The sequence below is a fragment of the Staphylococcus sp. HMSC072H03 genome (assembly GCF_001809305.1).
Lineage (GTDB): Bacteria > Bacillota > Bacilli > Staphylococcales > Staphylococcaceae > Staphylococcus > Staphylococcus hominis.
Window position 1 is genome coordinate 347,093 of sequence record NZ_KV796881.1, and the last position, 230,686, is coordinate 577,778.

Annotated in this window: 238 protein-coding genes, 2 other RNA genes, 3 riboswitches and 3 other annotated features; of the genes, 21 read left to right on the forward strand and 219 right to left on the reverse strand. The window is 30.5% G+C overall.

Going from position 1 to position 230,686, the window contains the following annotated elements; translation table 11 throughout:
• The 18 genes from HMPREF2578_RS04510 to HMPREF2578_RS04595 form a co-directional block, all read right to left on the reverse strand.
• Window positions 1–1,302 (reverse strand): thiamine pyrophosphate-dependent enzyme (locus HMPREF2578_RS04510; RefSeq protein ID WP_256275848.1); only part of this gene is annotated, 1,302 nt, incomplete at its 3' end.
• Window positions 1,303–1,472: 170 nt separating this feature from the next.
• Window positions 1,473–2,831 carry a HAMP domain-containing sensor histidine kinase gene (locus HMPREF2578_RS04515; protein ID WP_017176328.1) on the reverse strand — a complete coding sequence of 453 codons (1,359 nt, stop codon included), beginning with the start codon at window positions 2,829–2,831 and terminating at the stop codon, window positions 1,473–1,475.
• The gene (locus tag HMPREF2578_RS04520) at window positions 2,831–3,490 is read right to left on the reverse strand and encodes a response regulator transcription factor (RefSeq protein ID WP_017176327.1); all 660 of its coding nucleotides are present in this window, start codon (window positions 3,488–3,490) and stop codon (window positions 2,831–2,833) included. The genes HMPREF2578_RS04515 and HMPREF2578_RS04520 overlap by 1 nt, the downstream gene beginning before the upstream one ends.
• A 324-nt stretch (window positions 3,491–3,814) precedes the next feature.
• Window positions 3,815–4,438: a phosphatase PAP2 family protein gene (locus tag HMPREF2578_RS04525; protein ID WP_017176326.1), complete on the reverse strand. Its 624-nt coding sequence runs from the start codon at window positions 4,436–4,438 to the stop codon at window positions 3,815–3,817.
• A gap of 17 nt (window positions 4,439–4,455) precedes the next feature.
• Window positions 4,456–5,523 carry an undecaprenyldiphospho-muramoylpentapeptide beta-N-acetylglucosaminyltransferase gene (locus tag HMPREF2578_RS04530; protein ID WP_017176325.1) on the reverse strand — a complete coding sequence of 356 codons (1,068 nt, stop codon included), beginning with the start codon at window positions 5,521–5,523 and terminating at the stop codon, window positions 4,456–4,458.
• Window positions 5,524–5,541: 18 nt separating this feature from the next.
• Window positions 5,542–6,045 (reverse strand): GNAT family N-acetyltransferase, encoded by a 504-nt coding sequence (locus tag HMPREF2578_RS04535; RefSeq protein WP_017176324.1) that lies wholly within the window; start codon window positions 6,043–6,045, stop codon window positions 5,542–5,544.
• A 17-nt stretch (window positions 6,046–6,062) separates the two neighbouring features.
• Window positions 6,063–7,532 (reverse strand): S41 family peptidase, encoded by a 1,470-nt coding sequence (locus HMPREF2578_RS04540; protein WP_017176323.1) that lies wholly within the window; start codon window positions 7,530–7,532, stop codon window positions 6,063–6,065.
• A 201-nt stretch (window positions 7,533–7,733) separates the two neighbouring features.
• A complete protein-coding gene (locus HMPREF2578_RS04545; RefSeq protein WP_017176322.1) occupies window positions 7,734–7,955 on the reverse strand; it encodes a YozE family protein in 222 nt (73 codons plus the stop codon).
• Window positions 7,955–8,455 (reverse strand): PTS sugar transporter subunit IIA, encoded by a 501-nt coding sequence (locus HMPREF2578_RS04550; RefSeq protein ID WP_002449797.1) that lies wholly within the window; start codon window positions 8,453–8,455, stop codon window positions 7,955–7,957. The genes HMPREF2578_RS04545 and HMPREF2578_RS04550 overlap by 1 nt, the downstream gene beginning before the upstream one ends.
• A 12-nt stretch (window positions 8,456–8,467) precedes the next feature.
• Window positions 8,468–8,896, reverse strand: coding sequence for a peptide-methionine (R)-S-oxide reductase MsrB (msrB, locus tag HMPREF2578_RS04555; RefSeq protein WP_002449905.1), 429 nt, complete (start codon window positions 8,894–8,896; stop codon window positions 8,468–8,470).
• Window positions 8,889–9,416 (reverse strand): peptide-methionine (S)-S-oxide reductase MsrA, encoded by a 528-nt coding sequence (gene msrA, locus HMPREF2578_RS04560; protein ID WP_017176321.1) that lies wholly within the window; start codon window positions 9,414–9,416, stop codon window positions 8,889–8,891. The genes msrB and msrA overlap by 8 nt, the downstream gene beginning before the upstream one ends.
• Window positions 9,417–9,517: 101 nt before the next feature.
• Window positions 9,518–10,363 carry a DegV family protein gene (locus HMPREF2578_RS04565; RefSeq protein WP_017176320.1) on the reverse strand — a complete coding sequence of 282 codons (846 nt, stop codon included), beginning with the start codon at window positions 10,361–10,363 and terminating at the stop codon, window positions 9,518–9,520.
• A gap of 21 nt (window positions 10,364–10,384) precedes the next feature.
• A complete protein-coding gene (locus HMPREF2578_RS04570; RefSeq protein ID WP_017176319.1) occupies window positions 10,385–10,861 on the reverse strand; it encodes a dihydrofolate reductase in 477 nt (158 codons plus the stop codon).
• Between the two features lie 41 nt (window positions 10,862–10,902).
• Window positions 10,903–11,859 (reverse strand): thymidylate synthase, encoded by a 957-nt coding sequence (locus HMPREF2578_RS04575; RefSeq protein WP_017176318.1) that lies wholly within the window; start codon window positions 11,857–11,859, stop codon window positions 10,903–10,905.
• A gap of 181 nt (window positions 11,860–12,040) precedes the next feature.
• Window positions 12,041–12,475: a bacilliredoxin BrxA gene (brxA, locus tag HMPREF2578_RS04580; protein ID WP_017176317.1), complete on the reverse strand. Its 435-nt coding sequence runs from the start codon at window positions 12,473–12,475 to the stop codon at window positions 12,041–12,043.
• 13 nt (window positions 12,476–12,488) lie between these two features.
• Complete coding sequence (locus tag HMPREF2578_RS04585) at window positions 12,489–13,604, reverse strand: conserved virulence factor C family protein (protein WP_017176316.1); 1,116 nt, start codon at window positions 13,602–13,604, stop codon at window positions 12,489–12,491.
• Window positions 13,605–13,621: 17 nt separating this feature from the next.
• On the reverse strand, window positions 13,622–13,870 hold the full coding sequence (locus HMPREF2578_RS04590) for a NifU N-terminal domain-containing protein (RefSeq protein WP_002449746.1): 249 nt from the start codon (window positions 13,868–13,870) through the stop codon (window positions 13,622–13,624).
• Between the two features lie 11 nt (window positions 13,871–13,881).
• Window positions 13,882–14,076 (reverse strand): zinc-finger domain-containing protein, encoded by a 195-nt coding sequence (locus HMPREF2578_RS04595; protein WP_002449911.1) that lies wholly within the window; start codon window positions 14,074–14,076, stop codon window positions 13,882–13,884.
• Window positions 14,077–14,275: 199 nt separating this feature from the next.
• Here HMPREF2578_RS04595 and HMPREF2578_RS04600 point away from each other — a divergent pair, with 199 nt between their 5' ends.
• Window positions 14,276–14,980, forward strand: a complete 705-nt coding sequence (locus HMPREF2578_RS04600; protein WP_017176315.1) for a queuosine precursor transporter — start codon at window positions 14,276–14,278, stop codon at window positions 14,978–14,980.
• A 99-nt stretch (window positions 14,981–15,079) separates the two neighbouring features.
• Entirely contained in the window at window positions 15,080–15,481 is a 402-nt protein-coding gene (locus HMPREF2578_RS04605) for a ribonuclease HI family protein (RefSeq protein ID WP_002449811.1), read from the forward strand.
• Between the two features lie 63 nt (window positions 15,482–15,544).
• Here the strand turns inward: HMPREF2578_RS04605 and HMPREF2578_RS04610 are convergent, their stop codons facing one another.
• From HMPREF2578_RS04610 to HMPREF2578_RS04645, 8 genes are all read right to left on the reverse strand, one after another.
• Window positions 15,545–16,429: a 5'-3' exonuclease gene (locus tag HMPREF2578_RS04610; protein ID WP_017176314.1), complete on the reverse strand. Its 885-nt coding sequence runs from the start codon at window positions 16,427–16,429 to the stop codon at window positions 15,545–15,547.
• A 14-nt stretch (window positions 16,430–16,443) separates the two neighbouring features.
• Window positions 16,444–19,887: a dynamin family protein gene (locus tag HMPREF2578_RS04615; protein WP_017176313.1), complete on the reverse strand. Its 3,444-nt coding sequence runs from the start codon at window positions 19,885–19,887 to the stop codon at window positions 16,444–16,446.
• Between the two features lie 163 nt (window positions 19,888–20,050).
• Window positions 20,051–20,689 carry an SDR family oxidoreductase gene (locus tag HMPREF2578_RS04620; RefSeq protein WP_002455331.1) on the reverse strand — a complete coding sequence of 213 codons (639 nt, stop codon included), beginning with the start codon at window positions 20,687–20,689 and terminating at the stop codon, window positions 20,051–20,053.
• Window positions 20,690–20,867: 178 nt separating this feature from the next.
• Window positions 20,868–22,004, reverse strand: coding sequence for a THUMP domain-containing class I SAM-dependent RNA methyltransferase (locus HMPREF2578_RS04625; RefSeq protein WP_017176312.1), 1,137 nt, complete (start codon window positions 22,002–22,004; stop codon window positions 20,868–20,870).
• Window positions 22,005–22,121: 117 nt separating this feature from the next.
• Window positions 22,122–22,508, reverse strand: an RNA gene (gene rnpB, locus HMPREF2578_RS04630) — RNase P RNA component class B.
• Window positions 22,509–22,644: 136 nt separating this feature from the next.
• Window positions 22,645–22,983, reverse strand: a complete 339-nt coding sequence (gpsB, locus tag HMPREF2578_RS04635) for a cell division regulator GpsB (RefSeq protein WP_002449866.1) — start codon at window positions 22,981–22,983, stop codon at window positions 22,645–22,647.
• 11 nt (window positions 22,984–22,994) lie between these two features.
• Window positions 22,995–23,558 carry an SLOG family protein gene (locus HMPREF2578_RS04640; protein ID WP_017176310.1) on the reverse strand — a complete coding sequence of 188 codons (564 nt, stop codon included), beginning with the start codon at window positions 23,556–23,558 and terminating at the stop codon, window positions 22,995–22,997.
• The gene (locus HMPREF2578_RS04645; RefSeq protein ID WP_017176309.1) at window positions 23,555–23,908 is read right to left on the reverse strand and encodes a DUF1798 family protein; all 354 of its coding nucleotides are present in this window, start codon (window positions 23,906–23,908) and stop codon (window positions 23,555–23,557) included. The genes HMPREF2578_RS04640 and HMPREF2578_RS04645 overlap by 4 nt, the downstream gene beginning before the upstream one ends.
• A gap of 261 nt (window positions 23,909–24,169) precedes the next feature.
• Between HMPREF2578_RS04645 and recU the strand changes: the two genes are divergently transcribed.
• Window positions 24,170–24,796 (forward strand): Holliday junction resolvase RecU, encoded by a 627-nt coding sequence (recU, locus tag HMPREF2578_RS04650; protein WP_029376824.1) that lies wholly within the window; start codon window positions 24,170–24,172, stop codon window positions 24,794–24,796.
• Complete coding sequence (locus tag HMPREF2578_RS04655; protein ID WP_017176307.1) at window positions 24,793–27,159, forward strand: transglycosylase domain-containing protein; 2,367 nt, start codon at window positions 24,793–24,795, stop codon at window positions 27,157–27,159. Before recU ends, HMPREF2578_RS04655 begins: the two co-directional genes overlap by 4 nt.
• 93 nt (window positions 27,160–27,252) lie before the next feature.
• Here the strand turns inward: HMPREF2578_RS04655 and HMPREF2578_RS04660 are convergent, their stop codons facing one another.
• From HMPREF2578_RS04660 to cmk, 25 genes are all read right to left on the reverse strand, one after another.
• A complete protein-coding gene (locus HMPREF2578_RS04660) occupies window positions 27,253–27,588 on the reverse strand; it encodes a YpoC family protein (RefSeq protein WP_002455327.1) in 336 nt (111 codons plus the stop codon).
• Entirely contained in the window at window positions 27,581–28,252 is a 672-nt protein-coding gene (gene nth, locus HMPREF2578_RS04665) for an endonuclease III (RefSeq protein ID WP_002455326.1), read from the reverse strand. The genes HMPREF2578_RS04660 and nth overlap by 8 nt, the downstream gene beginning before the upstream one ends.
• Entirely contained in the window at window positions 28,242–28,928 is a 687-nt protein-coding gene (locus tag HMPREF2578_RS04670; RefSeq protein WP_002449719.1) for a DnaD domain-containing protein, read from the reverse strand. Before HMPREF2578_RS04670 ends, nth begins: the two co-directional genes overlap by 11 nt.
• A gap of 96 nt (window positions 28,929–29,024) precedes the next feature.
• Window positions 29,025–30,317 carry an asparagine--tRNA ligase gene (gene asnS / locus HMPREF2578_RS04675; protein WP_017176306.1) on the reverse strand — a complete coding sequence of 431 codons (1,293 nt, stop codon included), beginning with the start codon at window positions 30,315–30,317 and terminating at the stop codon, window positions 29,025–29,027.
• A 106-nt stretch (window positions 30,318–30,423) separates the two neighbouring features.
• The gene (locus HMPREF2578_RS04680; protein ID WP_017176305.1) at window positions 30,424–33,132 is read right to left on the reverse strand and encodes a helicase C-terminal domain-containing protein; all 2,709 of its coding nucleotides are present in this window, start codon (window positions 33,130–33,132) and stop codon (window positions 30,424–30,426) included.
• 29 nt (window positions 33,133–33,161) lie between these two features.
• Window positions 33,162–34,133, reverse strand: a complete 972-nt coding sequence (locus HMPREF2578_RS04685) for a biotin--[acetyl-CoA-carboxylase] ligase (protein WP_037541024.1) — start codon at window positions 34,131–34,133, stop codon at window positions 33,162–33,164.
• Entirely contained in the window at window positions 34,120–35,322 is a 1,203-nt protein-coding gene (locus HMPREF2578_RS04690) for a CCA tRNA nucleotidyltransferase (RefSeq protein ID WP_037541026.1), read from the reverse strand. Before HMPREF2578_RS04690 ends, HMPREF2578_RS04685 begins: the two co-directional genes overlap by 14 nt.
• Window positions 35,323–35,337: 15 nt before the next feature.
• Window positions 35,338–36,456 (reverse strand): N-acetyl-alpha-D-glucosaminyl L-malate synthase BshA, encoded by a 1,119-nt coding sequence (bshA, locus tag HMPREF2578_RS04695; protein WP_037541028.1) that lies wholly within the window; start codon window positions 36,454–36,456, stop codon window positions 35,338–35,340.
• 22 nt (window positions 36,457–36,478) lie between these two features.
• Window positions 36,479–36,796, reverse strand: coding sequence for a nucleotide pyrophosphohydrolase (locus tag HMPREF2578_RS04700; RefSeq protein ID WP_017176301.1), 318 nt, complete (start codon window positions 36,794–36,796; stop codon window positions 36,479–36,481).
• A 200-nt stretch (window positions 36,797–36,996) separates the two neighbouring features.
• Window positions 36,997–37,695, reverse strand: a complete 699-nt coding sequence (locus tag HMPREF2578_RS04705) for a zinc metallopeptidase (RefSeq protein ID WP_017176300.1) — start codon at window positions 37,693–37,695, stop codon at window positions 36,997–36,999.
• Between the two features lie 27 nt (window positions 37,696–37,722).
• Window positions 37,723–38,340, reverse strand: a complete 618-nt coding sequence (locus HMPREF2578_RS04710) for a DUF1405 domain-containing protein (RefSeq protein WP_037541030.1) — start codon at window positions 38,338–38,340, stop codon at window positions 37,723–37,725.
• A gap of 25 nt (window positions 38,341–38,365) precedes the next feature.
• The gene (locus tag HMPREF2578_RS04715; RefSeq protein WP_017176298.1) at window positions 38,366–38,905 is read right to left on the reverse strand and encodes a YpiB family protein; all 540 of its coding nucleotides are present in this window, start codon (window positions 38,903–38,905) and stop codon (window positions 38,366–38,368) included.
• 14 nt (window positions 38,906–38,919) lie between these two features.
• Window positions 38,920–40,164 (reverse strand): tetratricopeptide repeat protein, encoded by a 1,245-nt coding sequence (locus tag HMPREF2578_RS04720; RefSeq protein ID WP_017176297.1) that lies wholly within the window; start codon window positions 40,162–40,164, stop codon window positions 38,920–38,922.
• A gap of 6 nt (window positions 40,165–40,170) precedes the next feature.
• Window positions 40,171–41,469, reverse strand: coding sequence for a 3-phosphoshikimate 1-carboxyvinyltransferase (gene aroA, locus HMPREF2578_RS04725; protein ID WP_017176296.1), 1,299 nt, complete (start codon window positions 41,467–41,469; stop codon window positions 40,171–40,173).
• Window positions 41,470–41,479: 10 nt separating this feature from the next.
• Entirely contained in the window at window positions 41,480–42,544 is a 1,065-nt protein-coding gene (aroB, locus tag HMPREF2578_RS04730) for a 3-dehydroquinate synthase (protein WP_037541037.1), read from the reverse strand.
• Between the two features lie 38 nt (window positions 42,545–42,582).
• Window positions 42,583–43,749, reverse strand: a complete 1,167-nt coding sequence (gene aroC, locus HMPREF2578_RS04735; RefSeq protein ID WP_017176294.1) for a chorismate synthase — start codon at window positions 43,747–43,749, stop codon at window positions 42,583–42,585.
• A gap of 229 nt (window positions 43,750–43,978) precedes the next feature.
• Window positions 43,979–44,431 carry a nucleoside-diphosphate kinase gene (gene ndk / locus HMPREF2578_RS04740; protein ID WP_017176293.1) on the reverse strand — a complete coding sequence of 151 codons (453 nt, stop codon included), beginning with the start codon at window positions 44,429–44,431 and terminating at the stop codon, window positions 43,979–43,981.
• Between the two features lie 120 nt (window positions 44,432–44,551).
• Entirely contained in the window at window positions 44,552–45,508 is a 957-nt protein-coding gene (locus tag HMPREF2578_RS04745; RefSeq protein ID WP_017176292.1) for a polyprenyl synthetase family protein, read from the reverse strand.
• Between the two features lie 29 nt (window positions 45,509–45,537).
• Entirely contained in the window at window positions 45,538–46,239 is a 702-nt protein-coding gene (locus HMPREF2578_RS04750; protein WP_017176291.1) for a demethylmenaquinone methyltransferase, read from the reverse strand.
• A complete protein-coding gene (locus HMPREF2578_RS04755) occupies window positions 46,239–46,820 on the reverse strand; it encodes a heptaprenyl pyrophosphate synthase subunit A (RefSeq protein ID WP_017176290.1) in 582 nt (193 codons plus the stop codon). The genes HMPREF2578_RS04750 and HMPREF2578_RS04755 overlap by 1 nt, the downstream gene beginning before the upstream one ends.
• 188 nt (window positions 46,821–47,008) lie before the next feature.
• Window positions 47,009–47,281 carry an HU family DNA-binding protein gene (locus HMPREF2578_RS04760; protein ID WP_002449794.1) on the reverse strand — a complete coding sequence of 91 codons (273 nt, stop codon included), beginning with the start codon at window positions 47,279–47,281 and terminating at the stop codon, window positions 47,009–47,011.
• Window positions 47,282–47,449: 168 nt separating this feature from the next.
• The gene (locus HMPREF2578_RS04765; protein ID WP_017176289.1) at window positions 47,450–48,448 is read right to left on the reverse strand and encodes an NAD(P)H-dependent glycerol-3-phosphate dehydrogenase; all 999 of its coding nucleotides are present in this window, start codon (window positions 48,446–48,448) and stop codon (window positions 47,450–47,452) included.
• A 14-nt stretch (window positions 48,449–48,462) separates the two neighbouring features.
• A complete protein-coding gene (der, locus tag HMPREF2578_RS04770; protein ID WP_017176288.1) occupies window positions 48,463–49,773 on the reverse strand; it encodes a ribosome biogenesis GTPase Der in 1,311 nt (436 codons plus the stop codon).
• Between the two features lie 184 nt (window positions 49,774–49,957).
• A complete protein-coding gene (gene rpsA, locus HMPREF2578_RS04775; protein WP_017176287.1) occupies window positions 49,958–51,136 on the reverse strand; it encodes a 30S ribosomal protein S1 in 1,179 nt (392 codons plus the stop codon).
• A gap of 310 nt (window positions 51,137–51,446) precedes the next feature.
• Window positions 51,447–52,103, reverse strand: a complete 657-nt coding sequence (cmk, locus tag HMPREF2578_RS04780; RefSeq protein WP_017176286.1) for a (d)CMP kinase — start codon at window positions 52,101–52,103, stop codon at window positions 51,447–51,449.
• Window positions 52,104–52,178: 75 nt separating this feature from the next.
• Between cmk and HMPREF2578_RS04785 the strand changes: the two genes are divergently transcribed.
• Window positions 52,179–53,147 (forward strand): asparaginase, encoded by a 969-nt coding sequence (locus HMPREF2578_RS04785; RefSeq protein ID WP_017176285.1) that lies wholly within the window; start codon window positions 52,179–52,181, stop codon window positions 53,145–53,147.
• A gap of 62 nt (window positions 53,148–53,209) precedes the next feature.
• Here HMPREF2578_RS04785 and ypdA read toward each other — a convergent pair whose 3' ends face one another.
• The 4 genes from ypdA to HMPREF2578_RS04805 form a co-directional block, all read right to left on the reverse strand.
• Window positions 53,210–54,196 carry a bacillithiol disulfide reductase YpdA gene (ypdA, locus tag HMPREF2578_RS04790; RefSeq protein WP_048681485.1) on the reverse strand — a complete coding sequence of 329 codons (987 nt, stop codon included), beginning with the start codon at window positions 54,194–54,196 and terminating at the stop codon, window positions 53,210–53,212.
• A 150-nt stretch (window positions 54,197–54,346) separates the two neighbouring features.
• The gene (gene ebpS / locus HMPREF2578_RS04795; protein WP_037541042.1) at window positions 54,347–55,873 is read right to left on the reverse strand and encodes an elastin-binding protein EbpS; all 1,527 of its coding nucleotides are present in this window, start codon (window positions 55,871–55,873) and stop codon (window positions 54,347–54,349) included.
• Window positions 55,874–56,020: 147 nt separating this feature from the next.
• On the reverse strand, window positions 56,021–57,400 hold the full coding sequence (locus HMPREF2578_RS04800; RefSeq protein ID WP_017176282.1) for a RecQ family ATP-dependent DNA helicase: 1,380 nt from the start codon (window positions 57,398–57,400) through the stop codon (window positions 56,021–56,023).
• A complete protein-coding gene (locus HMPREF2578_RS04805; protein ID WP_037541043.1) occupies window positions 57,381–58,346 on the reverse strand; it encodes a helix-turn-helix domain-containing protein in 966 nt (321 codons plus the stop codon). Before HMPREF2578_RS04805 ends, HMPREF2578_RS04800 begins: the two co-directional genes overlap by 20 nt.
• Before the next feature lie 96 nt (window positions 58,347–58,442).
• Here HMPREF2578_RS04805 and HMPREF2578_RS04810 point away from each other — a divergent pair, with 96 nt between their 5' ends.
• A complete protein-coding gene (locus HMPREF2578_RS04810) occupies window positions 58,443–58,691 on the forward strand; it encodes a ferredoxin (protein ID WP_002449743.1) in 249 nt (82 codons plus the stop codon).
• 83 nt (window positions 58,692–58,774) lie between these two features.
• Here HMPREF2578_RS04810 and HMPREF2578_RS04815 read toward each other — a convergent pair whose 3' ends face one another.
• From HMPREF2578_RS04815 to HMPREF2578_RS04840, 6 genes are all read right to left on the reverse strand, one after another.
• Entirely contained in the window at window positions 58,775–59,320 is a 546-nt protein-coding gene (locus HMPREF2578_RS04815) for an ECF transporter S component (protein ID WP_002449844.1), read from the reverse strand.
• 64 nt (window positions 59,321–59,384) lie between these two features.
• Window positions 59,385–59,512: riboswitch (FMN riboswitch) on the reverse strand.
• Between the two features lie 245 nt (window positions 59,513–59,757).
• Window positions 59,758–61,524, reverse strand: coding sequence for an ATP-binding protein (locus HMPREF2578_RS04820; protein WP_269321159.1), 1,767 nt, complete (start codon window positions 61,522–61,524; stop codon window positions 59,758–59,760).
• A complete protein-coding gene (locus HMPREF2578_RS04825) occupies window positions 61,508–62,233 on the reverse strand; it encodes a response regulator transcription factor (protein WP_017176279.1) in 726 nt (241 codons plus the stop codon). Before HMPREF2578_RS04825 ends, HMPREF2578_RS04820 begins: the two co-directional genes overlap by 17 nt.
• Window positions 62,234–62,439: 206 nt before the next feature.
• Complete coding sequence (locus HMPREF2578_RS04830; protein WP_017176278.1) at window positions 62,440–63,177, reverse strand: pseudouridine synthase; 738 nt, start codon at window positions 63,175–63,177, stop codon at window positions 62,440–62,442.
• 1 nt (window position 63,178) lies between these two features.
• Window positions 63,179–63,712, reverse strand: a complete 534-nt coding sequence (gene scpB, locus HMPREF2578_RS04835; protein WP_017176277.1) for an SMC-Scp complex subunit ScpB — start codon at window positions 63,710–63,712, stop codon at window positions 63,179–63,181.
• Window positions 63,705–64,436 (reverse strand): segregation and condensation protein A, encoded by a 732-nt coding sequence (locus tag HMPREF2578_RS04840; protein WP_017176276.1) that lies wholly within the window; start codon window positions 64,434–64,436, stop codon window positions 63,705–63,707. Before HMPREF2578_RS04840 ends, scpB begins: the two co-directional genes overlap by 8 nt.
• Before the next feature lie 98 nt (window positions 64,437–64,534).
• Here HMPREF2578_RS04840 and HMPREF2578_RS04845 point away from each other — a divergent pair, with 98 nt between their 5' ends.
• The gene (locus HMPREF2578_RS04845) at window positions 64,535–65,038 is read left to right on the forward strand and encodes a DUF309 domain-containing protein (protein WP_017176275.1); all 504 of its coding nucleotides are present in this window, start codon (window positions 64,535–64,537) and stop codon (window positions 65,036–65,038) included.
• Window positions 65,039–65,063: 25 nt separating this feature from the next.
• On the opposite strand, the gene xerD is transcribed toward HMPREF2578_RS04845, so the two are convergent.
• The 3 genes from xerD to HMPREF2578_RS04860 form a co-directional block, all read right to left on the reverse strand.
• Entirely contained in the window at window positions 65,064–65,951 is an 888-nt protein-coding gene (gene xerD, locus HMPREF2578_RS04850) for a site-specific tyrosine recombinase XerD (protein ID WP_017176274.1), read from the reverse strand.
• 164 nt (window positions 65,952–66,115) lie between these two features.
• Entirely contained in the window at window positions 66,116–66,562 is a 447-nt protein-coding gene (locus tag HMPREF2578_RS04855) for a ferric iron uptake transcriptional regulator (protein ID WP_017176273.1), read from the reverse strand.
• A 100-nt stretch (window positions 66,563–66,662) separates the two neighbouring features.
• Window positions 66,663–67,205, reverse strand: coding sequence for an NUDIX domain-containing protein (locus HMPREF2578_RS04860; protein ID WP_017176272.1), 543 nt, complete (start codon window positions 67,203–67,205; stop codon window positions 66,663–66,665).
• Window positions 67,206–67,286: 81 nt separating this feature from the next.
• Here HMPREF2578_RS04860 and HMPREF2578_RS04865 point away from each other — a divergent pair, with 81 nt between their 5' ends.
• Window positions 67,287–68,195, forward strand: coding sequence for an aldo/keto reductase (locus HMPREF2578_RS04865; protein ID WP_017176271.1), 909 nt, complete (start codon window positions 67,287–67,289; stop codon window positions 68,193–68,195).
• A 96-nt stretch (window positions 68,196–68,291) separates the two neighbouring features.
• Here HMPREF2578_RS04865 and HMPREF2578_RS04870 read toward each other — a convergent pair whose 3' ends face one another.
• Window positions 68,292–69,047, reverse strand: a complete 756-nt coding sequence (locus tag HMPREF2578_RS04870) for an SDR family NAD(P)-dependent oxidoreductase (protein WP_029376822.1) — start codon at window positions 69,045–69,047, stop codon at window positions 68,292–68,294.
• Window positions 69,048–69,154: 107 nt separating this feature from the next.
• On the opposite strand from HMPREF2578_RS04870, the gene proC reads away from it, so the two are divergent.
• Window positions 69,155–69,970 carry a pyrroline-5-carboxylate reductase gene (gene proC, locus HMPREF2578_RS04875; protein ID WP_017176269.1) on the forward strand — a complete coding sequence of 272 codons (816 nt, stop codon included), beginning with the start codon at window positions 69,155–69,157 and terminating at the stop codon, window positions 69,968–69,970.
• A gap of 94 nt (window positions 69,971–70,064) precedes the next feature.
• Here the strand turns inward: proC and rnz are convergent, their stop codons facing one another.
• A complete protein-coding gene (gene rnz / locus HMPREF2578_RS04880) occupies window positions 70,065–70,985 on the reverse strand; it encodes a ribonuclease Z (RefSeq protein ID WP_017176268.1) in 921 nt (306 codons plus the stop codon).
• Window positions 70,986–71,227: 242 nt separating this feature from the next.
• Between rnz and zwf the strand changes: the two genes are divergently transcribed.
• Window positions 71,228–72,712: a glucose-6-phosphate dehydrogenase gene (gene zwf / locus HMPREF2578_RS04885; RefSeq protein WP_017176267.1), complete on the forward strand. Its 1,485-nt coding sequence runs from the start codon at window positions 71,228–71,230 to the stop codon at window positions 72,710–72,712.
• Between the two features lie 211 nt (window positions 72,713–72,923).
• Window positions 72,924–73,790, forward strand: coding sequence for an AraC family transcriptional regulator (locus HMPREF2578_RS04890; RefSeq protein WP_017176266.1), 867 nt, complete (start codon window positions 72,924–72,926; stop codon window positions 73,788–73,790).
• Window positions 73,791–73,843: 53 nt separating this feature from the next.
• Here HMPREF2578_RS04890 and HMPREF2578_RS04895 read toward each other — a convergent pair whose 3' ends face one another.
• The 3 genes from HMPREF2578_RS04895 to HMPREF2578_RS04905 all read right to left on the reverse strand — a co-directional run bounded on the left by HMPREF2578_RS04895 (window position 73,844) and on the right by HMPREF2578_RS04905 (window position 78,459).
• Window positions 73,844–75,490 carry a glycoside hydrolase family 13 protein gene (locus tag HMPREF2578_RS04895; RefSeq protein WP_017176265.1) on the reverse strand — a complete coding sequence of 549 codons (1,647 nt, stop codon included), beginning with the start codon at window positions 75,488–75,490 and terminating at the stop codon, window positions 73,844–73,846.
• A gap of 360 nt (window positions 75,491–75,850) precedes the next feature.
• Entirely contained in the window at window positions 75,851–77,257 is a 1,407-nt protein-coding gene (gndA, locus tag HMPREF2578_RS04900; RefSeq protein WP_017176264.1) for an NADP-dependent phosphogluconate dehydrogenase, read from the reverse strand.
• A 77-nt stretch (window positions 77,258–77,334) separates the two neighbouring features.
• The gene (locus tag HMPREF2578_RS04905; protein WP_017176263.1) at window positions 77,335–78,459 is read right to left on the reverse strand and encodes a M20/M25/M40 family metallo-hydrolase; all 1,125 of its coding nucleotides are present in this window, start codon (window positions 78,457–78,459) and stop codon (window positions 77,335–77,337) included.
• A gap of 168 nt (window positions 78,460–78,627) precedes the next feature.
• On the opposite strand from HMPREF2578_RS04905, the gene prli42 reads away from it, so the two are divergent.
• Complete coding sequence (gene prli42 / locus HMPREF2578_RS11120) at window positions 78,628–78,723, forward strand: stressosome-associated protein Prli42 (protein ID WP_017176262.1); 96 nt, start codon at window positions 78,628–78,630, stop codon at window positions 78,721–78,723.
• A gap of 151 nt (window positions 78,724–78,874) precedes the next feature.
• On the opposite strand, the gene HMPREF2578_RS04910 is transcribed toward prli42, so the two are convergent.
• From HMPREF2578_RS04910 to HMPREF2578_RS04990, 17 genes are all read right to left on the reverse strand, one after another.
• Window positions 78,875–79,852 carry an aromatic acid exporter family protein gene (locus tag HMPREF2578_RS04910; RefSeq protein WP_017176261.1) on the reverse strand — a complete coding sequence of 326 codons (978 nt, stop codon included), beginning with the start codon at window positions 79,850–79,852 and terminating at the stop codon, window positions 78,875–78,877.
• Between the two features lie 12 nt (window positions 79,853–79,864).
• On the reverse strand, window positions 79,865–80,302 hold the full coding sequence (gene brxB / locus HMPREF2578_RS04915; RefSeq protein WP_017176260.1) for a bacilliredoxin BrxB: 438 nt from the start codon (window positions 80,300–80,302) through the stop codon (window positions 79,865–79,867).
• 92 nt (window positions 80,303–80,394) lie between these two features.
• Window positions 80,395–81,681 (reverse strand): dihydrolipoamide acetyltransferase family protein, encoded by a 1,287-nt coding sequence (locus tag HMPREF2578_RS04920; RefSeq protein WP_017176259.1) that lies wholly within the window; start codon window positions 81,679–81,681, stop codon window positions 80,395–80,397.
• Window positions 81,682–81,693: 12 nt separating this feature from the next.
• Entirely contained in the window at window positions 81,694–82,677 is a 984-nt protein-coding gene (locus tag HMPREF2578_RS04925; protein ID WP_002449713.1) for an alpha-ketoacid dehydrogenase subunit beta, read from the reverse strand.
• Complete coding sequence (locus HMPREF2578_RS04930) at window positions 82,670–83,671, reverse strand: thiamine pyrophosphate-dependent dehydrogenase E1 component subunit alpha (RefSeq protein WP_017176258.1); 1,002 nt, start codon at window positions 83,669–83,671, stop codon at window positions 82,670–82,672. Before HMPREF2578_RS04930 ends, HMPREF2578_RS04925 begins: the two co-directional genes overlap by 8 nt.
• 13 nt (window positions 83,672–83,684) lie before the next feature.
• Entirely contained in the window at window positions 83,685–85,109 is a 1,425-nt protein-coding gene (gene lpdA / locus HMPREF2578_RS04935; RefSeq protein ID WP_017176257.1) for a dihydrolipoyl dehydrogenase, read from the reverse strand.
• A gap of 143 nt (window positions 85,110–85,252) precedes the next feature.
• Window positions 85,253–86,926: a DNA repair protein RecN gene (gene recN, locus HMPREF2578_RS04940; protein WP_017176256.1), complete on the reverse strand. Its 1,674-nt coding sequence runs from the start codon at window positions 86,924–86,926 to the stop codon at window positions 85,253–85,255.
• 15 nt (window positions 86,927–86,941) lie between these two features.
• On the reverse strand, window positions 86,942–87,394 hold the full coding sequence (gene ahrC / locus HMPREF2578_RS04945) for a transcriptional regulator AhrC/ArgR (protein WP_002449839.1): 453 nt from the start codon (window positions 87,392–87,394) through the stop codon (window positions 86,942–86,944).
• A gap of 261 nt (window positions 87,395–87,655) precedes the next feature.
• Window positions 87,656–88,537, reverse strand: coding sequence for a polyprenyl synthetase family protein (locus HMPREF2578_RS04950; protein WP_037541048.1), 882 nt, complete (start codon window positions 88,535–88,537; stop codon window positions 87,656–87,658).
• Window positions 88,515–88,745, reverse strand: a complete 231-nt coding sequence (locus HMPREF2578_RS04955) for an exodeoxyribonuclease VII small subunit (protein WP_017176254.1) — start codon at window positions 88,743–88,745, stop codon at window positions 88,515–88,517. Before HMPREF2578_RS04955 ends, HMPREF2578_RS04950 begins: the two co-directional genes overlap by 23 nt.
• The gene (gene xseA, locus HMPREF2578_RS04960) at window positions 88,738–90,075 is read right to left on the reverse strand and encodes an exodeoxyribonuclease VII large subunit (RefSeq protein WP_017176253.1); all 1,338 of its coding nucleotides are present in this window, start codon (window positions 90,073–90,075) and stop codon (window positions 88,738–88,740) included. Before xseA ends, HMPREF2578_RS04955 begins: the two co-directional genes overlap by 8 nt.
• Before the next feature lie 20 nt (window positions 90,076–90,095).
• Entirely contained in the window at window positions 90,096–90,482 is a 387-nt protein-coding gene (nusB, locus tag HMPREF2578_RS04965) for a transcription antitermination factor NusB (RefSeq protein ID WP_017176252.1), read from the reverse strand.
• Between the two features lie 32 nt (window positions 90,483–90,514).
• Window positions 90,515–90,874, reverse strand: a complete 360-nt coding sequence (locus tag HMPREF2578_RS04970; protein ID WP_017176251.1) for an Asp23/Gls24 family envelope stress response protein — start codon at window positions 90,872–90,874, stop codon at window positions 90,515–90,517.
• Window positions 90,875–90,886: 12 nt separating this feature from the next.
• Complete coding sequence (gene accC, locus HMPREF2578_RS04975) at window positions 90,887–92,242, reverse strand: acetyl-CoA carboxylase biotin carboxylase subunit (RefSeq protein ID WP_017176250.1); 1,356 nt, start codon at window positions 92,240–92,242, stop codon at window positions 90,887–90,889.
• Window positions 92,242–92,718, reverse strand: coding sequence for an acetyl-CoA carboxylase biotin carboxyl carrier protein (gene accB / locus HMPREF2578_RS04980; protein WP_002449862.1), 477 nt, complete (start codon window positions 92,716–92,718; stop codon window positions 92,242–92,244). The genes accC and accB overlap by 1 nt, the downstream gene beginning before the upstream one ends.
• A 258-nt stretch (window positions 92,719–92,976) precedes the next feature.
• Window positions 92,977–93,534 carry an elongation factor P gene (efp, locus tag HMPREF2578_RS04985; RefSeq protein WP_002449752.1) on the reverse strand — a complete coding sequence of 186 codons (558 nt, stop codon included), beginning with the start codon at window positions 93,532–93,534 and terminating at the stop codon, window positions 92,977–92,979.
• A gap of 27 nt (window positions 93,535–93,561) precedes the next feature.
• Complete coding sequence (locus tag HMPREF2578_RS04990; protein WP_017176249.1) at window positions 93,562–94,620, reverse strand: M24 family metallopeptidase; 1,059 nt, start codon at window positions 94,618–94,620, stop codon at window positions 93,562–93,564.
• Window positions 94,621–94,720: 100 nt separating this feature from the next.
• Between HMPREF2578_RS04990 and HMPREF2578_RS04995 the strand changes: the two genes are divergently transcribed.
• Both HMPREF2578_RS04995 and HMPREF2578_RS11300 read left to right on the forward strand, forming a co-directional pair.
• Window positions 94,721–95,302 carry a putative periplasmic lipoprotein gene (locus tag HMPREF2578_RS04995; RefSeq protein ID WP_017176248.1) on the forward strand — a complete coding sequence of 194 codons (582 nt, stop codon included), beginning with the start codon at window positions 94,721–94,723 and terminating at the stop codon, window positions 95,300–95,302.
• A gap of 16 nt (window positions 95,303–95,318) precedes the next feature.
• The gene (locus HMPREF2578_RS11300) at window positions 95,319–95,534 is read left to right on the forward strand and encodes an SA1362 family protein (RefSeq protein ID WP_017176247.1); all 216 of its coding nucleotides are present in this window, start codon (window positions 95,319–95,321) and stop codon (window positions 95,532–95,534) included.
• A gap of 51 nt (window positions 95,535–95,585) precedes the next feature.
• On the opposite strand, the gene HMPREF2578_RS05005 is transcribed toward HMPREF2578_RS11300, so the two are convergent.
• On the reverse strand, window positions 95,586–96,416 hold the full coding sequence (locus HMPREF2578_RS05005) for a lipoate--protein ligase family protein (RefSeq protein WP_017176246.1): 831 nt from the start codon (window positions 96,414–96,416) through the stop codon (window positions 95,586–95,588).
• A gap of 150 nt (window positions 96,417–96,566) precedes the next feature.
• Here HMPREF2578_RS05005 and HMPREF2578_RS05010 point away from each other — a divergent pair, with 150 nt between their 5' ends.
• Window positions 96,567–96,953: a rhodanese-like domain-containing protein gene (locus HMPREF2578_RS05010; protein ID WP_002449897.1), complete on the forward strand. Its 387-nt coding sequence runs from the start codon at window positions 96,567–96,569 to the stop codon at window positions 96,951–96,953.
• A gap of 84 nt (window positions 96,954–97,037) precedes the next feature.
• Here HMPREF2578_RS05010 and gcvPB read toward each other — a convergent pair whose 3' ends face one another.
• The 29 genes from gcvPB to HMPREF2578_RS05160 all read right to left on the reverse strand — a co-directional run bounded on the left by gcvPB (window position 97,038) and on the right by HMPREF2578_RS05160 (window position 124,036).
• A complete protein-coding gene (gene gcvPB / locus HMPREF2578_RS05015; protein ID WP_061544222.1) occupies window positions 97,038–98,516 on the reverse strand; it encodes an aminomethyl-transferring glycine dehydrogenase subunit GcvPB in 1,479 nt (492 codons plus the stop codon).
• Window positions 98,503–99,855, reverse strand: a complete 1,353-nt coding sequence (gene gcvPA / locus HMPREF2578_RS05020) for an aminomethyl-transferring glycine dehydrogenase subunit GcvPA (RefSeq protein WP_019835697.1) — start codon at window positions 99,853–99,855, stop codon at window positions 98,503–98,505. The genes gcvPB and gcvPA overlap by 14 nt, the downstream gene beginning before the upstream one ends.
• Window positions 99,856–99,871: 16 nt before the next feature.
• Window positions 99,872–100,963: a glycine cleavage system aminomethyltransferase GcvT gene (gene gcvT, locus HMPREF2578_RS05025; RefSeq protein ID WP_017176243.1), complete on the reverse strand. Its 1,092-nt coding sequence runs from the start codon at window positions 100,961–100,963 to the stop codon at window positions 99,872–99,874.
• 76 nt (window positions 100,964–101,039) lie between these two features.
• Window positions 101,040–101,161, reverse strand: a riboswitch (glycine riboswitch).
• Entirely contained in the window at window positions 101,158–101,667 is a 510-nt protein-coding gene (locus tag HMPREF2578_RS05030) for a shikimate kinase (RefSeq protein ID WP_017176242.1), read from the reverse strand. (Overlaps the previous riboswitch by 4 nt.)
• A gap of 164 nt (window positions 101,668–101,831) precedes the next feature.
• Window positions 101,832–102,293, reverse strand: coding sequence for a competence type IV pilus minor pilin ComGF (locus HMPREF2578_RS05040; RefSeq protein ID WP_232132980.1), 462 nt, complete (start codon window positions 102,291–102,293; stop codon window positions 101,832–101,834).
• A 227-nt stretch (window positions 102,294–102,520) separates the two neighbouring features.
• Window positions 102,521–102,955 (reverse strand): competence type IV pilus minor pilin ComGD, encoded by a 435-nt coding sequence (gene comGD / locus HMPREF2578_RS05045; protein ID WP_017176239.1) that lies wholly within the window; start codon window positions 102,953–102,955, stop codon window positions 102,521–102,523.
• The gene (comGC, locus tag HMPREF2578_RS05050; RefSeq protein WP_017176238.1) at window positions 102,945–103,256 is read right to left on the reverse strand and encodes a competence type IV pilus major pilin ComGC; all 312 of its coding nucleotides are present in this window, start codon (window positions 103,254–103,256) and stop codon (window positions 102,945–102,947) included. The genes comGD and comGC overlap by 11 nt, the downstream gene beginning before the upstream one ends.
• 19 nt (window positions 103,257–103,275) lie before the next feature.
• On the reverse strand, window positions 103,276–104,334 hold the full coding sequence (comGB, locus tag HMPREF2578_RS05055) for a competence type IV pilus assembly protein ComGB (RefSeq protein WP_048681721.1): 1,059 nt from the start codon (window positions 104,332–104,334) through the stop codon (window positions 103,276–103,278).
• Window positions 104,312–105,286: a competence type IV pilus ATPase ComGA gene (comGA, locus tag HMPREF2578_RS05060; RefSeq protein ID WP_017176236.1), complete on the reverse strand. Its 975-nt coding sequence runs from the start codon at window positions 105,284–105,286 to the stop codon at window positions 104,312–104,314. The genes comGB and comGA overlap by 23 nt, the downstream gene beginning before the upstream one ends.
• Before the next feature lie 50 nt (window positions 105,287–105,336).
• Complete coding sequence (locus HMPREF2578_RS05065; RefSeq protein WP_017176235.1) at window positions 105,337–105,963, reverse strand: MBL fold metallo-hydrolase; 627 nt, start codon at window positions 105,961–105,963, stop codon at window positions 105,337–105,339.
• Window position 105,964: 1 nt separating this feature from the next.
• A complete protein-coding gene (locus HMPREF2578_RS05070) occupies window positions 105,965–106,288 on the reverse strand; it encodes an MTH1187 family thiamine-binding protein (protein ID WP_017176234.1) in 324 nt (107 codons plus the stop codon).
• Entirely contained in the window at window positions 106,288–107,274 is a 987-nt protein-coding gene (locus HMPREF2578_RS05075; RefSeq protein WP_002449785.1) for an ROK family glucokinase, read from the reverse strand. The genes HMPREF2578_RS05070 and HMPREF2578_RS05075 overlap by 1 nt, the downstream gene beginning before the upstream one ends.
• Window positions 107,271–107,474, reverse strand: coding sequence for a YqgQ family protein (locus tag HMPREF2578_RS05080; protein WP_017176233.1), 204 nt, complete (start codon window positions 107,472–107,474; stop codon window positions 107,271–107,273). Before HMPREF2578_RS05080 ends, HMPREF2578_RS05075 begins: the two co-directional genes overlap by 4 nt.
• Window positions 107,458–108,915: a rhomboid family protein gene (locus HMPREF2578_RS05085; protein ID WP_017176232.1), complete on the reverse strand. Its 1,458-nt coding sequence runs from the start codon at window positions 108,913–108,915 to the stop codon at window positions 107,458–107,460. The genes HMPREF2578_RS05080 and HMPREF2578_RS05085 overlap by 17 nt, the downstream gene beginning before the upstream one ends.
• A complete protein-coding gene (locus HMPREF2578_RS05090) occupies window positions 108,915–109,466 on the reverse strand; it encodes a 5-formyltetrahydrofolate cyclo-ligase (protein ID WP_017176231.1) in 552 nt (183 codons plus the stop codon). The genes HMPREF2578_RS05085 and HMPREF2578_RS05090 overlap by 1 nt, the downstream gene beginning before the upstream one ends.
• A gap of 210 nt (window positions 109,467–109,676) precedes the next feature.
• The gene (gene rpmG, locus HMPREF2578_RS05095) at window positions 109,677–109,826 is read right to left on the reverse strand and encodes a 50S ribosomal protein L33 (protein WP_002449881.1); all 150 of its coding nucleotides are present in this window, start codon (window positions 109,824–109,826) and stop codon (window positions 109,677–109,679) included.
• Window positions 109,827–109,948: 122 nt separating this feature from the next.
• Window positions 109,949–111,994, reverse strand: a complete 2,046-nt coding sequence (locus HMPREF2578_RS05100; RefSeq protein WP_017176230.1) for a peptidoglycan D,D-transpeptidase FtsI family protein — start codon at window positions 111,992–111,994, stop codon at window positions 109,949–109,951.
• A gap of 130 nt (window positions 111,995–112,124) precedes the next feature.
• Window positions 112,125–112,727 (reverse strand): superoxide dismutase, encoded by a 603-nt coding sequence (locus HMPREF2578_RS05105; RefSeq protein WP_017176229.1) that lies wholly within the window; start codon window positions 112,725–112,727, stop codon window positions 112,125–112,127.
• 229 nt (window positions 112,728–112,956) lie between these two features.
• Window positions 112,957–113,379 (reverse strand): Fur family transcriptional regulator, encoded by a 423-nt coding sequence (locus tag HMPREF2578_RS05110; RefSeq protein ID WP_002455286.1) that lies wholly within the window; start codon window positions 113,377–113,379, stop codon window positions 112,957–112,959.
• A 3-nt stretch (window positions 113,380–113,382) separates the two neighbouring features.
• A complete protein-coding gene (locus HMPREF2578_RS05115; protein ID WP_017176228.1) occupies window positions 113,383–114,228 on the reverse strand; it encodes a metal ABC transporter permease in 846 nt (281 codons plus the stop codon).
• 56 nt (window positions 114,229–114,284) lie between these two features.
• Window positions 114,285–115,061, reverse strand: coding sequence for a metal ABC transporter ATP-binding protein (locus HMPREF2578_RS05120; protein ID WP_017176227.1), 777 nt, complete (start codon window positions 115,059–115,061; stop codon window positions 114,285–114,287).
• Window positions 115,062–115,181: 120 nt separating this feature from the next.
• The gene (locus HMPREF2578_RS05125) at window positions 115,182–116,072 is read right to left on the reverse strand and encodes a deoxyribonuclease IV (RefSeq protein WP_017176226.1); all 891 of its coding nucleotides are present in this window, start codon (window positions 116,070–116,072) and stop codon (window positions 115,182–115,184) included.
• A 9-nt stretch (window positions 116,073–116,081) separates the two neighbouring features.
• A complete protein-coding gene (locus HMPREF2578_RS05130) occupies window positions 116,082–117,428 on the reverse strand; it encodes a DEAD/DEAH box helicase (RefSeq protein ID WP_017176225.1) in 1,347 nt (448 codons plus the stop codon).
• Window positions 117,429–117,452: 24 nt separating this feature from the next.
• Window positions 117,453–118,556 (reverse strand): Nif3-like dinuclear metal center hexameric protein, encoded by a 1,104-nt coding sequence (locus HMPREF2578_RS05135; protein WP_017176224.1) that lies wholly within the window; start codon window positions 118,554–118,556, stop codon window positions 117,453–117,455.
• Entirely contained in the window at window positions 118,546–119,235 is a 690-nt protein-coding gene (locus HMPREF2578_RS05140; RefSeq protein WP_017176223.1) for a tRNA (adenine(22)-N(1))-methyltransferase, read from the reverse strand. Before HMPREF2578_RS05140 ends, HMPREF2578_RS05135 begins: the two co-directional genes overlap by 11 nt.
• A gap of 103 nt (window positions 119,236–119,338) precedes the next feature.
• Window positions 119,339–120,445 carry an RNA polymerase sigma factor RpoD gene (gene rpoD, locus HMPREF2578_RS05145; protein WP_002449793.1) on the reverse strand — a complete coding sequence of 369 codons (1,107 nt, stop codon included), beginning with the start codon at window positions 120,443–120,445 and terminating at the stop codon, window positions 119,339–119,341.
• Between the two features lie 272 nt (window positions 120,446–120,717).
• Window positions 120,718–122,526 carry a DNA primase gene (gene dnaG / locus HMPREF2578_RS05150; RefSeq protein ID WP_017176222.1) on the reverse strand — a complete coding sequence of 603 codons (1,809 nt, stop codon included), beginning with the start codon at window positions 122,524–122,526 and terminating at the stop codon, window positions 120,718–120,720.
• Between the two features lie 63 nt (window positions 122,527–122,589).
• Window positions 122,590–123,402: a pyruvate, water dikinase regulatory protein gene (locus HMPREF2578_RS05155; RefSeq protein ID WP_017176221.1), complete on the reverse strand. Its 813-nt coding sequence runs from the start codon at window positions 123,400–123,402 to the stop codon at window positions 122,590–122,592.
• 10 nt (window positions 123,403–123,412) lie between these two features.
• Entirely contained in the window at window positions 123,413–124,036 is a 624-nt protein-coding gene (locus tag HMPREF2578_RS05160; RefSeq protein WP_072291429.1) for a transcriptional regulator CcpN, read from the reverse strand.
• A 330-nt stretch (window positions 124,037–124,366) separates the two neighbouring features.
• Between HMPREF2578_RS05160 and HMPREF2578_RS05165 the strand changes: the two genes are divergently transcribed.
• The gene (locus HMPREF2578_RS05165; protein ID WP_017176219.1) at window positions 124,367–125,758 is read left to right on the forward strand and encodes a glycine--tRNA ligase; all 1,392 of its coding nucleotides are present in this window, start codon (window positions 124,367–124,369) and stop codon (window positions 125,756–125,758) included.
• 72 nt (window positions 125,759–125,830) lie between these two features.
• Here HMPREF2578_RS05165 and recO read toward each other — a convergent pair whose 3' ends face one another.
• The 19 genes from recO to lepA form a co-directional block, all read right to left on the reverse strand.
• The gene (gene recO / locus HMPREF2578_RS05170) at window positions 125,831–126,580 is read right to left on the reverse strand and encodes a DNA repair protein RecO (protein WP_017176218.1); all 750 of its coding nucleotides are present in this window, start codon (window positions 126,578–126,580) and stop codon (window positions 125,831–125,833) included.
• Window positions 126,581–126,613: 33 nt separating this feature from the next.
• A complete protein-coding gene (era, locus tag HMPREF2578_RS05175) occupies window positions 126,614–127,513 on the reverse strand; it encodes a GTPase Era (RefSeq protein ID WP_002449851.1) in 900 nt (299 codons plus the stop codon).
• On the reverse strand, window positions 127,514–127,918 hold the full coding sequence (gene cdd, locus HMPREF2578_RS05180) for a cytidine deaminase (RefSeq protein WP_002455278.1): 405 nt from the start codon (window positions 127,916–127,918) through the stop codon (window positions 127,514–127,516).
• A gap of 13 nt (window positions 127,919–127,931) precedes the next feature.
• The gene (locus HMPREF2578_RS05185) at window positions 127,932–128,279 is read right to left on the reverse strand and encodes a diacylglycerol kinase family protein (RefSeq protein ID WP_029376821.1); all 348 of its coding nucleotides are present in this window, start codon (window positions 128,277–128,279) and stop codon (window positions 127,932–127,934) included.
• Window positions 128,275–128,736 (reverse strand): rRNA maturation RNase YbeY, encoded by a 462-nt coding sequence (gene ybeY, locus HMPREF2578_RS05190; protein ID WP_017176216.1) that lies wholly within the window; start codon window positions 128,734–128,736, stop codon window positions 128,275–128,277. Before ybeY ends, HMPREF2578_RS05185 begins: the two co-directional genes overlap by 5 nt.
• Window positions 128,737–129,684: a PhoH family protein gene (locus HMPREF2578_RS05195; RefSeq protein WP_002449734.1), complete on the reverse strand. Its 948-nt coding sequence runs from the start codon at window positions 129,682–129,684 to the stop codon at window positions 128,737–128,739.
• A gap of 272 nt (window positions 129,685–129,956) precedes the next feature.
• Window positions 129,957–130,652, reverse strand: coding sequence for a hypothetical protein (locus tag HMPREF2578_RS05200; RefSeq protein ID WP_017176215.1), 696 nt, complete (start codon window positions 130,650–130,652; stop codon window positions 129,957–129,959).
• 16 nt (window positions 130,653–130,668) lie between these two features.
• Complete coding sequence (floA, locus tag HMPREF2578_RS05205; protein ID WP_017176214.1) at window positions 130,669–131,655, reverse strand: flotillin-like protein FloA; 987 nt, start codon at window positions 131,653–131,655, stop codon at window positions 130,669–130,671.
• 14 nt (window positions 131,656–131,669) lie between these two features.
• On the reverse strand, window positions 131,670–132,377 hold the full coding sequence (locus HMPREF2578_RS05210; protein ID WP_017176213.1) for an NfeD family protein: 708 nt from the start codon (window positions 132,375–132,377) through the stop codon (window positions 131,670–131,672).
• Between the two features lie 151 nt (window positions 132,378–132,528).
• Window positions 132,529–132,705 (reverse strand): 30S ribosomal protein S21, encoded by a 177-nt coding sequence (rpsU, locus tag HMPREF2578_RS05215; protein ID WP_002449867.1) that lies wholly within the window; start codon window positions 132,703–132,705, stop codon window positions 132,529–132,531.
• Window positions 132,706–132,837: 132 nt separating this feature from the next.
• Complete coding sequence (gene mtaB, locus HMPREF2578_RS05220; protein WP_017176212.1) at window positions 132,838–134,184, reverse strand: tRNA (N(6)-L-threonylcarbamoyladenosine(37)-C(2))-methylthiotransferase MtaB; 1,347 nt, start codon at window positions 134,182–134,184, stop codon at window positions 132,838–132,840.
• Window positions 134,185–134,189: 5 nt separating this feature from the next.
• On the reverse strand, window positions 134,190–134,942 hold the full coding sequence (locus HMPREF2578_RS05225) for a 16S rRNA (uracil(1498)-N(3))-methyltransferase (RefSeq protein ID WP_017176211.1): 753 nt from the start codon (window positions 134,940–134,942) through the stop codon (window positions 134,190–134,192).
• A gap of 1 nt (window position 134,943) precedes the next feature.
• The gene (gene prmA, locus HMPREF2578_RS05230) at window positions 134,944–135,882 is read right to left on the reverse strand and encodes a 50S ribosomal protein L11 methyltransferase (protein ID WP_017176210.1); all 939 of its coding nucleotides are present in this window, start codon (window positions 135,880–135,882) and stop codon (window positions 134,944–134,946) included.
• 2 nt (window positions 135,883–135,884) lie between these two features.
• A complete protein-coding gene (gene dnaJ, locus HMPREF2578_RS05235; protein ID WP_017176209.1) occupies window positions 135,885–137,015 on the reverse strand; it encodes a molecular chaperone DnaJ in 1,131 nt (376 codons plus the stop codon).
• A 152-nt stretch (window positions 137,016–137,167) separates the two neighbouring features.
• Window positions 137,168–139,000 carry a molecular chaperone DnaK gene (dnaK, locus tag HMPREF2578_RS05240; protein ID WP_017176208.1) on the reverse strand — a complete coding sequence of 611 codons (1,833 nt, stop codon included), beginning with the start codon at window positions 138,998–139,000 and terminating at the stop codon, window positions 137,168–137,170.
• Window positions 139,001–139,042: 42 nt separating this feature from the next.
• Window positions 139,043–139,666, reverse strand: a complete 624-nt coding sequence (gene grpE / locus HMPREF2578_RS05245) for a nucleotide exchange factor GrpE (protein ID WP_017176207.1) — start codon at window positions 139,664–139,666, stop codon at window positions 139,043–139,045.
• Between the two features lie 31 nt (window positions 139,667–139,697).
• Window positions 139,698–140,675 carry a heat-inducible transcriptional repressor HrcA gene (hrcA, locus tag HMPREF2578_RS05250; protein ID WP_017176206.1) on the reverse strand — a complete coding sequence of 326 codons (978 nt, stop codon included), beginning with the start codon at window positions 140,673–140,675 and terminating at the stop codon, window positions 139,698–139,700.
• A 103-nt stretch (window positions 140,676–140,778) separates the two neighbouring features.
• On the reverse strand, window positions 140,779–141,900 hold the full coding sequence (gene hemW, locus HMPREF2578_RS05255; protein WP_017176205.1) for a radical SAM family heme chaperone HemW: 1,122 nt from the start codon (window positions 141,898–141,900) through the stop codon (window positions 140,779–140,781).
• An 82-nt stretch (window positions 141,901–141,982) separates the two neighbouring features.
• Complete coding sequence (gene lepA, locus HMPREF2578_RS05260) at window positions 141,983–143,806, reverse strand: translation elongation factor 4 (protein WP_017176204.1); 1,824 nt, start codon at window positions 143,804–143,806, stop codon at window positions 141,983–141,985.
• A gap of 330 nt (window positions 143,807–144,136) precedes the next feature.
• Here lepA and rpsT point away from each other — a divergent pair, with 330 nt between their 5' ends.
• Window positions 144,137–144,388 (forward strand): 30S ribosomal protein S20, encoded by a 252-nt coding sequence (gene rpsT / locus HMPREF2578_RS05265; protein ID WP_017176203.1) that lies wholly within the window; start codon window positions 144,137–144,139, stop codon window positions 144,386–144,388.
• Window positions 144,389–144,429: 41 nt separating this feature from the next.
• On the opposite strand, the gene holA is transcribed toward rpsT, so the two are convergent.
• The 32 genes from holA to HMPREF2578_RS05425 form a co-directional block, all read right to left on the reverse strand.
• Window positions 144,430–145,404, reverse strand: coding sequence for a DNA polymerase III subunit delta (holA, locus tag HMPREF2578_RS05270; RefSeq protein WP_049414939.1), 975 nt, complete (start codon window positions 145,402–145,404; stop codon window positions 144,430–144,432).
• A gap of 70 nt (window positions 145,405–145,474) precedes the next feature.
• Entirely contained in the window at window positions 145,475–147,481 is a 2,007-nt protein-coding gene (locus tag HMPREF2578_RS05275; RefSeq protein WP_231103772.1) for a DNA internalization-related competence protein ComEC/Rec2, read from the reverse strand.
• A 176-nt stretch (window positions 147,482–147,657) separates the two neighbouring features.
• Window positions 147,658–148,122 (reverse strand): ComE operon protein 2, encoded by a 465-nt coding sequence (locus tag HMPREF2578_RS05280; protein WP_017176200.1) that lies wholly within the window; start codon window positions 148,120–148,122, stop codon window positions 147,658–147,660.
• 66 nt (window positions 148,123–148,188) lie between these two features.
• On the reverse strand, window positions 148,189–148,851 hold the full coding sequence (locus HMPREF2578_RS05285) for a helix-hairpin-helix domain-containing protein (protein ID WP_017176199.1): 663 nt from the start codon (window positions 148,849–148,851) through the stop codon (window positions 148,189–148,191).
• A 52-nt stretch (window positions 148,852–148,903) separates the two neighbouring features.
• Window positions 148,904–149,635: a class I SAM-dependent DNA methyltransferase gene (locus HMPREF2578_RS05290; RefSeq protein ID WP_017176198.1), complete on the reverse strand. Its 732-nt coding sequence runs from the start codon at window positions 149,633–149,635 to the stop codon at window positions 148,904–148,906.
• Window position 149,636: 1 nt separating this feature from the next.
• Window positions 149,637–149,990 carry a ribosome silencing factor gene (gene rsfS, locus HMPREF2578_RS05295; RefSeq protein ID WP_002449779.1) on the reverse strand — a complete coding sequence of 118 codons (354 nt, stop codon included), beginning with the start codon at window positions 149,988–149,990 and terminating at the stop codon, window positions 149,637–149,639.
• On the reverse strand, window positions 149,991–150,575 hold the full coding sequence (gene yqeK, locus HMPREF2578_RS05300; protein ID WP_048761576.1) for a bis(5'-nucleosyl)-tetraphosphatase (symmetrical) YqeK: 585 nt from the start codon (window positions 150,573–150,575) through the stop codon (window positions 149,991–149,993).
• Window positions 150,565–151,134 carry a nicotinate-nucleotide adenylyltransferase gene (locus HMPREF2578_RS05305; protein WP_002449696.1) on the reverse strand — a complete coding sequence of 190 codons (570 nt, stop codon included), beginning with the start codon at window positions 151,132–151,134 and terminating at the stop codon, window positions 150,565–150,567. Before HMPREF2578_RS05305 ends, yqeK begins: the two co-directional genes overlap by 11 nt.
• Window positions 151,135–151,138: 4 nt before the next feature.
• Window positions 151,139–151,429 (reverse strand): ribosome assembly RNA-binding protein YhbY, encoded by a 291-nt coding sequence (yhbY, locus tag HMPREF2578_RS05310; RefSeq protein WP_017176196.1) that lies wholly within the window; start codon window positions 151,427–151,429, stop codon window positions 151,139–151,141.
• A 6-nt stretch (window positions 151,430–151,435) separates the two neighbouring features.
• Complete coding sequence (aroE, locus tag HMPREF2578_RS05315; RefSeq protein WP_019834855.1) at window positions 151,436–152,242, reverse strand: shikimate dehydrogenase; 807 nt, start codon at window positions 152,240–152,242, stop codon at window positions 151,436–151,438.
• Between the two features lie 12 nt (window positions 152,243–152,254).
• Complete coding sequence (gene yqeH / locus HMPREF2578_RS05320) at window positions 152,255–153,355, reverse strand: ribosome biogenesis GTPase YqeH (RefSeq protein WP_037541052.1); 1,101 nt, start codon at window positions 153,353–153,355, stop codon at window positions 152,255–152,257.
• Window positions 153,356–153,883, reverse strand: coding sequence for a YqeG family HAD IIIA-type phosphatase (locus HMPREF2578_RS05325; protein WP_017176193.1), 528 nt, complete (start codon window positions 153,881–153,883; stop codon window positions 153,356–153,358). It abuts the gene before it with no gap.
• Window positions 153,884–153,910: 27 nt separating this feature from the next.
• Window positions 153,911–154,597, reverse strand: a complete 687-nt coding sequence (locus tag HMPREF2578_RS05330; RefSeq protein ID WP_017176192.1) for a 5'-methylthioadenosine/adenosylhomocysteine nucleosidase — start codon at window positions 154,595–154,597, stop codon at window positions 153,911–153,913.
• A gap of 167 nt (window positions 154,598–154,764) precedes the next feature.
• Complete coding sequence (locus tag HMPREF2578_RS05335; RefSeq protein ID WP_017176191.1) at window positions 154,765–156,003, reverse strand: NRAMP family divalent metal transporter; 1,239 nt, start codon at window positions 156,001–156,003, stop codon at window positions 154,765–154,767.
• A gap of 12 nt (window positions 156,004–156,015) precedes the next feature.
• Window positions 156,016–156,768, reverse strand: coding sequence for a 5-oxoprolinase subunit PxpA (gene pxpA, locus HMPREF2578_RS05340; protein ID WP_029376819.1), 753 nt, complete (start codon window positions 156,766–156,768; stop codon window positions 156,016–156,018).
• Window positions 156,768–158,129, reverse strand: coding sequence for an acetyl-CoA carboxylase biotin carboxylase subunit (locus HMPREF2578_RS05345; protein ID WP_017176189.1), 1,362 nt, complete (start codon window positions 158,127–158,129; stop codon window positions 156,768–156,770). Before HMPREF2578_RS05345 ends, pxpA begins: the two co-directional genes overlap by 1 nt.
• A gap of 14 nt (window positions 158,130–158,143) precedes the next feature.
• Window positions 158,144–158,584 carry an acetyl-CoA carboxylase biotin carboxyl carrier protein gene (locus HMPREF2578_RS05350; protein WP_017176188.1) on the reverse strand — a complete coding sequence of 147 codons (441 nt, stop codon included), beginning with the start codon at window positions 158,582–158,584 and terminating at the stop codon, window positions 158,144–158,146.
• Window positions 158,585–158,586: 2 nt separating this feature from the next.
• On the reverse strand, window positions 158,587–159,591 hold the full coding sequence (locus tag HMPREF2578_RS05355) for a 5-oxoprolinase subunit C family protein (RefSeq protein ID WP_017176187.1): 1,005 nt from the start codon (window positions 159,589–159,591) through the stop codon (window positions 158,587–158,589).
• Window positions 159,581–160,309: a 5-oxoprolinase subunit PxpB gene (gene pxpB / locus HMPREF2578_RS05360; RefSeq protein ID WP_017176186.1), complete on the reverse strand. Its 729-nt coding sequence runs from the start codon at window positions 160,307–160,309 to the stop codon at window positions 159,581–159,583. The genes HMPREF2578_RS05355 and pxpB overlap by 11 nt, the downstream gene beginning before the upstream one ends.
• A 336-nt stretch (window positions 160,310–160,645) precedes the next feature.
• A complete protein-coding gene (greA, locus tag HMPREF2578_RS05365) occupies window positions 160,646–161,122 on the reverse strand; it encodes a transcription elongation factor GreA (RefSeq protein WP_017176185.1) in 477 nt (158 codons plus the stop codon).
• A 57-nt stretch (window positions 161,123–161,179) separates the two neighbouring features.
• The gene (udk, locus tag HMPREF2578_RS05370) at window positions 161,180–161,803 is read right to left on the reverse strand and encodes a uridine kinase (protein WP_017176184.1); all 624 of its coding nucleotides are present in this window, start codon (window positions 161,801–161,803) and stop codon (window positions 161,180–161,182) included.
• Entirely contained in the window at window positions 161,803–163,071 is a 1,269-nt protein-coding gene (locus tag HMPREF2578_RS05375) for a peptidase U32 family protein (protein ID WP_017176183.1), read from the reverse strand. Before HMPREF2578_RS05375 ends, udk begins: the two co-directional genes overlap by 1 nt.
• 13 nt (window positions 163,072–163,084) lie before the next feature.
• On the reverse strand, window positions 163,085–164,008 hold the full coding sequence (locus HMPREF2578_RS05380; RefSeq protein WP_017176182.1) for a peptidase U32 family protein: 924 nt from the start codon (window positions 164,006–164,008) through the stop codon (window positions 163,085–163,087).
• A gap of 2 nt (window positions 164,009–164,010) precedes the next feature.
• Window positions 164,011–164,646: an O-methyltransferase gene (locus HMPREF2578_RS05385; protein ID WP_017176181.1), complete on the reverse strand. Its 636-nt coding sequence runs from the start codon at window positions 164,644–164,646 to the stop codon at window positions 164,011–164,013.
• Window positions 164,647–164,906: 260 nt separating this feature from the next.
• On the reverse strand, window positions 164,907–165,221 hold the full coding sequence (locus tag HMPREF2578_RS05390; RefSeq protein WP_017176180.1) for a DUF1292 domain-containing protein: 315 nt from the start codon (window positions 165,219–165,221) through the stop codon (window positions 164,907–164,909).
• A 14-nt stretch (window positions 165,222–165,235) separates the two neighbouring features.
• Window positions 165,236–165,664: a Holliday junction resolvase RuvX gene (gene ruvX / locus HMPREF2578_RS05395; protein ID WP_017176179.1), complete on the reverse strand. Its 429-nt coding sequence runs from the start codon at window positions 165,662–165,664 to the stop codon at window positions 165,236–165,238.
• Window positions 165,665–165,925: an IreB family regulatory phosphoprotein gene (locus HMPREF2578_RS05400; protein ID WP_002448947.1), complete on the reverse strand. Its 261-nt coding sequence runs from the start codon at window positions 165,923–165,925 to the stop codon at window positions 165,665–165,667. It lies immediately after the preceding gene.
• Window positions 165,926–165,989: 64 nt separating this feature from the next.
• Window positions 165,990–168,620 carry an alanine--tRNA ligase gene (gene alaS / locus HMPREF2578_RS05405; protein WP_070508281.1) on the reverse strand — a complete coding sequence of 877 codons (2,631 nt, stop codon included), beginning with the start codon at window positions 168,618–168,620 and terminating at the stop codon, window positions 165,990–165,992.
• 279 nt (window positions 168,621–168,899) lie between these two features.
• Window positions 168,900–171,323, reverse strand: a complete 2,424-nt coding sequence (locus HMPREF2578_RS05410) for an SF1B family DNA helicase RecD2 (protein ID WP_017176177.1) — start codon at window positions 171,321–171,323, stop codon at window positions 168,900–168,902.
• A gap of 1 nt (window position 171,324) precedes the next feature.
• Window positions 171,325–171,996 (reverse strand): tetratricopeptide repeat protein, encoded by a 672-nt coding sequence (locus HMPREF2578_RS05415; protein WP_017176176.1) that lies wholly within the window; start codon window positions 171,994–171,996, stop codon window positions 171,325–171,327.
• A gap of 86 nt (window positions 171,997–172,082) precedes the next feature.
• Window positions 172,083–173,195 (reverse strand): tRNA 2-thiouridine(34) synthase MnmA, encoded by a 1,113-nt coding sequence (mnmA, locus tag HMPREF2578_RS05420; protein ID WP_017176175.1) that lies wholly within the window; start codon window positions 173,193–173,195, stop codon window positions 172,083–172,085.
• A 3-nt stretch (window positions 173,196–173,198) separates the two neighbouring features.
• The gene (locus HMPREF2578_RS05425; RefSeq protein ID WP_017176174.1) at window positions 173,199–174,338 is read right to left on the reverse strand and encodes a cysteine desulfurase family protein; all 1,140 of its coding nucleotides are present in this window, start codon (window positions 174,336–174,338) and stop codon (window positions 173,199–173,201) included.
• Window positions 174,339–174,537: 199 nt separating this feature from the next.
• Here HMPREF2578_RS05425 and HMPREF2578_RS05430 point away from each other — a divergent pair, with 199 nt between their 5' ends.
• On the forward strand, window positions 174,538–175,542 hold the full coding sequence (locus HMPREF2578_RS05430) for an LLM class flavin-dependent oxidoreductase (protein ID WP_017176173.1): 1,005 nt from the start codon (window positions 174,538–174,540) through the stop codon (window positions 175,540–175,542).
• A 98-nt stretch (window positions 175,543–175,640) separates the two neighbouring features.
• Here HMPREF2578_RS05430 and HMPREF2578_RS11000 read toward each other — a convergent pair whose 3' ends face one another.
• Window positions 175,641–175,784, reverse strand: a complete 144-nt coding sequence (locus tag HMPREF2578_RS11000) for an SAS049 family protein (protein WP_017176172.1) — start codon at window positions 175,782–175,784, stop codon at window positions 175,641–175,643.
• A 109-nt stretch (window positions 175,785–175,893) separates the two neighbouring features.
• Complete coding sequence (gene cymR, locus HMPREF2578_RS05435) at window positions 175,894–176,316, reverse strand: cysteine metabolism transcriptional regulator CymR (RefSeq protein WP_002448977.1); 423 nt, start codon at window positions 176,314–176,316, stop codon at window positions 175,894–175,896.
• Window positions 176,317–176,399: 83 nt separating this feature from the next.
• Here cymR and HMPREF2578_RS05440 point away from each other — a divergent pair, with 83 nt between their 5' ends.
• Window positions 176,400–177,668 carry a replication-associated recombination protein A gene (locus tag HMPREF2578_RS05440; RefSeq protein WP_017176171.1) on the forward strand — a complete coding sequence of 423 codons (1,269 nt, stop codon included), beginning with the start codon at window positions 176,400–176,402 and terminating at the stop codon, window positions 177,666–177,668.
• 55 nt (window positions 177,669–177,723) lie between these two features.
• On the opposite strand, the gene HMPREF2578_RS05445 is transcribed toward HMPREF2578_RS05440, so the two are convergent.
• The 24 genes from HMPREF2578_RS05445 to HMPREF2578_RS05555 all read right to left on the reverse strand — a co-directional run bounded on the left by HMPREF2578_RS05445 (window position 177,724) and on the right by HMPREF2578_RS05555 (window position 200,947).
• Window positions 177,724–178,500, reverse strand: coding sequence for a tRNA threonylcarbamoyladenosine dehydratase (locus HMPREF2578_RS05445; protein ID WP_002455249.1), 777 nt, complete (start codon window positions 178,498–178,500; stop codon window positions 177,724–177,726).
• Between the two features lie 88 nt (window positions 178,501–178,588).
• A non-coding RNA gene (gene ssrS, locus HMPREF2578_RS05450) (6S RNA) lies at window positions 178,589–178,779 on the reverse strand.
• Window positions 178,780–178,991: 212 nt separating this feature from the next.
• Window positions 178,992–180,758, reverse strand: a complete 1,767-nt coding sequence (aspS, locus tag HMPREF2578_RS05455) for an aspartate--tRNA ligase (RefSeq protein WP_017176170.1) — start codon at window positions 180,756–180,758, stop codon at window positions 178,992–178,994.
• Entirely contained in the window at window positions 180,758–182,035 is a 1,278-nt protein-coding gene (hisS, locus tag HMPREF2578_RS05460) for a histidine--tRNA ligase (protein ID WP_019835425.1), read from the reverse strand. Before hisS ends, aspS begins: the two co-directional genes overlap by 1 nt.
• A 351-nt stretch (window positions 182,036–182,386) precedes the next feature.
• A complete protein-coding gene (locus HMPREF2578_RS05465) occupies window positions 182,387–183,262 on the reverse strand; it encodes an N-acetylmuramoyl-L-alanine amidase family protein (protein ID WP_017176168.1) in 876 nt (291 codons plus the stop codon).
• Window positions 183,259–183,711 carry a D-aminoacyl-tRNA deacylase gene (gene dtd / locus HMPREF2578_RS05470; protein ID WP_049414958.1) on the reverse strand — a complete coding sequence of 151 codons (453 nt, stop codon included), beginning with the start codon at window positions 183,709–183,711 and terminating at the stop codon, window positions 183,259–183,261. Before dtd ends, HMPREF2578_RS05465 begins: the two co-directional genes overlap by 4 nt.
• A 15-nt stretch (window positions 183,712–183,726) precedes the next feature.
• A complete protein-coding gene (locus HMPREF2578_RS05475; RefSeq protein ID WP_049419709.1) occupies window positions 183,727–185,916 on the reverse strand; it encodes a RelA/SpoT family protein in 2,190 nt (729 codons plus the stop codon).
• 333 nt (window positions 185,917–186,249) lie between these two features.
• Complete coding sequence (locus tag HMPREF2578_RS05480; RefSeq protein ID WP_019835427.1) at window positions 186,250–186,768, reverse strand: adenine phosphoribosyltransferase; 519 nt, start codon at window positions 186,766–186,768, stop codon at window positions 186,250–186,252.
• Between the two features lie 21 nt (window positions 186,769–186,789).
• Window positions 186,790–189,063, reverse strand: a complete 2,274-nt coding sequence (recJ, locus tag HMPREF2578_RS05485) for a single-stranded-DNA-specific exonuclease RecJ (RefSeq protein WP_070508282.1) — start codon at window positions 189,061–189,063, stop codon at window positions 186,790–186,792.
• A gap of 125 nt (window positions 189,064–189,188) precedes the next feature.
• Window positions 189,189–191,474 (reverse strand): protein translocase subunit SecDF, encoded by a 2,286-nt coding sequence (secDF, locus tag HMPREF2578_RS05490; RefSeq protein WP_070508283.1) that lies wholly within the window; start codon window positions 191,472–191,474, stop codon window positions 189,189–189,191.
• Window positions 191,475–191,669: 195 nt separating this feature from the next.
• Complete coding sequence (gene yajC, locus HMPREF2578_RS05495) at window positions 191,670–191,930, reverse strand: preprotein translocase subunit YajC (protein WP_002448938.1); 261 nt, start codon at window positions 191,928–191,930, stop codon at window positions 191,670–191,672.
• A gap of 16 nt (window positions 191,931–191,946) precedes the next feature.
• The gene (tgt, locus tag HMPREF2578_RS05500; RefSeq protein ID WP_017176162.1) at window positions 191,947–193,086 is read right to left on the reverse strand and encodes a tRNA guanosine(34) transglycosylase Tgt; all 1,140 of its coding nucleotides are present in this window, start codon (window positions 193,084–193,086) and stop codon (window positions 191,947–191,949) included.
• Between the two features lie 19 nt (window positions 193,087–193,105).
• Window positions 193,106–194,131 carry a tRNA preQ1(34) S-adenosylmethionine ribosyltransferase-isomerase QueA gene (gene queA / locus HMPREF2578_RS05505; protein WP_017176161.1) on the reverse strand — a complete coding sequence of 342 codons (1,026 nt, stop codon included), beginning with the start codon at window positions 194,129–194,131 and terminating at the stop codon, window positions 193,106–193,108.
• A 9-nt stretch (window positions 194,132–194,140) separates the two neighbouring features.
• A complete protein-coding gene (gene ruvB, locus HMPREF2578_RS05510; protein ID WP_017176160.1) occupies window positions 194,141–195,136 on the reverse strand; it encodes a Holliday junction branch migration DNA helicase RuvB in 996 nt (331 codons plus the stop codon).
• A gap of 29 nt (window positions 195,137–195,165) precedes the next feature.
• Window positions 195,166–195,771 carry a Holliday junction branch migration protein RuvA gene (ruvA, locus tag HMPREF2578_RS05515; protein ID WP_017176159.1) on the reverse strand — a complete coding sequence of 202 codons (606 nt, stop codon included), beginning with the start codon at window positions 195,769–195,771 and terminating at the stop codon, window positions 195,166–195,168.
• An 11-nt stretch (window positions 195,772–195,782) separates the two neighbouring features.
• Window positions 195,783–196,238 (reverse strand): ACT domain-containing protein, encoded by a 456-nt coding sequence (locus HMPREF2578_RS05520; protein ID WP_017176158.1) that lies wholly within the window; start codon window positions 196,236–196,238, stop codon window positions 195,783–195,785.
• Between the two features lie 12 nt (window positions 196,239–196,250).
• Window positions 196,251–197,543: a GTPase ObgE gene (obgE, locus tag HMPREF2578_RS05525; protein ID WP_019835431.1), complete on the reverse strand. Its 1,293-nt coding sequence runs from the start codon at window positions 197,541–197,543 to the stop codon at window positions 196,251–196,253.
• A gap of 143 nt (window positions 197,544–197,686) precedes the next feature.
• Window positions 197,687–197,971: a 50S ribosomal protein L27 gene (gene rpmA, locus HMPREF2578_RS05530; RefSeq protein WP_002449010.1), complete on the reverse strand. Its 285-nt coding sequence runs from the start codon at window positions 197,969–197,971 to the stop codon at window positions 197,687–197,689.
• Between the two features lie 11 nt (window positions 197,972–197,982).
• Window positions 197,983–198,303: a ribosomal-processing cysteine protease Prp gene (locus HMPREF2578_RS05535; protein ID WP_017176156.1), complete on the reverse strand. Its 321-nt coding sequence runs from the start codon at window positions 198,301–198,303 to the stop codon at window positions 197,983–197,985.
• Between the two features lie 2 nt (window positions 198,304–198,305).
• On the reverse strand, window positions 198,306–198,614 hold the full coding sequence (gene rplU / locus HMPREF2578_RS05540) for a 50S ribosomal protein L21 (RefSeq protein ID WP_002448968.1): 309 nt from the start codon (window positions 198,612–198,614) through the stop codon (window positions 198,306–198,308).
• A 13-nt stretch (window positions 198,615–198,627) separates the two neighbouring features.
• Window positions 198,628–198,711, reverse strand: a sequence feature (ribosomal protein L21 leader region).
• Between the two features lie 54 nt (window positions 198,712–198,765).
• A complete protein-coding gene (gene mreD / locus HMPREF2578_RS05545) occupies window positions 198,766–199,266 on the reverse strand; it encodes a rod shape-determining protein MreD (RefSeq protein ID WP_017176155.1) in 501 nt (166 codons plus the stop codon).
• On the reverse strand, window positions 199,266–200,099 hold the full coding sequence (gene mreC / locus HMPREF2578_RS05550; RefSeq protein WP_017176154.1) for a rod shape-determining protein MreC: 834 nt from the start codon (window positions 200,097–200,099) through the stop codon (window positions 199,266–199,268). Before mreC ends, mreD begins: the two co-directional genes overlap by 1 nt.
• A gap of 168 nt (window positions 200,100–200,267) precedes the next feature.
• The gene (locus HMPREF2578_RS11305; protein WP_017176153.1) at window positions 200,268–200,396 is read right to left on the reverse strand and encodes a hypothetical protein; all 129 of its coding nucleotides are present in this window, start codon (window positions 200,394–200,396) and stop codon (window positions 200,268–200,270) included.
• An 80-nt stretch (window positions 200,397–200,476) separates the two neighbouring features.
• On the reverse strand, window positions 200,477–200,947 hold the full coding sequence (locus HMPREF2578_RS05555; protein WP_019835432.1) for a DUF4930 family protein: 471 nt from the start codon (window positions 200,945–200,947) through the stop codon (window positions 200,477–200,479).
• A gap of 167 nt (window positions 200,948–201,114) precedes the next feature.
• On the opposite strand from HMPREF2578_RS05555, the gene HMPREF2578_RS05560 reads away from it, so the two are divergent.
• A complete protein-coding gene (locus HMPREF2578_RS05560) occupies window positions 201,115–201,294 on the forward strand; it encodes a hypothetical protein (protein WP_002455241.1) in 180 nt (59 codons plus the stop codon).
• A gap of 90 nt (window positions 201,295–201,384) precedes the next feature.
• Here HMPREF2578_RS05560 and HMPREF2578_RS05565 read toward each other — a convergent pair whose 3' ends face one another.
• The 5 genes from HMPREF2578_RS05565 to HMPREF2578_RS05580 all read right to left on the reverse strand — a co-directional run bounded on the left by HMPREF2578_RS05565 (window position 201,385) and on the right by HMPREF2578_RS05580 (window position 207,294).
• Window positions 201,385–201,618, reverse strand: coding sequence for a hypothetical protein (locus tag HMPREF2578_RS05565; protein ID WP_231911334.1), 234 nt, complete (start codon window positions 201,616–201,618; stop codon window positions 201,385–201,387).
• Window positions 201,619–201,743: 125 nt separating this feature from the next.
• The gene (radC, locus tag HMPREF2578_RS05570; protein ID WP_017176150.1) at window positions 201,744–202,421 is read right to left on the reverse strand and encodes a RadC family protein; all 678 of its coding nucleotides are present in this window, start codon (window positions 202,419–202,421) and stop codon (window positions 201,744–201,746) included.
• 23 nt (window positions 202,422–202,444) lie between these two features.
• Window positions 202,445–203,134, reverse strand: coding sequence for a prepilin peptidase (locus HMPREF2578_RS10840; RefSeq protein ID WP_002487997.1), 690 nt, complete (start codon window positions 203,132–203,134; stop codon window positions 202,445–202,447).
• Between the two features lie 249 nt (window positions 203,135–203,383).
• Window positions 203,384–204,652, reverse strand: a complete 1,269-nt coding sequence (locus HMPREF2578_RS05575) for a bifunctional folylpolyglutamate synthase/dihydrofolate synthase (protein ID WP_070436592.1) — start codon at window positions 204,650–204,652, stop codon at window positions 203,384–203,386.
• An 11-nt stretch (window positions 204,653–204,663) separates the two neighbouring features.
• Entirely contained in the window at window positions 204,664–207,294 is a 2,631-nt protein-coding gene (locus HMPREF2578_RS05580; protein WP_002449015.1) for a valine--tRNA ligase, read from the reverse strand.
• A 39-nt stretch (window positions 207,295–207,333) separates the two neighbouring features.
• Window positions 207,334–207,560 (reverse strand) — a binding site (T-box leader).
• Between the two features lie 58 nt (window positions 207,561–207,618).
• Here HMPREF2578_RS05580 and HMPREF2578_RS05585 point away from each other — a divergent pair.
• Entirely contained in the window at window positions 207,619–208,176 is a 558-nt protein-coding gene (locus tag HMPREF2578_RS05585; protein WP_002448956.1) for a DNA-3-methyladenine glycosylase I, read from the forward strand.
• 48 nt (window positions 208,177–208,224) lie between these two features.
• On the opposite strand, the gene HMPREF2578_RS05590 is transcribed toward HMPREF2578_RS05585, so the two are convergent.
• The 21 genes from HMPREF2578_RS05590 to gap all read right to left on the reverse strand — a co-directional run bounded on the left by HMPREF2578_RS05590 (window position 208,225) and on the right by gap (window position 230,580).
• Window positions 208,225–209,295, reverse strand: a complete 1,071-nt coding sequence (locus HMPREF2578_RS05590) for an AbrB family transcriptional regulator (protein WP_070508284.1) — start codon at window positions 209,293–209,295, stop codon at window positions 208,225–208,227.
• Between the two features lie 103 nt (window positions 209,296–209,398).
• Window positions 209,399–210,682, reverse strand: a complete 1,284-nt coding sequence (hemL, locus tag HMPREF2578_RS05595) for a glutamate-1-semialdehyde 2,1-aminomutase (protein ID WP_070508285.1) — start codon at window positions 210,680–210,682, stop codon at window positions 209,399–209,401.
• 21 nt (window positions 210,683–210,703) lie between these two features.
• On the reverse strand, window positions 210,704–211,678 hold the full coding sequence (gene hemB, locus HMPREF2578_RS05600; RefSeq protein WP_049414970.1) for a porphobilinogen synthase: 975 nt from the start codon (window positions 211,676–211,678) through the stop codon (window positions 210,704–210,706).
• Window positions 211,678–212,349, reverse strand: coding sequence for a uroporphyrinogen-III synthase (locus tag HMPREF2578_RS05605; protein WP_002448958.1), 672 nt, complete (start codon window positions 212,347–212,349; stop codon window positions 211,678–211,680). The genes hemB and HMPREF2578_RS05605 overlap by 1 nt, the downstream gene beginning before the upstream one ends.
• 31 nt (window positions 212,350–212,380) lie before the next feature.
• Complete coding sequence (hemC, locus tag HMPREF2578_RS05610; RefSeq protein ID WP_017176145.1) at window positions 212,381–213,313, reverse strand: hydroxymethylbilane synthase; 933 nt, start codon at window positions 213,311–213,313, stop codon at window positions 212,381–212,383.
• 28 nt (window positions 213,314–213,341) lie between these two features.
• Window positions 213,342–214,154, reverse strand: coding sequence for a cytochrome c biogenesis protein CcsA (gene ccsA / locus HMPREF2578_RS05615; RefSeq protein ID WP_002448932.1), 813 nt, complete (start codon window positions 214,152–214,154; stop codon window positions 213,342–213,344).
• Window positions 214,155–214,175: 21 nt separating this feature from the next.
• Entirely contained in the window at window positions 214,176–215,513 is a 1,338-nt protein-coding gene (gene hemA / locus HMPREF2578_RS05620; RefSeq protein ID WP_002488006.1) for a glutamyl-tRNA reductase, read from the reverse strand.
• Between the two features lie 136 nt (window positions 215,514–215,649).
• On the reverse strand, window positions 215,650–216,240 hold the full coding sequence (yihA, locus tag HMPREF2578_RS05625; RefSeq protein WP_002448982.1) for a ribosome biogenesis GTP-binding protein YihA/YsxC: 591 nt from the start codon (window positions 216,238–216,240) through the stop codon (window positions 215,650–215,652).
• Window positions 216,241–216,391: 151 nt separating this feature from the next.
• Window positions 216,392–217,654, reverse strand: a complete 1,263-nt coding sequence (gene clpX, locus HMPREF2578_RS05630; protein WP_049414987.1) for an ATP-dependent Clp protease ATP-binding subunit ClpX — start codon at window positions 217,652–217,654, stop codon at window positions 216,392–216,394.
• Window positions 217,655–217,810: 156 nt separating this feature from the next.
• Window positions 217,811–219,127 (reverse strand): trigger factor, encoded by a 1,317-nt coding sequence (tig, locus tag HMPREF2578_RS05635; protein WP_017176144.1) that lies wholly within the window; start codon window positions 219,125–219,127, stop codon window positions 217,811–217,813.
• 154 nt (window positions 219,128–219,281) lie between these two features.
• On the reverse strand, window positions 219,282–220,199 hold the full coding sequence (locus tag HMPREF2578_RS05640) for a hypothetical protein (protein WP_017176143.1): 918 nt from the start codon (window positions 220,197–220,199) through the stop codon (window positions 219,282–219,284).
• A 12-nt stretch (window positions 220,200–220,211) separates the two neighbouring features.
• Window positions 220,212–220,823 (reverse strand): NUDIX domain-containing protein, encoded by a 612-nt coding sequence (locus HMPREF2578_RS05645; protein ID WP_049414990.1) that lies wholly within the window; start codon window positions 220,821–220,823, stop codon window positions 220,212–220,214.
• Between the two features lie 181 nt (window positions 220,824–221,004).
• Entirely contained in the window at window positions 221,005–221,361 is a 357-nt protein-coding gene (gene rplT / locus HMPREF2578_RS05650; protein ID WP_002448983.1) for a 50S ribosomal protein L20, read from the reverse strand.
• A gap of 53 nt (window positions 221,362–221,414) precedes the next feature.
• Entirely contained in the window at window positions 221,415–221,615 is a 201-nt protein-coding gene (gene rpmI / locus HMPREF2578_RS05655) for a 50S ribosomal protein L35 (protein WP_002448990.1), read from the reverse strand.
• A gap of 27 nt (window positions 221,616–221,642) precedes the next feature.
• Complete coding sequence (gene infC / locus HMPREF2578_RS05660; protein WP_029376817.1) at window positions 221,643–222,170, reverse strand: translation initiation factor IF-3; 528 nt, start codon at window positions 222,168–222,170, stop codon at window positions 221,643–221,645.
• 23 nt (window positions 222,171–222,193) lie between these two features.
• Window positions 222,194–222,321, reverse strand: a sequence feature (ribosomal protein L20 leader region).
• Between the two features lie 62 nt (window positions 222,322–222,383).
• Entirely contained in the window at window positions 222,384–223,877 is a 1,494-nt protein-coding gene (locus tag HMPREF2578_RS05665; RefSeq protein ID WP_002448996.1) for an amino acid permease, read from the reverse strand.
• Between the two features lie 152 nt (window positions 223,878–224,029).
• Window positions 224,030–224,205: riboswitch (Lysine riboswitch) on the reverse strand.
• Window positions 224,206–224,253: 48 nt separating this feature from the next.
• The gene (gene thrS / locus HMPREF2578_RS05670) at window positions 224,254–226,191 is read right to left on the reverse strand and encodes a threonine--tRNA ligase (RefSeq protein ID WP_019835438.1); all 1,938 of its coding nucleotides are present in this window, start codon (window positions 226,189–226,191) and stop codon (window positions 224,254–224,256) included.
• Window positions 226,192–226,501: 310 nt separating this feature from the next.
• Window positions 226,502–227,422: a primosomal protein DnaI gene (dnaI, locus tag HMPREF2578_RS05675; protein ID WP_019835439.1), complete on the reverse strand. Its 921-nt coding sequence runs from the start codon at window positions 227,420–227,422 to the stop codon at window positions 226,502–226,504.
• The gene (locus HMPREF2578_RS05680; RefSeq protein WP_019835440.1) at window positions 227,423–228,793 is read right to left on the reverse strand and encodes a replication initiation and membrane attachment family protein; all 1,371 of its coding nucleotides are present in this window, start codon (window positions 228,791–228,793) and stop codon (window positions 227,423–227,425) included.
• Window positions 228,794–229,264: a transcriptional regulator NrdR gene (nrdR, locus tag HMPREF2578_RS05685; RefSeq protein ID WP_002448939.1), complete on the reverse strand. Its 471-nt coding sequence runs from the start codon at window positions 229,262–229,264 to the stop codon at window positions 228,794–228,796.
• A gap of 290 nt (window positions 229,265–229,554) precedes the next feature.
• Window positions 229,555–230,580, reverse strand: a complete 1,026-nt coding sequence (gap, locus tag HMPREF2578_RS05690) for a type I glyceraldehyde-3-phosphate dehydrogenase (RefSeq protein ID WP_002448943.1) — start codon at window positions 230,578–230,580, stop codon at window positions 229,555–229,557.
• Between the last annotated feature and the right edge of the window lie 106 nt (window positions 230,581–230,686).

Below are 230,686 nucleotides of genomic sequence, written 5' to 3' on the forward strand. Positions count from 1 at the left end.
TGCTTCAATTGTCGCTTCTACATCATCTGCATTCACATGAAGAATAGGTACATCGTACCCCTTAGCGATATCTGATGAATACGTTGTAGAACGACCATCAATAGGTTCAGTTGTAAAACCAATTCGGTTATTTGTAATTATATGTAGTGCTCCGCCAGTTGAATAACCATTTAAATTACTTAAATTCATTGTTTCAAAATTGATACCTTGACCAGGATATGCAGCATCTCCATGAATAATAATTGGCATACCGTGATGGAAATCTGTAGTTGGTCCACCCGCATGATGTGTATCATCTTGAGCAGCACGTGTTTTTCCTATAACTACAGGTGCTACAATTTCTAGGTGACTTGGATTGTTTGCTAAAGAAATACATTGTTCAATACCATATGAAGAAGTAGTTTTAACGCCACCTAAGTGATATTTAACGTCTCCTGTCCAACCAGCAGTAAGTTTTAAACTGCCATCTTCAGGTAAGAATTTCATTGGATCCGTGTGCATAAATTCTGAGATCATCATTTCATAAGGTTTTTCTAATACATGTGTTAAAACATTGAGACGTCCCCTATGTGCCATTCCAATTTGAATATTCTGAATGTCCTCTTGAGCAGCACGCTTCAATGTATGTTGTAACATTGGCACTAATGTATCTACACCTTCAATTGAGAAACGTTTTGCTCCAACAAAATTCTTATGTAGATATTTTTCAAAACCTTCAACATGAGCAAGTGTTTTAAATAAGTTAATTTTTTCATCACTATTAATGGTAGCTTTATAAGGTGTTTCAATACGACGTTTTAACCAAGTACGTTCTTTATTATTGTTAATATGATTGTACTCAAACGCAATAGAGCCTTTATAACGCTTTTCCATACGCTTTAACGCTTCATAAGCATTATCGTATATATCACTAAAGTGATCTGATACGATACCAGATGAAATATTTTTTAATGTCTCTTTATTTAAATTAAAATCTTCAATTTCTAATTTTGGGATATGCGTTCTTTTAGGCGCATTTACAGGATAAATATCAGCCTTTAGATGACCATATTGTCTAATATTATCAATTAATCGCATGACACGTTTGATTGTGCTATCATCTGCTGAAGTACCACTCCCATCTGTGGTAAACTTAGCTTTAACTTGTGCTTCGCCATTTTTTATTGTACTAAAAAGCACTTGTAAATCATCTGAGACAGAAGTTGGGTCTTGAAGATAATCATCATATAAATCGAGCATAAGACCCAAATTTGCCCCAAAATTTACTGGAGCTTCTGTAACATCCCTTTTATCCTTTGCCATATTATACCCTCCACAAAATAGTTAAACCGCTTACAAAACCATCATAGCACTATTTTAACTATTGATAAAGACTATTGACTGAATATTATGTAAAAAGAAAAAATTCAATAAAGATAAACTTTTTTAATTTTATATTAATAAAAAAACACAGATGATAATCATCTGTGTTTTTATTTAAAATTGATTTTGAATGTTGTGAATTTATTAAGTTCACTATCTACAGAAATGTAACCTCCATATTGACTCACAATCTTTTCGGCAATTGAAAGCCCTAAGCCATTACCACCTTGGCTTCTTGCTCTAGATTTATCTACTCTATAGAAACGATCGAAAATAAATTCTTGATCTTCTTTTGGTATGCCTAAGCCATGATCGGTAATTTCAATACTTATTTGTTTATTACGCAATTGTGTTTTAATACATATATGCTTTCTCTCTTTATCATATTTCATAGCATTGTCTATAAAAATTAAGATTAATTGTTCAAATTGATGACGATTAATTTGTAAAACTAAAGGTTTTTGTTCTAATTCAATCTCAAATAGATAATCTGGATGCAATTGTTGAAGTGCCTTAATTCGTGATTGAATTTCTTCATTGATATCAACGTCCTCTTTTTCTAAGGATTGCATATTTACTTTATCTTTGGTTAATAATAATAATTCTTCTACTAGCTTTGTAATTCGATTCATTTCTTCTAGTGAAATATTTAAAGACTCTTCTAAAATAGCAGGATCTTTCTTACCCCAGCGTTTAATTAAATTTAAATGGCCTTGAATGATTTGAAGTGGTGTTCTTAACTCATGAGAAGCATCTTCAACAAATTGTCTTTGTTGATTAAAAGAGGCTTCAATTTGATACATCATTTCGTTGAAAGTTTCTATTAAATTGTCTGTTTCTTCATAACTTGTATCAAGTTCTAATTTATTTTGAAAACCATCGCGTCGTATTTGATTCATTTTATTAGACATTGTTACTAGCGGTTTTGTAATATTTTTAGAAATGAAATAGCTAATACATGCAGTAATCACTGTAGCAAGTAGACCAAAAACAACAGCAATAATATAAAGTGATTTTACTAAGTTGTTATAATGCTCAAGAGAATGAATGAGTACGCTATAACCTTTAAAGTTTGGACTATGAAGTGGTTCAGTAATAACTAAATACTCTTTTCCATTATTTCGCATTACTTGAATTCGATCGGTCTTTTGTAAATTATTATTAGGTATAAACTGAATCGTACTTTCATTAGATGATTTCATTATTCTTTGACCTGTATGATTGTAAATAATGACTTCTTCATAATTTTCTAATGAAGCACTTAAATCTAATATCGATATATTATTAATCGGACGCGTTTGAATTAAATTGACAATATCACTTAAACTATGTTCTGCTTCATCCACTTCTCCTTCTCTTAAAGTATCTTTTAAGAAGAATATAATAATAAGACAAAATAAAATAATTGTCGTAAACATAATCAATGTAGTGATAGTCATCCATTTATATTGTAATGTATGATTTTTCATTATCGAATCACGTATCCTACACCACGAACAGTTTCAATGACTTTTTCTTTATTGAAAGGTTTCAATTTATTTCTTAAATATCTGATGTATACATCAACCACATTCGTTTCTACTTCACTATTATATCCCCATACATGATTTAAAATTTGTTCACGTTGTAGTACGTGATTGCGATTCGTTGCTAATAGATACAATAAATCATATTCAGTTTTAGTAAAATCTAATTGCTTACCATCAACAGTTACTTTAAATGCATCAATATCTATTCTGATACCATTAATATCGATAATATCCTTATGAGGCTGACGACGTAATATAGCACGAATTCTTGCAAAAAGCTCCTCAATTTCAAAGGGCTTTACTATATAGTCATCTGCACCATAATCTAATCCAGTCACTTTATCGTAAGTATCACTTTTAGCAGTGATGATAATAATTGGTGTTGATTGCACTTGGCGTACACGTCTACAAATTTCTAGGCCATTTATATTTGGTAACATTAAATCTAAAATAATCAAATCAAAATCGTTATTTAATGCTTTTTCTAAACCAGGTTCCCCATCATATTCGATGTCCACCTTATAACCCTCATGTGTTAATTCTAATTCAAGAAATCTGGCTAAATTTTGTTCATCTTCGACGATTAAAATATTAGTCATTTTTTCAGACACCTCTTTTTTAATAAACGTATGACTTCTCATAACATAACCAATATTCTATCACAAAAATTATTTGTTAATAGAATGAATAAAATAAAAGTAAGATTTTAATTGACAATCGTTATCAATAAGTTATAATATTAATTGAAAATGATTATCAATTAAATCTAAGTTTCCCCCATAATTTAAAATACTTAGAATTATAATCATTTTCAAGCCATTCCCCCCTTAATTTATATGTCCGTAAATACTAATAAACGTTCGTTTTAAAACGAGACGTAAATAATAAATAAGTGCGCCAAATAAGGCGCACTTATTTATTATTTATAAGGTTGTAGGCTCATGTAATCCTTTTAATACTAAAGTTGAAAGAACGATACAGAAAGCACCTCCAATGATTCCTGCAATAATATCAGTTGGATAATGCACGCCTAAATAAACTCTTGAAATAGAAATGAGTAAAATAAGTGCCGCACATAGTCCAATAATGACGCCTTTTGTACTTCCTGATGCTCTACGCTGAGCAATATACATTGCACTTCCAAAAAATGAAGTCGAACCCATTGCATGTCCACTAGGAAAACTAAATCCAGAAATATCAATTAAACGTAGTAATGTTGGACGTTCACGATCAAAAATATTTTTTAGTAAGGGATTTAATATACTTGATAGTGACATTGTGATAACAAAAAATAAAGCTTCAATTTTGTAACGTTTAAGCATTAAATAAGCAACAAGCATTAATGACAAACAAACCATTGCCCATACTTCTCCAATTTTTGTTGCACCTAATAAAATAGATGTAGTAATAAAACTCTCCGATGCATAAATAAATTCATATACTTCATTATCAATCCATTTGCCTAAACGTGATTCATGGAAAAATGCAATGATGCCAAAGATTAATGTAAAAACAATGAGCAATGTAATGCGTTTCGTTCTATTCATCAATTGGTCCTCCTATATTAAAGCGCGTCGTTCAAGATTTTATTAAATAAGTCTTCTTTAGTATAACTTTCTTTATAAGATTCCATTTGATGAGTAATATCAGTACGGTGAGATTCAATTTGTTTTAATTGTTCGAGTAATTTGAATTGTGTAAGTTGATCTTCTGGAATCATTTTTCCATATCCTTTGGATTCAAAATATTTAGCATTGTCAATTTGATCCCCTCTAGATTGATCAAGTCCTAGTGGTATGAGCAACATTGGGATTCTTAAAGTCAAGAATTCATAGATAGCATTAGAACCTGCACGACTTACGACTGTGTCTGTAATAGATAATAAATGCGTTAATTCTTCTTTAACAAATTCATATTGAATATATCCTTTTTGTTTATAAGACTCATCTACTAATCCATGCCCTGTTAAATGAATGATTTGATAATCATGTAGTAAAGCTTCAAGATTTTCTCTAATAATATCATTTAATTTTTTACTACCTAGGCTACCACCCATAACAAGTAATACTTTTTTATCTGAATCAAACCCTGTTATTTCATAACCTTTTTGTTGATTACCTTCTTTTAAATCTTCTCTAATGGTTGCCCCTACAAAATCAGCTTTATCTTTAGGTAGATATTTAAGTGTATCTTCAAATGTTGTATATATTTTTTTTGAAAATTTTAAAGATATTTTGTTTGCTAAACCAGGAGTTAAATCTGATTCATGAATAATAGTAGGAATATTCAATGAACGTGCTGCTATAACAACAGGAACAGAAACAAATCCCCCCTTAGAAAATAATAAATCAGGCTTTTCTTTTTTTAGAACGCGACGGGCATCTAAGATACCTTTTAATACTTTAAAAACATCTTTTGCATTTTCAAATGATAAATAACGACGTAATTTACCACTTGAAATTGGGTAATATTTAATATTCGAAAGTTGTGATTCAATCATTTCTCGTTCAATTCCGTTTTTAGAACCAATATAAAAAACTTGATGTCCTTTTTCTAATGCAGTTGGAATTAAACTTAAGTTCACAGACACATGGCCTACTGTGCCGCCTCCGGTAAACGCAATTTTAGACATGATTATTAACCTCTATTCTTATATGTTTTTATAATATGCATAGAATGGTGCGCCTCTATCGAATGGATGATAGTCAATTTTTGTTTCTCCTACTTTTTGGAAACCAAATTTCTCGAATAAACCTTGAGCGGGTTTATTTAATGCAAAAGTATCTGTCAGAATCACATGGATATGATGTTCTTCTGCTAATTTAACTGCAAAATCAAATAATTGAGTTGCTGCACCTTTATAATCTTTAGAACCAGCTAATCTATGAATAACATAAGCGTTATTTCTATCAACTGGCCATTCTAAATCATCATACCACTCTGATTGTTGTTGGTCGACAACAATAAATCCATAAATAGTGTTATTTTCTTCTAAAACATATAACGTCTCTGTATCAATATCTTCCTTAAAATGTTCAGTAGCTGGGTATTTATCGTCCCACTGATTATTCCCAAATGATTTCATTAAATCTTTTGCTTCTGACACTAATGTTTCGATTTGATTAATATCTTCATGTTTACCTAGTCTAATCATATAATAGTTATTCCTTTCTATTTTATTAATTTTAATAATTTGTCTAAGACTGTGTCTTCTTTATTTGATTTTTCAACTAATAATTGAGTGAATTTTTCATTTGTTTTGGTGTCAAATTTTCCCGTTTCAGATAGTTGATTATCTGATTGGAATAGTTTAATAGCATTAGCTAATTGATTATCAAATTGGTTTGATTCATCTCCGTTATAATAACCTAAAGCATCTAAACCAATTTTTATCGATTTAACGTTTTTATTATTATCGCCAACAGAATATGTTTTATCAGACGGAATAACACTTAATGATTGATACTTAGGAGAATCAATTGTAACATCTGGTCTAATACCTTTTCCATGAATATAATGATCATCAGGTGTTAACCATTTCATTTGTGTATATTTTAATAATGACCCATCTTTAAGTTCTCGTGTGGTTTGAACGATTCCTTTACCAAATGTTTTTGAACCATACACTTTAGCTTTATGGTGATCTTTCATTGCCCCTGTAAAGACCTCTGACGCACTTGCGGAACCTTCATTTACTAAAATACTCACTTTCATATCTTTAACATCTTTTAAAGCATCATTTGAAGTTTTAATTGCTTCTTTATCATTGCCTTTTTCAAGTTGAACAACAGTTTGACCTTTATCAATAAAAATATTAGCCATTTTAACTGCTTCATCTAATAATCCCCCTGGATTATTACGCAAGTCTAAGATGATATTTCGAACACCAGCATCATGAGCTTTTATAATTGCAGATTTTAATTCACCCGCAGTATTTTGTTGGAATTTAGTAATCGTAAATACAGCTATGTTACCTTTTTTCTTATACTCCACACTTTTGACATGAATTTTACCACGTTTAATATTAATATCTTTTTCTTCAGAACCGCGTTTAATAGTTAACCTAACATTTGTGCCTTCTTTACCTCTTACCACTTTAACAACTTGATCTAAAGGTTTACCTACTACAGACTTACCATTAACTTTTGTGACAACATCTTTAGGTTGAAGGCCAGCTTTTTCAGCAGGAGAATCTTTCATAGGACTTGTAATCATAATATCTTTATTTTTCTTTTGCATTTCTGCACCAATACCTACAAAATCTCCAGATACATCTTCATTAAAGCTCTTTGTTTCAGACTTTGTCATGTATTCAGAATATGGGTCTTTTAATTCTTTTACCATACCATTAATTGCAGCTTCAGAAAGTTTACTTGAGTTTTGTTTTTTGTAATAGTCTGTATCTAACGTTTTATATGCAAATTCTATTTTTTTCATTTCTTGACGCTCTTCTTTAGTTAAACCACTTAACTTATGACTGATTCCTATCGTTGCAAATACAGCTATAATTGTTGTAATGATAATAACACTTAATAAAATTAAGATAAACTGCCATATTTTCAAATGCATCTTTTTTTTAGGAGATGCATGTCTTTTTTCATCTGATTGTCCGTCATGGTGCTCCTCAGAATGATTATTCATAAAATCACTTCCTCTAATTACATCTTGTCTCTTATCATTTTATATAAAGACATACCTAGTATGTCTTTATTTTTAAGCAAACGCAAATTATAAGAAATTGTATTCTTAATTAGATAAAAATAAAAAGAGTGGCATATAAATCTAAAATTAAGATTTTATAACACCACTCCATATCATATTTAGACATAAAATGAATTTAAATTAGAATTTTAACCATTCTGTATATTCTTCATATAAATCATCAAATACGGACATAGGTAACGTAATGTCACTTTGCATTTCGATATAGTCTGATAATACGTTGAAGTCACTTTCATGTTTTGGAAACGATAAGTCATTGAAAATGTCTTCGGCTAATTCACCTTTATCATCTTTACGTCCTCTAGCCGTTAAGGCAAATTGATAAAATGAATGATCTTTCATTAGCTCATTGTCACATCGACAACTTTAGTTTCGCCTTTAATAACAGCTTTAACATCATCGAGTGAAATAGATTCTGTTTGATCAGAATTTGTAATAATAATAGGTGAAATAACTGATTTGGCATTATTTCTAATAAATTCTAAATCGAATTTGAGTAAAGGGTCGCCTACTTGTACTGTGTCACCACTGCTAACCAGTACATTAAATCCTTCTCCGTCTAACTGAACAGTATCTAATCCAATGTGTACTAAAATTTCAAGACCATTTTTAGTTTTTAAACCAATTGCATGTTTTGTTGGAAAAACATTATCAACTTTTCCAGCAACTGGGGAAACTACCTCACCTTCAGTAGGATTAATACCGAAACCTTCACCCATCATTTTTTGGGCAAATACAGGATCTGGTATATCTTCAATTTTGACATATTCACCTGTTAATGGTGCATATAGTTGAGTTTCCTTATTGACTTCTTTATCTTTACCAAATAATTTTTTAAACATTATTCATCGCTCCTATTTATTAAAATGTTGTATCAAATCGCCATATCCTAATTCTTCTAATTTTTCGTATGGAATAAATTGAATAGCTGCAGAATTAATACAATAACGCAATCCGCCACTTTCTTTTGGGCCATCATTGAATACGTGACCTAAATGACTGTTAGCATCTTCTGATCTAACTTCAGTTCGAATCATACCAAATGATTTATCTACGAGTTCAACAATTTCATCATCGTCTAATGCTTTTGAGAAACTTGGCCAACCACAATCAGATTCAAATTTCTCTTCAGAAGTAAATAAAGGCTTACCAGAAATTTTATCTACGTATATTCCTTTGTCAAAATGATTCCAATATTCATTTTGAAAAGGAGGTTCTGTACCATTTTCTTGAGTAACGAGATACTCCATATCATTTAATTCGCTTTTATCTTTTTTAATCATTTTGAGACCCCCAATGTGATTCTATAAATGCTTTTCTACCAGAACCGCGTTGATATTGCTCATAATGCATAGGATTTTTTTTATAATAGTCTTGATGGTAATCTTCCGCTGGATAAAAGTTTTTGTAAGGAAGAACTGGTGTGATGATTGGTTTTTTAAAAATACCTTCTTCATTTAGTTGTTGGATTTTTAATTCAGCAGCTTTTTTTTGTTGTTCATCATGATAAAATATTGCTGGTTCATAGCTTTCGCCTCTATCAAAAAATTGCCCTTTATTATCTGTCGGGTCAAATAGTTTAAAGTAAACATCCAAAATATTTTCAAATGACGTAATATCTGGATTATAAGTAATTTGAACTGCTTCTCTATGACCAGTTTGATTTGAACATACTTGTTCATACGTTGGATTTTCTATATTTCCGCCACTATAACCTGATACGACATCTTCAATACCTGGGTAAGATGTAAAAGGTTTAACCATACACCAGAAACATCCTCCTGCTAAAGTTGCATATGCCATTATATTACCTCCTCTATCTTTCTTTAAATTTACGATATAATGATATGAAATTAAAGTAATTAACTCAGAGATCAATAACTTAAGTCACCTATTATTATCTATTATCCTCTAACTACGACAAGACCGATAGCGCCTTGACCAGTGTGTGTAGAAATGACTGGTGTCGTTACATTAACATCATAATTTTGTTGTCCAAATGCTTCATTAAATTGATGTTTTACTTTTTCAATGAATTCAATCGTATTTGCATGTGCAATACCAATCGATTGAATAGTATGATTTTCAATAAATTTAGCAATTTCTTTTTTTAGATATTGAATACTAGAGTTTTGTGTACGAGAATTATGTACGATTTCTAAATATCCCTCTCTAAGTGTTCCTATCGGTTTTATTTTCATAATATTTCCGATTAAACCTTTTGTTTTACTGATGCGTCCACCTTTAATTAATTGATTGAGTTGGCCAATAACAACAAATAGTTTAATATTTTTCTGCAATTCTGAAATATGTTTAATAATTTCTGCACTTGAAAGATTAGTGTTTACAAGTTCTACTAAACGTTGAATTTGGTATGCTAATCCAAAAGAAATTGATTTTGAATCAATCACATTTACTTTTGCTTCAATCATATTGCTCGCTTGTAAAGCAGTCTGATATGTTCCACTTAATCCTGAAGACATATGAATGCTAAAGATTTCTACATCGTCATTGTCTTTATCAAGTTGTTCATATAATTCAATAAATTTACCAATTGATGGCTGACTCGTTTTAACGTCAGCGTCTTCTTCAATACGTTTAATGTACTCCTCGGATGAGATATCTACTTGATCTACAAATGATTCTTTATCAATGGTTAAATTTAATGGAACAACATGGATGTTATGTTGATTTAAATATTCAGCTGATAAATCTGAGGTAGAGTCTGTAACGATTACTTGTTTAGTCATAATTTCTCCTGTTAATTTATTTTATTTTCGTACTAAATGTAAAAAGGTATGTGGAATAGTATTTTTTCCATCAAGTTGACCCTCTTCAGAAGATACAACCGTCCAATCTTCAAATGTATAGGGAGGGAAAAATGTATCACCTTGATGTTTTCCATCTACTACAGTGATATACATATCGTCAACTTTATCAATCATTACTTCATATAATGTTTGGCCACCAAAAATAAATACATGACCCTCTAAGTTGTAGATATCATCAATTGTGTGAATCACTTCAACGCCATCAGGTTTAAAATTGTTATCACGAGTTAAAACTACATTTTTTCTATTTGGTAATGGTTTGCCAATGGACTCAAATGTTTTTCTACCCATTACAAGTGTATGGCCAGTTGAGAGTTGTTTTACATGTTTTAAATCATTTGGAATATGCCATGGTAGAGCATTTTTATAACTAATGACACGTTGTTGATCATGTGCCACTAAAATTGATAAGGTCATTTATCATATCCCCTTTTAGTTTATTTTTAATTAAAGATAGATTACACAGCAATGGGCGCTTTAATTGCTGGATGAGATTGATAGTCTACAAGTTCTAAATCTTCATAATTAATATCAAAGATTGAGTGTTCAGAATTTATTTTTAATGTAGGAGGTGCAAAACCTTCTCTAGAAAGTTGAGTCTTAATTGCCTCTATGTGATTAGAATAAATATGTGCATCTCCAAAAGTATGAATGAATTCTCCAACTTCTAAGTTACATTCTTTAGCAATTAAATGCGTAAGTAATGCATAACTTGCAATATTAAAAGGCACACCTAGGAAAATATCTGCACTACGTTGATAAAGTTGACAACTTAATTTGCCATCTTGTACGTAGAACTGAAACATTGTATGACATGGTGGTAATGCCATAGTATCAATTTCAGTGGGATTCCATGCTGAAACTATGTGTCTTCTCGAATTAGGGTTTGTCTTAATTTGCTGAATAACTGTTTTAAGCTGATCGAAATGATTACCATATTGATCTACCCAATCACGCCATTGCTTTCCATAGACATTTCCTAAATCACCATATTTTTTAGCAAAAGTATCATCATTCAACACTTTCTCTTTAAATTTTTTCATTTCCTGTTGATACATTTTATTGAAATTTTCATCTTCTTGAGAACGATGTCCAAAATTTGTCATATCTGGACCATGATAATCTTCAGATTGAATATATTTTTCAAAAGCCCATTCATTCCAAATATTATTATTATATTTTAATAAATACTGAATATTAGTATCTCCTTTTATAAACCACAATAACTCAGTAGCAATAAGTTTGAAAGATATTTTTTTTGTAGTGAGTAAAGGGAATCCCTTCGTTAAATCGAAGCGGATTTGATGTCCAAATTTAGAAATGGTACCTGTATGTGTTCTATCATCACGTTGATTACCAATTTCTAAAATGTCATTACATAAATCGTGATACGCCGAATCAAAAGGATTGAGCATATGTACATCTCTCCTAAATTTTATATTAATTATCATTATACTAGAAAATAGAAAGATATTGAATGAATTATATTATTTCAAAACATTTTTATATTTAAAAATCTTCAATAATAAATTATCAAACTGAGATAATTTATTATTGGAGATGCATATTAAGATAGATTAATTTAATATAATCATATTAACAATTTTCGTCGAAAGCATCTTTAATATCCATACAAATATCTTGAATATCTCTACCTTCAATATGTTCACGCGGAATAAAATGCTTTAATTCTGTACCTTTAAATAAAGCATACGAAGGGCTTGAAGGTACTTGTTGGATATAATCGCGCATTGTTTGCGTTGCTTCTTTATCTTGTCCAGCGAATACTGTGACTTTATGTGTTGGCTTTTTATCATTTTGATCAGCAACTGCTACAGCAGCAGGTCTCGCTAAACCAGCAGCACAACCACATGTAGAATTAATAACAACAAATGTTGTTTCGTCATCTTTAACATTGTTCATATAGTTTGATACATCTTCACTTGATTCTAAACTTGTAAAACCATTATCAGTTAATTCAGAACGCATTTGTTGTGCTAGTTCATGCATATATTGTTCATACGGATTCATATAAAAAACTCCTTTAATGTTTATTACGATTAGCAATTTGTTTCCATACGGAACCTAATGCTTCATCGCCATTTTCAATTCTAGAAATTGCCATTTTCACTTGAAGTTTTACTTCGTAAGCATTGTCGTTTGCATGCGCTCTTAGAGATGCTAGTTGCGCTTCGCCACCTTCTTCAAATAAAAACATTGCAGCTCTCCAACGAACAATTTTTTGTGGATCATCAAGTGCTTTTTCCATTTCTGGCAAAGCTTCTTTATAACCTAAATCACTGATACAGTCTCCAGCTGTACGTCGAATAGCTGGATGCTGATCATTTAATCCTTTATACAAATATGGCAATATTTCTTTACTTTCAATCATACCAAATAAAACAATCGCTTGACGTCTTAATGGTAACTTATTTTCATTTAGGGCTTGCTCTAAGAGTGGAATATCCTCAAGTGTTGGTGTTGGGAATTCTGTTAACATTCTGAGACGTACTTTCCAGTCTGATTCATTCAAGTACTCCTCGTATGAAACATGTTGATAAAAATGAGATGTACTTTTCGTTTGTGTAGATAAAGCTTGAACGACTAATTGTTCCAATCGACTTTTTGGATATAATGCAATGATTTCTTCATAAACTTCTTCCATAACTAGAGAAAGTTCTCCATAACGTAAACCAAGCTCTTTCCATTTTCTAAGAAAAATAACATTATCATCATCTTCTTGTGCTTTAAGCATACTATTAATAAAGATATCAGGTAGTTGTTTACGTACTTCTTCATGAGCATTTGTTAATTTAATTTGATATGGGATATTTTTAAAAGTGAGTATCTCTGCTTTCACTTCTCCATAGTGTTCATCAAACTGAGATGATTGACTAATAGTTTCCTCTTTTTGAAGTGACGCAGTAATTTGAGGTAATACCTCTTCCCAATTTGCTTTCGGATACTTATCAATAGCTAAAAAGTCAATTACATGAAATATAGATTTAACATCTTTAATTTGTAATAAGTCATTAATAAAATCAGGTTGAGATGTTTTGACTTCTGTATATGTGTTCGACTGATTATCAGCACGCTTTTCACTTAAAACGATTTTCATTGTATTTGGGCTTGGTGTTGGTTCAATTTTTAATATTTCCACTACTGTTCCTCCTAAAATTAAAATGTGTCTTCAATTTTAGGTACAAGATCATCCCAATTGGCATATTCCTCTTTATCTACTGAAATAAAATCCATGACATAAAAAACTGACTTTACTCCTTCGATATCAAATAATCGATTAATAAAATCAGGTTGCCCATCTTGAGCAGATGTATACGTATTTGATTGATTATCTTTACGTTTTTCACTTAAATTAATTTTAATCGTATTATAATTTGGTGTGTCTTCAATTGACTTTATATGCATAAAATTCCCTCCTATTGAAGTTCATTGCCTAATTGCTTAATTTGCTTACCTATTGAACATTCAGAAATACAAAAATGATGTGCTTGTGTTTTTCCTTCTGTTTTTCTAATGTGTGTTTTCAGTAAACATTTATCACAATAAGTATTCATTAATTCATCAATTTTTTCTATTGCATTTTGTTCGGAATGTGTAAGTATAACTTTCACTCCTTATACTTAATTTTATAAATATGGAGTTATTATAACTTATATGATGATCATTTTAAAATAATCGATTTTATTTTTTATTATTTATAATATGAATTGATTAATGAGTATTGAATTTGAATTACTTTTACTATAAAATATTAAAGTTGCTTAGCGGTTTCTAAACACCCGCATTATCAAAATTTAGGAGGAATAAATGATGTATAATGAATTTTTTGGTATTGCTACTTTTTTTATAACATTTATTGTAATGGTTTTAATGTATCGTTGTTTTGGTAAACAAGGTCTTATCGCTTGGGTAGCTATCGGTACAATTATTGCTAATATCCAAGTCATCAAAACGGTTGATATTTTTGGTATCTCAGCAACTTTAGGTAATGTAATGTTTGCCTCTATCTACCTAGCTACAGATATTTTAAATGATATTTATGGACGAAAAGTTGCTAAACGTGCTGTATGGTTAGGCTTCTCATCAACTCTTGTTATGATAATTGTAATGCAAATGTCATTACATTTTATACCCGCACCAGAAGATATATCTCAAAAAGCATTATCTACGATTTTTGATTTAGTGCCGAGAATTGCTTTAGGTTCAATTATTGCTTATATTATAGGGCAACATGTAGATGTGTTCATCTTTTCAATGATAAAAAAAGTTTTCCAATCAGATAAAACATTTATTATTAGAGCTTATGGAAGTACGGTATTAAGTTCAATTATTGATACTGCATTATTTGTAACTATCGCATTTATCGGTACATTGCCTGCAAGTGTTGTATTTGAAATCTTTATTACTACGTATGTTTTAAAATTAGTCTCAACGATTTTCAATGTTCCATTTGGTTATATTGCGAAGTCTTTCTATCGAAAAGGAAAAATTCAAAAATTAGACGAAGGTTATTAAAACAATCATACATGCATATTGTTTAGGTTTACTAAGCAATATGCTATTTTTAAATAGACAAATAGTGTTTAATTAATGCTTAAACTAGAGGTGTTTTTAATGGCTAAAATATTTTTTGATGCTGCGACGAGTGGCAATCCGGGACGTAGTACGTGTGGGATAGTAATTAAAGAAAATGATATTAAATATACGTATACACATGATTTAGGAGAATTGGACAACCATAGTGCTGAATGGTCTGCATTCATTCATGCATTAGAACATGCTCGTGAATTAAATGTTTCAAATGCTTTATTGCATACAGATTCTAAATTGATAGAAGATAGCGTGAATCAAGGTTATGTAAAAAATGCGCGTTTCAAACCATTTTTTGAAAATATGGAGATTTTAGAAGCAAGTTTTGATTTGCTATTTGTAAAATGGGTTCCAAGAGATAAAAATAAAGAAGCAAATCAATTAGCACAACAAGCTCTATACAAATTAATTAAGAATAAACAATAATAATGTAAAAAAGAAGATAAAAGAATTTATGTTGAATTCTTTTATCTTCTTTTTTTATCTGTTTTACATTAAAATTTTTGAAGCAAGATATTTACCAGAGACATAAAGTTCGTGTTCATTACAAATTGAAAGAATATGATTCAATGAATGTGTATATTCCATTTCTTTATATAATACAGTTGTATCGATAGGCACATCCGTATAGATTTCCGCTAATTGTTTGGATAAAATCAAATTTTCTTTATCAGTTGCAATTTTTTTCTGTTGACCAGGTGTAAGTGATTCGATATGGTCTAGTACGTTTTCAACGCTACCATAAGATTGTATTAATTTAATGGCGGTTTTTTCCCCAATACCTTTAACACCAGGATACCCATCTGCTGAATCTCCCATAAATGCTTTAATATCAATAAGTTGAAGTGGATGTAATGCATACTCTTCATTAAAACGATTAAGAGTATAATGATGATAAATATTAAAACCTTTTCTGATTAACCAGACTTCTACTTGTTCATTGATACATTGTAAAATATCTCTATCTCCAGTTACAATATGTACTTCATTATCTTTTGAATATATTTTAGCGAGTGTTCCTATGACATCGTCTGCCTCATAATTTGCAACACCGATATTCACAAAACCAAATTGTTCTGAAATGTCTTTTACGTAATCGAATTGAGGTATCAATTCTTCTGGTGGCGCAGGTCTATTTTGTTTATAAGAAGTATACATAGCATTTCTAAAGGTCGCTTTCCCCATATCCCAACATATCGCAACATGGCTTGGTTTAATATCCTTAATTGCCGTAAAGATATGTCTAACAAAACCTTGAATCCCATTGGTTGGCATACCTTTAGAATTATACATAAATTGATTGTGTAGACTTGTAGCATAAAAATGTCTAAATAAGAGTGCCATTCCATCTACAAGTAAGACACGTTGAGTCATATTAATCCTTCTTTCTAATTTAAAAGTGGTTCCAATTGTTGATTTACTGTTTCTAATTGTTCAATGAGTGAATTATCGATACGTTTAGATAATAAGTCATTGATTTGCTCTAAAACATTATTATTTAACTGATTAAGTTCGATGTTCGCGTCGTGAGTTAAGTTAGATACATAATAATTTAATTGTTGTTTTAATACGTTTAGTGATGGTTGTAGCAGTTCTAGTGTATTTGTACAAATCATTTCTTGCAGTTCTCTTTGCGCATTTGCATTTAAAATTTTACGTTTAGACAACTGTTTAGGTAAAACTGAAAGCATCTCTTCTAAACTAATACGTAATAGTGCATCATCAGTAAACGGCGCTGTTATTTTAAAATGAGGTTGGATAAGTACATGAACTGAGTTTAATTTTTGAATTGTTGGTGCTATTTGTTGATCTAATTGAGAAGTAAAGTATGTTTTTATTCTTTCGACTAATAAAGTTTGTTCTAAATATAATCGTTGATGAACTTGATCTAAGTACATTTTCGTAGCACGTTTCTTTTCATCATTAAAATCATTATTTTGTGTCATTTGACTATTATATACTTTTTTAACCTCATCTAATAATTGAAGCTGTAATCGTTTATTTAAATGATAGATTTGTTCTTCAACCTCATTTTTAGTATGCTGCTCACTTGTATGAATCATTTGGTTAGTTAATGGTGTTTTATTTTTATAAGTTTCAAGTTGTTGTTGTTGTTCTAACATACGTGTTTGATTTGTTTTAAATTCATAGATGATTTGATTAAAGTTATCGCGCATTTGCTCGATTTGATGAATCATTTGCTTCTCTAAAATCGTTTTCGATTCAGTTTCGACAAAATGATTAATACTTTCTTTTAATTTAAGAATGCCTTCATCTTTAGTCTCCAATGCACGTTTACTTGATACACCGAATAATTCAGATGGCAGATTCACTTGAGATAGAGCATCTTTTACATACTGCTCCACTGCTATTAAATCTTCATTAGTTTCAGCTAAATCTATCGCATTAATAATCATTTTAAATGTCTGTGCTTCATTTAATTGGTTAATATCTTTCATATGTTCAATAAATGCTTTGTCATTATCAGTAAATGAGTGATTAAAATAGCTCACATATAAAATTAGGTCTGAAGAAGTTAAGATGCGTTCAGTTTCATTTGTATGTCGTTGATTATTAGAATGTAACCCTAATGAATCAACGATAATTTTGTCTTTTAACCAATCCAGTGGAAGTTGTATATGAACGGTTTTAACAAATGTAGCGTATTCGTCTTCAGCACTCCATTGCTTAATTTCATTTTGTGAAATAGTATGTGTTATACCTTCTGTTAGCATATCTTGGTACATTGAAAAGTGCTTCTCTACTGATGTTATAAAAGCCAATTGATTTTTTTCTAATTGTTGTTTTAAAGACTCAATATTACTATTCATAAATTTTTCTAACGAGTTAAAAGAAACGTTTTGATATTCAAGTAATTGGTTTAATTCATTTAACAATTGCGTATTTGTTTTCAAAGTAATTTGACTATCATGACCATATGAGATTTCAGTCGTAGCTGCTGTTGTTGGATTAGGTGAGCTTACAAGATAATGATCTCCAAGTAAAGCATTAATCAAGCTACTTTTTCCTGCACTAAATGTACCAAAGACGCCTATTTTTACAATTTTATTATCTATGCGTTGCAATGTTGCTTTGATGTCTTGCTTAGTTTTATTGAATAAAGGAACAGGCTCAATGATAGCCAGAGCTTTCTGAATATCAAAGTGATGAGTTGTCGTATCCTTAGTTGATGTAATATCTTCGTCTAAATCATTTGTTGAAGATATGGTTGATTGATTAAGTTTATAATGTGTTTCTGTTCGATCAATTAATTTATCGAGTGAGTCATTTATATGAATATAATAATGTTTATAATTTTCAGTTGTTAATGACTGTTTTAAATTCTTGAACTCAAGATACTGTTCATATAAATGTGCATCATTATCTTCTATGTTAGATAATTCCGTTGCTTCAGTATGTTCAATAATGTCTTTAAATAATGAATCTGATTGTTTTTCGATAGCACGTGCAATTGCTTTTAAAACGTCATCACTAAATGTGAGCACATAGGTATTATTAATGCTTGTTTGTACTTGATATAAATTAGAAATTAAAGTAGGTTCAATTTCATAATGTTGATTTAAAATTCGTTGATTTACTTCAGAATGATGAATAAAGCGAGTTACAAAAGATAAATCTTCACGCATTGGTTGACGAATGTGTCGATTCACTTTTTCTTGTAAACGGTCTACAACAATTTGTAAACGTTTTGCTCTCTCTTCTTCCGTTTTCTTTTTTTTATTTAGAAGACCGCCCACTTTGAAGTCTAAAGCCATGCTTTCAAGATAATAACGAATATCTTCTCGCATATCATGAGTCATAATATAAGCATTATCTAATATATTTTTCCGTTTTTCTTTTAAGTACGTTAATAATTGAGAAGAATGATTTAATAATTGTGCTTCTTCACTTATAGCTTGATTCTGTTGAAATTGTTTATAGGATTCTTCAAATTCGGATTCATTGATATTTAAAGCGTCAAGTATATTTTGCATATGCTCTTGAATATATGAAAGCTGAGTACGATGTATAAATTCAATGATACGTGTTACAAAATCTTCAATAGGTTCACGTAGTTTATCTTGTTCTACTAAAAACTCTGAGAATAAATGAAGTTGATTGTTTGGATGATCAAATTTACTAACATAAAATAGTTGAGCGACTTTAATATCCCAATCTTGTATAGATTGTTCTACTTTTTGTTTAAATGTATCAAAAGAAATTTCATTCTCATTATGCTTATCAATTTGATTGATAACAAAAATAATAGGTATGCCTACTTGATTCATGCGTTTCATAAATTGGAAATTGAGCGCAGACTGAACATGATTATAATCAACTATATACACAATCATATTGCTTGTATATAAAAATTGTTCAGTAGTGGATTGGTGTGTAGAAACATTTGAATCTACTCCTGGAGTGTCTTGTAATGTAAAACCAAGATTAAACTTATTTGAAGGAAACTTTATTTCAATAGATTCCACATCAATATTTAATCGGTTCATTATTTTTACATCATCATACGTTTTTAACTTAGCATATTTTTGATATTCTAAATTAGCAATAATTTCTTCTTCTTTTGAAACAGAAACTATAGCCGTATTACTCGTTGTTGGTACAGGTGAGCTAGGCAATATATCTTGTTCTAATAATAAATTGATTAATGTTGACTTACCAGCTGAAAAATGTCCAACAAATGATAAAGTATATTGATTTAAATATACTTTTTTAATCACTTGATTTATTGTATGTACTAATGCTTCGTTATTCGATTTTTCTATTTCTTTTTTTAATTTGTATAATACATCTAATTGTTCATTATTTTGCATAATGCTATCCCCTTTATTTCACTCACTCTAAAATATAAAAAAATTAAGGTTATAAAACTAAAAAGAATTATAACCTCACTTTTAGGGTGATAAAACTAAAATATCTTTAGCTATGTTTATTAAATTTTATCATAAGAAATAATAAAAACCTATATAGAATGAATTAGTTAAACCAAGCTGGTTTATCGCCATCAGTATTTGGTTTATTTACTCCAATATTTTGTCTAGAATAAAGTTCAGGTTGTTTCGCTATACGCACTGCTAAATTGGCTACACTTCTTCTAGAAACTTCTGTTCCTTTAAAGGTATCACCTTTTTGAGTAATTTCATAATCTGATTCATTTTTAAATGTTAACCAAGCAGGACGAATAATTGTATAATCTAAGTCAGACGCTTCAATTAAATCAGCTGCTTTACGATATTTAGTTAATTTTTCACCAAATTGTTCTTTGTTAAATGTATTGAATTTATCTGGTAATTCGTCATAAATACCAGGAGCTGCCACAAATATTAAACGTTTAACATTCTTTTTGTTCATGGCATCTATAATGGCTTGTGCTTCTCTATCTAGTGATCCTGATAAACTTGCAAAAACAATATCTACTTGATCTAATGCTTTTTCTAAATCTTCAACATTTTTAGCATCACCTTCAAAGACAGTGATACGATTAGATGCGTAATCAGGAATACGGTGGGCATTTCTTAAAAATAAATCAACGTTAAAACTAGAATTCTCTAAGAAAATTTTAGTTGCTTCAATTGATACTTTTCCGTTAGCCCCTACAATTAAAACTGTTTGCATAACTTATTCTCCTTACTATACTGTTTAAATGTGCTATGTTTTTAACACGCTTACTAATAACTTTACAATAGTCACTATTATAGTGCTAATAAATACATAAATTTTAAATAAATATTATCCAATTTATTAAGAAAAATTTACAAAATTAATTATTTTCAAATAAATCTTCAAGTCAAATTTATTTATCAATATTAGGCTTTTTTCCCCAGTATTGATAATACGTACATTCGATATAACCGTTAAAAAGTTTTCGACGTTTAGTTGCTTTACGATCTACTAAATACTCAAATTCTTTATTACTTGTAAGGATATATGTTGATAAATAAGGATGTTGTTTCATTAGTTTACCTACATATCGATACATTTCTTCAACTTCAGCTCTACCTCCAATACGCTCGCCGTATGGCGGGTTACCAACTAACGCTACAGGTCCTTCTTGGTCGATAGTTAATGTATTAACATCCTTAACACTAAATTGAATAATATCACCTAGGCCTACTTCTTCAGCATTACGTTTAGCAATTTCAACCATTTCTGGATCGATATCAGACGCATACACTTGAATGTCTTTATCATAGTCAGCTTGTTGATCAGCTTCGTCACGCATGACGTCATAAATATTAGGAGGCATAATATTCCATTCCTCTGATACAAATTCTCTATTAAAACCTGGCGCAATATTTTGAGCAATTAAACATGCTTCAATAGCAATGGTTCCAGAACCACAAAATGGATCAATAAAGGGTGTATCACCCTTCCAATTTGCTAAACGTACTAAGCTAGCTGCTAATGTTTCTTTAATAGGTGCTTCACCTTGTGCAATACGATACCCTCTACGATTTAGTCCTGAACCTGACGTATCAATGGTAAGTAGGACATTATCTTTAAGAATAGCTACTTCAACAGGATATTTCGCACCACTTTCGTTTAACCATCCTTTTTCATTATAAGCTTTTTTAAGACGTTCAACGATAGCTTTTTTAGTAATGGCTTGACAGTCAGGAACGCTATGAAGTGTAGATTTTACACTACGACCTTGGACAGGAAATTGTCCTTCTTTATCGATAATTGTTTCCCAAGGTAATGCTTTTGTCTTTTCAAAAAGTTCATCGAATGTTTTAGCATTGAAGCGTCCTACTACTATTTTTAATCGGTCAGCTGTACGTAGCCATAAATTACATTTTACAATGGCATTAGCATCACCTTCAAAGAAAATGCGTCCATTTTCAACTTGAGTATTATAACCAAGTTCTTGTATTTCTTTAGCAACTACGGCTTCAAGACCCATTGGACACACGGCTAATAATTGATACATTATTTCATCTCCTTTGTCTCATATCATATTAGTATATTAACAAATATTAAAATAATTATGTATACAAAATAAAAAAAGCTCTCCATAAAAAGGGAGAGCTAAACTAGTCTGTGATATCTCTATAAGCCATGTTCTGTACCATTGTACTCATAACGTACACTAGTTGTACTGGTACTTTGGTGGTAATCATCTGTCTACAAATCTTTACTATGCGAGTAAAGATGTCTCGTTTATACGTTGAATTCCGCTAAACAAGTGCTCCTACCAAATTTGGATTGCTCACTCGAGGGGTTTACCGCGTTCCACCTTTTATATTTCTATAAAAGCTACGTCACTGTGGCACTTTCAAACTATTTTAACCATATCAATGAATGACTTAGGTTATTTCATTGCCGTCAAATTAATGCCTTGACTTATTGTTTCATCAAGCACGAACACTACAATCATCTCAGATTGTGTGAGCATGGACTTTCCTCTATATTTCTATAGCGATTACCCAAAATATCACTTTTATGAGTATAACATAATTTTAAAATATTTAATAGAATTTTAAATAGATAAATAATTAGCTATCAAAATCAAACATAATAGCAATCAAACATGCTTCGTAACAAGCTTATATCTTTAAGATATCAATGTATTATTTGCCAAAAACAGCTTTTTCAAGATTAGAAATTCTTTTTAAAATGTCTACGTTGTTATTCGCTGATTTCGAATTGCTTGAAGCAAATGACTTATTATCAGAAGGACGTGAAGTTGCAACTCTGATTCTCAATTCTTCAACTTCTTTTTTAAGTTTATTATTTTCTTCAGATAGTCTGACTACTTCATTATTCATATCAGCCATTTTCTGATAATCAGTAATGATATCATCTAAAAAAGCATCAACTTCTTCACGACGATAACCGCGAGCCATCGTTTTTTCAAAGTCTTTTTCATAGATATCTTTTGCTGAAAGCTTTAAAGAAACATCTGCCATTAATTTCCACCTCATTCAAAACTTTGGTCTTGTTGCCATTGTAAATCGTTAATAAAGTCAGTAAGTTCATCAAATGTCACAATATCACAATTATAAGTCGTTTTTTCCATAAAATCAACTAACATCCTCTTAAAATATTTTGGACTTCCTTCTTGTTCATCATCATAAATTAATAACGTCATATCTGTATGATCTAATATAAACTGGTCTGTTTGTTTAAATTGAAAAGGTCCTTGATATTCAGAATGAAATACACTTTCTAGAAATTGTGCATTACTAGCAATAGATTCATACTTTGCTATATTGTGTTCATTCCATTTGGAGGTATGACCATAAAATGGTGTGATAATACCTAATTTTAACTCAGGATATGTGTCTTGTAATTTTAATACTACTTCAGCTGCCCATAATTCAATACCAATTTGTCCTTGAATGAGTACCCATTCTAGCCCTTCGTCAATATACTGTAATAATTTATGTTCTATAAATTGTTTAAGATAATCCACTTCTTTCATATCATCTTTAAATATATTTAACTCAAATGATTTATATCCAGTCACATATACTGTTTTCAATGTATTGATTCCTCTTTATCTTTTATATGTTTAAGCAAATTGGTAAGATCATAATTAGCAGATTTCAATTTTTCATTAAATAACTTCTTACTTGTTTTATTGTAGTGACACTCTACAGATAATTCCTTAATATGTTTAACTAAAATTTCTAATTTTTCCTTATTCATATAAGGAAATTGAATTAGTTCATCATGATAATGAGATAATTCTTCAGTTAAACCATCAATTTTTTTTACATAAGGAACAACATCTCGATGAAATTGCTTCTCTGACTGTGTCAATTTTATTTCATTATAGCTTGACGCCATGTACTGTAGTTCTTTAAGTATTTCATTAATTAATGTGTACATAACGAGGCCTCCTATATTCTTACAATTTATTACAATTATTTTATAGTATTGTTTAGATATAAATTTTACATTATTACAAATTTTTAAACATATTGTTTTCACTGTTAAAGCACGTTAAAATAGAATAGATAATTAATGAATATATTTAATTATGTGTAGTATAATATAAATATTATGCTCATTTCATTATTATCGTATTATAGTTTAATATTATTCTCTGAGAAATTGAAAGTGTAATATTAAATTTGTGTGGTGAGTATGATAAATTATCCAAATGGAAAACCATTCAAACTAAATCCTACTAAGGTTGGAAGTAATCAAAGTGATGCTTCTAGTAACATTAAATATGGTGGACGAGGTATGACTCTCGAAAAAGATATTGAACAATCTAACAATTACTATTTTAAGCATGGTGTGGCTGTTATACATAAGAAACCTACTCCTATTCAAATTGTAAATGTTCATTATCCTAAAAGAAGTAAAGCTGTAATTAATGAAGCATACTTTCGAACACCTTCTACAACTGATTATAATGGCGTTTATCGAGGCTATTACATTGATTTTGAAGCGAAAGAAACGAAAAATAAAACGTCTTTCCCTTTAAATAATATCCATGATCATCAAGTAGAACATATGAAAAGTTGTTTTCTACAAAAAGGACTCGTCTTTTTACTGATTAGATTTAAAGTGCTTGATGAGGTATATCTATTACCTTTTTCGAAGTTTGAACCTTTTTGGGAAAGATATAAAAAGGAAATAAAAAAATCAATAACAGTTGAAGAAATCAAAAAAAATAGTTACTATATTCCTTATCAGTATCAACCTAGATTGAATTATCTTAAGGCTGTTGATAAGTTGATATTAGATGAAAGTGAGGACCGCGTATGACGGAAAATAAAGGATCTTCCCAACCAAATAAAGGCAAAAATGGGAAATCCAAATCAAAAAAGAATAAGAATGTAAAAAGAACGATTATTAAGATTATAGGCTTTTTATTCATTGCCTTTATCGTGTTACTTCTACTTGGTATACTTCTATTTGCATACTATGCTTGGAAAGCTCCAGCATTTAATGAGTCTAAATTACAAGATCCAAAGCCTGCTGAAATTTATGATAAAAACGGGGACTTGGTTAAGAAATTAGACAATGGCGCACGTAGAGAACATGTTGATTTGAAAGATGTTCCTAAAAATATGAAAAATGCCGTGTTAGCAACTGAGGATAATCGCTTCTATGAACATGGTGCGTTAGACTATAAACGTTTATTTGGTGCTATTGGTAAGAACGTAACTGGTGGTTTTGGTTCCCAAGGGGCGTCTACTTTAACACAACAAGTGGTTAAGCGTTCATTCCTTTCAGAAAAGAAATCGATTGGACGTAAAGCGCAAGAAGCTTATCTATCTTACCGTTTAGAGCAAGAGTACAGTAAAGATGATATTTTCCAAATGTACTTAAATAAAATTTATTACTCAGATGGTGTATATGGCGTTAGGGCTGCAGCTAAATATTACTTTAATAAAAATTTAAATGAACTTAATTTAGCTGAAGAGGCCTATCTAGCTGGTTTACCACAAGTTCCTAACCTGTATAACATTTATGATAACCCAAAAGAAGCTGAAAATCGTAAAGAAACTGTTTTATACTTAATGCACTACCATAATAGAATCTCTGATAAACAGTGGAAAGAAGCTAAAGCTACTTCATTAGAAGATAATTTAGTAAAACGTACAACAAAAGAACGTCAAATATCTAATGATGATTCTAATAGTGAGTATGATTCTTACGTTAATTTTGTTAAAGCTGAATTAATAGGTAATAAACACTTTAAAAATAAAAATTATAGTGATTTAATGCAAAGTGGTATTAAGATTTATACGAATATGGATAAAGACGTTCAAAAAACGCTTCAAGATCGCATTGATAATGGTAATTACTATAAAAATGATGACCAACAAGTAGGCTCAACCATTCTTGATAGTAAAACTGGAGGCATTGTAGCCATTTCCGGTGGACGAAATTATAGAGATGTCGTTGATCGTAATGCTGCTACAGATACACACTTGACTGGTTCATCACTGAAACCATTCTTATCATATGGTCCAGCAATTGAAAATATGCAATGGGCTACAAACCACGTAATGCAAGATGAATCAAGTTATTCCATTGATGGTGGTACATTCCGTAACTATGATGGGCAAGGTCATGGTACAGTATCGGCATATGATGCATTAAGACAAAGTTTTAATATTCCTGCTTTAAAAGCTTGGCAGCAAGTATCATCAAGTGCAGGTAAAGATGCTCCAAAAGATTTTGCGTCTAAAGTTGGTTTAGATTATGAAATTGATTTAGGACCATCTGAAATTTTAGGTGGTGGTGCTTCTGAATTCTCACCTACTCAATTAGCATCAGCATTTGCATCAATAGCTAATGGTGGTACTTACAATAATGCGCATTCAATTCGCAAAGTTGTAACATCTGATGATGAAACTATCGAATTTGATCATACAAGTCATAAAGCCATGGAAGATTATACTGCTTATATGCTTGCAGAAATGTTAACTGGTACATTTAAACCATATGGGTCTGCTTACGGTCATGGTGTTGCTGGCGTTAATATGGGTGCTAAAACAGGTACAAGTACTTATGGCACAGAAGTTAATAATCAATATAACTTACCTGACAATGCAGCTAAAGATATTTGGATGAATGGTTTCACACCTAAATATACAATGTCAATTTGGATGGGCTTCAGCCAAATTAAACCAGGCGGTGAAGATTCATTCTTAGGACATTCTGAACAAGAATATCCACAATATCTATATAAAGATGTGATGTCAGATATTACTTCAAGTAATGACGGAGACTTCAAAAAACCTGATTCAGTTACTGGTTCAGGTGCAAGTACATTATCAGTTAAAGATCATCCAGATAATAATACAACTTCAGGAAGTAAATATGATAATATGTCTACTAACAATTCAGATAGTAGCTCATCAAGTAATTCTAGTAGTACAGGAAATAGTTCAAGCAATTCTAATTCTACCAGTGATAACAACTCAAATACTACATCAACAACGAACACAGGTAATACAACTGATAACTCAGCAAATAATTCAACTACGAACAACAGTGCTAACAATAGTACCACATTAACTCAACAAAATAATAATAATGATAATACAAATAACAATAATAGTTTATCTAACATATTTAAAGCAAACACGATTTTTAATTTTAGAAAAGCGTCGTAATAGCTTTAAAAACGACATAGTCTTTTATAAGGCTATGTCGTTTTTTTAATTAAAAAAAGTCTAGAACAACTTTGCTCTAGACTATCTTTCATATTAATTATTATTTTGATTTTTTCTTCTAATTTGATATGAAGCATTCATTTTAATAAGCTCATTTTTTAATGTTTTCATTTGACTATACCCCATAAAGTGGTATTTTCTTTTTAACATATATTGATATCGTTCTAAAAAATTCATAGGAACAACTGGATATTGGTCTAAATGATTTAAATCAATAGACTCTATTTCATTAATTTGTTTAAAGAACAAAAGAAGCAGTTCAAAATAATCATCGATATATTGTTTTGCTAAATCAGAATTTAGTTGTCTTTTCTTAGCATAGACATCAAGTTCATTTTCTAGCGATTCAAATTGTGATTTATTAATCATTTGTTCCGACTTCCTTTTTCATTGCTTTCATGCGTTTTTGCCCTTCTCTACAATCCTCAAGTAATGGACAAATATCACATTTTGGTTTTCGAGCAATACAATGATAACGTCCAAAAAAGATAAGTTGATGATGACTTTTACTCCATCTTTCTTTTGGAATAATATCACACAAACGTTCTTCTACTTGTTTAACATTATCTTTCCACTTATTAATACCTAGACGCTTTGAAACACGTTCAACGTGTGTGTCTACTGCCAAAGAAGGCTCATCAAAAGCTACACTCATGACAACGTTCGCTGTTTTTCGTCCGACTCCAGCTAAGCTTTCTAAATCTTTATGTGTATGAGGAACTTGTCCACCGTACTGGTCGAGTAAAGATTGGCATAATTTTTTAATATTTTTTGCTTTATTACGATATAAACCTATTGATTTTATATCATTCTGCAATTCTTCTATATCTACTTTTAAATAATCTTCAGGAGTTTTATATTTTTTAAAAAGTGAACGTGTCACTTTATTAACTAAATTATCTGTACATTGCGCAGATAATAATACAGCTATTGTTAATTCAAAGGGATTATCATGTTTTAATTCACATTCTGCATCAGGAAACATATCTGCAATAACGTCAATCATTTCTAATGCTTTTTTCTTACTTACCATCTAGATTCTCTCCATTTAACCAGTCAAATTTAGGTATATGTTTTACAGTATGAGTTAATTTAGGTTTATTGAATTTTTCTCTCACTTTGTTAGATTCTTCTAAAGTTGTTACATTGTTTTTCTTCCAATTTAATAAGATACGATCAACATATTTAAAGCTTAATTTATCATGACTATATGCTTCATCTAATGCAGCACGTATTAAAGTGTAATCATGTTGGTCTACATCAATCCATTGGTTGAGCGTTTCGATTTCATATGGTGATAAGGGTCTCGAAAACAACTGTTCAATATATTGAAATAATTCCTTAAAGTTTTGTTGCGTTTGATGATGTGTAGTTTCATTTTTTTCTTGAGTTAAAATATCACTTAACTTTTCGTAAAAACGATTTAAATTCATATATTCAGTAAATTTTCCTTCCTCATCTTTACTTACATGTAGTGCAAGTAAATCACGCTGAATTAAATTTTGAATAATTGATGTTATTTCTCTCGGCTCCATATTTGAACCTTTTTGCAAAAATTCTATTGAGGGTTGTTTATTAGAAACTTCAGCGGCATAAATCAACTTAATCAAAATGACTAAATCTTTTTCATTTAAACCTAATTCATTGTAATGATCGAAAAGTTCCCTTCTAACTACAACAGGACGAGTTTTAAGTTGATGTGTGTCCATGATACCCCTCTCTTTCTTATTGTAAAAAGTGGGAGTGAGACATGAATAACATCATTTAGTCTCACTCCCCATGTATGATTTATAAAACGTGATATTTTATGGATATAAACGATTTAATAAACGTGGGAATGGTGATGTTTCTCTCACGTGTTCAACGCCTGAAATCCATGCAACTGTGCGTTCTAAACCTAAACCAAAACCACTGTGTGGCACACTACCATAACGACGTAAGTCTAAATAGTAGTTATAACTTTCTGTATCAAGTTGATGTTCATCGATACGTTGTTCTAATAATTCTAAATCATTAATACGTTCAGAACCACCAATAATTTCACCATAACCTTCTGGTGCAATTAAATCTGCACATAAAACTGTGTCTTCGTTGTTAGGGTTTGGCTGCATATAGAATGGTTTAATTTTAGTTGGATAATTTGTAATAAATACTGGTAAATCATAATGATTGGCTATAGCTGTTTCATGTGGCGCACCAAAGTCTTCACCCCATTCAATGTCATCAAATCCTTCTTCTTTTAAGAACTTGATAGCATCATCATAAGAGATGCGTGGGAATGGCGCAGATACTTTTTCTAATTTACTCGTATCTCTATCTAGCGCTTTTAATTCTAATTTACAATGTTCTAATACAGATTTTACGATATGAGATACATATTGTTCTTGAACTTGTAAACTTTCTTCGTGATTTGTGAATGCCATTTCAGGTTCAATCATCCAGAACTCAATTAAATGACGTCTTGTTTTAGATTTTTCAGCTCTAAATGTTGGTCCAAATGAGAAGACACGTCCATGTGCCATAGCTGCAGCTTCCATATATAATTGACCACTTTGAGATAAAAATGCATCTTGATCAAAGTATTTAGTATGGAATAATTCACTAGTACCTTCTGGTGCACTTGCAGTTAAGATAGGCGGATCAATTTTAGTAAAGCCATTTTCATTAAAAAATTCATATGTTGCTCTAATGATTTCATTTCTAATTTTCATTACTGCATGTTGCTTTTTAGATCTTAACCATAAGTGACGATGATCCATTAAGAATTCTGTACCATGGTTTTTAGGTGTGATTGGATAATCGTGAGCTTCATGAATGACATCAATTGATTTTACTTGCATTTCATAGCCTAAATCAGAACGATTATCTTCTGTAATCGTACCTGTGACATAAAGTGATGATTCTTGTGTAATGTCTTTAGCAAGTTTAAATGTTTCTTCATCGACTTCTGATTTAACGACAACACCTTGCATAAATCCACTACCATCACGTAATTGTAAAAATGCGATTTTACCGCTTGAACGTTTATTTGTTAACCAAGCGCCAATTGTGACTTCTTGATTAATGTATTGTTTTGCTTGTTTAATTGTTGTTTTCATAATCAAACTCCTACTTTATTTTCTTTTTATACAATACTTATTTATTCTATCAAAATAGAAAGTGAACTTCTAGCACCTGAATAGTGTTCTCATTATTTAAAATAAACTATTTTTTTCTGTTTTTCAGTTTACTTGCCTGCATGCGGTAAAGTAATTTACTAAATTGTTGAATATCCCCTTTTTTTTGAGAATAAGATTCTAACGATTGTTCGAAAAAACGCTTATAGTTACTATTTGTTAAACGATCGTCAAAGGAAACAATGAGCCCCTTGTCATCTTCGTTACGAATCAATCTACCTAGACCTTGTCTAAAACGCGTTACAGCATCAGGTAAGACATAATCTTTAAATGTAGATTCAAATTCTGAATCCATTAACCAATGCTTTGTATTATATTTATTCATGAATGGTAATTTAGCAATCATCACACATTTAATACCATTAGATTGATAGTCAAATCCTTCAAAGAATGTTGATGTACCTAACAAAATAGCTTTATCAAAATGATTAAATTGTTGAACAATTTTATAGTTTTGATTTTGTTGTTGGGTCAAAATAACATAATCGTCAAATATCGGTAATTCATTTAATAGCTCTTGTACCATATGCATCATTCGATAACTTGTGAAAAGTACGAGACATTTAGATTGTGTTACAGTGACGTACTCTTGAATATAGTCTACAATAGATGCTACATAATCTTCTGTATTTTTAAAATCATAAGAAACAACATCGCTTGGAATGTAAATATTTGTTGATTTATGATTTTGAAGTGATGACTGTACTTCATAAGTATTAAATTCTACATCTTCTTTAAACCAGTTTTTAAATGCCTCAAACGAATGGTTGAATGTAAGTGTGCCTGAAATAAATGTTAATGATTTAAATTTCTCGAGCACTTGCTTTGTTAAAATATCACGGACTTCATAATCTTTTACAATTAGACGTATGGTCGATTTTTGATTCAAATTTTTGATAGATATGAAGGCAGTATGATTTTGTTTTAAACTTAGTTCTATATGTCTGTAATTATCGTTAATGTAAAGTAATTGCTTACGTATAGATTTGATTGTTTTATGGTTAATACCATTAAAAAATTCTAAAGTTTTGTTGATTTTGTCTACAATTGCATGCAAATCTTTTAGAATACGTGTAGCATCAAAGTCGAATACATAATGATATCGATGTACATCATCATCATGTACGTCTGAGTGTTGAACAATATCAAAAATATGATTAAATAGGGTTTCATTTAGTTCGTGTAAATCAGAAATATTAGATTTTAGACCAAACACGTCAATAGGTGGAATATCTAATCGTTCTAAAATACGTTGTTGCTCTAAATGATCTACTAATTTAAGAAGCTTTTCATTTTCATTTTTCCCTATTAAACCTAACTGATATTTGATATCAGAATAGTTTAATTCATTGGTCACTTGATTAAGAGCATAATCAGGTAAACGATGTGCTTCATCAATGATACAATCATCAAATAACTGATAGATTGAATTCTCTTGATCTGAATGAATAAGATGCGCATGATTAGTAATACCAATTTGAATATTTTGAGCATTACGTTTTATATAATTATAGTAATGAATATCGTGCCTTACTGGAACATAAGTTTCTAATTTTTGGTCAAAATACATTTTCTGACCACCTTTTAAATTTAACTCTTGTATGTCTCCAGTATTTGTTTCTAATATCCATATAAGTAATTGCATTTTTAAAATATTCACTTCATAGTTAGCTGTATCATCTTTTAAAATTTGACTTATCAATCCTAGTGAAATATAGTCTGTTTTACTTTTGATAAGTGCAGCATTAATTTTGAAATCTAGCGCGCGATTAATACTAGGAATATCTTTTTGAAGTAATTGATGTTGAAGTAATTTCGTGTTTGTTGAAATCATTACATGTTTGCCTGTTTCAATGTTATACATCAATGCAGCTAATAAGTATGCTAGTGATTTACCACTTCCTAAAGGTGCTTCAATAAGTGCCTTATCATTATGCATTAACTGCTCTAAAATAATTTCTGACAAATAGAGTTGTTGTGGGCGATAAGTAAGTTCAAGTGCTGTTGTAACTTCTAGATATAAATCTTTTAATGAACCTTTAAATTCAATTTGTGGTACTTTTAAGTCTTGTTGTTTTTTATAGATAATCTGTTCAAATTGAGCATACTGATAATCTATATCATGATTATGATGTTGTCTGACCATTTCAAATAAAATGTTAAATAAATCATATTTTAAATGCTTACTTAAATAATATAATTGCTTTAAGGTATCTATAGGTAATGACTCAAACTTTTTAAAAGCTTTAATCATTAAATAGGCCGTTGTTGTTGCATCCTCATCTGCTCGATGTGCATTTGTCAGAGGTATATTATGAGCATTTGCTAATTCACTTAATTGGTAACTTTTTTCAGTAGGAAATGCAATTTTAAATAATTCCAGGGTATCAAGCACCTTTTTAGGTTTAAAATGAATATTACTTTTTTCAAATGCCTTTTTAATGAAATTTAAATCAAAGTCAACATTGTGGGCTACAAATATACAATCTTTGAGTTGTTCGTATATGTCATCAGCAATTTCATAAAAATACGGTGCTTGTTCTAGCATAGTTTCTTCGATAGAAGTCAAAGCTTGGATAAATGGTGGGATTTCCAAATCAGTACGAATCATTGAATGATAAGTTCCTGATATTTTATTATCACGTACAAATGTAATACCAATTTGTATAATTTCATCATGTTCAAGTTGGTTTCCGGTTGTTTCTAAATCTACTACCGCAAAACTTGTATATGCCATATCTATCTCTCCTAATTCTATCCGTATGCTTATATATCTATATCTGCGCTTATCAGTCGTCTCATCTGATTATCTTCATCTTTGACAATTAAAAAGCCATCATTATCAATATCAATAGCTTCACCTATAAATTGTTCTCCACTTTCAGTAAATGTTAACTTACGATGCCAAATATTAGATGTACGAATGTATTCATCTCTAATCGTTTCAAATGAAGAATTAAGAAATTGATGGTAACGCTTTTCAATTTCCTCAATTAAACGTTTTAAAAATTGATATCGATTGATTTCTTCTGAATAGTGCAAGCGAATGCTTGTAGCACGATGACGTATAATATCAGAAAAATCTTCTTCTTGATGGTTTAAATTAATACCAATACCACATATTATAGCCTCAACTGCATCAGCATTTGCTACCATTTCTGTTAAAAATCCACATACTTTTTTATCATTAATATAAATATCATTTGGCCATTTAATCTCTACTTTGTCTTTAGAAAATGCTTGGATAGCATCTCTAATTCCTAAAGCTATAAAAAGATTAAATTTTGGAATCATTGCAAATGAGACATTAGGTCTTAAAACAACAGACATCCATAACCCTTTTCCTTTTGAAGAAGACCAATTACGATTGAAACGACCACGACCTTTTGTTTGCTCATCACTTAAAATTAACATGGTGTATTGATTATCAACAAGGCTTTGTTTAGCAATAGTTTGAGTAGATTCAACACTATCATATACTTCAATTTTGGATACTAAATGATTAGACTCTAGTACTTTATTGATAATGCCTCTATACCAACGATTTGGCGATGCATTAAGCTTATGTCCTTTATGATTAATTGAGTCAATATCACATCCATCTGCTTTTAATTGATCAATTACTTTTTTTACAGCAGCTCTCGATATATTAAGCTGATTCGCAATGTATTGACCAGAAATATATTCTGATTGATGCTCATATAACATTTTAACGACATCTTGACTATATTTTGACATTTTCATTCACCCATTTCAAAATTTCTTCTTTGTTATTTTTGATTTTATCAGTAACTATCGCACATTCTATTTCTCTCAATACATTTTTTAACCAAGGGCCACCATTTTTATTAAAATGATCAAGTAAATCTTTTCCATTCACATCCATTTCTTTACGTTCATGTAATTGGAGGTGTTGAACGACTTGTTTAATAGAAAGAGAATTGATAATAAGTTCTGAAGCGGTAGGAATTTGATTATTTTGAAGTACAGAATAAATATTTAAAACCTTTAAGATATAATAGTCACTATAATCATAAACAAATAATTTTAAAGCATCTTTAGAAGTAATTTGAGGTAATGTTTCAATAATATCAATATATGTATGTATATCTGATTTTTCTTTATTACTAATTTTTAATTGCTTTAAAGAAGGAAGCGTATCATTTTTTATAAGTAAAATGGCTAACCATTGTTCAAATTCAAGAGGTTCATTGATGTAAACACATGTCATATCTAATTCATTAAAAAATGGAATATGATTAAAAAGTTTTAAAGATAATAAATTATGATAACTCTGTTTAACATTACTTCCTAAGATTAATTTTTTAAATTCTACAACAATTCGTTCGATTGATAAATATTCAATGTTCGAACAAGTTAATTGCATTGCTTCAAAGGTTTCAGTATGAATATCAAATGTAAGTTGTGACTGAAATCTAAGTCCACGAATAATTCTTAATGCATCTTCTTTAAATCGTTCACTTGGATTCCCTACTGTACGTATTAATTTTGATTGTATATCCTTTTGACCACCAAAGTAATCAAATATTTTATAATTTTTATCCATAGCAATAGCATTGATAGTGAAATCTCTACGTTGTACATCTTCATAGAGATTTCTCACAAAATGAACTTCACTTGGACGACGGTGATCTAAATAATCACCTTCTGATCTAAATGTCGTCACTTCGTAATTTTCATTGTTGAAAACAACATTGATTGTTCCATGCTCTTTTCCAATTGGAATAGTGTGTTCAAATATATCTTCAATTTCATCTGGCATCGCACTTGTAGTGATATCAATATCATGAATTGTACGATGCATAATGTAATCTCTGACTGCCCCGCCTACAAAATAAGCTTCGAAATGATGTTTTTCTATTTGATTAAGAATTGGCAGAGCTTTTTCAAATAATTCATTACCCATATTAATCCTCTTTTTTTAATTCAACATTTTTTTATAGTAATATTCATATTGATCGACGATAAGTTCAGAACTAAATCGTTGTTTAATATCTTTAAGCATATTACTTTGTAATTTTTGATAGAGTTCCTCATCTGTTAATAATTTTAGTGCATAATCACTTGCTTGTTCACTATCTCCTACATCTACAATATAACCTGTTTCACCATGTTTGATGACTTCTTTAATACCTCCAGCATTTGAACCTATAGGTACTACTCCCGTAGTCATTGCCTCTAATAGTGTAAGACCAAAACTTTCTTTTTCACTTAACAGTAAAACTAAATCAGCCATTTGATAAAATTTACTAACTTGAGCTTGTTTACCTAAAAATAATACATCATCTTCGATATGTAATGATCTTGCTATTTTACGCATATCTAAAAGTTCTGGGCCATCACCTAATAAGATCAACTTACTTGGTATATGTTTATGGACTTTAGCGAAAGTTTCTAAAATAGTGTCAATACGTTTGACTTTTCTAAAGTTTGATACATGTATAAGAACTTTTTCCTCAGGCTTTATATCGTAAAGCTCTTTATATTGATTTTCATGTTGTGTAGGAAACTCTTTTTCTCGAACAAAATTATAAATAGGAATAATCTCTTTATCTGTTTCAATAATTGATTGTGTTTGTTTAGCTAATGACTGACTGACACTAGTCACGAGGTCACTTTGTTCAATGCCAAATTTAATAGCACCTTTAAGTGAATGGTCGTAGCCTAACACTGTGATATCAGTACCATGTAATGTTGTCATAATTTTTATATCTTTTCCAGCCATTTGACGTGCTAAAATACCACATACAGCATGTGGTACAGCATAATGCATATGCAAGATATCCAAATCATACTCTTTAATGACTTCAGATATTTTTGTGCTCAATGTAATATCATACGGTGGATATTGAAATACTGCATATTGATTTACTTCGACTTGATGGATAGTAATGTTAGGCAACGGCTTACGAATTCTAAAAGGAATATTTGACGTAATAAAGTGAACTTCATGTCCCCTTTCTGCCATTTTAATACCTAATTCAGTTGCTATGATACCTGAGCCACCCATTGACGGATAACATGTAATACCTATTTTCATAAAATAACCACCTTTCTATCCATTATTTACGTTCAAATCGGTTTTTATCTCTAGTATTAAATTTCTCCATTGTATCATTAAAACTTTCTGTCATATCAATACCAAGGGAATTAGCAATGCAAAGTAAAACAAATAAATTATCTCCTAATTCAGCTTTAACAGAGTTTTCTTCTTCCGTTGGTTTCTTTTGCTTTTCACCGTAATAATGATTGATTTCTCTTGCAAGTTCGCCCACTTCTTCTGTTAGACGGGCTAAATTAGCTAATGGAGAAAAATAACCCGCTTTAAATTGACTAATATAGTCATCTACTTCTTTTTGCATTTGATTTAAAGATTTCATCATCATTCTCCTTTTTTCCGTTTCTTACTAAGTATATCTCAAATTACTTGTTAATGCATTTTATCAATTCTATTCTATGGGGTATAAAAAAGAGCGAAACAGAATTCATTTTTGAATTCATATTTCGCTCGGTATAACTATTTGAAAATCTTAAATGTTATTATACAAGATTTAAACTTAAGTTAGTTTATAAAGGTATTTTAGTTATCATTTGCACGTGCTAGTAAAATAATTCTAACAAGTTCGGCTACAGCTGTAGCTGTTGCTGCTACATAAGTCATAGCTGCTGCTGATAATACCTTTCTCGCATGTTTATATTCTTTTTCATTCACAATATTAAGTGCAGTAATTTGTTTCATAGCTCTTGAGCTTGCATCAAATTCAACTGGTAATGTCACGATTGAGAATAAAACTGCTAATGACATTAACCCAGCACCAATCCATAATGCAGTTGAGCCAAAAGCGCTACCTAATGCTGTTAAAAAGATACCAGCCATAATAACGATGTAGCTTAATGAACTACCAATATTTGCTAACGGTACTAAAGCAGTTCTAAAACGTAAAAATGCATAACCTTGTTGGTGTTGAATAGCGTGTCCAACTTCGTGTGCCGCAATAGCTGTACCAGCTACTGAAGGACGGTCAAAGTTTGCAGGAGATAAACAAACTACTTTCTTATTTGGATCATAGTGGTCTGTTAAAAAGCCTTCGCCCTTAACTACATCTACATCATAAATTCCATTAGCATGAAGAATTTCTTCTGCTACTTCACGACCAGTTTTACCACTTGTTGATCTTACCTGTGAATATTTTTCATAATTTGATTTTACTTTGTGTTGAGCCCACATTGGAATGAGCATAATAATGACGATATATATAATATAAGACACTATAGACAATCAATTTCACTCTCCTTTAATCATATTCTACTGACTATCGATTTTTTTAGCAAATAATTTAACCTTTATTAATTTATTAAAATTATAATAAAGCATAAGTGATATAATACTTAGCCATAGCGCGATAAAAGCAACTAAATTAACGTGTTGCTGTATAAAATCATAATAAGGATATTTCTTTAATATATAATCTACATAATCATTGTTAAATACCCATATCATAGAGATAAACAAACTGAGCATAGAGATGTTGAATCGTGGATAAAAATAGATACTTTCAAGTACCATAATTCCATGACTAATAATTAAAAATACATTCATAATAGTTATATCATCATTATTAATTATCATTATAAAATTCATAATGACAGCCCATAAACCATATTTAAATAAAGTTACAAATGCTAGTCCTTCAATAATACTATTTTGTTTATTTAAAATTATTAAACAAATTGATATACATAAAAATAGCGATGCAATAGGACTATCTGGTACAAAAATTAGATAATGCCATTGTGTCTTAAGTAATTGATCACCATACCATATAAAACCATAAATGGTACCTAAAACATTACATATAAGCAATATTACGAGTATGGAACGTTGATATAATGATAATTCCCATAGTTGTCTTAAAGTAGGCATAAGTTATAATTCCTTTAATTTTGATCTATGAGTGATGAGTTAATACACTCAAAATTTGTGATAATTGATAAAAGCGTTGTTGATCTTTCATTTGTAAACTTACATCGATATGATGTTCTAATTGTTCGATTAATGAATACTTTTTATTTAGATCAAGATTTAAGTGATATATATTATTAAGATATGCAAGATATTGATCAGAATATATTAATTGTTGAATTATGAGCTCATTTAATCGCCAATCTTGCTCATCGTTGTATTCAAAGTGAATGAATATATCAATACAAATATCTTTAGAAGCTATATAATTGAATATTTCATTTGTATTAATTAATGTTTGATCGTCTTTTGTTAATTTAATTGCAGAAAAATTGGAGTGTTTTAGGCCAATTTCAAGGGTTATATGACTTTTAATTTTCTTATTTACAAAATGACTACAATTTAATTTTAGCGGTGAAGCTTTTAAATAATTTAATAGCCACACACTAATTCTGGACTTAAAATGATAATGAAACAAAGCATATTCAATATAGCTTTGTTTCATTTTAACTAATGTGTCATTCAATTTTAACACCCACTCTAGTCATTCAATCTACTCAATTCTTCATTCCAAGTTTCATTAGTTGGATCAATGATTAATAACTCGTTAAGCAATACTTTAGCTTTATCTTTTTGGCCAATTTCAATTAAATAAAAATAATAATCGCTTAAGAATAAACTCTGAGATTTCAATGTCGGATAAGCCAATTCATAGAAATGTTGGGCTTCAGTATCTCTTTCTTCTTCCCCATATGCATGTGCTAAGTGCCACATAAAAACAGGGTCAAGATCTTCTTCATCTACATAAGATAGGAGTGAAATGATGGCTTCATAATCTTCTTCTTGGCGGAATAAATCACTTAAGATAAGTAAAGGTTCATGGTAAGCATTATCTACTTCAAGTGCTTTTTTAAGAAGTTCTACCCCCTCATTCGCATCTCCATGTTCAATTTCTAAACTACCGGTAGAAACCATGAGCTCTTTATAAAATTGATTAAGACGTAACCCTTCTTTACCTGTTTCAATCGCATCTGGATAATTTTTTTCATTTTCATATAAAGATTGTAAATAAAAGTAACCTTGAATAAAGTCTGGATCTTTAGAAAGAAGTGTAGTCATAATTTTTATAGCTTCTTGAGTTAAATCATTTTTTTCATATGCGATAGCTTTTTTGAAAAAGTCATCAGAGATCATTTCATCTTCACTAATCTCATCAAATAACTGTATAGCATCACTATAATTTCCACTTTGTAATGCACAATCAGCCATTCTTGAAAATAAATTAATTCCATTTATTTCATATTCGCCTGTATCTAAAACAACTTCATATTCTCGTGTAGCACGAAGGTATTGTCCATCAAAATAAAGTAATTCTGCTAAAGCAAAATGAATAATTGGGTCATTAGGTTCTAATTCACGCGCTTCAGTTAATTTATCAATAGCAACTTCAGTCATATTGATTTGTTGATATAAGTCGGCTTCTAACATTAATTTTTCAGGTGACAATTCAACTTGATTTAAATATTCTAATGCTTCGTCTGTCTGATTTTCAGACATAAGCCCTTCGATAAAATAAATTAATAGTTCACTTTCATCTGGATACTTATGATATAACGTTCTAAACACTTCAAGACCTTGAGGTGTTAATCCAAAGTTATATAATGTTTCTCCTAAAATAAATAAAGCATCATCATTATTGGAAGTTAATGCTTCATTTACACGTGTATCTAAATGATCTAATTTTTGAAGATTGATATCGTCTATTAATTTATAGATATCTTCCATAATATTTTATCCCTCATTTTCTAAAAGCTTTAATTTCGGCAAGAAACCAGGGAATGATACATTTACTGCATCAAACTGACGTATCGTTAATGGTGAATCACTTAAAATAGATGCGACTGCAAGCATCATGCCAATTCTGTGGTCAGTTAAGCTATCTACTATAGCATTTCTAGTTAATTTAGAGGGATGAATAATTAATCCATCCTCAGTAGCTTGTAATTTAAAACCTAGTAAATTAAGCATATCTGCAGTTGTATCAATACGATTAGTTTCTTTTACCTTTAATTCCTCTGCGTCCTTAATCATACTTGTACCAGAAGCTTGAGTGCATAACAAAGCAATAATTGGCAATTCATCAATTGCTTTAGGAATTAAATCTCCTTCAATTGTGATGGGTTTCAAGTTGTTCGTATACTGAACTCTAATCGACGCAGTTGGTTCTGAAGACTCTGTAACATTAAATAACTCAATGTTACCATTCATTTGTTCAACGATATCTATAATACCTGAACGTGTAGGATTGATGCCAACATTATGAATTGTAATATCACTTCCCGGAGAAATCAAAGCAGCTACAATAAAGAAAGCAGCTGAAGAAATATCTCCTGGTACTACAAAGTCTTTAGGTTGAATATTGCTTATAGCATAAGGAGATGTTGTAATCACTTTTTGATTTACTTGTATTGGAATTTGATAATGTTTAAACATCGTTTCAGTATGATTTCTACTTATGTCTAATTCTGTAATTTGTGATGCATCTTTTGAAAATAGACTTGCAAACAAAATTGCACTTTTAACTTGAGCACTTGCGACTTCCATTTGATAATTGATGCCATTAATGGCTGAAGGCTTAATAATAAGTGGTGTATAGTTATTTTCAATACCGTTAATATTTGCATTCATTAATTTTAAAGGTCTTAAAACACGATTCATAGGTCGTTTTCCTATCGATGCATCTCCAGATAAAACACACTCTATGCCCAATCCACTTAAAAGACCAGCAAGTAAGCGCGTTGTTGTACCAGAATTTCCAGTATATAACGTTTGATGTGGTATATTGAAATGTTGATATCCTGGAGAATTAACAATAAGACGATGTTCTTCAATTTCAATCTCCACACCTAAGAGTTTAAAAATTTCAATCGTACGTAAACAATCTTCACCTAGAAGCGGTTGTTCAATAATTGATTTACCTTTAGCGAGTGACGATAGCATAATTGCTCTATGCGTCATAGATTTATCTCCGGGTACTTCTATCTCACCCTTTAATGGACCATGAATATCTATTATTTGACTTGTTGTCACAGTATTTCACCTACTCTACTAATAATTGTAGTTGTTTAAATGATTGCTTCAATATATTTTTTTCTACATGATATACATTAGGTTTGCCTAATTTCTCGAGTAGAACCATTTGAATACCTTCACCATTATTCTTTTTATCTGATAACATATATTGATACATTTCTTCAAAATCAATCTGCTGGATTAAATCCAGCGGATAATTTAATTGATTCATATAATTAATATAATGTTGAATATCAAATTGTGTGCCAAGAAGATGATTTGCCACAATAAATTGATAAATCATCCCAATCATAATGGCATGACCATGAGGTATTTTATACTTATATTCTACTGCATGTCCAAAGGTATGACCTAAATTTAAATATTTTCTAACATTACTTTCTTTTTCATCTTTTATAATAATGTTTAGTTTTGTTTTTATGCCCTTAAAAATAAATTGATCCATATCTTTAAGTGATTCAAGTGTTTTTCTATCTGAAAAGTGTTTTTCAATATCTTCTGTAGCAACTGTGCCAGTCAATAAAGCATGCTTATACACCTCAGCGTATCCACTTAAAATTTCATGATAAGGTAAAGTTTTTAAAAAATCCAAATCATATATGACTGCTTTAGGTCTATAAAATGCGCCTATAAGATTTTTACCATGGGAAGAATTTATTCCAACCTTACCTCCTACACTTGAGTCATGCGCTAATATTGTTGTAGGTACTTGTATAAAATCAACACCTCGTAATAAAGTAGAAGCTAAGAATCCTGTAAAATCTCCTGTGGCTCCACCACCTATAGCAACTAAACAAGTATTACGAGTAAGATTCATTCCTAGTAGTTGTTCCATGATAGCTTGATAATGATTAAACGTTTTCATTTTTTCGCCGGCAGGAACGATAACTTTTTGAATGTTTGAATTGTGACATATTGTTTCAAATTTATCTCTAAAATTAAAATCAACAAATTCATCTATAATTAAGAATACTTTATCGTAATCTTGAATATATTCGGATAAATATTTAAATGCATGATGTTCTACAATAATTGGATAATTATTACTGTGATATGTGGTTTGTAATTGCATGATATACCTCATTTCTAAAGGTTAATTAAAAAAGATGTTTAAAATTCTATATTTAACTTTCTACGTTCTTCAATTTGTTCTTTAAGTTGATCGATATGATTAGATTGGAATTCTTCTAAAAGAGCTTTAGCAACTTCAAAAGCAACGACATGCTCGCAAACAACACTTGCTGCTGGAACTGCACAACTATCTGAACGTTCTATAGTTGCTTTAAAATCTTCTTTAGTATTAATATCTACAGAATTTAAAGGTTTATATAAAGTTGGAATAGGTTTCATAACGCCATTTACAATGATAGGCATACCATTAGTCATTCCACCTTCAAAGCCACCTAAATGATTAGATCCTCTATAATAACCTCTTTCAGAATGATATAAAATTTCATCTTGAATTTCGCTTCCAGGTTTTTCAGCAGCTTTAAACCCTTCACCAAAGCTGACACCTTTGAAGGCATTAATACTTACAACACCTTGCGCAATACGTCCATCGAGTTTACGATCATAATGCACGTAGCTACCTACTGCAACTGGCATATTTTCAACCATAACTTGAACTACGCCACCTATAGAGTCGCCTTCCTTTTTAGCTTCATCAATTTTATCTCTCATTTTTTGAGCAATCGATTCATCAATCACACGTACATCATTTTTATCGATATTTTGTTTAAATGTTTCTGTATCGTATAACCCTTCATCTTTAATTCCACCAATTTCTACAACACGACTATACATATGAATGTCTAGTTGAGAAAGTAAAATTTTGGACACTGCTCCTACAGCTACGCGTGCAGCTGTTTCTCTTGCAGAAGAACGTTCAAGTACATTTCTCAAATCACGATGATTATATTTCATACCGCCAATTAAGTCTGCATGACCAGGTCTTGGCTTTGTAATTGTACGTTTCATATTTTCTCGTGCTTCGTCACTAATTGGTTCAATACCCATAATATTTCTCCAATGAGTAAAATCATCATTTTTAACTACAATTGTAATTGGACTACCTAAAGTAAAGCCATTTCTTACACCAGAAACAATTTCTACTGCATCTTTTTCAATTTGCATTCGACGTCCTCTACCGTAGCCACCTTGACGCTTAAACATTTCTTTATTTATCTCCTCAGCTCTCATTTCTAAGTTAGCTGGAACACCTTCAATAATTACTGTTAGTTGTGGACCATGGGATTCTCCTGAAGTTAAATATCTCATGAATAATAGCTCCTTTCCTTTACCACTTTAAATAGTATTATGTATTATTTGTTATCATATCATATTCAACGAAATTACATAACTAGTGTAGAATAATTGGTGTTTGAAAATTCAAATAATTTCATATAAAAAAGTACCTAAGACAACTGTTGTCTTAGGTACTTTCTAACATGTTGGCAGTCAATGGTTGAATGGAAAATAAATTCCAGTTTATTCCAATTTTAAAAAATTATTCTTCATAAAGCCAATTTTCCCTAATAGCTTCGTAGCTATATATTTCATCATCATTAAACCATAAATTGATTTCTCTTTCAGCAGATTCTACAGAGTCTGATCCGTGAATAATATTTCTCCCTACTGTTAAACCATAATCGCCTCTTATAGTACCGGGATCGGCTTCAGTGGGATTTGTTTTTCCGATAATATGTCTAGATACCGCAACTGCGTCTTCTCCTTCAACAACCATGGCAAACACAGGTCCAGAAGTTAAAAATGAAACAAGTTTATGAAAAAACGGCTTCTCTGTATGTTCAGCATAATGTACGTTAACAGTATCTTTAGTTGGAATTATAAATTTACCGCCAACTATTTTTAAACCTTTTCTTTCAATTCTAGAAATAATTTCTCCTATTAAATTACGTTGTACTGCATCTGGCTTAATCATTAAAAAAGTGCGTTCCATTATACAAATCCCCCTAATTAAAAAAATTGATTTAATATGTATAAATACATTTAATAGAAAACAACCTACTACTACTAAATACTAACAGGTTGTTAAAGCGCTTTCAACTTTTTTCTATTTTTAAGTATTTCTAGATCGCATTCTTTTAATAAGCTTTCTAAATAAATTTTGAGCATTTGGTTCCTCTAATTGATCAATTAAGTCGAGTGCTTTATTTAAATAGTGATCGCTCACTTCTTGAGATTGTGTGATACTATTTGAATTCTTGATTTGATCAATAAGTGGGCCAAATTGATTTTTATTTGTCAGGTGTGATAACTCAGCAATTTGTTTTTTGAAAACCGGGTCTTTTTTCATCTCTAATAAAACTGGTAATGTAATATGGCCATTCATTAGATCACTACCCACAGGTTTACCTAATTTTTTCTCAGTGCTTGTAAAATCTAAAATATCATCTACAATTTGAAAACTCATTCCAATATAATGACCAATCATTTTTAATTTTCGAATCGTCTCATTATCAGCTTGTGATGTTATTGCACCAACTTCCGTTGAAAGTTGAATAAGCAACGCCGTTTTTCTATTAATACGTCTCAAATAGTTCGTAATATTTTGATGACTATTAAATTGGTCTTGGAATTGGAAGAGCTCGCCTCTACAAACATCAACAATTGCGTTAGAAATAATAGTATGAACACGATGATCTTCAATTTTAGAAAGTTGTTTTAAACCTAAAGCTAGTAAGAAATTGCCAGTTAGGATAGCGGTAGTAACATCCCATTTTTTTTCAATCGTCAATTTACCACGACGTTTATCACTTTTATCAATCACATCATCGTGCACAAGTGTTGCCATATGAATTAATTCTAAAGCTACTGCAACATGATACGTATCTTCAGTAATTTTTTTTGGTCCAAACTGACTACTAAGAAGAACAAATGCTGGACGCACTCGTTTGCCACCCGAAGATAATAAATGAAATGCTGCTTCTTGTAATACAGAATCATTACTTTTAATAGCATTTTTTAAACGCTTTTCAACATTTTTAATTTCACTATTCATACTTAACTTTGCCACATTAATCACCTTTTATTTAGTAGAACTTTCTATTTATAGCCAAGGTGCATTGCAGCAACGCCACCTGTAAAGCTACGAACTTTTACATGACTGAAACCAGCCTGTTCAAATAAACGCTTTAATTTAGTTTTATCTGGAAAATTGAATGTAGATTGTTGTAACCATTCATATTCTTCCTTAGATTTAGCAAACAACTTCCCGAAAATAGGCATCACAAATTTAAAGTAAAGTTTATAAACTTGTTTAAATACGGGTAATGTTGGTTGACTTGTTTCTAAACATACAATCATACCGCCTGGTTTCAATACGCGATTTAATTCTTTTAATGTTGCTAAATAATCAGGCACATTTCTTAAACCGAAACCAATGGTTACATAATCGAATGTGTTATCTTCAAATGGTAAATTCATAGCATCGCCGTGCACTAAGTGAATATTAGGCATTGATTTAGTTTTTTCTTTACCAACTTCAAGCATATTTTCACTGAAATCTAAACCTGTAACTTCTCCATTAGGTCCTACTGCTCTACTTAAAGCAATGGTCCAATCTGCTGTACCACAACATACATCAAGTGCTTTACTTCCAGGTAACACATTCATATCTTTCATTACATGTTTACGCCATATTTTATGTTGTTCGAAGCTTATTATATTGTTCAATCGATCATATTTTTTAGAAATATTTTGAAAAACCGTATGAACTTGTTCTTTTTTTGCATTATTTTCAGTCATTAATTATTACCTCTACTTTTCTCTTTATCGCTTTGCTTTATATGTTTAATAATTTGGTTGATTTCATCTTCATCATATTCACTTAAATAAGAGGGATAATATTGATGTACCCCATTAAATAATTTTTCAAATATTTCATATTGAGAGATCTCAATATCTGTAAAATGAGAAATAGTTATAAAAGGGAAAAGTGTTTCTATATCTAACACAGCCTTATATATATCATGACGCTCGAGTGAATGATGATGCAATGAAGTTTTAAGCTCATTAGATTTGATAATCGCTTCACTCATTAGTCTTTGATATGATACATCACCAATTTCAGATATTAAAGTATAAAAATGAGCACTTAATAAGTCACCAATTAGAATTGATTTCTTAGATAATTTATTTTTAGAAATATCATCTAGATGCTTCATTGAAGTATCAATAGTGAGGCAGGCAAGTTTAGCATTTTCTGGAATATTAAAATGATCTAAAACATCACTTAATCCTTTATTAATGTGAATTGCTTCATATTCATTAATTCCTTTAAGCCTTTGAGTAATTTGTCTATTTAATTTGCTTAATGTTCTTTCCATGTTCACACCTCACGTTAGTATCAATATACATATTAACATTATATTCATAAAAATAAAATATAGTGCTTATGACGAAAATAACTTCATAGTCGCTTCACAGTGAATTGTACAATTATAAATAAAACATATGTATTTAGAATTAAACAATATATAAAATAAAAAGCCCTTATAGGGCTTTTTTAAGTAAATTATTTTACAGCATCTTTTAATGCTTTACCAGCTTTGAATGCTGGAACTTTACTTGCAGGAATTTCGATTTCTTTACCTGTTTGAGGGTTACGTCCTTTACGTGCAGCACGTTCACGTACCTCGAAGTTTCCGAAACCAATTAATTGAACTTTTTCACCTTTAGAAAGTGAGTTTTGAATTGATTCGAAAACAGCATCTACTGCTGAACCAGCTTCTTTTTTAGTTAAATCAGCTTGTTCTGCAACCGCATTGATTAAGTCAGTTTTATTCATTATGAGTTCACCTCCGGATGAATGATAATGATAAATTTATATCATTATGGTATGACTTTAACACAATAATTCCCTTTACCGCAACGATTTATATACTTAAAACGTTGAATTGTCAGTATTTCGTGAATAATTTTATAAAATATTTGTGTTAAATAGCAAAATTACACTTTATTCAGCTTTTTTATCTCGCCCCATTAAATCTTTCACGCTATCTTTCACTGGTTTATCTTCAAATAATACTTTGTATAAAGCATTGGTTATTGGCATATCAACATTTTGAGACTTCGCTAAATGATATACTGAATTTGTTGTGTAAATTCCCTCAACAACCATATTCATTTCGTTAAGTGCTTCTTCAGTCGTTTTACCTTTTCCTAATTTATATCCCAAAGTATAATTTCTTGAATGAGTAGACGTACACGTTACAATTAAATCACCAATGCCACCAAGACCTAGAAAAGTCATAGGATCAGCCCCTAGCTTTTCACCTAGTCGACTAATCTCAGCTAAACCTCTTGTCATTAAAGCCGCTTTAGCATTATCACCATAACCCATTCCAGCAACAATACCACTTGCTACAGCAATAATGTTTTTAAGTGCACCACCTAGTTCTACTCCTATCAAATCATTATTAGTATATACTCTTAAGTAATCATTCATGAATAAATCTTGAATAAGTTTACTTATGTGTTCATCTTTTGACGAAGCTGCAACAGTTGTGGGTTGTTTAATTACAACTTCTTCAGCATGACTTGGTCCAGATAGTACCCCTACGCCATTTTTATGGTTCTTAGATACTGAATCTTCAATCATTTCTGATACACGTTTAAATGTTTCATTTTCAATACCTTTTGCAACGTGAATAAACGTTTTTTTAGTTTTAATATGTTGATCAATTTCAGTCACAACATTCCTAATTGCTTTTGTAGGTAAAGCAATTAAAAATATATCTGAAAAATTAACTGCTTGTTCTAATTGACTTGTTGCTTTAATCGTTTCATTTAATGTTACGTCTTTCAAGTACCGTTTATTTTGATGAGATTGATTGATTTCATCTACAGTATTTTCATTTTTCCCCCACATTAAAACTGAATGGCCATTCTCTGCTAAAACATTTGCTAATGCAGTACCAAAACTTCCTGTACCAAAAACCGTAATCTTAGTCATCTTAATCTCTCCTCTTAGTTTCTTCTTCTAGGGATGATATGAATAGGCGTTCCTTCAAAACCAAATGCATCTCTAATTTGATTTTCGAGATAGCGTTTATAAGAAAAATGCATTAACTCAACATCATTTACAAATACAACAAATGTTGGTGGTTCAATAGCCACTTGAGTAGTATAGAAGACATTTAAACGTCTACCTTTATCTGTAGGTGTAGGATTCATTGAAATAGCATCTGTTACTACTTCGTTAAGTGTTGAGCTTTGAACACGTTTTTTGTGATTTTCACTTGCTTCTCTAATATAAGGGAAAAGTGTTTTTAATCGTAGTCGCTCTTTTGCCGATACGAAAGCGATAGGTGCATAATCTAAAAATTGAAATTGATTACGTACATCGTCAGCAAATTTTTTCATGGTATTAGTATCTTTTTCTACAGCATCCCATTTATTTACGACAATCACCATTGCTTTTCCTTCTTCATGAGCATATCCAGCAACACGCTTATCTTGTTCAATAATTCCTTCTTCGGCATCAATAACTAATAACACCACATTTGAACGCTCAATTGCTTTTAAAGCTCTTAATACAGAGTATTTCTCAGTTGATTCATATACTTTACCTTTTTTTCTCATACCTGCTGTATCTATTAACACATAATCTTGTCCATCATAGCTATACTCAGTATCTACAGCATCTCGAGTTGTACCTGCTACATTTGATACAATAACACGTTCTTCACCTAAAATGGCATTTACTAAACTAGATTTGCCCACATTTGGACGACCAATAATAGATAAACGAATAGTGTCATCATCATATGGATCACTATCTTCTTCTTTAAAATGTTTAACGACTTCATCTAATAAATCACCTAGACCTAAACCATGTGAACCAGAAATTGGATAAGGATCGCCAAAACCTAAAGAGTAAAAATCAAAAATATCACTTCTCATTTCAGGATTATCTACTTTGTTTACTGCTAAAACAACAGGTTTTTTTGATTTATAAAGTAATTGAGCTACCATTTCATCACTTTGAGTGAGACCTTCCCTTACATTTACCATAAAGATAATTACGTCTGCTTCATCAATAGCGATTTCTGCTTGAGCTCTTATTTGTGTTTGGAAAGGTGCATTTCCGATTTCGATGCCTCCAGTATCAATGATATTAAATTCATGTGTTAACCATTCGCCTGAAGAATAAATACGATCACGCGTAACACCTGGAGTATCTTCAACAATTGATACACGTTCACCTACTACTCTATTAAAAATTGTAGACTTACCCACATTAGGTCTACCTACAATTGCTACAATAGGTTTAGTCATAAGCTAACTTCCTCTCTTTCTAAAATCTCTATAATTTTATCATATGCAATGATGATTTAAAAACAAGTATATATTGTCATACGATAGATAGTGAGTAAAGATAAATAAAAAAGAGCAAGAAAGAATTCTATTTGAATATCTTTTCTTGCTCTCATCATTAAATTAAATAATAAAATATTTAATATTAGAATTTTAAGTTTTTAAATTTATCACCAAAAACGTCACCTAATGTTGGATTGTCTTCATCTGTTTCATTAGATAAATATGATTGAGTTGTAGCTTCGTCACTTTCAATCACATCTTCATTTGGTAATGTAGCTTTAATAGATAAAGAAATACGCTCATTTTCTTCATCAATACCTAAAATTTTAACGCTCACTTGTTGTCCTGGTTCTAACACTTCACTTGGTGTACCAATATGTTTATGAGCAATTTCTGAAATGTGTACAAGTCCTTGAACACCAGGAGCAATTTCCACAAAAGCACCAAAGTTAGCCAAGCGAATTACTTTACCTTCGATAACGTCGTTTTCGTGGAATTTACCTTTAATATTTTCGAATGGAGTTGGTAAAGTATCTTTAATAGATAAAGAAATACGCTCAGAATCTTTTTCAACAGATTTAACTTTAACGTCCACTTCTTGTCCAACGCTTACCACGTCTTCAGGAGATTGAACATGCTCATGTGATAATTCTGATACGTGAACTAATCCATCAACGCCACCAATATCTACAAAAGCACCAAAGTTAGTAAGACGAGCAACTTTCCCTTTGATAACGTCCCCTTCATTAAGTGAATCTAATAACGATGCTTTTTTAACGTCATTTTCAGCTTGTTCAACTGCTTTACGGCTTAAAATGACTCTATTATTTTCAGGATCTAATTCTTCTACTTTAAGACGAATTGTTTGTCCTTCAAATACAGAAAAATCTTCAATGAAATCAGTTGAAATGAGTGACGCAGGAACGAATCCTCTTTGGCCCACATCCACAACTAAGCCACCTTTAACTACTTCAGTAACTTTAGCTTCGATTACTTCGTCATTATCAAGCTTTTCTTGTAAATATTCATATGATTTTTCGGTTTCAAGTTGACGTTTTGATAAAATGTAAGCGCCTGATTCATTTTCTTCGTCAATTTCAATTTTGGTTACATATGCTTCAATTTCATCACCTTCTGAAATAATCTCACTTGGATTTTCAATGTGATGAGTTGAAAGTTGGCTAATTGGAATAATTCCATTATATTTAGCCCCATCAATATGAACTACTACTTGTTTATCTTCAACTTGTTGAACTTTTGCAGTGACTTTGTCACCTTCTTTAATATCATTAATCATTGATTCATTGAATTCTTCAGTCATCATGTTTGCCTCCTTATACACTACATAACTATAACATCTTATAAACACAAGGAATTGTCAAGAAATACCCCTTTAGTTTCATAAGTTTTTAAAAAATATATCATTTTTTAAAATTATTTAATATTGAGCAATAGAAAAAATATATTTATTAATATCAATAAAAATCGAAACTTATGATTGAATATAAGATTAAGAAAATTTATTGTTTATATTTCCATAATTAATTATATATAACTAAAATAGCTATTTAAAATAATTCGCTTATATTTTAGTCATTTGACGAATTAAATTAAATAGCTATGTACAAAAATTACAGATTCTCTACTAATTTTAATATTTCTTCAGTTACTTCTTCTATAGTTTTACTCGTTGTATCCACTGTTATAGCATCTTCCGCTTTTCTTAAAGGTGAAATATCACGATTCATATCGTAATGATCTCTTTCTTCAATTTCTTTTTTTAATTGATTTAAAGTGGAAGAAATGCCACGTAATTCATTCTCTTTTTGTCTTCTTTCAGCTCTTTCATCTACAGAGGCAATCATATATACTTTTAACTCAGCATCTGGAAGAACGACGGTACCAATATCTCTACCGTCCATAACAATTCCTTTTTTTATTGCTAATTCTTTTTGTTTTTGTACGGCGTATGTGCGTACAGGTTCTTTTGATGCAACATATGAAACATGTTGCGTGACATCATTTTCTCTTAGATAGTCTGTCACATCCTCGTTATCTAAAATAATTCGTTGTCCTTTTGATGGATTGTAAGTTAATTCTAAAGAAGTATGATTAATTAAATTTTGAAAATCTTCAGGAGCATCTTGCTTTAAATATTTATACGTTATTGCACGATACATTGCACCAGTATCGACATAAATCATTGATAATTTACTAGCCACTTGTCTTGCAATTGTACTTTTTCCAGCAGCAGCAGGACCATCTAATGCAATATTAATTGGATTCATAACATTTTTCCTTTCTTGTTGTTTTATCTGTATTATTTTATCATAAATATATATTTTAAAAATAGGAGGAGTTTAATGAAAAAAATACTTGTTATTCATACAGGTGGAACAATTAGTATGTCTCAAAATCAACTCAATCAGGTCGTTACAAATGACATCAATCCTATTTCATTACATAAAAACATCATAGGTCAATATGCAAATGTATATGAAATAAGTCCTTTTAATGTCCCATCACCACATATCACACTTTCTCATGTAATAAAGTTAAAAGACATCATTATTAAGGAATTTTCTAAGAATCATTATGATGGATGTGTGATTACACATGGCACAGATACGTTAGAAGAAACAGCTTATTTGCTCGATTTAACAATCGATATAAGTCAACCTATTGTTATAACAGGTGCGATGCGTTCATCAAACGAGATTGGTTCAGATGGGCTATATAATTTTATTTCAGCAATTAGAGTTGCAACTTCATTAGAAGCTTCTGATAAAGGCGTGATGGTCGTATTTAATGACGAAATACATACTGCGAGAAATGTTACTAAAACACATACTTCGAATATCAATACCTTTCAGAGTCCTAATCAAGGCCCTTTAGGTATCTTAACTAAAGATCGTGTTCAATTCTATAATCGTCCATATCGACAAACAGTATTTCCAAGAATAGATGAGAGTTTAAATGTGCCATTAATTAAAGCGTATATGGGGATGACTAAGGATGTTTTAGAATTTTATGCTCAACAAAATGTTCAAGGTATAATTATTGAAGCGTTAGGCCAAGGTAACTTACCCCCAAGTTGTTTAAAAGGTATTGAATCGTGTGTCAAAAAAGATATTCCTATCGTACTTGTGTCTCGCTCATTTAATGGCATTGTAAGTCCAGTATATGATTATGAAGGTGGAGGTTTTCGATTAGCTGAAGAGGGACTTATTTTTTCTAACGGATTAAATGGCCCTAAAGCAAGATTAAAACTTTTAATTGGTTTAAGTAATCATATGAATCACAAGGAATTGAAAGAATACTTTGAAACTTAAAAAAGAGAGAAACAATGATGATGCACTCATTGTTTCTCTCTTTTAATTAAAATAAATGAAATTTAACTTTCTAGTGGAGTTTGTTTTTTTCTTAAAATACTTTGAGCGATAATGCCACCATGGTATTTACCGTTTTCAATGAAAATTGAATTATTATCATTACCAGCTGCTATAACACCAGCAATATAACAGTTTTCCACATTTGTTTCATACGTTTCTTTGTTATAAATTGGAGCTGTTCCAAATTCATTAGTATGAATATCTATACCAATAGATTGTAAAAACTCATAGTCTGGATGATAACCAATCATTGCAAAAACAAAGTCATTTGGTATTGTTACTGTTTCACCATTTTTTTCATAAGTTACTGAATGTTGAGTGATTTCAGTAACATTTGTATCAAATTCCATATCGATTTTTTCATGGTTAACTAAAGATTCAAAATTTGGTAAAATCCAAGGTTTAATTGCTGCTGAATATCGATCTCCACGATATAATACAGTCACATTTGCCCCAGCCTTTTCCAATTCCAAAGCTGCATCTACTGCAGAATTCTTACCTCCAATAACCACAACATCTTGATTGAAATATGGATGTGCTTCTTTAAAGTAATGTTTAACCTTAGATAAATCCGCACCTTTAACATCTAAAGTATTATGTTGACCGTAATAACCAGTCGCAACTGTTAAAAATTTACATTCATACACGTCTTTAGTTGTTGTAATTGTAAATTTATTTCCAATTTTTTTAACTGTTAATACTTCCTCAAAAGGATGTACATTCAACTGATGAAATTTTACTACTTCTCTATAATAGACAAGTGCTTGGTTACGACGAGGTTTACTTTCCTCTACAATAAATGGCACATCGCCAATACTTAATTTATCGCTAGAAGAGAAAAAAGTTTGATGCGTAGGATAATGATAAATGGCATCTACAATATTACCTTTTTCAATTACTAGTGTTTCTATGCCTTTTTTCTTTTGCTCAATGGCTGCACTTAAACCACATGGGCCTCCACCAATAATAATACTTTCAATTGTTTGCATGTTTAATGGCCTCCTTTAATCACTAACATATTATATCAGTTTACTGATATATTTCTAAATAAAAATATTTACATTATTATTTACTTATCTTCAAATGAACATAAAAAAGATACACCATTTTAGGTGTATCTTTTTTAATACATTCAGATATTATTGAGGAATAACTAATTTTTGACCATTTACAATATTATTACTAGTTAAGCCATTAGCTCGTTTTAATTTATTTACATTTTCAACTGTACCTTCACCATAGTATTGAATTGCAATACGATATAAATTATCATTACCAGATACTACGTGAGTTTGTTGGCCAACACTATTACTTGATTGTGTGTTATTTTGAGTTGATTGAGAATTTGAGTTATTATCTGAACTTGATGAATTATTATATACATTTGATTTATTGTTATCATTTTCAGATGTTGCATTTTCAGTAGAATTTTTATCATTATTATCATTTGATGTACTGTTTTCTGTTGTAGCTACTTCATTTGACTCATCACTATCTTTTTTAGTGCTATTATCTGATTCACTTGATTTATCTTCTTTTGTTGCTGCTGTTTCATTTGATTGGTCTTTTTCATTTGTAGCATTGTCTTTGTCTTTATCTTTATCTTTGTTCTCAGTTTGTTCTGTTTTATTATCTGCAGTGTTATTATTCTTATCTTTATGGTCATTGTTAAGATACATGCCAATAAAAATAGCTAGAGCAGCTAAAATAAGTAATAAAGCTATGAGTGGAAGTAAAATTCCCATTAAACCACGTTTTTTCTTACCGTTATGTGCTTGGAAACCATCATTATCTTCGTATTCACGATGTTTATCATCATCATGATGATTTAGATTGTTATGTTCATTATGATGTTTATGTTTAGAAGCAGCAGCACCAGCAGCACCTGCTCCAGCTGCGCCAGCACCGACTGCAGCAGCTTTTTTGCCTTTATTTCCTTTTTTTCTGTGATGTTTATTATCTAGTTCATTATTATCTTCGTTGTCATGTTGAACACTTCTATTTTCATTATCTCTATAATTTTCCTCATCATGACGATTATTTTTACGTTTTTTATTACGTGATGCTTTTGCTCCAACAGCTCCAGTAGCAGCAGCTCCTCCAGCAATGGTTGCATCTTTTCCGATTTTGGAATGATGATCTTCATGTCTATCATTATCTTGATCAAAATCACGATGACGACGATGATCACTATTCATTCTATCATCACTATTATCATCATTTTCATAACTATCGTCCTCAAAACGATGATTAGAATTATTACGACGATCATCATCATTATGACGATCATTTAAATTAGAATGACGGTTGCGTTCATCATAATGCTCATCTATATTGGAACGTTGATTATTCTCATCATTCTCGTGATTATGATGAGAGTTACTTTCGTTATGTACTTTGTCAAATGTTTCCTCATCATAACGGTCATCTAATGAACCTTCTTCATAATCATTAACCTGATCGTTAAATTTTTTGTTACGACTAGAAGATTGGTTTCTTCTTCTTTGTCGTCTTTGTGCATTTCTTGGTGGAAACTGTTGATCAGTTTCATTGTTAAAATTGTCTATTTCATCGTTAGTTTCATTATTTACACGATCGAATTGATCGTTTGAATCTATCGATTGTCGATTTTTTTCAAAATCATCCTTAAAATTATCTCTAGACATAGTCAACATCCTTTCTTTTTCTTATTTTAATTGTCACATTATTTATACCCAAGTAATGCATAAATATGTATCATTTTTTAAATTTCTTATAAATCATTTTGTAATTTAATTATATCCTGTATAAAATATTTTAGTAAAGTAAAGTCACTAAACTCTAAATAAGTTTTTAATTTTTTCATTGAAAGTAAATTGTCTTTTAACTTTTTTTCTGTTGTAACACTCAATTTTACTTAAATCTGAATCATTGTCACAACATTCATTAGATTGATTAGGAGATTCTCCAAAAAATTCCAGTAAAAATTTTCTTCTACATTGATCTATACGAGTATAACCTATGATTCTTTGATAACCAGCTTGTTTACGTATATATGAGGTTTTAAAAATGTGTTTCAATTCTTTAAATGTATAATTTTGGTGTAATACTGTTAAAATTTCTTCTTTATTAGGTGGAAGGAATGCGCCTAACTCAAAAGTTTCGACATCTTCTGATACGATAGCATCATTAAAGAGTAACGTCTCTAGAATATAAGCATCGTCTGGTTGATATAGACTAATCGCTTGACTTTGTTTTCCATCTCTCCCAGCTCGTCCAATTTCTTGTAAATAATTTGAAGGACTAGATGATAAATGAAAATGAATAACAGTCCGAATGTCTTTTTTATTAACCCCCATTCCAAAAGCACTAGTAGCTACAATAACTGGAATAAAATTATTAATAAATTGATTTTGAACAGTTTGACGTTCTTGATAAGTTAAATCCCCATGATAAATACCAGTTAAATATCCATGTTGATAAATGAGTTTTGCGAGTTGTAAGCATATTTTCTTAGATGATACATAAATAATTGTGGGACCTGAAGATTCAATAAATTTCAATAACCATTCTATTTTTTCGTCGTCATCCTTGAAATTAAAATGTGATAACGAAATATTTTTACGATTCATAGTAGTTTGTATAGTGTTTAATTTAACTTTTAAAATATGTTCTAAATCACTTGTTAAATGTGGCGGTGCAGTAGCAGTTAATGCTAAAATAGTCGCTAATTTAAAATGATGAGTGATTTGACCAATAAGTGCGTAATGCGGTCTAAAATCATATCCCCATTCTGATAAGCAATGTGCTTCATCTAATACTACTAAACCAAATGGAATGTTTTTAATTAAATTGAAATGATGAGATTGAAGAATAAATTCAGGACTTAGAAATATAAAACGACTTTGATTTAATACATTGATATTTTCTTTTTTTTCTTGTTCATCCATACCTGAATGAATACACACAACCCTTCGTTCACCTTGAGATTTAAGTTGCATCACTTGGTCATCCATTAAAGAAATTAGCGGTGAAATAATAAGAGTAGGTTTTTGTTGCATATAAGTTGGAAATTGATAACACAGACTTTTCCCACTACCTGTTGGCAAAACACCAAGTGTATGATTGCCTTGTAATACACTTTCTATGACCTCTTTCTGACCTGGGTGAAAACTTTCATGTCCAAACCATTGTTTAAGATTGTTCTCTAACATTCATTTCACCTCTTTCTATCCCAACAATCATGAGTTTAATTTCAAAGTATGATAAATGATCAAACTCTTGTTTATATCGTTTTAATCTTTCTCCTTTATGCTCTGTATAGTATTGAGTAAATTGAAAAATATCTTTTTTCTCCACATAATTTTCGTAATTTTTCTCATAACCTTTAATAAATAATTCTAAAATATGATCTTCTATTGTATTAAGTTTAACATTCTGTGCAATTGCGATTTCATTTAAACTCAAACCTTGATGAAGATATTGTTGAGTAATAGATGTTTTATTTAATAATGATGAAAGAATAATACATTCAGACAATATAGGATAACGTTGTTTATTTTCAATTTCACTTCCTAAGGTGACTAAATTATTCAATTCTAATGTATATAATTTTGAAATAGAAATATTCTCAATCAAACTTACCTGTTGTCTTGTATACATAGGCTCATCATAACCATGCAAATAATAATGAAGGTAACACTTATTATTATTATTTAAACTGATTGCTTGAAATAAATCAGTCACTTCATTTTCAAAGTCTTTTATTAAATCATTTTCAATAATAGTTCCATAAACCTTTTTAACTTTATTTTGAATAATAACCTGTTGGTTCATTGGTACGAATTTAAGTTGATGATGGAGATATTGAGATATCGTCTGAATTAATAATTGAATACATTTAAAAGTATTATTAAGACTATCATAAGTGAATCGAGGATGCACCTTGATATTTAATTCTTTTATATCATTTTTATTTAAAAGTCGTTCAAATGTCTGATATTTTAATTTAGGTAAACTATGATATAATGATAAAAGTTGTTGAGAGCTCGCATCAAAAAACGTTTGATGTGACTTTTTTCCACTTAAAATATTATATATACTTTTATTAGTTTTATAATTGAATGAGTGATGTTTAACATAACTAATCATTTCTTGCATGAGTGAACTCCTCTTTTATAGAACTTTTATATCTAGAATATAATAAAATTATTTATTATGACTAGTGTAGCATTTTTATCAAAGGAGGCGAATAAAATGGCAAAGTACACAATCGTTGATATGGATACATGTATTGCTTGTGGTGCTTGTGGCGCTGCTGCACCAGATATTTACGATTATGATGACGAAGGTATTGCTTTCGTAATCCTTGACGATAATCAAGGTACTGCAGAAGTACCAGAAGAATTATATGAAGATATGGAAGATGCTCTTGAAGGCTGTCCAACTGATTCAATTAAAATTGAAGAAGAGCCTTTTGATGGAGATGCCTTAAAATTTGAATAAATCCGTAAATAAAATTGCATTACCATAATTATAATATAAAACCTCCGATGATTCCTACTAAGAAGTCATCGGAGGTTTTGATTTTATTTCAATACTTTTTTTAAACGGCGATATAGCAAGATAAAAATAATCGATATTACACATCCTTTAATAATATTAAAAGGAATAATACCAGATAAAATAATTACTTTTAAATTAGTAAATACATCACCAAGATTAAATATCATGCCATATAAAGGTAGTAAGACAAAATAATTTAAAATACTTAAAACGATAGTCATTGCAATAGTGCCGGCAACTAATCCTATAATTAGTGAACGACGAGATGAATATTGTTTACGATGACTAACAAAATAAGCTGTTAGTAAAAAACTAGCCCCTGCTAAAAAATTTGCCACAGGCCCAACAGGATCGCCAATATTAAATAAGAAATTTAATATATTTTTAATTAATGCTACAAGAAGACCAGATAAAGGACCAAAAATAAAAGTAGCTAATAAAGTCGGTACATCACTAAAATCTAATGTTAAGTATGGAGGCAAAAATGGTAATGGAAATTTCAAAAATGTTAATATGAATGCAATTGCACTCAACATACTTATGGTAATTAAACGTTTATTTTGTTGCATATTCAGTTTTCTCCTTCCATTCATCTTACTAAGAATTGGAGGATACTTTTACACAACAAAAAACCTCCACCTTCTCCCATCCAGACTATACTGTCGGCTTCAGATTTACACTGAATCAGCCACTTCCATTGAAGCGGGTCGCAGGCTCAAATTACTGCCGGTTGGGAATTACACCCTACCCCGAAGATGAATTATTGAATTTATCATTTAAAATTTATATTACATGAATAACTCCTTCATTGCAATATCTCTGTTTATTTATAAAAATGAGAGATATGGTTCATCAATTTCGTCGACTGATTTTAAATTAATATGAAATGAAATATTAATTTAAAAAAACTATAGATATAAAAACGCTCTTCAAAGTTTTATCTTTAACTTTGAAGAGCATAATCTCAAATAATTTGGATATTTAATCCTATTTTGTCGAAAGTTAATTATTTAGAATCTATAGAAGGTTTAGGTAATTTAATAATAAAGGTTGTGCCTTTATTCACTGTACTTTCTACAGAAATAATTCCGCCATGCTCTTGAATAATCATCTTACTAATAAATAATCCTAAACCAGTTCCTTGTTTACCTCTAGTTCTAGAAGCTTCTACTTTATAAAAACGATCAAATACATGATCAAGATGTTCGGGAGCAATGCCGCTACCTGTGTCTTTTATATTTAAAAATTGGTACTGACTATCTTTATTAGCAGTAATCGTAATTGAATCTCCAGGATGTGTATAGCGTGTTGCATTATCAATTAAGTTTGTGAGTACTTGATCAATTCGATCAGCATCGTAATTCCATAAATCATCTTCATTAATATTTGGTAACAAGTCTATGTTTAGTTCTAAATCTTGTGCTTGTTGACGATATTTAAGTTGTATTTTACGTAATAATGGCATTATAGGCTGTATTTCTTTATTAATGGCTAATCCTTCCGCATCCATTCTTGCAACATTTAAAAGCTCGTTGACAAGGCGATTAAGTCGTTTTGTTTCATCTAATACAATTGATAGTGATTCTTTGATTTCGTTAGGTTCTGTTACAATGCCATCGACTATCGATTCAGTATAACCCTGTAATAACGAAATCGGTGTACGGAGTTCATGGGATACGTTTGCGATAAAATCTTTTTTCATTTGATCAAGATTATGTTCATTTGTCATATCTCTTATGATGATTACAATCCCGCTACGACCATCTTGTTGAATACGATCAATATAGCTCATTATAAACACATAATACTTAGAGTTTATTGTATATTCATTAAACTCTGTACCTTTTGAATGAAATGTGGCATTAATTTGATTTTTAATTTCTGAATAAATAGATTTATCAATTGTCGGTAGTATTTGGTCTGCCATTTTGTTAGATAAAATAATTTCACTTTTATCATTTAAACCCACTACACCTTCAATCATAGAATTAAATAAACGATCACGAATATTTTTTTGAGTAGATAAAGCTTCAATGTGTTCTTGAATTTTATAACTCATATTATTAAACGTATAAGAAAGTTCACCAATTTCATCTTTCGTATTTACTGTTGTTTTTTGAGAGTAATCTCCATTCGATACATTGATTGCCTGTGTACTTAATTTTCTAAGTGGCTTAGTGATACGATTAGATAAAAAGAACGCAAAAATCGTTGAAACAATTAAAAATACAATGGCAGTAATTAAAATAATAATGGTAATTGCATTATTAGTATCTTCAATTGTTTTTAAATCTTGATATATAAATACGCCACTAAACTTAGCATGTTTACGATCTTGAGATTGCATCGGATATCCTAAAAGAATATAAGAATGGGATGCTCCTTTTTCACTTATTGTGACGTTTTGTGTGGCAGATTTCCCTGTATCAAATACTTTATTAAAGTTATCGTTGTTTTGAATTTCTTTTAACATTCTTTTTTTAATCAGATTATATGATTTTTCTGCTGACATATTTTTATTAGACATAATAATAACGCCACCTGTACCATCAATCAATTCCTGACTATGTTGTATGGCAAGTGACTTGTTATCAGCTTTTTCAACAAGATGACTAATCCTTGAAGCATCTTCTCTTATAGCGTTTTCTGTTTGTTGGGTGTAATAATATTGAATAAATGTAATTAATGCTGCACTTAATAAAATTAAAACTGTCGTTACTATAAATATTATAGTTAACCACAGTTTTATAACAACACTATTTAGTCGATTCATCATTTGTATTGACCTCAAATTTGTAACCGACACCCCAAACGGTCTGAATCATATGTGCTGCTTCTTCAGAAACTCGATTTAATTTTTCTCTTAATCGTTTAACATGTGTGTCTACAGTTCTTAGATCACCATAAAATTCATAATGCCAAACTTCTTTTAATAGTTGTTCACGATCAAATACTTTATTAGGTGTTTTTGCTAAGTATATTAATAGCTCATATTCTTTTGGAGTTAAATTCACTTGTTGTTGATCCGCTAATACACGATGTGCATCATTATCGATAATAAGATGATTAAACTCAATGACATCTCTTGCATGTGGTTCGTTTTGTTCTGGTTTAGATGTTTGAGTTCTACGCAGTAATGCTTTCACTCTTAATACGACTTCTCGGGGAGAGAAAGGCTTCACTATATAATCATCTGCACCTGATTCGAATCCTTCCACACGATTGGTTTCTTCGCCTTTAGCTGTAAGCATAATAATAGGCGTATCTTTATGCTCACGTAATTTTGATGACATTTCAATACCATCCATTTCAGGCAACATTAAATCTAAAAGAATGCACGCATAGTCATTTTCCATAGCAAGTTCATATGCTTCTCTACCATCACTTGCTTCATGGATAGTAAACGATTCTCTTTCTAAGTAAAGCTTTAATAATCTTCTGATTCTATCTTCATCGTCTACAATTAATATTTCATTCATCATTACAATATACCTCCTACACATGCTCTATACCATTTTAATTATAGCATATTCACTATATTAAAGCTTTCGATTCAATTGACTTTGTGAAAAAAATAGCAAAATATCTTTTTTGATGTAGGACCTATGATTTATAATTACAGTGAATAAATAAAAAAAGATACACATTGTAATTGAGAAAATACTTTGTATTGTTAAGTTATTTCGAATTAATTACCATTTTCAGCCATATGTCTTAATATTTTCACCTCATGAGGTGTTAATACTCTACCTTCACCTGCATTTAAACCTTTTAAATTAAGATTTCCAAATTCGATTCGTATCAATTTATCGACTGTGTGATTAAAATGTTCGAACATACGTCTAACTTGTCTATTTCTACCTTCGCTAATAGTTATTTCAACCAGTGTCGTATTTTTTTCTTTATTTTGATTTTTTATTTTAACTTGAGCAGGTTGTGTAAAACCATCTTCTAATTCAATTCCTTGTTCTAATGCTTTAACTTCTTCTCTCATTAAATACCCTTTTAATTTTGCAACATATTTTTTCTGAATATGATATCTAGGATGAGTCATCAGGTTAGTAAATTCACCATCATTTGTAAGTAATAATAACCCTGAAGTATCATAGTCTAATCGTCCAACTGGATAAATTCTTGCTTCTAAATCTTTAAAATAATCTGTTACAACCGTTCTACCTCTATCATCTGAAACACTAGTAATCACTTGCGTTGGTTTATAGAACAGAATATAAATTTTATCTTCTTGCTCAATTTTAATTCCTTCAACTTCAACAGTGTCTGAAGATTTAACTTTCGTTCCAAGTTCTGTAACTACTTGACCATTGACTTTTACTTTACCTTCAGTGATTAAAGTTTCTGCCTTTCTTCGAGATGTATATCCACTGTTAGCAATTCGTTTTTGAAGTCTTTCTAAATCTTTATTCATTTTATTTCTCCTTTTGCTCTGTAAGTGTACTAAAGAAATTTTCGATCTCTTCGTTATCTTCTTCAGTAGATGGTAGTTCTTCTATTGATTTCATTCCAAAAACATTTAAAAATAAATCAGTAGTCATGAGTAAATGACTACGCGAATTCTCCATGTCTTTTGCTTCAATAAGTCCTCTAGCAATTAATGTTCTCACTGCACCATCAGAATTGATACCTCTTGTTACTTCGATATCACTTCTAGTTAATGGTTGATTATAAGCAATAATCGATAGTGTCTCCATAGCAGCTTGAGATAATTTCATGTTTGCTTTTTGATTCACTAGTAATTCGATAAAAGGTGCACTCTCTTTTTTGGAGGTTAACATATAAATGGAACCATATCTTTGTATTTCAAGACCTTTTGAATGATACGTCGAAATTAATTGATCAAGTTCATCTAAATCCATTTTTAAAATATCTGCAAGCTGACCTGCTTCGAGTCCTTCATCGCCTACAGTAAATAATAATGACTCTATAATTCCAATGTTATCCAATAGAATAGTTCACTCCTCTAATGATATTGATGTCTTCAAAGTTATTTGACTGTTCTATATTAATAAGACCTGCTTTAGACATTTCTAATATTGCTAAGAAATGTGTAACGACTTTACTCACAGGTTCATTAAAGTTAAATAAACTAAAGAAGTTAAATGATGTTTGTTTCTCTAAATGTTTAGCAACCACTTCAGTAGCTTGTTGAATTGTAAAAGTATCTTTTGAAATTTCAACTGCTTTTGGCGTATTTAATGCTACTCTATTTTTTACTCTTTGGTATGCAACAATCAGTTGAGTCAAATCAATCGTTTGATTTTTGTCCCAATGCGTTTCTTTTTCTAAGTGAGATAAATCAGCTGGTGATTTAGTATAATATAATTCTCGTTCTTTCTTTAATTCTGTTAATAGTAAAGAATATTCTTTATAATTTTGATATTCGATTAAACGACCTACAAGTTCCTCACGAGGATCTTCTTCTAAGTCATTTTCAGTTTCTTGTTGTGGCAATAATAATCTACTTTTTATCATTAATAACTCTGAAGCCATCACTAAATATTCACTTGCAATATTAATTTCAACTTCTTTCATTGCATGAACATATTGCATATATTGTTCAGTTAAAGCTTTCATTGGTATATCATAAATATCTATTTCATATTTATGAATTAAATGAAGAAGTAAATCTAATGGGCCATTAAAAGCATCTAATTTAACTTCGTACATAAATTAACTTCCTTGTATTATAAAATCTAAATTGTGCATAATTCACTTAAATATTATAGCATGAATATATATTAGAATTAAATTAAGGATGAGTATTCATGAATAAAGCATTAAGTCACTTCTACTATCAATTTCATACACACCAACATTATTTTTTATGTCATGATATTTTAGAAGAATTATGGAAGTCAAACCCTAATTTTTCTAAGAAAGATGCTGTAGTTAGTTTAATATTATTTTCAACTGCAATGTATCACTATAGACGATGTAATAAGTTAGGTGCATTAAAAAGTTTTAAAAAAGCGTTATATACATTTAAGCATGCGAAAGATAAAGAGACACTAGGTTTAAAGGTCAATGAATTTACTTTTTTGATTCAAAATCAAATAGAAAAAGTGAAATATGATCAGACATTTCAACCAATACAGTTGCCAATTAAATCTTCGGTAGAAAGGGAAATTATCAATTTATATCCTAATTATGAATATAAGACACAAATTAACAATGATGACATGATTGTTCATTGCCATCGTCTAAGAGATAGAAGCGATATCATTGCAGCTAGAAAAAAAGCACTTAAAAATAAAAGAAAGAAAAGTTAAATCATTCACTTTTCTTTCTTTTATTTTAAGCTCTGGGATGGAATTGATTATACATTTGTCTTATTTGAGATTTAGACACATGTGTATAAAGTTGCGTCGTTGAAATATCTGAATGACCAAGCATTTCTTGAACTGCTCTTAAATCTGCCCCATTTTCTAAAAGATGTGTAGCAAATGAATGTCTCAACGTATGAGGAGTTAAAGTTTTATTAATATTGGCCTTTGAACCATATTGTTTAATCATCTTCCATATCCCTTGTCTAGTTAAAGGTCTACCGTGCATATTTAAAAACAATACATTCGTAATAGTCTTTTTCAAAAGTTGAGGACGTATCTTTTCTAAATACGTATCTAGAAATTCAATCACAGTGTCTCCTAATGGTATAATTCGTTCTTTATTACCTTTACCAAATACTCTAACAAATCCCATAATAAGATTTATATCCTCAATATTAATTTGTATCAGTTCAGAAACACGCATGCCAGTCGCATATAATAATTCTAATATTGTACGATCACGATACCCATTTTTCTTATTTAAGTCCGGTGTTTCCAAAAGTTGAATGACTTCCTCAACTTCTAAAACATCGGGTAACTTCTTCTCATATTTCGGAGTCTCAATTAAGACAGTTGGATCTTTAGCGGCATATTTTTCTCTAAGTGCAAATTGATGAAAATTGCGAATTGTAGAGATAAAACGCGCCATTGATTTAGCAGAAGCACCTTGGTCTATTAAATATCCTAAGCATTCTTGTATAACTTGGCGATCAATAAAATCGATATGAGCAATTTTATGTTCTTTCATGTATTCTTCATATTTAGCTAAATCACGTCGATATGCGCCGATAGTATTTTCACTCAATCCCTTTTCAATTTGAATAAATTTTAAAAATTCTTCAATAATCGTATTCATATTACACCTCTGTTTATATAAAAAAGGTATGAAATAGAATTCAAAGTTGATTCTTAATTTCACACCTTCTATCGATTAATTATTACATATTACTTTTTTATCTTGAAAAGTTCTTCAAGCATTTGTATATAGAGTTGATACAACACTTTATTAAGTTTAACTTATTATTTACCTTTAGCTTGGCATTCTGAACATATACCGTGAAATGTTAAGCGGTGATCCAAAATTTTAAATTGATATTCTGATTCAACACGTTCTTCTACTTTTGGTAGTAAGTCTTCATGAATTTCATCTACCCTACCACATTCCATACAAACTAAGTGATGATGAAAATGTTTAGCACCTTCTTTTCTCAAATCAAATCGCGCTACGCCATCACCAAAATTAATTTTATCTACTACTTTTAATTCAGCAAGTAGTTCTAAAGTTCGATAAACAGTAGCTAAACCTATTTCAGGTGCTTTATCTTTTACTTTTAAATATACATCTTCAGCACTGAGATGATCTTTTTCATTCTCAATTAACACACGAACTGTTGCTTCGCGTTGAGGTGTTAATTTATAAGAAGATTGCTGTAATTGTTGTTTTACTCTATTTAGACGTTCTTCCACGGGAGCATCACTCCTCAATTAATTATAATCATTTTAAACTAAATTATTTCAATTAATAAATTACCAATAAATTTAGTAAAAATCAAGTAGTTATCACATCTTATTTATAATGATTATAATTTAATAATACATATTGTAAAGCAATCATTGTTTTCGCATCTTCAATTTCATGATTTTCTATAAGTGCATGGATATCGTCTAAGTGTATTTTATGCAATTCTACAAATTCGTCATCATCCAGATTTAATTCTCCTACACTTAAATGATCAGTAAAATAAATGGTTAGTTTCTCATTTGAAAATCCTGGAGAACCATACATATGAGTGATGAACGTTAGATGATTAGCTTTGTAGCCAGTTTCTTCTTCTAATTCGCGTTTAGCTGCTTCTTCTCTTTCTTCATATTCTTCTAGTTTACCTGCTGGAATTTCTAACAAGGGTTTTTCAATAGGTTTACGATATTGTTTAACCAATAGTACTTCTTTTTCTGGAGTAATAGCGCAAATTGCCACAGCACCATTATGCTTGATAATTTCTCTCTTGGAAGTTTTTCCGTCTGGTAATTCCACATCGTGTAGTTCTAGATCGATAATTTTACCATTATAAATGACTGTTCTATCAAAAGTTTTTTCATTAAAGTCCATTATATCCACGTCCCTTTTCATTAAGTTAATAAATTGATAAGATAAATGCGTTAACTAAAGTGTATCGGAAGGAGATTGTTCATGCAAAAAAATATATTAAAAAGTGGCATTGAAATTTCGGAACTAGGTTTAGGCTGTATGAGTTTAGGCACAGAATATCATCATGCAGAAGAAATTATTGAGTGTGCAATTGAAAATGATATCACATATTTTGATACCGCAGATATTTATGATAGAGGGGTCAATGAAGACATTGTTGGAAAGTCTTTAAAGAAATATCAAAATAGAGATGATATTGTTATAGGAACAAAAGTAGGAAATAGACCACTTAATGATGGTAGTACTACTTGGGATCCTTCAAAAAAATATATTAAAGAAAGTGTTAAAAGTTCTTTAAAACGATTAGGCTTAGAACAGTTAGATCTTTATCAACTTCACGGAGGTACAATTGATGATCCCCTAGATGAGACGATTAGTGCATTCGATGAACTGAAAAAAGAAGGTGTAATCAAAGCTTATGGAATCTCTTCTATTAGACCTAACGTGATTGAGTATTATTTAAAACACAGTCAAATAGAAACGATTATGTCTCAATTTAATCTTATTGATAATCGTCCAGAACGTCTTTTAAATCATATTCATTCTCATGGCGTAAAAGTTTTAGCACGTGGTCCCGTGTTTAAAGGGTTACTTACTTCAAATAGTGTTAATGTACTTGATCAGAAATTCTCTGATGGTATTTTTGACTATAATTATCATGAATTAGGAGAAACGATTGCTTCTGTTAAGGAAGTTGAAAGTAATTTAAGTGCTTTATCATTCGAATATTTAAAATCTCATGATGCATTAGGTTCTATTATTGTTGGTGCAAGTTCTGTTTCACAATTAAAAGATAATATTGCTAATTTTAATAAAACAGTAAGTTTGGATCAAATTAAATCTGCACGTCACCGTGTGAAAGATTTGGAATATACTCAGCATCTTGAGTAAGGAATCATTATTATAAATTCTTATAAACAATCGTTGATGTAAAGTACAAGTGATGAAGTATCTATGATGAATGCTTCATCACTTTTTTAGGTTAAATTATATTTTATTTTTAAACAATGAAGTAAAATATTTTTCAATTTTTCTAGGAGCTAATTGGTAAAGTTTTAATAGTGGATTCATCCATAGCGGCTTGTTAATTTCTACTTTACGAGTGATGATACCTTTAACGATGTCTTCTGCGAGTATTTTGGGATCTATCATTAGTGATGCATATTTATTAGCATACTTCAATGATGGATCTGCTTTTTTATGAAATGGTGTATTAATGGGACCTGGATTAACAGTCATTACATGAAAGTCTTGTTCCTCAATTCTTAGAGCATTTAATACGCCATTTAAAGCAGCTTTAGATGAGCCATAAAATGCAGCATTCGCTTGCGTTACAAATGCTGCCTGACTTGAAATAGCCACTATAGAAGCGTTCATTGTTAAATAGGGTTTAACAGTTTTAAATAATGTAATAAAACCAAGCACATTTACATCATAAGTTTCCATGATTTCTTCTAACGAATGAGATTGTATTGATTTAAAAAAGCCTAAACCTGCACTATAAATGATTCCGTCAATCGGATAACAAAGAGATTTAGAAATATTATCTATTTGTGAAATATCTTGTAAATTACATTTAATCATTGAAACACGATGTTTGTACGGATTAAAATTAATATTTTCGAATTTCTCCGTACTACGAACAATGAGGGTAATATATGCGCCTTTTTTTAATAATTCTTTCGTTATTTCTAAACCTAAGCCACTAGTTCCTCCAGTTACGATGAAATGTTTACCTACAATCACGGATGACTCTCTCCTATCTAACAAGTATAGTTAATTTTTGATAATAATTATATTGAATATGTTACTATAGTTTTATCAATTAAGGGTAAGGATGGTGCTGTTTTATGAAGTTAGTATTTTATGGCGCTGGTAACATGGCACAAGCCATTTTTAAAGGAATTATTGATTCTAAAATATTAAATCATAACGATATTTATTTAACAAATAAATCAAATGAAAATACTTTAAAATCATTTGCGAAAGAATTAGGAGTAAAATATAGTTACGATGATGCATTTTTATTAAAAGATGCAGATTATGTTTTTCTAGGTACTAAGCCTCATGATTTTGAAACGGTCGCATCACGTATTAAATCACATATACAATCAGACCATCGTTTTATATCTATTATGGCTGGTTTATCGATAAATTATATCCGAGAAAAGTTAGAAACGAATAATCCCGTTGCTAGAATTATGCCCAATACAAATGCACAGGTAGGTCATTCAGTAACAGGTATTAGTTTTTCTGGTAATTTCGATCCTCATTCTAAAGATGAAGTAACAGAATTAATTAGTGCTTTTGGCTCAGTTATTGAAGTTGACGAAGAATATTTACATCAAGTGACGGCTATTACAGGAAGCGGACCAGCTTTTTTATATCATGTATTTGAACAATATGTTAAAGCAGGAACATCATTAGGTCTTGAAAAAAAACAAGTTGAAGAATCCATTAAGAATCTCATTATTGGAACAAGTAAGATGATTGAACGATCGGATTTAAGTATGGAACAACTTAGAAAAAATATTACCTCTAAAGGTGGCACAACACAAGCTGGATTAAATGAACTTGATCGACATGATATTGAGAGTATTTTTAAAGCCTGTCTAGATGCTGCAGTTCATAGAAGTATCGCCCTTTCTAAAAGTGAAGATGAGTAATAAATATTAAAAATAACTATAACGAAAATTAAGTCATACATATCGTTATAGCTATTTTTTAGTTTTTACGTAGCATTTAAAACGCTATTATTATTTAAAATTTGAATGTATCAAAGTCTTTAACAAACTCAAAATTTGGTGTATCTTTCATTTCTTTTAATGCACGGTTTATCTCTTCTATATCTTCTAAATTATATCGATTACTTAGATGGGTAATAAAACTTTTCTTCACATTAGACTGATAAATTAACCTAAATACATCGTCAATGTGACTATGATGATAGTTATTTGCTAAAATTTTGTCACCGTCAATATATGTTGCTTCATGAATCATAATATCCGCATTTTCTGCAAGTATATATTCGTTATCACATGGTTTCGTATCTCCAAAAATAGTAACAATAGGTCCTGGTTTGGCTGGACCTTTAAAGTCTTTAGAAAGATAAATTTGATTATTATATTCAAAAGTATCAAACATTTTTACTTCTTGATATTTAGGACCCGGTTCTAGTCCAATTGCCTTTAATGCAGTTACATCAATTGTACCTGGTGTTGTAGGAGCCTCAATTCGATAACCATATGAAGGTATACCATGATTTAATAACCTTGATGAAACTGTAAAGCCATTATGATGATATGTAAAATTATTATCAATTTCAATATATGTAATAGGATAGTTTAAATGAGATTCAGATAATTTCAAAGCGGTTTCAATAAATTGTTGCAAACCTGTTGGCCCTATTAACGTCAATGGCTTATCTTCTCCACCTTGGAATGAACGACTTGTTAATAATCCAGGTAATCCAAAAATGTGGTCGCCATGCATATGCGTGATAAAAATATGATCAACTTTGCCTAATTTTATCGAGTGATGCAAAATTTGATGTTGAGTCCCCTCTCCTACATCGAATAACCATATTGAATTTGAATAAGGTTCTAGGTTTAAAGCAATCGCTTGAGTATTACGATCTTTAGTAGGTAAACCCGCACTCGTTCCAAAAAATGTAACTTCCATGCATTTGCCTCCTCTTTCTTCAATATATTTTATCATACGTCTATAAGTTTGTTATCATATGAAATAAAATAAATGAATTTATCAGAATTTAGGGTATAATGTAACTTATAAAAAATAAATTGTATGTTATTTAGTTTAATGTTGTAAATATTATCAACAATTTTAGGCAAAAACATATCAAGAAAAACAGTTTTAATTTATAATGAATTAATCATAGCAATTAAAGAATTGAGGTTTTGAATTTGAACACACACACTAAACATATCCCTTGTTTAATTACTATATTTGGCGCAACTGGAGATTTGAGTCATAGAAAATTATTCCCTTCTTTATTCCACTTATATCAACAAGATAATTTAGATGAACATATTGCCATTATTGGCGTTGGTCGAAGAGATTATACTAACGACTTTTTCCGTGAACAAGTTAAACAATCTATTCAAACGCACGTCAAAGATACTGATCGACTCGATGAATTCATAGAACATGTTTTTTATTTTAAAAATGATGTCAATGAAGAAGAAAGTTATCATGAATTATTAGCATTCTCTAATGAACTTGATGATACATTTAAATTAGAAGGTAATCGCCTATTCTATTTAGCAATGGCACCTCAATTCTTTGGACCAATTTCTGATTATTTAAAAGCTTCTGGCTTAACTGAAACTAAAGGATTTAAACGCCTTGTAATTGAAAAACCATTTGGTAGTGATTTTAAATCTGCTGAAAAATTAAATAATCAATTACGACAATCATTTAAAGAAGAAGAAATATACAGAATTGATCACTATCTTGGTAAAGATATGGTGCAAAATATCGAAGTTCTACGATTCGCTAATGCGATGTTTGAACCTCTTTGGAATAATAAGTATATCTCTAATATACAAATCACTTCTTCAGAAATACTAGGTGTTGAAGATCGTGGAGGTTATTATGAATCGAGCGGTGCATTAAAAGATATGGTACAAAACCATATGTTACAAATGGTTGCATTACTAGCAATGGAAGCACCTATTAGTCTTAAAAGTGAAGATATTCGAGCTGAAAAGGTGAAAGTATTAAAATCTTTAAGACAATTAAAACCTGAAGAAGTCAATCAAAACTTTGTGCGTGGACAATATGGAGAAGGAACTATTAATGACCAACGTGTTATCGCTTATAGAGATGAAGATCGTGTTGCATCTGATTCCAATACACCAACCTTTGTTTCTGGAAGATTAACTATCGATAACTTCCGTTGGGCTGGTGTACCATTCTACATTCGTACTGGTAAGCGTATGAAGTCTAAATGTATACAAGTTGTTGTAGAATTTAAAGAAGTTCCTATGAATTTATATTATCAAACGGATCGATTACTAGATTCTAATTTATTAGTTATTAATATTCAACCTAATGAAGGTATTTCATTACACTTAAATGCTAAGAAAAGTATTCAAGGTATCGAAACAAAGCCTGTTCAACTGTCTTATGCTATGAGTGCACAAGATAAAATGAACACAGTAGATGCATATGAAAACTTGTTATTCGATTGTCTTAAAGGTGATGCAACGAACTTTACACATTGGGAAGAACTTAAATCTACATGGAAATTTGTAGACGCTATTCAAGAACATTGGACTATGATTGATCCAAACTTCCCTAACTATAAATCAGGGACAAATGGCCCTATCGAAAGTGATTTATTATTAAGCAGAGACGGAAATCATTGGTGGGACGATATTCAATAAACAGATATACTAGACGTTTCATGTGATAAATGTATAAAGGATAAGACACATTATATTATTTTCACTCATTGAAAATAAGGTCTTGTCCTTTTTAAATTGAATATTGAAAGAGTCATTTAAAAATTTAATTTAATTTTATATTATTGATGTATATTTTTATAAAATAATGTAAAATATTAGTATTGATTGTAAATTTATTGGAGTGAAAGTTTTGGACGTTATCAAGCAGATACAACAGGCAATTGTATATATAGAAGATCATTTATTAGAGCCTTTTAATTTGCAAGATTTAAGTGATTACGTTGGTCTCTCTCCTTACCATCTTGATCAATCGTTTAAAATGATTGTTGGACAACCTCCTGAAAGTTATGCTCACTCTCGAAAAATGACTGAAGCTGCTAAAGAAATGATACAAAGTTCTTCGAGATTAGTTGATGTAGCAAAACGCTATAATTATTTAAGTTCAAATGACTTTGCAAATGATTTTAGTGATTTTCATGGAATATCTCCTATTCAAGCTTCTACTAAAAAAGAAGAACTAAAAATGAATGAACGCTTGTATATTAAATTAACAACTACAGAAAGAGCACCATACCCTTACAGACTAGAAACGACTAAAGACACACCTTTAGTTGGATATGTAAAATATATTGAGGCTAATCAACTATCTAACCCTTACAAAGTTCCTGACTTTTTAGAAGATTTATATTTAGATGGTAAAATAAAAGAATTAAAACGATATAATAATATAAGTCCATATGAGTTATTTGTTATTACATGTCCTTTAGATGAAGGTGTAGAATTATTTGTGGGCGTACCTAGTGAACGTTATCCAGCTCACTTAGAAAGCCGATTGTTACCAGGGCGACACTATGCAAAATTTAATTTGCAAGGTCAAGTGGATTATACTGTTAATGAAGCTTGGTATTATATTGAATCCAGCTTACAACTTACTCTACCTTATGAAAAAAATAGCTTATATGTTGAAATTTATCCTTTTGATCTCTCATTCGAGAACCCGTTCACTAAAATACAATTATGGCTACCTATTAAACAAGAAACTTATGATATAGAATAAAAAAAGCGTTAGATGACTAAGTTATTAAACTTATGTCATCTAACGCTTTACTATTAAAGTTCGGCTACGAATGCTTCAAAAGGTTTCATATTAGTGATATCTAAATCATTTTTATAATTGTGTAGCTTAATTTGAGATGCTTCAACTTCAAATGGTAAATTTAATGATGCAACATGATCTGTTAAATTTCCTGCAACTAGAACTGTTTTATTATTAAGTTTACGTGTGTAAGCAAAAATATTCTCATTCTCATCATCGATTAAATTAAACTCACCATAAGTATATATATCATCGGATTTTTTTAATTTAATTAGACGTTTATAAAAATTAAGAACGGAATCTGAATCTTCGGATTGTTGTGCTACATTTATTGTTTTATAGTTAGGGTTGACTGGGAACCATGGCGTACCTTCAGTAAAACCTCCATTTACTTCATTAGTCCACTGCATAGGTGTTCTAGAATTATCACGATTCTCCATTTTATATTTATCTAATAACTGATTAACATCTCCACCTTGAGATTTAACAATTTGATATTCTGTTTTTACAGCAACATCGTTAAATGTTTCAATACTTTCAAATGGATAGTTTGTCATACCAATTTCTTGACCTTGATAAATAAAAGGTGTGCCTTGTTGTAAGAAATATACCACTGCATGGCTAGTAGCAGATTCAAACCAATACTTTGTATCATCTCCCCAAGTAGAAACACGTCTAGGTTGATCATGATTTTCAATAAATAGTGCATTCCATCCTATACCCTCTAGTTGTTTTTGCCAACGGTTTAATACATTTTTATAAGATAAAACATCAAATTTAGAGTCTCCAGTACTCCATAAACCTAAATGTTCAAATTGGAAAATCATATTGAATTTACCTTCTTTTTCTCCAACCCACTCTTTTGCATTATCTGGATTTACGCCATTTGCTTCGCCAACAGTCATAATGTCATAATGGCTAAGTGATTTGTCCTTCATTTCTTGAAGCCAATCTTGAATGCCTGGTTGATTCATATCAACATCAAATGCTGGAGCGTATTGTTTTCCTTTTGGAACAGGTAAATCACCAGCTTCAAATGTTTTTTTGATATGTGTGATCGCATCGACTCTAAAGCCATCAATTCCTTTTTCGAACCACCAATTCATCATTTTAAAAACAGCTTCTCTAACGTCAGGATTACTCCAATTTAAATCAGGTTGCTTTTTACTAAATAAGTGGAAATAATACTGTTTTGTTGTGTCATCATATTCCCATGTTGAACCATTGAAAATACTTTCCCAATTATTAGGTTCAGAACCGTCAGATTTAGGATCTGCCCAAATATACCAATCTCGTTTAGGATTATCTTTACTAGAACGAGATTCTATAAACCATGGGTGTTCATCAGATGTATGGTTAACAACAAGGTCTAAAATTAATTTCATTCCACGCTTATGAGTCTCAGATAATAAATGATTAAAGTCTTCCATTGTTCCAAATTCTTCCATAATATCTTGATAATCACTAATATCATAACCATTATCATCGTTTGGAGATTTATACATTGGACTAAGCCAAATGACATCAATACCTAAATCTTTCAGATAGTCCAATTTTTCTACCATCCCTGGTAAATCACCAATACCATCATTATTGCTATCATTAAAACTTCTCGGATACACTTGATATGCTACGGCTTCTTTCCACCAATTTTTTTCCATTTATATCGCTCCTTTGAAAGTATTATGTAAATCAATTAACTTTGAAATAATTAATCATAATATTCGAGTTAAATATTTAATAGTCAATGTTAGTCTTCAATATATAATCTAAATTTTTCTGGATTTATATAAATATAAAATAATATGTAATAGCATTATATAGCGATAATCCAGTTATTTAGAAAACGTTTACACCTATATTTATCGTACTAATCGAGTCTCTAAATGTCAACTTGGGATATATCGATTAAATGTAAATTAAATAGCAAGGCTATATGTATTAAGACATCTATACAAAACTGTCATAATAAAAAAATCTGAGACACTTAATGATGTCCCAGATTTTTAATCCTACAATGATTATTCTTCAGTCCATTGAGTATGGAAAATACCATCTTTATCTTTACGTTCATACGTATGTGCACCAAAATAATCACGTTGAGCTTGAATTAAATTAGCAGGTAGATCTTCTGAACGGTAGCTATCATAATAGCTGATACTTGCTGAGAAACCAGGTGTTGGTACGCCATTTTTAACACCAGTAGCAACTACTTCTCTAAGTGCATCTTGATATTCAGTAACAATACCTTTGAAATAAGGGTCTAATAATAAGTTTTGAAGACCTGAATTATTGTCATATGCGTCTTTAATTTTTTGTAAGAATTGAGCACGAATAATACAACCTTCACGCCAAATCATTGCTAAATCACCTAATTTAAGGTTCCATTCATTTTCATTGCTCGCTTTACGCATTTGGGCGAAACCTTGAGCGTATGAACAAATTTTACTCATATATAACGCTTTACGGATTTTTTCTAAGAAGTCTTCTCTATTGCCATCAAAGTTTGATTTAGGGCCACTTAATACTTTCGATGCATTTACGCGTTCTTCTTTAATTGAAGAAATGAAACGTGCAAATACAGATTCAGTAATGATTGTTAATGGTATACCTAATTCTAATGCATTAATTGATGTCCATTTACCAGTTCCTTTTTGACCCGCAGTATCAAGAATTTTTTCTACAAGAGGTTCATTATTTTCATCTAATTTAGTGAAAATATCGCCTGTTATTTCAATTAAATAACTTTCTAATTCTCCAGCATTCCATTCTTTAAACGTTTTAGAAATTTCTTCATGAGACATACCTAATAATTCTTTCATCATTGCATAACTTTCAGCAATTAATTGCATATCAGCATATTCGATACCATTATGAACCATTTTTACATAATGTCCTGCACCATTTGGTCCAATATATTCTACACATGCAGCACCATCTTTTGCTTTAGCAGCAATGGCATCTAAAATATCACTTACTTTGTTGTAAGCTTCTTGTTGACCACCAGGCATTAAAGATGGACCAGTTAACGCTCCGATTTCACCACCAGAAACACCCATTCCAATAAAGTTGATACCACTTTCAGCAAGTGCTTTGTTACGACGAATTGTATCTTGATAGTTTGTATTACCGCCATCAATTAAAATGTCATCGTCATCTAATAAAGGCAATAAGCTATCAATTGTTGCATCTGTAGCAGGACCAGCTTTAACCATTAATAATATTTTACGTGGTTTTTCTAAAGAGTTTACAAAATCTTCTAAAGAATACGTTGGATGAATTTGTTTACCTTCTGATTCCTTAATCATTAAATCTGTTTTATCACTAGAACGGTTATAAACAGATACGCTATAACCACGTGATTCGATATTCCATGCTAGGTTTTTACCCATAACAGCTAAACCTACTACACCTATTTGTTGAGTCATATTACTTACCTCTCTTATTCAATAATTTCATTAGTATTGTATCACAAAAATATAAATGACTTCACTAAAGTAAAATATTATTTCGCTACTAATTCAACAATTTTAATCAATTGATTCGTAAGTTGATTTAAAGCAGCTACAGGAATACGTTCAGAAGTAGTATGAATATGTTCATATCCTACACCTAATATAACAGTTGGAATATGATACGTATTAATAATACTTCCATCTGAACCTCCGCCAGCAATAACAGTTTTACCTGAAAGGCCTAAAATTTTCGCACTTTTTATAGCATATTGAGTTACAGTCTCAGAATCGTTTCTTCTAAAACCAGGATAACTCTTAGAAATTTCAACGTTTGCTTTACCCCCTAATTCTTTTGCTGTCGTTTCGAAAGTCTCTTTCATATGGTTGACTTGATATTCTAAACTTTTATCATTATGCGAACGAGCTTCTCCCTCTAAAATGACTTTATCTGCAACAATATTTGTAGCAGAACCACCATAAAATTTACCAATATTCGCTGTGGTATCTTGATCAATCTGACCTAAATGCATTTTATTAATCGCCTTAGCTGCAATATGAATTGCACTTATACCTTGGTTGGGTTTACTAGCATGTGCTGTTTTCCCATAAATAGTTGTATTGATAATCATTTGAGTTGGAGCACCCACCACTGTTGTTCCAACCGCTTGGCTGGCATCGACAGCATAGCCGAACTCCGCATCTATCAAGTTTTGATCTAATTCTTTAGCACCTTTTAAACCTGCTTCTTCTCCTACAGTGATAATAAATTGAATTTGTCCATGAGGTAATTGTTGTTCGTTTATAGTTTGAATCATTTCTAACAAAGCAGCTATACCTGCTTTATCATCTGCTCCTAATACAGTTGTGCCATTTGAATATACATAGCCATCTTCTTTAAGGATCGGTTTAACGTTAATACCTGGAACAACCGTATCCATATGGCTAGTAAAATAGATTTTAGAAACATGTTCTTTTCCTTTACTACTTGGTAAGGTACAAATTAAATTATTTGCACCTAACCATTCTCTTTTAGACGCATTATCTTCTACAACTTTTAATCCTAAATCTATAAATTTCTTTTTTAGAATGGGTTGTATCGTTTCTTCATTCCCAGTTTCAGAATTAATTTGCACTAACTCTAAAAAAGTATTAAGTAAACGGCGACTATTAATCATTATGAAAACCCCTTTCTTATATAGATAATATTTTAACTGACTTTGACAATTAGAGTAAATAAATTGATTGCCATTTTTATCGAAATCATTTAAGGTTATTTTATATACTATAAGTTATTAATATAACGAATAATCAAATTATTTTAAAGGTTTCAAGGAGCGTTTACATTGAATAATAAAGTGCTAAAGATTATTATCATTATCATGTTAATTGCAGTTGTAGCTGCATTGTTACTTACAAGTCTTGTTCCTCTCATGCATTAAAAATTAATTAGATTAAAAACTATCGACAAAAATTCGAATTTGACGATAGTTTTTATTATTATTTCTTAAAATTATGCAAATAAAAAAGACAAACTTTTTGTATTTAAAGAAAGTTTGTCTTTTTACTTTGATTAGAAGTTAATCTTAGATGTTATATTTCACTATGTAATTTTAAAGAGCCGAATTGAGATTTAATATTTAAATATTCTTCTAATTCATTTAAAATTTGCATCATACTTGCTCTTGATTTTAAAGATTGATGTGATTCTGGCAATGGCAATTCGTCTAATTTTAAACGTATCTCATATAATGAATGTAGTCTTAATACAGTATAATCATTACTATTAACATTATCTCCAATTTCAGCCATTAAATGGGCAACAGTCTCTAACAAAGGATCATTAGCTGAAGTATTATGAATTAATGTTTGGATTCTGCGTAGTATTTCTAGTTGTTCTTCTCTCATATCAAAATAGTGATAATATGAGTTTTCATTTCGCACAAAGTGATTTTTAACGTCTCTAAAAGCAATAGATTTAGCCTTACGAATATTGTTTTCTAATGTATCAAAAGAAATTGACAATTGTTTATTAATATTTAAACATGCTTCACTATATTGTGTAAATATTGTTTTAATTTCATTTTCAATTTCTTTCTTAAAATTACCTAATGTATTATCTAGACTAGGCATAATTAAATTCATTAAAAATGCTATTCCTAAGCCAATGATAAGAAGTAAAATTTCATTAATAATTAAATGAAGCCCAATAACTTTGGCATTAAATACGTGAAGTAAAATGACACAACTTGTCACTACACCTTCTTGAACATTCAACATCACTGTAAGTGGAATAAATAATAAAACAATTAATCCTAAAACGATTGCATTTTGACCAAGTAAATTAAAAATAAATGAACCAAAAAATAACATTAATAAACACGAAACGAATCGAGAACCAATTGCTTGTAGTGAGTGAACCTTAGTATGTTTAATACATAGAACAATGAGGATAGCACTTGAAGCATAGTTATCAAGCCCTATCCATTTAGCTAAAATAACACCTAAAGTAATTCCTACAGCTGTTTTAAGTGTTCTAAATCCAATTCTATAAGGATTTAAAGTTAGCATGTATTGTTCCTCTTATCTTTCTTCACAATACTTATCAAATAACTTTTGAAGTTGATTGATAACATCCATTACGTCATGACCTTCTATTTGATGGCGTTCTATCATTTCAGTAATCTTACCATCTTTCATCAGTGCAAATGAAGGACTTGAAGGTGCGTATCCTTCAAAATAGTCTCTTGCTTGCTGAGTTGCTTCTTTATCTTGACCAGCAAATACAGTAACCAATCTATTAGGTAACTTATCATAATGAAGTGCGTGACTTGCTGCTGGACGCGCTATACCTCCTGCACATCCACAAACAGAATTTATCATTACGAGTGTAGTGCCATCTTGTTTAAATACTTTATCAACTTCATCTGAAGTAGTTAATTGTTCATAACCAGCAGATTCAATTTCATTTCTAGCTTGTTCTACAACACCATTCATATATAAATCAAAATTTAAATCCATTTAGAATCACCTTTCAGTCAATTATTATTTATTGTCATTTTACTAATTTACAACATATAGTTCAAATAGGTTGGTTGTAATATAACAAACTTTTAATAAATATTTGTTGTTTCAATTGAATAGCTTTCAATTCGATTTTTTACTTGCGACATAAATCGTCCAGTTTGAACACCATCTAAAATACGATGATCAATTGAAATACATAAATTAACCATATTTCTTATAGCTATCATATCGTCGATGACAACAGGTTTTTTAACAATTGATTCTACTTGTAAAATTGCTGCTTGAGGATGATTAATAATACCCATTGAAGATACAGAACCAAATGTACCAGTATTATTAACTGTAAAAGTACCACCAGTCATGTCTTCTTGAGCCAGTTGTTGATTTCGAGCTTTTTGTGCTAGTTGATTGATTTCTCTAGCAATACCTTTAATTGATTTTTCATCAGCATTTTTAATTACAGGAACATATAATTTATCTTCATCAGCTACAGCTATTGAAATATTGATGTCTTTATGAATTATAATTTCATTACCATCCCAACTGCTATTAAGTAATGGATTAGATTTCAAAGCTTCTGCTACAGCTTTTACAAAGAAAGCAAAGAAAGTTAAATTATATCCTTCTTGTTTTTTAAACACAGTCTTATAATGATTTCTAGTTTTCACAAGATTTGTAGCATCGACTTCTATCATCATCCAGCCATGTGGAATTTCAGTGGCACTGGTAACCATATTTTGGGCAATTGCTTTTCGCACGCCTTTAACTGATATTGTATAATCGTCTAATGGTTCATTTGATGAAGCGTTATTATTTCTTGAAGTTGTTTCGGAATGATTCGTTATCTGAGTGGTATATGTTTCTTTTGAATTTTGTTGGTTATTTTCTTGAATATAAGTTTCAATATCTTTTTTGGTTACTCTACCTTCAAATCCTGTGCCTGGGACTTGTGATAAATCAATATCGTTTTCTGAAGCTATCTTAAATACGACTGGAGAAAATCTTCCATTATTGATCGAATGCTTAGATGATTGATTTGTGTTAGAAGGCTTAGACTGGCTCTTTACAGAATTACTTTGTGTTTGACTGGGTGTTTCATTAGTTTCGTTAGTATCGTCTTGATTAGAATTTAAAGATGTATCATCGGGTTGAATTTTACAAATGGTTTGATTGATTTCAATCGTTTCACCTTCAGTAGCAATTAACTCTGTAATTGTACCAGAAATAGTTGAAGGAACTTCTGCTGTTACTTTATCTGTAACTACTTCACATAGTGGTTCATATTCATCCACATGATCCCCTTCAGAAACTAACCATTGTTCGATTGTACCTTCATGGACACTTTCTCCTAATTTTGGCATTTTAACATCCATTATGTTACCTCCCTAAAATTGTGCTAACTCACGCATTTTTTTTAATATCTTATCAGGATTCATCATTACTTCATTTTCTAAGTTAGGAGAAAATGGCATTGATGGAACATCAGGACCAGCTAACCGCATAATTGGTGCATCTAATTCAAATAAACAATGTTCGGCTATGATTGCTGAAACTTCAGACATAACACTACCTTCAAGGTTGTCTTCAGTTACAAGCAAAATCTTACCATTTCGTTTAGCGCGTTCAATAATCGTTGTTTTATCTAATGGATAAACTGTTCTTAAGTCAACTACTTCAACATTAATGCCATCTGCCTCTAAAATATCGGCTGCTTGAATACAATAGTTAACACATAAACCATAAGTGAAAACTGTAATATCATCACCTTCACGTTTAACATCAGCTTTACCCAAAGGGATAGTATAGTAAGAATCGGGTACTTCTTCTTTTAAAAATCGGTATGCTTTTTTATGTTCAAAAAATAATACTGGATCATTTGATTCAATTGAAGATAATAATAAACCTTTCGCATCATATGGAGTTGAAGGAATTACAATTGTTAATCCAGGTGTAGACGCAAAGATACTCTCAATACTTTGAGAATGATATAAACCACCATGTACGCCACCACCAAATGGTGCACGAACAGTTAAAGGACATTGCCAATCGTTATTAGAACGATATCGCATTTTAGCAGCTTCACTAATAATTTGATTAACTGCTGGTAAAATAAAATCTGCGAATTGAATTTCAGCTATAGGGCGTTTGCCAAGCATTGCTGCACCAATTGCAGTACCGATAATATTTGATTCTGCTAAAGGCGTATCAATTACACGCAGTTCTCCATATTTTTCTTGCAAACCACGTGTAGCACCGAATACACCACCTTTTCGTCCTACATCTTCTCCTAATATAAAAATATTATTATCTTTTTCCATAGCCAAGTCTTGTGCATTTTGAATGGCTTCTATATAACTCATTTTAGTCATTGAAAATATCTCCTTCCGGATCATACACATATTGATATGTTTCTTCTACATCTGGATATTGAGCATTTTCAGCATCTTTTGTAGCTTTATCTATAATAGATTTATGTGCATTATCTAATTCGTTTAACCAATCTTCATCAATAATGCCTAAATCGAGTAATTCATTTTTGAATTTAAGATTACAGTCAGATGTCTTGAAAGCATCTCTTTCTTCTTTAGAACGATATGTATCATCATCATCAGAAGAATGAGGAGTCATTCGAGTAGTAATAGCTTCAATCAACGTTGCTCCTTCGCCATTAAGTGCCCTTTCTCTTGCTTCTTTCATTGCTTTGTACATCGCAATTGGATCATTTCCATCTACAGTTTCTCCATGAATACCATAACCTATTGCTCTATCAGATAGATGCGTTGCTGCATATTGTAATGAATCAGGGACTGAAATTGCGTATTTATTATTAATAATTACACATACAAACGGTAATTTATGGACTCCAGCAAAATTCAATCCTTCATGAAAATCTCCTTGATTAGAACTACCTTCTCCTACAGTAGCAGTTGCTATATTAGATTGTTGATTCATTTTTAATGCTAATGCTGCGCCTACTGAGTGAGGGATTTGTGTTGCTACCGGAGAACTTTGAGATAAAATACCTTTTTCTCTATGACTAAAATGAGAAGGCATTTGTTTTCCTCCAGAATTAATGTCATCCTTTTTACCGAAAGAAGCTAACATTGTATCATAAGGTGAAATCCCCATATATGTAACGAAAGCTAAATCTCTATAATACGGAGATGAAATATCTCCTTCTTTCATTGCATACGCCATACCAATTTGAGTGGCTTCTTGTCCTTGACCACTTACTACAAAGGGTATTTTTCCAGCACGGTTAAGTAACCATAGGCGTTCATCTAGTTTTCGTCCTAGGTCCATCCATTTATATATTTCTCTCAAATCTTCATCTGTAAGTCCCACAGATTTGTAGTCAATCATTTTACTTCCTCCTTTAAACGTGGATCGCTCTGTTTTCAGCCTTTAGCCCAAGTTCCATCAATATTTCAGACAATGACGGATGTGCATGAGTCGTTAATCCTAATTCTAATGTTGATCCATTCATAAATTGTAATAAAGCAACTTCATTTATTAACTCTGTGACATGTGGGCCTACCATACTTATTCCAATAATATCTCCATTATCTTTATTTAATATAATTTCACAAAAACCACGTTTATTTTTAGTTTCTTCAATAACTGCTTTTCCAATAGCATTAAAAGGAACTTTATAACTTGTTGCCTTAATATTTTGAGATTTAGCAGTTTCTATATTTAAACCGATAGATGCGACTTCTGGATAAGTATAAACACATTTGGGCATTAAATGATAATTCACTGGAAGCGGATGATCATTAAACATATGTTCAACTGCAGTGATTCCTTCTTTAGAAGCTACGTGAGCTAATTGTAATGTTCCGATACAATCACCTGCCGCATAAAGATGCTTATCACTCGTTTGTTGAAATTCATTTACTTTGATATACCCATGAGTATCTAATTGAATTTTAGTATTCTGAATACCAATATCACTTGTATTAGGTACACGACCTACTGCAACTAATATTTTATCAACTGTAATAGTAGTTTTTTCATTTATATTTATTTGAATGACATCATTTTTATGTATGATATTCTCTTCACTTAGTTGGCAATCCTCAAAAAATTCTACACCTCGTTCAATTAAACTATCTCTTAAAAATGTAGAAATGGATTTACTGTCAGAAGGTAATATACGTTTACCTGCTTCAATCACTTTAACATTTACATTTAAATCAGTTAGTAAGGAAGCAAATTCAAGGCCAATCACACCGCCCCCGACAATAGCAATACTGTCTGGAAGTGTATCAATTTGTAATATATCATCGCTCGATAAAATATTCTGATGATTAATTTCTAAAAATGGTAATGTTTGAGGACGTGACCCTGTAGCGATAAGTACAAATTGATTTGGAAGTAACTCTGAGCTGCCATCTTCGTATTCAACAGAAATTGTTCCGCTTTGTGGAGAAAATATAGAAGTTCCCATAATACGTCCTATACCATTATAAATATCAATATGATTTTTTTGCATTAAACTTTGAACGCCATTATGCATTTGATTAACAATATCCGTTTTTCGATTCATCATTTTTTCAAAATTAATATGTAAATCGTTTGTGTCTATACCAAATTCTGAAGATTGTCTAACAGTACGAGTCACTTCAGCAGATTTAAGTAGCGCTTTAGTAGGAATACACCCTTTATGTAAACATGTGCCACCTAATAATGATTTCTCTACAATTGCTACCTTTTTTTCTAATTGAGAAGCACGAATCGCTGCTACGTATCCTGCTGTCCCACCACCTAAAACAACTAAGTCATATTGTTTTTCAGACATTTTGATACTCCTTATTAATCAGATTTAAAGGTTAGAATTGAAAAGTGTGAATCAACAATTTGAATATAAAAAAATAACATTATACTCAGTATGTTCTATTTCTTTTCGACATCCAACCTTAATTTAAATTATTCAATTATAAACTATTTATGATTTTGAGCAATCATTTCTCTAGCATTTTCTCTTGTTAATTCAGTTACACTTGCTCCGGAAATCATACGAGCAATTTCGTCAATTTTATCTTCTTTTTTTAACTCTTTCACTTGAGTTGTTGTACGATCATTCTTAGACATTTTACTAATTAATAAGTGATGATCACTCATAGAAGCTACTTGCGGTAAGTGAGATATACAGATAACTTGAATATATTTTGCAATATCTCTCATTTTTTCAGCCATTTTTTGAGCTGCTTGACCAGAAACCCCCGAATCAACTTCATCAAACAAAATAGCGGTTTGACCTCTTGATTCAACGAATATACTTTTTAACGCTAGCATAATACGAGAAAGCTCTCCGCCAGAAGCTATTTTATTTAAACTTTTAAGTGGTTCTCCCTTATTAGGACTAATTAGAAACTCTACAAACTCAATTCCTTCTATTGTAGGAGTTTCTAAGGGCTGAAATGAAATTTCGAGGTTAGCATCTTTCATTTGTAAATTTTGAATTTCAGCCACGATATGATCCCGTAACGTTCGAGCTACAATTCGTCTTTCCTTTGATAATGACTGTCCATATTTTATTACTTTTTCATAAAGCAGGTCAATTTCTTCTTTTAATTGAGAAGTACTTTCTTCATAATTTTCAATCTTAGCAATTTCACTTTCTAATTTCGATTGATAAGTAATAAGTTCATCAATAGTTTTACCGTACTTACGTTTAAGATTATTCAGTAAGTTCATTCTAGATTCTAATTCATTAAGTAATTGTTCATCGAATTCAGTATTTGACATTTCATCGTACAGTTCATGTTTAGCATCCTCTAAGGTATAGTAGAACTGATCAATATCTTCTTTAAGTTTTTTAAATCTACCTGGAATAATGTCATCAATAGTTTGTAAATGATTACTTAATTCATATAAACGGTCGGTGATAGCATGTTCATCTGTAAGTGTGACATGCGCATTGTTTAATGCTAAACTTAATTTTTCAGAATTTTGGATTCGTTTTATATCAGATTCTAATTGAGTAATTTCACCTTCTTTTAGAGAAGCTTCTTGCAATTCCTCAAATTGAAACTTCATTAAATCAAGACGTTGCAATAATGCTTGATCAGCAGACTGTAACTCTTCAAGTTCTTTTTTCTTTTCTTTATATTCATTAAATGTAGTTTCATATTGTTCTTTAACACGGCTATATTGATTTTCAGCATAATCATCTAATAATTTTAAATGATATTTTTGTTTTAATAACGTTTGCGTTTCATGTTGGCCATGTATGTCTAAAAGTTCTTGCATCACTTTTCTTAGATCTTGAAGTGTAACAATTTGATTATTAATACGACAAATACTTTTTCCAGAACTAAAAATCTCTCTTTTTACTAATAGAAAGTCTTCATCAATATCAATATCTAACTCATTTAAAACTGAAATGGCCTCTTTACTATTATCAATATCAAAAATCCCTTCGATAATTGCTTTTTTCTCTCCATGTCTTACAAAATCAGAAGAGGCACGCATACCAATAAGTTGGCCTATTGCATCTATAATAATTGATTTACCAGATCCAGTTTCACCACTAAGCACAGTTAAACCATCAGAAAAATGAATTTCGAGTTCATCTATAATTGCAAATTGCTTTATTGATAAGGTTTGTAACATAGATTAATCGCATCCTTATAATAAATTGAAAATTCTTGTTTTAATTGTATGACTTGCTTCTTCATCTCTGCATATTAATAGACAGGTATCATCACCACAAATAGTTCCTAATACTTCATCCCAATCAATTTGATCTAAGATTGCTCCGATAGATTGAGCATTACCAGGAAGCGTTTTTAGTACGAGTAGGTTTCCTGTTCCTTCAATATTTACAAATGAATCCATTAAGTATCTACCTAATTTTTCTAAAGGATGGTACTTTCTATCGTTGGGGAGGCTGTATACATATTGTCCTGATGAAGCAGGTACTTTAATTAATTGCAATTCTTTAATGTCACGAGAGACAGTCGCTTGAGTAACATTTAGGTCGTATTCATTTAGACGTTTTACAAGTTCATCTTGTGTTTCAATTTGTTCACTTGAAATAATCTCTCTTATTTTTATATGTCTTACAGATTTTTTTGCCATTATGAACACTCCTAGTTTCGAATATTTATACAATGATTTTAACACAACGTTATTTTAACTACTACTAAAGTTATCCTTTAGAAAGGTTGATTTGAAGAAAGATATTATTATTTATGATACGTATTATCATATTTTCTATTTAAATTAAATTTAAATTTATATACATTTATGCATTATAAATCATTGAAAGTAGATTACTAAAACAAAAAACTCTTTAAAGATTATTGTTTTAGTAATCTTTAAAGAGAAAAACTCTAACTATTAATGGTCACGTGAATAAAATAAATCTACAATTTCTAGAAGCGGTTCAACATCATATTGTGATTTCAATTGATTAACTGCATCTATTGCAGCATCTTTATGATATTTTAGTTTTTCTTCAGCGCCTGATTTACCAAGTAAAGAAACATAAGTACTTTTATGGTTTTCTACATCGCTTCCCACTTTTTTACCCAATTTTTTCTCGTCACCATAAACATCTAATAAATCATCTTTTATTTGAAACATTAGGCCTAAGTGTTCACTGAAACAATCTAATGTATTTAAAGTTTCATCATTTACATTGGCAATATCCGCAGCACTTAAAATAGAAAATTTTAAAAGAGCTCCAGTTTTTGCCTTATGAATTTGCTCTAGAGTATGTAATTCTATTGGAGTATTCTCACTATCCATATCTAAGGTTTGGCCACCGACCATGCCGAGATTGCCACTATCATGTGCTAGTCTTGAAATAACTTTTACTTTTGTTTCAGCTTCTAAGTTTTTATCATTTGCAATTAGTTCAAATGCTTTTGTTAGTAAGGCATCTCCCGCTAAAATCGCTTTCCATTCTCCGTACACTTTATGATTTGTTAATTTTCCTCTTCTAAAATCATCATTGTCCATTGCAGGCAAATCATCATGTATAAGTGAATAAGTATGAATCATTTCTAATGCCAGTGCGGTTTGTAACCCTTTTTTATAATTTTCATTTAACACTTCTAAAGTGAGTAATACAAGCACTGGACGAATTCTTTTACCACCAGCATCAAGTGAATATTGCATACTTTCCTCTAGTTTAGTATTTAATGGAGACGATTTTATAATACCGTCAAGATTATTATTTATAATTTCAATCAATTCATTCATTGATTTCTTCAACATCATCTTCATCCTTTGTTTCTTCTTTGATTAATTGATTTACTTTATTTTCAGCATCTTTCAAAGTTTTGTCACAAGCAGATGATAATTTCATACCACGTTGATATAAATCAAGAGATTCTTCTAATGAAACAGTTTCATTATCTAACTTTTGAACTATACTTTCTAATTCTTTCATCATTTCTTCAAAACTTTGTTGTTCTTTACTCATCTTCACACCTTACTTTCTTAACTATAGCATCTATATTACCGTCTTTCATTGATAATGTGATTTCATCTTGTTCATTTAAATCGTGTGTGCTTGTAATGACTTTATTATCCTTATTAACAATTGAATATCCTCTTAACATTGTATTAGTTGGACTAAGTTGATTTAATTGCTCAATTTTATTTTTTAAATTAGCTTTATTATGATTAATTAAGTTATATGTTAAATTTATTAATCTATTTTCATTATTACGGCTCATTTTTTGATATTGTACAATTAAATCATTTAATCTTCTTATATTAAAATGTTGACGCAATACAGTGATATTGTTTCTATTTTTTTCAATATTTAACGTTAAACGTTGTGTTAGTTTTTTCTCTAAATCGTCTCTTCGTTGAATCTGTTGATCATATAATAATGTAGGTTGCTTAAATTTATAATATGATGACAAATAATCTAATTGTTTATGTTGTTTTTCTACTAGTTGTTTAATACTTTTAGTAAGAGAAAATCGATACTGATGTATTTGTTGAATGAGTTCGTACTGATCTGGTGTAGCGATAACAGCAGCTTGAGTAGGTGTTGCTGCTCTCATATCTGCTACAAAATCACTAAGAGTAAAATCAGTTTCATGTCCTACAGCTGAGATAATTGGTGTATGACACTCATATATAGCTCGAACAACTTCTTCTTCATTGAAATTCCATAAATCTTCAATAGAGCCGCCTCCACGGCCTAAAATGATGGTATCTACTCCTAAAGTATCTGCATACTTAATTTTTTCAATAATGTCATTTTTAGCATTAATACCTTGCACTAATGTACTAATTGATATTTTTTCTACTAGAGGGTATCTACTATCTATGGTAGTGTGAATATCTCTGATTGCTGCTCCAGTATCAGCTGTAAGAATAGCAATTTTTTTAGGAAATCTAGGGATTGCTTTTTTATGATTTTGATTAAAAATTCCCTGCTTATTTAGTTTTTCTTTTAATTGCTCTAGCTTTTGGTATAAATTTCCTATACCATCAATTTCCATTTTATTAACATAAATTTGATAATTTCCTCTACGTTCATAAACTGAAACTCGAGCTTCTAATAAAACTTCGTCTCCTTCTTTAGGACCAAATGTTAGTTTAGAAGCATTTCCCTTAAACATCATAGCACTTATCACACTATTTTTATCTTTCACATTAAAATAAAGATGACCACTAGAATGTTTTTTAAAGTTTGAGAGTTCACCTTTTAAGAGGATAGATTGTAAGTGTGGATCTTGATCAAATTTATATTTAATATATTTAGTTAAAGTAGAGATACTTAAATATTCTGACATGATTCATCACTCAAATATGTTTATTTTATATTACTTAAGACACCGTTTATAAATTTATAATGACCTTCATCACTAAATTGTTTTGTTAGCTCTACTGCTTCATTAATGATGACTTTAGGAGGCGTATCACTATGAAGCAATTCAAAGGTAGCCATTCTTAAAATAATACGATCCGTTTTTAATAATCGTTGTATAGACCAGTCTTTTAATTTTGGTTCAATTGTTTGATCTAAAACTTGTTCATGATCTTTCACTCCTGTAACAAGCCAATGAATGAACTCAAAATCTAAGTCTGGATAATCGTCTTTTATAAAATTTATAGCTTCATTGATTGTTAAATCTGTATTTTTCATTTCTAGTTGAAACAATGTCTGAAATGCTTGTTTTCTTGATTCTTTACGACTCATAAGAAACTCCTTTGTATTATGGTAACTTTGATTTATTCAGCTGTAATGTGCATGATATGAATGTTAATTTCTTTGGGTTCGATAGCAGTCATTGTTTTAATGGAATTAAAAATAGAAGTCTGAATTTTACTTGCAACTTTAGCTATTTTTATTCCATGTTTAATAGAGCAATAAACATCAATATGAATACCATCATCTTTAGTATTAACTTTTAAATTTTTATTTAAATTTTTACGACTTATTTTTTCAATATTACTCTTTCTTAGTTCATAAAAATGTCCAGTCACTCCTTCAACTTCAGAAACAGCAATACTTGCTATTACTGAAATAACTTCTGGTACAATTTCTACTTTACCTAAATTAGCATGTGAATAATCTGCTACATTTACCATTATTTTATCCTCCTATTCACTCTCAGCCATAATATTATACTTTTCTAAAAAGTTTGTATTATAATCTCCAGATTTAAAAATATCATTATTCATTAATTTAAGATGGAATGGAATTGTTGTATCTATTCCTAGAATTAAATATTCACTTAGTGCTCGAATCCCAGTCATTATTGCTTCATCTCTGGTAGGTTCATGCACAATCAATTTTGCTACCATTGAGTCATAATAAGGTGGAATCGTATAGTTTGTATAACATGCTGATTCGATTCTTACTCCGTATCCTCCTGGCGCAAGGTATTGTGTGATTTTACCTGGTGAAGGCATAAAATTTTTATAAGGATTTTCAGCATTAATTCTATATTCAATGGCATGGCCATTTATTGTAATATCATCTTGCTTATAAGGTAGCGGTTCTCCCATAGCAACTTTTAATTGCAATTTCACTAAGTCTACACCGGTTACCATTTCAGTAACTGGATGTTCTACTTGAATTCGTGTATTCATTTCCATAAAATAGAATTTATTTTCATTTAAATCATATATGAATTCTATAGTACCAGCATTTTCATAATTCACTGCTTTAGCTGCGCGAATAGCGGCTTTACCCATCTCTTTACGTTTTTCATCTGTAAGTATTGGCGAAGGTGACTCTTCTACTAATTTTTGCATACGTCTTTGAATTGTGCAGTCACGTTCGCCTAAATGAATTACATTACCGAATTGATCACCAATCACTTGAATTTCAATATGACGGAAATTTTCAATGAATTTTTCTAAGTATAATCCACCATTACCGAAAGCTGTTTGCGCTTCTTGTTGTGTCATACGGTAACCATTTTCTAAATCGTTCTCATTTCGTGCAACGCGAATTCCTTTACCTCCGCCACCAGCAGTAGCTTTAATAATAACTGGATATCCTATCTGTTTAGCCACTTTTTTAGCATCTTCAATCGAATCAATTAATCCATCACTTCCTGGTACTACAGGCACGTTAGCTGCTATCATTTCAGCTTTAGCTACATCTTTAATACCCATTTTTTGAATGGATTGATAACTTGGTCCAATAAATTTTAATTGGCAAGCTTCACAAAGTTCAGCGAAATCACCATTTTCGGCTAAAAAGCCATAACCTGGATGAATTGCATCACATCCTGTTGAAGTCGCTATAGATAGGATGTTTGGAATATTTAAATATGAATCTTTAGACTGAGTTGGACCGACACAATATGCTTCATCAGCGATTTGAGTATGTAATGCATCTTTATCTCCCTCAGAATATATAGCAACAGTTTGAATACCTAAATCATGACAAGCTCTAATAATTCTAACTGCAATCTCACCACGATTTGCGATTAATACTTTTTTCATTATTTCACCTTAAATAACGGCTGGCCATACTCTACCATTTGTCCGTCTTCCACTAAAATTTCAACGATTTCTCCTGTGACTTCTGCTTGAATTTCATTAAATAATTTCATGGCTTCTAAGATACATACAGTTGAATCATTAGTGACTTTATCCCCAACTTGTACATAAGCTTCCTCTTCAGGTGATGGAGATTTATAAAAAGTCCCTACCATCGGGGCATTAATTGTTTCGTAGTTTGACGTTTCATTTTCTTGGTTTACTTCACTAGTTTGAGACATTTCATTTGCCATTGGTGTTTGTACAGATGGTTGAGATGCCATCACTGTTGGTTGTTGTGAATATTGAGGCGTAATAATTTCAGTTTCTTTTTGTTTTTTTAAATTAACTACGCTACCTTTATTATCTTCTATATTAATTTCAGTTAAACTTGATTCATCAAGAATTTGAATTAATTCTTTAATTTCTTTAAAGTTCATAATTTAATGACTCCTCGACTTAGTTTTCATCTACCCATCTATTTTACTTGAGTGTGAAAATCAATTCAAGCGTGTTCATTTAACTGAGATCTAACTTATGATTAAAAAAGTATATAAGTAATTATAATATAGTAAATTTATATTAAAACTTAGATACTAAAATATTGATTATTCTTTTTCATTATTTATATAAAAACAGGTTAATCCATAATTAAATATGCATTAACCTGTTTTAATTTAAATTTTTAAAATTATTAATTATGCTCTTGAAATGTAACTACCATCGCTTGTATTAATAACTAACACATCGCCTTCATTAACGAATAATGGTACATTTAAAGTATAACCGGTTTCAACTGTAGCAGATTTTGTAGCACCAGTTGCAGTATCACCTTTAATACCCGGCTCTGTTTCAGTAACTTCAAGTTCAACAGTTTTTGGTAATTCAATACCAATCGTTTCACCTTCATATGACTGAATTTGAACTTCCATATTCGCTTTTAAATATTTTAATTCATCTTTTAAGTAATCGCCAGATAATTCTGTTTGATCAAATGTTTCATTATCCATGAAGACATGAGTATCTCCATCAGCATATAAATATTGCATACGACGATTTTCAATCATCGCTTGTTCTACTTTTTCACCAGCTCGGAAAGTTTTTTCTTGAATAGCGCCTGTTCTTAAATTACGTAATTTAGAACGAACAAAAGCAGAACCTTTACCTGGTTTTACGTGTTGGAAATCAATTACTTTCCAAATTCCATTATCTACTGAAATAGTTAAACCTGTTTTAAAATCATTAACCGAAATCATTCAGTTTCCTCCTCAATTATACGCTTACTATAAAATAATAAGGTCTTTTGTGCATTTAGTAAAGACTTCACACCCATTTTCAGTAATTAAAATGTCATCTTCTATACGCACTCCACCAAGACCATCTACATAAATACCTGGTTCAATAGTAACACAATTATTAACTTGAACTGTATCATTAGTATTTTTAGATAATACTGGACCTTCATGAATATCCAAACCAATACCATGACCTAAAGAATGACCAAATTCATTACCATAACCATGTGCTTTAATATAATCTCTAGATAATGCATCAACTTCCTTAGTTGTCATACCTGGCTTGATTTCTTCAATTGCCTTTATTTGAGATTGAAGCACGATATTATAGATTTCTTTCAATTTTTTATCAGGTTCACCAATCGCAAATGTTCTAGTAATATCTGAACAGTATCCTCTATAATATGCACCAAAGTCAAGAGTAATCATGTCACCTTTTTCGATTACTTTATCACTAGCAACTCCATGAGGCAAAGCCCCTCTATAACCAGAAGCAACGATTGTATCAAATGATGGACCATCAGCGCCTAGTTCTAACATTTTACTTTCAAGCAATACTTTTAACTCTCTTTCAGTCATTCCAACTTTTGCAATATTTAAAATGTAGTTATAAGTATCATCCACGATCTTAGCCGCATATTTTATTTTAGCGATTTCTTCAGGTGATTTAATTTCTCTAATTTTTTCAATGGCATTGCCTATACTTACGTACTTCGTATCAATTTGGCTTAATTCTTGAAACGTATCATAGCTAACTAAATGACCTTCAAAACCTACTGTTTTATACTGCTTGTTTTTTATAATTTCTTTTATCTCATCAATAATCCCACTACGTCGATTTACAATTTCAAAGTGAGTGGCTTGATTTGTGGCTTGTTCAATATAACGGAAATCTGTAATCAACTTATTTTCATTATTAGAAATGATTAAAGCGCCACTTGTTCCAGTGAAATCAGAAATATAACGTCTATTATAGTCAGATAATATAACAAGAGCATCAAGATTTTCACTTTTTAATATATGACGAACTTTAGCTAATTTATCCATTTAACCCACTCCTTGTATAACGTTTGTACATTTTTATTATATACATTAAAATAATAACATACTTAAAATATTAAAGATATTTTGATTTAGGGAGATTTACATGAAAAGATTATTAACGATTTTAGGAGCTTCTTTGTTTTTGGTTGGCTGTGGCTCTCAAAATTTAGGACCTTTAGAAGATAAAACAACCAATTTAAGAGATGAGAATCATAATTTAAAATTAAAAATTCAACAACTAAATCAAGATATAAATAATCAAAAATCTCAGTTAGAAGCATTAAATAAAGATAAAAAGAATGTATCTAAAACTGTTGATAATAATAATGAAGCTAATTTTTTACAAGCTTCTTCAAATTATTATCAAGATATTGCTAAGATTATCGATAAATTTAATCAACTTGATTTAAATAAAACTAAAAAAGATGATAAAAATCAAAATCTTGAAAAGCTAAATTCATTATCAAATGATATAGATGATGCCTACAGCAAATATAAAAGTGATACAGATAAAAGTAATATATCAAATGATAATACTAACGAAGATAAAACTATTAAACAAATAAACAAAAATCTTCAATCTGCTTTTAAAGATATTAAAAATGGCTATGAATCTAACAATAAAAAGAAAATAAATCAAGGTAAGATGAAGTTATCACAAATTAATGTTTCTAGTAGTTCATAAAATAGGAGTTTTTTAGTTGAAAAATATTATATTTTATTTCGTTTTAATTATAGCAGCTATAGGTTTACTGCTAAATCTAAATATTTTTGTAATGTCGTTCATGAAAACAATTTTCACACTTATAATGATTGCTCTTATTATTTACTTTATCTATTATTTCTTCTTCCTTACAGAAGATCAGAGAAAATATCGAAGAGCAGTCCGAAAATATAAAAAAAGACAAAGAAAATAAAAACAAGGAGGTTCAAGAGTATTAGTACTCTTAAGCCTCCTTGTTTTATATCTATTTTTTATATAACCACTCTTCTGAACGATATTTTTCTTCAAGAACTTTTACTTCGGCTAATTGATTTTCAGTTAGAGATAGTGGTTTAAATTCGATATTTAAACCTTTTTTAAATCCTTCTTCAAATGCTTTTTCCATTTCTTCAATAGAGATGTGTCTATCTGATATATCATTTATTGCTACAGCTTTATCTACAAAAGCTTTTTTCATTTTTTCTTTCAAGCGATCATTCTTAAAAATAAACATATCAAATAATTCGTCTACATCTACATCTTGAAGTAGTGACCCATGTTGAAGAATAACACCCTTTTGACGTGTTTGTGCACTACCTGCAATTTTACGTCCTTCAACGACCAATTCATACCAACTTGGGGCATCAAAGCAAACGGCACTTCTTGGTTGTTTTAATTTTTCTCTCTCTTCTTTAGAACGTGGAATAGCAAAATAAGCATCAAATCCTAATAATTTAAAGCCTTCTAAAAGTCCTTCTGAAATGACACGGTAGGCTTCAGTAATTGTAGAAGGCATATTTGGATGAGATTCAGGTACGATAACACTATATGTTAATTCTTTGTCATGTAGAACGCCTCTACCACCAGTTTGACGGCGAACTAAACCAAATCCTTTTTCTTTCACTTTATCGATATCAATTTCTTTTTTTAATCTTTGAAAATAACCTACAGATAAGGTAGCAGGATTCCAAGTATAAAATCTAACTACAGGATCAATTTCCCCTCTTGAAACAAAATTTAATAAGGCTTCATCCATTGCCATATTATAATAAGGATCATGGCTCCCAGTATTGATAAAATTCCATGTTTCAGTCATATAAAAACTCCAATCACAACTTAATTTATATAAATTCAACGTTAATGTTACTTTAGAATGTATTAGAAATATGAAACAATAAAAAATTTTTGATAAATTGAGCTAACACCTTTATAATTAATAATAACGGTTAATTAGGGAGGATGCAATATGAATGTATCTTTGATTATAGCATTAATAATTATAGTTTTAATAATCCTTTACATGGTTGGAAATTTCTTTCTTAATCGACGAGCTGTAACTGAACTAGATCAAAACGAATTTCATAAAGGTTTAAGAAAAGCTCAAGTCATTGATGTACGTGAAAAAGTTGATTATGATTATGGTCATATTAATGGTGCTCGCAATATTCCAATATCTATGTTTAGACAAAGATTTCAAGGTTTACGTAAAGATCAACCTGTATATCTTTGTGATGCAAATGGTATTGCCAGTTATCGTGCTGCTCGCATTTTGAAAAAAAATGGATATAAAGATTTATACATGCTTAAAGGCGGCTATAAAAAATGGACTGGTAAAATTAAAACTAAAAAATAATTATCAGAAATAAAACTCTCAAGAAATTTCTTGAGAGTTTTATTATTTCTGATAATTAAATCATTCATTAAATTATTTACAATATTAAAGTTTTTCTTGATGTAAATCTTCAAATTTAAGAATTGGTTTACGAGCTGCAGTTGTTTCATCCAATCTATCAATGATAGTTGTATGAGGTGCTTCTAATACTTTATCAGGATCACTTTCAACTTCATCTGCAATTTGAAGCATTGCATCAATGAAGTAGTCTAAAGTTTCTTTAGATTCAGTTTCGGTTGGTTCAATCATCATACCTTCTTCCACATTTAGCGGGAAGTAAATTGTTGGTGGATGTACGCCAAAGTCTAGTAAACGTTTTGCCATATCTAGAGTACGGACACCATATTCTTTTTGTTTAGATCCACTTAAGACAAATTCATGTTTACAATATTGTTCATAAGGGATTTCATAACGATCTTTTAATCGAGCTTTAATGTAGTTCGCATTTAAGACAGCTGCTTCAGACACTTCTTTTAATCCTTGTGCACCCATCGTTCTAATATACGTATAAGCTCTTAAATAAATACCAAAGTTACCATAAAATGGTTTTACTCGACCGATTGAATTTTCAATATCATTATCATATTTAAATGTATCACCGTCTTTAATCACCATTGGTTTTGGTAAATAACTTGCTAATTCTTTTTTTACGCCGACTGGACCTGAACCAGGGCCACCACCGCCATGAGGACCTGTGAATGTTTTATGCAAGTTTAGGTGCACAGCATCAAATCCCATATCTCCAGGACGAACTTTATCCATAATAGCATTTAAGTTTGCTCCATCGTAATAGAGTAACCCGCCTGCTTCATGAACAATTTCACGAATGTCCATAATATTTTTCTCAAAGATACCTAAAGTATTTGGGTTAGTTAACATAATAGCAGCGGTATTTTCATTAACGACACGCTTTAAGTCTTCGATATCAACTTCACCGCGTTCATTAGATTTAACAGTTACTGATTTAAATCCGGCAAATGAAGCTGATGCAGGGTTTGTACCATGTGCAGAGTCTGGAACAATAACTTCATTACGATGGCCCTCACCATTTTTTATATGATATGCTTTAAAAATCATTAAAGCTGTCCACTCACCATGAGCACCTGCTGCTGGTTGTAGAGTTACTTCATCCATACCTGTAATTTCTTTTAGTTCTTCTTGTAAACTATAAATAATTTCTAATGAACCTTGAATTTGTTCTTCCTCTTGTAGTGGATGAGATTCTGCAAATCCAGAAATACGAGCAACTTTTTCGTTGATTTTTGGATTATATTTCATAGTACAAGAACCTAAGGGATAAAATCCAGAATCTACCCCAAAGTTTTTATTCGAAAGTTCCGTGTAATGACGTACTAAATCTAATTCTGCCACCTCAGGAAACTCTGCTTTATTTTTACGAATAAATTTATTATCTAAAATACTCTCAACAGAGTCTGTTTTAATATCACTTTGTGGTAAAGAATATGCATATCTACCTTCTCTAGATCTTTCAAAAATTAATGGACTAGATTTACTTACTACCATTTAGCTCACCTGCTTTCTCAACAAATGTATCAATCTCTTCTTTCGTTCTTAATTCAGTAACAGCAATTAACATATGATTGTCAAAGTCTGATGAAGCTTCACCTAAGTCAAAGCCTCCGATGAAACCATGTTCTGCTAATTTTTTATTTACATCTTTGATAGGTTGATTAAACTTAACAACAAATTCATTAAAAGATGTACCATCTAGGACTTCAAAACCGTTGTTTTTAAATTGATTTTTAGCATAATTAGCATGTTCTAAGTTTTGAACCGCAATATCATAAATACCTTGTTTACCAAGAGCTGACATAGCAATTGAGGATGCTAAAGCATTCAATGCTTGATTTGAACAAATATTTGATGTGGCTTTATCACGACGAATATGTTGTTCACGAGCTTGTAAAGTAAGAACAAAACCTCTATTACCTTCATCATCTTGCGTTTGTCCTACTAATCTGCCAGGAACTTTACGCATTAACTTTTTAGTAGTAGCAAAGTAACCACAATGAGGACCGCCAAATTGAGTAGGAATACCAAATGGTTGTGTATCACCAACAACAATATCTGCTCCAAATTGGCCTGGAGGTGTTAAAACGCCTAATGCTAATGGGTTAGAATAAACAATGAATAACGCTTTTTTATTTTCAATATAAGAATGAATTTTTTCTAAATCTTCAATTGATCCATAGAAGTTAGGATATTGTACAGCAACTGCTGCAGTATCATCATCAATTGCTTGTTCTAATTTTTCTAGGTCAGTAATCGTTCCATTTAAATCAACTTCAACAATTTCAAATTCTTTTCTTACTTTAATATACGTTTTTAATACTTGTAGAGCCTGATAATGGAGACCTTTAGATACTACAATTTTGTTCTTTTTAGTATGATTAAAAGCTAATATACAAGCTTCGGCAAAGCTAGTTATGCCATCATACATAGACGAATTTGCGACATCCATTTGAGTAAGTTCACAAATTAATGTTTGGAATTCAAAAATTGCTTGTAGTTCACCTTGAGAAATTTCAGGTTGATAAGGTGTATAAGCAGTATAAAATTCAGAACGAGAAATCATAGCGTCTACTACTGCAGGTGTGTAATGATCATATACTCCTGCACCTAAAAAACTCACATGTGTTTCTTTAGTAATATTTTTATTTGCAATAGTATTCAATCTTCTTAAAAGTGAAGTTTCAGCTTCTGCACTATCTATATTCAAATCTCTATTAAGTAAAATATCTTTTGGAATATCTCCAAAGAGCTCGGTAATTGAATTTGCTCCAATTGTTTCTAACATTTCTTTTTTATCTTTATCAGTTAATGGTATATAACGATGACTCACATTGCACACCCCTTAGTTATTTTTCGATTTGATTTTTCTTAACAATTTTAGCTTTTAATTGTCTTTTACGAACTTGAACTAGTAATTCTTTACCTAACTCAAATTCATCACGATCAATGATAGCCATAGCAATTGATTTTCCTGAAGAAGGTGATTGAGTTCCTGAAGTAATTTCACCTATTTCTTTTCCGTCAAGATTCATTACTGTATAACCCGTTCTTGCAATGCCTTTATCTATAAGTTCTAAACCTACAGTACGTCGTTTTGACCCATTCTCTTTTTGATCTTTTAAAACAGATTTACCAATAAATTCATCTTCAATTAAAGGTTTAGCAGCAAAAGCAATTCCACCTTCATAAGGCGTAATTGATTCAGTGAGATCTTGACCATGAAGAGGTAAACCAGCTTCTAATCTAAGTGTATCTCTTGCACCTAAACCACAAGGTACAACGCCTTTATCAATAAAACCATTCCAAATGTCAACTGTATCATTTGAATTACAATAAATTTCAAAACCATCTTCACCTGTATATCCAGATTGAGATAAGATAACATTTTTTCCAAAAATAGTTACATTTTGTTTGAATTCAAAAGGCTTCATTTCACTTACATCAATATCAACAAGTTCACTTACTAAAGTTCTTGCTTGAGGGCCTTGAACCGCTAATTGACCATACTGTTCAGACACATTTGTTACAGTAGCATTAAATTTAGATTGATGTTTTTGAATCCATTCGAAATCCTTATCAGTATTGGCTGCATTAACAATTAATAAGTATTTGTTATCAGCAATTTTATATGTTACTAAATCATCAATAATACCACCCTCATCATTACATAAAGCTGTATATTGAGCTTTAGTTTCAGATAAATTAGTAGTATCATTCGAAAGTAAATATTGAACAAATTTACTAGCATTTTCACCTTCTATTAAAATTTCTCCCATATGACTTACATCGAACATACCTACTTTGTATCTAACTGCGTTATGTTCTTCTTTAATACTAGTAAATTGAACAGGCATAGCCCACCCACCGAATTCAACTATTTTAGCACCACTATTTACATAAGTTTCATATAATGGTGTCTTTTTTAATTCGTTTGTCATTTAAAAACCCCCTATTTTTTTATAAAAAAAGCAGAGTAGCAGAAGCTACCCTGTCTAAATAACAAATCCAGGACTGCGTAACAGTATTATCCTTTTGCCTGAGAGTTTCGTAGTTTACTTGCACCTTCGGCGATAACATGACATAATTTCAAAACAACTATAGAATCAGTTCAAGTTATTCTCTCTAATACTGATCATTCGCATGGTATATGATTTAAAATTGTTTTATATACACATTCAATTGTTTTACTACTATCTACTTTTTTGGATGCGATTTCATTATATCTTGAAACTCTCGATAAATACAAGTCTTTTAATTGTTTTTCACTTTTGTTTTTCGCATTTGGTCTATGTGGATCATTAGCAATTCTATTATAGATAATATCTATATCACAATCTAACCAAATAACTGTTTTATTTTTTAAAAGTGAGATAGAATTATCGTTTTCTATAATTCCTCCCCCGGTTGATATAATATCATATTTACCAATACAATCATTTAAATATTTATACTCTAACTTACGAAATCCTTTTTCACCAATTTCATTAAAAATATCTGGTATTGTTTTAAATTCTTTCATTTCTATATATGTATCTAAATCAATATATGAATAGTGTAATTTTGAAGCCAAATATTTGCCAATAGTACTTTTACCAGTACCCATAAAGCCTGTTAATATAAGTGGTAAATAAGAATGAGTCATCCTAATCACCTCTCTTAAGTTTATCACTTATTATACTATCATAATATATTTGAATATTATGTATTGTTTTTAATTTTATACTATATTGAGCAGAATAAGTAGATATAATTATCAAATATATACTAAGAATAAATAATGTATAGCTACTTATATATCCTTTCATTTTATAAAAATAAGTTTTTTTCATAGTAATCGTTTTTATCACCTATTTTTAGTTTTAATTTTATGATGTTAGAAGGTAAAATTTGAAATTCTGCATTGATGACGTTATTTAGTAAAACGATATTGCCATTCCCATTAATTTTGTAAAATAGTTTGTTGTTTTTAAATTCTATATAATCTTTAGACGATTCATTATCAATGATAATTGTATGTTTATCCTTAATTATAAGGGCATGATGCTTTTTCGAAATAATTTGAGTTATATTTGTCTGAAAAAAAGCATATTCTGTTTGATAACTATTATATGACTCGTATAAATAGGAATGAGTCAATTTAATTAATTGAGGAAAAAATGTTAACATCATTGTTGTTAAAAATAATGAAACTAACATTTCTATTAAAGTGAATGATTTTAATTTAATATTTAACGCATGATTCGATTTCAGTTTCTTTGTGAAGTCCACATATTTTGTTGGAATAAAGTTTAATATGATAATCACCTAAATTTATACCTTTTGAAAGGGTTTTTTTATCATAATGGTTGATACTACTCATTATAGTTTGCTTGATTTCAATAATTTGGTATTCTCTTTTTAATGTATGATTTAAACTGATTAGTAGTGGAATTAAAGTAAAAACTATAGTAGTGAATATATACAAGCTAAATAAACTATCGATGAGTAACACTGCTTTAAATTTTAAAATATCTAATTCTTCCTTTTTCAATATTAATAATCAACTTATATTGATGTTGATTGATTTTCAATATTAAAGAGCCAAACTGATTTATTCTTCCTTCTTTATTAAAAGTAATTTTCTCTAAATTTCTAACTTCAACTATTTTTCCATCTTCAATATTGTAGTTGTACCGCCCACCATGTGCTTCTATTACTTTTATAATTGAGGAATGTTTTGAAATTAACAATGTAATAGATTGATGATCATGCATCGCTTTAGATTTAAAATATTCTAATTGATTAACAAATTGTGTTGCTTTTAAATCGTCTGACAAAGAAATATTGTTAAATACATTTACCCTTAAAGTTGCATTAAGTAAGATTGTTAAAATCAAAATGATTAACAAGCTCTCTATAAAAGTGAATGCTTTAATATTCTTACTCTGCAACTGCTTCTCCATTTTTAATACTGATAGTTTCTCCAGACTTACAAGATGATTGCCCTTGTTTTATAAACCCTTCAGTTACTAAGTCCTCAATAGAATTAGGAACTCTATTATGTTTTAAAGTATAAGCTTCAATTTGACTATTGACCATTTTCACTTGTGCTTCACATCCTGTTGATTGAATATGTGACATTTGTTTAGCTATATTCGGAATAATAAGAATGAGTAAAACACTAATTATTAATAGTACAAGTAACATCTCAATTAAAGTAAAAGCTTTTAATTTATTTTTGAATTTTTTCATAAAAAACCTCCATTTTACTTTACTTAATATTTTGCATAAGTTGGAACATGGGTAACATGATCACTAGATACAAGCTGACTATAAAGGCTCCTAAGAATATAAATACGATAGGTTGGATAATTTTTGACTGTTTTAAAGCTGTTTGTTGGAGCCTTTGAATTAATATTTGACAATACATTTTCAACTCAATATCTAATTTATTATTTTTCTCACCTTGCTTAATAAACTGTATTAAATCATATTGATAACATGGTATTTTAATCAAAATATTGGGTAAATTAATGCCTCTATTTAGTTCATTTTGAATAACGATACCAATATAATTCAAAAATGAGTTGTTTTGTAGATGAATGTACATATCTACGACTTGTTGAATACTAATACCATTTTTATAAAATAAAGCTAAATCATTAGCAAGTTGATATGTTTTTATAGTCGAATAATAAAAACGTACAATTGGTATGTAAGAAATGAATGTAAGTTTTTTGGATATATCTAATTTATTAAGAAAGATAAATATAATGATGGATAAAGTTAGTAAAGTAAAAAAAACAAAAAGAAAAATTTGCGGTAAATGACTAATTAAATATGTAATAATAGTTTGTGATAAATTGAGTTTAACATCCATCATTGAATACAGATGTTCAAATTGAGGTAAAACTGTATAATTTAATATACTTAACATAGTTATAAATATTGCAATTAAAATGATGGGATATTGAATAGCTTTTAATATTCGTTGTTTAGCTTGAAGATTTGTTTTTAAATAATTCATTGCTTCCTCTAGTGCTTCATTTATATTCCCATATTTCTGCGCAAATTGAATTTGAGTGATAATAGATTTAGGATAGCCTATTAATTCTAATATTTGATCGCATTCTCCTCCTGTTTTTATTATTTTAACTATCTTATTTGCTATATCTTTATTTTTATAATTAAAATACAAATTTATAAAATTAAAACTTTCTAATAATGTAAATCCACTTTTAAGTAAGTTATTCAAATTATTTAGAAGTATAATTTGTTGGTTTTCATTAAGAACTTTAGAATGTTTGTTAAATATATTTTTCAACCACATCTTCACATATAAGACCTTCTTTCGATAGCGATAACAATTTTTCTTTTAAATTATTAAATGTCTTAGGAAGCGTATGGTTATGTTCAAAAAAATATTGAATTTGATTATTTGTAATAGACTCACAAACAAGCTTTCTTTGATTTGAAGTAGTTGTAACTAATCTTTGATTTGAAATAACATTTATTGCTTGTGAAATTTCTTGAACACTAATCCCCATCTCTAACAATCTGAGTATTGCGCCCTTACAATTGCTTGAATGCATAGTAGTTAACACTAAATGACCACTTAAACTTGCTTGAATAACACATTTTGCCACTTCAGCATCTCTAATTTCACCAATTAAAATAACATCTGGATCACATCTTAATATTGCTTTAAATGAACTAACATAATCTATACCGGCTTTATGATTTACTGACACTTGTGTTATGCCTTTTAATAATTGTTCAACAGGATTTTCAATTGTAATAACATTTAAATTTAATTCTTGAAAAGCATAGAGTACTAATTGATACATCAAAGTACTTTTACCTGAACCTGTTGGACCAGTAAGTAAAATGAGACCTTGCTTTTTATTCATTAGAGATTTAAAGTCATTAAAGTCCTTATACTCTCTTTTAGAAGTGAAATATTGAGGGATAAGTCTAATAACACAACTTTCTACTCCTAATGACAAAGGTAAAGTAGAAATTCTTAAATAAAATATTGATTTAGCATGATAAGTATATCTACCACTTTGAGCTATTTGATGTGTTGATACATCTAAATTTGCTTTAAATTTCATATAAATTAATAATTTTTCATAAATGTCATTACTAAACATTTCATATGTCTCTAATATATCATTCACTCTGAATTTAATATGTACTTTATCCTCTGAAGGAATAAAGTGTACGTCACTTGCATTTTTTGAAATTGCTTTATTAATTATTTCTTGAAATAATAATTTCAAAAAAAACACCTCCTACATATATAAACGTAAGAGGTGTTTAAATTACTTTTTTATTGTCCATCTAAATATGGATTGAGTTGTTCGTCATCTACCGTAGTGTATTGACCATGACCTGGGAATAAAGGCAAATCTCCGTCTAATTCAAATAATTTATCCTTAATTGAGTCTACTAATGTTTCATAGTCTCCTCTATATAAGTCTGTTCTTCCAATACCGTTATTAAATAATGTATCTCCTACTACTGCAAAATCGTCAAAAACGTAAGTTAAACTTCCTGGCGAATGACCTGGTGTATGAAGAACATTGAATTTAAATTCATCGATTGTAAAATTACCTTCATCTAAAGCAATTGGTTGAGCTTTACTAGTAGTGAGTGGCATACCATATTGTTTAAATTTTGAAGAACCATTTTTTTCAGGATCAGTTAAGAAAGAAAATTCTTCTTTATGCATATAAACAGGTACATCATATTTGGATAATACATCGTCTAAAGCACCAATATGATCAAAATGAGCGTGTGTAAGTAGTATTGCTTTTAAAGGTTTATTGATTTGATTTAATTTCTTAAATATTTTATCAGATTCTCCAGCAGGATCAACTAATAATACACTGTTATCGCTTTCTACAAAATACGCGTTTGTATCAACTAATCCTAAAGATAAATTAGAAATTCTCATATTATTCACCTTGTTTATCTAAATGTTTTTGAACAGATTTTAATTTATCATTCATTTTACGAGACTTATCTCTTCTATCATCAATACGGATATTTGTACATACTCTATCTAATCCTTTATCAAATGGTAATTCGTGAATTGCTTGAACTACTTCAAATAAATCTTTAAGATCACCTTCGATAAGCGTATTCATAGGGGTTAATTGATAGTCAATTTTACCTTGCTTTTTAAATGCTTCTAGTTTCGTTTGGATTTCTGCAATATATTTACTAACACTAGGACCTTCCGTTCCGACTGGTATAACAACTACATCAATAATAGCCATTATTTAACACCATCCTTTTCAATTATATATGTTTTTATTAGTCCAGCAGCACCAGTGATACCAGCATCATTTCCAAGTTTTGCTTGGACAATTTCAGTATCTTTTTGAGCAGGAGTAAATGTTAAATTATGATATTCTGTTTTAATATTTTCAATTAATATTAATCCAGCTGTAGACATTCCTCCACCTAAAACAATATATTTAGGATTGCTTGTAGCACTAATTATACTACATAAATAAGCGATATGATTTGCGACCTTCTCTGTTATAAATATACAGAATTGATCTCCTGCTTTTGCTGCATCAAATACAGCTTTAGCAGTTACTTTATTCTCTTTTATAAGTGATAAAATAGATGATTTAAAAGTTAGTTTAGGATAATAAAAATTGACTAAATTAACCACTCCAGTAGCTGAAGCAACAGTTTCAATACATCCTGATTTGCCACAATTACAATTAAAACGTTGATCAAAATCAGTTCTAATATGACCTATTTCTGCACCTGAACCATTATGACCATGTACAATTTCACCATTTGAAATGATGCCTCCACCAAGACCAGTACCAAGTGTAATAGCAACTACATCATTTGCACCTTGACCAGCACCTTTATGCTTTTCACCCAGTGCAGCTACATTTGCATCATTATCCACATATACAGGACAATCTATAAATTCACTAAAAATCTCTCTCACATTTACATTTCCAGGCCAATGTAAATTAACAGCCCCATGTACGATTCCCGTTTCAAAATCAACAGGACCAGGAACTCCTATACCAACTCCGATAACATTTTGAAGATCAAAATGATAAGATTCAGTTGCTTCTTTAAAAGAATCAAAGACTTGCCTTAATAAAGTTCGACCTGTATGGTCTGAAGTATCGGTTTCAATAGACCATTTATGTAATCGTTCTAATTTTGTATCAAAGATACCAAGTTTACATGTTGTTCCACCTATATCAGCTGCTAAAATAATATTTTTCATTTATGCTCATTCCTTCTTTGATTAATTATTAAAATACATTTTAGATATTCTTCATTTGTTAAAAGATCATAATTGTAAAGAGAACGTATTTCTTGTTGCATCATTTCATACATATCTTCTTTATCTTTAAAATATATAATAAAACCATAACGTTTCAAAAGTTGCAAGACATCATAAAAATTGTTAATTTTTCGATTCATTACTATCTTTCAATTCTTTTTCTAAATTTTTATAGCTTTGGTTATTGGCATCAATTTTCAAAGCTTTTTTTATATATTTTAAAGATTTATCGTTATCATTTAATGCTCTATTAGCTATGGATAATTCATAGTTTAATAATGCAGAGTTAGGATGACTTCTTAGGCCTCTTTCCCAATCAGCCATTGCCTCTGCTTTAGAACTTTTAGTAGCAGTTATTAAACCTTTTAAGTAATATGTTTCATCATCATCGTATCCTTTATTGATTGTATGTTCAACAATTGATAAAGCATCATCATAATTATAGGATATCATTTCGTCTTTAATAAGTTTATCGTAAATATTTTCTTCTTTAATTGAAAATATTCTAATTTGTAATAAAACAAAAAGTACTAATAATAAAATTAAAAATAACCAAAATAAATTACGATTTTCATGAAAATAATAGCCTATTAATGTAATAAGGATACCACCTATGAAACCACCTAAATGAGCCATTAAATTAATATTCGACATAAATAGCGAGACAAAAATCAATATTAATACAACAACTAACAATTGTATTATCATTTTCTTATTAAAAGTCTTACTTAAGTACATCATCGTTAAAATAGCCCCTATAAGACCAAAAATGGCTCCACTTGCACCAACAGATATTGTACTTATATTAAAGGATAACGAAGCAAAGTTTCCAAATAATCCAGAAATTAAATAGATACCTAACATTTTATATGGACCAACGATCGTCTCTACAATTTTACCAAAAATGAATAAAGATAGCATATTCATTAAAATATGTTCAAAATTAAAATGTAAAAACATCGAGGTAATAAGACGGTACCACTCTCCGTGCACTACATTGAAGTGTACTAATCCCCCAACATCTAGTAGCTTAATATCTGAAAAATGATTTAGATAAATCTTCATATATAACCATACTAGGACATTTATAGCTATAAGTGTATAAGTCATTGGTGAAAATATCATCATATACTTATCAACAAGGTTCGTATTAAGTACACGCTTTTTATAATCTAACGATGATTTTTTATCTTTTTTATTAACGCGTTTTTTTAAAATAAAATTAGGCATTGTATTTTCTAAGTCTTTTTCATTAGTGATACTATGATAAATCAACTTAGTAGGATGCGTTTCATCGAAATTATCAATATTCATCGATGTTTCTAAAAAGTAGAAGAACTCAACTTTTTTAATTTTAAATCCTAACTTTTTTTGTAAATTCTCTTTATGATCATTTATTTTAGATTTGTCGAAGCGTATCTCTTGAGTTGAACTCACTTCTTTTCTAAATACAATAAGTTCTTCTTTTTTCTTATTGAATAACCAAATTTCATTTGTATTTTTATCTGTGTGTTCTAATTTATAGTTAAAATATTTGATCCAATAATAAATTGATTTCCAATATAGTTTATCAATATTCATTAATTCCTCCCAAATTTAGTGTTACATATAATTAAATTATCTACAGGTTGATCATGTTTTTCCACATCAAAATCTGATATTTGGAAGTCATATATAAGACTAATTGAGTTAATATCGTGTTGATTTAGAAATTTATCATAGTAACCTCCTCCATACCCTATACGAAAACCATTTGTTTGAAAAGCTACTCCAGGTACAATAAGTAAATCCATGTCATTACTAATAGATGTATCTTCATTAACATAATTAATGCCTTTATCATCGGTAGCTATTGATGACAAATCTAATAGTTGTTTAAAGTTCATATTACGACTTCTGTAATCTGTATTGGGCACAAAAATTTGTTTTCCATTATCTAAAGCGAAATTAATAATATTGTATGTATTAATCTCGTGTGGCATAGACAAAAATATACCGATACGATGTGCATTTTTGAATTTTTCGTTTTCAATTAATTGTTTCATTAACCAAATATCAGCTTTATGCTTACTTTTTTTATCAAAGTCTTTCATTTGTGATAAGATATTTTTTCTAATTTGTTTTTTACCCATTCTTTCTCCCATCCTTTAATATATATTATAACGTTATTATATAGTGATGTCATTTGTGATAATTCAAATTATTTTAAGTTAAAAAATTATATTAATTTATATAAAATAAATATAGTTGTTGATTATATATTTAGGATTATTAATAGTTGAATGAGCTACTAAAGTAAAAAAGGTTGGAACAATTTTGTTCCAACCTTTTTACTTTTAATATTATTTAGTTTCACGATGTAGAGTTTGTTTGTTATCACGTGAACAATATTTTTTCATTTCAATACGTTCAGGATTGTTTCTTTTATTTTTAGTAGTAATGTAGTTTCTGTCACCACATTCAGTACAAGCTAATGTTACGTTTACGCGCATGATTATACCTCCTTACCTTTTCTAAATACGACTTTATTATCATACCACTTAGACGATTAATTGAAAAGTATTAATTTTTACTAGTGTTAAATAGAAAAGCATCTTATCAACGGTTATTCAAATTATTTTTCATTTTTAAAGTAGTAATTAATGATATCTCTTCCTAAATCTCCCCCATTTAACCATGGTGGTGGAACAGGTTGATTAGTATATACGATAGAAAAAGCTAATTTAGGATCTTTAACAGGCGCATAACCTATATATGTTGAGTTAACTCTAGGTTGTCCATTTTGATAAACTTCAGCAGTACCAGTTTTACCAGCTGATGGAACAACAGTTTTATGGAAGCTTGCATAGCCTGTACCATCTTTTTCATTGAAAGCCATCTTGAATCCTTGTTTTACTTCATCTATCTCATCTTGAGAATTATTGACTTTATTTAGTATATTACCTTTAATTTTATCTTTTACAGGTCCTACCTGATCACTATTTGTTGCGTCATGTATAGCTAAACCAATGTGTGGTTGTACTCTGTAACCATTATTTGCAATTGTAGATATATATTGTGAAAGTTGAATAGGTGTATAAGTATCATATTGACCTATTGATAAATCTAAATAATTGCCTGGATTATTAGTTAATGGTTCAATTTGACCAATTGTTTCATTTGGTAAATCGATACCTGTTTTAACACCTAATCCTACTTGATTTAGACCTTTTCTCAGTTTTTGACCAGCTTCTTCAATATTATTAGGTAAATTCATACCACTTGAGTAAGGATCACCAGCTAGTCTTAAAGCAGTTTTAAACATATATACGTTTGAAGAATGCATTAATGCTTCTTTGTCGTTAATTAGGACTTTGCCATTTTGGTTAAAGTAAGAACGTTTAGTTAGTCCGCCACTAAAGTGTAAAGGTTCATCAATCATTTCTTCACCGACTTTGATAGTATGATTTTGATAACCAGTTAATAAGGTTGCTCCTTTAACAGAAGAACCGACTGCAAATTGACCAGTAAAATTACCTAAATCATAATCTAGCAGTTCACCTTTTTTATCAATTTGTCTTCCAGCCATTGCAAGAATATCACCATTTTTAGGATTTTGAACAACTACAAGAGCATTGTCCATATTTGTTGCTCCTTGACTACGCAGTGTTTTTATTTCATTTTCTAATAGAGACTCAACTTTTTTCTGTAAATCAATATCAATGGTTAGTTGTAAATCATTTCCGCGTGACCCAGGGTTAATCACTTTAGAACTAATAACTTTACCAGATTTATCAGTAGTGTATTTCAACTGTTTCTTTTTACCACGTAGAATGTCTTCATATTGATATTCTAGATAAGCTTTCCCAACCCTGTCATTTCTAGAATATCCTTTTGCTAAATACTGTTCAGTTAATTCTTTAGGAATACCCTCAGAAGGTGTAGAGACACTACCAAATATACTTCTTAAAGTTTCACCATATGGATATTTTCGATCCCAATCCATTGAAGTATTGACACCAGGTAAATTATCCAATTGTTGAGAAACAGCAGCATATTCCTTTTCACTAACATCTTCATTTTTTATCATTTGCGGATCAAGTGTAGATCCAGCTGACATTTCTCTGTATATAGCTAATACTTGTAAATCATGCTTAGATAAACTATTTAATTGAGTTTCTGTAATTTTACTATGTAATTGTTTATCGTACTGTTCTTGACTTATGCTACCATTGTTAAGCATAGTTGTTTCTTTTTTCATTAATTTATTAACTTCTTTTGGATGATTTTGTATCCAAAAGTCTTGTTTATCTCGCTTTGTAATCTTATCAGTATTCATTGTAATGAGTTTAGCTAATTTTTTAGCGGTGTTTAACATATCTTGTTGACTGGTTTTTCTAGAACGAGTGTAGGTAATTGCTAATTTCGAAGCATTATCAACTAAAATTTTGCCATTTCTATCTAGTATTCTTCCTCGTGGTACGGATTCATTGACAGTAATATTCTCATCATTTTTCACTAATTGACTATAATGTGCACCTTGTGCAATTTGTAAATATCCTAGTCTTAGGACAATTAATACGAAAATCAAAACAATTGCACCAAATATAAAACTAATTCGTTTATTCATCGTATGTTTTATTTTTTCATCATTTGATTTTTCTTTTAATCTTTTAAGCAAGACAACCGACCTCAATTATTAATCATGTATACGTATAAATGATATATGAAATTGTATAATTTTTCTATATTTTTCATAAAAAAAAGTGATCTCCCAAAAAGAGACCACTAATAAATACTTTTTTTATTTATTATTTTGTAGCAGCATTGTATAACTCGTCTACTTTTTCCCAATTTACAACATTCCAGAAAGCACTGATATAATCAGGACGTTTATTTTGATATTTAAGGTAATAAGCATGTTCCCAAACATCTAAACCTAAAATTGGAGTTTTTCCTTCAGTAATAGGGTTATCTTGATTTGGAGTAGTAACAATTTCTAATTTTCCATTATTTACTACTAACCAAGCCCAACCTGAACCAAAACGTGCTGCAGCTTTATCAGCGAATTCTTTTTTAAACTCATCTAAAGAACCCCATTGTTCTTTAATTTTATCAATTACAGTACCTTTTTCTTCAGAATTAGGAGTTAATAATTCCCAGAATAATGAGTGATTTAAATGACCTCCACCATTATTACGTACTGCTGTTTGAATATTTTCAGGTACACTATCTAAATTTGCAACAATTTCTTCAATTGATTTAGATTCTAAATCAGTACCTTCAACTGCAGAATTTAATTTTGTAACATAAGTGTTATGATGTTTGTCATGATGAATTTCCATTGTTTCTTTGTCGATATGTGGTTCTAATGCATCTGCTGCATATGGTAAATTTGGTAATTCAAAAGCCATAAATAATCATCCTCCTAAATTATCTTTACATAAATAATAACAAGCTATGTGATGTGCAACAAATCATTTGCTTTAAATATTATTCACATAGTTGTCATATTTCTTATTATACTCTTCTTATATCTCATTTTAGTAGTTTTTAAACATATATTTCAATATTAGTAGAAATTCAGACTTTTGACCTATAAAAAACTGAGACGCTTACTTACGTCTCAGAACATTTCTCATTTTAATTTATACCTTTATTATGGCAAGTTTCACATATACCATATACCTCTAATTTATGAGTATGAATATCTACATTAGGTAGGAATTGCTTAACTTGCTCAATTGGACAAAAATCTATTACTTTTGTATCCCCACAATTTTCACATATAAAATGATGATGATGATGATTAGTACAAGCGATTCTAAATTTCATTTCTCCATCTAATTCTGTACTTTCAACAATATTTAAATCTTTAAAAAGATGAAGATTACGATAAATAGTATCAAAAGATATACCTGGATAATCATTGTCTAATTGTTGTTGTATATATTTAGCATTAATATATTTATCTTCATTAACAAAGATATTAATCATATCTTCTCTTTTCTTAGTATATTTTAACCCATTGTCTTTTAAAATTTTAATAGCGTCATTTGTATTCATAATTTAATGCTCCTTTTTGGCAGTTCGTTTAGTTTTCTGTAGTAACATCGTTATTCCTAAAATTAGAACTAATAATACCACGATGACACCACCAGGAGATATATTAATATAAAATGCTAAGGTAAGCCCTAGAATAACAGAACATTCACCTATAACAATACTTAAGATAATCAACTGTTTAAATCCTTTAGTTAATCGCATTGCTATAGCCACAGGTAATGTAATTAATGCACTCACGAGTAAAATTCCTACTACTCTCATTGATGCAGAAATGACCATAGCAACAATCGTTATAAATAAAAACTGAATCCATTTTGGAATATTAATAACCTTACTATATTCCTCATCAAAAGATAAAATAAATAATTCTTTGTATAATAAAAGAATGAATAATAATACGACGATTGAAATAATCGTAATTGTGATTAAGTCACTTAAATTTACAGCACTAATTGAACCGAATAATAACCCAACAATTTCTTGATTGAACCCATCAGCTAGAGAAATAAAAATTGCACTTAATGCAATTCCTGCACTCATTATAATTGGAATTGCAATTTCTTGATAGTTTGAATATGAAGTTCTTAATTTTTCTATAAGTAAAGCTCCAACTATTGCAAAGATTATACCAAACCACATAGGGTTTATAAATGCTAATGCTGGTGATAAGGTAATAATAAACATTCCAAACGAAATACCGCCTAGTGTGACGTGACTTAAAGCATCAGCAATTAATGATAATCGCCTTACTACTATAAATGCACCAATTAAAGGTGCAATAAAACCAATCAATATCCCACTTAAAAGTGAATATCTCATAAAATCAAAATTTAACAATGCTTCAATCATGATATTCACCTCTTAATTCAATCCATATACTTATCATAATTAACTCCTATTTAAAATTATGCTTCACAGCATGAACGATTATGTTGATGATCAACAAATTTAATTGGATGACCATATATTTTTGAAATTTCAACTTCATCAAGAGACTTAAATTCTTCAGTAGAACCGTGGAAATGAAGATGTTTATTTAAGCAAGCGACTTTTGTAGCTGTGTCTACCACAACGCCTATATCATGAGTAACTAAAATAATCGTTATACCTTCTTCTTTTAAATGTTGCAAGGTGGCATAGAATTCATTCACATGTTTTGCATCAATCCCATTTGTCGGTTCGTCTAATACTAAGACGGATGGATTTGAAATTAAAGCGCGTGCAATTAGTACACGTTGTTGTTGTCCACCTGATAATTCTGCAATATTTTTATTCTTTAGATGATGAATGTTTAAACGATGTAAAACATTATCTACTTGTTGTTCATCACTTTTATTAAACCACTGAAAAATTCTTTTCGTTTTAGTTAAACCACTTAAAACAACTTCTTTCACACTAGCAGGAAATCCTGCAGTAAAAGCATTGGCTTTTTGAGATACATAACTAATTTTTAATGCAGATTGAGTATTTTTTTTATAATATTTCCCGTCAATGTATATTTCACCGTGTTGTAATGGTAACAAGCCAAGAATAACCTTTAAAAGAGTAGATTTACCGGCTCCATTAGGACCAACAATTGCAAGAAAGTCACCTTTATTAATTCGAATATTAATGTTTTCTAATACTTGTTTATTATCAAAATAATAATCAATATTTTTTAATTCAAAAACAGGTTGATTCATCTTTTCACCTCGCTAAATACTATACAATTATATATGTTTTTTGTAAATAGTAATGTTTACGAATTAAAACAAGAGTAAGATAGCCTCTTTGTAGATTATGCTATCTTACTCTTATTTTAATTATTGATTCAATATTTTTTCTTTTAATTTGGGGTCAAAAATTTGAGATTTTAACATTTCGATTTCAAAGCGATAAGGCGGCTTTTTATTTTTCTTATCTTCTCCTACATAAGGAGTTTCAAGGATTTTAGGAATGTCTTTAAAAGCTTCATGATGTACCACATTATTCAAGGCGTCAAAACCAATATATCCAAATCCAATATTTTCGTGTCGGTCTTTATGTGCACCTTGTTCATTTTTACTATCATTTACATGAACAACTTTAATACGGTCTATTCCAATGATTTTATCAAACTCATTCAAAACTCCATCAAAATCATTTTTGATATTATAACCAGCATCATGTGTATGACAGGTATCAAAGCAAATAGATAATCGATCGTTATGTGTCACACCATCAATAATGCGAGCAAGTTCTTCAAAACTACGTCCAATTTCTGTTCCTTTCCCAGCCATTGTTTCAAGTGCAATTCGTACATCATGATCATGTGTTAATACTTCATTTAATCCTTTAATAATCTGATTAATTCCTTTATCTGCACCGGCACCTACATGCGCACCTGGATGTAAGACAATATCTTTCGCTCCTATAGCTTGCGTGCGTTCAATCTCATTTTGAAGGAAATTCACACCTAGTTCGTAAACTTCAGGCTTCGTTGTATTTGCTATATTTATTATGTAAGGAGCGTGTACAACAATATTGGATAAACCATATTGTTCCATAACTTTATGACCTTTTTCAATATTTAAATCGTTTATATTTTTTCTTCTTGTATTTTGAGGTGCACCTGTATAAATCATAAATGTTGATTCACCAAATTGATGTGCTTCTTCGGCCGATCCTTCTAACATTTTTTTACCACTCATTGATACATGTGAGCCAATTAACATTTGTTTCACCTAACCTTTTTTATTGTTTTTTCGTTGTTGTCTACTACGTTGTTTACTGTATTGCTTTCTCTCTTGTCGTTTCATTCTTTCTACTTCTTGTTTAAATTTCTTTTTATAGCCTGGTTTAACTTTATTTTTAGATTTACTTCTTACTTTATGTTTTACTTGATTTGTTAAATGATCATCTTTACGTTCACGTTTATGACGTGTATTGTGCGCTTTGATTGGCTTAAGTTCTCCATTTTTAATATCAACATTATCAAAGTGATAGCCTTTATCTTCAATAAGAGAAATATTATGTTCTTCATCTGGGCTATATAACGTTATAGCCACGCCTTTATAATTTCCACGTCCTGTTCTACCCACTCTATGAGTAAAGAAATCAATATCATTAGGAACATCAAAATTTACTACATGACTAACGCCTTCAATATCAATTCCTCTTGAAGCTAAATCACTTGCAATAACATATTGGAAATCTAAATTCCGAATACGTTTCATTTGTTGTTTACGTTCTCTAGGTGTTAAACCGCCATGAATCATACCTACTTTAATGCCAGACTCATTAAGAGATTGAGCAAGTTCATTTGCATTTTCTCTACTGTTACAAAAAATAATACATAGATATGGATTTAGTATATCAATTAATTGTAAAGTTTTATCAACTTTTTCAGTTCCTTTAGTAGGAATCAAATAAAATTCAATATTTTTTTTATTTTGGGATTTGTTATCAACTACAACATATTCAGGGTGACTAAGATACTTATTTAAAAACGGTTCTAATGATTTTGGAATTGTTGCACTAAAGACTGCAATATTAGCATTTTCATCTAAACGAGCAGCAATATAATCCACATCTTCTATTAACCCTAAATCAATGAGTAAATCTGCTTCATCGATAATTAAATATGATGCCTTATGAATATGCAAATGTCCACTCTGAGCTAAATCATTGATTCGTGTTGGTGTACCAATCACTAATTGAGGTTGTTGATTTGTTCGTTGTTTATCTTTCTCTATGTCAGTACCACCAATAAATAAACTTACTTTAATATCTGATTGAAAACTAGCTAGATGACTAGCCACTTTATATAATTGTTGTGCTAATTCACGAGTTGGTGCAACAACAATACTTTGAGGTTCTTTAATGTCAGTATTAATTAAATCTATTAAAGGTAATAAAAAGGCGTGTGATTTGCCAGTACCGGTTTGTGATTGACCAATTAAATTAGTCCCTTTTTTTATACGTGGAATAATTCTATTTTGAATTTCAGTAGGTTTATTAAAATTTAAATCTTTAACTGCATCAATAAGATTTGGATTTAAATTAAATATTTCAAATGGATGATTAGCCATTCATCTGGCCTCCTTTGTATTGTTTTAAATATAATTAAATGGATCTGTATTTATTTCTGAAGCTTCTATATTAAACTGCTTACTATCATTACTAAATAACCATCGTCCTAGTAAGTCTTTAAGTCCTTCTTTCATAACGTACTCACTATAATGATTGATATCTAATAAATGAATGCCATTAGTTTTAGCATCAAGTGCATCATGATGTTTTATGTCTCCAGTAACGAAAACATCTGCTCCCTTTTTAAAAGCACTAGTTTCAAAACCGATACCAGCACCTCCGATAATAGCAACTGTTTTAATTAACGCTTCTGAAGGACCTGTATAACGAACGCTAGGAATATTTAAATGTGCTTTAGCATATTTAGCAAAATCTTCTAAATTTAATGGTTCATTTAGTTCACCTATTTTTCCAAGACCATAATTAGCAGATGTCGTCATCTTAATAAAATCGTATACAGGTGTTTCATAAGGATGGTAATTAATAATTGCATTTTTAGCAATACTTAATTGATCTTTACGAATCATAAATTCTACCTTCACTTCATTTACATGTTCAATTCGATTTAGTTCTCCAATATGAGGGCGAGCGTCTCCAACTGGTTTGAATTGACCTTTACCTTTGGACTCAAAGAAACAATATTCATAATTCCCTTCTTTTGCTAGACCAATATTATTTATATGATATTTAAATGATTCTAGATTTTCTTCCGGAATGTAAGTTTGTACTTTATAATAAAAAGATTCTTCTTCATTTAAAAATCTAATATTAGTTAAATTTAATTTTTTTGCTAGCATCTCATTGACACCATCAATGTGATTATCTAAATTGGTGTGTAAAGCAATAAGTTGAATATCATTTTGAATAAGCATGTGTATCAATTTACCGTATCCATCATTAACTAATGATTTAACACCTTTAAAAATTAAAGGGTGATGCGCAATAATTGTATTGTATCCTTTGCTAATTGCCTCTTCTATTACTTCCATTGTGCAATCTAATGCTGTCAAAATACCTGTTATTTCTTTAGTGTCATCTCCAATTAATAAACCCACATTATCCCAGCTTTCAGCAGTTTTAAGGGGAACATGTTGGTCAATAATTGACATTAGTTCTTTAATTTTCATTATAGAGCACCTCTCTTATCATTGATATCTCTTCTTCAATCTCTTCTAGTCTCTCATGATGTTGTATTGGATTCAATTGATTACGAATATACTCTAAAGCTGCTAACTCTCTTTCCCATTTTTTTATAAAAATATCGTTTTTATGATTTAAAAGAATAGGACCAAATTTAAGTGATTTCTTATTAAGAAGATTAAGATTTTCTTTCCATTCACTAACTACAATTTCATAGATATGCCCTTTTTCTTCTAAAATTTCTTCAGCAATAATATCATAATTAAGATGTTGAAGTGTCTTGCGTAAGGTTTCAGTTTGAATATTACTTTGCAAAATTAGACGTGGATGATGTGCAAGTTTATTTTTACCCTCATCTAATATTTTCGCTATCAAAGGTCCACCCATTCCACAAATTGTGACATTATCTACTTTATCTTTCTCAGTTAGAATACTAAGACCATCACCTAATCGAACATCGATATGTTGAGTAAGTTGATGCTGTGCTACATTCGTTTTAGCAGCTGTATAAGGTCCTTTTATTACTTCACCAGCAATAGCATCATCGCATAGATGATGTTGTAATGCATAAATAGGTAAATAAGCGTGATCAGAACCGATATCAGCTAATGAATTAGGTAATAAGTATTGGCTTACAACTTTTAATCTATGATTTAATGATATCATTGTTATCTCCTTTATTATAAAAAGAGGCTAGGACATAGTATTGTCTTAGCCTCAAATTTCTTTATACATAACATCTATCGTTAACTCAGATTTAGCATTAATCTTAGTCCATAAAATCTTTAAGACGCTTGCTACGACTTGGATGTCTTAATTTTCTAAGCGCTTTAGCTTCGATTTGACGAATACGTTCTCTTGTAACACCGAACACTTTACCTACTTCTTCTAATGTTCTAGTTCGTCCGTCATCAAGGCCAAATCTTAAACGTAAAACATTTTCTTCTCTATCAGTAAGTGTATCTAAAACGTCTTCTAATTGTTCTTTCAATAACTCATAAGCAGCATGGTCAGAAGGACTTTGTGCTTCTTGATCTTCAATAAAGTCTCCTAAGTGACTGTCATCTTCTTCACCTATTGGCGTTTCTAGGGATACTGGCTCTTGAGCTATTTTAAGTATTTCGCGAACTTTTTCAGGTGGTAAATCCATTTCTTCACCAATTTCTTCAGGAGCAGGATCACGACCTAAATCTTGTAATAATTGTCTTTGTACGCGAATAAGCTTATTAATTGTTTCAACCATATGCACAGGAATACGGATGGTGCGAGCTTGGTCAGCAATAGCACGTGTAATGGCTTGTCTAATCCACCATGTAGCATAAGTAGAAAATTTAAATCCTTTACTAAAATCGAACTTTTCTACTGCTTTGATAAGCCCCATATTTCCCTCTTGGATTAAGTCTAAGAAAAGCATACCACGACCAACATATCGTTTCGCAATACTTACAACTAATCGCAAGTTGGCTTCTGCAAGGCGAGATTTTGCTACTTCATCACCTTGTTCAATACGTTTAGCTAATTCAATTTCTTCTTGTGCGCTAAGAAGATTTACACGTCCAATTTCTTTTAAGTACATTCTTACAGGATCATTAATTTTAACACCTGGAGGCGCACTTAAGTCATTTGGATTTAATTTTTCATCTGTATCTGAACTATCTTTTTCATTTACTAAACTAATATCGTTATCATTTAGTTGGTCAAAGAAATCATCCATTTGGTCGGAATCCATGTCAAAATTTTGCAGCTTTTCAGCAATTTCTTCATGACTTAGATGACCTTCCTTTTTACCTTTTTCAATTAATTGTTTTTTAACATCTTCTAATGTTAAAGTCGGATCAATTGTTTGTTTTTTGATTTTAACTTGGTTATCAGACATGAAAAGGCCTCCCAATCGTATTTTCAACTTTCAATTAAGATATTTAATTATATAATAAATTATTATAATAAGAAAAGTATATTTTATAATAAACATGAAATATTATCATTCTATAGGTAATAAAATGATATCCTTATTTCATAAATATTTAACTTATTATTTCTCTACCCTTTAAAAAAGCATAATAACCATTATACAGTAATGGTTATTAAATATAAATACTATATTAAAAGTTTAATATTTGTTTATATTCCTTTAATTTAAATGTTCATCTACATGCGTTGCTTGTTTTTATTAACTATCATTTGTAAATAATACTTTTGAGATTCTACGTCACCAATTCTAAGTGCTTCTTTTAATTTATGATTAAGTTCTTCAATAGAATCTTCATATTTGTTTTCATTTAAAGTTGAGATATATTCTTCAATTTCTAAATCATAAGGTTCTCGATTTAATTCATAATCATCAAGCTGTATGATTGCTTCTCTAATATCTTTATCTTCAATGTATAATATTAAATCACTAATCGAATAGTAATCATTTTCAGAATAATAATCGGTTAGCACTTTAAAAATACTTTGGAAATATTTATTCGTAAAATCATTTGCTTCAAGTTGTCGATTATAATTTAGAAATACATCTTTATCCATCATAAAGTGTTTTAATAAAGCTCTTTGTGCTTTTTCACTTTTGTTTAAATGTGTAAAAACAATATTTAAATTTTGAGAATTTAAATTCGAGTTATCATTGGTATTTCCAATATAGTCTTCTTCATATGAGATAAATTCAGGTTGTTGATGTACATTGGACATAATAGTATTGGCATCAATATTGAAAATGTCAGCTACGTCATTCACAATTTTATTTTTTAATATTGAAGATCTGACAAATGAAAGATCTTCAGTAATCTCTTTAAAGTGACGCTCATAAGCTAGATCATTATTTTCAATTTCATCTCGATAGAATTGAACTTTGTAAATAATAAACGATTTCTTCTCATTATTTATAAATTCTATAAATTTTTCTTTACCGAATTTAACTATATATTCATCGGGATCCATGTTTTTTGGTAATTGTACTACAAATACATTCAATCCATGTTTAAGTAAATGTTCTCCAGTTTTTAAAATGGCCTCTTGACCAGCAAAGTCTCCATCAAACATTAAAGTTATATTAGAGGTTAATTTTTTTAACACTGTAATGTGATCTTCTGATAATGCTGTACCCATACTTGCTACTACTGTTTTTAATCCAGCGTAATCAGCTTTAATTACATCCATGAATCCTTCTAACAACATTACTTCATCATTTTTTCTAATTGACTTTCTTGCGCTATCAAGATTATAAAGTAATCGTCTCTTTTGAAAAATCGGTGTCTCAGGACTATTTAAATACTTAGGCTCTTGATTGTTATAAGTTCTACCAGAAAAACCGACAATTCTTCCTTGAGCGTTTTTTAAAGGAAACATAATGCGATCTCTAAAACGATCATAGTAACTAAAATTTTCTTCGTTACGTGATAACAAACCAGCTTCATAAGCTAGTTCTATGTCATATCCTTTTTGTTGTAAAAAGTCATGACAAAAGTGAGCGTTATTAGGGGCATACCCAATTCCACGAGATTTTATTAATTCTTCAGTGAAACCACGATTTACAAGATAATTTAAAGCTTCTTCACCTTCTACGGATTTCATTAATGCATACATATAATATTCATTAATTAATTCATGCATTTCAATCATTTTTAAGTCTTCAGATGCTATCTGCGTTGTAGATGGATTAGAATGACCAATATCTACTTTTATATTAACGCGTTCTCCAAGTTCTTGTACTGCTTCTACGAATGAAATGTCCTTAATGTCTTGAATAAATTGAAAAACATTTCCACCTTTTTTACAACCAAAGCAATGGCATATTTGTTTATCTTCAGAAACTGTAAACGAAGGTGTTTTTTCATCATGAAAAGGACACAAACCAATGTAATTGCGTCCTCTTTTTTCTAATTTCACATATTCACTTACTAAATCTAAAATATCTGTTTTTTCCTTTATTTCGTTGATTACAGACTGTTCTATACGCAATATATATCACCTATTAAATAGTAGTCATAGTATTATACACTTTTATAGAAGGTTTTTAAATATTTATGCTTTACTTTCAATGATTTGTATAACATCATTTGCTGTTTCTTCAATAGCCTTATCAGATACATCAATAACAGGACATCCTATTTTTTCGACAATTTTTTCAAAATATTGAATTTCTTCTTTAATTCTATCTTCAGTAGCATATCTAGCATGCTCACCTAATCCTAATTGTTTAAGTCGTTGTTTTCTTATTAAATTAAGTTTATCTTCACTAATCTTTAATGCTATACATTTATTTGGATTAATTTTAAACAATTCGTCTGGTGGCGTTACCTCTGGAACTAGAGGAATGTTCATTACTTTATAGCTTTTATGCGCTAAATACTGAGATAGAGGTGTCTTAGAAGTTCTTGAAATGCCAATTAAAACAATATCTGCCTTAGGTAATCCTTTCGCATCTTTGCCATCATCATATTTTACCGCAAATTCAATTGCATCTATTTTTTTGAAATAGGCATCGTCTAATTTATGAACTCTGCCTGGCTGATTATACGGCTCCTCATCGTGCGTTTGATTAAGTAGTGTCATTAGAGGACCCATTATATCAACAGCTTTTAAGGAGAAAGCGTCTACTTTTTTCTTCATATATGCTTTGATTTTTGGTTCTACTAACGTATATACAATAATTGCATTTTTATCTATAGCGACCTGTATAACTTCATCTATATCCTTAAAGGTTTCTATATAAGGATATCTCAAAAAACCATGTTTACAAGCTTTAGGATTAAATTGAGCGACGCAAGCACTAGCAACCAACTCAGCTGTATCTCCTATTGAATCAGATGCAATGATTATCTTTATATTTTCCATTGTTTATCACCTATTCTTTAAATAATGAAACAAATAATTTTGTTATTGTTGTTTTAGATATTCTACCTACAACTTTATATTTACTATTTTCTTTTTTTCTAACAACGGGAATTGAATCAATTTCCTTATCTATCATTTGACTTGCTGCATAGATGACGAGGTCTTCTTCTTCTAAATAAACAATATTAGGCATACGTGACATGATGACACTTATAGGCATAGTATGAATATCTTGCCCAATCATAGAGGCACGTAACAAATCTTTTCGCGAGCTCACACCAATCAATTCATCTTTTTGATTAGTAATAAATAATGTTCCTGTATCTTCTAAAAATATAGTACATATAGCATCATAAATTGTCATATCTTCTTTAACGATAACAGGTAGAGACATATGATCTTTTATTATATATTGACGTAAATGATCACTGACTAATTTATTCTTAGATTTACCTGAATAATAATAACCCACACGTGGTCTAGCTTCAATAAAACCAGACATAGTTAAAATAGCTAAATCAGGACGTAAAGTAGCACGAGTTAAATTAAGTTTATCTGCTATATGTTCACCTGTTATCGGGCCACCATCTTTAACTATTTCAATTATTTGTTCTTGTCTTTTACTTAATTCTATAGGTCTTCACCCCTTTTAATTTCATTTTTATTATACCTATTTATATATATACCTACAAATACATATAAATCCTTGCTATTCAATTTTCTATGAATTAAAATATGATTAAGCGAGTTAAGGTCGGTGGAAGCTTAACATTTCAAAAATTGGCTTATCAATATCATTACATAAAAGCGAGTGTCTACACTAATTTGGGTGGAACCGCGGGTTATTTTGTTAACACTATATATTTATATAGATGAATTATTAACTCGTCCCAAGATAATAATAAGTATTATTTTATATTTATTTATTGTCTTGGGACGTTTTTATTTTAAAAGGAGAGATAATATGGTTAAAGATATGGATACTATTGTATCACTAGCTAAGCATAGAGGATTTGTATTCCCAGGTAGTGATATTTACGGTGGTTTATCTAATACATGGGATTATGGTCCATTAGGTGTTGAATTAAAAAATAATATTAAAAAAGCATGGTGGCAAAAATTCATTACTCAATCACCATACAATGTTGGGATTGATGCTGCCATTTTAATGAATCCAAAAACTTGGGAAGCATCTGGTCATTTAGGTAATTTTAACGACCCAATGATTGATAATAAAGATAGTAAAATTCGCTATCGTGCAGATAAATTAATCGAAGACTATATGCAAAATGAAAAAGGTGACGAAAATTTCATTGCTGATGGCTTAAGTTTTGAGGAAATGAAACGTATTATCGATGATGAAGGCATTGTATGTCCTGTAAGTGGGACTGCTAATTGGACAGATATTCGTCAATTTAACTTAATGTTTAAAACATTCCAAGGTGTTACTGAGGACTCTACTAATGAACTATTTTTACGTCCAGAAACTGCTCAAGGTATTTTCGTAAATTATAAAAATGTTCAACGTTCAATGCGTAAAAAATTACCATTTGGTATTGGTCAAATCGGTAAATCATTCCGTAATGAAATCACGCCTGGTAACTTTATTTTTAGAACAAGAGAATTTGAACAAATGGAATTAGAATTCTTCTGTAAACCTGGTGAAGAAATTGAATGGCAAAATTACTGGAAAACATTTGCAAGTCAATGGTTAAAAGATTTAAACATCAATGAAGAAAATATGAGATTACGCGATCATGATGAAGAAGAATTATCTCACTATTCTAATGCGACTACAGATATTGAATATAAATTCCCATTTGGTTGGGGCGAATTATGGGGTATTGCAAGCCGTACTGATTTTGACTTGAAAAAGCACAGTGAACATTCTGGTGAAGATTTCAGATATCATGATCCAGAAACAAATGAGAAATATATTCCATATTGTATTGAACCTTCTTTAGGGGCAGATCGTGTTACATTAGCTTTCTTATGTGATGCTTATGATGAAGAAGGCGTTGAAGGTAGTAAAGATGCTCGTACAGTAATGCATTTCCACCCTGCTTTAGCGCCATATAAAGCTGCTGTTTTACCATTAAGTAAAAAATTATCTGAAGAAGCAATTAAAATCTTTGAACAATTAAGTTCTAAGTTTTCTGTTGATTTTGATGAATCACAATCAATTGGTAAGCGTTATCGTCGTCAAGATGAGATCGGTACTCCTTACTGTATTACATTTGATTTTGATTCATTAGAAGATAATCAAGTTACAGTACGTGATAGAGATTCTATGGAACAAGTTCGTATGCCAATCTCAGAATTAGAAACATTCTTAGCTGAAAAAGTTAAGTTTTAATATAACAAGAACCCACTTATTACTTACTATGAGTAATAAGTGGGTTCTTTTAATTAATTTAAACATTTTATATTATTCTAATCGCTTAAGTTGATTAATTAATTTTTGACCTTTAAAGTACATGCCAGCATATTCTCTATACAGCATTATCATTAATTCTGACATTTCATCTAATAAAGCTTGGTTAATATTAAAATGATTCATTTTATCAATTGGCAACTTTTGTAAAATATCCAATAAATAAAATGTTTTATTGGATAGCTTTAAGGCATAAGGATCATTATTTAATACAGTTTCTGAGATGGTCCCATCATATTTAAAACTGTAAGCAATAAGCTTAGATTGATCAGTATCACCAGTAATTGCACAATAATCGAAAAATGCGCCAAAACCAAATTTATTCATACATTTCAATAATACGATAATCGACATTAATTGAGCAGAATTACCTTCTGAAATTTTATTGAGTACAAATTCTAATAACTTATAATGATATAAAGAAACTTCATTTGGTTCTAATGATCGATCTATTGCTTCGACGCATAAAGTCGCATAACTACTATCAAAAATATCTAATCGTAATTGATAATATTGGTTTATGACATCAATAGAACTGAGCGTTCCCATACCTTTCCATTTATTATAAATAAATAAGCCATACACAAAGAGTTGTGTATGAGCTTGCAAGCCGGTTTTAGATTTCTTAGCACGTCTTACCATAATAGGAATTTTAGCACCATGCTCGTTTAATATTGTAATAATTTTATCGGATTCACCATAATCTACTGATTTTATGATAATTCCTTTTTGTTTTTCTAACAATGCATCTCACCGGCTTTCCTATTAATTTAAACGTTAATCTTGATCTTCAACATATCCCATTTGACGAATAAAGTTTACTTTATTTCTCCAATCTTTCTGAACTTTTACCCATAATTCGAGGTAAACTTTTGATCCGAGAAGCATTTCAATATCACGTCGAGCTCTTTTACCGACTTCTTTAAGTTTTTTCCCACCCTTACCTATAACAATTCCTTTTTGAGAATCACGTTCAACAAAAATAGTTGCTTCAATTCTTACTCTTTCTTCACTTTCCTTAATCATTCTATCTACATTTACCCCTATTGCATGGGGGATTTCTTCACTTGTTAGATGTAAGATTTTTTCTCTAATAATTTCGCCTACTACAAATTGTTCTGGATGATCCGATATTTGATCATCAGGGTAATATTTTGGACCTTCAGGTAAATAATCTTTAAGTACATCGATAAAGTGATCCACATTCAATCCTTCAAGTGCCGAAATTGGCACAATTTCAGTAAAATCCATATAGGTTTTATATTTTTCAATCTTAGGCATAAGTGCATCTGGATGAACTAAATCAATTTTATTTAACACTAGAAATACTGGTGTTTTAACATTTTTTAGCATTTCCATTATATATTCGTCACCACGACCAATATCTTCATTTACATTTACCATAAACATAATAGCATCAATTTCTGATAGTGTATTTTTAGCTACACGCATCATATAATCTCCTAATTTATGCTTAGGTTTATGAATACCTGGTGTATCTAAGAAAATGATTTGAGCATCTTCTCTTGTCATTACTCCCTGAATTTTATTTCTTGTTGTTTGAGCTTTATCTGACATAATTGCAATTTTATGTCCAATGACTCTATTCATAAACGTGGATTTTCCCACATTCGGTCTCCCTATAATAGATACAAATCCTGATTTGTGTTCTGTCATTTATTCTAAATCCTTTCCCGAAAAGCCGTGAGGTAATAGTTCTGCTACAGTTGACTTAATCATCTCACCTTTATGATTTGTCATATACACAGGCATGTCGTCATCACAGAGTTCTTTTAATACTTGACGACATGTTCCACAAGGTGATGACGGATGTTCAGCGTCAACGGTAACTGTTATTGATTCAAAATCTCCTGGTCGATAGCCTTCTGAAATTGCAGCTACTAAACTAGATCGTTCTGCACAAATCGTTGCTGGATAAGCTGCATTTTCAACATTTGCTCCATAAAAATGGCGACCGTCTTTTGTTTTTAAATATGCACCTACTTTAAAATGACTATACGGTACATAAGCACGTTGTTGAGCTTTTCTAACTTCTTGAAAATAATGTGATTGATAACTCATTTTATTGTCCCCTTTAAAAAAAGATGTGAGGTATAAAAATCATTAAACCCATAATTAGTGCAAAGATTGAAACAACCATAACACTAAAGGCGGCAATATCTTTAGCTTGTTTAGCTAATTCGTGATAGTCAGAAGTAACTAAATCTACGACGCATTCTATAGCTGTATTCACAGCCTCAAGCGTAAGTACCAAAGTGATGCTTAACAAAATAAACAACCATTCTACAGTTGAAAGTCTTACGATAATTCCTAAAATGATAGCTATGAATGCGAATATTAAGTGTATTAGATAATTGTGATCTTTTTGAAGAAGTGTTTTTAAACCATCAAAAGTGTATTTAAATCGTTTTAAAAATTTAATCTCTAGTCAATCCATATGCGTTTAAAATTTCTTTTTGGCGTCCAAACATTTCTTTTTCATCTTCTTCATTCATATGATCATATCCTAATAAGTGTAAAAAACCATGTAAAGCTAAAAAACCAAGTTCTCTTTCAAATGAATGATTATAAGATTCAGCTTGTTCCTTAGCTACATCAGTACAAATAATAATATCTCCTAACACTCTAGGAATATCTAAACCAATAATATCTGGTTCATCTTCTTCAAGTGCAAAAGAAATAACATCAGTCACTCTATCTTTATCTCGATAATTTTTATTTATTTCTTGAATTTCATCTTTATCTACAAAAGTAACTGACAATTCAGCATCTTCATGAATGTTTTCTTTTTCTTTAGCAAAGTTAATTAAGTCTTCGATTTGATGATACCATTCATCTTTAACTAAGTTTGTATGATCATTGAAATCAATCGTAAACATTTAATTGTCTCCTTCATAACGTTCGATAATTTTACTTACTAATGGGTGTCGTACTACATCACTTTGATCTAGTTCCATTATATTTATTCCTTTAACACCACGAAGGTTCTTAATAGCTTCTTTTAATCCACTTTTAACACCTTTTGGTAAGTCAATTTGAGTTTGGTCTCCAGTTACAACCATTTTTGAACCAAATCCTAGACGAGTTAAAAACATTTTCATTTGTGCATGTGTTGTATTTTGAGCTTCATCTAAAATGACAAATGCATCATCTAGAGTTCTACCCCTCATATACGCTAAGGGAGCAATTTCAATTGTACCTCGTTCAATAAAACGTGCTGTTTGTTCTCTACCTAGGACAGTATTTAAACCATCATAAAGAGGTCTTAAATATGGATCAACTTTTTCTTTTAAGTCTCCTGGTAAGAAACCTAATGATTCACCAGCTTCTACAGCTGGTCTTGTTAAAACAATTCTTTTTACTGTTCCTTTTCTTAATTGTTTTGCAGCATAAACAACTGCAAGGAAAGTTTTACCTGTTCCAGCAGGACCTATACCAAACACTAAATCATTACGTTTCATAGCATTAATATAAAGACGTTGCCCCATTGTTTTTGCACGAATTGTTTTACCAAAGGCATCTTTAGTAATCTCTTCATCATATAAATCCAATAGATATTGAATAGTGTCATTTTTAGCCATCTTTATGGCAGCCTCAACATCTTTTAATGTAATTGAATGTCCTAACTCAATTACCTTTAATAAATTTTTAAGAACTAATTCTGCTTTTTCAACATGCTCTAATACTTGACCTTTTACTGCAATTTCTTGCCCACGAGCATGTATGATAACATCAAATGCTTCTTCAATCGATTTTAAATGTTCATCATTATTACCAATTAAAGCTTGAGAATGGTTGATGTTATCTATTTGAATTATTCCTGGCATAAAAGCGCTCCTTTTCACATAAAACATATTCATTAATAATTAATCTTTCATATAAATTTTACTAAACAATGATAAAGTATACAAATTTAAATGTTTTGAATGAATAATTAACCTAAGATAATATAACATAATAAAAAGTACCAAGAACAATATGTGTTTTAGGCGCATCTTAACATATTAGGAGCATAAATAAAGAGACTTCCACGTAGAAAGTCTCTTGTAAAGGTCAGAATGAAACAATAAATGTTGTCTTATTCTTTTATTTATAACCCTTATAATTTTTTAGGTTTATTTAGTATTTCTTGCCAAATAATCCCATCAACTATCGGGTCATTGTCAAATTGAAACGTTTGATGTGTCATATTTTTTTCAATAGATTTACTATTGAGTAATTGATTCAGTTTATAACGTTTCGTTTTTTCAGATAAGTACTTATCATTAATAATTTCTTTAGCTTTCTTTTCAATTAAAGAAAGTTGTTTTTCTTTTTCTTTGTCAATTTCAGATCTCACATTAAATAATTCTTTTGATAGCGAGTCTTCTAACTGTTTTTTAATATCTTTTTCACTTTGAGATCTCTCTCGTGAAGTTGAATCACTATCTTTAGAAGGCATTTTTTCGGTATGAGATTGTTTAGTTTCAAACCGTTTTAATTCTCCACGAGGATGTTCAGTCTTAACTTCTTTTTTAAGATTTTTATCACTGTGAACCGTTTCTTTTTTAGAAGATGGTTTTGGTGATGATGTTTTTTTATTTTGTTCTTCTTCATCAAATTCTGATGCCATCTCATTAAAAGCTTCTTCTATCTGTTCAAAAATACCTTTTTTTCTTGGTGTGTTTTGCGTAGGTCTTTGTGTATTTTTGTGTGGAGGCGTTTGATTTTTTCGTTGTTCATGACTTTTATCTCTCATTGCACTAATACCAGTAACAATCACAGAAATAACGAATATAAGAATTCCAATATTCATTTAATCACCCCTCTATTTAATTTGGTGATTCATCGTCATTTTGTTCGGTACGTTTATTAATAGCGTTTCTCATACCTGTATCTGCTTCTACATTTTTTAAATTATAGTAATCTTTTACTCCAATATTACCTTTACGTAAAGCTTCAGCCATCGCTAGTGGTACTTCTGATTCAGCTTCTACTACCTTAGCACGCATTTCTTGAACACGTGCTTTCATTTCTTGTTCAGAGGCAACAGCCATAGCACGTCGTTCCTCAGCTTTAGCTTGAGCAATATTTTTATCTGCGAGTGCTTGTTCCGTTTGTAAATCAGCGCCGATATTTTTACCGATATCTACATCTGCAATATCAATTGATAAAATTTCGAATGCTGTTCCTGAATCCAATCCTTTACTTAATACTGTTTTAGAAATATTATCAGGATTTTCTAGTACTTGTGTATGATGTTCACTAGAACCAATTGTGGAAACAATACCTTCACCAACTCGTGCAATAATTGTTTCTTCTCCAGAACCACCTACAAGTCTAGAAATATTAGCTCTTACTGTAATTCTAGCTTTAGCTTTAACTTCGATACCGTTCATCGCAACACCGGCAATAAAGGGAGTTTCGATTACTTTGGGATTAACAGACATTTGAACAGCTTCTAAGACATCGCGTCCTGCTAAGTCTATTGCGGCACCTCTTTCAAAAGGTAAATTGATATCTGCACGTTGAGCTGCTATGTTGGCATCCACTACTCTATCTACATTACCACCAGCTAGATAATGAGATTCCAATTGATTTGTTGTTAAATTTAGTCCTGCTTTATGAGCTTTAATAAGAGGACCTATCACTTTACGAGGAGATACTCTACGAAGTCGCATTCCTACAAGTGTAGCAATACTAACTTTTACACCTGCAGCAATAGCGGAAATCCATAATCCGACTGGTACAAATGAAAATAATAATAATAAAGCAACTATTATAATAATCGCAATAATTATAATTCCAATATTTAACATTGACTTTACTCCTTTTATATTTTTATTTCTCTTACAACTACTCTACTACCTTCTACCTCTAAAATTTTTACTTTTTTATTTCTCAAGATAAATGTACCGTCAGAAACAGCATCAATTCTTTTGTCATCTAAAGTTATGATTCCAGCAGGTCTTAAATCAGTAGTAGTATACGCAGTTTTTCCCACTAAGTAAGAACGATCATCATGAGATCTATAACCAGCTTCTGTACTCGTTGAATCATTCAATATCACTTTATCAAAAAATGGTATTTTACGATTAAACACTTTCACCAAAATCACCCATTCTATAATAGAAAGTATTAAAGCGACAATAACATTAAAGAGCATAACTAAAATATTATCTCCTAACATAATCATACTAACAATAATAAGCACTATTCCTATAATTCCAATTACTGCTCCAACAATGAATAGTTCTATTATTACTAAGATGATACCTATGAAAAACAATAAAATTGAAATCAAATTGACATCGCCATTAATTAAAAACCCTAGAAATAGAATAAGTAACGCTAGAGAAGCTAAAATACCTAAAATATTTATCCTTTTAGAATAAAGTTGATATAAAAAACCTAAAAAGATAATACATGTAAGAATTAATAAAACAATAGGATTAACAATGATATTTGACATATCACCCAACCATGAATGATTCAATGAAGCAAAAGTATTCTCGATATGTATCAAATTTATACTTATCATTATCTCACCTCGCTCTCAATTAAATTATACATGAAATAAATACTATATTATAGTATTACAATTGTATAAAAAAACTCTCAATTAGTTTAACTAATTGAGAGAATATATATATAATTAACATTCATGTTGAGGGAGTCAACAGAGCTATTAATTATTTGAATTTACGTTTACGTGCAGCTTCTGATTTTTTCTTACGTCTTACACTTGGTTTTTCGTAAAATTCACGTTTACGTACTTCTTGGATAGTACCACTTTTAGATACTGAACGTTTAAATCTACGTAATGCATCTTCTAGTGATTCGTTTTTACGTACTACTGTTTTAGACATCTGTATTTCCCTCCCTCCAAATATCAACGAAACTTAAAGTCAATAATTGCATAGAAATAATTAACTATGCTTTATTTAGTATAATATATGAAATAATTATGGTCAATTATAAATCTTTATAATTTCAAAAATTTATAATAATACGCCTTCTTCAGTTTTATTAGTAGCATGATTAACGATTCTAACTGCACTACCAATGTTAATTGGATAATCAGCTTTATTAATTTTAACTTTAACAATCTCACCGATTAAATCCTCACTACCCTCAAATTCAACTTTCATATAATTATCTGCGTAACCTACTAATGTATCTTTTGTTTCTCCTACTTCTTCTGGAATCACTTCTAAAACTTCATTTTCAAATTTTGATGCGTATTCTTTAGCAAGTTGGTCACTTAAAGCAATAAGTTTATGTACACGTTCATTTTTAATTGACTCATCAATTTGATCATCCATACGTGCAGCAGGTGTACCAATACGTTGTGAATACGGGAAAACATGTAACTCTGAGAATTTATGTTTAACTATAAAATCATATGTTTCTTGGAATTCTTCTGCAGTTTCTCCTGGGAAACCTACTATAACATCACTTGTAACCGCTAAATCAGGTAATGCATCATGTAACTTTGTTAGTCTTTCAGAAAAATGTTCCATAGTATATTTACGGCGCATACGTTTTAATACTGTATCTGAACCTGATTGTAATGGTACATGTAAATGTCTAACCACTTTATTAGAATTTTTTAGAACATCAATGACTTCATCAGTAAGTTGACTGGCTTCAATTGAAGAAATTCTAATTCTTTCTAAACCATCAATTTCCTCAAGATCTCTGAGTAATTGAGCTAAATTATAATTTTTTAAATCTTGACCGTATCCACCGGTATGAATACCAGTTAATACAATTTCTTTATATCCAGATTGAACTAACTGTGTTGCTTGTTCAACTACTTTTTCAGGATCTCTAGAGCGCATTAAACCACGTGCCCATGGAATAATACAAAACGTACAAAAGTTATTACAACCTTCTTGGATTTTTAGAGATGCACGAGTTCTATCCGTAAAATAAGGTACATCTAATTCTTCATATGTACGATTTTTCATAATATTTCCAACACCATTAATTGGTTGACGTTCTTCTCTAAATTGATCAATATAACTAAGTAATTTATGTCTGTCTTGAGTACCAACAACGACATCTACGCCTGGAATCTCCATAATTTCAGCAGAAGATGTTTGTGCATAACAACCTGTAACACATACTACTGCATCAGGATTACGACGTATTGCTCTTCTAATGACTTGTCTACTTTTTTTATCACCTGTATTAGTCACGGTGCAAGTATTAATGACATATACATCTGCATTAGTTTCAAAATCTACTCTTTCATAATTAGCATCTTTAAATAATTGCCATATTGCTTCAGTTTCATAATGGTTTACTTTACAACCTAAAGTATGAAACGCTACTGTTGCCATTTAATTCACCCCATCAATTCTTTCTCAAAACTTATAGCACTAAGTGCATATAGTGGCGCAGTTTCTGCTCTTAATATTCTAGGGCCTAAACCAATGTTTAAGCTTACCTCCCTAAAGAGATCAATTTCCTTATCGGAAAAACCACCTTCAGGTCCAAATATGATTAACACACGATCATTCGTTTGAAAGTTGTTTAAAATATTTTTAAATCGACTTTTTTCACCATGCTTGGCTTCGTCTTCATATGCTATTAACACATAGTCATAATTATTTATGGTATCATAAATTACTTTTAAATTCGACTGAAATTTAACATCTGGAATAACAAGTCTATAACTTTGTTCAGCAGCTTCTTTTACAATCTTTTGCCATCTATCTATTTTCTTTTGTACCTTGTTCTCTTGTAATTTAACTACAGATCGATCCATACCCACTGAAATAAAATGATTGGCACCCAATTCTGTACTTTTTTGAAGCAACCATTCATATTTATCAGCTTTTATTAAACCACTACAAATCGTTACATCAACTGGTAATTCAGTGTCAATATCTAATTGGTTTATTGGTAAAACTTCAATTTGATTAGAACTTATATGTGTAATTTCAGTAATAAATACTTTTTTATCATTAAAATTAATTATAATTTTGTTACCAATCGTATTTCTCATTACATTTTTGATATGATGTATATCTTCTTCATTGGTAATAAAAAAACGCTGATGAGAATCAGCGTTTTGATTGATAAAGTATCGTTGCAAATTATTCACTCACTTTCTGACCAACAATGCAAACCCATCCATTGTCATGATTGATTGATACAATATTAAATCCAACACGCTTCATATGTGACAGTATATCTTCATGTTTTTCTTCTATAATACCTGAAGTTATAAAATAACCATCTTCATTTAGTGTATTATAAGCATCTTCAATCATTTCATCAATAATATGAGCTAAAATATTTGCGATAACTACATCAAATTTTTCATTTTCTTCTTTTAATAAATTACCGGGAATTGCTTCAATAGCATTTTCGCAATGATTTTTTCTAAAATTCTCCTTAGCCACACCAACAGCCATTTCGTCTATATCTAAGGCTTTAATTCTTTTAACACCTAATAAGTGACTAGCGATACTTAATATACCAGAACCTGTACCTACATCAATAACTGAAGAATCTGGTGTTACATAAGTTTCAATCGCTTTTAGACACATACTTGTTGTTGGATGATCTCCAGTACCAAAAGCCATTCCGGGATCTAATTCTATACACAATTCATCTTCTGATTCTTTTGAATAATCTTCCCAACTTGGAACAATCGTAAATCTCTCAGAAGCTCTAAAAGGATGAAAATAGTTTTTCCATTCATTAGCCCAATCTACTTCAGCAATAGTCTTTGCTGAAAACTCAACTACTGAATCATCTATAAGGTCCAAATTTAATATTTCATTTTTTAATTTATTTTTAAATTGAGTGTTATATTTCAATTCGTTAAAGTATGCTTTTAATCTCACACCTTGTTCAGGATAATCTTCTTTTTTTAATTCGTAGATTTCACCAAATTTATCAGTAGGTTGATTAATTAAATCATTTGAATCTTCTATAACTACTCCATTTGAACCATAGTTTTCTAATATGTTAGTGACTAAAGGTTCAACTTCATGATTTACAGTGACTGCAAATTCTGTCCAGTTCATGATTATTCACCTCTAAAGAATTTACGAGCTTTGTCTTTAAAATTAGAAGGTTGTTCTTCCGGATTTTCACCACTGATTTCCGCAAATTCTCTCATTAATTCTTTTTGTCTATCAGTTAGTTTATTTGGTGTGACAACTTTTATATTAACAAATAAATCACCATGTCCATATCCATGAACATTTTTAACGCCTTTCTCTTTAAGACGGAATTGTTTACCAGTTTGAGTACCAGCAGGAATTGTAAGCATAACATTACTGTTTAGAGTTGGTACTTTGATTTCATCGCCAAGTGATGCTTGTGGGAAGCTAATGTTAAGTTCATAGAATAAATCATCGCCATCTCTTCTAAATTTATCAGAAGGTTTAACACGGAATACTACATAAAGATCACCATGAGGACCGCCATTTTCACCAGGTGCACCTTCACCAGCAAGACGGATTTGTTGTTCATTGTCTACACCTTCAGGTACAGTTACTTCTAATTTTACTGTTTTATTTTCAGTCCCTTTACCATGACAAGTTGGACATGGTTCTTCAAATTCTTGACCACTACCCTCACACTTAGGACAAGTTTGCTCAGTTCTTACGCGTCCTAAAATTGTATTTTGTTCAACAGATACATGTCCTGAACCATGACAATAGCTACATGTTTTTTTACTTGTGCCTGGTTTAGCACCATCACCATGACATGTATGACAGGTAACATCTTTTCGAATAGAAATTTCTTTTTTAGTACCAAAAACAGCTTCATCGAATTCTAAAGTCATAGTGTATTGTAAGTCGTCACCTTTTCTAGGTGCATTTGGATCTCTTTGACGTGAACCACCAAAGAATGAGCTAAATATATCTTCAAAGCCTCCACCGAAGCCACTGAAGTCTTGTCCACCAAATCCTTGACTACCAAATCCACCTTGGGCACCGCTATGTCCAAATTGATCATAATTTGCACGTTTATTGTCATCACTTAGAACTTCGTATGCTTCAGAAATTTCTTTAAACTTTTCATCGGCGCCTTCTTCTTTATTGATGTCCGGATGATATTTTTTTGATAATTTACGATATGCTTTTTTTATTTCATCTTTTGAAGCATCTTTACTTACGCCAAGAACTTCATAATAATCTCTTTTAGCCACAAGTATCTCTCCCTTTCTAAATTTTATAATTTAAACACATACTCAAGTATCTTAACTATAAAAGAAAAAGTCAAAGCCAATGTTCAATTGACTTTGACTTTTTGGCTTACATTTATAAATGTTTACATAGTAAACGTTATAAACGATTAGCTTTATTTTTTATCTTCGTCGTCTTTAACTTCTTTGAACTCAGCGTCTTCAACATTGCTATCATTTGATTGTTGTGAACTACCTTGTGCTTGTTGTTGAGCTTGTTGAGCTTGTTGATATACTTTAGCAGATAATTCTTGAATTACTTGTTCTAATTCTTCTTTTTTAGCTTTAATATCATCTAAATCTTGACCTTCTAATGCTGATTTAAGCGCATCTTTTTTGCTTTCAGCATTTGATTTGTCTTCTTCACTGATATTTTCACCTAAGTCTTTAATTGTTTTTTCAACTTGGAATACTAAGCTGTCTGCTTCGTTTCTTAAGTCTACTTCTTCACGACGTTGTTTATCTGCTTCAGCATTTTCTTCAGCATCTTTAACCATACGATCAATTTCTTCATCAGATAATGCAGAACTTGATTGAATAGTGATATTTTGTTCTTTATTTGTACCTAAGTCTTTTGCAGTAACGTTTACGATACCGTTTTTATCAATATCAAATGTTACTTCAATTTGAGGTACACCACGTGGAGCTGGTGGAATATCAGTTAATTGGAATCTACCTAATGTTTTATTATCTGAAGCCATTGGACGTTCACCTTGTAATACGTGAATGTCTACTGCTGGTTGATTGTCAGCTGCTGTTGAATATACTTGAGATTTTGATGTTGGAATTGTTGTATTACGTTCAATTAACGTATTCATACGACCACCCATAATTTCGATACCTAATGATAATGGAGTTACGTCTAATAATACAACGTCTTTAACATCACCAGTAATTACGCCACCTTGGATAGCAGCACCCATTGCAACAACTTCATCTGGGTTTACACCTTTATGAGGTTCTTTACCAATTTCTTTTTTAACTGCTTCTTGTACTGCAGGAATACGAGTTGAACCACCAACTAGGATAACTTCATCAATTTCAGAAGTAGATAAGCCAGCATCTTTAAGTGCTTGACGAGTTGGTTCCATTGTTCTTCTGATTAATGAATCAGCTAATTCTTCAAATTTAGAACGAGTTAAGTTGATTTCTAAGTGTAATGGACCATTTTCTCCAGCTGAAATGAATGGTAATGAGATTTGTGTTTGAGATACACCAGATAAATCTTTTTTAGCTTTTTCTGCAGCGTCTTTAAGACGTTGTAACGCCATTTTATCTTGTGATAAGTCAACACCATTTTCTTTTTTGAATTCTGATACTAAATAGTCGATGATTACTTGGTCAAAGTCGTCCCCTCCAAGTTTGTTATCCCCTGCAGTTGATAATACTTCGAATACGCCATCGCCTAATTCAAGAATAGAAACGTCGAAAGTACCGCCACCTAAGTCAAATACTAAAACTTTTTGATCTTGTTCAGTTTTATCTAAACCATAAGCTAATGCTGCAGCTGTTGGTTCGTTAATAATACGTTCTACTTCTAAACCAGCAATTTTACCAGCATCTTTAGTAGCTTGACGTTCAGCATCATTGAAATAAGCAGGCACAGTAATTACTGCTTTATCCACTTTATCTCCTAAATAACTTTCAGCAGTGTTTTTTAAATTTTGTAAAATCATTGCTGAAAGTTCTTGTGGTGTATATGATTTGCCGTCAATATCTACTTTATAATCTGTACCCATATGACGTTTAATTGATTGTACAGTATTTGGGTTTGTAATTGCTTGACGTTTAGCAACTTCACCTACTTGAGTTTCTCCATTTTTAAATGCCACAACTGATGGAGTTGTTCTAGCACCTTCAGGATTTTGAATTACTTTAGGTTCGTCTCCTTCTAATACAGATACGCAAGAATTTGTAGTACCTAAGTCAATACCTATTACTTTACTCATAATAAAATTCCTCCAATTTTAAAAATTTTTCAAATTTAAATCTTATTGATTAACTTTGACCATAGATGGTCTTAAAACTCTATCTTTTAATTTATACCCTTTTTGTAATTCTTGAGTGATTTCACCAGAATTGAAATCAGGATTGTCATCTTGAACAACAGCTTGATGGAAGTTTGGATCGAATTCTTGACCTTCAGACTCAATTTCTTCTAAGCCATTGTCTTTTAATGCTCTTAATAAGCTTTCATGAATCATTTGAACGCCTTTTTTGAGAGATTTAAATGATTCGTCATTACCCTCAATTTGAAGTGCACGTTCAATGTTATCGATAGTAGGTAAAATATCAGTAAGCACGGGTTGAGCTTGATATTTTTTATTTGTTTCATTTTCATTTCGAATTCGACGCTTATAATTTTCGAATTCAGCATATAATCTTAAATATTTTTCTTCATTTTCATTTGCTTTTAATTGTAATTGTTGAATTTCTTCGTCTTTAGATTGATCATTTTTATCATCATTATCATGTTCAGATGTAGATTCATTATTTAATTCTTCTTCAGAAGGATTATTTTCTACATCATTTGAAGACGACGCTTCGTTTTTAACGTTTTCATTTTCTTCAGTATGTTCAGTGTTATTTTTCACTGATTCGTCTTTTTCTGTCATTTTATGCCCTCCAATATAATTACAATTAGATTCACCATATTTGATTAAGTAATTGAATCACATTTTGATAATGCATCGCAGTTGGTCCGATAACCGCAATTTGTCCTTTTAGTGCATCATCAAAATGGTACTGGCTCGTTATAATTGAAATATCACTTAACCCTTCATCTATTTCGTGGCCAATTTTAACATTAATTTCAGAAGTGGAAATATCTTCTAGTAACTCGATAATTTTTTCTGATTCTAGATATTGTAAAATTGGCTGAATAGAAGAAACATTGGTTTCGTTCAGTGCATCAATAAGTTTAACCTTTCCACCCATAAAAATGCTATTACTTTGTTTATGGAGATGAGAAGTTAGCATGATAGTTAATTCATTTATAAAGGATTGTTCCGCCATAGAATTTGTAAATTGTTTTAATTTCTTATTAAAATCAAATTGACTTTTATAATAATTATCAGTCAGAAAATTTGAAATCCTTGTTAACCTTTCATCGCCAAACTCCATTGATTCACTTAAATGTAAATGTTCTACATGTCCAGAATTATAGATGATGACCATTATAATTATAGACGAATTTGCACGAATCAAATGAACATTATTTATAATATCTGTTTTGTGATTAGGTCGAACAACCAACGTTGCATATTGAGATTTTATTGATAATTCATCAGCAAAATAACTAAGGGCTGAAGAAATATCATAATGATTCTCAATCAAAAGTTGATTTAAACGTTGAACTTTATTTTGTTTTTGATGAGATGTTTGTTTTAACAATTGATTGACGTATAATCTAAAACCTTGTTCAGAAGGTGCACGCCCTGAAGATGAATGTATTTTTTCTAAAAAATTCAACTCTTCCAAATACTTCATTTCATTTCTAATAGTAGCTGGGCTTACATTTAAGTTATGTCTATCAATTAAGGTTTTAGAACCTATCGGTTGTCCTAAATCAACATAATCTTCAACAATTGCATTTAAAATGCTTAATTGCCTATTTGTAATCATGTCTTCACCTCATTAGCACTCCTTTGTCTCAAGTGCTAATTATAATTTAACAAATTGGTCAAAGTAAGTCAACGTTAAAGCTCTTATTTTTCAAAAAAATTTATTAATTTAATAGAAATGCTTCAAAAACTTCATTTCCAATGATTTTTCCCTTATTGGTCAATGAAATATGGTTATCTCTTTCATAAAGTAAATTTTTCTTTTTCAGATTATTTATTGTCTCACCAAATACTTTATCCATTGAGGTACCAAATTTTGAAAGAAATTTAACTTTATCGACACCTTTATTCATTCTTAATCCTAAAAACATTTCTTCTTCCATTCTTTCTGAATGAGTAGGAAAATTGGAAGTTAAAATAGGACGTTGATGATTATTAATAGCATTGATGTAATGATTAACAGGATTGAGATTCGAATAGCGTTCCCCATTTACATATCCACTTGCGCCTGCTCCAAAACCATAATATTCTTCATTTAGCCAGTAAGTCTTATTATGCCTTGATTCATGATGAGACTTAGCGAAATTTGAGATTTCATATTGTTTAAATGAGGTTTCTCCTAAAACATTCATTAAATATTGGTACATTTCAGCTCCTATATCTTCGTTTGGCAATTTTAATTTGCCTTTTCGATACATATTATAAAATTGAGTTTTAGGTTCTAAAATTAATCCATAACTTGAAATATGATCTATATCCATTTGTATTGCTCTATTAAGACTATCTGAAAAATCTTCTAATGTTTGAGTTGGTAAATGATACATTAGGTCTAAACTAATCGATTCAATATTTGCTTTTTTAGCATACTCTACAGCATTATATATATCTTGAGTTTTATGTGTTCTACCTAGAATTTTTAGTAATTCTGGTTTAAATGTTTGTACGCCCATAGAAATTCTATTTACACCATATGAGTGTAGTAATTTCACTTTATCTAAGGTTAATTCATCGGGATTTGCTTCAAATGTATATTCACCTTTAATTGAAAAAGTTGACTGTATTGCTTTTAAAAGTCTTTCAAGTTGCTTGAGATTTAAAGCTGTAGGCGTACCTCCTCCAACGTACATTGTTTCAAGATTTCTAATTTCACTTGTTTTCATTTCTTTAATTAATGCAGAAATATACTCATCTACTGGTTGTTTGTTAATAAAGTACTTATTAAAATCACAATATGTACAAATCCTAACGCAAAAAGGTATATGAATATATGCACTTTTTATTGACATCGTTACACCCTCATTTTTAAGTTTTTAAAACACAAACGAGGTTGGAACACATGATTCTGGGTTCCAGCCTCGCATTAATAACCTATTCATCATCCATTTTAAGAACAGCTAAGAAAGCATCTTGTGGTATGTCTACGTTACCAACAGCTTTCATTTTTGCTTTACCAGCTTTTTGTTTTTCAAGTAATTTACGTTTACGGCTGATATCTCCACCATAACACTTAGATAACACGTTTTTACCCATAGATTTAATATTAGTTCGGGCCACAATTTTTTGACCTATTGCAGCTTGAACTGGAACTTCGAATTGTTGTCTAGGAATAAGTGTTTTTAATTTTTCAACAAGAGCTTTACCTCGTTCATATGCAAAATCTCTGTGAACGATAAAACTAAGTGCATCTACTTTGTCACCATTTAATAAAATATCCATTTTAACTAAATTACTTTCTTTATTTTCAATAAATTCATAATCAAATGAAGCATAGCCTTTCGTATTAGATTTTAATTGGTCAAAGAAATCAAATACAACTTCTGATAATGGAATTTCATAAACGATATTCACACGGATATCATCTAAGTAATCCATATTTATAAATTGGCCACGTTTACGTTGACACAGTTCCATAACTGCTCCAACATAGTCATTTGGCACCATCATTGTCGCTTTTACATATGGTTCATAAATCGCTTTAATTCTATCACGTTCAGGCATTTGAGATGGATTATCAACTGTAACTTCTGAACCATCATTCATTTCACATTTATATATAACTGAAGGTGCAGTCGCAATTAATTCTATTCCAAATTCTCGTTCAATTCTCTCTTGAATAATTTCCATATGTAGCATACCTAAGAATCCTGTTCTAAATCCAAATCCCAGTGCTTGTGATGATTCTGGTTCAAATTCTAATGATGCATCATTTAATTGAAGTTTTTCAAGAGCTTCTCTTAAATCGTTATAATCTTTATTATCAATTGGGAACAATCCACAATAAACCATTGGATTCATCTTTTTATACCCTTTTAACGGAGCATCTGCTGGTCTATCTACATGAGTGATAGTATCCCCAACACGTGAATCGTCGACATTTTTAATACTTGCAATAATATATCCAACATCGCCTACTGTAAGTTCTTCAATTGGTAGTTGTTTAGGAGTATTAATCCCAACCTCAGTAACTTCAAACTCTTTTCCTGTTGCCATCATTTTGATACGATCTCCAGCTTTTACAACACCTTCCATTACTCGAATAGAAGAAATAACGCCTCGATAAGGATCGTACTCTGAATCAAAAATAAGAGCTTTAAGCGGTGCACTAGGATCTCCTTCTGGTGGAGGAACAACTTCAACAATTTTTTCTAAGATTTCATCGATACCAATATTTGATTTGGCACTTGCTAACACAACTTCATCTTTATCTAAGCCAATAACATCTTCTAATTCTTGTTTTACTCTTTCTGGTTCAGCAGCGGGTAGATCTATTTTATTTACTACCGGTAAGAGTTCTAAATCATTATCTAGTGCTAAGTAAACATTAGCAAGAGTTTGAGCCTCGATGCCTTGTGCAGCGTCAACTACTAAAATAGCGCCTTCACATGCAGCTAATGAACGAGAAACTTCATATGAGAAATCGACGTGCCCTGGAGTATCGATTAAATGAAACGTATAAGTCTGTCCATCTTTAGATTCATATTTTAATCTAACAGCATTTAATTTAATTGTAATACCGCGCTCTCTTTCAAGATCCATTGAATCAAGCAATTGATTTTGCATTTCTCTAGTTTCTACAGATTTAGTATTTTCTAAAATTCTATCTGCTAACGTTGATTTACCATGATCAATATGAGCAATTATAGAAAAGTTTCTTATATTATCTCTTCGGTTATAGCGTTCTTGCATATCCATAACTTATCATTCTCGCTTTCGTAAATTTACCCGTATATGTATACATCTTTGACATAATATCGTTTTTAATCATTATTTGCAAATTTAAGAGAAAAGAATCATCATGTGAAGATTCTTTATTTACTTTTAATTTTAAGGTTTTTCTTAAACTACATAACAATTATAAAGTGTTGTATAAAGGTTTCCAATAGTTAATATCGTTCTTTTTGTAAATAAATAGGTTTAATGTTAATAAATGATTGCACAAATATTCATGTTTTGATAAAATATTTCTTGTTGTAATCAAAATAAAATTTGATATGCTTAGATCACTTTTAGGAGGTGACAGTAATGCCAAATATTAAATCTGCTATTAAACGTGTAAGAACAACTGAAACTGCTGAAGCACGTAATATTTCACAAAAAAACGCTATGCGTACTGCAGTGAAAAATGCTAAATCAGCAATTGAAAATAATGCTGATAATAAAGCTGAATTAGTTAACTTCGCAATTAAATCAGTTGATAAAGCTGCACACAGTAACTTAATTCATTCAAATAAAGCTGACCGCATTAAATCTCAATTAATGTCTTCAAGCAAATAATCATTTAAAAAGTTCAAGCGATTAGCTTGAACTTTTTTTATTTATAAAGAAAGAATAAATAATTCTAAAATCAGTTGTTTATCCATATATGAGGATTTTAACTTATAATCAGTTTCTGCACATTGATCAATAATATTTAACAAATGAGTTAATTGATAATGTTTTACTTGATTTAAAGCCAATTTAACTCGGTATGGGTGCACATTAATTGTTTTAGCAATTTGTTGTCCGCTATATCCTTTTCGACTTAAAATTTTACATTGATAATATAATCGATAATTACTTGTTATTAATGCCAATAGTTTAATAGGTTCTTCTTTCATTACTATTAAATCTTTAATAAGTTGAATGGCTTTATATTTTTCCCCTTTTTGTATATATTCAGTTAAAAGAAAAACATTTTGTTCTAAACTTCTATTAATAATCTCTTCAACATCTTTTTTATTTATAGTTGTTCGCTCTCCTAAGAATAAAATAATTTTTTCTAATTCTTGCGAAACTATATTAAAGTTAATACCAGTTAATTCTATAAATAAATCTAATGCATCCTGTTTAATATCTTTAAAATTTTCATAAAGTTTATTTTTTATCCAATTTTTAATCTCTTGTTCAGACATCTGTTCAACTTTAGCTAGCTTGCTTGTCTTTTTTAAAGTCTTAGTAATTTTCTTTCTTTCATCTAATTTATTTTGATACACTTCAAAAATGATAAAGTTTTCTCCATCATATTTTTCTAAAAATTCGTTTACTTGTTCGTTGTTCGGTTGGATATCTTTTGAAACTTTCTCACCTGTAAAAATAAAAGCATTTTTAACAACAATAGCTTTTTTCTCTGAAATAAAAGGCATTGTTAATGCTTCTTCTATAATCTGATTAAAACTTGTATCATAAAGATTATATTTAACATAGTTAAAATCGTCTTTTTTTTCATTTAAGTAACTTTCTACGATTTCATTACTTTTTTTCTCCACTAGTTCTGGCACTTCTCCGTATATAGCCATTATATTATTAGCCATGTAAACTTGCACCCTTTCAAAATTATACCATTAAGTTATTATAGCATTGTGTAATTATTATTCTCTATCATTAACTTCTATTAAAGGATGATATAAGTTGATTATCGAGATTTAAAGTAATTTCTCCATCAGTTTGAGTATTGTAGATATGAGAATTAATTTTCTCTAATTTATCTATCGTTTCGTTATTAGGCAAATGAAAAGTATTATTTTTTCCACTTGAAATCATACTAATTTTAGGTTGTATGATTTCTAAAAAATGTTTTGAACTACTTGTTTTACTGCCATGGTGTCCAACTTTTAGAACATCAATTAACGGTAAATGATATTTCTTTAATAATAAATTTTCATTTTCTTCAATTGCGTCGCCCATCAATAATAATTTGTAATTTTTGTACTCTATTAATGAAATTATACTTTGTGCATTTTTGTCTTCATTGGAATCAATAAAAGCATTTAAAAATGATATTTTAGCTTCTTTCAACTGAATATTATTAGTCTCTAAAACATCAATAACTTTTATATGATATATACTACAAAATGTATGTATAGTTTTAATTTGATCTACTGAATAACTTTTTATATATAAATATAAATTTTTAATTCTTATATTTTGTGCTAAATAAGGAAATTCGCCTATATGATCATTATGTGGATGAGTAAGAATTAAGTGATCAATTTTTGATATTCCTCTAGATTTTAAAGTAGGAATAATATGATATTTCGCAATATTATGATTATCTTTAATCTTCGTTTGAACTACTTTACCACCAGTATCTACCATCACAGTTTCATTATTTTTTGTTTGAAAAAGAAAACTATCACCTTGACCAACATTTAAAGCAGTAAACGTCGTCGCTAATGGTTGATTAGTTAATTTTATAAATATTATAAATAAGATAATTATAATTAAGAATGCTCTATAATTTTTATAACATATAAATATAGTTAGTAGAGTTAATAAAATGAAACAGTAGAGTAGACTTAAATTTGATTGATCAGCGATATTTATTTGGTAATTTCTAAATAAAATGAACGGTTGCATTATTCTATCGTGCAGTTCAAATAATTGATTTGCAACCATATTTATACATCGCAAGTCACTAAAGAAATGATAGAAAGTAAATAGAACAATAGAAAGTGGAAAAATAATGAAAGAATATAATGGGACAAATATTACATTAGAAATAAAACCAATCCATTGAAACTGATTAAAATGGTAAATACTAATAATCATGGATGAAAATTGAGCGATAATTGTTATATAAATATAATTCTTTAAAATTGATTGATTATTAAATAATGGCTTAGAAAATAGTATAAAAAAAGTAATGATGAAAGAAAATTGAAATCCAATGTCATAAGCAAAATTCATATTCCAAATTGTCATAAATAAAAAGACTAACGATAATACACTTATAGACGAAATTTTAAAAGTCTTAGGGATAATAAAAAAAGTAATAGCGGTTAAAACTGCTCTTAAAGCACTCGGTGCAAAATTTGTATAAAAAATAAATAGTATTAGTATCATAATAATAAAAACTCGTATAAATAATTTTGGAATATTAAACCTGACCAAACTATATTGAATGATAAAAATAATGGTAGCAACGTGTGATCCACTGACAGCAAGTAAATGATAAATACCTATCGCTTTAACTTTATCTAAGTAATCTGTATCAATTGCACTAGTATCTCCAGTAATTAAAGCTAAGACTCTCTCTGGATATTTTAACGAAGAATGGTATAACTTGTTTTGAATATAATTTAGGTGTTTATCTATAAAACTTATATGATTAACTTTAGTACAATGTTTATTATCTATTTGATCGATATAAACATAGACTTCATTATGAATACTATTTGTGATATTTCCATTAATTTTACATTCTCGATTTTTTAAATCTTTAGCTTTCAATTGTGGACTTTTAAAAGTAAAGTGATAATTATTATGTTTATATTGAAATTGTCCTTTAATAATTTGATTGAATTGTTTTATATCATTTTGAAACGTTACTTTTGAATTTATATTACTGTGGACTTTTAAATTTTGGAGTATAAAATGATTTGTTTTCAAAGTATGGTGTACTTGAAATAAAGCTAGAAAGAAAAAGGATAAAATTAATAAATAGTGGTATAAAGGAATACTCTTTCGATACACAATAATTAATATAATAGCAAATATTAAAATTGAAAATAATTTAAGATGAACCCATAATATACCACTTAAAAAAGAAAGTGCATATAAAACAACTAACATTCTTTAGTTAAAAATTCAGCTATTTTATTAGCAGAAAATGGTATTTTTTCATACTCAATACCTGCTTGATTTAATAATTTAATAGCATATTTATGATTATGATAATCTTTTGCATAGTATATTTTCTTAATACCTGCTTGAATAATAGACTTAGTACAGTTTAAACAAGGAAAATGTGTGACATATATCGTTGCATTATCTGATGATACACCTTGTTTTGCGCATTGTAATAATGCATTCATTTCTGCGTGAATGGTTCTAATACAATGACCATCTTCTATTAAACATCCTACATCAATACAGTGAACTTCTCCTGCTACTGAGCCATTATAACCTCCTGCAATTATTCTATTGTCCTTTACAATTGTTGCGCCTACTGATAGTCGTTGACATGTAGAACGTAATGCAAGCAAATGGCTTTGTGCCATAAAATATTCGTCCCATTTTATTCTATCCATAAAGTTCAACTCCTTAAAAAAATATATATCTATTATAATTTATATTAAAAATTCTTCCAATTTAATTTATGTAGTAAAGTAATCTTTAAGTTTCTCGAAAGTTTTCCCTCCAATTCCTCTTACTTGTTTTAAGTCTTCAACCTTATTAAATTGTCCCTTTTCCTCTCTGTATTTAATAATCTCTTTCACTTTAGTTGGACCTATACCTGGAACATTAAGCAATTCTCTTTCATTTGCTGTGTTAAGATTGACTTTAATACTTTCAGAAGTATTTAAATCACTTTGATTAGTGGGTGTAGCATTTATTTTCGTTTCATTTTTATTAGGTATATAAATCATTTTTTGATCAGTAAGTTTTTCAGATAAATTGATTTTTGTAATATCAGCATTTTCAGAAACTTTAGCTTTTTTTAGTACATCTTTAACTCTATCGTTCTTTTTCATTTCATAAACATCTGGTAATTTAACCGCTCCTTTGACATCTACATAAATAGTTGAATTTTCTTTAGAAGAAGTGGATAAATTATTATCATTTTTATTTTTATTATATTTTTCATTATTATTAAATTGGCTATTGTTAGCATTAGATGTTGTCATATATTCTGAAGGCTCATTATTTTTCATAAGCATGAGAATCACTATAAAAAGTAACACTACTGCAATTAAAATGATGATATGAGTCTTCCACTTAGTTAATAATTGAATTATTTCATTTCTATACTTAAACAAAAACTCATCTCCTTATATGTATAAACGTATAAGAAGATGAGTTTACTTTATTTTATTTATAAGCAACAAAAAACAATCTGTCACCTTTTTCATTATGATTATTGATGTCAAAGTCTACAAAAGTTTCAATACGATTAAATCCAGTTTGTTTTAACAATCGAATATAGAAATCCTTTTCAAATGTTCTTTGATAGTGTGATTCATTAAAACGGTGATAATTACCATTATGCTGTTTTAAAAAGAAGCTCATATCATGATAAACACTATAAGGTTCTTCACCTTTTATAGCTTCCCACGCTAAAAATATGTCATCATTATCATCAATATAACATTGATTATTAAATGCTGTGTTCATTTTATATATCGTATGAATATCGAATATAAACATTCCTAAATCAGATAAATGATTAAATACACAATTAAACGTATTTACGATATCATCAATATCAGGTAAATAATTCAGGGAATCACAAAATATTGTTACAACATCATATGTTGTATTTAATGAAAAATCGGTCATGTCACCTTCTAACCAAGTAACTTGATTAGATTTATTTGCAGCAATAGATAACATGTCTGTACTTAAATCCATGCCCGTAACCGTGCCAATAGAAGGAAGTAATTGCGTTAAACTTCCAGTGCCACAACCAATATCAAGAATATTTATTGAATCATTAGAAGACATTGTTCTTGTATAATATTTTACAATATTAAACCATTCTTCATAAGGTTGATCTTGAGTAAGCTGATCATAAACTTTACTCATTTCGGTGTATTGCATCATTTTAATATGCTACCTGATTATATGATTCTATTGGAGCATCTTGATAAAGTTTCTCTATATTATAGTAATTGCGTTCATCTTTATGGAAAATATGAACTACTACGTCTGCTAAATCAATTAAGACCCATCTTGCACTTTGATAACCTTCCATACGCTTTACTTCAATATTATTTTCATGCACTTTTTCTTTTACTGCTCTAGCAATTGATTGAACTTGACGTTCATTGTTACCGTGACACACTACAAAATAATCAGTCATATCACTAATACCTTGCATATTAAGAGAAACAATATCTTCTGCTTTTTTATCTTCTGTCGCTGTGACAGCAATATTTAATAATTCTTCTGAATTCATTTAATCATCCTTTATCTTTTGATCACTATAATTATAATAATTTAAACATTCAATTGTAGAACCATAAACAGTAATATCTTTACTAATTAAAAATAACACTGTTCGCTTTGATATTTCATAAATTGTTTTATCTAAGCTACCTTGATTGTATGCCATATCTCTAATTTCTTCAACTCCTGGAGTTTTTCTACCAGGTTCTATATAGTCAGCAATAAATACCAATTTTTCAGTTTTTGTCATTTCTTTACGACCAGTAGTGTGATATTTAATGGCTAATAATGTTTCTTCATCTTCGATGCCATAATCAGCCTTCATTAATGCTGCACATACAGGTCCATGAAGAATTTCACTTCCATAACTTAACAAATTGCTATCTAAATCATGTTGGCGAACGACTTGATACATTTTTCCTAAATCATCATATTTACAATAATCATGTAAAATGCCTGCTAACTCTGCTTTACTTTTATCTCCATCATAGATTTCAGCAAGCTTAACTGCTGTGTCAGCTACTCTAAGAGAATGTTTAAAACGCTTTTCGGGCAATTTATTTTCGATAAGTTCTTTTGCTTCTTTAGTGTTCATAGAATCCTTCCTCTCTAATATATTTACTAACATTTCGAGGGACTAAAATATCAATTGTTTTTTTATCTTTTACACGTTGTCTAATCATTGATGAACTAATATCCATTCTTGGAATAGATATGGAAATCATATTTTCATCAACCTTTTGAATATTTTTTTCTCTATTTACTACTATAAAGATAATCATTTGCTTTAATTCATCTATTTTATACCATTTATCAAGTTGATCATATTGGTCTGATCCTATTACAAAATAAAACTTATCGTAAGGATTTTGGTCAATTAAAGCTTTTAATGTATCATACGTATAACTTTGACCTTTTCTTTCTAATTCTGCATAACAAATATTTCCGAAACCTAACTGCTCGATTACCATATTAATCATTTTGATGCGATAATGAGCATCTAAGTAATCGTTATGTTCTTTAAGTGGAGCCATATAACTTGGTAAAAAATAGAAAACATCCGGTTTAATTTTATGAAATACTTCATTAGCTACTAACATATGTGCAGTATGAATAGGATTGAATTGTCCGCCGTATAAAACAATTTTTTTCATAGAATTATGGTAATGAAATTTCCTTATTTTCTTGAGATTCTCTATAAATGATTATCATTGATCCAATGACTTGGACCACTTCACTATTAGTAGCTTGACTTAGCGTTTGGGCTAAATCGTTTTTATCATCAAAATTATTTTGAAGTATATGAATTTTAATTAATTCTCTATTTTCTAGTGTTTCATCTATTTGACTAATCATATTATCATTAATTCCAGCTTTACCTATTTGAAAAATTGGATCAATGTTATGCGCCAAACTTCTTAAATATCTTTTTTGTTTACCTGTTAGCATAGCATATTATTCTCCTTTTAATTGATTTAAAACTGCTAATTTCATTTCTTTAATTTCAGCATCTTTGCCAGTCCATATTTTAAAGCTCTCAGCACCTTGATATACAAACATATCTAGACCATTATAAATAGGGTTACCCTTCTCTTCAGCTTGTTGTAAAAATGATGTTTTATAGGGAATATAAATGATATCACTTACCAATGTATTCGGTGATAATTGATTGAGACGAATTACACTCTCTTTATTATTATCTAATCCTGCTGATGTTGTATTAATAATAATATCAAACTCATCAAGATATTGTTCAGCTTGTTGTAGGGTAATCGCATTAATATCTAATTTCCAATTATCAAAGCGACTCATTGTTCTATTCGCTATAGTTAATTTAGGCTGTACACATTGTGAAAGTGCAGTTGCAATACCTTTGCTTGCGCCCCCAGCTCCAAGAATTAAAATATATGCATTAGATAAGTCAGGATATACTTGTTTTAATCCTTTTACGTATCCAAGACCATCAGTATTATAACCAATCCATTTATTCCCCTCTATTTTCACAGTATTCACTGCACCTACAGCTTTAGCTTGTTCATCAATATCATCTAAGAATGGAATGATGCGTTCTTTATGAGGAATAGTAACATTAAATCCACTTAAATTTTTTTCAGTTATTATTTCTTTAATATTATCGAAATCTTGAACCGGTATATGCAATGCTTCATAAGTATCATTTAAACCTAAAACTTTAAAATTAGTATTATGCATCACTGGTGATAATGAATGTGAAATCGGATCTCCTATCACTGCAAATTTCATTATGAATCCTCCCTACATAATAGATTGTCTTAAAACAACATCAACACTTTTAGGAACTCGGACAATCACTTTTGCACCTGCTTCGATTGTAATAAAGCCCAATCCAGAAATCATAATGTCACGTTTTTCTTTCCCTGTTTCTAGACGTACAGCTTTCATATCACTTATATTAAATTTTTCTGGATTACTAGGTGGACTTAATAAATGTCCTATTTGCTTTCGCCATAAATCATTTGCCTTTTCAGTTTTAGTTCTATGAATATTTAAATCATTAGAAAAATAACATACAAGTGGTCGTTTCCCACCAGAAACATAATCTATCCTAGCTAATCCACCGAAGAATAAAGTTTGTCCCTCATTTAATTGAAATACACGTTGTTTAATTTCATTCTTAGGAATAATCACTTTTAATTCTTTTTCAGTAACATAATGGGTCATTTGATGCGCTTGTATAATGCCAGGTGTGTCATACATAAAAGTTTTCTCATCTAAAGGAATATCTATCATATCTAATGTTGTACCTGGAAATCTTGATGTTGTAACGACATCTTTTTCACCTACACTTTGCTCAATTAATTTATTGATTAAAGTTGATTTACCAACATTTGTAGTACCAACGATATAAACATCTTGATGATTTCTAAAACGGTTGATTGATTCTAAAAGTGCATCAATACCCCATCCTTTATGAGCTGATATTAATACCACCTCTTCAGCTTCTAATCCATACTTTCTAGCTGTTCTTTTTAACCATTCTTTTACACGACGTTGGTTAATTTGTCTTGGTAAAAGATCTAATTTATTCGCTGCCAAAATGATTTTCTTATTTCCTACAATTCGTTTTAAAGCATTAATAAACGATCCTTCAAAGTCAAAAACATCAACTACGTTAACGATAATCCCTTGTCTATCGGATAATCCATTTAATAAATTTAAAAAATCTTCACTATCCATTCCTACATCTTGTATTTCATTATAATTTTTTAATCTAAAACAACGTTGGCATATAACATCATCTCTAAATAAATTATGTTCTGGCACATACCCAGGTGCGTTTTTATCTTCAGATTGTAAAGGAGCGCCACAACCGATACATTTTAAAGTTTCATCCAATCAATTTTCCTCCCATGTAATATAACCTTTTCTTTTAAAATAGTTTAATAATCGACGTTCGATTATTCTATTTAGTCTAGTTAAAAATCCATCTGTCTTTTTGACAGGAACTACCATGATAGTATATAGACCGTTATTATTGCCACCAAGTACGTCTGTAAGCATTTGGTCACCTATAACGATTGTTTCTTCTGGTTTAATATTCATGTGTTGTATCGCTTTTTTAAAAGCTCTTCCCATAGGTTTTCTAGCTTTAAAGATAAAATCAACGTCTAAGTCTTTCGAAAAACCGGAAACACGTTTTTCATTATTATTTGATACTATTGTAATCGTTAAACCTAAATCATTTGCCTTTTTAAACCATTCTTGTATTTCTTTCGTTGGTGTTTTAACGTCCCAACCTACTAATGTATTATCTAAATCTGTAATAATACCTTTAAAACCAGAATTTGCTAATTTTTCAATATCAATTTGAAATACAGATTGTACATAATCATTAGGCATAAAATATGTTTTAATTAATCCCATTCATTTCACCTTTAAGTTATTTATTTTTTATATTTCATTAACCAACTGTTCAACAATTTTACTTGATGATTGAGCTGCTTTACCAAGAAACTCTTCAAACGACATCTCTGCTTCCCCATTTGCTAAATCAGAAACAGCACGAGTAACGATAAAAGGTAAATTAAATTGATAACAAGTTTGAGCAATAGCCGTTGCTTCCATTTCAACTGCCATAGCTTTTGAAAACTGACGTTTAATTTTTAATCGCTGTTCACTACTGCCAATAAAACTATCGCCACTTACAATTTGACCAATTTTAGCGGTTAAATTTTGTTGTTTTACAACTTTTTCAGTTAATTGGAGTAATTGTTGGTTAGCTTCAAATTGAGCTGGCATTTGAGGTATTTGACCGATGTCGTATCCAAAGGCAGTTGCATCTGCATCATGGTACATCACATTATTACTAATTAAAATATCTCCAACTGATAAACTATCATCTAAAGCACCAGCAGAACCTGTATTTATAATCAATGTAGGTTTAAATTTTTCAATTAATAGTGTTGTCGAAATTGCAGCATTTACTTTTCCAATTCCACTTTGTGTTAAGACAACATCTTTATTATTTAGTTGCCCACGATAAAATTTTACATGTGCTACTTCAATCTCATTTAAATTCACTAATTTATGTTTTAAAATCGCTACTTCTTCTTCCATAGCTCCAATAATTCCAATCATATTTACACCTCAACTTTAATCTTAGCACATGTTATTCTAACATAATTTCTAGTTCATCACGACTAACTTTTTTCATTAAATCATCTTGAAAAATATTTAATAAAAAAACTGTCGATACAGTTAAACACTGTCGACAGTTAAATTTTAAATTACATATTTATTTATGGTTAACCTTTCCATAAAGTAGCTAAATCTTGTAGAGACAATACACCTGTTATAATTGTAACAATAACTGCTACAATGCCAAATACTAACATCCATATTGGATGTTTATAATCTCCAACAATTGATTTTTTTCTACTCGCTATCAATATTGCACCCAAAGTAATCGGTAAAATCCATCCATTTATTGCTCCTGCAATAATCAATAAACTAATTGGTTTTCCAATTAATAAGAAAATTATTGTTGAAATCACGATGAAGACAATGACAATCAAATTATTTTTATTAAATAATGATTTGTGTAATGTTTTTAAGAAAGTTGCACTTGTATATGCTGAACCAATCACTGATGACATTGCGGCTGCGAAAATAACAACTCCAAAAATATTTTTTCCTATTGGTCCAATAGCATGTTCAAATACTGATGCTGGCGGATTATCTGCATTTAAAGTGACACCTGTCACTACAACTCCAAGTACTGCTAAGAATAATAATGTTCTCATAATACCTGTAGTTAAGATACCTGCAATAGCTGAACGATTCACAAATGGTAAAAACTCTTTACCTTTCATTCCAGAATCAAGTATTCTATGTGCACCAGCAAATGTGATGTATCCACCTACTGTTCCTCCAACTAAAGTAATGATTGGTAAAATTAATTTAATAGGATGTTCTGGTGCAACTGTATGAACAAGTGCATCACCATAGGGTGGGTTAGATACAACCATGACATAAGCTACTACTAATATCATTATTACTCCTAAAATCATTGAAACAATATCCATAATTTTTTGACCACTTTTACTTACAAATATTAAAATTGCAAAAATGGCTGTAATAGCTGCTCCCCATTTAACATCAAGTCCAAACATTGCATTCAATCCTAAACCTGCACCAGCTATGTTCCCGATATTAAAAGCAAGTCCTCCAAAAGCAATCAATATTGAAATTAAAGTTCCTAATCCAGGTAACACTTTATTTGATACTTCTTGACCACGTAAACCTGTTACAACTAATACGCGCCAAATATTAATTTGAGCTCCAATATCAATTAATATAGATATTAAGATTGCAAAAGCGAAACTTGCATAAAATTCTGCCGTAAACACAGCAGTTTGAGTTAGAAATGCAGGACCGATCGCTGATGTAGCCATTAAAAATACAGATCCATAAAGTAAGCGTCTATGACTTTTTGTAAATTTAAAATTGTCTTTATCTTGTTTTTGATTTAAATTTTCTTTCATTAGAAAACCCCCTTATAAGGATTGAATATCAATGCCTTCTTTCGTTAATTTTTTTCTTATTTGTTCAACAAATTCTAGTGCATGTTTACCATCACCGTGAACACATATTGTATCTGTTTCCAAATCAATTTCTTTTCCATTGCGACTTATCACTTTGTTTTCAGTTACCATTTTCAAAACTTGTTTTAATGCTTCGTCAGAATCAGTAATGACTGCGTCTGGTTCTTTACGACTAACTAATTGACCATTATCTTCGTAACGTCTATCAGCAAATACTTCAGAAGCTGTTTTCAATCCGATTGCTTGAGCTTCAGATATTAATAATGAATTAGATAAACCTACAAGCACTATAGTAGAATCAAAATCGTATACTGCTTTTGCAATTGCTTTTGCAATTGCTTTATTTTTAGCACCCATATTATACAGTGCACCGTGTGGTTTAACATGATTTATTCGTGTTTGGTGTACTTTACAAAATCCTTCTAAAGCACCTAACTGATAAACTATTAGGTTATATACTTCGGTAGGACTAATATCCATCTTTCGACGACCAAACCCTTTTAAATCTGGAAATCCGGGATGAGCGCCAATACTCACATGATTTTCTTTAGCTAAGTTTACTGTTTGATTCATTACATTTTCATCACCCGCATGAAAACCACAGGCTATATTAGCAGATGTAATTAAAGGAATGATATCTTTATCACCTCCAAATGAATAGTTACCAAATGCTTCACCTAGATCACAGTTTAAATCAACTTTCATCATAATTTCACTCCTTTAACTATTTGATGTTTTTCAAGGAATTTAATATCAACTTCTTCTGCATTTCCTTTTGCATATGGTGGGTAACTTAATACTGCATATAGAAAATCAGCCGTAGTAGTGAAACCATCAATTACCATTTCATCAAGTGCCACTTTTAATTTGTTAATCGCAGAAGTTCTATTAGAGTCTTTTACGATAACTTTTGCAACTAGTGAATCATAGTAAGGAGATACTTGATAACCAGCATATAATAACGAATCTACTCTAATATTAAAACCTTGAGGTAAGTGTAGACGTTTAACTTTACCTGGAGTAGGTTGGAATTTCTTTTCTGGATTTTCAGCGTTGATACGTGCCTCTATTACATGACCATTGAATACAATATCTTCTTGACTAAACGGTAATTTATTATGTAATAACAAATATAATTGTGCTTGTAATAAATCTCTATCTGCACGCATTTCAGTAACAGTATGTTCTACTTGTATTCTTGCGTTCATTTCAATAAAGTAATGTGCATCTTCAGTAACTAAAAATTCAATAGTACCAGCACTACGATAATTAGAGGCTTTTGCAACTTTGACAGCATCATTACATATTTTTTCACGTCGTTCTTCAGATAATGCTGCACATGGTGCTTCTTCTATTAATTTTTGATTTTTTCTTTGGACTGAACAATCTCGTTCACCTAAATGAACATAATTTTCTTTTCCGTCACCAATCACTTGAACCTCTACGTGTTTTGCAACAGGAATAAATGCTTCCACATACACACGATCATCATTAAAATATTTTTGACCTTCACTTTTAGCTTCTTTTAATGATTTTTCAAGTTGATTTTCTTCTTTAACAATTCGAATACCTTTACCGCCACCACCGCTTGCGGCTTTTAATACTAAAGGATATCCTATGTCTTTTGCTAATTCTTTAATTTCTTCTACAGAATTTACTGCATCTGTTGAGCCAGGAATAACTGGCACTCCTGCTGAATGAACAGTTTGACGAGCAGTTATTTTATCACCCATCATTTCCATTGTTTTTTTGTTAGGGCCAATAAAATGAATATCATTTTCTTCAACTTTTTGGGCAAATGTTGTACTCTCCGATAGAAAGCCGTATCCAGGATGAATAGCATTAGAACCTGTGATTTCAGCTGCACCAATAATACGCTCTATATTTAAATAACTATCTAAAGGATTTGCTTCTCCAATGCAAACTGCTTGATCAGCTAAACTTACATGAAGACTTTTTTCATCACCTTTAGCGTATACTGCGACAGTTTCTATTCCCATTTCTCGACACGCTCGAATGATACGTACCGCAATTTCTCCTCTATTTGCTACTAAACAACGATACATATTTCTGCCCCCCTTTATTTTACTTTAACTAGAACTTGATCGTATTCAACGTTTGTACCATGTTCAACCACAATGTCGGTAATCTCACCATCTATATCACTAGTCACTTCATTCATTACTTTCATTGCTTCAACATATCCGATAACATCACCAGATTTAATGTTGTCACCTACTTGAATTATAGGATCCGTTAATTCCTTACTATCTTGTAAGAAGAATGTTCCTACCATAGGAGAAGTAATTGTTTTTGCTGAATCATTTAAAGGGTTATTTTCTGAAATACTTTTGTCTTGAGAATTCCCTTCAGATTGTATTACTGGAGTACTATTATTTTGATTGTTACTTTGTTCAGTAAAATCTAATTCGATTTCGTTTTTATTATCTTTATATTTAAATTTTTTTACATCATTTGATTTTACAAGTTTAATGACTTCTTCTATTTTTTTTATATCCATAACTATCTCTCCTCTGTAATGATTTTAGTCAATTTCTTTGCTGTCGGTCTCATTTCACCCATATTAAAGGTTGGTGACGTGTTAATTTCAGCATTTAAATGATTAAAGTGATTTAGATATTGTTCCTGAACCTTTGTAGCTTCTTCAATCGTTGACCACTTAAATCGAATTAAATCCCCTGGCTTAAATTGAGCAATTTTATTTAAATCCAGTTGAGTGACTGTAGCGATTTTCGTATAGCCACCTATAGTTTGTTTATCATTTAATAAGATAATAGGATTACCATCATTTGGGACTTGAATACTTCCTAAAGCAACAGGTTCTGAAATAATATCTGCCCCAGTTTTAGGAGGGATATGCTCACCATTAAGACGATACCCCATTCTATCAGATTTTTCAGAAACTTTATATTCCATATTAACGAGCTTATTTATACTTTCCTTTGAAAATGCTTCAATTTGTGGACCGGTAATAATATGTATTATATTATCTTCGGGAATAGCATTATAAACTGTTGTTTTACCCAAATTTTGTTTGAAAGATGGATTTTCTTTTAAGTATATCAAATCTCCTTTTGATAATGGTCTCCCTTTGTAACCACCAATTTTACTTCTAGTATGTGTCGAATAACTTTCTGCTATTGGTTGAATATCTAAAGGATGTCCAAAGAAAATATAACCACGAGCGCCTGCAGTCACTGCTCCAACTTTCAAAATATCGCCTTTGCATGCATAAATTACAGTATTAATATCAACTGTCTCTTCATTTAATTTTGCGTTTACATGTGCTCCTGTCAAAATAAATGTATTATCTTTATTAAATTGAAGTGTTGGACCGATAATAGTATATTCAAGGCTCGGTCCATTATTACCAATTAAAGTCTTACCAATTAAATAACTATATAAATCCATAGCACCAGCACTTGAAAAACCTAGGTGTTGAAAACCAAATCTTCCTTCATCTTGAACAGTTGTAAACATACCAGGTTGAATAATACTAATCGACATGATTTAACACCCACTTTTCTTTATTAAATCGATTTTCTGCTATTTCACTTTGGATGTCGTTAAATGTATTTTCATCAATAGAATAAAACTTAATATAATCCCCCGCTTGATATAAAGACATTTCATCGTCGTTGATATCAAATACTTTTAATGGTGTTCTTCCAATAATTTGCCAACCACCTGGTGAATCAGAAGGATATAAACCCGTTTGATTATTTGCTATTCCTACTGAACCTGCGTCAATTTTGACTCTAGGTTCATCTCGACGTGGAGTATGTAAACGAGAATCCAATCCACCTAAAAATGGAAAACCAGGCATAAAACCTAACATGTAAACGAGATATTCATTTTGAGTATGGATTTGAATGACTTCATCAGTAGTTAGTTTGTTATGTTTAGCTACATATGGTAAATCAGGTCCGACTTCTGAATTATATAATACTGGAATATGTATGATCGTTTTATCTGAAATATCTTTAGCATGTTCACCATTTAACTGTTTTAAATCTAATATATCTATTAATTGCTTAAAATTAAGCTTTATATTATCAAAATTTATCATAATTGCTCTATATGACGGTATCACATCTTTGATACCATCTATTCTTTTAGCGTGTATATGTTTAGTAACGGATTCAACATCTCTGTAATTACTTTCAGATATTTCTTCTTTAAAATAAAGCGCAATTGATTGTTCATTAATAATCTTTATTTCCAAAGATGATGGTCCTCCTTCGATTATAAATAACGTATTTCATTTTATATATTAGTAATATAAAATATCCACGTATTCATAGTAGTTTAATATGTCTTTCAAATAGACAATAATAAAAGAAGGTAAGTAATGCATTAATGTAATCGCTTACTCCCTTTCAGTACAAGATAACTATATAATTTATCTACATTGTTATTTAAGCATATATTTATATTTTTGTCATGTAAAAGTTCTAAAAATTAAATGAATGTACTTGCTTATATCTAATTACTAGTTAAATAATTATAAATATTTAACTATAAAAAAATCCAAAAATCAAAATGATTTTTGGATTTTTTGTTACTTAATATCAACGATTTTAACTTTCATTTCTCCACCATTTGGAAGTGGAACACGAACTTCATCATTTAAACTTTTACCAATAAGTGCTTTCGCCATTGGAGATTCATTCGAAATTTTTCCTTTAAACGCATCTGCTTCTGCAGATCCAACAATTTGATAGCTTTCTTCTTCATCGCCAGGTAATTCGACAAACGTAACAGTTTTACCAATTTGAATAACATTGTTATCACCGTTGTCTTCAATAATCAAAGCATATCTAAGCATGTGTTCAATACGTTGAATATCTTGCTCAATAAAACCTTGTTCATCTTTAGCAGCATCGTATTCTGAGTTCTCAGATAAGTCACCAAAAGATCTAGCAACTTTGATTTTTTCTACTACTTCAGGACGTTTAACTGTTTTAAGTTCTTCTAATTCTTGTTCTAATTTTTCATAACCTTCCTGTGTCATTGGATATTGTTTTTGATTTTCCATAAGTTCATCTTCCTTTTCAACAAGTTAATTTAATTCTGAAAAAATACATACTATTCGTTAATGCTTACCAACAAGCGTTTGTATTTTTGTTGTCATTATATCAATTGCTACCTTATTACTTCCACCTTCTGGAATAATAATATCAGCATATTTTTTTGTTGGTTCTATAAATTGATTATGCATAGGTCTGACAACATTTAAATATTGGTTAATAACTGATTCCATTGAGCGCCCTCGCTCTTTTGTATCACGTACAAGTCTTCTTAAAATACGTAAATCAGCATCAGTATCAACGTATATTTTAACATCCATCATATCACGTAATGTTTTATTTTCCAAAGCAAATATACCCTCTACGATAATAACATCTTTAGGTTCAAATGCAATTGTTTCATCACTTCTAGTATGATTTTTATAATCATATGTTGGAACTTCCACCGCTTGACCGTTACGTAAATCCTTTAAATTACTAATCAGTAAATCATTATCAAATGCAAAAGGATGATCATAGTTAGTTTCAAGACGTTCTTCAAATGTTAAGTGCGATTGATCTTTATAATAATAATCTTGAGCAAGTAAAGCAACACTATGGCCTTCTAAATTTTTCATTATTTCATTTGTAACAGTTGTCTTTCCTGATCCTGAACCGCCAGCGATTCCGATGATTGTTGTCTGTGTCATTAGCCAATTTCCTTTCTCATCATATTATTAGGATAAATAGGATGATCCACTTTAATTTGAACAATTTGAAGAGGATGACGTGCTGCATCAAGGTGGTTTCCTTCTTCATCATAAATGACATCAATAACCTGTTTAAATGATTCAATTTCAGGTCCAAAAAATTCAATTTCTTGGCCTGGTTTAAAGTGATTTCTTTGTTGTATTGTAGCAATATGAGTTGCTTCGTCATAATCTAAAACTAATCCACAAAAATCATATGGTGACTTTTTATTTTGTTGAACACCAAACATTTGCTCTTCATACCCAGGCGTTCCTTCAAAGAAAGCAGGTGCTGTATCTCGATTAGCACATTTGTCTAATTCAATTAACCACTCTGGTTTAATTTTAAAATTATCTGGATCTTCCGCATATGCATCAATAACCTTACGATAAACTGATACTACCGTAGCAATATAATGAATAGATTTCATTCGTCCTTCAATTTTTAAAGAATCTATACCAATATCCATCATTTGAGGAATAGACTCAATTAATTTTAAATCTTTTGGACTCATAGCAAAAGGCACAACGTCGCCATCTTGATAAAATAAATCTAATTCTCCCTCTTCATCAACAGCTAGTAAATCATAATCCCAACGACAACTTTGGCAACAACCACCTCTGTTAGAGTCTCGTGCTGTCATGTGATTACTTAAAGTACATCTACCTGAATAAGCAATGCACATTGCACCGTGAATAAAGGCTTCTATTTCGATATCAACATTGTCTTTCATCTCTTTCATTTCCATAGCGCCTGTTTCACGAGCTAATACTACTCGATCAAGTCCTTCTTCTTTCCAGTATTCCACAGCTTTGTAATTAGAAAGAGATTGTTGTGTTGAAAGATGAATTTCTAATTTAGGAGCTACTTTCTTACATGTTTCAATAATAAGTGGATCAGCTACAATAATTCCTGTTGCACCTGTAGCTTCTAATTGACGTAAATAATCTTCTAAACCGTCTATATTTTCATCATGAGCGATAATATTAGTCGTAACATAAATTTTTGCACCATAACGGTTTGCAAATTCAACGCCTTCTTTAATTTCTTCCATTGTAAAGTTATCAGCGTTAGAACGTAACCCGTATTCTTGTCCACCTAAAAATACTGCATCAGCACCATAGTGAACCGCAATCTTTAACTTCTCTAAGTTTCCAGCAGGCGCTAATAATTCAGGTTTTTTTATTTTTCTTTTAGCATTTACTTCAATTTCATTTAACGTCTTCATACTGGCGCCTCCCTTAATATACTGTTTGTTTATATAAGAACCCTTCATCAAACGGACGATGTTCAGGTTGAATTTCTTCTATTGGATCAATTAACATAAATTTTTCATCTTCATAAGCTTCTGGATCTTCATGATATAAGTCAATGGCTTCTCTATATTGTGCTGTAACAGTATTAATGTATGCTTCACTTTGTAAGATACCATCAATTTTAAATGAATCGATATTTGCTTCAAAGAATGGCTCTAATTCTTCAATTAAACAGATATCATTAGGAGACATAATATGAGTACCATTGTAATCTTCAAAAACAGGATATTTATTTTCTCTTTCTTCATCGTACAATAATAAATCTTGATCATTTTCACTACGTTGGATTTTCATTTGTCTATCTTGAAAAGTGTAATAATTACCCAATAACATACGTTTAGATTGGAACATACAAGTCATACCGTGAACCTGAACTTCAATTTCAACATTTGCATGTTTTTTGATATTTAAAATTTCATCTAGATTTAATTCACGTGCTAATACAGCTCTTTTAGCGCCTTTTCCACCCCAATAATTACATTGGAAATAATTCGTAACAATTGTTTCTGCATCCCAATTTAATGGTATCGGATTATCTTGTTTTTTAACATACATCACGACAGCAGGATCACCAAAAATTATTCTATCCACTCTTATTTCATGTAAAAATTCAATATAGTTTTCTAAGGCATTTAAATGATAATTATGAAAAATACCATTAACTGCCACATATACTTTTTTATCATGTTCGTGTGCTAAATTAACTGCTTTTCTAACATCTTCACGATTAAATTCTCCAGGTAATCGCAATCCAAATTTTTGTTCTCCAATCACAAATGCATCAGCACCGAGTTCTATCAATGTTTTCATATGATTTAAAGATTTTGGAGTGACAAGTAATTCAGTCATATTCATTCTCCTTTAATAGATATGGCTAAACCATCATCCATATTTAAAAAATTTGTTTTATAGTTCTTTTGTTTCATAAGCCAAGTATTATATTTTTGTACCTTTTTTACCATTTGCTTAACGTTTCTTGATCGTACAATATCTATATCAGATACAAATCCATGATACAAAACGTTATCAGTAATAACTAAGCCACCTTTTTTTAATAACGGTGTATAGTATTCAAAAAATTTTTGAGATTGCGCTTTAGCTGCATCGATAAATATCATATCATATAAATGATTGCTCACTTTATCGTACTGTGATAGCGCATCGCCCTCTATAAGGCGAATTTGATTTTCGTATTCAAATTTTTTAAAATTAAGTTTTGCTTGTTTTATCATATTCTCATTACGTTCAATAGTAGTAATAGAAATATCTGGTGAAACAGAAGCAAATTGCATCGAACTATATCCAATAGCAGTTCCAATTTCCAAAATATTTTTCGAATGATGAATTCTAATTAATTGTTTTATCATGTCTAAAGTTAATTTATCTACTATAGGAACAGCATGTTCTTCTGCATAAAATCTTAGCTCTTCAATATTATTATCTAACTGTTCATGAAGATTTAATAAATAGGATTGATTTGATTCCACTTCTATAACTTCCCTTTTAATATCAATAGGCATAAAAATAAATCAGTCAACTAATATTACATTATTTAAAATAAAATAATAAACCTACTTTATATTTTAATGTATAAATATAGTAACTGACTGTATATTTAAAAATTTATGCTTATAGTAATTTAACTTTAAATATTTTATCATAATTCTAAATTAAATTTAAGTCTGAAATATTAAAAATCTCTAACCAAAGTACATTGATTAGAGATTTATTATTAACAAAAGACTGTTTATTCTTCCATATTTGTATTTACAACTTCTTCAATCATATCCCATTCTTCATCTGTTTCGATAGGAACAAGTTTACCACCATCACCAGATTCATCTGGTTCATTAATCATTGGAATGAGCTCAATCATGTCATCATCATCAGATTGAGCACCTTCTTCAGCTAAAATAACATACTCTTTTTTAAATTCTGGATGATAAAATTCTAGCATTTTTCGATATAAAACTTCATTTCCATTTTCATCGAATAACGTTAATAATTCTTCTTCATTACTAATATTTAATTCTGTATTATGATTGTGATTATGTTCAGTCATAATGATATTCTCCTTTATTGAATTGAATCTAAATAGCCTTGCAGTATGAAAACTGCTGCCATTTTATCAATTACTTTTTTTCTTTTTTGTCTTGAGACATCAGCTTCTAATAATGAGCGCTCAGCAGCCATGGTACTTAAACGTTCATCCCACATAATAATTTCAATATTTGGTAAAGCCTCTTGAAGCAATTCTTTGTATTTAAGAGATGCTTCTCCACGAAAACCAATAGAATTATTCATGTTTTTCGGTAATCCTATGACTACTGAACCAACATTATTGTCTTTTATGATTGAAACCAGTCTATCAATACCAAATTCTTCATTTTCTTCATTTATTCTTAGAGTGTCTAGTCCTTGAGCAGTCCAGCCCATCAAATCACTAATTGCGATACCTACAGTTCTACTACCTACATCTAATCCTAAAATTTTATGACTTAACATTTATTTATTATTCTCTTTTAAGTAGTTTGAAACGAGTTCTTCCATAATTACATCTCTATCAATATGTCGTATTTGATTACGTGCATCATTTTGACGTGGAATGTATGCAGGGTCTCCTGAAAGTAAATAACCAACAATTTGATTTACAGCATTGTAGCCTCGTTCTTCTAGAGTTTGATGTACGTTTTTTAAAACTGTTTGGACATTTTCTTTTGGAATTTCATCATAATCGAATTTCATAGTTTTATCAATATTTTCCATAGATGCGACACTCCTCTGACATGTATTAACTTACATATTAATTTTACACCAGTTGATTAAAAAGTTATAGGTTTTTAATATAATCTTTAATAAAGCGTAATGATTCTGAGATGTTTTCAGGTTGTGTGCCGCCACCTTGTGCCATATCTGGACGACCGCCACCTTTTCCTCCTACAATTGGAGCCATGTTTTTAATGATATCTCCGGCTTTAACCTGACTTGTAAGCTCTTTAGGTACAGCGGCAATTAACGAAACTTTTTCACCAACATGACTTGCTAAAATAATAATTGTATCTTGTTGTTTTGATTTAAAATCATCCATTGTTTGACGGATTTCTTTTGGATTAGATACTTCTACCTCTGTAGCTAATACTTTAAATCCATTAATCATTTCTACTTGATCCTCTATATTACCCATTTTAAGTGAAGTAATTTCCTTATTACGTTGCTCTAATTGCTTATTCAATTGTTTTTCATTTTCTTGAATTTGAACAACTTTATCATAAACTTGTTTATCTGATTTTACTTTAAGTTGTTCTTTGACAGAATTAAATTTATTCTGAATATCTTCAAAATATAAGAATGCAGCTTTACCGGTAAGTGCCTCAATACGTCTAACACCTGCGCCTGTACCTGATTCGCTTACAATTTTAAACAACCCTATTTCAGCCGTATTATCTACATGAATACCACCACATAATTCAATTGAAAATGGAGCCATATTGACTACTCTTACAATATAACCATATTTTTCACCAAATAGAGCCATAGCACCCATTTCTTTAGCTTCTTGAATAGGCATTTCTTGAATATGAACTGAAATTCCTTTCCAAATTTCTTCATTTACTCTTCTTTCAACTTGATCAATCTCTTCTTCTGTCATTGGACCAAAGTGAGAAAAGTCAAATCTTAATCGTTCACTTTCAACGAGTGAACCTGCTTGGTTAACATGTTCACCTAAAATCTCTTTTAATGCAGCATGTAGTAAGTGAGTGGCACTATGATTTTTTTGTATATCTTTACGTTCTTCTTTATTTACAGTTGCATCTACATGACTATTTACACTTACTTGTCCAAATTGAACTGTACCTTGATGTAAATTTTGTCCATTTGGTGCCTTTGTAACTTCTTGAACGGCTATTTCGAAATGATCATTTCCTACTGTTCCTTTATCTGCAACTTGTCCACCACTTACTGCATAAAATGGTGTTTCTTTTAAGATAAAGTAAACTGTTTCTCCAGCCTCAGCAGATGTAACAGTTTTACCATTATAAATTAAATCTGTTAAAATTGTTTGATATTCTGTTGTTTCATATCCAACAAATTGACTTTTAGTATTAATATTTTTTAAAACATCACTTTGAACTTGCATAGATTGTGAACTTTGTCTAGCTTCTCTCGCTCTAGTACGTTGTTGTTCCATTTCAGTTTCAAATGTTGCCATGTCGACTGTAATACCTTCTTGACTTGCTAGTTCTTCAGTTAACTCAATTGGGAATCCATACGTATCATATAATTTAAACGCATCTGAACCATTAATCTGATGTGTAGATTCTTTTGCTTGCGTAATGAGTTGATTTAATATAGATACACCCTCTTGAAGTGTTTCATGGAAACGTTCTTCTTCAGATTTAATAACACGTTTAATAAAATCCGATTTTTCTTTTACATTTGGATAATATGGCTCCATAATGTCAGCAACGATATCAACCAATTTATACATAAATGGCTCATTAATGCCAAGCGTTTGACTAAAACGTACAGCACGACGTAAGAGACGACGTAAAACATAACCGCGCCCTTCATTTGCAGGTAAAGCACCATCAGAGATTGCGAATGAGATTGTTCTGATATGATCGGCGATGACTTTAAATGCTACATCTTGTTCGTTATTTTCAAGATATTTTTTTCCTGATATATGCTCTACTTCTTCAATAATTGGCATAAATAAATCTGTTTCATAATTGGTACGAACATTTTGGGAAATAGACGTCATACGTTCTAATCCCATGCCGGTATCAATATTTTTATTTGGAAGTGGTGTATAAGTATGATCCTTATTATGGTTATATTCACTAAATACTAAGTTCCATACTTCTAAATATCTCTCATTTTCACCGCCAGGATACATTTCTTCTGCTGGATCATTTTGACCATATGCTTCACCACGATCATAGAAAATTTCGGTATTAGGTCCTGATGGTCCTTCTCCAATATCCCAGAAATTCCCTTCAATTCTAATAATATGACTTTCTTCTAAGCCAATATCTTCATGCCATAAACGATAGGCTTCAACATCTTCTGGATGAATCGTTACATATAGCTTCTCTGGTTCCATCCCCATCCATTTGTCACTAGTTAAAAATTCCCAAGCAAATTCAATTGCTTCTTTTTTAAAATAATCACCAATTGAGAAGTTTCCAAGCATTTCAAAGAAAGTATGATGACGCGCAGTAAAACCTACGTTTTCAATATCATTTGTTCTGATTGCTTTTTGAGAGTTCACTATTCTAGGCTTTTTAGGTGTTTCTCGTCCATCAAAGTATTTTTTTAAAGTTGCAACACCAGAGTTTATCCAAAGTAACGAATCATCGTCAATAGGCACAAGTGGTGCAGATGGTTCTACCATATGACCTTTTTCAACAAAGAAATCAATATATTTTTGACGTATATCACTTGCTTTAAGTTTTTTCATTTTTTCACTCCTAATATAATTAATACATTTATAAATAAAAAAACGTTCATCCAACAAAGGGACGAACGTTTTCGCGGTACCACCCTAGTTACAAGAAATAAATATTTTTCAAATATATTTAATTTCTCATCACTTAATTATCATATTAACGTTAACACAAAGTAGCGTTCAACAGATTAACTTGTACTTTTCACCAACCAGTACATCTCTACTTAAGTTAAAAAGTTTACTCATCTTTATGCGAATTCAAATTTATTTTAAGTATTTTTATTTAAATTGTCAATGTTCAACAAAGTCGTAAGGTGAAACATTTCCCATATTAATCATTGGATTAATTTGATAAATTGTTTCTTCACTTAAAGTAATGTGTTCATCTGCATTATTATCCTCTGTATCATCTATATTTATCGGTTCATCATTCTCTTCTACGTCTATATTAACCTGACTCATACCAAAATAATTTATAATTAGTGTTTTTAATTGTGTATGTCTTTCTTGACCTTGAGTATTTAAGGCAATGTCAAATGCTTTTGGATCTCCTAATAGTACTAAAGATTGTTTTGCACGTGTCAGACCTGTATATAAAATAGGTCTTTGCAACATTTTAAAATATTGTTTGACAATAGGCATAATAACAATTGGGAATTCTGATCCTTGTGATTTATGGATTGAGGTACAATAAGCATGTGTAAGTTCTAATAAATCTTGTCTAGTAAATGTAATTTCATTTCCTTCAAAATCGACAATCAGTACATCTTTATTAAGTGCATTTTCTTTAGCCCAAAATATACCTACTATGACGCCAATATCACCATTAAAAATATTGTCATTTGGTCGATTAACTAGTTGTAAAACTTTGTCTCCTTTTCTAAACTTTATATCGCCAAACTCTATTTCTCTTGTATCTTTTTCTTTAGGATTTAAAATATTTTGTAATACTTGATTAAGTCTTTTTATCCCTGCACTTCCTTTGTACATAGGTGCTAAAACTTGAATATCACTCATATCATATCCTTTATTTACAGCGCTAGATACTACTTTCTCCACTACGGTTGGAATTTGTTCTACATTGCAATGAATAAAACTTCTATCGTGATAACGTTTTGTAATATCTATTGACTCATGATGTTTCATGCGATGAGCTAAGTCAATAATACTAGAACCATCTTGTTGGCGATAAACTTCAGTTAAATTAACTCTTGGAAATGCTTTAGACTCAATTAAATCCTTAAATACTTGGCCAGGACCGACAGACGGCAATTGATCTTCATCGCCTACTAAAATAATTTGTGCATCTAGTGGAACGGCACTTAAAAATTGATGGAACAACCAAGAATCAACCATTGACATTTCATCAATTATAATGAGCTTAGCTTTAATTTCATTTTCAAGAATATCTTCTGGTTGAGTATCTTGATTCCATCCTATTAATCGATGAATCGTCATTGCTTCTAATCCAGTTGATTCTTGTAAACGTTTTGATGCCCTTCCAGTTGGGGCGGCTAATACGATTGGATAATCATCTTCTTGATAATCGGAATACTTAAGAGATAGACCATGAATTTCAGCATACAATTCTACAATCCCTTTAATAACAGTTGTTTTACCTGTTCCTGGACCTCCAGTTAGTAACATTATTTTCGAATTCATCGCCGTTTCAAGTGCTTCTTGTTGTGATTTAGCATAATTAACATTATTTTGATCTTCTATTTCACCAATATGTATCTGTAAATCTGATTGCTCTATTATTTTAAAGTGATTTTTGTATGTGTTGATACGATACAAATTTTGAACACTTTTAAGTTCTGAATAGTATAAACTTGGAATCGCAACATGACTATTCTCTAAAATAATTTTCTTTTCTTCAAAAAGTGTTTGTAGCACATGTTTTAATTGTTCTTGTTCAATTGTTTCATCTAAATGCTTATCTGAAAGCATATCTTCTGTAATTTCTAATACAGCATTTTCATCTAAATAAGTATGTCCCTGTTTTATACATTCTTCTTCAAGAGAATATAATAACCCAGCTTTTAAACGTTCTGAATCGTTATAAGCAATACCATTATTTCTAGCTAATGTATCAGCTTTTTGAAAACCAATACCTTTTACATCATAAACTAATTGGTATGGATTGTTTTCTAGAATTTTTAAAGTCTCTGATTGATAAAATTGATAAATCGCCATGGATAATTTTGGACCAAAACCTAAGTCATGTAAGCGAATCATTATTTTTTCTGACTCTTGATTTGCACTAATTTGTTCTGCAATCTGTTTTTGTTTCGATTTTGCTAAACTAGGAACGTTTTCGAGAACAGAAGGATCAGTTAAAATATCATTTATTGCATTTTCTCCTAATGTATTTACAATATTCTGAGCAGTCTTTTTACCAATACCTTTAAATAAATCACTAGATAAATAACTTATTATGGCATCTTTAGTTTGAGGCAGTTCTTTTTCAAATGTTTCAGCTTTAAGTTGTTTACCATAACGAGGATGTTGAACAATTTGTCCTTTAAACGTATAGACATCTCCTTCAACAATATTAGGAAAAAACCCTACAACTGTAGGCAGATTATCAAATGATTCATTAGTTTCAATGGAATCTACTTTTAAAACAGTATAAAAGTTATCTTTATTTTGAAATAGAATGGTATCAACTGTTCCTTTAACCATTGAGTAATCAAATAGTGTAGGGTTTGACATATTATTCCTCCTCATTTTTTAGAGATTTAAATGTTTGTTTAGCATGCTGACTTAATAAATGTTTAGGATCAATTTGAATTGCTTTATCAAAATACTGAATTGCTTCATCAGCATCCTCAGTTTCCATATACGTTGCCAGACCTAAATTATATAATGCATCTACGTGATTAGGATTAATAGATAAAACATAGTTTAATTGCTTAATGGCTTCTTGAAACATTTCTAAATGACATAAGGTTAAACCATATTGAAATTGAACTTCTGTGTCCAAAGTTTGATCTAATTCAGCAGCAGTCATAAAAAACGGTAATGCTTCTCTTTGCGCATCTAGTTGGCTAAAAGACATACCAATCATATAATTAGTATCAATGGGATTCATATTATACTTTAAAGCTCGTTGATAAAGTTTTATTGCTTCTTGAAAACGAGATTGTTCATAATATAGATTAGCTAAATTATAGTAAACAGCACCATTTTTGTCATCTAATGTTATTGCTTTTTGGAAGAATCTTTCTGCTTTCTCAATCTCACCAACATCAGCTAAAATAATACCAGCATTAATATAATTTTCAATAATGTTAGGATTCTCTTCAATGTTATTAAATAATGCTTTAATGGCTTCTTCATAATTACCATTATTCATCCACTGATATATTGTTTCTTGTTCAATCATTTCCATGTCTCCATTTCTAACATAAATTTGCAATTAAAAAGAAACCGCTAATTCTCATTTACAATGAGTTAACGGTTTACTAAAAATTAAACAACATAGCTAAGTTGACCTGTTGTTTTATATACATCGTCTATAGTAGCGCCACCTAAACAAACTTCTCCATTATAGAATACCACTGCTTGGCCTGGTGTAATAGCTCGAACAGGTTCGTCGAAAGTAACTCGAATAGATTGTTCATCTTCTTTTTGAACAAATACTTTAGTGTCTTTTTGACGATATCTAAATTTAGCAGTACATTCAAATCCATTTTCTAAATCAACTGGATTAACAAATGATGCGTCGGAAGCAATTAAATAATCACTATATAATGCATCATGATGGAAGCCTTGCTCGACATATAAAATATTATCTTCAAGATTTTTACCAACAACAAACCATGGATCTCCATCTCCACCAATACCTAGTCCATGACGTTGGCCAATAGTATAATACATTAAACCACTGTGTATGCCCATTTTTTTACCATTGAGTGTTCTCATTTCACCAGATTGTGCCGGTAAATATTGAGAAAGGAATGATTTAAAATTACGTTCCCCAATAAAGCAAATACCTGTAGAATCTTTTTTCTTAGCTGTTGCTAAGTCTTGTTCTTCAGCGATTTTACGAACTTCTTTTTTTTCTATGTCTCCAATTGGAAACATGACTTTAGATAATTGTTCTTGAGATAATTGATTTAAAAAGTATGTTTGATCCTTATTATCATCTACCCCACGTAACATTTCTACGCGACCATCTTCATGTCGACGGATTCGTGCATAATGACCAGTAGCCACATAATCGGCTCCTAATTTTAATGCATGTTCTAAAAATGCTTTAAATTTAATTTCTTTATTACACATGACGTCTGGGTTAGGGGTACGACCTTTTTTATATTCATCTAAGAAATATGTGAATACTTTATCCCAATATTCTTTTTCAAAATTCACAGCATAATATGGTATACCAATTTGATTACATACAGCTATGACATCATTATAATCTTCTGTAGCTGTACATACACCATTTTCATCTGTGTCGTCCCAGTTTTTCATGAAGATACCAATGACATCATATCCTTGTTCCTTTAAAAGATATGCTGTGACTGAACTATCTACACCTCCAGACATACCAACTACAACACGTATATCTTTATTTGACAAGTTCTATTCCTCCTTAAATTTATGATATATTTTATGAATTTCAGCAACAATATATTTTATATCTTGTTCGGTTGTGAGTTCATTAAAACTAAATCTAACTGAATGTTTTGCACGATCTTCATCTTCATACATAGCAGCAAGTACATGTGACGGAGTTGTTGAACCAGCTGTACATGCAGAACCAGACGAAACATAAATATTTGCTAAATCCAATAAAGTTAACATTGTTTCTACATCTATAAATGGAAAATATAAATTAAGTATATGGCCAGTCGTTTCTACCATTGAACCATTGACTTCAAATGGAATTGCACGTTCTTGCAAACTTACTAAAAATAGTTCTTTTAATTGCATTAAATGAATATTATTTTGATCTCGATTTTTAGTAGCTATTTCTAGAGCTTTTGTCATTCCAACTATTTGTGGAACACTTTCCGTTCCAGCACGGCGTTTAGTTTCTTGTTCCCCGCCTAATTGAGAATACTCGATTGGTGTATTGTTTTTTACTAATAAAATACCTACACCTTTAGGTCCACCAAATTTATGAGCAGTAATACTCATGGTATCAATATTAAACTCACTAAATTTAATATCTAAATGGCTAATTGCTTGGACTGCATCCACATGTAATAGAGCATTTGAATTAGAAACAATGTTTTCGATATCGTAAATAGGTTCTACTGTGCCCACTTCATTATTGACAAACATAATAGATACTAAGATAGTATCATCTGTTAAGGCTTCTTCCAATTGATCCAAATCAACTTTACCTGTATCATCTACATCTAAATATGTGACTTCATATCCTTCTTTTTCTAGTTGCTCGAATACGTGTAATACAGAATGATGTTCAATTTTTGTAGTAATAATATGATTACCTAAATGCTCATTAGCATAGACTAAACCTTTAATAGCAGTATTATTTGATTCTGTAGCACCACTAGTAAAAATGACTTCGCTTGGTTTAGCACCTAGTAATTGAGCTACATTTCTTCTAGATTCATCTAAATAACGTCTAGCATCTCTACCTACTGTATGAATAGAAGATGGATTGCCGTAGTGCGATTGATATATATCCATCATTGCTTCTATAACTTCTGGTTTGACTGGTGTAGTTGCAGCATAATCTGCATATACTTCCATTATTAAGTACACTCCTCACAATATTATCAATGTTCCTATAATAGCACCTCATTCTAAAATTTTCTACCTTCTTGTTTATGAATTAATATATTAACTATTTTTCTTTCAATAATTATTTTAAGTATGAGCAATTTAATAACTGTAATCGTTTTAAGTTGTTAAACTATTAGATAATAAAGATAAAAAGGAGAAATAGTCTATGTCTGATATAAAATTTTCTGCATTAAATTTAGTTCCTATACGAGAAGGTCAAACTGATAAAGATGCAATTAATGATATGGTGACTTTAGCTCAGAAATTAGATGAATTAGATTATGAGCGTTATTGGATTGCAGAACATCATAATGCACCTAATTTAGTAAGCTCAGCTACATCATTGTTAATACAACATACGCTTGAACATACTCATAATATTAAAGTTGGTTCAGGTGGCATCATGCTTCCAAACCACGCACCTTTAGTTGTTGCTGAGCAATTTGGTACCTTAGAAACCATTTATCCCAATCGTGTAGATTTAGGATTAGGTAGAGCACCTGGTACTGATATGATGACAGCAAGTGCATTGAGACGAGATCAACATAATGGTGTGTATGCTTTCCCTGAAGAAGTAGAACAATTACAAACTTATTTTGGTCCAGGAAATAAACAAGCTTATGTAAGGGCTTATCCTGCAGTAGAGAAAAATGTACCGTTGTATATACTCGGATCATCAACTGACTCTGCACATTTAGCAGCTAGAAAAGGTCTACCCTATGTTTTTGCAGGTCATTTTGCACCACAGCAAATGAAAGAAGCAATTGAAATTTATCACGACTTATTTGAACCATCTGAAGCATTAGATAAACCATATATGATTGTATGTTTAAATGCTATAGTGACAGAAACTGATAAAGAAGCAGAATATTTAGCTAGTTCTTTAGCACAAGTATTCATTAGTATTGCTCGAGGAAGAATGCAACCAGTTCAACCACCAACTGATGATTTAAAAGGTCTTTTAACACCTAGAGAGTATGAAATGGCAAAACAAAGATTTGATGATTCTCTTATTGGTTCTGAAGAAACAGTGAAAGCTAAATTAGAAGCATTTTTAGAGGAATATGGTGATATTGATGAAATAATGGTCGTAAGCTATATTTATGACCAAGATAGACAATTTGAATCATATGAGCGTTTTAAACGAGTCATTCAAAAATTAAATAAATAATATTGATTAAAACCTGTTGAATATAAATAAATTGTCAACAGGTTTTAAATTTTTCATAAAAAAAGAGTGATGATCAAAATCACCACTCACAATTTTAATTATTTATTGTCTTTTTTGTCATCTTTACTGTCATTATTTCCGCCAGTATATTCATTAATTTTATCTTTTACTTTATTTACTTGTTCGTTATCGCTATTTTTAAATTTCTCTGCTGCATCTTTTGCTTTATCCATGAATCCCATGTTGAAATTCTCCTTTCGAATTTAAGCATTTAATTTTTAATAAATAATTTTTACTTATATTAATCCAATACCACAACAAAAAAGTTTTAAACATAATAAATTTAAATTTTTAAATGTAAAACATATAACCATCTAAATCGTTATCTGATTCTACAAAATCAGCTAAATATTTTAATGTTGTATTATCTAAAACTTCTCTAACAGCATCTCTCATTCGCAACCATAATTCTTTTTGTGCTGGTGGTTCAGAATCTATACTTTCTACAATAGTAATAGGTCCTTCTAATAAGCGAATAATATCGCCAGCTGAAATTTCTTCAGATGGGACTCTTAATTGATATCCACCCTTAGCGCCACGAATACTTCGAATTAATCCAGCATTTCTTAACGGACCCACGAGTTGTTCTAAATATAAATCACTTAAATGATTTTCTTCAGCAATTGTTTTTAATGATACACACCCTTGCCCCTCTCTTTTTGCTAGGGAAATCATTAAAGTTAACCCATATCTCCCTTTCGTTGATATTTTCATAGTTTTACCTCACTTAATTCGAATAATATAGTCCCATTCTATCATTTTTTCAGTTAATATAGTAATAGAAAGGTGTGAAAAAATTGAATACAGAACCTTTAGCTTCAAGAATGAGGCCTACAAATATAAATGAAATTATTTCACAACAACATCTAGTTGGTCCAAGAGGCATTATAAGACGTATGGTAGAAACTAAAAAATTATCTTCTATGATTTTTTATGGACCTCCTGGAATTGGAAAAACTAGTATTGCTAAAGCCATTGCTGGCAGTACTGAATATAAATTTAGACAATTAAATGCAGTAACGAATACAAAAAAAGATATGCAAATGATAGTTGAAGAAGCTAAAATGTCAGGACAAGTCATTTTATTATTAGATGAGATTCACCGCTTAGATAAAGCAAAACAGGATTTTTTATTACCACATTTAGAAAATGGTAAAATCATTTTAATTGGTGCTACAACTTCTAACCCTTATCATGCAATTAATCCAGCGATTCGCTCACGTGTACAAATTTTTGAATTATATCCACTTGATGAAAAGGATGTATATCAAGCATTAACTAGAGCATTAAATGATGATCAAAATGGTTTAAAATCGTATCAACCAAAAATTGATGAAGATGCACTAAAATATTTCTCTACTCAAAGTCATGGTGATGTAAGAAGCGCTTTAAATGCTTTGGAATTAGCAGTATTAAGTGCTAAAGTTTCCAATAATCAACGTCATGTTACTTTAGAAGATGCTAAAGATTGTTTACAAAAAGGTGCTTTTATCAGTGATAAAGATGGTGACATGCATTATGATGTCATGAGTGCATTTCAAAAGTCTATTCGTGGAAGTGACGTTAATGCTGCTTTACATTATTTGGCGAGACTAATCGAAGCAGGTGATCTTCCAACAATCGTACGACGTTTACTCGTCATTAGTTATGAAGATATTGGCTTAGCTTCTCCAAGTGCTGGTCAAAGAACACTAGCAGCTATTCAATCAGCTGAACGACTCGGATTGCCTGAAGCACGAATTCCTCTAAGTCAAGCAGTAATTGAATTATCACTATCTCCTAAGTCTAATTCAGCTATAAAAGCAATTGATAGTGCATTAAGTGATATCAGAAAAGGCAAAGTTGGTCAAATACCTAATCACCTACGTGATGGTCACTATCAAGGAGCAAAAGACTTAGGCCGATCTATCGGTTATAAATATCCTCATGATTATGAGAATGGTTATATTAAACAGCAATATTTACCTGACGCTTTAAAAAATAAAATATATTATGAACCAAAAACAACTTCTAAAAGTGAACAACAATTTAAAATAGTGTATGATAATTTAAATCATAAAAACTAATAAAACCTATGGAAAAGATGATAATACTTCATTCATCTCTTCCATAGGTTTTTTGTTAGTTATTACCTTTATCTTTAATTCTACGTACAGGAATATCTTTTAAAATATCATTTACGACATAACTTGCACAAATTAAACCTACTGTGCTTGGTACAAATGCATTCGATGATGGAGGCATTTGACCTTTTCGATTTATTGCATTTGCATCTCCAACAGTTTTCTTAACATCTTCACGAATAACTATTGGACTCTCATCTGAAAAAACAACAGGAACACCTTTTTTTATTCCAAGTTTTTTCAACTTGTTACGAATAATTTTTGCCATTGGATCCATATATGTTTTTGAAATATCAGCAATTTTGAAACGTGTTGGATCTATTTTATTCGCAGCGCCCATACTTGAAATCAACTTGATTCCTCTATCTAAACATTCTTTCATTAAATGAACTTTGTATATAATCGTGTCACTTGCATCGATAAAATAATCAATATTGTAATTATTAAAAATATCTTCATATGTCTCTTCAGTATAAAACATGTGAAGAGGTGTAACTTTACAATTTGGATTGATGAGTTTAATTCGTTCTTCCATTAATGTTACTTTACTTTGACCTATGGTAGTAGTTAATGCATGAATTTGACGGTTTACATTAGTGATATCTACGTCATCTTTATCAATAAGAATAATGTGACCAATGTTAGTTCTTGCTAAAGCTTCAGCAGCAAATGAACCAACTCCACCTACCCCTAAGACCGCTACTGTCTTGTCTTTTAGTAAATCTAGTCCTTCTTGTCCATAGGCTAATTCATTTCTAGAAAATTGATGTTTCATAATTAACTCCTTTACTTAGCAAATATTAATACTATATTAACAGAAAAAAGCAAAAAAAAATACGTAAGGCCTAAAGCCTTACGTACCGATAGAGTCCGTAGTTGCCGTAGTTATAAAAAGCTTGATCATTCGGCCTGCTATATACAGGTGGGTGCCCTGTTTCTTGTTTTGCAAGTCCTCCAAATGAGGCGTGTGCGCTGCAAGAAAACCTATTGGGCTCCCTGATCAAAAAGTGTTAGGCCCAAATAAAAAGCAAACATACGAACAACACAGATGACTATCTTATAGACATATTTTATCATAAAGAGCTTATTAAATAAATCCTTAAATATTGTATGAGGATGTTTATTTTTAAAATATTTTTAAATATATAAGTTTACATAATATAATTATTGTTATTTAAAATTTAAGTTAGTGTATATAAAAATTGGAACAGAAACTCAATTCCCGTCCCAATTTAGCACTAAATTATTCTATTTTAAAAATGAAGATTAATGACGAATTCTTAATGATAATTCTTCTAATTGTTTATCTGATACTTCACTTGGTGCATCCGTTAATAAGCAAGTTGCAGAAGCAGTTTTAGGGAAAGCGATAGTATCACGTAAATTAGTTCTATTTGTGAGTAACATAACTAGTCTATCTAGACCTAAAGCGATGCCTCCATGTGGTGGTGCGCCGTATTTAAAGGCATCTAATAAGAAACCAAATTGCTCTCTAGCTTGTTCTTTAGTAAATCCTAAAACTTCAAACATTTTTTCTTGTAATTCTCCATCAGATATTCTGATTGATCCACCGCCTAATTCGTATCCATTTAATACAACGTCATAAGCATTTGCTTGAACTTTTTCAGGTTCAGAATCTAGTTTAGCAATATCTTCTTCTTTAGGTGATGTAAACGGATGATGCGCAGCAACATAACGTTTAGCATCTTCATCATATTCTAATAAAGGCCAATCTGTTACCCATAAGAAGTTTAATTTTGATTCATCAATTAATTTTAATTCTTTTGCAATTTTAATTCGAAGTGCACCTAAACTTTGTGCAACAACATTTGGCTTATCTGCAACAAACATTACTAAATCTCCAGGTTTAGCACCTGTTAATTCTTTTAATGTGTTAACATTCTCTTCTTCAAAGAATCTTGCTATCGGACCACTTAAGCCTTCATCTACAACTTTCACCCAAGCTAGACCCTTAGCACCATAGATATTTACAAATTCTGTTAATCCATCCATATCTTTACGTGTATAGTTATCTGCAGCACCTTCAGCAACGATTGCTTTAACTTCTCCGCCGTGTTCTACAGTATCTTTAAACACTTTGAAATCCATTTCTTTTCCTAATTGGGACACATCTTGCAATTCCATACCAAAACGTGTATCTGGTTTATCAGAACCATATCGTTTCATTGCTTCATCATATGTCATACGAGGGAATGGTGTTTGAATATCAATACCTTTTACATCTTTTACAACTTTAGAAAGCATTTCCTCGCCCATTTGAATAATATCTTCTTGATCAACAAAACTCATTTCGATATCTACTTGTGTGAATTCAGGTTGACGATCAGCACGTAAATCCTCATCACGGAAACATTTTACAATTTGATAGTATTTATCAAAACCACTAATCATCAATAATTGTTTAAATAACTGTGGTGATTGTGGTAAAGCGTAAAATTCGCCTTCATGTACACGAGATGGCACTAAATAGTCCCTCGCACCTTCTGGTGTAGATTTTGTTAATACGGGTGTTTCAATATCAAAGAAACCATTATTATCAAGGTATTGACGAATTGATCGAGTCGTTTGATGTCTCATTTTAAATGTTTGAGCTAATTCTGGTCGTCTTAAATCTAAATAGCGATATTTAAGACGAATATTTTCATCAACACTTTGATTTTCTTCATTAATTGAAAATGGAGGCGTCGCTGATTTATTAATTATACGAATATTAGATACTTGAACTTCTACTTGACCCGTTTTAATTTTTGGATTAACTGTTTCTGGGTCTCTTTTAGTTACTGAACCTTCAACTTCGACTACATATTCTGATCTTACAGTTTCAGCAATAGATAGAGCTTCTTTTGAAAAATCTGGATTAAATACAATTTGTACAATTCCCTCTCTATCACGTAAATCAACAAAAATAAGGCCACCTAAATCGCGTCGGTTATGAACCCAACCTTTTAGTGTTACTTTCTGACCTAATAATTCTTCAGTTACTAAACCACAATATGTTGTTCTTTTACCCATTATTTATTCTCCTTTTCTTTATTAAAGAAACTAACTACTTCATCTAATTGAATTGTTTTTGTTTCACCAGTAGACATTTCTTTAACATCAATTTTATTATTGTCTAGCTCTTGGTCACCTATTACAATCGTATATTTAGCATTTAAACGATCAGCTTGTTTCATTTGTCCCTTAATTTTTCGATTTAAGTAATCTTTATCAGCTTTCACGCCATGTTTTCTTAAATCATTTAAAAGTTTCACGCTATATTGTTCTGCTTTTTCACCCATCGTTACGACAAATAAATCGAAATCTTCATCCACATTCAATTCTATGTCTTCTTCTTCAAGTGCAAGAAGTAATCGTTCAATACTAAGGGCAAAACCTATTCCTGTTTGCTTAGGACCATCTAACAACTCAAGAAGTCCATTATAACGACCTCCACCACATAGTGTAGTAATAGCACCGTCATAATTTGGATTATCCATCATGAGTTCAAATGCTGTATGAGTATAATAATCAAGTCCACGCACTAAATTAGGATCTTCAACATAATTGATACCTAGTTGATCTAAATGATGTTTAACCGCTTCATAATATGCCTTTGATTCATCATTTAAGTAATCTGTAATTCTTGGAGCATGTTTAACTGCTTCTTTGTCTCTATCAACCTTACAATCTAAGATTCTCATTGGATTTGTATGCAAACGTGATTGACAATCATTACAAAATGTATCAATGACAGGTTCAAAATGCTTAATTAATGCTTCGTTATATTCTTTACGAGATGCTTGATCTCCTATACTATTAATCACTAGCTTTAAATGTTTTAAACCAAATGATTCATATATATGCATTACCATTGCTAATACTTCTGCATCAATACTTGGATTTTCTGCTCCTATTGCTTCTACACCAAATTGATTAAATTGTCGATAACGTCCTTTTTGTTTTCGTTCGTATCTAAACATTGGTCCGTTATAGTAAAGCTTAATAGGTTGATTAGGTTCACCTTGCATTTTATTTTCAATATATGATCGCACGACTGCTGCAGTTCCTTCAGGTCTTAAAGTGATACTTCTATCGCCTTTGTCTTTAAACGTATACATCTCTTTTTGAACGACATCAGTAGAATCTCCTACACCTCTTGCAAATAAGTCAGTACTTTCAAATATTGGTGTACGTATTTCTTTATAATTGTATAATTTCATTAATTCATCTAATTTATTTTCAATATATCGCCATTTTGCAGACTCTTGAGGTAAAATATCTTGCGTTCCTCTAGGAATCTTAATCATACAATCACTCCTTCTAAATTGTTGTTAACTATTAAATTTCTTTAATAAAAAAGTCCCTTATATAGCTTCATGCTATATAAGGGACGATATGCCGTGTTGCCACCCTAATTGAGAATAAAAATATTCTCCACTCATCACGTGTAACGTACGCAAACCGGCTTTATTTTATCAAAGCACCTTTTCTTGTGTTCAAAGATACCAATGTACTAGTATAATCTTTCAGCCTAGGATTACTTCTCTTCACAATCAATATGATTGTTCACTATTTCATTAGTCTTTTCAAGAATACAAACGGTATTATTTATAAAGTTCACTGATTATGATACCGATTTTAGGAAAAGTTTGCAAGTATTATGAAGCAAAATATTGTTTTAATCCATCTACAACCGCTTCTTCTACAACCTGTCTATGTAATTGATTTCTAATCATTTTTTCATCGGTAGGATTACTTATATAGCCCAATTCAAGTAACACAGCTGGTTTATTCGTTTGTCTTAAAACTTGATAATTTTGTTGACGCACACCACGATTAGAAAGTAATGACTTTTTTTGAATATTCGCATTTAATACTTCTGCTAATGTTTCTTGACTATTTTGATACCAATATACAGTAGCGCCATTAGCATTATGACTATCTAATGAATCATTATGAATACTTATAAATACATCACCTGTCGCTTTTCTATTATCTAAGCTTACATAACTATCATCTGTTCTCGTCAATTTAACATGCGCTCCTGCTTTTTCTAATGCACGTTTTAATTCAAGTGCTGTTTTCAAAGTATAGTTTTTTTCGAGAGATTTAAGAGCCGTGGAACTTGAGGCTCCCTGATCACTCCCTCCATGACCAGGATCAAGCACCACAGTTTTATTCTTAAAAGGATTTTCCTGTTTACTGACATCAGCTTTAATATTCAAACTCGTATGCCAACCAGCAACCCATCCTTTTTCATCTCCTTTAGCATTTTGGACTTCAATCCATTTTCCTGACGTCTTTAATTTTTTAAAACTATCTCCTTTTTCAACTTTATATATCACCGGATATCCTGCATTAGGTCCTGTTCTTATTTCAGCATCTTCTGTTATTGTTAGTCTATTACTATCTTGATCATTATGATTCATAAACAAAAATAATAATATTATAAAAAGAATAAATAATAACACTACTACTAACGTCAACATATTTTTTAGATCATGTTTGGTTAACCATGTATCTAATTTATTCATATTACTTTGCCATCCTGACTTTCATATATAATCGTTACGGGACCATCATTAATAATTTCTACTTCCATATCTGTCCCAAATTCACCAGTTTGAACATCAATATCATACTTTTGAAGTTCAGAGTTAAACTTATCGTATAATATTTTGGCATCTTCAGGTCGCATGGATTGTGAGAAACCTGGTCTATTACCTTTTTTAACTTCTGCATAAAGTGTAAATTGAGAAATAGATAAAATCGCACCATTAATTTGTTGAATATTTAAATTTAATTTTCCGTTATCATCTTCAAACAAACGTGCATTAACAATTTTCTTCGCTAATACTTCTATATCAGATTCCGTCGAATTTTTCCCAACACCTACTAATAAACAATAACCTTTTTCAATTTGGTTATGAATAAATTTATTAGTGACAGATGCTCGTTTTACTCTTTGTACAACTATTTTCATATCTTAGCACCTCTTTTAATTCCATACTCTAGAAACTGTATAAATATCACTCAATTGTTTAAGTTTTTCAACTACACGAAATACATCATTTACATTTTTAACCATAACACTAATTGTAATGATTGCATTTTTGTCAATATCAGATCGTGCATTCATTTTAATAATACTTCCTACGGTTGAATTTACGGCTTGAATCACTTCATTGAGTAACCCATTTCGATCATATGCATTGACTTCTAAATCTACTTGATAACGTTGTGTTGAATCTTTTGATTTAACCCATTCGACATTAATTAATCTCTCGTTTTCATTTTTAATATTTGGGCAATCTGATCTATGAACTTTAATACCATGTCCTTTAGTGATATATCCAACAATATCATCACCAGGAATTGGATTACAACATTTAGATAATTTGATTAAAACATTCTCTAATCCTTCGACATAAACCCCACTATCAGTAATGATATCTTCTTTAATTGGTGACGTTTTAATGACTTCTTGTGCTTCATTTAATGCTTTTTGTTTATCTTGTATACGCTGTCTTTCCGTTAATTTATTCACTACTTGTAAAGCAGTAACACCACCAAAACCTACTGCAGCATATAAATCGTCATCATTGGCAAAATGATATTTTTCGTTAACGACTTCAATATTTTTTTCTGTTAGAATCTCATCAACTCGATAACCTTGTTCTTTAATTTCCGCTTCTACCATAAATTTACCTTTTTCTATATTAGAAGAACGATCTTGCTTTTTAAAGAAACTTTTTATCTTACTTTTTGCTCCAGATGATTTAACAATTTTCAACCAATCTCTACTTGGACCATATGAATGTTTACTTGTGCGAATTTCAATAATATCGCCTGTCTTAAGCATATAATCAATAGGCACAATTTTACCATTGACTTTTGCGCCAATCATTTTATTACCCACTTCGCTATGGATGGCATAAGCAAAATCAATAGGGACTGCGCCATAAGGTAATTCAATCACATCACTTGCAGGCGTAAACGCATATACTTTATCACTTTGTAAATCATATTTAAGTGATTCCATAAATTCTTGTGCATCTGAAGATGTATGGTCAGTTTCTGCAAGTTCTTTTAACCAGTTAAGTTTATTTTGGAAATCTTGTGTTTTAGAATTTATTGTTTTACCTTCTTTATATGCCCAATGCGCTGCCACCCCATGCTCAGCAATTTCGTGCATTTCAAATGTTCGAATTTGAATCTCTAAAGGATCACCATTAGGTCCAACAACAGTAGTGTGTAATGATTGATACATATTTTGCTTTGGCATAGCGATATAATCTTTAAAACGACCTGGCATCGGTTTCCATAATGTATGAACCAAGCCTAAAATAGCATAACAATCATTAATTGAATTCACAATCACTCGTATAGCTAATAAATCAAATATTTGATCAAATTGTTTTTTTTGTTTTATCATCTTACGATAAATACTGTAAATATGTTTAGGGCGACCGCTTATTTCACCTTGGATATTCATTTTATTCATTTCAGTTTGAATTTTATCCATAGCATTTTGAATATATGCTTCACGTTCACTACGTTTTTTCTTCATTAAATTAACAATTCTAAAATACTGTACACTATCAATATAACGTAATGCAATATCTTCCAATTCCCATTTAATGGTATTAATACCTAGACGATGCGCTAAAGGTGCATAGATTTCTAATGTTTCTTTTGAAATACGAATTTGTTTTTCTCTAGCCATTGCTTTTAACGTTCTCATATTATGTAAGCGGTCAGCTAATTTAACTAATATGACACGAACATCCTTAGCTATCGCAATAAATAACTTTCTATGATTTTCAGCTTGTTGTTCCTCTTTAGAACGGTATTTAACTTTTTTTAACTTAGTTACACCATCTACAATTCGTGCAATTTCTTCATTAAACATATTCTTTACATCTTCAAATGTATATGGTGTATCCTCTATCACATCATGTAAAAAGCCAGCTACAATTGTTGGTCCATCTAAGCGCATTTCTGTTAATATACCTGCTACTTGAATTGGATGCATGATATAAGGTAGCCCATTTTTTCGAAACTGTCCTTGATGTGCTTCATAAGCAATATGATAACTTTTTAAAACATATTGATAATCATCTGCTGATAAATAGGATTTAGCTTTATTTAGTACTTCATCAGCACTATATGGATACTCGTTATTCAATATATGACACCCCGACTTTTTAATATTTCAAATACTCTACCGATAACCGAATCATTGAAAATCAAGAAATTTCTTTTCATTACTTAATTAATCCGAGTACCACTCCTATTAATTAAAGATGCGTGAGTATTAATGTAATTTTAACAAAAGTATTAAAATCTCTAAAAGATTAACTTTGGTTTAAATAATAGTTATATAATACTACAAGTTTTTAAATAAATAAATGTGATTAGATTAATGATGATGCAACGATAATAAAAAAAGCGAGATAGTATTCAATCTGAATTCCTACACTCGCTTTAATATATATTAATCTAGTTACTAAATTAATGACTATTCATCGTAAGAAATTAAACTCATGACATCATAGTCTTTAATTTTTTCCATACCATTTAAATATTTTAATTCAATAATAAAAGCTATTCCAACAACAATACCACCTAATTCTTCTACTAATTTAATAGCCGCTTCGATTGTTCCACCTGTCGCTAATAAATCATCAGTGATTAAAACACGTTGTCCTGGTTTAATTGCATCTTTATGCATCGTTAAAACATTTGTCCCATATTCCAAGTCGTATTCATAGCGAATAACTTCACGTGGTAATTTTCCTTCTTTTCTTACAGGTGCAAATCCAATTCCCATTGAGTACGCAACTGGACAGCCAATAATAAATCCTCTTGCTTCAGGGCCTACAACAATATCAACGTTACGATCTTTTGCATACTTTACAATTTGATCAGTTGCATAACCGTATGCTTCACCATTGTCCATAATAGTTGTAATATCTTTGAAACTAACACCTGGTTTAGGCCAGTCTTGTACTTCAGATACGTATTGCTTTAAATCCATTTAAAAATTTCCTCCTATGCGTTACGCTTTTTGAGCTTTAATCCAATTCTTAAGATGTGAAAAGTCATCATAAAGCATTAATTTTTCAACTTCAATTCTTGACTGTCTCGATTTATAAACTTGACTCGACTCAATAGATTGTTTACTTGGATTATCATTTATTTTAATTATACCATTTTCTTCGTAAATAAAACTTAGGTCAAGAAATACTTTTAAAATAAACTTTAAAGTATTTGGCTTAATATTTAAGTATTGACATAATTGTAACCCTTCTTTTTCTAAGTTCATTTCTTTCTTAGTAAATAGTGCCCTATAACTTTGTTTAAATAGATGAGCACTCGGTAACCCCTCAAAATAAATTGAATGTTGATGGTGTAATACTAAATAGAGTTGTGAGTATTCTAAATGTTTTAGAGATTGTGTAACACTATCTAAATCAGTTGGTAAATCACGAAACACAATCGTATTATATGATGAATCAATTGTTTCACCGTAGTGGAAATAATTCTCACCTAACTTCTCTTTTTTAGAATGAATGACAAAAGCAACATTATTAGATGACGTATCAATATTAAGTTGTTTACGTTTACTTCTATAATCTAATATTTGCTCATTTTGAGTCGCTAAATCTTGTATAATCATTTGAGGTGTCTGATTGTTATTCCACTCATTTATTTGTAAATGTCCTATGATATTGACAGGTTGGCCTAATTCTATTTGTGTAATTAAACCACCATTTTTCCAAAATAAATGTTGTAACTTAGCTTGACCAGTTACTAATTTTAAATGATTTTTATCTTTTCCAATCGCTTTAACATCATTAACTTCTGTATCATCCAATTCAAATAAAGGTTTGTCAAAATCAGTACCAAACGGTTTCAGTATTTTAATATCATGAATATTTGATACAGTAATGTCATCTTCTGAAAGTTTAGTCGTAATATGTTTTGTTGGTTCTAAAGAAGTATGTTTAGAAAGCTGAACCATCCACTCATTTAGTCCTTTTGATAATGCATCAATATTATCAATCTCCATCGTCATTCCAGCTGCCATATGATGACCACCAAATTTAGATATCAAATCTTGATGTGCACTTAAAATTTCGAACATGGACACTTGTTCAATACTTCTAGCTGAACCTTTTGCATGATGTTGTTCTAAATCTATATTTAAAATAAGAGTGGGTAAAGCATAAGTTTCTACAATTTTTGAAGCCACAATACCTAATACTCCCTCATGCCATCCTTCTTTAGCTAAAAGTAAAAATTTGTCGCCATTTTCAACTTTTTCATTAGCCATCAATAGGGCTTCTTCTGTTATTTGAGCTACAATATCTTTACGTTCAATGTTAAATGCCTCTACTTGTTCAGCTAAAAAATTCGCCTCTTCAGAATCTTCTGCCATCAGTAATTCCGCTGCTAATGACGCATCTTCTAATCTACCTACCGCATTTAAACGAGGTCCAATAATGAAACCAATTGTTTCTTCATCTATTTCATCATTAAATCCTGCTTGATTTAATAATGATTGAATTTGAAATGGACAGGATTGATTTAAATATTTAAGACCTTCTTGAACAATCGTTCTGTTTTCATCAGTCAGTGACACTAAATCTGCAATCGTCCCAATAGTTGCAAGCGCTATGAAATATTCTGGAGGATGATCTATTAAACATTGCGATAATTTGTATGCGACACCAGCTCCACATAAATATTTAAATGGATATTCAAATTCTGGATGCATAGGATGAATAATGGCATATGCTTTTGGTAATGTACGGCCTATTTCATGATGGTCTGTAACAATTACATCGACTCCCAATGCTTGTACCATTTCAATTTCTTCATGACCTTGTATTCCATTATCAACTGTAATAATAAGTGATACGCCTTCATCGTAAGCATTTTGAAAGGCGTATTTATTTGGGCCATAACCTTCGCTAAATCGATTAGGAATATACCAACCGACTTCAGCGCCCAATTTTTGCAGTGTTTGAACTAATATCGTTGTAGATGTTACGCCATCAGCATCATAGTCTCCATATACTAATATTCTTTCATGTTTATCAATCGCTAAATTAATTCGATCAACAGCTTTTCGCATATCACTCATTAGCCATGAATCATGCTTTTTATTTGTACCATTAATTAATGTATTTATCTCATCATACTGTGTAATCGATTTACTTTCTAAAATCTTTCTTACAATAGGAGATAAATTAAATTCCTTAATAATCTCAGACGATATATCTTGTTTAGGTGCTTCATAAAGCCATTTATATTTAGATTGAATCATAAAGTTATCCTTCCTTTTTCCACAAGCAATTATACCTAAAAAAAGAATAAATAAAAAGAGGAAGAAACACTGAATTCAATTAGAATTCTTTTGTTTCTTCCACTAATTTTATATCATGTATTTAATTATACTAAGATTTTTTCATCATTTGATTTTTTCTCTTTATAAACTACAAGCTTACCGTTCTCAGATTTTTTCAACTGATGTTTCTTCATGATGCCCCATAGTGGAACTGCAATAAAGATAGAAGAGAATACACCAGATAATAATCCAATAAGTAATGCTAATGAGAAGTTAAACAGACTTGATGCACCAAAGATCAGTATGGCGATAACTACTACAACGACTGTAAGAACTGTATTAACAGAACGAGTCATCGTTTGTCTAATAGATCGGTTAACAATATCATCGATTTGATGAGGTTCTGTTATGACTTTAATTTTATGAAGATTTTCTCTTACACGGTCGAAAGTAACAATTGTATCATTTATTGAATAACCTACAATCGTTAAGATTGCAGCGATAAACGTAATATCTACTTCAAGTCTTAATAAACTGAATAAAGCAACGATAATAAATACATCATGAAGTAATGCTAAGACAGCAGAAAGCCCCATTCTCCATTCGAATCTTAATGAAACATAGATAATAATCCCAATAGCTGCATAAATTAATGCTTTCATTGCATTTTTAGCTAACTCTTGACCAATCATTGGAGAGACTGTGTTCACTGTCGGTTTATGACCATATTGATCATTAATGACTTTATTAAGTTTCAAAGTTTCATCTTTAGATAAATCATTTTTAAATTGAACTGTTGCTTGTTTATTGTCATTACCATTAATTTGAATTTGATCAGGTGTCAAACCAACATCTTTAATCGTACGTTCAACTTTAGTTTGAGATAACTTCGTATCAGAATCAAGATCTACTCTTGTACCAGCTGAGAAATCAATACCTAAGTTAAGTTTAAATATACTTAGAATAATTATACCAATTACTAAAATTAAAATACTTACTCCAATTAATGGTTTTGCTAATTTAACAAAATTCCATTTTTCAAAAGCTGTTTTTAAGTCATGAACATCTACACCTTCATTGATATCATGGCGATTATTTTTATTTACACCAAACATCCAATATTTCTTCTTAAAGTAATTAGAAGAAACTAAAAGTGATAATAGTCCTCTTGATAAAAAGACAGCTGTGATGAATATCATTAAAATACCTAATAATAACATCGTAGCAAATCCTTTAACTGAACTTTGACCAAAGAAGAATAACACTGCTGCTGCTATAACAGTTGTTAAGTTTGAATCAAAAATCGTTAAGAAAGAACTTTTATTTGCTTTAGAATAAGCCTGTTTAAGCGTTCGTCCTACTCTAAGTTCATCTTTAATCCGTTCATACATGATGATATTTGCATCTACAGCCATACCTACACCTAATACTAAGGCAGCTAAACCTGGTAATGTAAGTACACCTGAAATAAAGTTAAATGCTACCAATGTTAAATAAACATATACTGTTAAAGCAATCACTGCCACAATACCTGGTAATCTGTAAAAACCTACCATAAATAAATAGATAATTGCAACACCAATCATTGATGCAAAGATTGTTTTATCTAATGCATCTTGACCAAATTGTGCACCTACAGAATTAGAATAAACTTCTTTTAAATCAACTGGTAATGAACCTGCATTTAACAATTCTGCAATTTGCTTAGCACGTTCTACGCCTTGTTGACCCTGGAAGCCACCTGAAATTTCTACACTGTCTGAATTAATAGGTTGATCCACCGAAGCGGCTGAAACGTATTTCCGTTTATCTTCAGGTTTATCCAACTCTTTATGATAGCTATCACCTTTTTTATAATCTAACCACACTACCATCATGTTTTCTTGTTTTTTAGAAATTTCTTCTGTAACTTTTTTAAATTTCGCGCGATCTTTTAATTTAAAAGTGACTGCAGGTTCGTTTGTACCTTGTTTAAATTCTTGTTTTGCAGAACCTTGTACAATATCTTTACCTGTTAATTTAACATGATCATTAGCATCACGTATAGTCAGATTTGCTTGTGAAGACAAAATTTTCCGAGCTTCATCAGGATTTTTTACCCCTGCGAGCTGTACCCTAATTCTATCAGGGTCTTCAACTTGAATATGAGGCTCAGATACGCCTAATACATTAACACGATTTTCTAAAGTTTGAGCAGTAGATTGTAAAGCCTTATCATCGATTTTACCATCACCGCCAAGTGGTTTAACTTGATATAATACTTCAAAACCACCTTGTAAATCCAAACCTAGATTTACATTCTTAACTACATTCTTATATGTAAAGCCCATACCTACAAATAGTAGCGCTACAATGAGTATGAATGCAATTATTCTACTTGTTTTTTTCACATGAACACCTCATTATTTAATTATGTAATTAGAATAATCTTTTAATAAACCATGTGCAAGTGAATTAAAGATTACATCTATGTGACAAGACTTATCTATCTTAACATAACCTTTTTATTAGTGTAATCACGATAGCTAGTTAATAAAAAAACATTCCACGACAATTTGTTGTCTGGAATGTCTTGTTATTATAATTTATGATGGGTCAACTTGTTTAATCGCAGGTTTTTCAAATGTCATTTCAGTACCATGACCATTTACTGTGATTACAACTGCTGTTTCATCCACAGCTTTAACAGTTCCTTTGATTCCACCAATAGTTGTAATTTTTTGACCTGCTTCGATACGACTAATCATTTCACGATGTTCTTTCGCACGTTTTTGTTGCGGTCTAATTAAAAAGAAATAAAATACTATAATTAAAATTATAGGCAAGATTAATGCTGAAACATTCATTATATTGTTCTCCTTATTAAAAGTTTTTAGGGTTCTCTACATTTAGCCCATATTGTTCGAAAAATTCTTCTTTAAAATCTAATAAACGATCTTCTCGAATGGCCTGTCTAATATCTTCCATTAATTTTAGCAGAAAATGTAAATTATGAATAGTAGTAAGACGGATACCAAACGTTTCCTCTGCTTTAATTAGATGTCTAATATATGCACGTGTATAATTCTTACAAGTATAGCAATCACAATTCGCATCTATAGGACTAAAATCATCTGCATATTTAGCATTTTTTATAACCAATCGTCCTTGAGATGTCATGCATGTTCCATTTCTAGCTATGCGTGTTGGCAACACACAATCAAACATATCCATACCGCGAATGCTACATTCTATTAATGCATCAGGTGATCCTACTCCCATTAAGTATCTTGGTTTGTCTTCTGGCATAAATTGAACCGTATGTTCAACCATATCGTACATCACTGGTTTTGGTTCACCTACAGATAAACCACCAATAGCATATCCAGGAAAATCCAATGATACAAGTTCTTTAGCACTTTGTTCTCTTAAGTCTTTGTACTCTCCACCTTGTATAATACCAAATAATGCTTGGTCCTCTGGACGTTGATGTGCTTCAAGACATCGTTTAGCCCATCTTGTTGTACGTTCAATTGAATCTTTTACGTATTTATATTCGGCAGGCATAGGCGGACACTCATCAAATGCCATCATAATATCTGAACCTAAGTCATTTTGAATTTGCATTGATTTTTCTGGACTTAAAAACAACTTAGAGCCATTTGTATGATGTCTAAATTCGACACCCTCTTCTGATATTTTTCTAAGATTACTCAAACTAAACACTTGGAAACCACCAGAATCTGTAAGAATAGGGCCATCCCAATTCATGAACTTATGTAAGCCCCCAGCTTGTTTGATAATATCATTTCCAGGTTGTAACCACAAATGATACGTATTTCCTAATATAATTCTAGCTTCAATTTGTCTTAACTCTTCTGGACTCATTGTTTTAACTGTTGCTTTCGTACCTACTGGCATAAACATGGGTGTTTCAAATGAGCCATGGGGTGTATGAACAATCCCTAAACGTGCACCTGATTGCTTACATGTTTTAATGTGCTCATAAGTTACTGCTGGCATAATCTGTACCTCTCATTCATTAAATTATTAACATTGCATCTCCAAAACTAAAGAATCTATATTTAAGTTTTACCGCTTCTTTATAAGCATTCAAAATGTATTCACGACTACTAAAAGCAGAGACTAACATCACTAATGTTGATTTGGGTAAATGAAAATTAGTAATTAACCCATCAATTGCTTTATATTCAAACCCTGGATAAATAAATATATCTGTCCAACCACTTGTAGCGACAAATTGTTCATGATCACGACGAATTGTTTCTAACGTTCTAGTAGACGTCGTACCTACAGAAATAATTCTATGCCCATTTTCTTTAGTTTTATTCAGCATATCTGCCGTTTCTTTAGTCATTTGATAGTACTCACTATGCATTTCATGATCATCAATATCCTCCACACTTACTGGTCTAAAGGTACCTAGGCCAACATGTAGTGTAATAAATGCAATATTGACACCTTTGTCTTTTATTTTCTGTAAAAGCTCATCTGTAAAATGTAACCCTGCAGTAGGCGCTGCAGCGGAACCATTTTCTTTAGCATACACAGTTTGATATCTATCCGGATCATCTAAACGTTCTTTAATATAAGGTGGTAAAGGCATTTCACCTAACTCATCTAAGCGTTCTTCTAAAATACCTTCATAATGTAAACGCATAATGCGCCCACCTTGTTCTAATTCTTTTATACATTCAGCAATGATTTTGCCGTTACCAAATGATAAAGTATTACCTACTTTAATACGTTTTGCTGGTTTTAATAATACTTCCCAGTCATTGTCCTCTATTCTAGTAAGCATTAACATTTCTACCTTTGCACCTGTTTCTTCTTTTAAACCGAATAAACGTGCTGGCATAACACGTGTATCATTTAATACTAATGTATCTCCAGGTTCAAAATAATCCATAATATCTGTAAAGTGTTTATGTGCAATATTTCCGGTCTTTCTACCTAGCACAAGTAATCTACTTTGATCTCTATTTTTTAAAGGTGTCTGAGCAATCAATGATTCAGGTAAATGATAATCAAACTCCTCAACGTTCATATTATTCCCTCATTCTTTAATTTTTTTGAAATGTTCATAGGCAAATGGTGTCGCTTTTCTACCTCTTGGTGTTCGTTCTATAAATCCTTTTTGTATTAAAAAGGGTTCATAGACATCTTCGATTGTAATACGTTCTTCTCCAATTGACACTGCTATCGTATCCAGTCCCACAGGACCTCCATTATATTGATTAATAATACAATTCATCATTTTATGATCAATGTAATCTAAGCCTTCATCATCCACTTGTAATAAGTTTAGAGCTTGCTTTGTTGTTTCGATATAAATTTGTTCATCTTCATTTACTTGTTGAAAATCTCTTACTCTTTTTAGTAGTCGATTTGCAACACGAGGTGTTCCTCTTGAACGCTTAGCAAGCTCAACTGCACTTTCATCATCAATTTTTGTACCTAATACTTCAGCAGTTCGAATAATGATTTCTTTTAAATCTGATTCCGAATAGTACTCTAATCTTAAATGAACACCAAATCGATCTCTTAAAGGGCCTGTTAGACTTCCAGCACGTGTTGTCGCGCCTACTAGAGTAAAAGGTGGTAAATCAATACGTATACTACGTGCTTCATCACCTTTACCGATAATAATATCTAAGAAAAAATCTTCCATAGCAGAGTATAAAACTTCTTCTACTACACTACTTAAGCGATGGATTTCATCAATAAATAAAACATCTCCAGGCTGTAAACCTGATAAAATTGCCGCTAAATCTCCGGGTCGCTCTAATGATGGACCAGATACAGTTCTTATATTGACTTCCATTTCATTAGCAATAATATTTGAAAGTGTTGTTTTACCTAATCCTGGAGGACCAAAAAGTAATACATGATCTAATGGCTCATCCCTTAGTTTAGCCGCTTTTATAAAAACTTCTAAATTATTCTTTATTGATGATTGCCCAATATATTGTTTTAATTTAGTTGGTCTGAGTGAGAATTCAAAAGAAGATTCTTCATTGTGTAATGATTGATCTACCATTCTATCATCCATATTTATCCCCCCAGTTATCGTTCATAATATTAAGATATAAGCGTTTTTAAACCAATCTTAACTGCTTCATCAACAGAGTGGATGGATGTTTTATTAAGCACTTTCTCAACTTTAGAAAGCTCTCTCTTAGAGTATCCTAAAGCTGCAAGCGCTAATAACGCTTCCTTAATTATATTGTCATTTTCTTCAACTTGTCCCTCAACCTGTAATAAGGTCTCACTAGTCTCTTCTGTAATCTTAACTTTACCTTTTAAATCTAATACAATTTGTCGTGCAGTCTTTTTACCTATACCAGGAAATTTAGTTAGATAAGTATCATTTTCATTTTCAATTGCACGTTTAACTTCGTTAGGTGTACTTGTTGCTAGAATAGCTAAAGCTGATTTAGGGCCTATACCTGTAACTTTTATTAAGCTTAAGAACATCTCTTTTTCTTCTTCGCTAATAAAACCATATAATAATTGTGCGTCTTCTCTTACAATCAGTGAAGTAAAGACTTTACATTCTTGATTTAAATATTTTTGAAATCGATATGAATTTGGAGTTTGAATTTCATAACCGATACCATTAGACGTTTCTACAACAATATGTGTTGGAAACAATTGAGATAAATGTCCTTTTATATAAGCGTACATAGATACCTTCCTTACATACTCATACTAATTAATTCAACTTTATAAACATGTTGAATATTTCTCAAAGTGCCCATGACCTTTTCTATTGATAATGATTGATCTTTTGCACTCAAAGAGAGTGTAATCGTTGCTTTTTCTTCCATTGGAACACTTTGATGAATAGTTAAAACGGATAACGCTAATTTTGAAATAGTTTGTAATACTTGAGCAAGCATTCCTACAATATCATTAACATAGAGAATTAAGGTGAATTCACGGTGTTCAAAAATCTTTTCATCTACAGGAAAAATAGTATCTCTATATTTATAAAAAGCACTTCTTGATAGATTAAACTGCTTAACTGCTTCATAAATGGACAGTGTGGCATCATTTTTTAAAGCGTCTTTAATTTTAAGCGTTTTAACCACTGATTCTGGTAAAACGTCTTCACGTATTAAATAAAACTTTTTATAATCTTTGCTGTCCACTAAAAAGCCCTCCTATTCGACGAATTCAAATTCTCCCCCAAGTATTCTAACAATATCACCATTACTACATCCACGTTCTCTTAATGCATCATCAATACCCATAGAGCGCATTTGACGTGCAAAACGTCTTACTGCTGGATCACTATTAAAGTCTGTCATTTTAAACATGCGTTCGATTGCATTACCGCTTACTACATAGGCACCATCATCATCTCTTGTAATCGTAAATTTATCTTGAGATGGTGTATGTTTATATAATACGCGATTAACACCTGCATCTTCGTCTTCTTCTACACTAAAATCAATATCTTTTACTTCTTCTAATTTATCAGCAATTGTATATAGTAATTGATCAATATTATCTCTTGTAATTGTAGAAACTGGAACAATAGTTACATCTTCATCAATTTCTTTTTTAAATAATTCTAGGTTATCGTTTGATTCCGGTATATCCATTTTATTTGCCACTATAATTTGAGGTCTATCTTCTAATCTTTGTTTATAATTTATCAGTTCATTATTGATGATTTGATAATCTTCAAGTGGATTTCTTCCTTCAGAACCACTCATATCTATCATATGAACAATAACTTTTGTTCTTTCAACATGACGTAAAAATTGATGACCTAAACCGACTCCTTCTGAAGCTCCTTCAATTAAACCTGGTAAATCCGCCATCACAAAACTTCTATGATCAGGTGTTGAAACCACACCTAAATTTGGTTTAATTGTTGTAAAATGATAAGCTCCAATTTTAGGTTTTGCCTTAGATACAATAGATAACAATGTTGATTTCCCTACACTTGGGAATCCAACGAGTCCCACATCAGCAAGTAGCTTTAATTCTAAGGTAACATCTAGTTCTTCTCCAGGTTCTCCATTTTCACTAAAGTCTGGAGCTGGATTTCGAGGGGTTGCAAAACGTGAATTTCCACGACCTCCACGACCTCCACGAGCAATAACTGCACGTTGACCTTCTTCAACTAAATCTGCTAAAACTTCTTCAGTTTCTACACTTTTAATAATGGTACCAGGAGGCACTTTTAAAACTAAGTCTTCCGCATTTTTACCATGCATATTACTACTTTGACCATTTTCACCTTTTTTAGCCTTAAAATGACGTTGAAATCTAAAGTCTAAAAGTGTTCTTAAACCTTCATCAACTTCAAAAATGACTGAAGCACCTTTACCTCCATCGCCACCAGCAGGGCCACCAAATGGTACATATTTTTCCCTACGATAAGCAGTAATACCATTACCTCCATCGCCTGCTTTTAGAGATATTTTTACTTGATCGACAAACATATATCTCACCTCTTTTTATATATTTTATTAATTCATCGCTAATATTATATCATTAACTCTAAAACGTTAGATTCTATTATAATCATTTTTAAACAAAAATAAAACACCAGAAGTCTTCACTTCTGGTGTTAATTAGACAAAAATTATTCAGCTACTGCATATACAGAAACTTGTTTTTTGTCGCGACCTTTACGTTCGAAACGAACAACGCCGTCGATTTTAGCGAATAATGTATCATCGCCACCACGACCTACATTTTCACCAGCATAAATTTTAGTACCGCGTTGACGATATAAAATTGAGCCACCTGTTACGAATTGACCGTCTGCACGTTTAGCACCTAAACGTTTTGATTCTGAGTCACGACCGTTTTTTGTAGAACTTACCCCTTTTTTAGATGCGAAGAATTGTAAGTTTAATTTTAACATCGGGATACACCTCACTTATAATTTAATCTTATATTTTCATTATATTCATCTTCAATCGTTTGTAAAGACACAAGCATTGCTTGAAGAATTAATTGTGCTTGCTCATTGTTAGTGTCTACTGATCTAATGTGAAAATGACCACCGTCATCATCATAATCAATATCCGGATTTTCAGAAGTTAAACTTAAAATAGCATTCACACTTCCAAAAAGAACAGCTGAAGCCCCTGCACAAACAATATCATAGCCATAATCACCATGATTAGCATGGCCATCCATGATGACGTCTGTTACTTTACCTTCATCATTAATTGAAATATCAACAGTAATCATAATTAAGCGTTGATTTTATCAATTGTTAATTTAGTATAAGGCTGACGATGACCTTTTTTACGTTTTGAATCTTTACGACGTTTGTAAGTGAAAACAGTAATTTTTTTACCGCGACCTTGTTTGTTCACAGTAGCAGTTACTGTAGCTCCTTCAACAGTTGGAGCACCAACTTTAACTGAATCTCCACCTACAAATAATACTTTATCAAATGTGAATGAATCACCTTCATTAACATCTAATTTTTCAACGAAGATCTCTTGACCTTCTTCTACTTTAATTTGTTTACCGCCTGTTTCGATAATAGCAAACATACCTTGCACCTCCTATAATTATAAGTCACGCCATATACAGGTGATAAAATATAACATTTTAACGCTTAAACCTGTATTTGAGCGGTTGTATGTAGCTATAAAACTACTCAACTATTGCATCTTACCATTACTTATATTCAATGTCAATCTATTATATTGGCTTTTTAAAGAATTTAAAGAATATAGGCATCAAAATAATTAATAAAATAATATTTAATATAAGTGTTGGGATAATACGTAGTAATATAAAGTTTAGTAAATCAAATTCTACATAGCTAATAACAGAATATATAATTGCTACAAATATTTCAAGAATCATTACACCAATGATACTGAACCAATATACCATAATATAGTCTCGGTAAAAAATCTTCAAGAACTTATTAAATATTGTTATTAAGAATATATAACCAAACAAATATAAACCATATACACTGCCAAAGTAGATATCAGTTATCATACCTAAAAAAATGCTTAGTAATAATGTGACCATAAATGGTCTATAAATTGATAAAAGTAATAAATACATTAGAGTTAAATGAGGAACTAAGATAAATGTTAGGTTGCCTATATGAAAAGGAATAACCAAACCAATAAGTGTATCAAGATAAAAAACGATGATACCGATCATTATATAAACGAACGCTTTCATTATCGAGTCTCTCTTTCATTGAAATCCGTGTTATTACTTTTTTTCGCTATGTATACATGTTGAATATCTGATAAATTTGCTCCAGTTTTCACCCTCACTTCTTTTGCTAAACCATATTCATCATTTTCTACCTTCGTCACTTCTCCTATGTATAAATCACTTGGCAATTGATCGGCTAATCCACTTGTTACTACTTTGTCACCTTTTGAAATTTTATCCTTATTATTGATATTACTAATAATTAATTCCTGAGTTTTATTATCATAGTGATCAATTAATCCAAAAACATTTTTAGAATGATGTTGAATATTGACTGATAGTTTTCCAGCTCTTGTATTCGTTGAAAGTAAATCAACTTGAGAAGAAAATTGATTCACTCTAGTTACTCTTCCAATTAAACCATCACTAGTAAACACTGCCATATTATTGCTTACACCAGCTTTTTTACCTTTATCAATAATCACAGTATTCATCCATTGATCTGGATTACGTGCTATGATGGCACCTGAAATTGCATCGTATTTTGAAGCATCAGTCATATCAAGTTCTTTTTTTAAGTTTTTATTTTCCGCTTCTAATGCTTCGTTTTTTGCTTTTAATTGATTAACTTCATTATGATTTGATTTGTTAGATTGAAAGAAGTTACCTATAGCTCCAGTCACAAAATTGACAGGGTAACTAATTACTCTCTGACCAAATGACACTGAGTCCCCCACATATTGCTCAGGAGGTGATTGAGTTTGTGAACGAATGGACAAACCAATCAATGCAATAAAAATAATTATTGCACAAAAAACAACAATTAACTTGTTATTTTTAAAAAAATTTAACACTCATAACACCTCTACTATTTATTTTAAATTATTATATTCTATTTTATATTACTCTAGGATTGAAATAAAGAATAATATTAAATATTATCTTCAAAGAAAAAAAGGAACAAGTTAGAATCTTCATTGAATTCTAGTACTTGCTCCTATCAAATGTCATCTTATTTAATTTTACGATTCTTTATTCGGCTTATCTTTTTTATCTTCTTCATAGAGCGTTTCGTCTTTTCTCCATTTAGAAAATAAATTTTGTGCTTTTGCTTGTTCATTTGCCTGTTTTTCTTTAGATTGTTCAGACATACATTACACCAACCTTCAAAAGATTATTGTATCTATTTTAGACATTAACGCATTTATTTATTTTTTTCAAATTATATTTTTTAATACTCATTCTGAGGTTTTAAAGTGATTGATTGTCCTAGGCGATTTAATTCCTGTTCCATTTCAATTTCCGTACTAAAGACTTTAATCGTATCACTTCCGAATTTATAGATGATAAATTCATTATCTCTTTGCCCTACAATGTAATTATCATTATATCCCATTCTAACTATACCTGAAACTTCCATAAATTCTTTTTTATCTATAAATTTAAACACATTTTTTGTTTGACTAGCAGGAATATTCTGAAGTAAATGATTTTCTTCTATAGTATAACTTTTTCCATTAGTAGGCACTGGTGTTGATGCTTGATTACTTGGCAAGAGCTCGAATTGGTTATTGGGAGGTTGATTCATAGGATTCCAGTCCTGTTCTCTTAAAAACGGGGCATATTTTAATGCAAAATAAACAATACTAAGGATTGCAATAACTGCTACTATATTTTTAAAAATACTAAAAACCATTCGCAATAAAATCCCTCCAATTTTAAATCTAAATTATTATAAATATAAAATAGATTTTATCCATCGGTCTAAAGAAGTAAATTAAGTAAATTCTTAAGACTGATTAACATTTTCTTAAAATATATTATAATAATTAATATCACTCGTAAAATAAATTTAGAGGAGTGTGAGAAATGAACATTCTTACAATTATTTTACTTATCTTGCTTGCAGTTATACTTTTTAAAGTAGGATTTGCACTTTTAAGATTTTTAATCTCTGCTGCTTTTATTATTCTCGGACTGTATTTAGCCTATCAAGGTGTTCTTTGGATTTTAGAAAATTTTAATGTGCTTTCAGCTTATATAAGATAATGAAAAAGCTAGTTACTTTTCAATGTAATTAATACAATCTACCCTTTATTAATTCGTTTATGATTGTATTGTATGAAAAGTTAACTAGCTTTATTTACGATTGCTTTGAGACAAGTATTCATAAATTTTATATATTGTTGCTAATAGTAATCCAAATATCGTTCCAGTTACTATATCACTAATGAGTAAAATATATAATTGAGTATGCGTATGGTTGACGAATACTCCAATAAAAGAAAAAATTGTAATACCAACAATCGATAATAACACGGTATTAAGCGTTTCTTTTAAACGAATTGTTTTTTGTTTAATATTCAATCTCATTATGTAAATAATAGGTATTAACACCCCTATGATTAAAATTAAAGTCATCATACACCTCTAAATATATAATTAAGGCTTATTATACTAAAATTTTAACAATGAGACTATAAATAATTTTTAATCTTTTATACGAAATACCCCTCCTCTACTAAACTAGTAAATTTTTGATCACCGATAATAATGTGGTCAAGTAATTCAATGCCAAGAATTTGTCCACATTCTTTAAGTCTAATGGTAGTAGCAATATCTTCTTTTGAAGGCGTCACATCTCCAGATGGATGATTATGAATCACAATTACTGCATTACATGAAGCTCTAATGGCAGCATTAAAGACTTCTCTTGGGTGTATCACTGAAGAGTTTAATGTTCCTATAAATATAGTTTCTTCTTTTATCACTATATTTTTAGTATTTAAAAATAAAGCAACTAAATGCTCTTGAGTTAAATCTTTCATTTTAGACATCATCATATCTGCGACATCTTTAGGAGATTTAATCTTTACTTTTTCAATTGAATTACGTTTATTTATTCTTTCTCCCAATTCGAAAGCGGCTTTTAGTGTCACTGCTTTATGCAATCCTATACCTTTTATTTTTAACAAATCATGTATTGAAAGTAATTTTAATTCTTTTAAATTATTTACTTTATTAATCATTTCATTTGCAATATCAATACTTGAAACCCCTTGTCGTCCAGTGTTAATTAAAATTGCTAATAATTCACTGTTAGACAAACTTTTTTCACCATATTGAATGAGTCTCTCTTTAGGAAGCTCACTTTTGGCCATATCTTTAATTTTCAAAAACATCACCTTTTCTTTATTAGTTACATAATATTGTTGGAAAAATTAATTAATAAAATATATGAGATTGAAATAAAAGGAATAAGTGGGATTTTACGTATCTTAAAACGAAACAAGATGATATAAAACATAAGACCAATTGCACAAGTTAATAATATTAGATGAAGTATAAATTCATAAGTATAAAATATAGAAAGTATACTAAGTAATAAAATATCACCGTACCCTATACTTTTAGAATTTAACAGAAAAAATGTATGTAATAGAAAGAAAATAAATATAAATGAAATCAAATGTAATGAAGAAATATAGATACCGACAAAGAAAAAAACGAGGATTAAGTTACTGTTGATTGTTAATGTTTGAATATCGGTTAGAGACATCGTTATCAACATTAAACAAGTTAATATAAAGAGAGAATAATTTATATGTATATCGATAAATATTAAATATGGGACAATAAGAAACGATAATATTTCACCTATAATATAGGAGCGTTTTAAAGGATTTGAACAGCATCTCGAGCGTCCTTTTAAGAATATGAAACTTAATAATGGTATAGTATCAAACCACTTTAATGATGTATGACAATAATCACATTGTGATCGTCGCTTGAAATATTGAAGATTCACTTTCTCTATACTTGAAAATTGATATAAAAAACTAAATATTACACTACACGTAAATGCTAATAATACTATTATACTGATCACCTCATATCATTCATTATAACTAAAATATGGTCTAAGTAAATGGAATAACGAGGATTAGATTAAATTCATTTCAATAAATAAATATATCTTCTTTAAAGCATTTTAAATTCAATAAAATGAATAAAACCTTTATTAAAAATAATCAGTCCACTCTTAATCTATCAATTATATAACTAATAAAAAAGCTATGAAGAAGTTTAATTTGTAACTTTCTTCATAGCTATATTTAGATATTTAACATACTATATATTATGAATTAAATTCAACTTTCGATTTTACTTCACTTATAAAATATAAACTGCCTGTAATCAATAAGCCCTCACCATCATAATGATTTATAAAATCTACATAATCATCAATATATTCGATGTTATCAGCATCTATACTCTCAAGTAATTCTTGTTTAGATAAGGCTTTATGAAAATCAAATTCAGTAAAATAAAATGTACCAGCTAAATTTTGTAATTTACTTAACATTTCGTTTACAGGTTTACCTTTAATGGCTGAAAATAAAACATCCATTTTCTCAAAATCATAATAATTTTTGATTGTTGAAACTAATGCTTCAACACTTTCATTATTATGTGCTCCGTCAATAATAATAAGAGGTTTTTCTTTAACTTGCTCAATACGTCCTGTCCAACAAACACTTTCAATAGCATCAATCATTTTATTAAAATCTAATTCAATAATATTTTCTTCGTTCAACTCTATTAAAGCTGTAATAGCTAATGAAGCATTTTCTTTTTGATGATCACCTATCATATCTAAGATGATTGTTTCTAACTCATAATCTTTATATCTATAAGTAAATTCATCATCTTCAGATACAATAATGATTTCTCTATCTAGTTCAATTGGCTTTGCATTCTGATTTTCCGCTAAATCTCTAATGTATTTTAAAGCTTCCTCATTTTTGACTGCATAGATGACGGGTACATTAGGTTTTATGATAGCACCTTTATCTTTTGCGATATCTAAATACGTACTTCCTAAAATATCAGTATGATCTAATCCTATACTTGTCAAAATTGAAAGAATAGGAGTAAACACATTAGTTGAATCATTTTTAATTCCTAGTCCCGCTTCTACAATAACAAAATCTACAGGATGTATCTCTCCAAAATATAAAAACATCATTGTTGTTATAATTTCAAATTCTGTTGCAGAACCGAGTTCGGTTTCTTGTTCTAACGCTTCACTTACTGGTTTAACTCGCTTTACTAATTCAACTATTTCGTCATTTGAGATCGGATAACCATTTAAACTAATTCGTTCATTAAACGTTTCAATAAAAGGAGAAGTAAATGTTCCAACTTCATATCCATTCTCAACTAATGCAGCTCTTAAATAAGCTACTGTAGAACCTTTACCATTTGTTCCACCCACATGAATACCGCGAATATTTAATTGAGGATTATTTAAGTGGTTAAGCATCCATTCCATTCTTTTAACACCAGGTTTAATACCAAACTTAGTGCGCTCATGTATCCAATATAAGCTATCTAGGTAATTCATTGACAATTCTCCTATGCTTTTAATTGTTCAATTCTGTTTTTAACACCATTATATTTTTCTTGATATTTTTGTTGTTTTTCGCGCTCTTCATTTATAATTTTTTCAGGTGCTTTATTAACAAAATTCTCATTTGATAATTTTTTATCAACACGGTCTAATTCTTTTTGAAGTTTGTCTAACTCTTTCTCTAAACGTTCAATTTCTTTATCCATATCAATAAGTCCTTCTAACGGTAAAATGACTTTACCAGCAACTACTACCGCTGTCATCGCTTTTTCAGGAATATCTACATTTGTATCGATGGTTAATTCACTTGGATTACAAAATCTATGAATATAATCCGCATTTTTTTCTAAGATTGTTTTAATTTCTTCATTTTTAGCTTGAATGAGAATAGGGATTGATTTAGAAAGTGGTGTGTTTACTTCTACGCGTGATTGTCTCACAGATTTAATAATTTCAACTAATTGTTCCATTGTCTGTTTACTTTCATCAAACACAAACTCTTCTTTAACTGTCGGCCATGCTGCTTTTACAATTGTTTCTCCTTCATGCGGTAAACTTTGCCAAATTTTTTCAGTTACAAATGGCATAAATGGATGTAGCATTCTCATTATTTGATCAAGTGTATAACTTAGAACAGAACGTGTTGTTTGTTTTTGAGCTTCATCTTCACCATTCATTGGTATTTTACTCATTTCAATATACCAATCACAGAATTCATCCCAAATAAAGTTATATAAAGCACGTCCAACTTCACCAAATTCATATTTTTCACTCAGATTAGTAACGGTCTCTATTGTTTCATTTAGTCGTGTTAAAATCCATTTATCCGCTAAAGATAAATTACCAGATAAATCAATGTCTTCCACTTTAAAGTCTTCTCCAATATTCATCAAGCTAAAGCGAGCACCATTCCAAATTTTATTAATAAAGTTCCATACAGATTCAACTTTTTCGGTAGAATAACGTAAGTCATTACCTGGAGAAGAACCAGTTGCTAAGAAGTAGCGTAAACTATCTGCTCCGTATTTTTCGATGACATCCATTGGATCTACACCATTACCAAGTGATTTACTCATTTTACGACCATCTTCAGCTCTTACTAAACCATGAAGAAGTACATCATTAAATGGTCGTTTACCAGTAAATTCTAATCCTTGGAAAATCATTCTTGCTACCCAGAAGAAGATAATATCATAACCGGTTACAAGAACATTCGTTGGATAGTAACGTTGATAATCTTTTGCTTCTTCATTAGGCCAACCTAAAGTTGAGAATGGCCATAACGCACTTGAGAACCATGTATCTAACACATCTTCATCTTGAGTCCAATTTTCGATATCAGCAGGTGCTTCTTCTCCAACATATACTTCACCTGTTTCATTATGATACCAAGCTGGAATTTGGTGACCCCACCATAATTGTCTAGAAATAGTCCAATCTCTAATTTCTTCCATCCAACGATTAAATGTATTTTCAAAACGTGGTGGATAAAAATCAATTCGATTATCTGTTTTTTGATTATCTAGTGCTTGTTGCGCAAGTGGTTTCATTTTTACAAACCATTGTGTAGATAAATAAGGTTCTACTACTGCACCAGAACGTTCTGAATGACCTACAGAATGCATATGTTCTTCAATTTTAATCACTAAATCTTGAGCTTTTAAATCTTCTACTAATTTTTTACGACATTCGAAACGGTCTAAACCAGCATACTGAGATGCATTGTCATTCATTTTTCCATTTTCATCCATTACAATAATGTTTTCTAAATGATGTCTCTGACCAATTTCAAAGTCATTAGGATCATGTGCAGGTGTAACTTTCATAGCTCCACTACCAAATTCAATATCAACATACTCATCTGCTAAAATTGGTAATTCTCTACCTATAATTGGTAAAATCACTTTTTTTCCTATGACATCTTTATAACGTTCATCATTTGGATTAACGACTATAGCAGTATCCCCTAACATTGTTTCAGGACGAGTTGTGGCAATTTCAATATATCCATTACCATCAGCATAAGGATATTTAAAATGATAAAAATGACCTTGCACATCTTCATGAATCACTTCTATATCTGACAATGCTGTACGTGCGACTGGATCCCAATTTATAATTCGCTCTCCACGATAAATAATTCCTTTATTATATAAATCAACAAATACTTTTCTAACCGCTTTACTTAAGCCGTCATCAAGAGTAAAACGTTCTCTACTATAATCAAGACCTAAGCCTAATTTAGCCCATTGTTTACGAATAAAAGATGCATATTCTTCTTTCCAAGACCAAGCATGTTCTAAAAATTTTTCACGTCCTATATCATGACGAGAAATACCTTGTTCTTTTAATTTAGCATCTACTTTAGCTTGTGTTGCAATACCCGCATGATCCATACCAGGTAAATAAAGCGTATCGTATCCTTGCATACGTTTCATTCGAGTAATAATATCTTGTAATGTTGTATCCCAAGCATGTCCTAAATGTAATTTACCAGTCACATTCGGCGGCGGAATAACAATTGTATATGCTTCTCTAGATTCATCTTCTAGAGGTTTAAAGTATTCATTTTTTACCCATTCTTCATAACGCCCCGCTTCAACTTCACGAGGATTATACTTTGATTCCATTTTCATTGAAATAACCTCCTAAAATAAAAAAGCATCCTTCCTAATATATAGGACGGATGCTCCGTGGTACCACCTAAATTCAAGACGATACCTCCATATCTTCTTGCACTTATTTATGATTAACGCTCATACACGCTTCTATCTACTATTATATGTGTATTCAATAAAAGAACTTGTGGGCTACCTTCAGTTTGATCATTATACATATTTACACCGTCCATATGCTCTCTTTGATAAGTATCAAACGTACTCTTCCCAAAAAATATATTTAATTACTAATTAATAGTATAATAGAAAACAATGATAAGTCAATCTTTTGGAGGAATATTTATGAACGCATGTGCCTTTGGAACTACAGACCCTATTTATTTAGATTATCATAATAAAGTATGGGGACAACCAGATTTTAATAGTCTTTCACTTTTCAAATTACTTGCACTTGAATCTCAACATGCTGGTTTATCTTGGTTAACTATATTAAAAAAGAAAGAGGCTTATGAAAAAGCATTTCATCAATTTGATCCTATAAAAATTTCTAAAATGACAGAGAAAGATATTAATGCTTTAATGACCTTTCCAAATATCGTACATAATAGAAAGAAATTAGAAGCCATAGTATCTCAAGCTAAGGGTTATTTACAAATTGAAAAAGAATATGGTAGCTTCAGTAAGTTTTTATGGTCATATGTTGATGGACATCCTATTGACTTGCACTATAAAACTCCCTCAGAACGTATTACAGTTGATGAAAGAGCAAAACAACTTTCAAAAGATTTAAAAGCTTATGGTTTTAAATTTTTAGGACCTGTGACTGTATTCTCGTTTATGGAAGCGGCTGGTCTATATGATGCTCACTTAGAAGGATGTCCTTCAAAACCTAATCATTAAATATTAAAAGGAGTAGAACAGATTATTTTGAATTCGTAGTTCTACTCCTTATGATTGATTATCACTTTTTTTTCGTTTTAAAAAGTAATTAATTATTGGTGCTACTAAAAATAATATAAAAAATATCCTAAAGATATGAAAACTTGATATCTTAGCAACATCTGCACCAGTAGCTATGGCAACTAGTACAATTTGACTCATACCTCCAGGAGCTCCACCTAAAAATAATTCGTTTAATGAATTATGAGTAAACAAATGAACAATAAAGACCATCAAAAATGATCCTAAAATTAAAATTATATTTTGATACATAATTGCTATAGCAATGCGACCTTTTAAATCACCTAATAAATGTGCAATTTGTAAACCAATTCTAATCATATAAATCACTTGTGCAAAAGCAAGAATATAATTATCTAAAGTAAAAGTCAGATGAGTTGATAAATTCCAAACAATTAAAACGACAATTGGAGCGAGTAATTGTTTTGTTGGAAAATTTATTTTTGACATTAAGAAATAAACAAAAGCTATAGCAATCATAATTAAAGCAATTTGGGGCACATTTAAAGCTCTTGTTAATGGTGTAGCTTTATGAATCATCTCTTCACTTGATGATGAATTGCTAAATAAAAAAGAAATAAGTGGTACAAGTACGACTACAAAAATAACTCTAGAAGTTTGGGTTAAACTTACTACTAAGATATTCGCTTTTTTATCTTCTTCAGCCATAATTAACATTTGACTTAAAGCGCCAGGTATTACACTCAAGATAGCAGTTTCAGTATTAACTCTTGCAATTTTTTTGAAAAAATAAGCAATCAATAATGATAACGTGATGAGTAAAACAGTCACCGTCACAATGGTTAACCACTCATTTTTGATATCATTAATGACTTGTGACGTAAACGTAGATCCTATTTGTACTCCAAGTAATATTAAGCCAATCTGACTAATCCAAAAAGGCCATTTAATATTTAGTTTTAGTACTTTAACCACAATAATTGAGGCTATAATGGGCCCAAACATAAAGGGTAAAAGCATATGAGATAATTTTAATATTAAACTCATGATCATCGCTATTATTAATAATATAATATTATTTAGCCAAATTCGCCTCAAAAATCATCACTTCTTTCTAGATTAAAAGCATTTAAATTAAAAAAAGTGGAACGATGATATTATCTCATCTTTGTTCCACTTTTATTATATTAACTTTTAAATATTAAACAATTCTACTTAATGCATTATCAAAAGCATGAATCGTTTTTTCAATATCTTCTTTGGTATGTGCGGTAGATAAGAATGTTCCTTCAAATTGAGAAGGTGGTAAAAATATGCCTTCTTTAGCCATTTCTCTATACATATTACTAAATAACTCTAAATCACTTTGATTCGCTTCTTCAAAGTTGGTTACAGGTCCTTTATTTAAGAAATAACCAATCATAGAACCAGATCTATTTACTGTAATAGGAACATTGTGTTTAGCAAATACCTCTTTAAGTCCTTTTTCTAATATATCGCCTAATTCTTGGAAATACTCATATGATTCAGGCGTTAATTGACTTAGTGTTTCATAACCACTTGTCATTGCTAAAGGATTACCAGATAGAGTTCCCGCTTGATAAATATTACCTACTGGAGCAATTTTATCCATAATTTCTTTTTTGCCTCCAAAAGCACCTACAGGTAAGCCACCGCCAATCACTTTTCCTAGGCATGTGATATCTGGTGTCACACCAAAATAACCTTGAGCACAGTTATACCCTACACGGAAACCTGTCATGACTTCATCAAAGATAAGTAAAGAACCATATTCTTTAGTGACTTCCCTTAATCCTTCTAAGAAACCTTTTTTAGGGGGTACAACACCCATATTTCCTGCAACTGGTTCTACTATCACACCAGCAATATCATCTCCATAATTTTCAAATGCTACTTTAATCGCATCTAAATCATTATAAGGTACTGTAATTGTGTTTTTAGCTGTGCCTTCAGGTACTCCTGGTGAATCTGGAAGACCTAAAGTTGCTACACCTGAACCTGCTTTGATAAGCAATGAATCGCTATGTCCGTGATAGCATCCTTCAAACTTAACAATTTTATTTCTACCAGTGTAACCTCTAGCCAGTCTTAATGCCGCTAAAGTAGCTTCAGTACCTGAAGAAACCATTCTTACTTTTTCAATTGAAGGCACTCTTTCAATAACAAGTTCAGCTAATTTATTTTCTTCTAGTGTTGAAGCACCAAAACTAGTGCCTTTATCTACAGCATCATGTAATTTACTAATGACTTGTTTATTTTTATGACCTAAAATTAATGGTCCCCAACTTAATACATAATCAATGTATTCATTGCCATCTATATCATAAATTTTCGAACCTTCACCATGATCCATAAAAATTGCTGGTGTATCTACTGATTTAAATGCTCTTACAGGGCTATTGACACCACCAGGCATAAGTGTTTCAGCAATGCGCATTGCTTCTTGTGATTTTTCATAAGTCATTAACTTGTTCCTCCTTAACCATTATTTATCTAAGTAACGACAAATATCTTTCGCGAAATAAGTAATAATCATATCTGCGCCCGCACGTTTCATTGATACCATTTGTTCCATAACCACACGTTCTTCATCTATCCAACCATTTTGAGATGCTGCTTTAGTCATAGCATATTCACCACTAACATTATAAGCAATAACAGGAATATTAGTGTTATTTTTTACATCTCTAACAATATCTAAATAACTTAAAGCTGGTTTGACAATCATCATGTCTGCGCCTTCTTTTAAGTCACTTTCTAATTCTCTTAGTGCTTCTAAACGATTAGCTGGATCCATTTGATACGTTTTTCTATCTCCAAATGAAGGAGCTGAATCTGCAGCATCTCTAAATGGTCCAAAGAAACTAGAAGCATATTTAATGCCATAGCTCATAATTGGAATATTATAATAACCAGCTTCATCTAAACCTTGTCGAATTTCGGTAACAAAACCATCCATCATATTACTTGGAGCAATAATGTCAGCGCCAGCTTCGACTTGAGAAATTGCTGTTTTAACTAATAATGGTAAAGATTTGTCATTATCAACATCATGCGTATGATCATCAATGATACCGCAATGACCATGATCCGTATATTCACATAAACAAGTATCAGCAACGATTAATAAATCTTTATGAAGTTTTTTTGCTCTACGTGTTGCCTCTTGAACAATGCCATTATGATTGTATGCACCAGAACCCACATCATCTTTTTCATTAGGTACGCCAAAGAACATAATCGCTCTAATACCTAAATCATATGCTTCATTAATTTCATCATCTAATAGATTTAAACTTATTTGATATACACCAGGTAACGATTTAATTTCGCTTCTAACATTATCTTTTTCTACTACAAAAATTGGATAAATTAAATCTTCTTTTCTAACATGATTTTCTCTTACTAAACTTCTCATTGTAGCTGAAGAGCGTAATCTTCTATGTCTATCGAATTTCATTATTTATTCCTACTTTCTAAAAATGTGTTTATTAATGCTTCAGAAGTTTGTTTATCTGCAATATAAGGTTCATAACCATAGGCTCTAATGCTATTTGCAGTTTGTTGACCTATAGCATAGTAATTTTTAAAATGCTTAGGAAATGCCTCACTAAAATAATAACGCACTGCAGATGAACTTGAAAATGTTAATGCTTCAACTTGATTATGTTGAATTAGATTGATAACTTCAATAATATTCTCTCTATCCGCTATAGGTGTATACAAGTCAATTTTCACAACATTATTATGTTCAGCGAGAGTTTGTTGCAATTTTGGTCTTGCCTGTGCACTGCTCGGAATTAAAATAGAAGATTTTTCTAGATTTAATCCTTCTAATAAACCTTCTTGAGAATAATCGTTAGGTATAAAATCTATATTTATACCTAATTGTTTACATAACTGCGCAGTTTTAGCGCCTACTACTGCAATATGTTTTACATTCACGTACTCTAAATATTTATAAAATAAATGTACGGCATTTTTTGAAGAAAAAATAAGCCAGTCATAATTATCATGCAAGAGTTGAGTATCAAATTCAAGTGATTGAATTTTAATAAATGGCTTATGAATGACTTCTACCATATCACTCTGTACTTTACTCGTTTGCGTCATAACTATCACTGGTTTCATCTAACTGTAACACCTCTACTAAGATTTAGTATTAATGTGATGCTTCTTCGTTTAATTTTCTTATAATTTCATACGCACCTTGTTCTTTAAGTATCTCACTTACTCTGTTCCCTAATTTTACAGGGTCAGTTCCTACTTCAGTATGTTCATAACGTTCCTTACCATCTGGTGTCATGATTAAGCCTGTAAACTCAATTTCATTGTTATTGTTATAATTCGCATATCCACCAATTGGAACTTGACAACTTCCATCCATTGCAGCTAAAAATGTTCGTTCGGCCGTTACACAATTTGCAACTTCATTATTGTGAACTTTTTGAAGTAACTCGAGAAGTTCAATATCGTTACTACGGCACTCAATGCCAAGAGCACCTTGACCGATTGCAGGTAGTAATGTGTCTTTATCTAAATAAGTTGTTACTACGTCATCAGACCAACCCATACGTTTGAGTCCTGCTGCTGCTAAAATAATCGCATCATAATCTTCTGTTTCTAATTTATTTAAACGTGTATCAATATTACCACGAATCCATTTAATTTTTAGATGAGGATATTTAGATAATATTTGTGCACCTCTTCTTAATGAACTTGTACCAACTATACTATTCTTAGGAAGTTCTTCTAATGGTACGTGATTTTTGGCAATATAGGCATCAAATGGTATTTCTCTATCAGGAATACAACCTAATGTTAAACCTTCTGGAATAATACTAGGAACATCTTTTAATGAGTGTATTGCCATATCGATATCGTTGTTAAATAGTTCATTTTGAATCTCTTTAACAAATAGGCCTTTTCCTCCAACTTTAGATAGTTGTTGATTCACAATTCGATCTCCCTTTGTGACAATCTCTTTAATTTCGATTTCTAAAGATGGATCAATGGCTTTTAATTTATCAATGAATTGTTTACTTTGTGTTAAAGCAAGTTTACTTCTACGTGAACCCACAACTAATTTACGCATAAACAAGGCCTCCTACATAAGTTTTCTTTTAATTAAAATGAGTAGTGAAGAATAAATTCACCATACATAGGCAAAATATCATAATATTAAAATAAATTAAATTAATTGAGATGATTTTCTTTTTTAAATACATAACGATATATACTGTATAAAGAAGCGTAATAATGACAGACAACATAACCTTCGGATCTTTAAATATTGCTATACCAACCGCATAGATTCCCCATTGAGCAATTAAAATTACACTCAATATTAATATTACTAAACCGCCCAAAGTTGAAAAAAATATAATTTTTTCAAGAGTTGCTACACTGCCAATTCTAAAATATTTCTGATTAAAGTTTTTTTCTTTAAGGTTTTTATATTGAATGATATATAGCAATGCATTTACAAATGCAAGTGCAAAAAAAGCATAACTCAATACTGCAAGCCCTACATGTACAAGTAATAATTCATTTATAACTTGTACTTTTTGTATACTGTTTGTATAGTGTTCAGGTCTAAATGTATTCATCGTTAATAAGATAAATCCAATTACATTCAAAAAAAACACAGAAAAACTTAGAACTTTAATAATATTTAAAACTAGAGAAATAGAAATAATCATCCATGACAAGAAGAAAAAAACATCAAATATGGAATTAAACAATACATCACTATGCGAAGTAATATACATAGACAAAGAGATTGTTTGTAAAAACCAAACAATCCCTAAGGCATAAATTCCAAGTACTCTAATCTTATGACTCTTCCGAACAAAGTCTATAAAATAACAAAGAATGCTAATTAAATATACAATTAATATAATTTCATGAAATCTAATAAATAGCGTTTCTTGCATATTATCACCATTTTAATATGCTTATTCAAAACTAAAGATATGTCGTACTGAAAGTTCCTTTTCTTTTTTTCGTTCTTTCACTGCTTTATAAGGATCTTCGGCTTCAATATCAAATATATTTTGAAATAGCTCTAATTTTTCATTACTTTTTTTATCGTTACTCAATTCCTTAGCCTGTTTAATTGGATCTTTCAACATTTGATTAATAATACTTTTAGTATGTTTAGAAATGACTGTTCGTTCTCGTTCAGATAGATTCGGTAATTTTCTATCGATACTATCCATTGTTTCAGCTTGAATAGTCATTGCTTTTTCACGTAAAGCTCTTATTACAGGAACTACACCCAACATATTTACCCAATCATTATGTGCTTTAATTTCAGCAGGAATTTCATTAGAAATAGCTTCAGCCGCCATTTGTCGTTCTTTTAAATTAGCATCAACTAAACCTTTTAAATCATCTACATCATAATTAAATACGTCATCACTTAAATTATGACATGGTTCAATATCTCGTGGTACTGCAATGTCTAATAATAATAATTTAGATTTTCTATATGATAGTGCCTGATTAATCATACTTTTAGTAATAATATAATCTGGTGAACTAGTAGAACTAATAACAATATCAGTTGAAGTTAATAAACTAGGTAAAGATTCTAGCTTATCATAACTAACTTGATGTTTTTCAGCTAAAATTCTAGCTTTACTTTCTGTTCGATTTACAATTGTAATATGATTAATGCCTGAGCCGAGTAAATTTAATAACGACAATTCACTCATTTCACCTGCACCAATAATAACAGCATGTTTATTTTTTAATTTACCTAATACTTTTTTTGATAATTCCACAGCAGCATATGAAACACTTACAGCATTATCTGCGATATCTGTTTCATTATGTGCTTTTTTAGCAAAAGTAATTGCTTGTTTAAATAGATGATTAAAGATAGTTCCAGTTGTTTTTAAATCTTGCGCTAAGAAAAATGCATCACGCATTTGGCCTAAAATTTGTGTTTCTCCTAACACAATTGAATCTAAACCTGAAGTTACACGCAATAGATGTTCTACTGCTTCGTCCCCCACTTTAACTTCAGACATTGCTTTAATATCATCTACTTCAAATCCAAATGAACGAGCTAAAAATCGTTGAATATAATATCGTCCTGTATGAATTTGATCCACTACAGCATATACTTCTGTACGATTACATGTCGATAATATTACATTTTCTAAAATTGCTTTAGTTTCGAATAAATCTTCATTGGCTAATCGTAAGGCATCATCTCTAAAAGCAACTTGCTCTCTTAAAGCTACATCAGCAGTACGATGATTTATGCTAATAGCAATAAAATGCATTTATAACGCCCTCCATATACTAACAATATCGTTAGTATAACACATTTTAGAATGAATTTAAGTTTGATGCTCAAATAAATTAGAAACATTCTAATGTGAAGTCAAAATTTCGTCACTTAATTACAAGATATTTCTTTTAATTTATATAATTAGCAATAATATCCCAAATGTATTGCTGTTTAGAATTTTGAATAGAAGAGTAACTTATAATTGTATCGTTTGGATCTAAATCTAATTTTTGTTTTATATTTTTTATATGTTTTTGAACTTTACCTTTCGCAATTTTATCTTCCTTAGTACAAATGACTAGTGTTGGCAGATCGAAATGTTTTAAATAATTATACATTAATACATCATCTTCGGTAGGATTATGTCGTAAATCTACAAGTTGAATGACTAAACCTAGATTTTCTCGTTTAGTTAAATACTCTTCTATCATTTTCCCAAATTTTTCACGCTGTGATTTACTTACTTTTGCATATCCATATCCAGGAACATCAACAAAAATAAGTTGTTCATCAATATTATAGAAGTTTAGAGTTTGCGTTTTTCCAGGCTGTTGTGAAGTACGAGCCATATTTTTTCTACCAATCATACTATTAATAAAAGAGGACTTACCCACATTAGAACGTCCACTTAAAGCGATTTCAGTTAAATTGGTTTCAGGATATTGTTCTTCTTTCACTGCACTAATCATTAATTCTATATTATTTGGGTTAATATTCATATTCAAACACCTCTTCATTATTATAGCTGCTTTATTATAATATAAATGTTTAAAAATCTAAAATTTTAAAAAAATGATATGTATAAAAATAAGGAAGCAGTTTCGAACTCAAATGAATTCTATCACCACTTCCTTATTATATGGTTGATAATTAAGCTGAAGTTTTAGTACCGTTCAATAAATTACCTTCTGAATCATACATTTCAGGCTCGATTTCCTCATTAATTGTTTGAGCAGTTACTACAACTTTAGCAACATCACTTGTTGAAGGTACATCATACATAATATCAATTAAAGATTCTTCTATAATTGATCGTAATCCACGTGCTCCAGTTTTTCGTTCAATTGCTTTTTCACTGACTGCTGCCAAAGCTTCTTCAGTAAATTCTAATTCAACGTTATCAAGAGCTAACATTTTTGTATATTGCTTAACTAACGCGTTTTTAGGTTGCGTTAAAATATTTTTAAGCGCTTCAACATCTAATGTTTCTAAATTAGCAACTATTGGTACACGTCCAATAAATTCTGGAATTAAACCATATGCTTGTAAATCTTCAGGACGAATTTGTGCTAATAAAGCTTCTTCATTATACTTATCTGCTTCATTGCTAGCAAAACCGATAACTTTTTCACCTAAACGGCGTTTAATGACTTCATCAATACCATCAAACGCACCACCTAATATAAATAGAATATTAGTTGTGTCAATTTGAATCAATTCTTGGTTAGGATGTTTACGGCCACCTTGAGGTGGTACACTTGCTGTTGTACCTTCTAAGATTTTAAGTAATGCTTGTTGTACACCTTCACCAGAAACATCACGCGTAATTGATGTATTTTCAGATTTTCTAGCAATTTTATCAATTTCGTCTACATAAATAATTCCTTTTTCTGCTTTATCAATGTCAAAATCAGCAGCTTGAATCAAACGTAATAAAATATTTTCAACATCATCACCAACATAACCTGCTTCAGTTAAACTTGTTGCATCTGCAATAGCAAATGGTACATTCAATGTTTTAGCAAGTGTTTGTGCAAGTAATGTTTTACCGCTACCCGTTGGTCCAATTAAGGCGATATTACTTTTTTGTAACTCAACATCATCTTCATTTGGACCCAATTGTTGAATACGTTTGTAATGATTGTAAACTGCCACTGCTAAAGATTTTTTAGCTTTTTCTTGGCCAATAACATATTCATTTAAATGGTCCATAATTTCTTTAGGCGTCGGTAATTCAGTAAATTCTTCTGAAGTAGCTTGAGCTAATTCTTCTTCAACAATTTCAGAACATAGTTCGATACATTCATTACAAATGTATACACCACTACCTGCTACTAATTTTTTAACTTGATCTTGGTCCTTACCACAGAAAGAACATTTTAAATTTTCTTCATCTTCATTAAATTTAAACATTCATTTACACCTCTATCCTTAAACGACTATACTAGATAGCATTCTACAATGCAAATTGATAGTTAACAACTAAAATGCTTAAAACATATAGTAGCAGATACATATAATGATGCACCTGCTACTTATTTTTAAACTTTATATCAATTTAAAAGTTTATTATTTGTCTTCTTTTTTATCTTCTTTAGCTGAATCAACATATTTAGCATTGTCTCTTAATAAGTCAATTACTTTTTGAATACGTACATCATTTTTAATGATATCAGTATTACCAAGAGTTTGTTTAATATCTTCTACTGAGATATTAAATTGACTGCTCATTTTTTCTAATTCTTTATCAATATCTTCATCTGTGACTTCGATATTTTCTTCATCTGCAATTGCTGATAATGTTAAGTTTGTTTTAACACGTTGCTCTGCATCATCTTTCATTTGTTCTCTTAATTGAGATTCATCTTGACCAGAAATTTGGAAGTAAGTTTGTAAGTCTAAACCTTGTTGTTGGATTCTTTGACCAAATTCTTGAACCATACGATCTAATTCAGTGTCAATCATAGCTTGTGGAATATCAATTGTTGTATTTTCAGTTACTTTATTAATTGCTTCTTCTTTTTCCACATTTTCAGCATCTTGTGCTTTTTGTTCTGATAAACGTTTGCGTAAGTTTTCTTTATACTCATCTACTGAATTAGCATCTGAATCTAATTCATTTGCAATTTCATCAGTTAATTCGGGTACTTCTTTGTATTTAATTTCATTTACTTTAGTTTTGAATGTAGCTTCTTTACCAGCTAATTCTTCAGCGTGATATTCTTCTGGGAATGTTACAACAACGTCTTTTTCTTCTCCAGTTTTAACGCCTACTAATTGATCTTCAAATCCTGGAATAAATGAACCTGAACCGATTTCTAAATCATAACCATCAGCTTGGCCACCTTCAAATTGTTCGCCATCTACATAACCATCAAAGTCAATATTTACAGTGTCTCCTTCTTCAACTGCACCATCTTCTTTAACAACCATATCAGCTAAATGACCTAAACTATGATCAATTTCATCTTGTAAATCTTGATCAGTTAATTCAGAATCTTGTTTTTCAATTTCAAGACCTTTATAATCTCCTAATTTAACTTCAGGTTCAACAGTCACTGTTGCTTCAAATTCGAAATCTTTACCTTTTTCAATTTGAGTTACATTAATTTCAGGTTGAGCTACTGGATTGATTTTAGTTTCTTCAATGGCTTCACCATAAGCTTCAGGTAAAAGAATATCTACTGCATCTTGATATAATGCTTCAACGCCAAAACGTTGTTCGAAAATTGGACGAGGCACTTTACCTTTACGGAAACCAGGCACGTTAATTTGTTTAACCACTTTTTTAAATGCTTGATCTAATGCTTTATTTACTTTTTCTGCTGGAACAGTAACTTTTAATAAACCTTCGTTACCTTCTTTTTTTTCCCAAGTTGCTGTCATGTATAAATACCTCCATGCTTACATTTTTAATTTTTTCAACTTCCCTATTATATCATAGGTCCAATATGGACACAAACAATGTTTTATAGGGGATTTTAAATAGTAATTCAACTTTACAGAATCATTTAAGTAAACTAAAATGATTTGCTCACATTTAATTATCTAACTGATAAATTAATGTTAATAATTCTTGATTTGCTTCACTTACTTCTATACCAATCATTGACTTAAAATAAACATCATAAGCTATTATCCAATCTTCTTCATTAAAAAGTGAAAATATATCAAGTGGATATAGTTTTATTGAATGATTATTCATCACATACTGAGCTTCATTTTGTATATTCAAAGCTCCATTTTCTAATCTATCGAGAACTTTGGGAATAACAGTAGTTTTCATATCTGTGTGTTCTAAACCTTTTAATGTTGTAGGGAGGATGTTGACTTCATAACCATACTTCTCAATTTTTATTTCACTATCATAATTTGAAAAACGTAAATACTCAAGCATGAGACTTTTTAAATTATAAGATTCTACTTGATTAGATAATAAAAAAGCAACCGTCTTTCTGAATTCATAATGTCCGTTATCAATGAGTTTAATCATTAATTTAGTTTGACGATTTAAATCTAAACTAGTAAATTCTGATAATAATTGACTAGAAAGTTTCTTGTCTTCATCTAATTTAGATTGGGCATATTCTTTTAATGGAAAGAGTGCCATTCTAGTTTTATGTTCTTTCACTTCGTTAATGATTTGATTAATGACTTCAATTGCTTCATAATTCTGATTTAAACCTATTAATGCTTTAATATAGAAAATAATTAGTTCGTCGTAATGAGGTATACCTTTTTTTAAGAAAATAATTGCTTCTTCTCTTAATTCTAAATATAACCCTAATTCATTTAACATGTCACATTTAATCAAAGATAATTGATTATCTAACTCGAATGAGGCTTCATATATATCAAACAATTGATACATTTCTTTATATTTATTTTGTTGTTGTGCATTTAAAATATTATGATATAATTTTTGCTTTGATTGAGGAAAAGGGATAATATCAGACATATTGAGCCCCCTTTATTTTAAATCTTTTAAAATTAACGCACTCCATGATTCAAAATGATTTAAATCATTTATTTCATCTTGTGATATCCAATTAATTTTTAAAGTGTCAGTTTCTCTAACTTCTACATCACTAGATTTCACCTTAATTTTGAAAACAACACCTATATGAACTTTACCTACTGCATTAGTATCATCATTAATAAAACCAATATATTCCATATTTTGAGATCTATCTTCAGATAATCCTACTTCTTCATTAAGTTCTCTTTGTGCATTCACTCTTAAAACTTCATTAATTGAATCGGCACCAACAACATTATTCATATGTCCACCAACACCCACTGAAGACTGTCCGTGTAAGCGTTCTTCTCCGCCACCACTTAAACGTTGATATACTAAGATTTCATCATTTTCATTTTCTAAAAGACAATATGAAATAAGTTGTTTATAAGATGGATCTTCTTCCATATCTCCACGTCTTTTTACTTCATAGTTTTTAAACGTATTAAATATTTCTTCACCTTGAACATCGTTTTTCGATAAGAATCCATTAAATGCATTTTTTTCATTATCAAATAATAATTCTCTTGATACGACGATGATTTGTTCATCAAATTTAGACATAGTTAACTCCTTGAAATTAATATTCTTTTTTAATAGTTTAACAAACCAATGATTTAAATCACAATGATATTTAACTGGTTCGTTTACTTATCATAATTCTATTAAAGAATATTTGATGAATAAAAGTAAATAAAAAAGCCAATAAGGTTTTATAGTTACCTTATTGGCTTTTAAATATTAATTATTTTAAAGCATCTTTAGCTTTTGATACTAATTCACCGAAAGCTTTATCGTCTGAAATAGCAATTTCAGAAAGCATTTTACGGTTAATGTTAATGTCAGCCTTTTTCAAACCGTTCATTAAACGAGAATAGCTGATGTCATGTTGACGTGCAGCTGCATTAATACGTGTAATCCATAATTTACGGAAATCACGTTTACGTTGACGACGGTCACGGAATGCGTATTGACCTGATTTCATCACTTGTTGTTTTGCTACTTTATATAATGTATGTTTTGAACCGAAGTAACCTTTAGCTAATTTAATCGTTTTTTTACGACGTGCTCTTGTTACTGTTCCACCTTTAACTCGTGGCATGTTAAATTCCTCCTTAAATATATCGCTTTATCATCGTTCGAAAGTAATATTAATTATTTTTTGTAAGCTAATAATTGTTTTACGCGTTTCATATCGCTTTTAGATACTAGTTTAGCTTTACGTAATTTACGTTTTTGTTTAGTATTTTTATTTGCAAATAAGTGAGATGTGAAAGCTCTAGAACGTTTTAATTGACCTGAACCAGTTCTTTTAACACGTTTAGCTGCTCCACGGTGAGTTTTCATTTTTGGCATGATTCATTTCCTCCTAATAAAAGTAAATTATTTTTCGTTTATAGGCGCTAACATAATAAACATTTGGCGCCCTTCCATTTTAGGTTTTTGTTCAACAGTGGCAATATCTTTACATTCGTCTGCAAATTTTTCTAAAACACGTTGACCAATTTCTTTGTGTGTAATTGCACGACCTCTGAAACGAATAGAAACTTTACATTTGTCACCTTTAGTTAAGAATTTACGTCCATTTTTCAACTTAGTTTGGAAATCGTGTTCCTCAATAGTTGGACTTAAACGAATTTCTTTAACATTGATAACTTTTTGTTTTTTCTTCATTTCTTTTTCTTTTTTCTGTTGTTCGAATTTATATTTACCATAATCCATAATTCTTGCAACAGGTGGTTTAGCATTTGGTGCAACAACTACTAAATCTAATTCAACTCTTTCAGCCATCTCAAGAGCTTCTCTTTTAGATTTAACACCAATTTGGTCACCATTTTGGCCAATTAAACGTAATTCTTTTGCGCGAATTTTTTCGTTAACTTGCGTTTGATCTTTTGCTATGGTTGACACCTCCCAAAATTTTACGAAATTTTCCCAAGCAAAAAGAGCGGACAATATTTGCCCGCTCTTCACTCATACACGATAATTGTGTGACATGATTAACCTGCCAACAGCTTTTTGCGTCGCTACAGGTGAGAAACGGGTGTTTCTACTTGGTTCGTTTCGTAATCAACGATACTAATCATATCAAGTTTTATTAAGCATGTCAATTGTTTTTTAAAATTAGTGATGTTTTACTTCATTCATTGAGACATCTTGGCTTAAATCAACTTCTTCAAGAGGTATTTTTTTAGTTTTATATCTTAATTTATGATAAATAAAGAATACTAAAAATACTGGAATACCCATATACGTAATAATAAATCGATTAAGATCAAAGTGCCCTGTTTTAATGAAATCTACATCTTGTCCAACAATCACAATCACACACAATATACCTGCAAATATTGGACCGAATGGGAACCATTTCGCTTTATATTTCAATTCTGATTTACGATGATGCTGAACATTAAATGCTCGTCTAAAGCGATAATGACTTACTGCAATACCTACCCAAGCAATAAACCCTGTCATACCACTGGCAGCTACAATATATTCATAAGCATTTCCGCTTAATTTTTGTACTAAGAAAATAACGACTACAAGTACACCAGTAGCAATCAATGATAAATATGGCACGCCATGTTTATTCGTTTTACCAAATGAAGCGAAAGCTAATTTATCTTTACTCATTGAATATAACATACGTGTTGATGCATACATCCCTGAATTACCAGCTGATAATACTGAGGTTAAAATAACTGCATTCATAAATGAAGCAGCGAATGCTAACCCTGCATTTTTAAAGACAAGCGTAAATGGAGATGTTGCAACATCGTTATCTCCACCCATTAATGCATTACTATTGTAAGGAATTAACATACCAATAACAAAGATGGCTAAAATGTAAAATAATAATATTCTCCAGAAAACTTGTTTAATTGCTTTTGGAACAGCACGTTCTGGATTCTCAGATTCTCCAGCAGTAATGCCTATTAATTCAGTACCTTGGAAGGAGAAACCAGCAACTAAGAATACACCTAGAATTGAAAGTAAACTACCGCCAAGATTTCCACCTAGGATTGGCCCATCACCTTTAGTAAATGTCTCAAATCCTACAAAATGTCCACCCATAATTCCTAATATAGTTAAAATACCAATAATTATAAAAATAATTACTGTAATCACTTTTATAAGTGCAAACCAATATTCACTTTCACCATATACTCTTACAGATAAAGAGTTTAATGCGAAAATAATAACTATAAAGATACAACTCCATACCCATGCTGGTATCCCTGCCATAGGTGTCCAATACTGTATGACTTGCGCTGCAATAGTTACATCTGCCGCTACAGTAATTACCCAGTTAAACCAATAGTTCCAACCTAATGCGAATCCTAATGATGGATCTACAAATCGTGTTGCATAGGTACTAAATGAACCTGAAACAGGTAAATACGTAGCCATTTCTCCTAAAGAAGTCATTAAAAAGAATACCATAGCTCCAATAATTGCATATGCAATAAGCGCACCTAATGCACCAGCATCGTGAATAGCACCACCTGATGTCATAAATAGGCCTGTACCGATACAGCCTCCCATTGCAATCATAGAGATATGACGATCTTTTAACCCTCTCTTCATACCGCTATCTTGATTTTCAACTTTACTCATATAAGCTCCCTTTCTTAATGTAGAGGTTAGCTAAGTATTTATTTGTTATGTGAAGATAATTAACATATTTAATTTTTATAAATGATATGTAAATCAAATTACAAATTAAAAAATAGGTACATACCGTTAAGATATGCACCCATTACTTAATCTATATCGGTAGCACATCACAAACTGTGACAGTACAGTTTCTATTCGATAACTGTCCCAACAAATCATAAGTATGGTTATCATTTGTTTCGGCATCTTTACCTTTCATACTTTCAACATACGTTCCATATCAACTTCTGAAGTATTACTTTTTAAAGATGCAACCTCTAACTCATTTTTATTTAACTACTTTGTAATATACATTAAGGATATTATTTTATCAAGACTATCTACGTTTTTTTAGACGAATTTCATCTACTAAGTTCCAGATAAATTCATCTCTTTCTATTGTTTCTTGATCTTGTGAGCCATACTTACGAACATTTACTTCGTTGTTTTCAACTTCTTTATCTCCTACTACAATTTGATAAGGAATTTTTTGCATTTGTGCCTCTCGAATTTTATAGCCCATTTTTTCGTTACGATCATCAATTTCTACACGAACACCTTGAGATTTTAATTCATCTTGTAAATTTCTCGCATAGTCGTAATGTAAATCTACATTTACTGGAATAATCTCAACTTGTTTTGGAGCTAACCATGTTGGGAAAGCACCTTTAGTTTCTTCAGTTAAGAAAGCTACAAAACGTTCCATAGTTGAAACTACGCCACGATGAATAACAACAGGTCGGTGATTTTCACCATCACTACCAATATAAGAAAGATCAAATCGTTCAGGTAGTAAGAAATCAAGTTGTGCAGTTGAAAGGGTTTCTTCTTTACCCATTGCAGTTTTAACTTGAACATCTAATTTAGGACCATAGAATGCTGCTTCTCCAATAGCTTCAACATATGGTAAGCCCATTTCATCTACTGCTTCTTTAAGCATAGACTCAGCTTTATTCCACATGTCATCATCGTCCATATATTTTTCTTTATCTTCAGGATCTCTGTAACTTAATCTGAATGTGTAATCTTCAAAACCAAAGTCTTCATAAACATCTTGTATCATATGAACAACGCGTTTGAATTCATCTTTAATTTGGTCAGGACGTACAAAGATATGAGAATCATTTAAAGTCATACCTCTTACACGTTGTAAGCCTGATACTGCACCACTTGCTTCATATCTATGCATAGTACCTAATTCAGCAATACGAATTGGTAATTCACGATAAGAATGTGGTTTATTATTATAAACCATCATATGATGTGGACAGTTCATTGGACGTAATACCATTTCTTCAGTTTCATCTAATTTCATTGGTGGGAACATATCATCTCTATAGTGATCCCAATGACCTGAAGTTTTATAAAGTTCAACGTTAGCTAGAACTGGAGTATATACATGATCATATCCCATGCTTACTTCCTTATCTACAATATAACGTTCAATTTCACGGCGAATTGTTGCACCATTTGGTAACCATAGTGGAAGACCAGCACCAACAAGTTGATTATTTGTAAATAATTCTAAATCTTTACCAATACGACGATGATCACGTTCACGACGTTCCTCTAACATGTCTAAATGTGCTTTTAAATCTTTTTTATCAAAGAAAGCAGTACCATATATACGTTGTAACATTTTATTGTCGCTATCCCCACGCCAATATGCACCTGCAGTAGAAAGAAGTTTAAATTCTTTAATTTTTGAAGTTGATGGCACATGAACACCACGGCATAAATCTGTAAATTCACCTTGAGTATATAATGTTACATTCTCATCTTCAGGAATTGCATCTATTAATTCTAATTTATATGGATCATCTTTAAAGAAATCTTTTGCTTCTTCACGAGAAACCACTTTACGTTCAATTTTATAATTTTCGTTAACAATTTGTTTCATTGTTTTTTCGATTTTTTCAAAGTCATCTGATGATACTTTTTCATCCATGTCAAAGTCGTAGTAAAAACCGCCTTCAATCACTGGACCAACACCGAATTTAACATCTCCATAAATTCGTTTTAATGCTTGAGCCATTAAATGAGCAGTTGAATGACGTAATACCTCTAGAGCTTCATCACTACCAGGTGTAACAATTTCAATTGCCCCATCTTCTTCAAGTGGACGAGTTAAATCAACGAGTTGATTATTAAATTTTCCTGCTACTGCTTTTTTTCGAAGTCCAGGACTAATTGATTGTGCAATATCTTCTGTAGTAGTTCCTTTGTCAAATGATTTTGAATTGCCATCTGGAAACTTAATATTAATTTGTTCCATATCGAAACCCTCCATAAATTTTATTCTATGATCGCTGAAGAAAATAAAAAAACTCCTCCCTATAAAAGGGACGAGTTCGTCGCGGTACCACCCTAGTTATCTAGATGTATTCTAGATATCTCTTCATAAGATAACGGTCTTGAGCCGGATACTGATTACCAGCATCTAAATATGAAGGAGTAATAATTTAATATATCAACCAAATTCTCATCAATTGTTGGCTTGCTGTATGATAGAGATTAAATTATCATATCTTCATTTATTTCAACGATTTAGATTTATCTTTATTATACATCACACATTGTAAATTTCAATTATTTCGTAAATTTTTTCCATCTAAATAAAATTCATTTGCTAAACTTTTGATACGTTCGATAATTCGAGCAGCTTTCGTTATTTCTGCCCCTTTGTTTGATATAGATAAATGATGTTCTAATTCTTCCAAATTTAGATTTGAACTAAAGAATGTTGGTAATTCATGAACCATACGATAATGTAATAAGGGACCTATCACCTCATCCCTTACCCACGTTGTGACATCCTCAGCTCCGATATCATCTAACATTAATATATTTGCTTCTCGTATACGCTCTAACTTTTCATTATAACTTCCATCTTTAAAACCACCTTTGAGTATACGAATGTATTCAGGTAAATATACTATTGTAGATGGCACATGTTTTGACTTAAGCTGGTTTGCGATAGCTCCTAAAATAAAAGATTTGCCTGTTCCAAAAGGGCCATGTATATAAAGACCCTTAACGCGTTCACCGTTAACTAACTTTTTACAAATATCGTTAACTTCCATAGCTATTTCAAGTCGACTTCTATCGTTGGTATAGATATCTTTAACTTTTGCATTTAACGTATCTCGTTGCATGTGATGAGCAGTAATGAGTTGTGAACTTAAACGTTCTTCATCGTATTTAATTTTGCAAGGACATAATCGATAACGAACTTTAATACGCTCATTTTCTATATATAATTCTGGAATATGACCTTTAACAAAGTTTGGACAGTGTGCATAATCGTGACCATCGTAGTGTTTTTGTTGATCTTTATATTCTTGAAGTACATTTAAATCTTTATCAATCATTTCATTAGTAAGTTCTGACTGGTGTTGATTTAAAAATTGTTTAACATCAGAATCATTAATGACTTGATGTTTTATTTTAGCAATTCTTTTGTTTAAATTATCTTGATTTTTTATAAGTTTACTAAATGGTTTCATCTAATCCTCCCAATCTTGTTCTAATTGAGTACGAAACGCTTCTCTATCTTTTTCAAATTGCGCATCATTATTGTTTGGTTTTTCATCTTGTTGATTTTTATTTTTTAACCATTTTGGTGTTTTTTCTATTGATGCAACGTCACGTTGTTTATATTGACGTTTTGTTTTTTTAGTTATACTATCATTGATTTGTTGATTTGTTTTCAGCGCATAATCATATGCTTGTTGTGCAGTTTTAATACCTAACTTTTTCCAATTTGAAGCGATTTCAAATATATAGGATTTAGGAAGTTTCATCTCATTCTTAAGCATTACAAATTGTAATAAAATATTAATTACACCAAATGACAATTTTTCACGCTCTATTAACTCTTCTACCATTCTTTTTTGTTGTAAAGTTGGTTCTGATTCTGACCAAGACGCTAACATATCAATAGGACTTGTGTTTTCTAATAACTTAAACCAACTATCACTTTCCTTTATATCATCAGTAGTCTCATTTGGACGCTGTGATTGTTCTGAATGATTAGAAGGTTTAGCTTTAGTTTGTAACTTAGGAAGCTGTTGTTGATGCTCAATTAAGTAATGAGACCTTGCTTGTTTTCTCATCTCTTCAAATGATAACGTTTGATTTTGTGTGATAGAGTTAAGAATGATTCGTTTCATAGAAGTAGGCGTTAACCCATATAAAGTAGCCAATTGTAAAATTAATTGTTTTGCCTCTTTAGTAATAATTTCTCCACTTATAAAATGATGTTGTAACATATCTCTCAACATATCAAAGTCAAATGATTCATTATCTAAATCTATAGTAGCTGAATGATTTTCCTTTTGAATTGTTGAAGCATCAATAGATATATTTTTTTGTGGAACTTTGAATACATCAGTAAATTTGCGCGTTACTTGCTGAAATTCTTTTAAATCTGGTTCATCTTTTTCAAAATACGCTTTTAAATCTTTATATCTTCGATTATCAACTTCATTGTATAGGTATATAGATAACATTGGATCATTAAAAAATTGGTATGCCGTTGGAGGTTGAATCAATTCATATATAAACATAGACTGATTACTATCATGTTTTACAAATGTTTTAATTAACCCAATGCCTTCAAGTAAATCCATATATTCACGGAATTCTAATAAATTTATTTTAAGCTCATTCATGATAGTGTAATGTGTGAGAATAGTATCTTCAACTTCATCGATAAATTGGTTCATGAAATGATATACACCAATAGCTTTAAAGCCAATTAACGGTATGTACAATCGATTTAATATCTCTAATTGTTGATGATTAAAGAAAAAATGTCGATATACTTTAAATCCATCGTGTGGACTTAAACCATACTCATAAGATTTAAAACTCATTTATGAATCACTCCGTTTGTTATCATCCAAAATACCTTGCATCGATGCTAGTAATTGATCCACATCTTTAAACTCTTTATATACTGACGCAAATCGTACATAAGAGACTTGATCTACATGCATGAGCAAATTCATTACATATTCACCTATATCTCTAGATGAAATTTCTGTATGACCTTTATCGCGTAATTGCCATTCTACTTTATTAGTAATGTCTTCCAATTGTTGATATCTAACTGGTCTTTTTTCACAAGATCTTACAAGACCATTTAATATTTTTTCTCTTAAAAATTGTTCACGTGTGCCATCTTTTTTGACCACAATAAGTGGACTCACTTCAATATGTTCAAATGTTGTAAATCTTGTCCCACAATTCTCACATTCACGTCTTCTACGTATTGCGTTAGCTTCATCAGCATGTCTTGAATCTACCACACGTGAATGTGTGGCACTACATTTTGGGCATTTCATATCTGTCACCCTCTTGAATAGATTATGCTTCATTATACTATAAAAACGATTTATGACAAAAGAACTCATATGTGTTGATAATAAATTGATACAACTTAGCTGTCTAAACCTATAATAAAATATAAAAAGGAAAGTGAAATAGAATTCAATATAAATTCTTTTTTCACTTTCCTACATATGACTCATTAAAAAAATTATTTAATATTTTTATAATGTTTTAATCTATAAAATCAATGACATTATATTAGAATATCAACTCTAAAATTAACAATCTTTTATTTATTAAAAGCTTAAACTGCAGTCACGGTAGACTTTTCTACTAGTTGTTCACCAATCATTTCAGCTACTTCTACTACTCTATTAGAATAACCCCATTCATTATCATACCAAGCAATCACTTTCACCTTATGATCATCCATTACAATTGTATTCTCAGCATCGATAATAGCTGAATGTGGATTTGTATTGAAATCGACAGATACTAAAGGTGCATTTTCCACTTCTAAAACACCATCTAAATCTGAATGACGAAATGCATTATTAATTTCGTCAACAGTTACCGGTTTTTCTAAATCTACAACTAAATCAACTAAAGAAACATTTTTTGTAGGCACACGTAAAGCTAACCCATGAAGTTTACCTTCTAGTTCTGGTAAAACTTCTTTCAATGCTTTTGCTGCTCCAGTAGAAGTTGGAATAATACTTTCATTACATGAACGTGCTCTACGTAAATCTTTATGGGGATTATCAATATTTTTTTGATCATTAGTAATTGCATGAACAGTAGTCATTAATCCATTTACAATACCAAATTGATCATTTAAAACTTTAGCAACTGGTCCTATACAATTTGTCGTACATGAAGCATTACTGAAAATGTCATACTTTTCAACATCTAATTTGTCATCATTTACCCCTTTAACAATCATTTGGACTTCTCCACCTTTAGATGGGCCAGTTAGTAATACTTTTTTAGCTCCAGCATGAATATGTCCAACTGCTTTATCACCATGATTAAATTTTCCAGTTGCTTCAATTACGATATCTATATTTAAATCTTTCCATGGTAAATTCTCAGGATTTCTATCTGACACTAACTTAATGTTATGGTTATCAACACGTATACCATCCTCAATTGGTTCTACTTTTTTATCATAACGTCCATGCGTTGTATCATAGTTAATTAGATGTGCAATTGTTTCAGGTGGATAGCTTGCATTAATCGCAACCACATTAAAATTTTCATTATGTAATGCAATTCTTAAAACCATTCTTCCTATTCTACCCATTCCATTAATTGCAATATTTGTTGACATTTAAAGCACTCCTTGTTTTATATGTTATACTTTATAAAATTAGTATAACATAATAGATTCCGATTGAAAGCGTTTACCAAAAATAATGTAATATTTTTTACATTTT

Coding starts and splice junctions, on each gene's coding strand:
- HMPREF2578_RS04515 (WP_017176328.1), bottom strand. CDS start 2,831: ATGAAAAATCATACATTACAATATAAATGGATGACTATCACTACATTG.
- HMPREF2578_RS04520 (WP_017176327.1), bottom strand. CDS start 3,490: ATGACTAATATTTTAATCGTCGAAGATGAACAAAATTTAGCCAGATTT.
- HMPREF2578_RS04525 (WP_017176326.1), bottom strand. CDS start 4,438: ATGAATAGAACGAAACGCATTACATTGCTCATTGTTTTTACATTAATC.
- HMPREF2578_RS04530 (WP_017176325.1), bottom strand. CDS start 5,523: ATGTCTAAAATTGCGTTTACCGGAGGCGGCACAGTAGGCCATGTGTCT.
- HMPREF2578_RS04535 (WP_017176324.1), bottom strand. CDS start 6,045: ATGATTAGACTAGGTAAACATGAAGATATTAATCAAATCGAAACATTA.
- HMPREF2578_RS04540 (WP_017176323.1), bottom strand. CDS start 7,532: ATGAATAATCATTCTGAGGAGCACCATGACGGACAATCAGATGAAAAA.
- HMPREF2578_RS04545 (WP_017176322.1), bottom strand. CDS start 7,955: ATGAAAGATCATTCATTTTATCAATTTGCCTTAACGGCTAGAGGACGT.
- HMPREF2578_RS04550 (WP_002449797.1), bottom strand. CDS start 8,455: ATGTTTAAAAAATTATTTGGTAAAGATAAAGAAGTCAATAAGGAAACT.
- msrB (WP_002449905.1), bottom strand. CDS start 8,896: ATGATTAAAAAAGATAAAAGCGAATTAAATGATATGGAGTATCTCGTT.
- msrA (WP_017176321.1), bottom strand. CDS start 9,416: ATGGCATATGCAACTTTAGCAGGAGGATGTTTCTGGTGTATGGTTAAA.
- HMPREF2578_RS04565 (WP_017176320.1), bottom strand. CDS start 10,363: ATGACTAAACAAGTAATCGTTACAGACTCTACCTCAGATTTATCAGCT.
- HMPREF2578_RS04570 (WP_017176319.1), bottom strand. CDS start 10,861: ATGACCTTATCAATTTTAGTGGCACATGATCAACAACGTGTCATTAGT.
- HMPREF2578_RS04575 (WP_017176318.1), bottom strand. CDS start 11,859: ATGCTCAATCCTTTTGATTCGGCGTATCACGATTTATGTAATGACATT.
- brxA (WP_017176317.1), bottom strand. CDS start 12,475: ATGAATCCGTATGAACAATATATGCATGAACTAGCACAACAAATGCGT.
- HMPREF2578_RS04590 (WP_002449746.1), bottom strand. CDS start 13,870: ATGCATATAAAGTCAATTGAAGACACACCAAATTATAATACGATTAAA.
- HMPREF2578_RS04600 (WP_017176315.1), top strand. CDS start 14,276: ATGTATAATGAATTTTTTGGTATTGCTACTTTTTTTATAACATTTATT.
- HMPREF2578_RS04605 (WP_002449811.1), top strand. CDS start 15,080: ATGGCTAAAATATTTTTTGATGCTGCGACGAGTGGCAATCCGGGACGT.
- HMPREF2578_RS04610 (WP_017176314.1), bottom strand. CDS start 16,429: ATGACTCAACGTGTCTTACTTGTAGATGGAATGGCACTCTTATTTAGA.
- HMPREF2578_RS04615 (WP_017176313.1), bottom strand. CDS start 19,887: ATGCAAAATAATGAACAATTAGATGTATTATACAAATTAAAAAAAGAA.
- HMPREF2578_RS04620 (WP_002455331.1), bottom strand. CDS start 20,689: ATGCAAACAGTTTTAATTGTAGGGGCTAACGGAAAAGTATCAATTGAA.
- HMPREF2578_RS04625 (WP_017176312.1), bottom strand. CDS start 22,004: ATGTATCAATTATTAGCCGTGTGTCCAATGGGTCTTGAAGCCGTAGTT.
- gpsB (WP_002449866.1), bottom strand. CDS start 22,983: ATGGCAGATGTTTCTTTAAAGCTTTCAGCAAAAGATATCTATGAAAAA.
- HMPREF2578_RS04645 (WP_017176309.1), bottom strand. CDS start 23,908: ATGTACACATTAATTAATGAAATACTTAAAGAACTACAGTACATGGCG.
- HMPREF2578_RS04655 (WP_017176307.1), top strand. CDS start 24,793: ATGACGGAAAATAAAGGATCTTCCCAACCAAATAAAGGCAAAAATGGG.
- HMPREF2578_RS04660 (WP_002455327.1), bottom strand. CDS start 27,588: ATGATTAATAAATCACAATTTGAATCGCTAGAAAATGAACTTGATGTC.
- nth (WP_002455326.1), bottom strand. CDS start 28,252: ATGGTAAGTAAGAAAAAAGCATTAGAAATGATTGACGTTATTGCAGAT.
- HMPREF2578_RS04670 (WP_002449719.1), bottom strand. CDS start 28,928: ATGGACACACATCAACTTAAAACTCGTCCTGTTGTAGTTAGAAGGGAA.
- asnS (WP_017176306.1), bottom strand. CDS start 30,317: ATGAAAACAACAATTAAACAAGCAAAACAATACATTAATCAAGAAGTC.
- HMPREF2578_RS04680 (WP_017176305.1), bottom strand. CDS start 33,132: ATGGCATATACAAGTTTTGCGGTAGTAGATTTAGAAACAACCGGAAAC.
- HMPREF2578_RS04685 (WP_037541024.1), bottom strand. CDS start 34,133: ATGTCAAAATATAGTCAAGATGTCGTTAAAATGTTATATGAGCATCAA.
- HMPREF2578_RS04690 (WP_037541026.1), bottom strand. CDS start 35,322: ATGGGTAATGAATTATTTGAAAAAGCTCTGCCAATTCTTAATCAAATA.
- bshA (WP_037541028.1), bottom strand. CDS start 36,456: ATGAAAATAGGTATTACATGTTATCCGTCAATGGGTGGCTCAGGTATC.
- HMPREF2578_RS04700 (WP_017176301.1), bottom strand. CDS start 36,796: ATGAAATCTTTAAATCAAATGCAAAAAGAAGTAGATGACTATATTAGT.
- HMPREF2578_RS04710 (WP_037541030.1), bottom strand. CDS start 38,340: ATGCCTACTTTAAGACAACTATGGGAATTATCATTATATCAACGTTCC.
- HMPREF2578_RS04720 (WP_017176297.1), bottom strand. CDS start 40,164: ATGGAAGATATCTATAAATTAATAGACGATATCAATCTTCAAAAATTA.
- aroB (WP_037541037.1), bottom strand. CDS start 42,544: ATGCAATTACAAACCACATATCACAGTAATAATTATCCAATTATTGTA.
- aroC (WP_017176294.1), bottom strand. CDS start 43,749: ATGAGATATTTAACTTCAGGAGAATCCCATGGTCCACAACTAACAGTA.
- ndk (WP_017176293.1), bottom strand. CDS start 44,431: ATGGAACGCACTTTTTTAATGATTAAGCCAGATGCAGTACAACGTAAT.
- HMPREF2578_RS04750 (WP_017176291.1), bottom strand. CDS start 46,239: ATGACTGAAAATAATGCAAAAAAAGAACAAGTTCATACGGTTTTTCAA.
- HMPREF2578_RS04755 (WP_017176290.1), bottom strand. CDS start 46,820: ATGGAAAGAACATTAAGCAAATTAAATAGACAAATTACTCAAAGGCTT.
- HMPREF2578_RS04760 (WP_002449794.1), bottom strand. CDS start 47,281: ATGAATAAAACTGACTTAATCAATGCGGTTGCAGAACAAGCTGATTTA.
- HMPREF2578_RS04765 (WP_017176289.1), bottom strand. CDS start 48,448: ATGACTAAGATTACGGTTTTTGGTACAGGAAGTTTTGGTACTGCATTA.
- der (WP_017176288.1), bottom strand. CDS start 49,773: ATGACTAAACCTATTGTAGCAATTGTAGGTAGACCTAATGTGGGTAAG.
- rpsA (WP_017176287.1), bottom strand. CDS start 51,136: ATGACTGAAGAATTCAATGAATCAATGATTAATGATATTAAAGAAGGT.
- cmk (WP_017176286.1), bottom strand. CDS start 52,103: ATGAATCCAATTAATATTGCATTAGATGGTCCTGCTGCTGCTGGAAAA.
- HMPREF2578_RS04785 (WP_017176285.1), top strand. CDS start 52,179: ATGAAAAAAATACTTGTTATTCATACAGGTGGAACAATTAGTATGTCT.
- ypdA (WP_048681485.1), bottom strand. CDS start 54,196: ATGCAAACAATTGAAAGTATTATTATTGGTGGAGGCCCATGTGGTTTA.
- ebpS (WP_037541042.1), bottom strand. CDS start 55,873: ATGTCTAGAGATAATTTTAAGGATGATTTTGAAAAAAATCGACAATCG.
- HMPREF2578_RS04800 (WP_017176282.1), bottom strand. CDS start 57,400: ATGTTAGAGAACAATCTTAAACAATGGTTTGGACATGAAAGTTTTCAC.
- HMPREF2578_RS04805 (WP_037541043.1), bottom strand. CDS start 58,346: ATGCAAGAAATGATTAGTTATGTTAAACATCACTCATTCAATTATAAA.
- HMPREF2578_RS04810 (WP_002449743.1), top strand. CDS start 58,443: ATGGCAAAGTACACAATCGTTGATATGGATACATGTATTGCTTGTGGT.
- HMPREF2578_RS04815 (WP_002449844.1), bottom strand. CDS start 59,320: ATGCAACAAAATAAACGTTTAATTACCATAAGTATGTTGAGTGCAATT.
- HMPREF2578_RS04820 (WP_269321159.1), bottom strand. CDS start 61,524: ATGAATCGACTAAATAGTGTTGTTATAAAACTGTGGTTAACTATAATA.
- HMPREF2578_RS04825 (WP_017176279.1), bottom strand. CDS start 62,233: ATGATGAATGAAATATTAATTGTAGACGATGAAGATAGAATCAGAAGA.
- HMPREF2578_RS04830 (WP_017176278.1), bottom strand. CDS start 63,177: ATGAATAAAGATTTAGAAAGACTTCAAAAACGAATTGCTAACAGTGGA.
- HMPREF2578_RS04840 (WP_017176276.1), bottom strand. CDS start 64,436: ATGTACGAAGTTAAATTAGATGCTTTTAATGGCCCATTAGATTTACTT.
- HMPREF2578_RS04845 (WP_017176275.1), top strand. CDS start 64,535: ATGAATAAAGCATTAAGTCACTTCTACTATCAATTTCATACACACCAA.
- xerD (WP_017176274.1), bottom strand. CDS start 65,951: ATGAATACGATTATTGAAGAATTTTTAAAATTTATTCAAATTGAAAAG.
- HMPREF2578_RS04860 (WP_017176272.1), bottom strand. CDS start 67,205: ATGGACTTTAATGAAAAAACTTTTGATAGAACAGTCATTTATAATGGT.
- HMPREF2578_RS04865 (WP_017176271.1), top strand. CDS start 67,287: ATGCAAAAAAATATATTAAAAAGTGGCATTGAAATTTCGGAACTAGGT.
- proC (WP_017176269.1), top strand. CDS start 69,155: ATGAAGTTAGTATTTTATGGCGCTGGTAACATGGCACAAGCCATTTTT.
- rnz (WP_017176268.1), bottom strand. CDS start 70,985: ATGGAAGTTACATTTTTTGGAACGAGTGCGGGTTTACCTACTAAAGAT.
- HMPREF2578_RS04895 (WP_017176265.1), bottom strand. CDS start 75,490: ATGGAAAAAAATTGGTGGAAAGAAGCCGTAGCATATCAAGTGTATCCG.
- gndA (WP_017176264.1), bottom strand. CDS start 77,257: ATGACTCAACAAATAGGTGTAGTAGGTTTAGCTGTTATGGGTAAAAAC.
- HMPREF2578_RS04905 (WP_017176263.1), bottom strand. CDS start 78,459: ATGATTAATAGTCGCCGTTTACTTAATACTTTTTTAGAGTTAGTGCAA.
- HMPREF2578_RS04910 (WP_017176261.1), bottom strand. CDS start 79,852: ATGCTAACTTTAAATCCTTATAGAATTGGATTTAGAACACTTAAAACA.
- brxB (WP_017176260.1), bottom strand. CDS start 80,302: ATGGATTTAAATTTTGATTTATATATGAATGGTGTTGTAGAACAAGCT.
- HMPREF2578_RS04920 (WP_017176259.1), bottom strand. CDS start 81,681: ATGGATGTTAAAATGCCAAAATTAGGAGAAAGTGTCCATGAAGGTACA.
- HMPREF2578_RS04925 (WP_002449713.1), bottom strand. CDS start 82,677: ATGACTAAAATGAGTTATATAGAAGCCATTCAAAATGCACAAGACTTG.
- HMPREF2578_RS04930 (WP_017176258.1), bottom strand. CDS start 83,671: ATGATTGACTACAAATCTGTGGGACTTACAGATGAAGATTTGAGAGAA.
- lpdA (WP_017176257.1), bottom strand. CDS start 85,109: ATGTCTGAAAAACAATATGACTTAGTTGTTTTAGGTGGTGGGACAGCA.
- recN (WP_017176256.1), bottom strand. CDS start 86,926: ATGTTACAAACCTTATCAATAAAGCAATTTGCAATTATAGATGAACTC.
- ahrC (WP_002449839.1), bottom strand. CDS start 87,394: ATGGCAAAAAAATCTGTAAGACATATAAAAATAAGAGAGATTATTTCA.
- HMPREF2578_RS04950 (WP_037541048.1), bottom strand. CDS start 88,537: ATGTTGAAGAAATCAATGAATGAATTGATTGAAATTATAAATAATAAT.
- HMPREF2578_RS04955 (WP_017176254.1), bottom strand. CDS start 88,745: ATGAGTAAAGAACAACAAAGTTTTGAAGAAATGATGAAAGAATTAGAA.
- xseA (WP_017176253.1), bottom strand. CDS start 90,075: ATGTCAGAATATTTAAGTATCTCTACTTTAACTAAATATATTAAATAT.
- nusB (WP_017176252.1), bottom strand. CDS start 90,482: ATGAGTCGTAAAGAATCAAGAAAACAAGCATTTCAGACATTGTTTCAA.
- HMPREF2578_RS04970 (WP_017176251.1), bottom strand. CDS start 90,874: ATGGTAAATGTAGCAGATTATTCACATGCTAATTTAGGTAAAGTAGAA.
- accC (WP_017176250.1), bottom strand. CDS start 92,242: ATGAAAAAAGTATTAATCGCAAATCGTGGTGAGATTGCAGTTAGAATT.
- accB (WP_002449862.1), bottom strand. CDS start 92,718: ATGAACTTTAAAGAAATTAAAGAATTAATTCAAATTCTTGATGAATCA.
- efp (WP_002449752.1), bottom strand. CDS start 93,534: ATGATTTCGGTTAATGATTTTAAAACAGGTTTAACTATTTCAGTAGAT.
- HMPREF2578_RS04990 (WP_017176249.1), bottom strand. CDS start 94,620: ATGGATAAATTAGCTAAAGTTCGTCATATATTAAAAAGTGAAAATCTT.
- HMPREF2578_RS04995 (WP_017176248.1), top strand. CDS start 94,721: ATGAAAAGATTATTAACGATTTTAGGAGCTTCTTTGTTTTTGGTTGGC.
- HMPREF2578_RS05005 (WP_017176246.1), bottom strand. CDS start 96,416: ATGACTGAAACATGGAATTTTATCAATACTGGGAGCCATGATCCTTAT.
- HMPREF2578_RS05010 (WP_002449897.1), top strand. CDS start 96,567: ATGAATGTATCTTTGATTATAGCATTAATAATTATAGTTTTAATAATC.
- gcvPB (WP_061544222.1), bottom strand. CDS start 98,516: ATGGTAGTAAGTAAATCTAGTCCATTAATTTTTGAAAGATCTAGAGAA.
- gcvT (WP_017176243.1), bottom strand. CDS start 100,963: ATGACAAACGAATTAAAAAAGACACCATTATATGAAACTTATGTAAAT.
- HMPREF2578_RS05030 (WP_017176242.1), bottom strand. CDS start 101,667: ATGACTCATTCTTATTTACCACTTATATTAACAGGCTTTATGGGTACT.
- comGC (WP_017176238.1), bottom strand. CDS start 103,256: ATGAAAAAATTCAAAAATAAATTAAAAGCTTTTACTTTAATTGAGATG.
- comGB (WP_048681721.1), bottom strand. CDS start 104,334: ATGTGGTTGAAAAATATATTTAACAAACATTCTAAAGTTCTTAATGAA.
- HMPREF2578_RS05065 (WP_017176235.1), bottom strand. CDS start 105,963: ATGAGAATTTCTAATTTATCTTTAGGATTAGTTGATACAAACGCGTAT.
- HMPREF2578_RS05070 (WP_017176234.1), bottom strand. CDS start 106,288: ATGGCTATTATTGATGTAGTTGTTATACCAGTCGGAACGGAAGGTCCT.
- HMPREF2578_RS05075 (WP_002449785.1), bottom strand. CDS start 107,274: ATGAAAAATATTATTTTAGCAGCTGATATAGGTGGAACAACATGTAAA.
- HMPREF2578_RS05080 (WP_017176233.1), bottom strand. CDS start 107,474: ATGAATCGAAAAATTAACAATTTTTATGATGTCTTGCAACTTTTGAAA.
- HMPREF2578_RS05085 (WP_017176232.1), bottom strand. CDS start 108,915: ATGAATATTGATAAACTATATTGGAAATCAATTTATTATTGGATCAAA.
- HMPREF2578_RS05090 (WP_017176231.1), bottom strand. CDS start 109,466: ATGGGTAAAAAACAAATTAGAAAAAATATCTTATCACAAATGAAAGAC.
- rpmG (WP_002449881.1), bottom strand. CDS start 109,826: ATGCGCGTAAACGTAACATTAGCTTGTACTGAATGTGGTGACAGAAAC.
- HMPREF2578_RS05105 (WP_017176229.1), bottom strand. CDS start 112,727: ATGGCTTTTGAATTACCAAATTTACCATATGCAGCAGATGCATTAGAA.
- HMPREF2578_RS05110 (WP_002455286.1), bottom strand. CDS start 113,379: ATGAATACAAATGACGCTATTAAAATTTTAAAAGACAATGGGTTAAAA.
- HMPREF2578_RS05115 (WP_017176228.1), bottom strand. CDS start 114,228: ATGATTGAAGCATTGTTAAATTTTGATTTTATGAGATATTCACTTTTA.
- HMPREF2578_RS05120 (WP_017176227.1), bottom strand. CDS start 115,061: ATGAATCAACCTGTTTTTGAATTAAAAAATATTGATTATTATTTTGAT.
- HMPREF2578_RS05125 (WP_017176226.1), bottom strand. CDS start 116,072: ATGTTAATTGGCTCACATGTATCAATGAGTGGTAAAAAAATGTTAGAA.
- HMPREF2578_RS05130 (WP_017176225.1), bottom strand. CDS start 117,428: ATGGCTAATCATCCATTTGAAATATTTAATTTAAATCCAAATCTTATT.
- HMPREF2578_RS05135 (WP_017176224.1), bottom strand. CDS start 118,556: ATGAAAATTAAAGAACTAATGTCAATTATTGACCAACATGTTCCCCTT.
- HMPREF2578_RS05140 (WP_017176223.1), bottom strand. CDS start 119,235: ATGATATCATTAAATCATAGATTAAAAGTTGTAAGCCAATACTTATTA.
- rpoD (WP_002449793.1), bottom strand. CDS start 120,445: ATGTCTGATAACCAAGTTAAAATCAAAAAACAAACAATTGATCCGACT.
- HMPREF2578_RS05155 (WP_017176221.1), bottom strand. CDS start 123,402: ATGGAAAATATAAAGATAATCATTGCATCTGATTCAATAGGAGATACA.
- HMPREF2578_RS05165 (WP_017176219.1), top strand. CDS start 124,367: ATGGTTAAAGATATGGATACTATTGTATCACTAGCTAAGCATAGAGGA.
- era (WP_002449851.1), bottom strand. CDS start 127,513: ATGACAGAACACAAATCAGGATTTGTATCTATTATAGGGAGACCGAAT.
- cdd (WP_002455278.1), bottom strand. CDS start 127,918: ATGAGTTATCAATCACATTATTTTCAAGAAGTTAGAAAAGCTCAACAA.
- ybeY (WP_017176216.1), bottom strand. CDS start 128,736: ATGTTTACGATTGATTTCAATGATCATACAAACTTAGTTAAAGATGAA.
- HMPREF2578_RS05195 (WP_002449734.1), bottom strand. CDS start 129,684: ATGCCAGGAATAATTCAAATAGATAACATCAACCATTCTCAAGCTTTA.
- HMPREF2578_RS05200 (WP_017176215.1), bottom strand. CDS start 130,652: ATGAATATTGGAATTCTTATATTCGTTATTTCTGTGATTGTTACTGGT.
- floA (WP_017176214.1), bottom strand. CDS start 131,655: ATGTTAAATATTGGAATTATAATTATTGCGATTATTATAATAGTTGCT.
- HMPREF2578_RS05210 (WP_017176213.1), bottom strand. CDS start 132,377: ATGATAAGTATAAATTTGATACATATCGAGAATACTTTTGCTTCATTG.
- rpsU (WP_002449867.1), bottom strand. CDS start 132,705: ATGTCTAAAACAGTAGTACGTAAAAACGAATCACTAGAAGATGCATTA.
- mtaB (WP_017176212.1), bottom strand. CDS start 134,184: ATGGCAACAGTAGCGTTTCATACTTTAGGTTGTAAAGTAAACCATTAT.
- prmA (WP_017176210.1), bottom strand. CDS start 135,882: ATGAACTGGACAGAATTTGCAGTCACTGTAAATCATGAAGTTGAACCT.
- dnaK (WP_017176208.1), bottom strand. CDS start 139,000: ATGAGTAAAGTAATAGGTATTGACTTAGGTACTACAAATTCTTGCGTA.
- grpE (WP_017176207.1), bottom strand. CDS start 139,666: ATGACAGAAAAAGACGAATCAGTGAAAAATAACACTGAACATACTGAA.
- hrcA (WP_017176206.1), bottom strand. CDS start 140,675: ATGATTACAAATAGGCAATTAAGCATTTTAAATGCAATTGTTGAAGAT.
- hemW (WP_017176205.1), bottom strand. CDS start 141,900: ATGTCAATAAAAAGTGCATATATTCATATACCTTTTTGCGTTAGGATT.
- lepA (WP_017176204.1), bottom strand. CDS start 143,806: ATGGATATGCAAGAACGCTATAACCGAAGAGATAATATAAGAAACTTT.
- rpsT (WP_017176203.1), top strand. CDS start 144,137: ATGCCAAATATTAAATCTGCTATTAAACGTGTAAGAACAACTGAAACT.
- holA (WP_049414939.1), bottom strand. CDS start 145,404: ATGGCTAATAATATAATGGCTATATACGGAGAAGTGCCAGAACTAGTG.
- HMPREF2578_RS05280 (WP_017176200.1), bottom strand. CDS start 148,122: ATGGATAGAATAAAATGGGACGAATATTTTATGGCACAAAGCCATTTG.
- HMPREF2578_RS05290 (WP_017176198.1), bottom strand. CDS start 149,635: ATGATGCAATACACCGAAATGAGTAAAGTTTATGATCAGCTTACTCAA.
- rsfS (WP_002449779.1), bottom strand. CDS start 149,990: ATGAATTCAGAAGAATTATTAAATATTGCTGTCACAGCGACAGAAGAT.
- yqeK (WP_048761576.1), bottom strand. CDS start 150,575: ATGAACACTAAAGAAGCAAAAGAACTTATCGAAAATAAATTGCCCGAA.
- HMPREF2578_RS05305 (WP_002449696.1), bottom strand. CDS start 151,134: ATGAAAAAAATTGTTTTATACGGCGGACAATTCAATCCTATTCATACT.
- yhbY (WP_017176196.1), bottom strand. CDS start 151,429: ATGCTAACAGGTAAACAAAAAAGATATTTAAGAAGTTTGGCGCATAAC.
- aroE (WP_019834855.1), bottom strand. CDS start 152,242: ATGAAATTTGCAGTGATAGGAGATCCGATTTCACATTCATTATCACCA.
- HMPREF2578_RS05325 (WP_017176193.1), bottom strand. CDS start 153,883: ATGGGATTAATTAAAACATATTTTATGCCTAATGATTATGTACAATCT.
- HMPREF2578_RS05330 (WP_017176192.1), bottom strand. CDS start 154,597: ATGATTGGAATTATTGGAGCTATGGAAGAAGAAGTAGCGATTTTAAAA.
- HMPREF2578_RS05335 (WP_017176191.1), bottom strand. CDS start 156,003: ATGAAAGAAAATTTAAATCAAAAACAAGATAAAGACAATTTTAAATTT.
- pxpA (WP_029376819.1), bottom strand. CDS start 156,768: ATGAAAGTTGATTTAAACTGTGATCTAGGTGAAGCATTTGGTAACTAT.
- HMPREF2578_RS05345 (WP_017176189.1), bottom strand. CDS start 158,129: ATGTATCGTTGTTTAGTAGCAAATAGAGGAGAAATTGCGGTACGTATC.
- HMPREF2578_RS05350 (WP_017176188.1), bottom strand. CDS start 158,584: ATGGATATAAAAAAAATAGAAGAAGTCATTAAACTTGTAAAATCAAAT.
- HMPREF2578_RS05355 (WP_017176187.1), bottom strand. CDS start 159,591: ATGTCGATTAGTATTATTCAACCTGGTATGTTTACAACTGTTCAAGAT.
- greA (WP_017176185.1), bottom strand. CDS start 161,122: ATGGAAAATCAAAAACAATATCCAATGACACAGGAAGGTTATGAAAAA.
- udk (WP_017176184.1), bottom strand. CDS start 161,803: ATGACACAGACAACAATCATCGGAATCGCTGGCGGTTCAGGATCAGGA.
- HMPREF2578_RS05375 (WP_017176183.1), bottom strand. CDS start 163,071: ATGAAGACGTTAAATGAAATTGAAGTAAATGCTAAAAGAAAAATAAAA.
- HMPREF2578_RS05380 (WP_017176182.1), bottom strand. CDS start 164,008: ATGACTGAATTACTTGTCACTCCAAAATCTTTAAATCATATGAAAACA.
- HMPREF2578_RS05390 (WP_017176180.1), bottom strand. CDS start 165,221: ATGACTGAACATAATCACAATCATAATACAGAATTAAATATTAGTAAT.
- ruvX (WP_017176179.1), bottom strand. CDS start 165,664: ATGTTAAGTCATAAAATTTTAGGATTAGATGTAGGTAGTAGAACTGTA.
- HMPREF2578_RS05400 (WP_002448947.1), bottom strand. CDS start 165,925: ATGGAAAATATTGATAAAACTATGAAATTCGATTATGATGAAATTCCA.
- alaS (WP_070508281.1), bottom strand. CDS start 168,620: ATGAAAAAACTTAAAGCAAGTGATATACGTCAAAAATATATTGATTTC.
- HMPREF2578_RS05410 (WP_017176177.1), bottom strand. CDS start 171,323: ATGTCAAACCCTACACTATTTGATTACTCAATGGTTAAAGGAACAGTT.
- HMPREF2578_RS05415 (WP_017176176.1), bottom strand. CDS start 171,996: ATGATTGAACAAGAAACAATATATCAGTGGATGAATAATGGTAATTAT.
- HMPREF2578_RS05425 (WP_017176174.1), bottom strand. CDS start 174,338: ATGGAAGTATATGCAGATTATGCTGCAACTACACCAGTCAAACCAGAA.
- HMPREF2578_RS05430 (WP_017176173.1), top strand. CDS start 174,538: ATGTCTGATATAAAATTTTCTGCATTAAATTTAGTTCCTATACGAGAA.
- HMPREF2578_RS11000 (WP_017176172.1), bottom strand. CDS start 175,784: ATGGGATTCATGGATAAAGCAAAAGATGCAGCAGAGAAATTTAAAAAT.
- cymR (WP_002448977.1), bottom strand. CDS start 176,316: ATGAAAATATCAACGAAAGGGAGATATGGGTTAACTTTAATGATTTCC.
- HMPREF2578_RS05445 (WP_002455249.1), bottom strand. CDS start 178,500: ATGAAACATCAATTTTCTAGAAATGAATTAGCCTATGGACAAGAAGGA.
- aspS (WP_017176170.1), bottom strand. CDS start 180,758: ATGGGTAAAAGAACAACATATTGTGGTTTAGTAACTGAAGAATTATTA.
- hisS (WP_019835425.1), bottom strand. CDS start 182,035: ATGATTAAGATTCCTAGAGGAACGCAAGATATTTTACCTCAAGAGTCT.
- HMPREF2578_RS05465 (WP_017176168.1), bottom strand. CDS start 183,262: ATGAATAAATTAGATACATGGTTAACCAAACATGATCTAAAAAATATG.
- dtd (WP_049414958.1), bottom strand. CDS start 183,711: ATGAAAATAGTTGTACAAAGAGTAAAACGAGCATCTGTCACTAATAAA.
- HMPREF2578_RS05480 (WP_019835427.1), bottom strand. CDS start 186,768: ATGGATTTAAAGCAATACGTATCTGAAGTACAAGACTGGCCTAAACCA.
- recJ (WP_070508282.1), bottom strand. CDS start 189,063: ATGATTCAATCTAAATATAAATGGCTTTATGAAGCACCTAAACAAGAT.
- yajC (WP_002448938.1), bottom strand. CDS start 191,930: ATGAATGTTTCAGCATTAATCTTGCCTATAATTTTAATTATAGTATTT.
- tgt (WP_017176162.1), bottom strand. CDS start 193,086: ATGCCAGCAGTAACTTATGAGCACATTAAAACATGTAAGCAATCAGGT.
- queA (WP_017176161.1), bottom strand. CDS start 194,131: ATGAACGTTGAGGAGTTTGATTATCATTTACCTGAATCATTGATTGCT.
- ruvB (WP_017176160.1), bottom strand. CDS start 195,136: ATGGATGATAGAATGGTAGATCAATCATTACACAATGAAGAATCTTCT.
- ruvA (WP_017176159.1), bottom strand. CDS start 195,771: ATGTACGCTTATATAAAAGGACATTTATCTCAATTGTTTCCAACACAT.
- obgE (WP_019835431.1), bottom strand. CDS start 197,543: ATGTTTGTCGATCAAGTAAAAATATCTCTAAAAGCAGGCGATGGAGGT.
- rpmA (WP_002449010.1), bottom strand. CDS start 197,971: ATGTTAAAATTAAACTTACAATTCTTCGCATCTAAAAAAGGGGTAAGT.
- HMPREF2578_RS05535 (WP_017176156.1), bottom strand. CDS start 198,303: ATGATTACTGTTGATATTTCAATTAATGATGAAGGTAAAGTAACAGAC.
- rplU (WP_002448968.1), bottom strand. CDS start 198,614: ATGTTTGCTATTATCGAAACAGGCGGTAAACAAATTAAAGTAGAAGAA.
- mreD (WP_017176155.1), bottom strand. CDS start 199,266: ATGAAAGCGTTCGTTTATATAATGATCGGTATCATCGTTTTTTATCTT.
- HMPREF2578_RS11305 (WP_017176153.1), bottom strand. CDS start 200,396: ATGTCTGAACAATCTAAAGAAAAACAGGCAAATGAACAAGCAAAAGCA.
- HMPREF2578_RS05560 (WP_002455241.1), top strand. CDS start 201,115: ATGAACATTCTTACAATTATTTTACTTATCTTGCTTGCAGTTATACTT.
- HMPREF2578_RS05565 (WP_231911334.1), bottom strand. CDS start 201,618: ATGAGATTGAATATTAAACAAAAAACAATTCGTTTAAAAGAAACGCTT.
- HMPREF2578_RS05575 (WP_070436592.1), bottom strand. CDS start 204,652: ATGAATTACCTAGATAGCTTATATTGGATACATGAGCGCACTAAGTTT.
- HMPREF2578_RS05580 (WP_002449015.1), bottom strand. CDS start 207,294: ATGAAAATGGAATCAAAGTATAATCCTCGTGAAGTTGAAGCGGGGCGT.
- HMPREF2578_RS05585 (WP_002448956.1), top strand. CDS start 207,619: ATGAACGCATGTGCCTTTGGAACTACAGACCCTATTTATTTAGATTAT.
- hemL (WP_070508285.1), bottom strand. CDS start 210,682: ATGACTTATGAAAAATCACAAGAAGCAATGCGCATTGCTGAAACACTT.
- hemB (WP_049414970.1), bottom strand. CDS start 211,678: ATGAAATTCGATAGACATAGAAGATTACGCTCTTCAGCTACAATGAGA.
- HMPREF2578_RS05605 (WP_002448958.1), bottom strand. CDS start 212,349: ATGAAACCAGTGATAGTTATGACGCAAACGAGTAAAGTACAGAGTGAT.
- hemC (WP_017176145.1), bottom strand. CDS start 213,313: ATGCGTAAATTAGTTGTGGGTTCACGTAGAAGTAAACTTGCTTTAACA.
- ccsA (WP_002448932.1), bottom strand. CDS start 214,154: ATGCAAGAAACGCTATTTATTAGATTTCATGAAATTATATTAATTGTA.
- hemA (WP_002488006.1), bottom strand. CDS start 215,513: ATGCATTTTATTGCTATTAGCATAAATCATCGTACTGCTGATGTAGCT.
- yihA (WP_002448982.1), bottom strand. CDS start 216,240: ATGAATATTAACCCAAATAATATAGAATTAATGATTAGTGCAGTGAAA.
- clpX (WP_049414987.1), bottom strand. CDS start 217,654: ATGTTTAAATTTAATGAAGATGAAGAAAATTTAAAATGTTCTTTCTGT.
- tig (WP_017176144.1), bottom strand. CDS start 219,127: ATGACAGCAACTTGGGAAAAAAAAGAAGGTAACGAAGGTTTATTAAAA.
- HMPREF2578_RS05640 (WP_017176143.1), bottom strand. CDS start 220,199: ATGTCTGATATTATCCCTTTTCCTCAATCAAAGCAAAAATTATATCAT.
- HMPREF2578_RS05645 (WP_049414990.1), bottom strand. CDS start 220,823: ATGTCTAAATTTGATGAACAAATCATCGTCGTATCAAGAGAATTATTA.
- rplT (WP_002448983.1), bottom strand. CDS start 221,361: ATGCCACGAGTTAAAGGTGGAACAGTAACAAGAGCACGTCGTAAAAAA.
- rpmI (WP_002448990.1), bottom strand. CDS start 221,615: ATGCCAAAAATGAAAACTCACCGTGGAGCAGCTAAACGTGTTAAAAGA.
- HMPREF2578_RS05665 (WP_002448996.1), bottom strand. CDS start 223,877: ATGAGTAAAGTTGAAAATCAAGATAGCGGTATGAAGAGAGGGTTAAAA.
- thrS (WP_019835438.1), bottom strand. CDS start 226,191: ATGGAACAAATTAATATTAAGTTTCCAGATGGCAATTCAAAATCATTT.
- dnaI (WP_019835439.1), bottom strand. CDS start 227,422: ATGAAACCATTTAGTAAACTTATAAAAAATCAAGATAATTTAAACAAA.
- HMPREF2578_RS05680 (WP_019835440.1), bottom strand. CDS start 228,793: ATGAGTTTTAAATCTTATGAGTATGGTTTAAGTCCACACGATGGATTT.
- nrdR (WP_002448939.1), bottom strand. CDS start 229,264: ATGAAATGCCCAAAATGTAGTGCCACACATTCACGTGTGGTAGATTCA.
- gap (WP_002448943.1), bottom strand. CDS start 230,580: ATGTCAACAAATATTGCAATTAATGGAATGGGTAGAATAGGAAGAATG.